Raw genomic sequence first — 230,686 nt, forward strand, 5'->3', positions numbered from 1 at the left:
CAACATTACCGCGTTCGCGTTCCAGCACGATAAAGCAGTTCGCCAGCGCGAATGAACTGAAGACATGTGAGCCCTGCGGTCCGGTGCTGTGCACTTCCAGCGTACCGTCTGCGCCACGGCTGAACACGCCACGCTGAAAATCGAGGCGGCCCGGTGATTTTTTCAGGCGCTGTGCGGCTCTGGCGCGCAGGCGCGGTGGCATCACCGCCGTTTTCTGCCCGGTGAGGGTCGCCAGCAGCGGCTGTACCAGTTGATAGAAGGTTACCGCCGCAGAGACCGGGTTACCCGGCAGGCCACAGAACCAGCTGTTTGCCAGGCGGCCAAAGGCAAAAGGTTTGCCCGGTTTGATGGCCAGCTTCCAGAAGGTGATGGCACCCAATTCTTCCAGCATCGCTTTGGTGAAATCAGCCTCACCCACTGAGACGCCACCGGTGCTGATCACCACATCGGCCTGGCGATCCGCTTCGCTAAATGCCTGGCGTAACTGCTCCGGGTCATCCGCAATCACGCCGAGATCGATGACTTCACAGCCGAGGCGTTTCAGCATCAGGGAAACGGTGAAGCGGTTGGTATCGTAAATCTGTCCTGCCGCCAGCGGCGTGCCCACGGCCTGTAACTCGTCGCCGGTGGAGAAGATCGCTACCCGCAGTTTGCGCAACACGCTGACCTCGGCGATACCGAGTGAGGCCAGCAACGGCAGCTCGGCCGCCCCGAGGCGCACGCCGACATCCAGTACCTGTTTGCCGGTCTGGATATCTTCACCGCTGCGACGGATATGTTGTCCGTCCTTCACCGGCGCGGTAATCACAATGCCACCATCACGTTGTTCGGTCTCTTCCTGCATCACCACCGCGTCGCAGCCAGCGGGAACCGGCGCGCCGGTCATAATGCGGATCACGCTGCCTGCGGGCCATTCATCGTTGAAAGGCACACCCGCAAAGGCTTTACCCGCCACCGGCAGCACGCGATCTGAGGCGAGATCCGCCAGCCGAACCGCGTAACCGTCCATCGCGGCGTTATCGAACGGCGGCACATCCAGCGGGGATAACACCGGCGCGGCGGTGATGCGTCCGGCGGCTTCAAATAAGGACACCTGCAAGGAGTCGGTAATCGGGGAGAGTTGTGCCAGCATTTTTTGCTGTGCGTCTTCGAGGGAGATTAAGCCTGCGGTAAAGGGTTCCATGTCCATATCAGCCTGGTTATGTCAGATGCTGCCTATTATGGTGGCAAATAGCTGTCGAGTCACATGCGGCTGGTCAGATTATTGTGGCAAATGTTTGATCAGTACATCAATGTTTAAGCGATTGATGTACTCCAGCGAACTGGAGGTGAGCACGCCCATAAAGCGGTTACGATGTCCGGCAATCAGTAAATCGATGTGCTGTTCAGCGATACATTTTTCAACATCTTCGAAGCGACGCACGGTGACCAGCTGATGGCATTTGACAGGCAGAGTAACGCTGGCTGACAGCTTACTCATCAGCGCTTTCACCCGGATAATATCTTCGGATACCACATCATTCATCAGGCTGTCAGAAACGTAGTTCATCTCCCTGAAGTCATCGCTGATGTGCGCCAGCGTGACTTTCATCGCCAGCGCCTCCGCCAGCACCACCGCCTGGTGGAGCAACAGGGAGCCATCTTCGTGACCCTGAACCAGCACCAGGGCGTGGGTATAGGTGTTCATGCTTGATTCCCGTAGCCTCGTTGCTGTGAGTATAGTGTTCCACCATCGGTTTACCGGGCGCGGCTCACGCTTTTGTCAAACTTAAAGGCATAAACCACAATAAAAGGTTATGACCCGGCAGCACAGTTTCTGCTTTACAAGGCTGGACGGCCTTTCTATAGTCGAAAGTTGCCAAAAAATAATGAAAACCATTCTAAATCAGTGTTTTTGGTTCTGATTCCTTGACAGGGTAACGGGTATGACTAAAGCAGTTATCGCCATTCACGGCGGAGCGGGCGCGATCACCCGCGCGGCGATGAGCGCCGAAAAAGAGCAATATTATCGTCAGCAGCTGACGGCGATTGTCGCAGCCGGTCAGCAAATTCTCGCCGACGGCGGCAGCGCGATGGATGCGGTTACCGAAGCGGTCCGTCTGCTGGAGGAGTGTCCGTTGTTTAATGCCGGTAAAGGGGCGGTGTTTACCCACCAGGGTACGCACGAACTGGACGCCAGCATTATGGACGGCAAAACGCTGGAAGTGGGGGCGGTGGCCGGAGTTAACCATATCCGCAATCCGATCCTTGCGGCGCGCGCAGTGCTCGAAGTCAGCCCTCATGTGTTGTTTATCGGCGCGGGTGCTGAGGCGTTTGCGACGCAGCAGGGGCTGGAAATGGTGGCAGCCGACTTTTTCTCGACGCCAGAACGCTGGGAACAGTTGCAGCGTGCGCTCGGTAGTGAGCAGGCGGTGCTGGATCATGACGGTGCGGCGCAGAGTCACAGCGATGATCCACTCGACCCCGATCGTAAATTCGGCACTGTAGGCGCAGTGGCTCTTGATCTGCATGGCAACCTCGCCGCCGCCACCTCGACCGGTGGCATGACCAACAAACAGGCCGGACGTGTCGGGGATTCACCGCTGGTGGGTGCGGGTTGCTACGCCAGCAACGACAGCGTGGCCGTTTCCTGTACCGGCACCGGCGAGGTGTTTATCCGCACGCTGGCGGCCTATGACGTGGCTGCCCAGATGCGTTACGCCGGACGTACGTTACAACAGGCCAGCGCCAACGTGATACACGATAAAGTGCAGGAGCTGGATGGCAGTGGCGGGCTGATTGCGGTGGACTGTGACGGCAACGTGGCCCTGCCGTTTAACAGCGAAGGGATGTACCGGGGATTCGCTTACGTTGGTGGTGAAGTTGAGGTAGCCATTTACCGCGACAGCTAAGGAGCAGGCATGACGGATCGGCAGCTGCAGTTAACGCCAGAGCAGGTTCTGGCGGTACGTGACCTGAGCGTGAGTTTTCAGCATGAAGGACGCATCACCGAAGCGGTGCGTCAGTTGTCGCTGGATCTGCATCGCGGTGAAACCCTGGCGCTGGTCGGGGAATCCGGTTCAGGTAAGTCGGTCACCTCGCTGGCGCTGATGCGGTTGATTCAGCAGGCGGGGGGAGACGTGAGTGGTGAGATCACCCTGCGGCGGCGTAACGGCGAATTACTGGATGTGATGCGCGCCTCCGCCAGCCAGATGCGGCGGGTACGCGGTGCCGATATGGCGATGATCTTCCAGGAGCCGATGACTTCGCTCAACCCGGTGTTCACGGTGGGGGAGCAAATCGCCGAATCGATCCGTCTGCATCAGGGAAAAAGCCATCAGCAGGCGCTGGCTGAAGCGCGGCACATGCTGGATCTGGTGCGCATACCGGAAGCGCAAAACGTGTTGGGACGCTATCCCCATCAGCTTTCTGGCGGGATGCGTCAGCGTGTGATGATTGCAATGGCGTTGTCCTGCAAACCGGCGCTGTTGATTGCCGATGAACCGACCACGGCGCTGGACGTCACCATCCAGGCGCAGATCCTGCAACTGATCCGTGTGCTGCAAAAAGAGATGCAGATGGGGGTGATTTTTATCACCCACGATATGGGGGTGGTGGCGGAAATGGCGGACCGGGTGCAGGTGATGTATCGCGGTGATGTGGTGGAGCGTGCACCGGTACAGCAGTTATTCGACCATCCCCAACAACCCTATACCCGCGCGTTGCTCTCCGCTGTACCCAAACTGGGGGCGATGCACGGTCAGCCGCTGCCTGCCAAATTTCCGTTAATTCACCGTGATGGCCGTGCCGAAGTGGAAACGCCGCAGGACACGGTACGGCTGGATGTGCCGCCAATTTTGCAGGTGCGTGACCTGGTGACTCGTTTCGATATTCGTGGCGGCTTGCTGAACCGGGTGAAACGACGCGTGCATGCGGTGGAGAAGGTGAGCTTCGATCTGTATGCCGGAGAAACCCTGGCGCTGGTGGGTGAGTCCGGCTGTGGTAAATCGACCACGGGCCGTTCCCTGCTGCGGCTGGTTGCCAGCCAGGGCGGTACCATCACCTTTGATGGTCAGCGCATCGATGCCCTCGAAGGGCGGGCGCTGGCTGCGTTGCGTCGCGATATTCAATTCATTTTTCAGGACCCGTATGCGTCGCTCGATCCCCGTCTGACGGTGGGTTTTTCCATCATGGAACCGCTGCTGGTGCATCAGACGATGAGCCGACGCCAGGCAGAGCAGCGCGTTGCCTGGTTGCTGGAGCGCGTCGGCCTGCTGCCGGAACATGCGCAGCGCTATCCGCACGAATTTTCCGGCGGCCAGCGTCAGCGCATTTGTATTGCGCGTGCGCTGGCGCTCAACCCCAAAGTGGTGATTGCTGATGAGTCGGTCTCAGCGCTGGATGTGTCGATTCAGGCCCAGATCATCAACCTGATGCTCGATTTACAACGCGAGTTTGGCATCGCGTTTCTGTTTATTTCACACGATATGGCGGTGGTGGAACGCATCAGCCATCGCGTGGCAGTGATGTATCTGGGACAGATCGTGGAAATGGGGCCGCGTCAGGCGGTGTTTGAGCAGCCACGTCATCCGTACACCAAAAAACTGATGGCCGCGGTGCCGGTTGCCGATCCGGCACACCGCCGCCGCGAGCGGGCGTTAATGGTGGATGAGATCCCCAGCCCGATTCGCCCGCTCGGCGCAGAGCCGGAAGTGGCACCCTTACAGGAAGTGGCTCCGGGACATTTTGTTGCCCGGCACGCCATCAGCGGCACCTGAACAGCAGCAACTCATCCGCGTCACCGGCCGGTGTCGCGTTAAGACAGGGACTACAGGAGAACGATAACGATGCACAATATTATGCGTAAAGGGGTTATCACTGCCGGGTTGTTAAGTTCGGCGCTGGCGTTACCGGCCTGGGCGGCTAAAGATGCAGTGATTGCCGTGGCCTCCACCTTCACCACCCTCGACCCCTACGATGCCAACGATACCTTGTCGCAGGCGGTAGCGAAATCCTTCTATCAGGGATTGTTCGGCTTCGATAAAGATATGAAGCTGACCAATGTACTGGCTGAAAGTTATCAAACCAGCAGTGATGGCCTGACGTACACCATCAAATTGCGTCCCAACGTGAAGTTCCAGGACGGCACCGATTTCAATGCCGCAGCGGTGAAGGTCAACCTCGATCGCGCCAGCAACCCGGATAATCACCTCAAGCGCTACAACCTGTTTAAATACGTGGCTTCAACCGAAGTGGTCGATCCGCTGACGGTGAAAATCACGCTGAAGCAGCCGTTCTCCGCCTTTATCAACAACCTTGCCCATCCGGCGGCGGTGATGATTTCTCCTGCTGCGTTGCAGAAATATGGCAAGGACATCGGTTTCCATCCGGTGGGCACCGGTCCGTTTGAATTTGTCACCTGGAATCAGACTGACTTCGTGAAAGTGAAGAAGTGGGATGGCTACTGGAAAAAAGGTTATCCGAAGCTCGACAGCATCACCTGGCGTCCGGTGGTGGATAACAACACCCGCGCGGCGATGCTGCAGACCGGCGAAGCCACCTTTGCGTTCCCGGTGCCGTTTGAGCAGGCCAAACTGCTGGAGAAAAACAGCAAGCTCGATGTGGTCACCACGCCTTCGATTATGCAGCGTTATATCAGCCTGAACGTGACACAAAAACCGTTCGACAACCCGAAGGTGCGTGAGGCGCTGGAATACGCCATCAACCGTCAGGCACTGGCAAAAGTGGCATTTGCCGGTTATGCCACCCCAGCGACCGGCATTGTGCCCCCGGCTATCGACTTCGCGCAGACCTATCCCGCGATCGCCTACAATCCGGCCAAAGCGCGTGAATTGCTGAAAGAGGCGGGCTATCCCAACGGTTTCGAGACCACGCTGTGGTCTTCACACAACCACAGCACTGCGCAGAAAGTGTTGCAGTTCACGCAGCAGCAGCTGGCACAGGTGGGTGTGAAGGTGAAACTGCTGGCGATGGATGCCGGTCAGCGTGCGGCGGAAGTGGAAAGCAAAGGACAGAAAGAGAGTGGGGTACGCATGTTCTACACCGGCTGGTCAGCCTCTACCGGTGAAGCGGACTGGGCGCTGACGCCGCTGTTTGCTACCAGCTCGTGGCCGCCAGCGATCTTCAACACTGCGTTTTACAGTAATCCGCAGGTGGATAAAGACCTGGCCGATGCGCTGAAAACCACCGATCGCTCCCAGAAAGCCAAACTGTATAAAGATGCCCAGGACCGCATCTGGAACGATCATCCGTGGATCCCGCTGGTGGTGGAACAGCTGCTTTCTGCCAATAACAAAAACCTGAGCGGTTTTTACGTCATGCCTGATACCTCATTTAATTTTGATGAGGCCGACCTGAAGTAACCCTTATGGCCAGCCTGCAACGGCTGGCCATACCGTGCAGGATTTCGCATGCTGAATTATTTTCTCAAACGATTACTGGGACTGATTCCCACGCTGCTGATTGTGGCGGTGCTGGTGTTCCTGTTTGTCCATCTGCTGCCGGGTGATCCGGCACGGCTGATTGCCGGACCGGAAGCAGATGCCTCGGTGGTGGCGCTGGTGCGCCAGGAACTGGGGCTGGATCAACCGCTGATCCAGCAATTCTGGCATTTTATCTGGAATGCGTTGCAGGGGGATTTTGGTCAGTCGATGGTGTCGAAACGCCCGGTTTCCGAGGAGATCGCCACGCGTTTTCTCCCTACGCTGTGGCTGACACTGAGCAGCATGGTATGGGCGGTGGTGTTTGGTATGGCGATTGGCATCGTCTCGGCCGTCTGGCGTAATCGCTGGCCGGACCGTCTGGGTATGACGCTGGCGGTATCTGGCATCTCCTTTCCGGCGTTTGCCCTCGGCATGCTGCTGATGCAAATCTTTTCCGTCGATCTCGGTTGGTTGCCCACGGTCGGTGCCGACAGCTGGCAGCATTATATTTTGCCTTCCATCACGCTCGGCGCGGCGGTGGCGGCGGTGATGGCACGCTTTACCCGCGCCTCTTTCGTCGAGGTGATGCAGGAAGATTATATGCGTACCGCGCGTGCCAAAGGAGTGCGCGAATCACTGGTGGTGGTCAAACATGGGCTGCGCAATGCCATGATTCCGGTGGTGACCATGATGGGCCTGCAATTTGGCTTTCTGCTCGGCGGCTCAATTGTGGTGGAAGTGGTGTTCAACTGGCCCGGTCTGGGCCGTCTGCTGGTGGATTCGGTGGAGATGCGTGATTATCCGGTGATTCAGGCCGAGGTATTGCTGTTTTCGCTGGAGTTCATTCTGATTAACCTGATTGTCGATATGCTGTACGCGGCGATCAACCCGGCTATTCGCTACAGGTAAGGAGTCGCAATGAAAAACTGGCGACGCGAAGCGGCATTGAAAATCATGCCGACGATGACGGAGAACCGGGTACGCACGCCGTGGCGCGAATTCTGGCGGCGTTTTCGTCGTCAGCACGTGGCGATGCTGGCCGGATTGTTTGTGCTGCTGCTGATCGTGGTGGCGTTTATCGCCCCGTGGATTGCTCCGTTCGATGCGGAAAACTATTTTGATTACGACCGGCTGAATGAAGGCCCGTCGCTGGTGCACTGGTTTGGCGTGGATTCGCTCGGGCGCGATATTTTTAGCCGGGTGCTGGTCGGGACGCGTATTTCGCTGATTGCCGGTTTCTTCTCGGTGGCGATCGGCACGGTGATCGGTACCGTGCTGGGCCTGCTGGCGGGTTACTACGAAGGCTGGTGGGATCGTATCACCATGCGCGTATGTGATGTGTTGTTTGCCTTTCCGGGCATACTGCTGGCGATTGCCGTGGTGGCGATTATGGGTAGCGGCATGAGTAACGTGATTGTCGCGGTAGCCATTTTCAGTATCCCGGCGTTTGCGCGGCTGGTGCGTGGCAACACCCTGGTCCTGAAGCATCAGACTTATATCGAATCGGCGCGCAGCATCGGCGCATCGGACTGGACCATCATCCTGCGCCATATCCTGCCGGGTACGGTTTCCTCGATTGTGGTCTATTTCACCATGCGTATTGGTACGTCAATTATCACCGCCGCCAGCCTGTCCTTTCTCGGCCTGGGGGCACAACCGCCGACGCCGGAATGGGGCGCGATGTTAAACGAAGCCCGTGCCGATATGGTGATTGCCCCGCATGTGGCGATTTTCCCCAGCCTGGCGATTTTCCTCACCGTGCTGGCGTTTAATCTGCTGGGTGACGGACTGCGCGATGCGCTGGATCCGAAGCTGAAAACGTAAGTCGGTGCGTATAAATGCGCACCGCATCACAACCGCGCGATAAATCGCGCCGCTACGGTCAGATGCGGTTTGTAGCGGCGCGATTTATCGCGCGTTTTTCAGCTTAAAAGGTTTCCCAGTTATCGTTGCTGGTGGTGGGTGCTTTCAACGCAGCGCGTGGGGCAATAACAGGCGCTGCCGGACGTACCAGCACCGCAGCAGCCACCTGGCGAGCGCCGGTATTGAAGCGTGCCACGGCGGCTGACAGACGGCTGGCCTGCTGCTCCAGCGACGCCGACGCATTGGCCGATTCCTGTACCAGCGTGGCATTCTGCTGCGTCACGCGATCCATCTCATTCACCGCCTGACCGATCTGATCAATACCACGGCTCTGCTCATCCGAGGCGGAGGCGATCTCGCCCATGATGTCGGTGACGCGGGTAACCGCGCTGACAATTTCCTGCATGGTGTCACCGGCGCTGCTGACCTGCTGCGAACCGAGATCGACGCGCTGCACGGAGTTCTCAATCAACAGCTTTATCTCCTTCGCCGCCTGCGCACTGCGCTGGGCAAGGTTGCGCACTTCACCGGCGACCACAGCAAAACCGCGACCCTGCTCTCCGGCACGCGCTGCCTCAACCGCCGCGTTCAGCGCCAGAATATTGGTCTGGAAAGCAATGCCATCGATCACGCTGGTGATATCGGCGATCTTTTTCGAGCTATCCGCGATATCACGCATGGTCTTCACCACACCCTCGACCACGTTACCGCCTTTATCAGCGGTGTCGGAGGCGGTTTTCGCCAGCTGTGAAGCCTGACGGGCATTATCGGCGTTCTGTTTCACCGTGGCAGTGAGCTGCTCCATACTGGCGGCGGTTTCCTCCAGTGAAGCGGCCTGCTGTTCGGTGCGCGCCGAGAGATCGTTATTACCGGTGGCGATTTCGGTCACACTGCTGAAAATCGCGTCGGCGCTGTCACGCACGTTGCTGACGGTACTTAGCAACGCCTGCTGCATATGGTTCAGGCTGGTGGCGAGTGCGGCCATTTCGCTGCGTCCCTCCACCTGCAAGGTGCCGGAAAGATCGCCGTCCGCGAAGCGTTCCATCTGCTGTTGCAGCAACTTCATCGGTGTCAGCAGGATGCGGCGTACCAGCACCCATACGGCCACCAGCATCAGCAGCACCACCAGCGTCATCACGCCGACCATGGTCATCATGCGGTGATAAGTGCTTTCATTCTGGGCATTGCCTTGCGCCAGCAGTTCGACATTCTGCGCCCGCCACTGTTTGTAGGCGTCTTCAAGATCGTCCTGCGCCTGCTGAGCATCCAGATTGCCGTAGGAAGGGTAATCGTTCGCCTTCAGGAATACCGCAGACTGCTGCAACAGATTGGCCATTGCGGTGAACCTGGCGTCAACCAGCGTCGCTGCAGCATCACTTTGTCCGGCGATGCGTGGCAGATTCTTGTATTGGGTGAAGTGCTGCTGCGCTTCATCCAGTGACGCCCCGGCGGCGGTTAACAGTTGGTTGATGGCGGCCAGTGAGGCGGCATCAGTTTGCTTCTTCAGAATACGAATGGCGACGCGGTTGATGGTGACACGGGTTTTGACCAGCGTTTGCCAGCCGTCGGCCAGTTCGCGTTGCTGGTGAGAGAGTTGATCGCTGGTAGTGAAGTTTCGTTGTCCTGAAATTAATGAGGTTAAAAACAGGGAGCCGGAAACGGCCTGCATGGCTGTGAACACCACCAGAATCATGATGATGGCGGTCACGACTTTCATTCTTTTAAGCATCCTGGTATCTCTGCGCAAAAAGGGGGGCGTGTACAGAGGTTATCGGTGTAAAAGAAAGGCGCTTTACTGTCGGCAGAAAATAATTCCCCTATGACGGGCATAGGGGAGGAGGGAGGGTTAGATGCGGCTACCCCACAGGTCGTACTCATCGGCGTGCTCGACTTTGACGCGTACCACATCACCGACTTTCACCTGACGCTCACCATTCAGGTACACCGCGCCGTCAATTTCCGGTGCATCGGCCATGCTGCGGCCCACGGCACCTTCTTCATCCACTTCATCGATGATCACCAGAATTTCGCGACCTATTTTCTCTTGCAGACGTTCCGCAGAAATCTTCTGCTGCAGCTGCATAAAGCGATCGAAACGTTCCTGTTTCACATCGTCCGGCACCGGGTCCGGCAACTGGTTGGCAGTGGCACCTTCAACCGGGCTGTACTGGAAGCATCCGACGCGGTCAAGGCGTGCTTCCTTCAGGAAGTCGAGCAGCATCTGGAAATCTTCTTCTGTTTCACCAGGGAAACCGACGATAAAGGTCGAGCGCAGCGTCAGTTCCGGGCAAATTTCACGCCAGCGCTTAATGCGTTCCAGCGTGCGCTCTACTGCTCCCGGACGCTTCATCAGCTTAAGAATGCGCGGGCTGGCGTGTTGCAGCGGAATATCCAGGTACGGCAGGAGTTTACCTTCCGCCATCAGTGGGATGACATCGTCTACGTGCGGGTAAGGATAGACATAATGCAGACGTACCCAGACGCCGAGTTTTGCCAGCTGCTCACACAGGCTAACCATGCTGGTTTTCACCGGTGAGCCATTCCAGAAACCGGTACGGTGCTTCACATCCACGCCGTAAGCGGAGGTATCCTGGGAGATGACCAGCAGCTCTTTCACACCCGCTTCCACCAGGCGTTTGGCTTCATCAAGAACCGAACCAATCGGGCGGCTATCAAGATCGCCACGCATGGATGGAATGATGCAGAAGGTGCAGCGATGGTTACAGCCTTCAGAAATTTTCAGGTAAGCGTAATGGCGCGGTGTCAGCTTCACACCCTGCTGCGGCACCAGGCTCAGGAACGGGTTGTGTTCTGGCTTTGGCACATAGTGATGCACATGCGACAGCACCTGCTCATAGCTGTGCGGTCCGGTGATCTCCAGCACTTTCGGGTGAACTTCGCGGATCTGATCCACTTTGGCACCCAGGCAGCCGGTCACGATCACTTTGCCGTTTTCGTTCAGCGCTTCACCAATCGCTTCCAGTGATTCCTGCACGGCGCTGTCGATAAATCCACAGGTGTTGACGATGACGATCTCCGCATCATCGTAGCGTGGGACCACGTCATAGCCTTCAGTACGCAGCTCCGTCAGGATGCGCTCTGAATCGACAAGGTTTTTTGGGCAGCCGAGTGAGACAAAGCCCACGCGTGGAGGATTGGTGACATGGCTCATAAGAATAAAAATTCATCATAATTAGTGTGGATAGGGGGGCGATTGTACAGGTGTCTGAGGGGAAATTGTATAGCCAGTTGTCAGGCTTTTTGCCAGGCTATGTAAGCGGCTTACCACGCGGGATGTGGGCAATGTCGCGGGCTGGGCGAGGGTAACCGCAGCGCTGGCGGGGTTGTCTTCCCCAGGCTATTTTGCTTAAATCCCCGGTTGGAATTTATAAGTGATTATCGATATTAGAAAAAAATGTGCGTCGCTGACGGTGAATCCCTCACTGCCAGGGCCGAAGTGGATAATGTGAGAGCAGAGAAATGAAAGAGATCATCAAAGGTTTTCTGAGTTTTCAACAGAATGTGTTCCCTGAAAGGAAGGATCTTTTCAAAAGTCTGGCGTCCAACCAAAATCCCAAAGCCCTGTTTATCTCCTGCTCAGACAGCCGTCTGGTGCCGGAACTGGTTACGCAGCAGGAGCCTGGCCAGCTGTTCGTTATCCGTAATGCCGGTAATATTGTGCCGTCGTTCGGACCGGAGCCGGGTGGTGTTTCTGCGACGATTGAATATGCGGTCGTGGCGCTGGGTGTCAGCGAAATCATCATTTGCGGCCACTCCAACTGTGGTGCGATGAAAGCGATCGCCGAATGTTCCTGCATGGATACCATGCCTGCGGTGGAGCACTGGCTGCGTTATGCCGATGCCGCACGTGCGGTAGTGGAAAACAAAAAGTACGATACGCCGGAAACCAAGCTGACCGAGATGGTAAAAGAGAACGTCATCGCGCAGCTGCACAATATCAAAACACATCCGTCTGTTGCCGTGGCGTTACGTAAGAAAACGCTGCGCCTGCATGGCTGGGTTTATGATATCGAGAGCGGCAAAATTATGGCGCTGACCAAAGGGGGTGATGAGTTCATTTCCCTGTCAGACAATCCTGAAACCTGCTTCGAATAATCCCCACACCGCCTGCGTTACGTCGGTAACCCAGGCGGTTGTCATTCACACTTCTTCAATTTTTCTTACTGCTCGTAATGGCTGAAACTATGCTTGAAAAGCTATTTTCATTCATAAGGGCTATCGTATGCGATCACATCTCTGTATTTCGTTATTGACGCTGGCTTTTTTGACAGCGGGCTGTACCTCTCATGTGACTGAGACCAAACAATATTCAGGATTTCTCGGCGATTACAGCCAGCTAGCCATGGCGGAATCTGCGAGCGGTAAACCCACGATGCGCTGGATATCGCCCGATTACCATGCTGCGAAATATCCCAACGTCCTGTATACCCCGATCGTTTATTACCCGGCTGCACATCCCACAACACGTATCAGCCAGCAGACGCTGGATCAGATACGACAATATGCCGACCAGAAACTCAAAGACGGGATTGCCGTGCATAAAAACCTCGTGACGCAGAAAGGCCCGAATACCATGGTGGTGAGAGCGGCCATCACCGCCGTTGCAGGTGAAAACGAGGGCGTCCAGTTCTATGAGGTTATCCCGGTTGGCGCAGTGATTGCCGGGACCATGGCGGCGACCGGCCATCGTACCCAGAACAGCGCGCTTTATCTGGAAGTTGAAGCCAGCGATGCGCAAACAGGGAAGCCGTTAATCAAAGTGGTACGTAAAGCCTTTGGCCGCACGTTGCCGAACAGTGAAACGCCGATCACCCTGAATGACATCCGCCCAGGTATTGATGAAATGGTGCGTGATGCGGTGTCCTTCTCTGCCCCATGAAACGCCGCCCGGTGCGCCGGGCTTAATGTTTTGTAAATCCTGCACATCCTTTTTTACTGACTGACTACCCTTAACGGCAGACGGTGAAAAAGGAGAAACCCATGCGATTGTTGCAAGCGGCGTTGCTGTTCGGCAGTGCGCTAAGTTGTTCCCTGCCGGCATTGGCGGCTGATGTGCAGGTGCAGGTTTTGCAGGAGAAACTGGATCATCCCTGGTCGATAGCCTTTCTGCCGGATAATCACACCCTGTTAATTACCGAACGGTCGGGCCAGTTACGCAGCTGGCAACCGGGCAAAGGTGTATCGGCACCCATCAGCGGCGTACCCAACGTCTGGGCGCATCGGCAGGGTGGTTTGCTTGATGTGGTGCTGGCACCGGACTTCGCACAAAGTCGCCGCGTGTGGCTCAGCTACACCACTGCCGACGCTGGCGGACGTGCCGGGAGCGTAGTGGGGTTTGGTCGCCTAAGCGACGATAACCGGCAGCTGAGCGATTTTAAGGTGGTGCTGGAGCAAACCCCGAAGCTCTCCAGTGGGGCCAACCTGGGCACGCGGCTGGCGTTCGACAGGCAGGGCTTTTTGTGGATTGCCTTCGGTGACAATTTCGCCAGCAGCAGTGCGCAGGATCTCGATAAACTCTCGGGCAAAATTGTGCGCCTGACTGCCGATGGCAACATTCCAGCGGATAATCCGTTTGTCGGACGCCAGGGGGCGCGTGGTGAAATCTGGGCCTATGGTGTACGTAATCCACAGGGGCTGGCGCTCAATCCCTGGACGCAGCAGATGTGGGAGAGTGAGCATGGCCCGCGCGGCGGCGATGAAGTCAATATCCCGGAAAAAGGCAAAAACTACGGCTGGCCGCTGGCGACCTGGGGCATAGATTACAGCGGGCAAAAAGTCCCGGAAGCCAAAGGTGGCGAGGTTCCGGGTACTGAACAACCGGTGTTTTACTGGAAAGTCTCACCGGCTATTAGCGGTATGGCGTTTTACAACAGCGCACGTTTTCCGCAGTGGAAGAATTCGTTATTTATTGGCGCATTGAAGGAAAAAAGCCTGATTCGCTTACAGGTGAATGGCGAGAAAGTGGTGGAAGAACAGCGTTTGCTGACCGATCGCGGTGAACGCATTCGCGATGTCCGCCAGGGACCAGATGGCTTTCTGTATGTGCTGACCGATGAGGCCAACGGCAAGCTGCTGAAAGTGGGGCTGGCGGAGAGCGCCAGCACACCACGCGGGTAATTAACGTACCCAGTTACACACTTCCCAGCCGCGCTGCTGTGCTTCCTGTTGCAACAGGGCGTCCGGGTTAATCACATAAGCATGATCGGCATGGGCCAGCAGCGGCAAATCATTCATTGAGTCGCTGTACGCCCAGGTACGATCGAAACGATGGTCCTGCTGTAGCGCTTTCCAGTCGCCCAGCCGCGCCACTTTACCTTCTTTGTAGGTCATGGTGCCGTAGGTCTGGCCGCTATAGCGGTCATCGACAATTTCGACACCAATCGCCAGCGCACCGTGGACGCCAAGGCGTTCAGCAATCGGAATGGCCAGATGTTCACCGCTGGCGGTAATGATCATCACCGTGTCGCCACGCTGCTGATGCCAGTTGATGCGTTCGCGCGCGGCGGGAAAGACCCGCGGCAGAATGTCGCGGTGGATAAAACGGCGCACCCAGCCGGATACCGTCATGGTGGCCATACCGGCTAACGGGGCGAGGGTGGTGTTCATATATTCTTCTATTGATAGCGTACCGGCGTGATACTGGGTCATTAACGATTGTTCTTCGTTAATCAGATCGGCGGGGGCAAAACCCTGTGAAACCAGCCAGCGTAGCCACAGGCTGGTGCTGTCTTCACAAATCAGGGTTTCGTCCAGATCGAACACGGCTAAGTCCATCATGATTCTCCTCAGGCTGACTGAAATCAGGTTAGCGGAAATTTGTGACTGGCTTAACTGATCTGCGAAAAATCGGAATTTCTCGCAATTTTTCACAGATGGCGACAGATCAATGCTGGCAGCGAGGCGGCGTTGGTGCCAGGGTTACTCTAATAAACTCTATAAAACTTTACGGTCAGACGGTTTTTTTCGCCGGCGCGAACCGTTAGCGTTCTGGTTTACGTGCGTCTTGCTGGCAAAGAACCACGATATTTAACAAGGACAAACATCTGGTCATGCTCATGAGAAAATTCGCTATCACCCCTGCCTGGCGGCCTTTGGCTGCATCCTCCTTATTATTATTGCTCGTTCCGGTTACCGTTCTGGCTGAAGACGCACCCGCCGCGCCGCAGCTGGATGCCAAAGCCTGGATTTTGATGGACTACAACAGTGGCAAGGTTCTGGCCGAATCGAATGCCGATCAACGCCTCGACCCCGCCAGTCTGACCAAAATGATGACCAGCTATGTGGTGGGCCAGGCGCTGAAAGCCGGAAAAATCACCAACAATGACATGGTGACCATTGGTCAGGATGCCTGGGCCACCGGTAACCCGAAATTACGTGGTTCATCGCTGATGTTCCTGAAACCTGGCGATCGCATTCCGGTATCTGAGCTAAATAAAGGCGTCGTAATTCAATCCGGTAACGATGCCTGTATCGCGCTGGCCGATTATGTGGCGGGCAGTCAGGATGCGTTTATCGGTTTGATGAATAACTACGCCAAAGCCTTTGGCCTGCAAAATACCCATTTTATGACGGTGCATGGGCTGGATGCCGACGGGCAGTACAGTACCGCGCGTGATATGGCGATTATTGGTCAGCGGCTGATCCGCGATGTGCCGGATGAATACGCGCTGAATAAAGAAAAAGAGTTCACCTTTAACCACATCAAGCAGATGAACCGCAACCGGCTGTTGTGGAGCACCAATCTCAACGTGGACGGTATCAAAACCGGTCACACCTCGGGAGCAGGCAATAACCTGGTGGCGTCCGCCACTGACGGCGATATGCGTCTGATTTCGGTGGTGCTCGGGGCGCAGACCGATGCCATCCGCTTCCGTGAGAGTGAAAAGCTTCTCACCTGGGGTTTTCGTTTTTATGAAACTGTCACGCCGATCAAAGCGGATAAACCTTTTGCGCAGCAACGCGTCTGGTTTGGCGATCGCAGCCAGGTCAATCTCGGTGTCGCCCAGGATGCCGCCATCACCCTTCCCAAAGGGCAGATGAAAAACCTGAAAGCCAGTTTCACGCTCACCTCGCCGCAGCTGGAAGCACCACTGAAGAAAAATCAGGTGGTGGGAACCATCGATTTTCAGTTGGATGGCAAAACGGTGGAACAACGTCCGCTGGTGGCGATGGAGGATGTTGCAGAAGGGGGCTTCATTGGCCGTATCTGGGATTTCATTATGATGAAATTCAACGGCTGGTTTGGAAAGTGGTTTAGCTAATTGTCACCTCTGCGGCGATAACGGCGCGATTTAACCTGCCGTTATCGCCTTGTCGCCGTTACTCGCGAATCCATCCTTTACGAATCGGCATCGCAAACAAGACGCGGTACATCTGATGCGTCAGTGCCAGCATGCGCTCGCCATACAACTGCCAGGCGAGATGCGACGCCAGACAGCCGAGCATGCCTACCAGGAAACCGCCGAGCATATCCAGCGGCCAGTGTACGCCGAGGTAGACGCGCGACCAGGCGATGGCGCTGCCGACCAGCAGTAAAATCACTCCCGACCACAGACGGTGCCAGCAAATAAACGCCAGGGCAAAGGTGAAAATCGTAGTGCCATGATCGCTGGGATAGGAATCGTCAGCGACATGCGCCAGAAACTGATGTCCCAGGCCGATGACAAACGGGCGTGGATGTGGCAGCAGCTGGCTGATGCACCAGGCAATGCTGAGTGCATAAATCAGTGCCATCCCGGTTTTCAATACCAGCGCGCGCTGCGAACTGACCTGCTCACGCGGTCCCCACAGCCACAGCGCAACGATCAGGAGCGGCACAATGGCGATCAGGTCCTGCGCGATGAAGGTCGCCAGTTTTATCAGCCACTGCGGAGAATCCGGTGTGGCGTTAATCCATAAAAAGAGGGTGCGGTTGAGTTCTTCCATTACGCTCTCTGGTTCCTCGTCTTGTTTACCCAAAAAGAAACGCCAGCAAAAATCAGCATCTGAGTCAGCCAGACCCACCAGCCCGCCCACAGGTTGTGGGAGAAAAAGTGCGCACCGCGCATCACCTGGCCATAACCCATTAGCAAGCCCAGCGCGATGCCAGCCAGCAGTGCCAGCAGGGCACGGCGTGGCTTCTCCGGCCACCACAGGAAGAACAGTCCCATTACCGCAAAACCGCTTGAAGCATGCCCGCCGGGGAAACACTGACCGGGACCGCTATCCGCCGGAACGGCATCCAGTAAGGGAAAGCTCACCGCTTTGCCACCAAACATCGCCAAATCCCATGGACAGGAGTGCGCGCTGTGCGCCTTCAGAATTCCGACCACCAGTGGCCCCAGACCAAACAGCAAGGCCACCAGCACCCGGCGTCCATCGCGGCGCTGAATCCCACGTAACAGCATCAGCACGGCACCGACGATGATCACATCTTTCAACAGGCGATGGTTGATCAGGTCCAGCCAGCGGTTGTGCTGCCACGGGAAGCGCTGTGTCAGCGGATCAAACCAAAACTGGCTGATGGCGATATCGAGACTTTCATGGCGCGACCACAGCAGGAACACAGACGCTAAAAATGCCAGCAAAATAAAGTTGATAGCGTAAAAGCGTCGTGACAGCGGGTAAATAGCAGGGTTCTTAATCATGAGGTGGGTTGTTGAATTGTTTAATTTGGATGACAGTTGCATGATTTTTTGCACAGAGCGAAACCAGGGTGGCAGGGTGTCAGTCTGCGCTTAAGAGAACCTTAAGCCACGATCGACAGGCATAAAAAAACCCGTCAGTCAGAGACTGGCGGGCTCCTCAATTTGGGGATTTCAAAGAAAAGCAGTGGCAATAATTCAGACTGCACCCCGCAAAAAAAGTTCTGGACTCCGCCAAAAAATTTTTATAAAGGCAAAATCGGCCAGATAATGACGATCAACGTACCCGCGAGGGTCAGTAAAACGTTGGCAATGGCGTAGGTTCCGGCATAGCCCAGCGCCGGAATATTGCTGCGCGCCGTGTCACTGATAATTTCCATCGCCGGTGCGCAGGTGCGAGCGCCCATAATCGCGCCGAACAATAATGCACGGTTCATACGCAGCACATAGGCACCAAACAAATAGCAAATCACCACCGGCACCAGGCTGACCAGCAAGCCGCTCAGCAACATCAGCGCGCCTTCGCTACCCAGTCCGTGTTGCAGGCCACTACCGGCACTCAGGCCGACACCCGCCATAAACACCATCAGGCCGAATTCTTTTACCATGGTCAGCGCACCCTGCGGAATATAACCAAAGGTCGGGTGGTTGGCGCGCAGGAAACCCAACATGATCCCGGCGAACAGCAGTCCGGCAGCGTTACCAATGCCAAAGCTAAAATTGCTGAACTGGAAAGTGATCATGCCGATCATCAAACCAATAATGAAGAAGGCACAGAAGGCCAGCAGGTCGGTCATCTGACTGTGGATGGCGATAAAGCCGATGCGGTCAGCCAGGCTTTTCACGCGACGCGCTTCGCCGCTCACCTGGAGTACATCACCTTTATTCAGCATGATGCTGTCATCAATCGGCATCTCAATCTGGCTGCGGATCACGCGGTTGAGGAAACAGCCGTGATCAGTCAGCTTCAGGTGGTTGAGACGTTTATTCACTGCGTTATGGTTCTTCACCACAATCTCTTCGGTAACGATGCGCATATCCAGCAGGTCGCGGTCGAATACTTCTTTACCGTTGCGGAAGCTGGGATCGAGGCGCGCATGGGCATCGGGATAGCCCACCAGCGAAATTTCATCTCCCAGTTGCAGCTGAGCATCACCATCCGGGCTGGCGAGAATGCCGTTACGGCGCAGACGTTCAATATAACAACCGGTCTGACGATGGATGCCCAGCTCGCGCAGATTTTTGCCGCCGCTCCATTCCACCAGTTCCGGTCCGACGCGATAGGCACGAATCACCGGCAGGAACACTTTGCGCTGGCTATCGGCATCCAGACCCCGTTCACGGGCGATTTGCTGTGCGCAGGTTGGCAGATCCTGATGTTGCAGGCGTGGCAGGTAGCGTGCGCCAAAAATCAGGCTGACCAGTCCCACCAGATAGGTAATGGCGTAACCCAGGCTGAGATGATCCTGCATCAGGGTGAGATGCTGGCTGTCCGCGATACTATGCCGGAGCGTGTCACCCGCGCCCACCAGCACTGGCGTGGAAGTCATAGCTCCCGCCAGCATGCCTGCGGTTAAGCCAATATCCCAGCCAAACACTTTGCCGAGCAGCAACGCCAGCAGCAGGGCGCTGCCGACCATGACGATGGCGAGGATAAAATAGTTTTTACCGTCGCGGAAAAAGATCGAAAAAAAGTTAGGACCGGCTTCGACGCCAACACAAAAAATAAACAGCATAAAACCCAGGCTCAGGGCTGCGGTATTAATGGCGAAATGTTGGTCACCTAAAATTAGCGATACGACTAATACACCAATAGAATTTCCCAGCTGGACAGAACCAAGGCGTAATTTACCCAGGCAGAGGCCGAGTGCTAAAACAACAAATAATAACAGGACGTCATTTCCGCTTAACAATTCTGCGACGTTAATATTCACGCTTTAACTTCTTATTTACCTGTAACATGTTGATGAAAAGGTCGTTTTTCGCTATCTTGTGCCGACCGCAGGTGCCCGTTTTGCCGGGATGGCAGGGACTGAATTTTGAAGCGGCGTCATTCTAATCATAATTAACACCCTCAGCTATCGGCAGTTTTCATTCCTTCCGCATTCAGCTGTTTCTTTTTATTTCCACTCAGGTGTACAGGGTCGGTAAAAGTTTCAATATTGTTAACGGTGAAGTTGAGGATGGTTATGTCGCAGCGTACTAATCGCTGGCCTGCATCGGTGCTGAGTGTGATGCTATATACGCTGATGTTTATTTTTGCTCATCACTTCTGGGCCTCATCAGGCGCTCAGGCCGTGGGCGGTCAACCTGAGTTGTTGCTGTTTTTACTGCCGGGAATCGTCGTGGCGTTGCTGCGCCCGGAGAGCCCGTTAAAAAGCACGCTGTGGGTCGCCGTGGCGGGCACTGTGCTGGGGACGTTGTGGGTAGTGCTGGCACTGAACCTGAGCCATAGCGGCTGGCTGATTATCTGGGGTTTGAGTGCGCTGTTCTGGGCGGGTTGTGGCGCGTTACTGGTGCGTCTGCTGCGCATCATGCTGGCGATGCGATCGTGAAATGAAAAATGGGCCAGAGCGGCCCATGTTTTATACGGCGAAATCCAGATTCTCTTTGGTCCAGGCGGCAAAATCGGTGTAACCGCCGATATGCTGCTGGTCGAGGAAAATCTGCGGTACGGTAGTAACCGGTTTACCCGCGCGGGCTTCCAGATCGGCTTTGGTAATGCCTTCCACCTGAATATCAACGTATTGATAATTAAAATCGTCACGCTCGGTGGTCAGTTTGGCGGCCAGTTCCTGGGCGCGCACGCAGTAAGGGCAGCCGGGACGACCAAAAATCACTGCAAACATTGCTTCTCTCCTTTCCGCTGCTGTTTTGTGATGAATGTCACATCACAGCGTGAATAATGCCACACATGATGCCCGTGCATGCCCGCTAAATAAAGAAGGAATTACCTGTTGCTTCGATGTGCGCAGGCTTAAAGCAGCGTTGCCGGTCCACGGAAGGTGCGACGCCATTCGCTGGGACTGACGTTAAAACGTGCCTTAAAACTCTGCCGGAATGAGATGGGGGATTGATAACCCGTCAATGTTGCCACTGCTTCGATACTGTGGTCGGTGGTTTCCAGCAGCTCCTGACTGCGTTGCAGTCGCTCAGCGCTCAGCCATTCCCCTGGCGTCATACCGGTGGCGCGGGAGAAATGACGGGTGAGGGTGCGCCGGCTCATGTTAACCATGCCAGCCAGCGAAGCCAGATCGTGGCGTTTATCCAGATTACGCCGCAGATAATCGATCAGGTCGTTAATCTGGCTGTCACGCGTGGTGTCTGGCACTGCGCGCTCAATAAACTGCGCCTGGCCGCCTTCGCGGTAGGGCGGCATCACCATCCTTCTGGCGACCCGGTTCGCCAGTGCGGAACCGTAATGCTCGCGAACGATGTTCAGGCAGCAATCAATACCGGCCGCGGTCCCCGCTGATGTAATCAAGCGTTCGTCACTGGTATACAGGGCGTTACTGTCGAGATGAATCTGCGGAAAACGTCCGGCAAAATCCTTTTCAAACTCCCAGTGCGTTGCGGCGCGGCGGCGATTCAGCAATCCGCTATACGCCAGCACATAGGCCCCGAGACATAATCCCACCACTTCCGCCCCGCGTTGCCAGGCCTGGGTCAACGCATCTGATAATGCGGCTGATGGCTGTTGTGAGGGATGTTGCCAGAACGGGACAATCACGATATCGGCTCCGGTCAGGCACTCCAGACCGTGCTCCACGCTGATGGAGAGTCCGCTGTCAGAGGTAATCATCCCCGGCTGCTCAGCGGCAATCGTCACCCGGAAAAATCCCTCCTGTGGCATCGCTTTGCCGAATACCATTAATGGCACCGAAAAGTGGAAGGGGCTGAAACCTTCGGTAGCAATTACCACAACCTGTAAAGCGGACATCGATTCTTACCCTGGTTAAAAGCGCAGCGTTTCACCATCTTCCGGCACCCACAGCTGTTGTTCAAGAGCGTTCTCAGCGGCGAAAGCACGAAGCTCCGCACGGCTCAGCAGACAGTGGTTAATGGCCTCCATATGTGAGGCGACGATGGCAGCCGAAGGGAGTCGCTGATGCGTCCGTAGCGCATCCTCTTTGCCCATAATAATGGCACCGAGTCCGTCAATATTGGCGTAACCCATATTCAGCACAATCACCTCGGGCGCATAGGTTTTCAGGCTATCTTCGTAAGGTTTAACCCAGATGGTATCGCCAGCAATATAGAGCGTTTTTTCCTTTGCGTGGCTGAACACCAGGCCACAGGCATCCCCCAGCCGCTCGGCCACTTGCGGAATAGCGTAAGCCTCATCACTGCCGTGCTGGCCCTCTGTTTTGCTGACGGTGATGCCCCCCATGCTATTTTTCTCTGCCAGTACGTGAACCTGGGTGAAGCCCTGTGAGCGCAGCAACGCGGCGTCCCGCTCATGCTGGGTATAGATCACCTGGTCTTTGCGGATCAGGCGCTGGGCTGCTTCATCCCAATGATCCTCATGAGTATGGGTAACGATGATGACATCCACATCCAGCAGGGTGTCGATGGCAACCGGCAGCGGCACCAGCGGATTACGCAGATGCGAGCGCGGCGTACCGGCAAAGCCTGGCCAGGCATGCTGCTCCGATAACATCGGGTCGATCAGAAAACGGGTGCCGGCAAAATCCAGCCTCAGGGTCGCGTTACGAATTTGCGTCAGATTCATTTTTTAACTCCTCCGGTAATATTGTTGAGCCAGTATAAGAAGCTGCCGCGATCGGGGGTGAGTGGCACCGGGGCCATCATTCGATGGAAAAAGGTCAGGAAATCGGATCACAGCTAGGCAAGCGCGCCAGGGTTCGCTATAACAGACGGCTTAACGGATTGAACAGGGGGGGAACGCCATCGCATGAATAACCTGGCCAGATTACCGAAACCGGTATTACTGCTGGAGGCCGTGGGCGTTATTGCCGTGATTGGCGCGTTGTTGCTGATTAATGGCTGGATCGACGCACCTGCGGCGATCAGCGCCAAACGGCTGGCGACGGTGCTGTTTTTTACCGGCATTGTGATGATGTTGCCTGCTGCCTGGCTGATGATGTGGCGAACGGCCAAAGCGATGGCCCCACAGTTGTTCAATCAACACGACAAAAAGAAGTAACCGGAGAGGATTATGACGCCGACCATCGATTTACTGTGCAGCCACCGTTCCATTCGCGCATTTACCGAACAGGGCATTGATGAGGCGCAGCGCAACGCCATTATTGCTGCGGCTCAGGCGGCATCCACCTCCAGCTTTTTGCAATGCTCCTCTATTATTCGTATCACCGACCGGGAAAAACGTGAGCAACTGGTTAAACTGACTGGCGGCCAACCGTGGGTCGGAGAGGCGGCTGAGTTCTGGGTGTTCTGCGCGGACTTTAATCGCCATCTGCAAATTTGTCCGGATGCGCAACTTGGGCGCGCGGAGCAACTGTTGCTGGGCTGCGTGGATACGGCGTTAATGGCGCAGAATGCCATGACCGCGGCGGAGTCACTCGGCCTCGGTGGGGTATTTATTGGCGGTATTCGTAACAATATCGCCGACGTTACCACGCTGCTTGACCTGCCGAAATTTGTGCTGCCGCTGTTTGGCTTCTGTATCGGGCATCCTGCGGCGCAGCCGGATATTAAACCGCGTATTCCACAGGCGATGCTGGTGCATGAGAACAGTTATCAGCCGGTCGATGCCGCGGTGCTGGCGGAATATGACAGCCGCACCAGCATCTATTATCAGCAACGTGATACCCATCAGCGCGCGGAAACCTGGAGCGAACTGATTCAACGCCTGATCATTAAAGAAACACGCCCGTTTATGCTGGACTACCTGCATCAGCAGGGCTGGGCAACCCGTTAAGCACAAGGAACTCTGCGATGAAAATGGCCATTCTCTCCCGTGATGGGCAGCTCTACTCGTGTAAACGCCTGCGTGAAGCAGCGGAAGCGCGTGGCCATCAGGTGCAGATTATTGATCCGCTCTCCTGTTATATGAACATCAACCCGGCATCTCCGGCGATACATTATCGTGGTGAACCGCTGGGGCACTTTGATGCGGTGATCCCGCGTATTGGATCCGCCATTACGTTTTACGGTACCGCAGTGCTGCGCCAGTTCGAACTGTGTGGCAGCTATCCGCTGAATGAATCGGTGGCGATCACCCGCGCGCGCGACAAACTGCGTTCCCTGCAACTGCTGGCGCGAGAAGGGATCGATATGCCGGTCACTGGCTTTGCTTCATCCCCGGATGACACCGATGACCTGATTGCCATGGTGGGCGGAGCGCCGCTGGTGGTGAAACTGGTGGAAGGCACGCAGGGCATTGGTGTGGTGCTGGCGGAAACGCGTCAGGCGGCGGAAAGTGTGATCGACGCGTTTCGCGGTCTCAATGCACATATTCTGGTGCAGGAGTTTATCAAAGAAGCGCAGGGACGTGATGTTCGCTGCCTGGTGATTGGCGGTGAGGTCGTGGCGGCGATTGAGCGCGAGGCGAAGGAGGGGGATTTTCGTTCCAACCTGCATCGCGGCGGCAAGGCGCACCCGGTCACCATCACCGGTCAGGAGCGCGAAATCGCGGTGAAAGCGGCCAGTACGCTCGGGCTGGAGGTGGCGGGGGTCGATATCCTGCGTGCCGGACGCGGACCACTGGTGATGGAGGTCAATGCTTCCCCTGGCCTTGAAGGCATCGAGTGCACCACCGGGTTGAATATCGCCTCCATGATGATTGACTGGATAGAACAGCACGCACTGCCTGGCTTTAAGCTTAAAACTGGCGGCTGAGGCGCGCTTTTCAGCGTTTTTCATGGCATCGCTTGCATTTTTTCCGTAAGCTAAGGCGCTTATTTCTTCACCCCACGGGACATGACGATGGATTCACTGGTCGTTCCTGACATCGACGTGCTGCGTCGCTGGCTGGATCAACAAAATATCACCTGGTTCGAATGCGATGCCTGCCAGGCTTTGCATCTGCCGCACATGCAGAATTTTGACGGGGTGTTTGATGCAAAAATCGACCTTGTGGATGGCGTGATCCTGTTTTCCGCGCTGGCTGAAGTCAAGCCGACGGCGTTGATTCCGCTGGTGGGTGACTTATCGCAAATCAACGCCAGCTCCCTGACGGTGAAAGCCTTTATCGACATTCAGGATGACAATCTGCCGAAGCTGATTGTCTGTCAGTCCCTCAGTACCAGCGCAGGGTTAACCTTTGGTCAGTTCTCGTATTTTATGAAGCAAAGCGAGGAACAGGTTTCCATGGTGATTATGGAAGCGTTCGCCAATAATTTGCTGATGATGGGCGAGGAAGAGGACAGGCAACCCAGCTCGGTTGGCCGCGCCATGCTGCACTGATTTTTCCGCTTTCTTAACTGCCGCTTTTTGCGGCAGTTTTCATTTTGTCCCCACCACTTTTTATTCTGCATTTTGCCCTTTATTGCCAGATATTTCTCGTGCTTTATGCCGTCTTTGCCGAACCCCATAGCAGAAACATGCAATACTTATCGCTAAAAGGCGTTTTTTACGCTGGGATCTGGTGCAGGTGAAGCGGGGCGGCTATTCTTGCGGGGCTGCTTGAGACGTGCAACCTCAGCGCAGGTATAGGTTTTTACTATTAAACTCCCGCTGAATATTGATTCATTGTGTGTCTGTGTATTAACAGAAAACACAACGACCGGATCGCGTGTATGCAGCGTTGTGATGACCCGCTCAGGAGGAAGGAAAACATGTTCAACCAACGTAAAAAATGGTTGTCAGGTGTGGTTGCTGGTGTGCTGATGACGGCTTCAGCTGGTACGCTGGCCGCAGATAAAACGCTGCACGTTTATAACTGGTCTGATTATATCTCGGCGGATACGGTCCCGAATTTCGAGAAAGAGACGGGTATTAAAGTCGTTTACGACGTGTTTGATTCCAACGAAGTGCTGGAAGGCAAACTGATGGCAGGCAGCACCGGTTATGACGTGGTGGTGCCATCTTCCAGCTTCCTCGCGCGTCAGCTGCAATCCGGCGTGTTCCAGGAACTGGATAAGAGCAAGCTGCCGAACTACAAAAACCTCGATCCGGCGCTGATGGCCAAAGTGGCACAGCACGATCCAGGCAACAAGTTCGCCATCCCTTATCTGTGGGGTACCACTGGCATCGGCTATAACGTCGATAAAGTGAAAGCGATCCTCGGCAAAGATGCGCCAGTGGATAGCTGGGATCTGGTGCTGAAACCAGAAAACCTGGAAAAACTGAAAAGCTGTGGTGTTTCCTTCCTCGATGCGCCGGAAGAGATTTTTGCCACTGTGCTGAACTATCTCGGCAAAGATCCGAACAGCTCTGATCCGAAAGATTATTCCGGTGCCGCCACCGATCTGCTGCTGAAATTGCGTCCGAGCATTCGCTATTTCCACTCTTCGCAGTACATCAATGACCTCGCTAACGGCAACATCTGTGTGGCGATCGGCTGGTCGGGTGACATCCTGCAAGCGAAAGATCGTGCGGCACAGGCGAAAAACGGTGTGAACCTGGCGTACAGCGTACCGAAGCAGGGCGCTCTGGCGTTCTTCGACATGATGGCAATTCCGAAAGATGCGAAAAATCTCGACGAAGCCTATCAGTGGCTGAACTACATCATGGATCCGAAAGTGATCGCCGACATCTCTAACAAGATGAACTATGCCAACGGCAACAAGGCGTCACTGCCGCTGATCAATGCGGATGTACGTAACAACCCGGGCATCTTCCCGCCTGCGGATATTATGTCCAAGCTGTTTGTACTGAAAGTCCAGGATCCGAAGCTGGATCGTGTACGCACCCGTGCGTGGACTAAAGTTAAAAGTGGTAAGTAATTCGTTCTGAACGGATTCACTTGTATTAGGACGACAACAGAGGCGCGGTGATGGCCTCTGTTGTGCCATTTTTAGCGGCTGAGGTTAAGGCCGTTAAGCGTTGGAGATATGTTAGTGAGCGACGCGATTCCCCGCCCCCAAAATAAAAATGCAAAGGCGTTAACGCCATTGCTGGAAATCCGCAATCTGACCAAGTCCTTTGACGGCCAGCACGCCGTGGATGATGTCAGTCTGACCATTTACAAAGGTGAGATTTTTGCTCTGCTGGGCCCTTCGGGCTGCGGCAAATCGACGCTGCTGCGTATGCTGGCGGGCTTCGAGGTGCCGAGTAGCGGTCAAATTGTGCTGGATGGGCAGGATCTCTCCCATGTGCCGCCGTATCAGCGGCCAATCAATATGATGTTCCAGTCTTATGCCCTGTTCCCGCATATGACGGTGGAGCAGAACATCGCGTTTGGCCTGAAACAGGACAAACTGCCAAAAGACGAAATCACCAGCCGCGTAGCGGAAATGCTGGCGCTGGTGCATATGCAGGAATTTGCCAAACGTAAGCCGCATCAGCTTTCTGGCGGCCAGCGCCAGCGTGTGGCGCTGGCACGTAGCCTGGCAAAACGTCCGAAGCTGCTGCTGCTGGATGAACCGATGGGTGCGCTGGATAAAAAGTTGCGCGACCGTATGCAACTGGAAGTGGTGGATATCCTCGAACGCGTCGGTGTGACCTGCGTGATGGTGACCCACGACCAGGAAGAAGCGATGACCATGGCGGGCCGTATCGCGATTATGAATCGCGGAAAATTCGCGCAGATTGGCGAGCCGGAGGAGATCTACGAGCATCCGACCAATCGCTTCAGCGCGGAGTTTATCGGTTCGGTGAATGTGTTTGAGGGGCTGCTGCGTGAGCGGCGTGAAGACGGTCTGGTGCTTGACTGCCCTGGCCTGGTCCATCCGCTGAAAGTGCAGACCGATGTCTCCATCGTCGATAACGTCCCGGTCCACGTTGCGCTGCGTCCGGAAAAAGTGATGCTGTGTGAAGACGTGCCCGCCGACGGCTGCAACTTTGCCGTGGGCGAAGTGGTGCATATCGCTTATCTCGGTGATTTGTCGATTTACCACGTGCGTTTGAAGAGTGGCCAGATGATCAGTGCGCAGTTGCAAAATGCCCATCGCTACCGCAAAGGCGCGCCAACCTGGGGCGACGAAGTGCGTTTGTGCTGGGATGCTGACAGCTGTGTGGTTCTGACGGTTTAAGGAGGCGGAATGAGCCAGATTTCTCAACCCGGCACCCCGGAAGCCGAACAGCCCGGCACACCGCTGCAACGCTGGGCCACGCGCATCAAGATGCAGCATGGTCGCAAGCTGGTGATCGCACTGCCTTATGTGTGGCTGGTGCTGTTCTTTTTGCTGCCGTTCCTGATTGTGCTGAAAATCAGTTTCGCCGATATTGCGCGTGCGATCCCGCCGTACACCGATTTGATCACCTGGGCTGACGATCAGCTCAATCTGGTGCTCAATCTGGGGAATTATCTGCAACTGACGGACGATCCGTTATATGCCGATGCGTATCTGCAATCGCTGAAAGTGGCGGCCATTTCCACCATCATCTGTCTGATGATTGGCTATCCGCTCGCCTGGGCGGTGGCACACAGCAAGCCGTCGATGCGTTCCATTTTGCTGCTGCTGGTGATCCTGCCGTCATGGACCTCGTTCCTGGTACGCGTCTATGCCTGGATGGGGCTGCTGAACAATAACGGCATCCTGAACCGTTTCCTGATGTGGCTGGGGGTCATCGATCATCCCCTGGTGATCCTCTACACCAACACTGCGGTGTATATCGGTATCGTTTACTGTTATCTGCCATTTATGGTACTGCCAATCTATACCGCGCTGACGCGTATCGATTACTCGCTGGTAGAAGCCTCGCTTGATCTCGGCGCGCGTCCGCTGAAGACCTTCTTCAGCGTCATTGTGCCGCTGACCAAAGGCGGGATTATTGCCGGTTCGATGCTGGTGTTTATCCCGGCAGTGGGGGAGTACGTGATCCCGGAACTGCTGGGTGGCCCGGATAGCATCATGATTGGTCGTATTCTGTGGCAGGAATTCTTTAACAACCGCGATTGGCCGGTGGCTTCAGCGCTGGCGGTGATCATTCTGTTGATCCTGATCCTGCCGATTGTCTGGTTCCACAAACATCAAAACCGTGAGCTGGGAGAGAAGGAATGAATCAGTTACCTGCAATCCGCTCTCCGTGGCGCACCGCAATCCTGGTGCTGGGTTTTATGTTCCTGTATGCGCCGATGCTGCTGCTGGTGGCCTACTCGTTTAACAGCTCACAGCTGGTAACGGTGTGGGAGGGCTTCTCGTTCCACTGGTATCACGTGTTGTTCCAGGATAGCGCGATGATTGATGCGGTGGTGCTCAGCCTGACCATCGCGGCGTTGTCTGCGACCATGGCGGTGGTGCTGGGTACCATTGCGGCGGTGATTATCGTGCGTTTTGGTCGCTTCCGGGGCCATAACGGTTTTGCGTTTATGCTCACCGCCCCGCTGGTCATGCCCGATGTGATCACCGGTTTGTCGCTGCTGCTGCTGTTTGTGGCGATGGGGAATACCCTCGGCTGGCCGAGCGATCGTGGCATGCTGACCATTTGGCTGGCGCACGTGACCTTCTGTACCGCTTATGTGGCGGTGGTGATCAACTCACGCCTGCGTGAACTGGATCGCTCCATCGAAGAAGCGGCGATGGACCTCGGGGCTACGCCACTCAAGGTGTTCTTTGTCATCACCGTGCCGATGATCGCACCCGCGATTATTACCGGCTGGCTGCTGGCGTTTACCCTGTCGCTGGATGACCTGGTGATTGCCAGCTTTGTCACCGGCCCAGGGGCAACGACGCTGCCGATGGCAATTTTTGCCACCGTGCGTCGTGGGGTGAACCCGGAGATCAACGCCCTGGCATCGCTGATTTTGTTTGTGGTCGGGCTGGTGGGCTTTATAGCCTGGCGCTTTATGGCACACGAAGAAAAACAACGTTTGCGTGATATTCAGAAAGCAAGACGTGGCTGAAATCCATAACATTTGCCAATATAAGAAAAGCTGGCGATGCCAGCTTTTCTTTTGGAGTCTGGTCGATGTCGGAAACCCTGAAGCATATCCCCGTTTTAACCCCAGCGCCGGTCACGGTGGCAGGGATCGCCATTATCGCCACCCGCTGCATCAGCGTGCTGATGCTCGCCAATGAGCTGGGTTATGACGAGCTGGTCAACTTTGTGCACCGCAGTGCCCAGGCCTGGGATTCCACCCTCATCTTCGTCGCCAGCCAACTGATTTTCTTATTTGAGCTGCGCTGCGCCTTTACCCTGATGCGTGGCAGTAACCGGGGCCGCTGGGGCTATGTCGCCAGCCAGGTTGTGGTGCTGGGCTATATGCTGCTGGCGTCGATGGGGTGGATATACCCGGAAATCTTCAGCATCCATGGTGAGAGCAATGTCCAGATCATCCACCATACGCTGCTTCAGAAGCTGCCGGATGCGATGGTGCTGCTGCTGTTGTTTGTCCCGGCCAGCAGCCGCGCTTTTTTCCGTCGCCGGTGATACAATCGGCCCCCGTTTTTTCTCCCGATTCTGAATACAGGCTCCACAATGCATTGCGCGCTTTATGATGCCGGTCGCTGCCGTTCCTGCCAGTGGCTGGAAAAACCCTACCCACAACAGCTGAACGAGAAACAATCGTTGCTGGAACAACTGCTGGCGCAACAGGCGGTGAGTGAGTGGTGTCCGCCGGTGACCTCGCCCGAGCAGGGGTTTCGTAATAAAGCCAAAATGGTCGTCAGTGGCAGCGTGGAGCGTCCGGTATTGGGCATGCTGTCGCGCGAGGGCGATGCTGTTGACCTCTGTGCCTGCCCGCTGTATCCCGCCAGCTTTGCCCCGGTGTTTGCGGTGCTGAAACCCTTTATCGCCCGTGCCGGTTTAACGCCGTACAACGTGGCGCGCAAGCGTGGTGAACTGAAGTTTCTGCTGCTTACCGAAAGCACCCAGGGCGGCATGATGCTGCGTTTTGTACTGCGTTCCAACGCGAAGCTGGAACAGTTGCGCGCGGCGCTGCCGTGGCTGCAACAGCAACTGCCGCAGCTGACGGTGATTTCTGCCAATATCCAGCCGGTGCATATGGCGATTCTGGAAGGTGATGAAGAAATTGCGCTGACGCCTGACCAGGCATTAGCGGAAAGCTTCAACGACGTGCCGTTGTATATCCGTCCGCAAAGTTTTTTCCAGACAAACCCCCAGGTGGCTGCCGCGCTGTACGCCACGGCGCGCGACTGGGTGGCGCAGCTGGATGTGCACAGCATGTGGGATCTGTTTTGTGGTGTCGGCGGGTTTGGCCTGCACTGCGCCACCCCGGAGATGCAGCTCACCGGTATTGAAATCAGCGCTGAAGCCATTGCCTGCGCACGTCAGTCGGCACAGCAGCTGGGGCTGGATAAGGTCCGTTTTGCCGCGCTGGATTCCACGCAGTTCGCCACTGCACGCGATCAGGTGCCGCAACTGGTACTGGTCAATCCGCCACGTCGCGGGATTGGTGCGGCGTTATGTGATTATCTGAGCCAGATGGCACCGGATTACATCCTTTACTCCAGCTGCAATCCGCAGAGTATGGCGCAGGATATTGCGCGTCTCAGCGACTACGATGTCAGCCGGGTGCAGCTGTTCGATATGTTCCCGCATACTGCCCATTTTGAAGTGCTGACGCTACTGACCAAACGCGGCCAGGGTGGGGCGACGCAGCGTTCATCCTGAACTGAGGACAGTGCAGAACCTGTCAGGCTTCGCACTGCGCCGACCCATTATTTTATTCCGGGAACCACTTCTGATTGATCTGCTGGTACGTGCCATTGGCTTTGATCGCCACCAGCGCGCTGTTCAGCTGATCGCGTAATACGGTGTTGCCTTTACGTACCGCAATCCCCAGCCCGGTGCCAAAATAGCGGGCGTCGGTGACATGTGCGCCGACCGGTGCCAGATCGGCATTGGTCTTCAGCCATTGGTTGACCACTGCGGTATCACCAAACACGCCATCCAGGCGACCGTTTTTCAGGTCGAGAATCGCGTTCTGGTAGCTGTCATAGGCCACAGCGACCACTTCCGGATGCTGTTCCAGCAGGTACTTCTGGTGCGTGGTGCCGTTTTCCATGCCAATGCGTTTGCCCTTCAGCTGGGCAAAATCACTGAACTGGCCTTTGCGGGCGATCACCACCGCCGAATTGGCGTAATAAGCCTGGGTGAAATCCACCTGCTTGCTGCGATCGTCGGTGATATCCATACCCGAGATGATGGCGTCATAGCGGCGGAATTTCAGCGATGGGATCAGGCTGTCAAAAGCGTTGTTGGTGAAGGTACATTCGGCTTTCAGCTGCTGGCATAACGCTTTCGCCAGGTCGATATCAAAACCGACGATTTGATTTTCACGATCCAGAGATTCAAACGGAGGGTAAGTTGCAGAGGAAGCGAAGCGGATTTTTTCCGCTGCCGAGGCATTCATTGCCAGAGTTGCCAGTGCCGCAGCAACGATCCATTTTTTCATTTTGAGACTCCTGTAAATCACTAACGCTCTGAGGGCGAACGCGTGACAAGATGCCATCTAATGAATCTTTATGCAACATTATTGGATAAATAATTAAAAAAGGCGGAATAACCCGCCTGGATATTAATTTCTGCGTTCAAATGCCAGCGCGCGACGTTCAATCAGACGCATCATCAGCGTCAGCAGGCCGTTGACGCACAGGTAAACCAGCCCGGCAGCGGCAAACACCGTGACATCATAAGTTCGGCCATACAGCAGCTGACCGTGGCCCATCACTTCCATCAGGGTGATGGTATAGGCCAGCGAGGTACTTTTGAACACCAGCACCACCTCATTGGAGTACGAGGACAGCGCGCGTTTAAATGCATAAGGCAGCAGAATGCGCAGCGTATCTTTGCGATTCATCCCCAGCGCTGCGCAGGACTGCCACTGGCCGGAGGGAATGGCTCGCACCGCGCCAAAGAACAGCTGGGTGGTATACGCCGCGCTGTTGAGCGACAGTGCCAGCATGGCGCACAGCCAGGGCTGAGACAGCAGATGCCATAACCACGGTATGTGCTGGATGCTGGGAAACTGCCCGGGTCCGTAGTAGATCAGAAAGATCTGCACCAGCAGCGGCGTACCGGTAAATATCGTGATGTACGCTTTCACGATGGTGTTCAGCACCGGGACTTTCAGCGCCAGCACCACGGTGAACAGCAGCGACAGCACCAGCGCGGCAATCAGCGAGGCGATGGTGAGCGTCAGGCTGGTGTGCAGCCCTTTCAGCAGCTCAGGTAAATATTGCAGCATATCAGGCCCCCCGCTCGAAACGCGTGGTGCGCAATTCAATACGGCGCAATACCGCCTGACTGAACAGCGTAATAATCAGATAGATAGCCGCCGCCGCCAGATACCAGGTAAAAGGTTCCTGGGTCCGGGTCGCGATACTTTTGGTTTGCAGCATCAGATCGTTAACGCTAATCAGCGAGACCAGCGCGGTATCTTTCAGCAGCACCAACCACTGGTTACCAAGACCTGGCAAGGCGTGACGCCACATCTGCGGCATGATCAGACGGAAGAAAATCGCCGACTTTTTCATTCCCAGCGCCTGGCCGGATTCCCACTGCCCAACGGGCACCGCTTTCAGCGCACCACGCAGAGTTTGTGATGCATAAGCGGAATAGAGCATCGCCAGCGCAATCACCCCACACAGGAATGGGCTGACATCGAAATTCTCAATCTGCACCTGCACCGGAATACTGAACAGGCCGAGGTTGATATGGAAGCCATCCGACAGCGTCAGCAACAGTTGCGATGCGCCAAAATAGATAAACAGCACCACGAGGATTTCCGGCAGCCCACGGATCAGCGTGACCAGCGCGGTGCCGACCCAGGCGAGCGGTTGCCAGCGCACCGATTCCCAGCCAGCAAAAATCATCGCCAGCGCAAGGCCGGCGATCAGGGCACAAACGGCAAGGCCGACGGTCATACCGGCGGCGCTTGCGAGTGGAATTATTTCATTCATCAGGAATTACTGCTGAAACCATTTGTTGTAGATGGTTTTGTAGGTGCCGTCGGCTTTCACTTTATCCAGTGCAGTGTTGAATTTTTCCTGCAGCTCGGTGTTGCCCATGCGCACCGCAATACCCAGACCGGTGCCGAAGTAGGCTTTGTCGGTCACTTTGTCACCCAGCGCGGCCAGGTTCGGGTTCTGCTTCAGCCATTCGTTCACCACAGCGGTATCACCAAACACCGCATCGATACGGCCATTTTTCAGGTCGAGGATGGCGTTTTGATAACTGTCGTACGGCACCACGGTGATGTCGTTGTGTTTGTCAGACAGGTATTTCTGGTGGGTCGTCCCGTTCTGCACGCCAACACGTTTGCCTTTCAGCGCTGCCACATCCGCCAGTTTGCCTTTCTGCGCGATGAAGATCGCGGAGTTGTCGTAGTAAGGCTTGGTGAACAGGACCTGCTTTTCACGCTCCGGCGTGATGTCCATACCGGCCATCACTGCGTCAAAACGACGGAATTTCAGGCTCGGGATCAGGCTGTCAAAGGCCTGATTGGTGAAGGTACAGGTTGCATCAATCTCTTTACACAGCGCATTCGCCAGATCGACATCGAAGCCCTGAATTTTGTTGTCCGAATCGACAAACTCAAACGGCGGGTAAGAGGCCTCAGTAGCAAAACGCAGGGTCTGCGCAGCGGTAGCGCTCAGGCTTAAACCGGCAAGCAGTGCAGCAAGTACGACTTTTTTCATTAGAGACATCCTGACTTAGTGCGAAAGATAGTTGGCAAACGCTTCGGTTTGCGGCTGTGTAAAGTGGCTGGCGTCGCCCTGTTCCACAATGTGGCCGTTTTCCATGTACACCACACGGCTGGCGGTTTTACGCGCGACTTCCACTTCATGGGTGACGATCACCTGGGTAATCTGCGTCTGCGCCAGCTCGCGAATAATGCTGACGATTTGCGCGGTAATTTCCGGGTCGAGCGCTGCGGTTGGTTCATCAAACAACAACACCTGCGGTTCCATCATCAGCGCGCGGGCAATCGCCACGCGTTGCTGCTGACCGCCGGAAAGGTGCAACGGAAAACGGTCGGCATAAGGGGTCAGACGCAGACGATCCAGCAATTTGTCTGCACGGGCGCGGGCCTGATCTTTGCTTAACCCCAGCACGCGGCAGGGCGCTTCCATCAGGTTCTGCAACACCGTCAGATGCGGCCACAGGTTGTATTGCTGGAACACCATGCCAACGTTCTGCCGCAATTCGCGGATCGCGCTGTCTGATGGGGTTTTGCTGAAGTCAAAATGATTACCGGCGATCTGCAAACTGCCGGAACGCGGTTGCTCCAGCAAATTGAGTACGCGCAGGAGTGAACTCTTACCCGCGCCGCTCGGACCGAGCAACACCAGCGTTTCACCCTGCGGGCAGGCCAGGTTGATATCGAACAGCGCCTGGTGGGCACCGTAAAAACAGTTAATGCCGGTTAGTTGAATACTCATGCGCAATAAATGAATAGCAATTGATGCCGCGAATCTTAACGTCACCAGAATAGTTATGCAATTGAGGTGGGTTAAAATTTATTAAAGAGCAGTTAAACCTCAAAAGCGTAGCACAATATCTCGACATCCGTAGCGGCGCGATTTATCGCGCGCCTTTAATTTTGACGCGGTGGCCAAAAAGCGCGATAAATCGCGCCGCTACGATATGTGCAGGCATTTATCGCTATTAACGATCTTCCAGCAGCTGGCTGAGCGAACCACCCCCCGCACGCGGCCAGTCACCGACGTAGCGCACATCATCCACTACCCAGCAGGTGCCTTCGCGGATCATCAACACTTCGTCCTGCCATTTGCGGTCACCACGGGTTAAATCGACGCGCAGCGGAATATTGCGTGCGTCGCGATTCGGGATAGTGGAGGCACTTGCCACCTCGGCAGCGGTCGGACCCTGGGCCAGGCTGGAGAACAGGTCGCCAGTGCGCCAGTCGGCGGGTTTATTGCTCAGCCCGTTAGCCTGCACCAGTTTCTGATACAGACGATCGCTGAGATAAGGGCGGTATTTTGCCAGTGTCGAATTATCCGGCAATCCCTGTGTTGGCTGGCTGACGCGTAAATCGTAGAACTGCTGAGCTACACTGTCCGGACCGCCATCGACGCAGGCCGCGGTACGCGGACCATTATCCTTAATCACCGGCTCAACGGTGGTGCAGGCGCTGAGCAGCAGAGCAGCGGGAACAAGCAGCGCAAAGGCTTTGTTTCTCATCTCTATTTCCTTGTTGTTCACTGGCAAAGGACCATTTTTAGCATAAAGTATAGCCTTGCATTTACGCCGTACGAGCTAAAGGAGAGAGCAATGGCGTTTCGTTTGCTGCGTGGTGGGCTGTTGCTGGGGTTGTTGTTGCTGAGCGGCTGTCAGTCAACCCTCGAAGCGCGCCACGGTTACTGGGTCGATACCGCGCATCCGGCGCAGGGCGCCAGGCCGCGTATCAAAGTTGTGGTGATCCATTACACTGCGGAAGATTTTCCTTCTTCGCTGGCGACGCTCACCGATCGTGAGGTCAGCGCCCATTATCTGATTCCGGCACAACCGCCGCAGCACCAGGGGCAGGGCGTCGTCTGGCAACTGGTGCCGGAAAGCCAGCTGGCGTGGCATGCCGGGCCGAGTTTCTGGCGCGGAGCCACACGGATCAATGACACCTCAATTGGTATTGAGCTGGTGAACAGTGGTTATCAGCGTACCCTGACGGGGCTGCGCTGGCAGCCGTTTACCCCGACACAAATCGCGGCGCTGGAGGCGTTAGTCAAAGACATCAGCGCGCGTTACGACATCCCAGCGGAAAATGTGGTGGGGCATAGCGATATCGCGCCGCAACGCAAACAGGATCCGGGGCCGTTGTTTCCCTGGCGGCAGCTGGCGCTGGCGGGGTTAGGTGCCTGGCCTGATGACGCAACGGTACAGCGTTATCTGGGTAACGAGGCGGCAAATGCACCGGTTGATCAGGATGAATTACTGGATGCTCTGCAACGCTATGGTTATGACGTTGCAGCGGCGAGTACCCCGGCGATGCAGCGTAAGGTTATTGCGGCGTTTCAGATGCATTTCAGGCCACGGGATTACCGTGGCCTGGCGGACGCGGAAACGCTGGCGATTGCCCGCGCCCTGCTGGCGAAATACGGCGCGGCGCAATAGCGCCGTTCCGTCATGCCTGTAGCAGGAATGCCTGCCAGTGTGCGACCAGTTGGGTGAGGTCCTCACGACTGACATCCAGATGGGTCACGATACGCGTCACCGGACCGACGCTAATCAACACATCACGTGCGCTCAGCCATGCTTTCAACCCGTCAACCTGCTGCGCGGGTACCTTCACAAACAACATGTTGGTTTGCTGGCTCACCACGTCCACGCCGAGGGTTTTCAGCTGTTCACCAAGCCAGGCAGCGTTGTCGTGATCCTGTTGCAAACGCGCCACGTTATGTTGCAGGGCATATAAGCCCGCCGCAGCCAGAATGCCTGCCTGACGCATTCCACCACCCACCATTTTACGCCAGCGGCGCGCCTGTTCGATGTAGGCTGCCGGGCCGCACAGCAGCGATCCCACTGGCGTACCCAGCCCTTTGGACAGACAGATGGTCAGGGTATCGCAGTAGCGGGCAATGCCTTCCAGCGTGGTATTTTGCGCCACCACGGCGTTAAAAATACGTGCGCCATCGATATGCAACGCCAGCTGGTGCTGACGCGTGAATTGATATGCCTGTTCCAGATAGCTTGTCGGCAACACTTTACCGTGATGGGTGTTTTCCAGGCTGAGCAGACGGGTGCGCGCAAAGTGGATGTCGTCCGGTTTAATCGCGGCAGCCACATCGGCCAGCGGCAGAGTGCCGTCTTCTGCGGCAAGGATCGGCTGCGGCTGAATGCTGCCCAGCACGGCGGCTCCACCGGCTTCATATTTGTAGTTATGCGCCTGCTGCCCAACGATATATTCATCGCCACGCTGACAATGGCTCAGCAGCGCCACCAGGTTGGCCTGGGTGCCGGTGGGGAAGAACAACGCCGCTTCTTTGCCGCTCATACAGGCGGCTTCGGCTTCCAGCGCATTGACGGTGGGATCGTCACGGTAGACATCATCACCAGTTTCGGCAGCCATCATGGCGTCGAGCATGGCGGAACTTGGGCGGGTTACGGTATCACTGCGTAAATCGATCACGTCGCTCTCCTGAAAGAAAAAGCGGGCTGAGCGCCCGCATCGCATTTTTTTGCCTGTCCCGTTTTACCTCAGCCAGTTGGTTTTCGCCAGCTCCACGATCTCATCGCCGCGGCCATTCAGAATCGCCCGCAGCATATACAGACTGAAGCCTTTGGCTTGTTCCAGTTTGATTTGTGGCGGGATGGCCAGTTCTTCTTTGGCGGTAATGACGTCCAGCAGCACCGGGCCGTCGTGGGCGAACGCCTGCTCCAGCGCGCTATCCAGCTCTGAAGCCTTTTCGACCCGAATGCCTTTGATGCCGCAGGCGGTGGCGATGGCGGCGAAATCCGGGTTCTCCAGTTCGGTGCCATCGGTCAGATACCCCCCGGCTTTCATCTCCATCGCCACAAAGCCCAGCACGCTGTTATTGAAAATCACCAGCTTCACTGGCAGCTTGAGTTGCGCCACCGAGATAAAATCGCCCATCAGCATACTGAAACCGCCATCGCCACACAGCGCCACCACCTGACGATTACGATCGATCGCCTGCGCCCCCAGCGCCTGCGGCATGGCATTGGCCATCGATCCGTGGTTGAACGAACCGAGCAGCCGCCGCTTACCATTCATCTTCAGATAACGCGCTGCCCATACGGTCGGGGTGCCGACATCGCAGGTAAAGATGGCATCGTCAGCAGCGAAATGGCTGATTTGCTGCGCCAGGTATTGCGGATGAATCGCCTGTTTATCATTGGCGCTGGCCAGCTCGTCCAGCCCTTTGCGCGCTTCTGCATAATGCTCCAGCGCACTATCAAGATGGTGGCGATCGCTCTTGCTGCTGAGCTGTGGCAGCAATGCCTGCAATGTCGCTTTGATATCGCCCACCAGCGCCATATCGACGTGGCTGTGCGCGCCGAGGCTGGCAGGATTGATATCAATCTGAATGATGTTGGCGGAAGCGGGATAGAACGGTCGATAAGGGAATTGTGTCCCGAGCAGCACCAGAGTGCTGGCATTCATCATGGCGTGAAAACCGGATGAAAAACCAATCAGGCCGGTCATGCCGACATCGTAGGGATTGTCATACTCAATATGTTCTTTGCCACGCATCGCATGCACCACCGGCGCTTTCAGCGTCTCAGCCAGCTTTACCACTTCAGCATGTGCGCCAGCACAACCGCTGCCGCACAGCAGGGTAATGTTTTTGGCCTCATTCAGTGTGGCGGCCAGACGGCTGATTTCACTGGCGGAGGGCAGCACCTGGGGCAGCTGCGGGGGATACCACTCGGCGCGCGCGCCTTCTGGTGCCGGTTTGAGTGCCACATCGCCCGGCAACACCACCACCGAAACGCCACGATTCAGAATCGCTTTGCGCATCGCGATGCCCAGTACCTGCGGTAACTGCTCCGGGTTCGACACCAGTTCGCAATAATGGCTGCATTCGCGGAACAACTCCTGCGGATGGGTTTCCTGGAAGTAGCCGCTGCCAATCTCGCTGGAAGGGATATGGGCGGCGATCGCCAGCACCGGTACATGGTTACGATGGCAATCAAACAGGCCGTTGATCAGGTGCAAGTTGCCCGGCCCACAGGACCCGGCACAAACGGCCAGCTCGCCGGTAATTTGCGCTTCGGCACCCGCGGCAAAGGCGGCGACCTCCTCGTGACGCGTGGGCATCCATTTAATGGTGCCCATACGATTGAGGCTATCGTTTAACCCATTCAGTGAATCACCGGTAACGCCCCAGATGCGCTTAACACCTGCGTTTTCCAGCGTTTTCGCCAGCAGCGCCGCAACAGTTTGCTTCATCGAACACTCCTTTCCGGGAATTTAACGTCAGTGAGAAAGGGTAGACGATGGAATCCGGGCGTAGCCGTGAAAAAATGCGCTACGCCGCGGGGGGAGGGATCAGGCTGAGAACAGGGCGATCAGAATCGGTGCCAGCAGGCTCATGATAAAGCCATGCACAATAGCGGCCGGGACAATTTCCATCCCGCCTGCGCGTTGCAGAATCGGCAGGGTAAAATCCATCGAGGTGGCGCCGCTCAGCCCTAATGCGGTACAGCGATGGCGGGTGACCAGCAGCGGGATCAGCATGATGGCAAATAATTCACGCAGCAGATCATTGAAGAAAGCAGCACTGCCCATCACCGGGCCGAAGGCTTCCGTCATCAGGATGCCGGAGAGCGAGTACCAGCCGAAACCGCTCGCCAGTGCCAGCCCGGTTTTCAGCGGCAGACCGAGCAGCGTGGCAGCTATTGCGCCGCCTGCCAACGCGCTCACCAGTGAGACCGCCGCCACCAGCATGCCCCGGCGATTCAGCATCACCTGGCGCAGTGTCATGCCGCTGCCACGTAACTGAATCCCCACCAGAAACAGCATCAGGATCAGCGCGTACTCGCTGGCAGTGGCGGCGTGGCGCAACGGCGAGGCATGGGTCAGGCCCAGCAGAAAACCGGCCGCTACGGTCGCGCACAGCTTCACCGATTCCAGCGCCATCTGCCAGCGGGAGGGCAGCGTTTGTGGACGATGGTTGTGCTGCCACGGCGAGCGTTTTTCCAGCAGCCACAGTGCGGCCAGCGAGCAGGCGAGAATACACAACATGCTGATCAACGCGGTGTGGAAGATGGTCAGCAGATTGCTGCCGAGGTTGTCGAGAAACGCCAGGCTGACTCCCATCAAAAACAGAATCAGGTAAACAATATTACCGAGCAGACGGTTGACCGACTTCAGCAAACGCGGGCTATGGAACGGCAGCAACCAGCCGATAATCAGTGGCAGCAGGATAATGATCAGTCCGGTATACATCATGAGGCAGTTCGTCCCTGAAAAAAGAGGCGTCACGCTAACCAAAAACATCTGAAGTGTAAACCTTTTCCCCGCCAGATAACTTGACCAACGTAACGCGGGCGACCATGCTCAGGCAAAGAAGAGGAAGAACGCTGCGATGATTCTGGAACATATCGATATTCATGGTTTTCGTGGGATTAATCAGCTCTCGCTGCCGCTGACCACCACCAATCTGCTGATCGGGGAAAATGCCTGGGGTAAATCGAGCCTGCTCGATGCGCTCACGTTACTGCTGGCACCCGCGACCGAATCCTATTTATTCACCGAACATGATTTCCATTTTCCCCCCGGCGACCTTGAAGCGCGTATGCATCAGCTTCAACTGGTGTTCCGCTTTCGTGCCGAAAATCATGAAGACGAACCCTTACTGGAGCCCTTCTGGCAGCATGATAACGCCGGGCGTTACATCAGCTTCAGCGCACGCGGTAAGCGCAGGGAGCAGGGGGTAAAAACCACCCACCGCTTTATCGATGCCCGGGGGGACGTGCTGCCGCTGGAAGGGACGGCACAGGCGCTGGCCCATTTGCGCACCTGGTATCCGGTGTTGCGCGTGCGCGATGCCCGTTTTAGCCGGCGGGCGCGTCAGACAGAAAACGATCCGGCGCGGCGCGCCAGCACCATGAGTGAACTGGCGTTGGAAGTGGATAAACTGACGCGCGATTTGGTCGCGCGGCCGCAGATGCTCAGCGACGACTTGCTACGCCAGGGATTGCACACCATGCAGCAATTGCTGGAACACTATTTTCTGGTGCAACAACCGGGGGGCAGTGTGGCGCGGGTGGCACCAGAGGTCCGGGACGGCGGCGAGGGCTGGCGTTCGCTGGATCAGCTCAATCATCTTATCGCCGGTACCGAATCACGTAGCCGTCAGGTGATTTTGTTGCGTATGTTCTCCCTGCTGATTCAGGCGCATGGTAGCGCTCCTTTGCCGCCGGGTGCGCGGCCGTTGTTGCTGGTGGAAGATCCGGAAACCCGTCTGCATCCCATCATGTTGGCGGTGGCGTGGAATTTGCTGGATCTGATGCCGGTACAAAAGATTGCCACCACCAACTCGGGTGAACTGCTGTCGCAGGTGCCGGTGGAGCATGTGTGTCGTCTGGTACGTGAGCCGAGCCGGGTTGCTGCCTGGCGCATTGGTCCGGAAGGATTAAGCGCCGAGGAGAGCCGTCGCATTGGATTCCACATTCGCGTCAATCGTCCGTCGGCCCTGTTTGCCCGCTGCTGGTTGCTGGTGGAAGGGGAGACCGAGGTGTGGATCATTAACGAACTGGCGCGTCAGCGCGGCCATCACTTTGCGGCGGAAGGGGTCAAAGTGATTGAGTTTGCCCAGTCGGGACTGAAACCTCTGCTGAAATTCGCCCGGCGTATGGGCATCGCCTGGCATGTGCTGACTGACGGCGACGATGCCGGTAAGAAGTATGCCGCCACCGCGCGTAGCCAGTTACAGCCGCACGAACATGAAAACGATCATCTGACACAATTACCCGCGCTGGATATTGAGAATTTCTTCTATAAGCAGGGATTTAGTGATGTCTATCATCAGGTGGCGCACCTGCCGTTAAACGTACCGATGAATGCCAGGCGTATTATAACCAAAGCCATTCATCACAGTTCGAAGCCGGAACTGGCGATTGCCATAGCCCTGGCCGCCGCTGAACGTGGGCCAGAGGCGGTTCCGCCACTGCTGGATACGTTGTTCTCGCGGGTGATGTGGCTGGCGCGTGGTAAGGCCGATTGATTTTATAGAAAAATCTTGCCGCCAAAGGACGTAAAATTCTCAAAAGAAAAATGCCAGCATCACTGGCTGGCATTTTTTTTCGGGAGTGGTCAGAATGGATGAAGAAGCGCAGGGTTATGCCTGGACCGATGTTTCCACCGGCACGATCAAACTGGCATGGTTGCCTTTCGGCCCTTCATGGACATCGAACTGAACCTGCTGGCCGGCTTTCAGCGTTCTGTATCCCTCCATCTGAATCGTGGAGTAGTGTGCGAAGATATCGTCGCCGCCGCCAATCGGACAGATAAAACCGAAGCCTTTGGCGTTGTTGAACCATTTAACAGTACCCGTCTCCATGCTTTTACTTCCCTCGCAAGACATTTTGATAAGTAGGTGAGGTCATTGAAGCTGTGAGTCGAGCTTGTTTAAAACTCAATCAGCTTGTGTAAGTAGAATGTAGAGAAACGGTCCTTATCGTCAAGCAAACGACCCGAGCGCGCAGGGGGAAATTCATCAAAATTTGAGGCAGTTAACGCTATTGCAAATTTTGTGATACAGGTCGCGCATGCGCTTTCAGGTCCAGTTTTTCATGAGGGAAAAGTGGCTTGACAGGCATGTTAAACTTTAGGTGTGGGCGCAGAATTGCGCGCAACCGTAACGCAGAATTTCGACGGAACATTATGGCAAACACAAACGACTGGCTTAACTTTGAGCATCTGGCCGAAGACAAAGTACGCGAAGGGTTAAAGCCGCCTTCGATGTATAAAGTCATTCTGAATAATGACGATTATACGCCTATGGAATTTGTTATTGACGTTCTGCAAAAGTTCTTTTCTTATGATGTTGAACGTGCAACGCAACTGATGTTGAAAGTTCACTACCAGGGAAAGGCAATCTGTGGTGTATTTACTGCAGAAGTGGCGGAAACCAAAGTTGCCCAGGTGAACAATTACGCACGAGATAATGAACATCCGTTGCTGTGTACGCTGGAAAAAGCCTGAAACCGTCTCCATATAGGGGAAAGGTCGTCAGAGCGATAATTGGGGGAGGTGCCTAATGCTCAATCAAGAACTGGAACTCAGTTTAAACATGGCTTTCGCCAGAGCGCGTGAGCACCGTCATGAGTTTATGACCGTCGAGCATCTGTTGCTGGCTCTGCTCAGCAACCCGTCGGCCAGAGAGGCACTGGAAGCCTGTACGGTGGATATAGTGGCTCTGCGGCAGGAACTCGAAGCCTTCATCGAACAAACCACACCGGTGTTGCCCACCAGTGAAGAGGAGCGTGATACCCAACCCACGCTCAGCTTCCAGCGTGTGCTGCAGCGTGCGGTTTTCCATGTCCAGTCATCCGGGCGCAGTGAAGTTTCTGGCGCGAACGTGCTGGTCGCCATCTTCAGCGAGCAGGAGTCGCAAGCGGCTTACCTGTTGCGCAAACATGAAGTGAGCCGCCTCGATGTGGTGAACTTTATCTCCCACGGTACGCGTAAAGACGAGCCTGGTCAGGCACAGAATACGGAAAATCCGGTTAACGAAGAGCAGGCAGGCGGGGAGGAACGTATGGAAAACTTCACCACCAATCTTAATCAGCTTGCTCGCGTCGGCGGGATCGACCCGTTGATCGGCCGCGAGAAAGAGCTGGAGCGTGCCATTCAGGTCTTGTGCCGTCGCCGTAAGAATAACCCGCTGCTGGTGGGTGAATCGGGCGTCGGTAAGACCGCCATCGCAGAAGGCCTCGCCTGGCGTATTGTGCAGGGCGATGTGCCGGAAGTGATGAAAGATTGCACCATCTACTCGCTGGATATCGGTTCACTGCTGGCAGGCACCAAGTATCGTGGTGACTTTGAAAAACGTTTCAAAGCGCTGCTGAAACAGCTGGAGCAGGATAACAGCAGCATTCTTTTCATCGACGAAATCCACACCATTATCGGTGCGGGTGCGGCGTCGGGTGGCCAGGTGGATGCGGCAAACCTGATTAAGCCATTGCTTTCCAGCGGTAAAATCCGCGTGATGGGTTCCACAACCTATCAGGAATTCAGCAATATCTTCGAGAAAGACCGGGCGTTGGCGCGTCGTTTCCAGAAAATCGACATCACTGAACCGTCGGTGGAAGAAACGGTGCAGATCCTCAATGGTCTGAAACCGAAATACGAAGCGCACCATGATGTCCGTTACACCGCCAAAGCGGTACGTGCGGCGGTGGAGCTGGCGGTGAAATACATCAACGATCGTCATCTGCCCGATAAGGCGATTGATGTGATTGATGAAGCCGGTGCGCGTGCGCGTCTGGTCCCAGCCAGCAAGCGTAAAAAAACCGTCAATGTGTCTGACATCGAAACGGTGGTAGCACGTATTGCTCGTATTCCGGAACAAAGCGTTTCGGCGACCGATCGCGATACGCTGAAAAACCTTGGCGATCGTCTGAAAATGCTGGTGTTTGGTCAGGACAATGCGATTGAAGCTCTGACTGAAGCCATCAAGATGAGCCGTGCAGGCCTCGGCCAGGATCGTAAACCGGTTGGTTCTTTCCTGTTTGCCGGTCCAACCGGTGTCGGTAAAACCGAGGTGACGGTGCAGCTGGCGAAAGCGCTGGGCATTGAGTTGCTGCGTTTTGATATGTCGGAATATATGGAACGTCATACGGTGAGCCGTCTGATCGGTGCGCCTCCGGGGTATGTGGGCTTTGACCAGGGTGGCTTGCTCACCGATGCGGTGATCAAACATCCGCACGCTGTGGTGCTGCTCGATGAAATCGAGAAAGCTCACCCGGATGTGTTCAATCTGCTGCTGCAGGTGATGGACAACGGCATGCTGACGGATAACAACGGCCGTAAAGCGGATTTCCGAAACGTGGTGCTGGTGATGACCACTAACGCTGGCGTGCGTGAGACTGAACGTAAGTCGATTGGCCTGATTCAGCAGGACAACAGCACCGACGCGATGGAAGAGATCAAAAAAATCTTCACGCCGGAGTTCCGTAACCGTCTCGACAACATTATCTGGTTCCGTCACCTGTCTGCTGAGGTGATTCATCAGGTGGTGGATAAATTTATTGTCGAGTTGCAGGCACAGCTGGATGCGAAAGGCGTGTCGCTGGAAGTTAGCGATGATGCGCGTGACTGGCTGGCTGAGAAAGGGTATGACAAAGCGATGGGCGCGCGTCCAATGGCGCGTACCGTGCAGGAGAACCTGAAAAAACCACTCGCCAACGAACTGCTGTTTGGTTCTCTGGTGGATGGCGGCTCAGTGTCCGTCGCGCTGGATAAAGAGAAAAACCAGCTGACTTATCATTTCCTCAGTGCGGAAAAACGTAAAACCGAAGGGACTGTGCATTAATCACAGTACAAAAAAACCCTGGTGCATTGCATCAGGGTTTTTTCATGAAAGCTGGAACGCAGATATTTTGATACTCAACCTACCTGAACAGGCTCAGTGAACAGGCATTAAGCTGTCTTCTGTTGCTGGCTTTTTGCTTTTCGTTCACCAGAAATTTCAGGTACCGCCGTTCTGAACTTGTCAGACATCAATGTGTTAGCGTTGGCAAGCAACAGCGCTCTGACTTCATCGCGCGACATTCGTTTTTCGTTACGCTCACTCATACAGCCTCCTCTAAACAAGGTCATATTATACTCAAATGTACGGGGGAAGTCATCTTCACCAGTCCACCCTGAGATTTGCACGTCGCAAAATGTTTCTCTGGACGCTGGTTAACGTGTTGAAATCTGCATGCATAACATTTTGATCCTGGCGATAAGAAAAGCCGAATTTATTGTAGTGTCCAATCAAATCAGGATCGGGTTGGATAATAAAAGCACCAACGCTGTCATCTATACTGGCAAGAAGATCGGTCATAGCGATAACAGCCAGGGCGGTTAGCCGACCTTTTAAAGGATGTGATGCGTCATCTTTCACTAATGATTCAATCATAAAAAGATGAAGATGCTTATCCGCTACAGAATAAATTGACAGGAAAGCGCCTTCCACATTCTGGCTGCCTGTCACTTTAAAGGCAGCACTGAAACTCTCTTCATGCAAATAATGCGGAAAATAATTCAGCCAATTTAGTTTCGACTCAGGATTTCTGCTCAGGGACTCAAACTCATCCTCATTAAGCCATGCAACCGAAAGGCCAAGACCCGCTTTATCAATGACTTGCTGAACAACCACGAGAGTTTCATTGCAGGATGCTTTAAATTCGACCGAAGTTGTCATATGCCTGTAAATCCAATCATTCCATTGACGTGTGCAGGTTATATGATTCTCAGCAAAATCATCGCTGTCAATGCCTGAGGTCAAAAATGGCGCATGAAAAAGGCCGGATGCGAATCCGGCCTTTTATCGCGTTCAGAAAACGCGTGAGATGAGTAGCGTCTTAGCGACTACGGAAGACAATGCGGCCTTTGCTCAGGTCGTACGGGGTCAACTCGACAGTCACTTTGTCGCCCGTCAGGATGCGGATGTAGTTTTTGCGCATTTTACCGGAGATATGAGCGGTAACCACGTGCCCGTTTTCAAGTTCTACGCGGAACATGGTGTTAGGTAACGTATCCAGTACGGTACCTTGCATTTCAATATTGTCTTCTTTGGCCATCGAATCCTCTGGGTGAACTACCAAACTGTTGAACCGGCAAGATAATGCCGAATTCCATGATTTATGTAAAGAAACGTTGGTGATTTTGCCAACACTTCGCCGTGCGTCGCGCCAATGCGCGTGCATTACGGATTAAATTCGGGTGTTTTTGACGTCTGCGGGGGATTAGCGGGCTAAGAATCTGTAGCAATCGGCATCGGGCGCACAACTGAAACAGCTTCGGGAAAACAGTCACTTTCCCAGCCTGGCAATTCCGGCTCGCCACAGCGAAGCGCGGACGACATACCAAACTCGCTTATTATATCACTTTTGCCGCGTATTGTGTGCAAAACATCTGCGCGGGCCGTCAAAAAAGGGTTTGTGTTTGCCAGCAACCGGGTAAAACCGGTTGCCACGCCAGTGTTTGTACATACTGCAAATAATCGACACGCGGAATTTCGACTGCACCTAAAGAGGCAGTGTGGGGATTGAGTACCTGGCAATCAATCAGCCGTCCGTTGTGGCCGAGAAAGTGCTGACTGAAGACCCACAGCGCGGTTTTAGAGGCATTTTCTTCACGGCTGAACATCGACTCGCCACAAAAAATCTGGCCCAGTGCCAGACCATATAATCCCCCGACCAGCCGTTGTTCATGCCATACCTCGACCGAATGGGCATGGCCCAGTTCATACAAGCGCAGCCAGGCACGCTTCACCTCGAAAGTGATCCAGGTACCTTCCTGACGATGACTGGCGCAACCTTCCAGGACCTGGGCGAACGCCTGATTCATGGTGACGCGATAGGGGGAGCTACGGTGAAAACGCGCCATGCTGCGACTGAGGTGGAAAGATTCCGGCAACATAACAGCGCGGGGATCGGGCGACCACCAGAGAATCGGATCGCCCGGTGAGAACCAGGGAAAAATGCCACGCTGGTACGCATTCATCAAACGGGCAGGGGAAAGATCTCCACCCATCGCCAGCAAGCCGTTCGGCTCACGTAGCGCCATTTCCGGAGGCGGAAAATGCAGCGAATCGCGTGACAGTTGTACCAGTCTCATTGCGTTAATTACCCTTACGGCAGTTCGCTAAGACTATAGCGCAAAGCGTTGGTGGAAACGCCAGTAACGTCCTTCTTTTGAGATTAATTCGTCATGAGAACCAGATTCAATAATCTGTCCCTGATCCATCACACAAATGCGGTCCATTTGCGCCAGCCCACTCAGGCGATGTGTCACCATTATCAGTGTTTTCCCCTGGGTGACTTGCTGCAACAGCATCAGAATTTGCTGTTCGGTGGTGGCATCCAGCCCTTCGGTTGGCTCATCAAGCAGCCAGAGGTCTCCACCGTGCAGCAAGGCCCGTGCAATCGCCAGACGGCGCATCTCGCCACCGGAAAGGGGACGACCACCTTCTCCCATCCAGGCATTCAGCCCCTCGCTGTGTTCAGCCAGATGGCTAAGCCCCACCTGATGCAGGGCGGCGGTAAGTTCTTGATCACTGGCAGCGGGGCAGGCCAGCAGCAGGTTATCCCGTAACGTCTGACTGAACAGATGAACCCGCTGCGTGACGACGCTGATGCGCTGGCGCAGCGAGGTTTCGTCCCAGTTCGCCAGCGGGATCCCGTTCAGCGCGATGCTACCCTGCTGCGCCTCCCAGCCGCGGGTGATCAATGCCAGCAGACTGGATTTGCCGCATCCGGTAGGCCCAAGCAACGCCAGGTGTTCACTCGTCTGCAGGCTCAGGGAAAAGTTATGCAACACGGCTTCCGGACGCTGCGGGTAGCTGAACTGAATATTTTCCAGCGTCAGGCTAATGCCCGCTGGCGTGTTGACCCTGGCTGCTGGAAAACGAATAGCCGGAGGTTGATCGATAATTTCCTGCACCCGTTGTGCCGCGCTGGTGACCTGCGTGAGCGGCAAAAATGCCCCGGCAACCGGAGCCAGCGCTTCAAACGCCGCCAGGCCACAAAAGACGAACAGGGCGAGAAATGCCCCTGGGGCGCTGTTTCCGCCGACACCGGCAGCCGCAATCCACAGCAGCAGCGTCACGGTGACACCGGTAATCAGTAACAACAGACTTTGCGCCACAGCCTGCAAACGATGTTGCTTGCGCTGGGCCTGTTGCCAGTCGATCTCCTCACTATCAAGCTGTGCCCGCCAGCGCGGGGCCGCGCCATAGATTTGCAGTTCAGCCAGTCCGGTGAGCCAGTTCGTGAGTTGTAAACGCCAGTTAGCCTGATGCTGCGCGATCTGCTGGCCCGCACTGGCGCCAAAACGCCAGAACAGCGGCGGCATCACTAACAGCGTTGCCAGCATGATGCCGCCAAGCAATAGCGCCAGCGGCACATCCAGCCACGCTAAGCCGAGGGTCACAGCAACGATCACCACAGCAGCCCCCACCAGCGGTGAGATCACGCGCAAATAAAGGTGATCGAGCGTATCGACATCGCCAACAAAACGGTTGAGCAGGTCCCCCTGGCGAAACTGCGCCAGCTGTTGTGGGGCCAGCGCGATTAATTTGCTGAAGGTGAAGACGCGTAAATGTTGCAGCACGCGGAAGGTGGCATCGTGGCTGACCAGACGTTCGAAATAACGCGCTGCGGTGCGAATGATCGCTGCACCTCGTACTCCGGCGGCGGGTAACATGTAGTTGAAGCTGTACAGACCGGCAACGCCCGCCACCGAAGAGGCAGCCAGGAACCAGCCGGACAAGGTCAGCAAACCAATGCTCGCCAGCAGGGTGGCAATCGCCAGCACCATTCCCAGGCCAAGACGCCACGGATGACGTCGCCACAAACGTAAAAAAGGCATCAGGCTATGCATCAGGCAATCTCCTTCTGACGATGCTGCACCATCTCGCGTAATGGCCCGTCCTGCTGATGCAGCTGTTGCCAGTGACCTTGCTGCACCAATTGACCGTTTTGCATCACCCAGATTTCATCCCAGCTGGCGAGGTCGCTGAGCTGATGGGTAATCATCAGGGTGGTTTGTCGTGTCGCGGCTTGTTTCAGGGCCGCCATCACCCGTTGTTCGCTCTGACTATCCAGTCCTGATCCCGGCTCATCCAGCAACAGCAGTTGCGCCGGTTTCAGCAGCGCACGGGCCACCGCCACACGCTGAGCCTGGCCGACGGATAAGCCTGTCGCGCTATCACCGAGAGGCGTATCCAGCCCCTGAGGCAGCCGTGGCAGAAATTCCGCGACGCCAGCATCATTCAGCGTGCGCTCCAGCTCTGCCTCAGTGACGCTGCGTCCCATCAACACGTTTTCACGCAGAGTGGCAGCAGGTAAGTGCGGGTTTTGCCCCACCCAGGCCAGCTGTTGCTGCCAGCTGGCGCGATCGATGTCACGCAACTCCGTACCGTTGATTTTCAGCGATCCCGCATAAGGCAGAAAGCCGAGCAACACATTCATCAGGGCAGTTTTGCCCGCGCCACTTTGCCCTACCAGCGCCACGCGTTTTCCTGCTGAGAGGCTGAAGGTTAGCGGCTGAGATAGCGCTTCGCCGCGGGCGGTCATTACCACCAGATCGCTGGCTTCCAGCTCAAGAGGCGCGGAAAACGTGACTGCTGCGCCTGCTGATGCGGGTGTATCGGGGCTGTCCTGCAGAAAACGATCCAGTGCATCTGCCCCGCCCACGGCCTGGGCTTTGGCATGGTAAAAGGTGCCTAAATCACGCAGCGGCTGGAAGAATTCCGGGGCGAGGATTAACGCAAGGAAACCGGCAAACAACGTGACGCCGCTGTGGTAATGACCAAAATTCAGCTCGCCAAGGTAGGAGAAGCCGAAATACACCGCCACTACGGCAATCGCCAGTGAAGCAAAAAACTCCAGCACCGCTGACGAGAGGAAGGCCAGACGTAACACTTCCATGGTGCGTTGACGAAAATCAGTGGTGGTACGGCTGATGGCCTGTTGTTCGGCACTGGCACGATCAAACAGGCGCAGCGTTTCGCGGCCACGCAGGCGATCGTAAAAATCCCCGCTGAGTCTGGCCAGCGCGAGGAAATTACGTCGGTTGGCATCGGCAGCGCCCATACCGACCATCGCCATAAACAGCGGAATGAGCGGGGCGGTGACCAGCAAAATCAATCCGGCTGCCCAGTTAATCGGGAAAATCGCCACCAGAATGGCGCAGGGAATAAAAACCGCCAGCGACATCTGCGGCAGATAGCGGGCGTAATATTCCTGCATCTCCTCAATCTGCTCCAGCAGTAGCGTCGCCCAGCTGCCGGCGGGTTTACCCTGAATCCAGGCCGGACCCAGCGCATTCAGTCGGTCCAGCACCTGCTGCCGCAGCGCCCGGCGGATCGCCATCCCCGCGCGCTGACCAGCCATCTCACGGCCATAGTTCAGTGCGGCGCGCAGTACAAAACACAGCAGCAGCAGGGCAAACTGGCTGATAAGTTCTGCGCGGGGTAGATGAGTGATGATCAGCGCCTGTAACTGCGTGGCGAGCAGCCATGCCTGGGCAATGATCACCAGGGCGCTGGCAAAGCCCAGCAGAGAAACCAGACGCAGGCTGCGTGCACCGTGATGACGTTGCTGGCGAAGCCAGCGGATAAGTTCCTGTTGCCGCGATTTGTTCATGCGAAGCCGTTCGATGATCCAGATAAGAAGCCGTGGAGAGGGGAAAACCTCTGCAAGGTCAGGCGCATGAACTGTAGCACGCAGGTAATAAAAAAGGCGACCAAAACAGGTCGCCTCCGGCAATTATGATCAAGTTATTAACAACTTACTTATCGTTTTTAACCAGACCATCAAGGTAACGTTCAGCATCCAGTGCTGCCATACAACCGGTACCGGCGGAGGTGATCGCCTGACGATAGATATGGTCCATGACGTCACCGGCGGCAAAGACGCCAGGGATGCTGGTCTGGGTGGCGTTGCCGTGCAGACCGGATTGAACTTTGATGTAACCATTTTCCAGCGCCAGCTGACCTTCGAAGATCGCCGTGTTAGGGCTATGGCCGATAGCGACGAACAGACCGGCAACGTCCAGCGATTCTGGCTCTTCACCTTTGGTTGACAGCAGTTTCAGACCGGTCACACCCATCTGATCACCCACCACTTCATCCAGGGTGCGATCGGTATGCAACACGATATTGCCGTTGCGCACTTTTTCCATCAGACGATCGATAAGGATCTTCTCGGCACGGAAGTTGTCACGGCGGTGAATCAGGTGCACTTCAGCAGCAATATTTGCCAGGTACAGCGCTTCTTCTACGGCGGTGTTACCCCCGCCAATTACCGCGACTTTCTGGTTGCGGTAGAAGAAACCGTCACAGGTGGCGCAGGCCGATACGCCTTTGCCTTTAAACGCTTCTTCAGAAGGCAGGCCAAGGTAACGGGCTGAAGCACCGGTGGCGATGATCAGTGCGTCCGCGGTGTATTCGCCGCTGTCACCCGTCAGGCGGAACGGGCGGTTCTGCAAATCAACAGTGTGGATATGATCGAAAATGATCTCGGTGTTGAACTTCTCCGCATGCTCATGCATACGTTCCATCAGCGATGGACCTGTCAGATCGTGCGGGTCGCCCGGCCAGTTTTCCACTTCAGTGGTGGTGGTGAGCTGACCACCTTTTTCCAGACCGGTAATCAAGACCGGATTCAGGTTGGCGCGTGCGGCATAGACTGCCGCAGTGTAACCGGCAGGGCCGGAGCCCAGAATGAGCAGCTTACTGTGTTTGGCCGTACTCATGTGTTCCTCAGTTTCTTGTCTGACAACATAGCGAATGATTGTAGGGAAATTACCGGCGCAAAAAAAGTCTTGAGCGATTTTGTTAACAATCGCTGCAAGCGGCGTAGACGATGAGTGGTGATTCTGCACGCCGATTGCGCCAAAAGGGGGCAATGCTCGGTAATTTGTGGTGCAGCTGTATAAAAAATCTCATTAGAAAACAGGAACCCAGCACTCTGTATGGCATCTTGTACTGAATTTGGATGTTTTACTTTGACAATCGCCTGCGCATTTGCGAAAACATTATCAGAAGCAGAGAAGATTTAGCGATTCGAAACAGAATTTCATGCCTGTTTTGGTTTGTTTCGCCAAATAAACTCAGCCTGACATTGGTAATGACGCATGATGTGGACAGACAACATGCGTCATACGGATGGTCGCATTACTGCACAGGCTTATGGTCTTCACTTCGAGTAAGGCCCTGAACAATGAACGTTTTCAGGGTGTGGCAGGTTAAGGGAAGGAATTAAGAGAGACAATAATAATGGTAGACAATAAGAAGCGCCCCGGAAAAGATCTGGACCGAATCGACCGCAACATCCTCAACGAATTGCAAAAGGATGGTCGAATTTCCAATGTTGAGCTTTCGAAACGTGTGGGCTTATCGCCGACACCGTGTCTTGAGCGTGTTCGCCGCCTGGAACGTCAGGGTTTCATTCTGGGTTACACTGCACAGCTCAACCCGCATTATCTCGATGCTTCATTGCTGGTGTTTGTTGAGATTACTCTGAATCGTGGCGCACCCGATGTGTTTGAGCAATTTAACGCCGCCGTGCAAAAACTTGAGGAAACTCAAGAATGTCACCTCGTTTCCGGTGACTTCGACTATCTGCTGAAAACCCGTGTGCCGGATATGTCAGCGTATCGTAAACTGTTGGGCGAAACCTTGCTGCGCCTGCCAGGCGTGAACGACACCCGCACCTATGTGGTAATGGAAGAGGTCAAACAGAGCAATCGTCTGGTGATCAAAACCCGTTAATGCAGGGCAGGTGCAAAACTTGCAGGATTTCGGTACACTCCTGTGAATTCATACAGGACCAGCGTCGGGCGTGCCCGGCGCTGTTGCCTTCTTAATTTACAGGCACCTGGAGAGTTCTCTTGAGCCAGGAATATACAGAAGACAAAGACGTTTCATTACAACCGCTGAGCAGCGGACGTCGGCTGCTTGAAGCGTTGCTCATCCTTGTGGCCTTGTTCGCCATCTATCTGATGGTTTCTTTGGTCAGTTTTAACCCTTCCGATCCCAGTTGGTCGCAGACGGCCTGGCACGAGCCTATCCATAATTTGGGTGGCAGCGTGGGGGCATGGCTGGCTGATACCTTGCTGTTTATCTTCGGCGTGATGGCCTATGCCATTCCTCCGGTGATCATCGGCTTATGCTGGATAACCTTCCGCCAGCGCGATCGCCACGACTACATCGACTACTTCGCCGTTGGGCTACGTCTGATTGGTGTGCTGGCGCTGGTGGTCACCACCTGTGGTCTGGCGGCACTGAATGCTGACGATATCTGGTATTTCGCCTCCGGTGGCGTGATCGGCAGTCTGATCAGCAACGCCATGGCACCCTGGTTCAGCTCGGCAGGCGGTACCTTAACGCTGCTGTGCGTGTGGGCTGCGGGTATTACGCTGTATACCGGATGGTCATGGCTGACGATTGCCGAAAGAATTGGTGGCGTGGTGATGGGGGTGCTGACGTTTGCCAGCAATCGCTCCCGTCATGATGAACCCTGGCAGGAAGAAGATGAGTATGAGGACGAAGATGAACATCAGCAGGCGGATGACGTTGTTCCGCCGCTGCGTGCCGCTGCGTCTGATGACGATGATGTGCTGCTGGCTAAACCCCGTAAGGTGAATGAAACGCCACTGGCCGATGTGCAGGATGATCCGTTGCTGGCGAAAGCCAGTGCCGCGACGGCTGCCGCCATTGCCGTGAGCAGTGAAGCCGCTTTGCAGGAGCCGCAGGTTGCGCCAGTGGCTCCGCTCCAGCCAGCAGAAACAGCTGCGCCGCAGCCTGTGACGCAACCCGTACAGCCGACGCAGCCTGCTCCGGTAGTCCCCGTCGCAGCACCTCAGCCGCCGTTGTATCGGTTTGAGGTTCCCGCTGAGACACCCGCATTCTCCCCGGTGGATGACGATGAGGGTCCACAGATGGGTAACTGGCAGGATGCTGCGCAGGCCCCGTCAGCGCTGAACACCACGGCCAGCGCCACCCTGGCTGCCGGAGCAGTCAAGGCCGCATCATCCAGCGCGTCTTACATGCCTGCGTTCGATGTGGTGCCAGAGCGTGATTACAATCCGCAGGTTAAACAGGGTATTGGCCCGGAACTGCCACGTCCGAATCCGGTGAAACTGCCGACACGACGTGAACTGGCATCCTATGGTATCAAACTGCCGTCGCAGCGGATGGCGGAAGAGAAAGCCAGAGAGACAGAGCAGCCGGTGTCGTCACCTGTGCTGGATCAGCTTGCGGCTGATGATGCAGAAGCTTTGCAGCAGGCGCAGTTGCGTGATGCTTTCCAGTCACAGCAACAGCAGCGTTATGGCGAAAGCTGGCACACGGAAGCCGCAGCGGAAGACGAAGAAGCGTTGCAACAGGCACAGCTGGCGCGCCAGTTTGCTGAGCAGCAACAACAGCGTTATGGGGAAGAAAAAGCGCCTGAGCCTGATGACGGACCGGTATTTAACCTCGATACCTCGTCAGCGTTTGATTTCTCACCGATGAAAGATCTGGTGGATGACAGCCCAACTGAGCCGTTGTTCACCATCGCGGCGACACCGGAACCTGAGGTTCCTGCGCCCGCACAGTGGCAACAACCGGTTGCGCCGCAGCCACAGGTGGAGACTTCCTTTGATGAGGAAAGCAGCCCGTGGTCCGCTGCTGAGCCTGAACCCACGGTGGAAGAGCAACCCGCGAAACCGGTGCAGGATAGCTTGTTCCATCCGTTCCTGGTTCGCCATGAACAGCCGCTGGAGCGTCCTTCTACGCCGCTGCCGACCCTCGATCTGCTGACGCAGCCGCCAGCGGAAGAGGAGCCGGTGGATATGTTTGCGCTGGAGCAGACGGCGCGCCTGGTGGAAGCCCGTCTGGCGGATTATCGCGTCAAAGCGGAAGTGGTGGGGATCTCTCCTGGCCCGGTTATCACCCGTTTTGAACTGGATCTGGCACCGGGCGTTAAAGCCGCGCGTATCTCCAACCTGTCGCGCGATCTGGCCCGTTCGCTTTCCGCTGTGGCAGTACGTGTGGTGGAAGTGATTCCTGGCAAGCCCTATGTGGGTCTGGAACTGCCGAACAAACATCGTCAGACGGTTTATCTGCGCGAAGTGCTGGATTGTGCCAAATTCCGTGACAATCCTTCGCCGCTGGCGGTGGTGCTGGGGAAAGACATTGCCGGCCAGCCGGTGGTGGCCGATCTGGCTAAAATGCCGCATTTGCTTGTAGCCGGTACTACCGGTTCGGGTAAATCCGTCGGCGTTAACGCCATGATTATCAGCATGCTGTATAAAGCCACGCCAGAAGAAGTGCGCTTTATCATGATCGACCCGAAAATGCTGGAGCTTTCCGTATACGAAGGCATCCCGCATCTGTTGACGGAAGTGGTCACCGACATGAAAGACGCCGCCAATGCGCTGCGCTGGAGTGTGGGTGAGATGGAACGGCGTTATAAGCTGATGTCGGCGCTTGGCGTGCGTAACCTTGCCGGTTACAACGAAAAAGTCGAGCAGGCTGAAGCGATGGGGCGTCCGATTCCCGATCCGTTCTGGAAACCGGGCGACAGCATGGATATCACGCCTCCGGTTCTGGAAAAACTGCCTTACATCGTGGTGATGGTCGATGAATTTGCTGACCTGATGATGGCGGTTGGCAAGAAAGTGGAAGAACTGATCGCCCGTCTGGCACAGAAAGCGCGTGCGGCAGGCATCCACTTAGTGCTGGCAACCCAGCGTCCGTCGGTGGATGTGATTACCGGGTTAATCAAAGCTAACATCCCGACACGTATCGCCTTTACCGTATCGAGTAAAATTGACTCGCGTACCATCCTCGATCAGGGCGGTGCGGAATCGCTGCTGGGGATGGGTGACATGCTGTATATGCCGCCTAACTCGTCGCTGCCGATGCGCGTCCACGGCGCGTTTGTGCGCGACCAGGAAGTGCATGCCGTCGTGCAGGACTGGAAAGCGCGTGGACGACCGCAGTACATCGATAGCATTACCGCGGGCGAAGAGAGTGAAGGTGGTGGGGCTGGTCTGGAAGGCGACGAAGAGCTGGATCCGCTGTTCGATCAGGCGGTGGCTTTTGTGGTGGAGAAACGCCGTGCTTCGATCTCAGGGGTACAGCGCCAGTTCCGTATCGGTTATAACCGTGCTGCGCGCATTATCGAACAGATGGAAGCGCAGGGTATTGTGTCCGAACCTGGACATAACGGTAACCGTGAGGTGCTGTCGCCACCACCGCATGAGATGTAACCCGATGTAGTACCGACGTTAATCCCGGGCCAGTATTTACTGGCCCATTGTTTATCTGGCAGTCGATCCCCATATCAACGGGAGTTTTCGGCTTTTTCTCCTGTCGAACAGACAGTGCGGCAACTACGTTTTATGCAGTAAGTGTCGGGAAACAATGAATAAGGAATCGAATCAGATGAAATTACGCGTTATTGCCTGTGGTCTGCTGGCCTCTTTTCTTTCTGCTTCCGTGCTGGCGGATGCGTCCAGTGATTTGCAGCAGCGTCTGAATAAAGTGAGCAGCTTCCATGCCAGTTTCAGCCAGAAAGTTACCGATGGTAGCGGTGCGAATGTGCAGGATGGAGAAGGCGAACTGTGGGTCAAACGTCCCAGCCTGTTTAACTGGCATATGACGGCTCCGGATGAGAGCGTGATCATTTCCGATGGTAAAACGCTGTGGTTCTACAATCCCTTTGTGGAGCAGGTCAGTGCCAGCTGGTTGAAGAATGCCACCAGCAACACGCCGTTTATGCTGATTGCCCGTAACCAGCCGAGTGACTGGAAGCAATACAACATTAAGCAGCAGGGCGATAATTTTGAGCTGACGCCAAAAAGCAGCGACGGTAATCTCAAGCAATTCACCATTACGGTAACGCCGTCAGGCACGATTAATCAGTTCAGCGCGATTGAGCAGGATGGCCAGCGCAGCAGCTATCAGCTGAAAAGCCAGACCAATGGTGCTATCAGCCCGGACAAATTCACCTTTACGCCGCCTAAAGGGGTAACGGTAGACGATCAACGTCAGTGAGGTCACGGTGAGTAACCTTTCCCTGGATTTCTCCTCCAGTAATGAATTTCAGCCACTGGCCGCGCGTATGCGGCCGGTGACGTTGCAGCAATACATCGGTCAGCAACATTTACTGGCACCCGGTAAACCGCTGCCGCGCGCGATTGAAGCGGGCCATCTGCATTCGATGATTCTGTGGGGGCCGCCAGGGACGGGGAAAACGACACTGGCAGAGATTATCGGACATTACGGCAAAGCCGATGTCGAGCGTATCTCTGCGGTGACCTCCGGGGTGAAAGAGATTCGCGAAGCGATTGAACGAGCCCGGCAGAATCGTCAGGTCGGTCGTCGTACTATCCTGTTCGTGGATGAGGTGCATCGCTTTAATAAAAGCCAGCAGGATGCGTTTTTACCGCATATCGAAGATGGCACCATCACCTTTATTGGTGCCACCACGGAAAACCCATCGTTTGAACTGAACTCGGCGCTGCTGTCACGGGCGCGTGTCTATCTGCTGAAATCGTTAACCACGGCGGATATTGAGCAGGTTCTGCAGCAGGCAATGCAGGACAAGGAACGAGGCTATGGCAACAGCGACATTTTGCTGCCGGACAATACCCGGCGCATGATTGCCGAGCTGGTGAATGGTGATGCACGTCGGGCGCTGAACACGCTGGAAATGATGTCCGATATGGCGGAGATCAATGCTCAGGGCCAACGCGAGCTGACGCCACAGTTACTTAATGAGGTCTCGGGTGAACGGGCTGCGCGCTTTGATAATAAAGGCGACCGTTTTTATGATCTGATTTCCGCCTTGCATAAGTCGGTACGGGGTTCCGCGCCGGATGCGGCATTGTATTGGTATGCGCGGATTATCACCGCCGGTGGCGATCCGCTGTATGTGGCGCGTCGCCTGCTGGCGATCGCCTCAGAGGATGTCGGTAATGCCGATCCTCGTGGGATGCAGGTGGCGATTGCTGCCTGGGATTGTTTTACTCGCGTAGGACCAGCCGAAGGCGAGCGGGCCATCGCCCAGGCCATTGTTTATCTGGCGAGTGCGCCCAAAAGTAATGCTGTCTATACCGCCTTCAAAGCGGCGATGCATGATGCGCGTGAGTTCCCTGATTACGATGTTCCTGAGCATCTGCGCAACGCACCCACCAGGCTGATGAAAGAGATGGGGCTGGGTAAAGAGTATCGCTACGCCCATGACGAACCGAATGCGTTCGCCGCAGGTGAAGTTTACTTCCCACCGGAAATGGCACAAACACGCTACTATCACCCCACCAACCGCGGGCTTGAAGGGAAAATTGGCGAAAAACTCGCCTGGCTGGCTGAACAGGATCAAAATAGCCCGATAAAACGCTACCGCTCCTAAAGACGTTACGGTAAGGTGAGCAAGGAATTCAATGCATTCCAGAGGGATGCATCCCTTCATTCGTTCAATCAACCTTAATTACACAGGATAAGCATGCTCGATCCCAATCTGCTGCGTAACGAGCCAGACGCAGTCGCAGAAAAACTGGCACGCCGGGGATTTAAACTGGATTTGGAAACGCTGCGCTCCCATGAAGAGCGTCGTAAAGTATTGCAGGTCGAAACTGAAAATCTGCAGGCTGAGCGTAACTCCCGATCCAAATCCATCGGTCAGGCCAAAGCCCGTGGGGAAGACATCGAGCCGCTGCGTCAGGAAGTGAACGCGCTGGGCGAACGCCTGGATGCTGCTAAAGCAGAACTGGATGCCCTGCAGAACGAAATCCGTGATTTTGCGCTGGCACTGCCAAACCTGCCGTCAGACGAAGTCCCGCTGGGTAAAGATGACACCGAAAACCTCGAAGTTGCACGCTGGGGTGAACCACGCAAGTTTGATTTCCAGGTCAAAGATCATGTGGAGCTGGGCGAGCAGGCGAAAGGATTAGATTTCGCGTCGGCGGTGAAACTGACCGGCTCACGTTTTGTGGTCATGCAGGGTCAGATTGCCCGTCTGCATCGCGCCCTGAGCCAGTTTATGCTTGATCTGCATACCCAGCAGCACGGTTATCTTGAGACCTATGTGCCTTATCTGGTTAACCAGGACACGCTGTATGGCACTGGTCAGCTGCCGAAGTTTGGTGGAGACCTGTTCCATACCAAACCGCTGGATGAAGAAGCGGGCAGCAGCAACTACGCGTTGATTCCGACGGCGGAAGTGCCGCTGACCAACCTGGTGCGCGATGAAATCGTTGAAGAAGAAAACCTGCCGCTTAAACTGACTGCACATACGCCATGCTTCCGTTCTGAAGCGGGTTCTTATGGCCGTGATACGCGTGGTTTGATCCGTATGCACCAGTTCGACAAAGTGGAGATGGTGCAGATTGTGGCACCGGAAACCTCCATGCAGGCGCTGGAAGAACTGGTCGGTCATGCCGAGAAAGTGCTGCAACTGCTGAATCTGCCATACCGTAAAGTGCTGCTGTGCACCGGTGATATGGGCTTTGGTTCCACCAAAACCTATGATCTCGAAGTGTGGTTACCGGCTCAGAATACCTACCGTGAGATCTCCTCCTGCTCCAATATGTGGGATTTCCAGGCGCGTCGTATGCAGGCACGTTGCCGCAGTAAAACAGAGAAGAAACCTCGTCTGGTCCATACCCTGAACGGTTCTGGCCTGGCGGTAGGTCGTACGCTGGTCGCGGTGCTGGAAAACTACCAGCAGGCGGATGGTCGTATTGAAGTGCCTGAAGTTCTGCGTCCTTATATGGGCGGCATTGAATTTATTGGTTAATCTTCCGCTGTTTTTAAAAACCCGGTTATGCCGGGTTTTTTTATTTCTGAAGTACAAAGCGGTTTAATCTTTGCCGCGGATTAATCAGAAATAAACGTTATCGATACTATCCCGCCTCTGTTGCCTAAAAATATGCAAATTCATAGAGATAGCCAAACGGTAGAGAATGTTCTTTCGTACTCTAACTCACTGAAGATAAAAAAATTAAATTGTTCAGCAGCAAAATGTGCGGCGGCTTTTTTTTGCACATTGACTTTAAAATAGCGAATGGCAAACTGCGCGCAATTCTCTCCAATTCTTTGGTTTTTATCCCTATGTCAACCTGGTCGCGCCCCGTCCTGCTGCTGCTTTGCGGTTTGCTGCTTCTGACGGTGTCTATTGCTGTGCTTAATACGCTGGTGCCGTTATGGCTGACGCATGATCAACTGCCGACCTGGCAGGTGGGGATGGTCAGTTCATCGTATTATACCGGTAACCTGGCAGGCACTCTGCTCGCTGGCTGGTTGATCACGCATTACGGTTTTAACCGTTGTTACTATCTGGCGACCGTGCTGTTTGCCGTTGCGACGGTGGGGATGGTACTGCTGGATGGTTTCTACAGCTGGACTCTGTTGCGTTTTGTCGCTGGTGTTGGCTGTGCGCTGATGTGGGTCGTGGTTGAAAGCGCCTTGCTGTGCAGCGGTACGGTGCGCAATCGCGGCCAGCTGCTGGCTGCGTATATGATCATTTATTATCTTGGCACCGTTGCCGGGCAATTGCTGGTCAGCCGGGTATCGACCGAACTGCTGCATGTCATTCCGTGGGTCACGGCGCTGGTGTTGTGTGCGGTGCTGCCGGTGGTGTTTGTGCGCGTCAATGCCGGTGCTGCCAGCGAAGACGCTTCACCGGGTCGCATCTGGCCAATGTTGCGTCGCCGCAGCTCCCGCCTCGGCATTAACGGCTGCATTATTTCCGGTATTGTGCTGGGTTCACTTTACGGCCTGATGCCGCTGTATCTTGCTCATCAGGGCATGAGCGATGCGACCGTCGGTTACTGGATGGCGTTGCTGGTGAGTTCAGGCATTGTGGGGCAGTGGCCGGTTGGCCGTCTGGCCGACCGCTTCGGTCGTCTGCTGGTGCTGCGTGTTCAGGTGTTTGTGGTGATTCTGGGCGCGATTGCCATGCTCAGCGATGCCGCCATGGCTCCGGCGTTGTTCGTGTTGGGTCTGGCTGGATTTACGCTGTATCCGGTGGCCATGTCCTGGGCGTGTGAAACGGTCCCGCATCATGAACTGGTGGCAATGAACCAGGCGCTGTTATTCAGCTACACCATTGGCAGCCTGGTGGGGCCGGGTATGACGGCGATGTTGATGCAAAGCTACTCTGACCGTCTGCTGTTTGTGATGATTGCAGTGGTCGCGTTGGTTTATCTGGTGATGTTGCTGCGTAAGGCGGATCATCACGCAACGCCAGTGGCCCATGCTTAAAAACACTTTGTCCAAACGGCGCAATACATCGCGCCGTTACGCGATCAATTAATACATTACCTGATGACCATAACCGGCCAGAATATTTTTCACCCGCTCCATGGTTTCTTTAGTCGGTGGTTTCACACCGTCCAGCTTGTACTCTTCCCCCATCGCAATCCATTTATGCTTACCTAATTCGTGGTAAGGCAACAATTCGATCTTCTCGATGTTGTCCATGTCTTGAGTAAATTCACCCAGTCGATGCACTGAATCATCATCATCGGAATAGCTCGGCACCACCACATAGCGGATCCAGGTACGAACGCCTTTCTTCTGCAAATAGCGGGCAAAATCCATGGTGCGATGGTTCGATACCCCCACCAGAATCTGGTGGATATCATCATTGATTTGTTTCAGGTCGAGCATCACCAGATCGGTCACTTCGAGTAACTCGTCGATAACCGGATCGTAGCGACGCACAAAACCATTGGTATCCAGACAGGTATTTATTCCCTCGGCCCGACAGGCGCGGAACCAGTCACGCACGAACTCTGCCTGCAGGATAGCCTCGCCGCCGGATGCCGTGACACCGCCGCCAGAGGCGTTCATAAAGTGGCGGTATGCCAGCACATCTTTCATCAGCTCCTCAACGGTCACCTCTTTACCACCGTGAGTATCCCAGGTATCACGATTGTGGCAGTAGAGACAGCGCATCAGGCAGCCCTGGAAGAAGGTAATAAAGCGGATGCCTGGGCCGTCAACGGTGCCGCAGGATTCAAAGGAGTGGATACGACCGATGGCTGACATTGCGATGAGTTCTCCGGTTAGCCTGAAATCAGGCGGCACAATCTTTGTTGTGCTCTGAGGTTTAAGTCGGTTTTGCCAGCGCGCCTGAGATAAGCCTTCTGGCAAAACGACCTGGAGAAAAGGCTCCCGCAGGAGCCTTTTATTACCGGGATGAATTACAGGGACTTGGTGAAAGTACGGGTAATCACATCCTGTTGCTGCTCTTTAGTCAGCGAGTTAAAACGTACTGCGTAACCTGAAACACGGATGGTCAGCTGCGGATATTTCTCCGGATGATCCATCGCATCCAGCAACATTTCGCGGTTCATCACGTTAACGTTCAGGTGCTGGCCGCCCTCAATGGTGTTGGCTTCATGGTGGAAGTAACCATCCATCAGGCCAGCAAGGTTAGCTTTACGTACGTTGTCGTCTTTGCCCAGCGCATTCGGCACGATGGAGAAGGTATAAGAGATACCATCTTTGGCGTAGGCGAACGGCAGTTTCGCGACGGAAGTCAGTGAAGCCACAGCACCTTTCTGGTCACGTCCGTGCATCGGGTTAGCACCCGGTCCGAACGGTGCACCGGCACGACGACCATCCGGGGTGTTACCGGTTTTCTTACCATAAACCACGTTAGAGGTAATGGTCAGCACAGACTGAGTCGGTACGGCGTTGCGATAGGTTGCCAGTTTCTGAATTTTTTTCATGAAACGTTCAACCAGGTCACAGGCCATGTCATCGACGCGGGCATCGTTGTTACCGAACTGCGGATACTCACCTTCGATTTCGAAATCAACAGCCAGGCCGTCAGCATCACGCACCGGTTTCACTTTAGCGTATTTGATGGCAGACAGGGAGTCAGCAGCCACAGACAGACCAGCGATACCACATGCCATAGTACGGTAAACATCGCGGTCATGCAGTGCCATCAGTGAGGCTTCGTAGCTGTATTTGTCGTGCATGAAATGGATGATGTTCAGGGCGGTGACATACTGTTTTGCCAGCCAGTCCATGAAGTGATCCATGCGCGCCATTACGGTATCGAATTCCAGCACGTCATCAGTGATTGGCGTTTCTTTCGGGCCAACCTGCATTTTCAGTTTTTCATCAACGCCGCCGTTGATTGCGTACAACAGGGTTTTTGCCAGGTTAGCACGGGCACCGAAGAACTGCATTTGTTTACCGATAACCATCGGGCTAACACAACAGGCGATGGCATAGTCATCGTTGTTGAAGTCAGGGCGCATCAGGTCATCATTTTCATATTGCAGTGATGAGGTATCGATGGAAACTTTGGCCGCGTATTTTTTAAAGTTAATCGGCAGTTTTTCTGACCACAGAATGGTCATGTTAGGTTCCGGTGATGGACCCATGGTGTACAGCGTGTTCAGGAAACGGAAGGTGCTTTTGGTCACCAGAGTACGACCATCAACGCCCATACCTGCCAGAGACTCCGTTGCCCAGATTGGGTCACCAGAGAACAGTTCATCGTATTCCGGAGTACGCAGGAAACGCACCATACGCAGTTTCATGACCAGATGGTCAATCAGCTCCTGAGCTTCGTCTTCGGTCAGTTTGCCAGCTTTGATGTCACGTTCAATGTACACATCGAGGAAGGTAGACACACGGCCAAACGACATGGCGGCACCGTTCTGTGATTTCACCGCAGCCAGGTAGCCAAAATAGGTCCACTGTACGGCTTCCTGGGCATTAGTGGCAGGCACAGAGATGTCGCAACCATATTTCGCTGCCATCTCTTTAATCTGACCCAGCGCACGATGCTGTTCAGAAATCTCTTCACGCAGACGGATAGTGGCTTCCAGATTGACGCCGTTTTCCATATCGCTTTGCAGAGAGTTGAACTGTGCAACTTTGTCTTTCATCAGATAGTCGATGCCGTAAAGTGCGACACGACGATAGTCACCAATGATACGACCACGACCATAGGCATCCGGCAGACCGGTCAGAACACCGGATTTACGGCAGCGCAGAATGTCCGGGGTATAGACATCAAACACACCCTGGTTATGGGTTTTACGGTAATCAGTGAAGATTTTTTTCAGTGATGGGTCCAGTTCGCGGCCATAAACCTTACAGGAGCCTTCCACCATTTTGATGCCACCAAACGGAATAATGGCACGTTTCAGCGGCGCTTCAGTTTGCAGACCAACGATTTTTTCCAGTGACTTGTTGATGTAACCGGCATCGTGCGCAGTGATGGTTGAAGCGAGGTCGGTATCAAAGTCGACAGGTGCGTGAGTGCGGTTTTCGATTTTGATGCCTTCCAGCACGTTATCCCACAGTTTAGTGGTTGCCGGAGTTGCACCTGCGAGGAATGACTCGTCACCTTCATAGGGGGTGTAGTTTTTCTGGATGAAGTCGCGTACGTTGACATTGTTCTGCCATTCGCCCGCGCTAAATCCTTCCCAGGCTGACGCCATTTTTTCATTCAGTTCGGTCATGATATACCTGCCTTATTTAGGGAGACTTTGACGTTCAGCGCGCGATCAATGCGCGCCCGTACTAATTTCTTGCTTAATGCACTGGGTCATCACCACGCAGATAGATAACCCAGTAGGTCAAACCGACTAACAACCCACCACCTATGATGTTGCCGATGGTTACAGGAATAAGGTTGTCGACAATAAAGTTACCGACACTGAGCGCCGGGAATTGTGATGCACTGGCGCCCGCCATCTGCCAGAACTCAGGGCTGGCGAAATCACGGATGACGATAGCCATCGGAATTAAAAACATGTTAGCGATGCTGTGCTCAAAGCCGCTGGCAACGAACATGGCTACCGGCAAAATCATCGCCACCATTTTGTCCAGCAGGCTGCGGCCGGAATAACTCATCCACACGGCCAGGCAGACCATCAGGTTGGCGAGGGTGCCAAGGCTGACTGCTTCAATAAAGGTATGGTGCATTTTATGGTCGGCAGTTTGCAGCACATTCAGACCCCAGGCACCGTTAGCAACCATGTGCTCACCCGAAAGCCAGATAAGAACCACAAAAAATATCGCACCGATCAGGTTGCCGACATACACATTCAGCCAGTTACGGGCCAGCTGGCCCCAGGTGATACGACCACTGGCTTTCGCCACCACAATCAGCACGGTTGAGGTGAAAAGGTCCGCACCACAAACGACCACCAGCATCAATCCCAGAGAGAAGCAGATACCACCAATCAGTTTTGCCATGCCATAAGGCATAGCACCACTGCCGGTGGTGGCGGTGATATAAAACACAAAAGCGATAGAAATGAATACACCAGCGGTAATGGCAAGAAAGAAGGTGGTTAGGGGGTGTTTTGTTGCTTTGTAGACCCCGGCATCTTCAGCAACCTTTGCCATTGCAGCCGGTAATAATGAATTAAACGGGTTGTCAGTTTTCACACTAACGCTCTCCAGGAATTATCTGGGATTAATACTACCAAAGCAGTATAGGTCAGGAATTGATGTGGATCATATTTGCCTGGAGACCAGGCAGCCTGAAGTGATTTTTAACGAAGAAAATTAAGATAACTTATTGAATTTATTTATTTAAATTTTTTTTAAAATATATAACTATTGTTGAATGTGACATCTGGAATGATACGAAATTGTTATCACTGAGCCTCTGCAGGGATACAAAGATGTGACTTAGTGATGGCGAAAAATTAACCGTTGCCGACGGTTATAAAAAAGGCACTGATTTCATTCAGTGCCTTTTTATTCGTTATCCGGTGTTTATTGCAAAATAATGATATTTATTTTGCCGACCAGTAACGACGCTTAGCAGCCTGCAATTTTTCATAGGCAGCTAGCAGGGATTGGTGCGCCGGGAAGGCTTTCAAATCCAGGTCTACTGCCTGCAAGCCATAGAAAGGTGCCTCACCGCTGATGGCAGCAGAAGCAGCATCGACGGCAGCTTCGCCATACATACGAATGAATGCACGATGATACTGCACAGGATCGCGTTCATCTTCCATCGCCAGCAGCAACAGCGTTTGCAGGCAGCGGTAGTAGTTAGCACGCTCTGCGCTGAAGATGGACTGGTTGAATTCCATCGTCCATTCCGTCCAGATCAGCGCCTGATCCAGGTCACCACCAGCCAGCGCTAGCATGGCTTTCAGTTCACCAATACGCAGCGTATACCAGCCGTTATCTTTGCCGGTCGCCAGACCCAGCAGTTCGCGCACACGGGTGAAGTCATCATGGCCTTCATCATCCAGCTGGGTGATTAGCTCCAGATAGGCTTCAGGTTCCCACTGGCTTTCCGGCAGTGCCAGCAGCGTTTCACGCAGCGGAGCGCCCATGCTGTTGTTGGCCAGCAGCAGGTCTTCAGCCGGATAGATATCCGACATGCCCGGTACGATGATGCGGCAGGCATAGACGCTCAGATGTTCGTAGTCCGCGATGTACACTTCTTTATCTTCAGCGCGGAAAATCGCCATCAGGGTGTCAAATTCTTCCTGCGTGGTACCGGCGAAGCTCCAGTCAACAAACGGATAATCCGCTTCGTCTTTGAACATATCCCAGGAGATCAGACCACTGGAATCGATAAAGTGGGTTTCCAGGTTGGCATGTTCCGCCACTTCTTCGTCATCAAAGGTCGGCGGAGTGAAGACGTCGAGATCCTTCAGGCTGCGGCCCTGCAACAGTTCGGTAACGGTACGCTCCAGCGCGACGCCAAAATCAGGATGTGCACCAAAAGAAGCGAAACAGGTGCCATTCTCCGGGTTGAACAACACGACACAAATAACCGGATAATTACCGCCGAGTGACGCATCATAGGCGAAGATCGGGAAGCCTTCTGCTTCCAGGCGCGCGATGGCCTCGATCACACCAGGATAACGCTGCATCACTGCGTCAGGAATTTCCGGCAGGCTGATGGACTCAGCAATGATGCGGTTTTTGATATGACGCTCAAAAACTTCTGACAAACCCTGTACGCGGGCTTCGTTTGCGGTATTACCCGCTGACATGCCGTTTGAAACATACAGGTTGCCGATAATATTCATCGGGATATAGACCGTTTGCTGATCCGACTGACGGGTAAAGGGCAGGCCACAAATACCCCGTTCCGCATTACCGGATTGCAGATCGATAAGTTCGCTGGCGCTCAGGCTATCGTCAGGATCATAGAATTTGCGCAGACGGGCGTCGAGAATACCTTCTGGCAGGCTATCGTCATCTGGCAGCGCGAACCACTTCTCGTTGGGGTAGTGAACAAATTCGCCATTGGCGATGGATTCACCCAGCCAGAAGTCAGCAAAAAAGTAGTTGGTTGAGAGGCGCTCGAAGTATTCGCCCAGCGCGGAAGCCAGCGCTGCCTTTTTACTGGCACCTTTACCGTTGGTAAAGCACAGCGGGCAGTCGCGATCGCGAATATGTACTGACCATACATGCGGAACCGGGTTCAGCCACGAAGCTTCTTCGATGTTGAATCCTAAATCCTGCAATTTGTGCTGGAAGCGTGAAATGGAGTCTTCCAGTGCGGCGTCTTTACCTGGAATAAAAGTTTGCGTCATGATGGCGCTCTCTAAGTCAATGAGGTGGGCGTAAAGCGCGCAATAGTACGGGTTTTGCGCGGCCAGCGCTATACCCGCATATTACAGGCTTCAGGTGTGCTGACTGTCATCCGATTTTACTTCGCCGATAAACCTCACAATATTCCATTGTGGATTGCATTTATGACATAAGCTGTCGCCGGGCTGGCTCTGGAAATGTGATCGCGGATGGATTAGTGATTGCAGCCACCCGGAGGCAATGATAAAACCGGTAGGGTATTCATAACCGTTCGATATGACAGTGGTGAGGGGAAATGACGCAGGTTTACAATTTTAGCTCCGGTCCAGCGATGCTGCCGGTTGAAGTGCTCCGTCGTGCAGAACAAGAACTGACAAACTGGCACGGGTTAGGCACCTCGGTGATGGAAATCAGTCACCGTAGTAAAGAGTTTATTCAGGTGGCGGAAGAGGCTGAGAAGGACTTTCGCGATCTGCTGAAAATCCCCGCCAACTACAAAGTTTTATTCTGTCATGGCGGCGCGCGTGCACAGTTTGCTGCCATCCCCGGCAACCTGCTTGGTGCAGCGAAAAGCGCAGATTACATCGATGGCGGTTACTGGGCGCACAGCGCCATCAAAGAGGCTGAGAAATTCTGCTCGCCGAATACCATCGATGTAAAAACCACCCGCGACGGCAAACGTGCCATTCTGCCAATGCGTGAATGGCAGTTGAGCGATGATGCGGCTTATGTCCACTTCTGCCCGAACGAAACCATTGACGGTATCGCGATTGATGAACAGCCGGACTTTGGTGACAAAGTTGTCGTGGCTGACTACTCGTCAACCATCCTGTCTCGTCCGATTGATGTCAGCCGTTATGGTGTGATTTATGCTGGCGCACAGAAAAATATCGGCCCGGCTGGCCTGACTCTGGTTATCGTTCGTGAAGATTTGCTGGGCAAAGCTCACAGCTATGTGCCTTCCATCCTTGATTACAAGGTGCTGGCAGAAAACGATTCCATGTTTAACACCCCACCGACCTTCGCGTGGTATCTCTCCGGCCTGGTGTTCAAATGGCTGAAAGAGAAGGGTGGCGTTGCGGAAATGGACAAGCTGAACCAGGCGAAAGCGGACCTGCTTTACGGCGTGATCGATAACAGCAACTTCTATCGTAACGACGTTGCCGCTGAAAACCGTTCACGTATGAACGTCCCTTTCCAGCTGGCGGATGCGGCGCTGGACAAAGTGTTTCTTGAAGAGTCACTGAAAGCGGGTCTGCATGCGCTGAAAGGCCACCGCGTGGTTGGCGGTATGCGTGCCTCCATCTACAATGCGATGCCGCTGGAAGGTGTTAAAGTTCTGACCGATTTTATGGTCGATTTTGAACGTCGCCACGGCTGATGATTTATTAGTACCAGTCTGACTGGTTTCAGGCCCCGTTTTCGGACGGGGTTTCGTCTTTTCTGGAGATTTGGTTTCACATGCAGGACTCCCTGACTTTACAACCGATTGCCCGCGTTGATGGCACGGTAAACTTACCGGGTTCAAAAAGCGTTTCTAACCGCGCGCTGCTGCTGGCTGCGCTGGCTAAAGGCACCACGCGCCTCACCAACCTGCTGGATAGTGATGATGTTAAGCATATGCTTAACGCGCTGAAAGCGCTGGGTGTGAGCTACACGCTGTCTGCGGATCGCACGGTCTGCATCGTGACCGGCAACGCAGGCCCTTTGCATTCAGACCAACCGCTGGAGCTGTTTCTCGGCAACGCAGGTACGGCTATGCGCCCGCTGGCGGCGGCATTGTGCCTGGGTCAGCAATCCATTGTGTTGACCGGTGAACCGCGCATGAAGGAACGTCCGATTGGACATCTGGTTGATGCACTGCGTCAGGGCGGAGCGAAAATTGATTATCTGGAGCAGACGGACTATCCACCTTTGCGCCTTAATGGTGGTTTCAATGGCGGTGAAGTCAGTGTCGATGGCAGCGTTTCAAGCCAGTTCCTGACGGCGTTATTGATGACGGCCCCGCTGGCCCAGCAGGACACCACGATCACCATTAAAGGTGAACTGGTATCGAAGCCGTATATCGACATTACCTTGCATCTGATGCGTTGCTTTGGTGTTGAAGTCGATAACCAGAATTACCAGCGCTTTGTCGTTAAAGGCCAGCAGCAGTATCAGTCACCGGGTGATTACCTGGTGGAAGGCGATGCATCCTCCGCATCTTATTTCCTCGCGGCAGCCGCGATTAAAGGCGGCACTGTGCGTGTGACCGGCATTGGTCGTAATAGCGTGCAGGGCGATATTCGCTTTGCGGATGTGCTGGAGAAAATGGGCGCGGTGGTTGAGTGGGGGGATGATTACATCGCCTGCACGCGTGGTGCATTAAATGCCATCGATATGGATATGAACCATATCCCCGATGCCGCCATGACTATCGCTACCACGGCGCTGTTTGCGCAGGGCACCACCCTGATGCGTAACATCTACAACTGGCGAGTGAAAGAGACGGATCGTCTGGCTGCGATGGCGACTGAATTGCGTAAAGTCGGTGCTGAAGTTGAAGAAGGCCACGATTTTATTCGTATCACGCCGCCGTCTCAGTTGCAGCACGCGGACATTGGGACTTACAACGACCACCGTATGGCGATGTGTTTCTCGCTGGTGGCGTTGTCGGACACGCCAGTGACCATCCTGGATCCGGGATGTACGGCGAAAACCTTCCCCGACTATTTTCAGCAACTGGCGAAAATCAGTCACAAGGCCTGATGCATAGCAGCCCGGTACATCATGTACCGGGTAACTCGGCTTTCTGCTGGCCCTGAGTTGCCACAAATTCCTCCGATTCTGTTCAAATTTATAACACTGTCTGCGCTAAGGGGTAACGAACCTCGCGCGGGCAGCGTATAATGCCGCGCAATCCAGACAGCCGTGCAGGCTGAAAATACGCATCCAGCAACAGGAGAAGACAATGACGGCAATCGCCCCGGTTATTACCATCGATGGGCCCAGTGGTGCAGGGAAGGGGACCTTGTGCAAAGCGATGGCGGAGTCGTTGCAGTGGCACTTGCTGGATTCTGGCGCTATTTACCGCGTACTGGCATTGGCTGCGCTTCACCACCAGGTGAATATTGAGTCTGAAGAAGCGCTGGTACCGATGGCTGCGCATCTTGATGTGCGCTTTCTCTCCGTTGAGGGTGAGATGCAGGTGATCCTTGAAGGGGAAGATGTCACCGGGGAAATCCGCACCCAGGAAGTCAGCAACACGGCATCACGTGTGGCGGCATTTCCGCGTGTGCGTGAGGCGCTGCTGCGTCGTCAACGGGCGTTCCGTGAGGAACCTGGATTAATTGCTGATGGTCGCGATATGGGAACCGTTGTCTTCCCGGATGCACCAGTAAAAATCTTTCTTGATGCCAGTTCGGAAGAGCGTGCTCATCGCCGTATGCTACAGTTGCAGGAGAAGGGCTTTAGTGTTAACTTTGATCGCCTTTTAGCCGAGATAAAGGAACGCGACGACCGCGATCGTAACCGCGCCATCGCCCCTTTAGTGCCTGCAAGTGATGCTCTGGTGCTGGATTCAACCAGTATGTCCATTGAGCAAGTGATTGAAAAAGCACTTGATTATGCCCGCCAGAAGCTGGGCATTTAATCTTTTCGGCAACCGAATTGTTATAACCCTGTACCACGGATCCGGTGCCGGGCATGTGAAACAACCCCATCCGACAATGACGTCAGGTGGACGTTAAATTGAAGAATCCTGAAGATTATCAATATGACTGAATCTTTTGCTCAACTCTTTGAAGAGTCCCTGAAAGAAATCGAAACCCGTCCGGGTTCCATCGTTCGTGGCGTCGTTGTTTCTATCGACAAAGACGTAGTCCTGGTTGATGCGGGTCTGAAATCTGAATCTGCAATCCCTGCAGAGCAGTTCAAGAACGCAGCTGGCGAACTGGAAATCCAGGTGGGCGACGAAGTTGACGTTGCTCTGGACGCAGTAGAAGACGGCTTCGGTGAAACCCTGCTGTCCCGTGAAAAAGCTAAACGTCACGAAGCTTGGATCACGCTGGAAAAAGCTTACGAAGACGCTGAAACTGTTACCGGTGTTATCAACGGCAAAGTTAAAGGTGGCTTCACTGTTGAGCTGAATGGTATTCGTGCGTTCCTGCCAGGTTCACTGGTAGACGTACGTCCGGTTCGCGACACTCTGCACCTGGAAGGCAAAGAGCTTGAATTCAAAGTAATCAAGCTTGATCAGAAACGTAACAACGTGGTGGTTTCTCGCCGCGCAGTTATCGAATCTGAAAACAGCGCTGAACGTGATCAGCTGCTGGAAAACCTGCAGGAAGGCATGGAAGTCAAAGGTATCGTTAAGAACCTCACTGACTACGGCGCATTCGTGGACCTGGGCGGCGTTGACGGCCTGCTGCACATCACTGACATGGCCTGGAAACGCGTTAAGCATCCGAGCGAAATCGTCAACGTGGGCGACGAAATCACTGTTAAAGTGCTGAAGTTCGACCGCGAACGTACCCGTGTATCTCTGGGCCTGAAACAGCTGGGCGAAGATCCGTGGGTAGCTATCGCTAAGCGTTATCCGGAAGGCACCAAGCTGACCGGTCGTGTTACCAACCTGACTGATTACGGCTGCTTCGTAGAAATCGAAGAAGGCGTTGAAGGTCTGGTACACGTTTCTGAAATGGACTGGACCAACAAAAACATCCACCCGTCTAAAGTTGTTAACGTGGGCGACGTGGTTGAAGTTATGGTTCTGGACATCGACGAAGAGCGTCGTCGTATCTCCCTGGGTCTGAAGCAGTGCAAATCTAACCCATGGCAGCAGTTCGCTGAGACCCACAACAAGGGTGACCGCGTTGAAGGTAAAATCAAGTCAATCACTGACTTCGGTATCTTCATCGGCCTGGACGGCGGCATCGACGGTCTGGTTCACCTGTCTGACATCTCCTGGAACGCGACTGGCGAAGAAGCCGTTCGTGAGTACAAAAAAGGCGACGAAATCGCTGCCGTTGTACTGCAGGTTGATGCAGAGCGTGAGCGCATCTCTCTGGGCGTGAAACAGTTGGCTGAAGATCCGTTCAACAACTACATCACCCTGAACAAGAAAGGCGCTATCGTGACTGGTAAAGTCACTGCAGTTGACGCGAAAGGTGCTACAGTAGAATTAGCTGATGGCGTAGAAGGTTACCTGCGCGCTTCTGAAGCTTCACTGGACCGTATCGAAGACGCAACTCTGGTTCTGAGTGTTGGTGACGACGTTGAAGCTAAATTCACCGGCGTTGACCGTAAGAACCGCGTTGTAAGTCTGTCTGTCCGTGCGAAAGACCAGGCTGATGAGAAAGAAGCTATCAACACTGTTAACACCAAACAGGAAGAAGGCAACTTCTCTAACGCTATGGCTGAAGCGTTCAAAGCGGCTAAAGGCGAGTAATCGACCCGAGGCACCGGGTGGCGTAAGCTACCCGGTTTCGGTAAAAGCTGTCATACCTTTCCAAACAGGGATTAACCGGAGGTTACATGACCAAGTCAGAACTGATTGAAAGACTTGCTGGCCAGCACACTCATATTCCGGCGAAAGTCGTTGAGGATGCGGTCAAAGAGATGCTCGAGCATATGGCCACAACGCTGGCACAAGGCGAGCGCATTGAAATCCGGGGATTCGGCAGCTTTTCTTTGCACTACCGCGCACCGCGCACCGGACGTAACCCGAAAACGGGTGACAAAGTGGATCTGGAAGGTAAATACGTTCCCCACTTCAAGCCGGGCAAAGAATTGCGTGACCGTGCGAACATTTACGGTTAAGCCGTTACCGAACATTGAAAACGACACCTTCTGGTGTCGTTTTTTTTTGCCTGAACGGTTCCGGCGAGCGAGCTTCAGAAAAGATGTAATACCGCTGCAAACACGACGATTTACCGGAATCTGACGCAGAAATCCCTCATTCATTTCAACAGAAAAACCGCCAATTCTGGCACTCTGTTTTCTCCTTTCATGGAGAAGAAAGATGCCGACCACATGGATTGTGCTGGCTGGATTAATGATCCCTGCTGCCTTGCCTTTAGGTTTTTTGCCACAACTGCCGGGTAATGGCATCCTGGCGGTGATAGCCGTAGCTGCTTTGTTGCTAAGGTTGCAACCGCTCCCTTCATTGCGCATTGCCGCACCCGCTTTGCTACTGATGCTGTGGGCGCTGGCCGAAGCCCGTCAGATGACTGACAGTATTGACCTTCTGACCAGGGCACCGGTGAATGCTATTGTGCGGGTCACCGATGTGCGTGAAGACAATAAACAGCTGAAGATCCAACTGCTGCAAATTGATGGGCGTTATCAGTTTCCCCCGTTATTCGCCACGCTTAGCGACAATGGCGAGGGAGAACCCTTCTGCGCAGGACAGCGCTGGCAGATGCAGCTTCGCTTACGCCCTGTGCATGCACGGCTCAATGAGGGGGAGTTTGATTTACAACGTTTTGCCGTAGCACAACATACGCCGTTGCAGGGAACCATCATCCGGCGTCAGGAAGTGAACAAGTCATGTAGCTGGCGATCACGCCTGATTCATTATCACTTACCTGCATTTGCGCAGATGGAGTCCCCAGCCATTGTTCAGGCTCTGGCATTTGGGATACGCGATGCGATGACCGAAGAACAGCGGCGGCTACTGCGCGAGACGGGAACCGCGCACCTGATGGCTATTTCGGGTATGCATATCGCGCTGGCAGCGAGTGTCGGCTGGATAATTGCACGCATGCTGCAGGTTTTTTCCCCCGCCAGGCGCATTAATTATTTATTTCCTCTGATAGCGAGTGGGTTAACGGCGGCAATTTACTGCTGGGTATCCGGCAGCCATCCCCCTGCACAACGAGCGATGCTGGCTCTCACACTTTGGATAGTATTACGTATTGCAGGCTGGCAGTTAAATGGCTGGCAGGTATGGACATTATGCGTTGGGCTGTTGCTCTTTGTTGATCCTCTCACCGTCTTATCAGAGAGTTTTTGGCTTTCAGCACTGGCGGTGGCGGTATTGCTTATCTGGTATCACTGGTTCGCATTACCGGTGGGTTTCCGCACCCGGCGTCGCTGGATAGTGTTGCAGCTGCTGCATTTGCAGTTGGGCATGATGTTGCTGATGGCACCACTGCAAATACTTCTGTTTCAGGGCATCAGTATCAGTGCATTGCTGGCAAATCTGCTGGCTGTGCCAGTCATCTCTTTTATCTCTGTGCCGCTGATATTGCTGGCGATGCTGGTACCAATAGTACCGTTATCCAGTAATTTGTGGTGGCTGGCTGACCAGTCGGTTCATAAGGTGATGCAGGGGCTGGCGTGGCTTCCTTCGGGCTGGCTGGCCTGGGGAGAGGCATTGCCAGCGATGGGTTTGCTATGGGGCGGGACATTAGCCTGGCGTAGCGGGATCTTTTATCGCGCACCTGTACAGTGTTGCAGCATCGCGGTTGCTCTATTGATCTGGCGTAGCAATACGCCGCGTGAAGAATGGCAAATTGACATGATCGACGTAGGGCATGGGCTGGCGGTGGTTATCACCCAGGGGGATGAAGCGGTGCTGTATGACACCGGACCACGCTGGAACCAGGGCGATGCCGGTAATCGTGTCATACTTCCCTGGCTGCAGCGTAAAAACAAAACGCTCCGTGCAGTGATGCTGAGTCATAAGCATCTGGACCATCGTGGTGGTCTGGACTCGATTGTTGCCGCTATGCCAGAGACACCGGTGCGCAGCGCTCTGCCCGAGACTCACCATCTCCCCTGTTTTCTGGGGGAGACTTGGCTTTGGGGTAAGTTACGTTTTAACGTGTTATGGCCACCCCGGGGGGCCACCCGGGGGGAAAATAATGATTCCTGTGTGGTACGCGTTGATGATGGCAAAGTCAGCCTGTTGTTAACCGGGGATATTGAGCTGGAAGCGGAAAGACAATTGGTGACGCAGCAAAAGCAGGCGCTGAACTCGACCATCCTGCAAGTGCCGCATCATGGCAGCCGCACATCCTCCAGTGCGTTGCTGTTACGCAATGTCGCAGGCAGGGTAGCGATTGCCTCGGTGGCGCGCTACAACGCCTGGCGAATGCCAGCCAAAACGGTAGTCGATGCTTACCGCCAGAATGGATATCTTTGGTATGACACGGCGCAATCAGGACAGATTCACATCGCGATTAATGCAGGTGATTGGCAGATTAAGGGTTTAAGAGAGCAAATAATGCCCCGCTGGTATCATCAGTGGTTTGGCGTCAAACGTGAATCCAGGTAGAATGAGCGGCTATTTCAAACAGCGTGAATAAATGATGCATCAAGACAAAGATCTCTCAACGTGGCAGACATTTCGCCGACTCTGGCCGATGATTGCGCCCCACAAAGCTGGCTTATTCGTGTCTGCTGTGGCGCTGATACTCAATGCGGCAGGCGATACTTTAATGCTCTCCCTGTTGAAACCTTTACTGGATGATGGCTTCGGTAAAGCTGACAAATCCGTACTGCTGTGGATGCCGCTGGCGGTAATTGGCTTAATGCTTATCCGCGGCGTGACCAGCTATATTTCAAGCTACTGTATTTCATGGGTTTCAGGCAATGTGGTGATGAATATGCGCCGTCGCCTGTTTAGCCATATGATGGGAATGCCGGTTGCCTTCTTCGACCAGCAATCTACCGGTACGCTGTTGTCCCGTATTACCTATGATTCTGAGCAGGTCGCTTCATCATCATCCAGTGCGCTGGTTACGGTGGTGCGTGAAGGGGCGTCAATCATTGGCCTGTTCATTATGATGTTCTACTACAGCTGGCAGCTGTCTTTGATCCTCATCCTGCTGGCGCCGATTGTGTCATTCGCGATTCGTAACGTCTCAAAACGCTTCCGTAATATCAGCAAAACCATGCAGAACACCATGGGGCAGGTGACGACCAGCGCAGAACAGATGCTCAAAGGGCACAAAGAAGTGCTGATTTTCGGTGGTCAGGAAGTGGAGTCAGAGCGTTTCAGCCGTGTCAGCAATAAGATGCGTCAGCAGGGCATGAAACTGGTATCTGCTTCATCTATTTCTGACCCGGTTATTCAGCTGATTGCTTCTCTGGCTCTGGCATTCGTGCTGTATGCCGCCAGCTTCCCAAGCGTCATGGCGACGTTAACCGCCGGTACCATCACCGTGGTGTTCTCCTCGATGATCGCGCTGATGCGTCCGCTGAAATCACTGACTAACGTCAATGCGCAGTTCCAGCGTGGTATGGCAGCCTGCCAGACCTTATTCAGCATTCTCGACAGCGAGCAGGAATGTGATAACGGCAAGCGTGAACTGGGTCGTGCTAAAGGTGATGTCGAATTCCGCAACGTGACCTTTACTTATCCTGGCCGTGATATTCCGGCGTTACGCGATATCAATCTGTCGCTGCCTGCGGGCAAAACGGTGGCGCTGGTTGGCCGCTCTGGGTCTGGTAAATCCACCATGGCAAGCCTGTTGACCCGTTTTTACGATATTCAGCAAGGTGAAATCCTGCTGGATGGTCACGATTTGCGGGAATACACCCTGAGTTCATTACGTAATCAGGTGGCGCTGGTGTCGCAAAATGTCCATTTGTTCAATGACACCATCGCCAACAACATTGCTTATGCGCGCAATGAACAATACAGCCGTGAAGAGATCGAGCGTGCGGCGACGATGGCCCATGCCATGGATTTCATTAAGAAAATGGATAACGGTCTCGATACGGTTATCGGCGAAAATGGGGTACTGCTTTCCGGTGGGCAGCGTCAGCGTATCGCCATTGCCCGTGCTTTGCTGCGTGATTGTCCGATCCTGATTCTCGATGAGGCCACCTCGGCACTGGATACCGAGTCCGAACGCGCGATTCAATCGGCACTGGACGAGTTGCAGAAAAACCGCACTTCGCTGGTGATTGCCCACCGCCTTTCTACCATCGAAAAAGCCGATGAAATTGTGGTGGTTGAAGATGGCCGTATCGTTGAGCGTGGTACGCACGAGGTGCTGCTGGCGCAGAAAGGTGCTTATGCCCAACTTCACAAGCTCCAGTTTGGCCAATGATTGAACGCATCTGGAGTGGGCGATCGCCATTATGGCTGCTGTTATGGCCGCTCAGTCTGTTGTATGGGGCCATCAGCTGGTTGATTCGCCTCAGTTTCCAGCGCGGCTGGCGTAAAAGCTGGCGCGCATCCTGTCCGGTGATTGTGGTTGGCAACCTGACGGCAGGGGGCAACGGCAAAACACCGGTGGTTATCTGGTTGGTGCAGGCATTGCAACAACGTGGCCTGCGTCCGGGTGTGGTCTCCCGTGGTTACGGTGGTAAAGCAGAAAGCTATCCATTGCTGGTCAGCGCAGAAACGCCCACCGGGCAGGCGGGTGATGAGCCGGTTTTGATTGCGCAACGCACCCAGGTACCGGTGGCGGTAGCCCCGCAGCGGCGTGCTGCCGTTGAAGCGTTACTGGCCCAACATTCGCTGGATGTGATCATCACCGATGATGGTTTGCAGCATTACGCCTTGCAGCGCGATCGTGAGGTGGTGGTGGTCGATGGCGTGCGCCGCTTTGGTAATGGCTGGTGGTTACCGGCCGGGCCGATGCGGGAGCGCGCTTCGCGTCTTGAGCAGGTTGATGCGGTTATCGTCAATGGTGGAGAAGCCACAGGGCGGGAAATTGCCATGACGCTGCAACCCGGCCTGGCCATTAATCTGGTCACGGGACAAAGCGCCACGCTGGACCAGTTACCTCCGGTGGTGGCGATGGCCGGTATCGGACATCCGCCGCGTTTCTTCACTACCCTGAAACAACAGGGGCTACAGCCGATTGCCGAAGTGGCCTTTGCCGATCATCATGCCTATAGTCAGGCGGAACTGAACAGTTTGATCCAGAAAGGGCAATGTCTGTTGATGACGGAGAAAGATGCCGTTAAGTGCCGGACTTTTGCCGGTGAAAATTGGTGGTATTTACCCGTTGATGCCCATCTGTCCGGCGCGGCGCTGCCCGCGCTGCTGGATGACATTACGCAACTTTGTCTCACAGCGCGCCATTCACAGCCGCGCTAGTTTCTGGAGGGAAACTGAGTTATGACCCACGCGGATTCCCTTTCTTTAGCCACTGCCCGTCACCTCCATCTTGCCGCCCAGGGACTGCTAAGGCCGCCGAAACGCCGGGCGCGTTTTGCCGATATTCACGCGACCATTCGGCAGATGTCGCTGCTGCAAATCGATACCATCAATGTCGTGGCGCGCAGCCCGTATCTGGTGTTGTTTAGTCGGCTGGGCGATTACCCGATTAACTGGCTGGAAGAGACGCTGGCTGCGGGGGCGCTATTTGAATACTGGGCACATGAAGCCTGTTTTATTCCCCGCGAAGATTATCCGTTATTGCGCCATCGCATGCTTGATCCTTCACGTCTGGGCTGGAAATACAATGCGCAGTGGGTAGCAGATCACCAGCAGGAAATTGCGGACTTGCTGGAACATATCAATGCCAACGGGCCCGTACGCGCCGCCGATTTTGTGGCGGATAAGCAGAGTAAACCGGGCTGGTGGGCGTGGAAACCGCATAAGCGCCATCTGGAAAATTTGTTCAGCGCCGGTGAGCTGATGGTGGTGGAACGGCGTAATTTTCATCGGGTGTACGATCTGCAACAGCGTGTGATGCCGAACTGGGATGACGACCAGCACGCGCTGAGTGAAGGCGATGCGATAGTGAGAATGCTCGACCACAGCGCGCGCAGCCTGGGGATTTTCCGTCCTTCCTGGCTGGCAGATTATTACCGTCTGAAGCGCGTAGCGCTACAACCCTGGCTGGCGGAGGCTCAGGATCAAGGCGATATCGTGCCAGTGCAGGTTGAGCAACTGGGTGACATGTGGTTGCATCGCGATCTCTTGCCACTACTGGAGAAACCGCAGCCTGCGACCCATACCGCGCTGCTGTCACCCTTTGATCCGGTGGTCTGGGATCGCCGCCGGGCGCTGGAACTGTTCAATTTTGACTACCGTATCGAATGCTATACCCCGGCAGAAAAGCGTAAATACGGTTATTTCGTGTTGCCTGTTTTGCATCGCGGCAGCCTGAAAGGGCGGCTGGATGCAAAAATGGACCGCCAGGCGCAGCAACTGGTGATCCGATCATTTTGGCTGGAAGAGGGTGTGCGTGTGACGGCTGGCTTTATCAGCGATGTACAGCGCGCCATCTCGCGGTTTGCGCACTGGCAGGGGGCCAGTGAAGTGGTGATCGAGCAGGCTCCGGCAGCGTTACGCGCCGCCTGGTCAGATCGCTGGATATTAACCGAGTAGTGGATTGCGGCACGTTGCCAGGCGCTGCGCTATGGTATGCTAACCGCCTGACGCATCGATCCGCTGGAGGATATTATGGATCACCGTTTACTTGAGATTGTGGCTTGCCCGGTTTGCAATGGAAAACTGTACTACAACAAAGAACAGCAGGAGTTGATCTGCAAACCTGATGGGCTGGCGTTCCCGGTGCGGGATGGCATTCCGGTATTACTGGAAACCGAAGCACGCACCTTGTCTGTTGAAGAGATTCATCCATGAGTTTCGTCGCCATTATTCCGGCGCGTTATGCTTCAACGCGTCTGCCGGGTAAACCGCTGGTGGATATTCTCGGTAAACCGATGGTGGTGCATGTGATGGAGCGTGCCCGCGAATCCGGTGCGGATCGTGTCATTGTTGCCACCGACCATCCGGACGTGGCAGCCGCTGTCGAAGCCGCTGGTGGTGAGGTCTGCATGACCAGCCCTGACCATCATTCCGGTACCGAGCGTCTGGCGGAAGTGATTGAAAAATATCAGTTTCCGGATGACACCATTATCGTCAATGTCCAGGGCGATGAGCCGATGATCCCGCCTGCCATTGTGCGTCAGGTTGCGGCAAATCTCGCTCAGGCCGAAGCGGGGATGGCGACCCTGGCAGTGCCGATTCACGATGCAGAAGAAGCCTTCAATCCCAACGCGGTAAAAGTGGTGACCGATGCGCGGGGTTATGCGCTTTATTTCTCACGCGCCACCATTCCCTGGGATCGTGAACGTTACGCGAAATCGCGTGAACAGGCTGGCGATACGCTGCTGCGTCATATTGGCATCTATGCTTATCGTGCAGGCTTTATACGTCGCTACATTGCCTGGGCACCTTGCCCGCTTGAGCAGATTGAGCTGCTCGAGCAGCTGCGTGTGTTGTGGTACGGCGAAAAAATCCACGTTGCGGTGGCGGAAACCGTGCCGAGCGTGGGTGTTGATACCCCGGAAGACCTGCAACGCGTTCGCGTAGCGATGCAGGGGTAATCCCGCAGAGGCCAGCTTGTTACGAGCTGGCTCTGCTGTTCTTTGATCTGGCGCATCACTCTGCGCTGCAGTGACCTCCAGGATAATCAAGTCACTTTGACTGGGGAGGATGACGCATGGAACAGCTCCGTTCAGAACTCGCGCTGGTGCTTGGAGAAAGCGTCGGCCGTCTCGAAACCATTAGTGAACAATCACAATCGCGGCTTTACGCCCTGTACGATGCCGCCGATAAACCGATGCCGGTGGTGGCGAAGTATTTCCGTCATCAGGGGCGCGCCGCGCTGGAAGCCAAAAAGCTGGCGATGCTGGGCCGTGATGGTTTGATTGCCGTTCCTGCGGTGTTTGGCCTGGTGCTGAGTCAGCAAAAGCCGGTGCATGAAATGTTACTGATGGCCCGCCTCAATGGTGTTTCTGCCGAAGCGCCATCGCGCACCGCCGCACGCTGGGAGCAGTTGTGTGAACAGGTGATTGAGGGCTTGCTGGCCTGGCATCGTATTGATAGCCACGGCCTGGTGGGTAATATCGACAGCATTCAGGAAAACAGCTGGCCCGCCTGGTATCAGCAGCGGGTTGAAGTGCTGTGGTCAACCCTGGGGTACCTGTCACCCCCGTCTTTTACTCTCGACGATCGGCAAATTCTGTTCCGCAGTCGTCAGCAGTTGCCCCGCCTGCTGGAAGGATTTGACGATCCCTGCGTGCTGATTCATGGCAACCTGCGCCTCGCGAGCATTATGAAGGATGTACATAGCGATCAACTGGTGGCGATGACCCAGCCCGGCAATGTGCTGTGGGCACCACGTGAGTTTGAGCTGATGCGGCTGGGGGATAACGGTGCTGAGGCGTCACTGCTGCAACACTATTTGCAGCGCGCGCCAGTGGCGGAAGGTTTCCTCTGGCGGCGCTGGCTGTATCAATTATGGGACTGCATCGAAACGCTGGTAAATACCGGGCAATTTGATCGCCCGCGTTTCGATCGTGCACGGGAACAGCTACTCCCCTGGCTGGGGTGAGGTCATATCATCTCCGCGGACTGCCTGCCACGCCTGTCCCAGCGTTTCATAAATCGCCCGTTCGCTATGGCTCAGCCATAAGGGAGAGGGGATGGCTCGCTCCCACCCATTGAGTGGTGAGGTGATAGCCAGCTGGTTAGCCGGTGCTGCCAGGGGGTTTAGCCCGGCGGCCTGGAAGAAATGCATGGCGCGCGGCAGATGATTCGCTGAGGTGACCAGCAGGAACGGATGCTGTCCCACGGCGATTTTTACCACCTGCGCTTCCTCTCGGGTGTCTTTGGGTTGATCCAGCACCATAATGGCATCAGCCGGAACGCCGAGACTCTCCGCCACCTGCGCCGCGACGCGGGCGTTACTCATCGGGTTATCTCCTGCCGCCGCGCCGGTAAAGATCATCTTCGCCTGCGGATAACGCCGCCACTGGCGTACTCCTTCGGCCACGCGAGGCAGACTATTCCCAATCAGGTTCGAACTGGGTGCCCATGCAGGATTAAAGGTGTATCCACCGCCCAACACCACGATATAATCGACGCGTTCATTGCGGTTCCAGGTCGGATACTGGTTTTCCAGCGGCAGCAACAGGCGATCGGCCACCGGTTGCAGGCTGAATAACAGCAGCAGAAGCCAGCTGATTGATATCAGTATTTTGCCGCTTTTCTGCCAGCGGCTGAACCAGAGCAATAAAAGTCCGGCTGCCATAAATGACAGCAGCAGCGGCAAGGGCAGTAACATCCCACCGATCACTTTTTTTAACGTGAAAAACATCGAAAATTGCTCCTTTTGGCCGAAAAAACAGCAGCCAGACACTAACCACGGGATGAAAGGTTCATTCTTGTTGAGCCTGTGACAAAATAGCACAAGTTGAATGCAGCAGAGCGGAGCGACCAGCATGCAGGATCGTAACTTTGACGATCTCGCGGAGAGATTTTCAAAGAACATTTATGGCACCAAAAAAGGCATGGTGCGCCAGGCGATCCTGTGGGATGAGCTGGATGCGCTACTGCCGACGCTGCCCGCCGGGCCGCTGTCGGTGCTGGATGCGGGTGGTGGTGTAGGGCAAATCTCCAGCGGCCTGGCCGCGCGCGGGCATCAGGTGGTCCTGTGCGACCTTTCTGCCGAGATGCTGAAGCTGGCTGAGGCGCACGCACTTGCCGAGGGTGTGAGCCACAACATGCAATTCAAACAAATTAGCGCACAACAGGTCGGCGAACATTTGGATAAGCCAGTTGATCTGGTATTGTTTCACGCTGTGCTGGAATGGGTCGCGCAGCCCGAGGAAGTATTACAGGCGTTATGGCGCACCCTGAAGCCGGGTGGGGTATTGTCGCTGATGTTTTTTAATCGCCATGCCTTAACTCTGCGCCTGCTCACCCTCGGCAATTTTGGCTATCTGCAGGCCAATATGTCCAAACGCAAAAAGCGCACGTTGTCGCCTGATTACCCCCGCGATCCCGAAGAAGTTTATCGCTGGCTGGCTGACTGTGGCTTTGAGATTGAACAGCGCGCTGGCATTCGCGTCTTTTGTGACTACATGAAAGAGCAGGCCGCCGCCCTGAAAGACGTTGAGTCCATTATTGAGATGGAACGGCGCTACTGTCGCCAGGAGCCCTTTTTGAGTTTAGGGCGCTATATCCACGTGACCGCGCGCAAACCCAGGTAGAAGGACCAACTATGAGCGAATTTTCCCAGACGGTGCCCGAACTGGTGGCATGGGCGCGCAAGAACGATTTTTCGCTTGCGCTGCCGGTAGAACGTCTGGCCTTTTTGCTGGCTATCGCCACCTTAAACGGTGAGCGGATGGATGGCGAAATGAGTGAAGGTGAGTTGATTGACGCATTTCGTCATGTCAGCAAAGCGTTCGAACAAACCCACGAAACCGTACAGGTGCGTGCCAACAACGCCATCAACGATATGGTGCGGCAGCGTCTGCTTAACCGTTTTACCAGCGAACTGACGGAAGGCAATGCTATTTACCGTCTGACGCCACTGGCCATCGGCATCACTGACTATTACATCCGCCAGCGCGAATTTTCGACTCTGCGTCTTTCGATGCAGCTGTCGATCGTGGCGCAGGAGCTGAAACGCGCTGCCGATGCTGCCGAAGAGGATGGTGATGAATTTCACTGGCACCGTAACGTATTTGCGCCACTGAAATATTCGGTGGCGGAAATTTTCGACAGCATCGATATGACGCAGCGCCTGATGGATGAACAGCAGCAGGCGGTGAAAACCGATATCGCCGATCTGCTGAACAAAGACTGGCGTGCGGCGATTTCCAGCTGTGAAATGCTGCTGTCAGAAACCTCCGGCACGCTGCGTGAATTGCAGGATACGCTGGAGGCAGCGGGCGATAAATTACAGGCCAATCTGCTGCGTATTCAGGACGCCACCCTGAGCAGCCCGGACCTGGGCTTTGTCGATAAGCTGGTATTTGATCTGCAAAGTAAGCTGGACCGCATTATCAGCTGGGGCCAGCAGGCTATTGACCTGTGGATTGGCTATGATCGCCACGTCCATAAATTTATTCGTACCGCCATCGACATGGACAAAAACCGCGTATTTGCGCAGCGTTTGCGTCTGTCGGTGCAAAACTATTTCGACCAGCCGTGGGCGCTGACCTACGCCAACGCCGACCGTCTGTTTGATATGCGTGATGAAGAGATGACGCTGCGCAACGACGAGGTGATGGGGGAACTGCCGCCCGAGCTGGAATACGAAGAGTTTAACGAAATTCGTGAGCAACTGGCCGCAATGATTGAAGAAGCCCTGCAGGTGTACCGGCAGGAGCAGCGACCACTCAACCTTGCCACGGTGATGCGCGATTATCTGTCGCAATATCCGCGTGCCCGCCACTTTGATCTGGCGCGCATCGTGATTGATCAGGCGGTTCGCCTCGGCGTGGCCGAAGCCGATTTAGCCGGTCTGCCTGCGGAATGGCAGACCATTAATGAATACGGAGCCAAGGTGCAGGCACATGTCATCGACAAATATTGAACAAGTGATGCCAGTCAAACTGGCTCAGGCACTGGCAAATCCCATTTTCCCCGCGCTCGATAGCCAGTTACGCGCGGGACGCCACATTGGCATCGAAGAGCTGGATAATCATGCATTCCTGATGGATTACCAGGAATATCTGGAAGAGTTTTACGCGCGTTATAACGTGGAACTGATTCGTGCGCCGGAAGGATTTTTCTACCTGCGCCCGCGTTCGACCACGCTGATCCCGCGTTCGGTGCTGTCCGAGCTGGATATGATGGTGGGGAAAATCCTCTGTTTCCTCTATCTCAGCCCGGAACGTCTGGCGAATGAAGGCATCTTCACCCAGCAGGAATTGTACGACGAACTACTGTCGCTGGCGGACGAGAGCAAATTGCTCAAGCTGGTTAACCAGCGCTCCACCGGCTCCGATCTTGACCGTGCCAAATTGCAGGAGAAGATGCGCGCATCGCTCAACCGCCTGCGCCGTCTCGGCATGGTGTGGTTTATGGGCAATGACAGCAGCAAATTTCGCATTACCGAATCGGTGTTTCGTTTCGGTGCCGATGTGCGCAGTGGTGATGATGCCCGCGAAGCGCAGCTGCGTCTGATTCGCGATGGCGAAGCCATGACGCTGGAAAACGCCAGCGTTGCCCCGGACAGCGATGAAAACGATAACGACGCCGAGAGCGAAGCGAGTGATAACGCGGAGGATGAGCAGGCATGATTGAACGCGGTAAATTTCGTTCGCTAACCCTGATTAACTGGAACGGCTTCTTTGCCCGTACCTTTGATCTTGATGAGCTGGTGACCACCCTGTCGGGCGGTAACGGTGCCGGTAAATCGACCACCATGGCGGCGTTTGTCACGGCGTTGATCCCGGATCTGACGCTGCTGCATTTCCGTAACACCACCGAGGCCGGTGCAACCTCCGGTTCGCGTGATAAAGGTCTGCACGGTAAGTTGCGGGCCGGTGTCTGCTATGCGGTGCTGGATGTGGTCAACTCACGCCATCAGCGCGTGGTGGTTGGGGTGCGTCTGCAACAGGTGGCCGGGCGTGACAAGAAGGTGGATATCAAGCCGTTCAGCATTCATGGCTTGCCCACCGATACTCAGCCGACCGATATGCTGACCGAGATCCTCGGCAGCCGTCAGGCGCGTGTCTTGCCGCTGGCGGAAGTGAAAGATCGGGTGGAAGCGCAGGAAGGTGTGCAGTTCCGCCAATACAGCTCGGTAACCGATTACCACGCCACGCTGTTTGAGCTTGGCGTGGTGCCGCGTCGCCTGCGTACTGCTGGCGATCGCAGCAAGTTCTATCGTCTGATTGAAGCCTCGCTGTACGGCGGTATCTCCAGCGCCATTACCCGATCGCTGCGTGATTACCTGCTGCCGGAAAACAGCGGGGTGCGTAAGGCCTTCCAGGATATGGAAGCCGCACTGCGTGAAAACCGTATGACGCTGGAAGCGATTCGCGTCACCCAATCTGACCGCGACCTGTTTAAGCATCTGATCTCGGAAGCCACCAGCTACGTTTCAGCGGACTACATGCGTCACGCCAACGAACGTCGCATCCATCTTGATGGTGCCTTGCAGCTGCGTAACGAGTTGTTTACCAGCCGTAACCAGCTGGCTTCGGAACAGTATCGCCACATTGAAATGGCGCGCGAGTTGTCGGAACACTCGGGTGCCGAAAGCGATCTGGAAACCGATTATCAGGCTGCCAGCGATCACCTGAATCTGGTACAGACGGCGATGCGTCAGCAGGAAAAGATCGAGCGCTATGATGCCGATCTGGAAGAGCTGACGTACCGCCTCGAAGAACAGAATGAGGTGGTAGCCGAAGCACGTGAAGTGCATGAAGAAAATGAAGCGCGTGCCGAAGCAGCGGAAGTGGAAGTCGATGAGCTGAAAAGCCAGCTGGCCGATTTTCAGCAGGCGCTTGATGTGCAGCAAACCCGTGCTATTCAGTATCAGCAGGCCTTGCAGGCGCTGGAAAAAGCGCGTGCGCAATGCCAGCTTGCCGATCTGACCATCGACAATGCCGCTGAATGGCAGGAAACCTTCCAGGCGCGTGAAGAAGAAGCGACGGAACAACTGCTGCGCCTGGAACAGAAGCTGAGCGTTGCCGAAGCGGCGCACAGCCAGTTTGAACAGGCGCTGACGCTGGTCACCAGCATTGCCGGTGAGGTAAATCGTCAGGATGCCTGGCAGGTTGGCCGTGAATTGCTGCGTGATGCCGCCAACCAGCGTCATCATGCGGAACAACTTTCCTCGCTGCGCTTGCGCCTCAATGAACTGGAGCAGCGCCTGCGTGAGCAGAATGAAGCGGAGCGTTTGCTGGCGGAATTCTGTAAGCGTCAGGGGCAGCAATATGATGCCGATGCCCTCGAAGGTTTGCAGCGTGAGCTGGAAGCGCAGATTGAACAGCTGAGTACCAGCGTCGCCGATGCCGGTGAGCGTCGCATGCTGATGCGTCAGGAGCTGGAGCAACTACGTGAACGCATCACCGCGCTGACCGCTCGTGCGCCGCACTGGCTGGCTGCGCAGGAGATCCTGACCCAGCTGAGCGAACAAACCGGCCAGCAGCTGACCAGCAGCCAGCAAATCACCGAATTTATGCAGCAGCTGCTGGAGCGCGAGCGTGAAACCACCGTCGAACGTGATGAAGTGGCGGCGCGTAAACGTGAAATCGAGAAACAAATCGAACGCTTAAGCCAACCTGGCGGTGCGGAAGATGCGCGTCTGACCCAGCTGGCCGAGCGTTTTGGCGGCGTGTTGCTGTCGGAAATTTATGATGATGTGACGCTGGATGATGCGCCTTACTTCTCGGCGCTGTATGGTCCGTCACGCCATGCCATCGTGGTACCGGATTTATCACTGGTACGCGAGTTGCTGAATGGTCTGGAAGATTGCCCGGAAGACCTCTATCTGATCGAAGGGGACCCGCAGTCATTTGATGACAGCGTATTCGGCGTTGATGAGCTGGAAAACGCGGTAGTGGTGAAGGTGGCGGAACGTCAGTGGCGTTACTCTCGCTTCCCGAAAGTGCCGTTATTTGGCCGCGCCGCGCGTGAAAACCAGCTGGAGTTGCTGAATAACGAACGCGATCAGCTGGCGGAACGCTATGCCACGCTGTCGTTTGATGTACAGAAAACCCAGCGTCTGCACCAATCCTTCAGCCGCTTTATCGGCAGCCATCTGGCGGTGGCGTTTGATGAAGATCCGGAAGCGCTGATTCGCCAGCTGAATAGCCGTCGTGGTGAACTGGAACGCGCGCTGAGTCAGCATGAAAACGACAACCAGCAGCAACGTATGCAGTACGAGCAGGCGCGCGAGGGCGTGGCCCAGCTGAATCGCCTGTTGCCACGCGTTACGCTGTTGCTGGACGATACGCTGGCTGACCGTTGTGAAGAGATCCGTGAGCGCGTTGATGAAGCCCAGGAAGCCGCACGTTTCCTGCATCAGCACGGTAATAAACTGGCGAAGCTGGAACCGCTGGTGGCGGTGTTGCAGAGCGATCCGCAGCAGCACGATCAGCTGGAGCGTGACTATCAGCAGGCGCAGCAGCTGCAGCGCGAAACGCGCCAGCAGGCATTTGCGCTGACCGAAGTGGTGCAGCGTCGTGCTCACTTCAGCTATGTCGATTCAGCGGGCATGCTGACCGGCAACAGCGACCTGAACGAGAAATTGCGTCAGCGTCTTGAGCAGGCGGAAGGCGAGCGCAGCCGCGCCCGTGAACGCCTGCGCGAGCATCAGGCGCAGCTGACGCAGTACTCGCAGGTGCTGGCATCACTGAAAAGCTCTTATGACGCCAAGCGCGACATGCTGAAAGAGTTGCAGCAGGAGATGCAGGACATCGGTGTTCATGCGGATGCCAGCGCGGAAGAACGCGCCCGCGCCCGTCGTGATGAACTGTATACCGCGCTGAGCCATAACCGTGCGCGTCGTAATCAGCTGGAAAAACAGCTGACGTTCTGCGAAGCCGAAATGGACGGACTGCAGAAGAAACTGCGTAAGCTGGAGCGCGATTATCATCAGATGCGCGAGCAGGTGGTGAGCGCCAAAGCAGGCTGGTGTACCGTATTGCGTCTGGTGAAAGAAAATGGCGTCGAGCGTCGTCTGCATCGTCGGGAACTGGCCTACCTGAGCGGTGATGAGCTGCGTTCCATGTCGGATAAAGCGTTGGGTGCACTGCGTCTGGCGGTGGCGGATAACGAACATCTGCGCGATGTGTTGCGCATGTCGGAAGACCCCAAACGCCCGGAACGTAAAATTCAGTTCTTTATTGCGGTGTATCAGCATCTGCGCGAGCGTATCCGCCAGGACATCATTCGTACGGATGATCCGGTGGAAGCCATCGAGCAGATGGAGATTGAGCTGAATCGTCTGACGGAAGAACTGATGGCGCGTGAGCAGACGCTGGCGATCAGTTCGCGCAGCGTCGCCAATATCATCCGTAAAACCATTCAGCGTGAACAGAACCGTATTCGTCAGCTTAACCAGGGTCTGCAGGCGGTCAGCTTCGGTCAGGTGCGCAGCGTGCGTCTTAACGTTAACGTGCGCGAAACCCATTCCATGCTGCTGGATACGCTGTCGGAAGAACACGAACAACACCAGGATCTGTTCAACAGCAATCGCCTGACCTTCTCAGAAGCGCTGGCGAAGCTGTACCAGCGTCTGAATCCGCAGATCGATATGGGCCAGCGTACGCCGCAAACCATCGGTGAAGAGCTGCTCGACTATCGCAACTATCTGGAGATGGAAGTCGAAGTTAACCGTGGCTCTGATGGCTGGTTACGTGCGGAAAGTGGCGCGCTTTCTACCGGTGAAGCCATCGGTACCGGGATGTCGATTCTGGTGATGGTGGTGCAGAGCTGGGAAGAGGAATCTCGCCGTCTGCGCGGTAAAGATATCTCGCCGTGTCGTCTGCTGTTCCTTGATGAAGCGGCACGTCTCGATGCACGATCCATCGCCACTCTGTTTGAGCTGTGTGAGCGTCTGGAGATGCAGCTGGTGATCGCTGCGCCGGAAAATATCAGCCCGGAAAAAGGGACTACCTATAAACTGGTGCGTAAGGTGTTCAACAACACCGAGCATGTCCATGTGGTGGGCCTGCGCGGCTTCTCGGCTGATCCGGCGCCGGTAAAACGCGAGAACAGTGATATCGACCTGGAAACAGAAAATTCCTAACGTTGAATCTGGTTAAAATTCATCGCTACGGTTAATGTGTAAACGGCATTTGCAGCCTGATGCAAATGCCGTTTTTATTTGTATACTCAAAAATATGTATAAGGTCGTACACAGCATAAGCGAGTCGGCTGTGACTTAGGCGAGAAGGGGGCAGGGATGTTGCTGAATAATAAAAGCAGATTCAATCGTGCTGCAATAGCACTCAGTTTGTCACTGGTATTGTCGCCACTGGCTACCAGCCACGCGGCGATTATCGCGGCGCTGCCCGGCACAACGCATCGCACCATGACCGTTGCGGCCAGTCAGCATCAGATTCAGCAGGCTTTCAGCCCCAGCGAACAACCGTTCTATCTGCCCGGTCTGGCAGGCATTTATGCGGCGCGTAATATGGCGCCGCTGTGGCAGGACCGGGCTGCCGTGCAGGCGTTCCAGCAGCAGCTGGCGGAAGTGGCGCTTTCCGGAGTGCAGCCGCAGTTTACCCGCTGGGTGGGACTGTTAACCAACCCGGAAATCAAAGGGATGGCGCGTGATATTGTGTTAAGCGATGCCATGCTGGGCTATCTGCAATTTGTCTCGAATGTCCCCACCCAGGGTGAGACCTGGTTATACAGCAACGTGCCTTACAAAATGGCCATGCCGACGGTGGCGGTCATTAATCAATGGCAGAACGCGGTGAACGGCGGTGGCAGCCGCAGCTTTGTGACGTCGCTGGAGCCACAGCATCCGCAATACCGGCCGATGCATGCTGCGCTGAAAACCCTGCTGACTGACAATCGCCCATGGCCGCAGTTGCGCGATAGCGGCACGCTGCGTCCCGGCCAGATCAGCAATGATATCCCCGCGCTGCGCGAGATTTTGCAACGCACCGGTATGCTGACCGGCCATAGCGCGACGCCAACGCCAGCAGACGATGCGGTGCCTACTGCACCAGTGCCGGTGAGCCAGAGCGAGCAGCCGGTCGCTGTCAGCCCTTCGGCTACCAGCGTCAATGATTTGCCCGCCCAGGCACCGCAGCCGTTGGGCAATGTAGCGGCAAATCCGGGGCAGTCCACCAATAATGTCTATGATACGGCGCTGGTAGATGGCGTAAAACGTTTCCAGCACTGGCAGGGACTGGCTGATGATGGGGCGATTGGTCCACGTACCCGTGAATGGCTCAATGTGTCGCCGCAAATGCGCGCTGCGCTGCTGGCACTGAATATCCAACGTTTACGCCTGCTGCCGGATGATATGCATAACGGCATCATGGTGAATATCCCCAACTATTCGCTGACCTACTACAACAACGGTGCCACCATCCTGTCGTCACGGGTGATTGTTGGCCGTCCCGATCGTAAAACCCCACTGATGCGCAGCGCGCTGAATAACGTGGTGCTGAATCCGCCGTGGAATGTGCCAACCTCACTGGTGCGTCAGGACATTGTGCCGAAGGTCAAACAGGATCCGAGCTATCTCTACAAGCACGGCTTTATCTTGCTGTCTGGCTGGAGTGAGGATGCTGAGGTGATCGATCCGTCGATGATCGACTGGAGAATGGTATCGGCTGCCAGCTTTCCGTATCGCATACGGCAGTCGCCCGGGGCAATGAATTCGCTGGGTCGCTACAAATTCAATATGCCCAGTTCGGATGCGATTTATCTGCACGATACACCAAACCATAACCTGTTCCAGCGTGATATCCGTGCCCTCAGTTCCGGCTGTGTTCGCGTGAATAAGGCGTCGGAGTTGGCTGATTTGTTGTTGCAGGACGCGGGCTGGAATGACAGTCGCATCTCCGACACCCTGAAGGAAGGCAACACGCGATATGTGCCGATTCGCCACCGGATCCCGGTTAATCTGTACTATCTGACAGCCTGGGTGGCGGATGATGGTCAACCGCAGTATCGTACAGATATTTACAATTATGATAATCCAGCGCGTTCTGGCAGCCAGGTATTGGTGAAAGCCGGACAGTTGCTGCTCTAGTGATTGATTTATCGATACTCCCCGCTATTTAAAAATTCCAAAACCAGTTCCGAATAAGTGATGTCGGGCTGGTTTTGGCCTTTCTGTTCCCGGCCACGGGTTGACTGCGTTTACTGCTGCGGTTAATGTTCCGCCTTGTGTGCTTTTTACACATTTTTTATCGCTTTAATCTCAGGTAAACCCGCTTAATGGCTAATTTTGATTCTCAGCGTCGTAAATTGCTCCTGATCGGAGGGGCCGCCGCAGGCCTGTCACTGCTGCCTGGCTCAGCACTGGCCTCGCTTTCCACCTCCCGTCCACGAATTTTGACGCTCAATAACCTTCACACCGGTGAAACCCTTAAAACGGAGTTTTTTAACGGCAAGAGTTATGACAAGGATGAGTTAGCTCGCTTAAATCACTTTTTCCGTGACTATCGTGCCAATCAGATGAGAAAGATTGACCCGCATCTGTTTGACCAGATTTATCGCCTGCAGGCGTTGCTGGGTACGCGTAAACCGATTCAGCTGGTGTCGGGTTACCGCACCATCGCCACCAATAATATGCTGCGCGAGTCCGGCCCGGGGGTGGCGAAACACAGTTATCACACCAAAGGCCAGGCGATGGATTTTCATATCGAAGGCATTGACCTGAACAATGTTCGCAAAGCGGCGTTATCTCTGCGTGCAGGTGGTGTAGGATATTACCCGCGCAGCAACTTTGTTCACATTGACACTGGTCCTGTAAGGCACTGGTCCTGATACCGGCAGCGCTGCGTGTGTCGGTCATGGAGCGCTATGAACTACCTCATTATTCCGGTCACGGCATTTTCCCAGAACTGTTCAGTTATCTGGGGAGATGATACCCAGCAGGCCGCGCTGGTGGACCCGGGTGGCGATGCCGCCACCATTATCGCGGTGCTGGCAGAGCGTGGCATTACCCCGCAACAGATACTGCTGACGCATGGACATCTCGATCATGTCGGCGCGGCGGCCGAGCTGGCGGCCCATTTTCAGGTGCCGATTATCGGACCACAGTTACGCGATAAATACTGGCTGGATGGATTGCCGGTACAGAGCCAGATGTTTGGTTTGCCGGAATGTGCGCCCCTGACGCCCGATCGCTGGCTGGAAGAGGGGGAAACGGTGCAGGTCGGTGAGGTGACGCTGGAAGTGTTGCATTGCCCTGGTCATACGCCGGGCCATATCGTATTTTTCGATCGTGCCGGTCGTCTGCTGATCTCCGGGGATGTGATCTTTAACGGTGGCGTTGGCCGGACCGATTTCCCCCAGGGAAGCCATAGCGATTTGATCGCGGCGATTAAAACCAAACTTCTGCCGCTGGGCGATGATGTGACCTTCGTTCCGGGGCATGGACCGATTTCCACGCTGGGCCGCGAACGTATCAGTAACCCGTTTCTGCAATAAAACTGCATGCATAACCGTAGCGGCGCGATTCATCGCGCGTCTTTTTCGTACAACGCGCACGGAATTGCGCGATAAATCGCGCCGCTACGGGTGAATCCTTACAGCACTGCCACAATCGCTTCGCACAACGCCGACATATTGTCTGGCGTCATCCCGGCGACGTTAACGCGACCGGAATTCACCGCATACACGCCGAACTCTTCACGCAGACGCACCACCTGATCTTTTGTCAGGCCGCTGAACGAGAACATGCCGTTCTGTTTGATGATAAAGCTGAAATCCTGCTGCGCGCCGCTCGCAGCCAATGTGTTAACGAACAGCTGACGCATGCGCTGAATGCGCTGGCGCATATCAGTCAACTCCTGCTGCCAGATGGTACGCAGGGCATCGTTACTGAGGATGGTTGCCACGATGGCTGCGCCGTGGGCTGGCGGGTTGGAGTAGTTGGCGCGAATGCTGTATTTCACCTGGCTGAACGCGGTTTTTGCCACATCGCTGTTCGCGGCCACCAGCGTCAGCGCACCAACGCGCTCGTTGTACAGACCAAAGTTTTTCGAGTAAGAGCTGGCAACAATCAGCTCCTGATGCGAAGCAGCAAAAATGCGTAAGCCTTCTGCATCTTCATCCAGACCACGGGCAAAGCCCTGGTAGGCGAAGTCAAACAACGGCAGCCAGCCGTTAGCCTGAGACAACGCAGCCAGTTGCTGCCATTGTTCTGCTGTCGGATCGATACCGGTAGGGTTGTGGCAGCAGCCGTGGAACAGCACCACATCACCCGCTTTGGCTTCACGCAGGGATGCGACCATGCCGTCGAAATCCAGCGTATGGTTGGCCGCATCGTAATACTGATAATCACAGACTTCGAGGCCCGCTGCGTTAAACACATTTTTGTGGTTCGGCCAGCTTGGATTGCTGACCCACACGCGCTTCACGCTGGTCTGATTCGCGAGGAAATCTGCCGCTACACGCAACGCACCCGTACCACCCGGTGTTTGAGCCGTACAGGCTCGTCCGGCGGTCACCAGCGTGCTCTCTTTGCCAAACAGCAGTTCCTGGGTACAACGCGCGAAATCAGCCAGGCCATCAATGCTGAGGTAATTTTTGGTGGTTTCGTTTTCCAGCAAATATTGCTCAGCTTTTTTTACACTGGTGAGTACCGGAGTTTTACCGGTTTCATCTTTATACACACCAATGCCAAGGTTGATTTTATTCGGGCGGTCGTCGGCGCGAAACAGGTCGGCCAGACCAAGGATAGGATCGGCGGGTGCGGCAGAGATCGATTCAAACATGAGTGAGGTCCAGTTGCGTGAACTTTAGCAAAATGAGCTATCAGGTTAGCGTCAGTCGGCACACTTGCCAACCGTTGAGACGAAAAAGAAATAATGGCGTGGCTGGGATTAATGCTGCTTATTGCGAGGCGGATCACTGAAAAGCAAAACGGAGCCATCAGGCTCCGTTTTAAGGTATTACGCGTTGCTAATCGGGTGATTAGAACTGGTAAACCAGACCAACTGCTACGATATCGTCGGTGTTCAGACCCAGCGGGTTGTCATCGTTGAGCAGGTTGATTTTGTAGTCTACGTAGGTAGACATGTTTTTGTTGAAGTAGTAGGTTGCGCCCACTTCAGCATATTTGTACAGGTCAGCATCGCCGATACCTTCGATGTCTTTGCCTTTAGACTGAACGTAGGCAACAGACGGACGCAGGCCGAAGTCGAACTGGTACTGAGCAACGAATTCGATAACCTGAGTTTTGTTAGCAAAACCGGTACCGAGGGTGTTACCTGCAGCATCGCTCTGGCTGATGTAGGTCGCGTTATGGGTTTCGCTGTACATTGCTGCCAGGTATACGTTGTTCGCGTCATATTTCAGCGCAGTTGCCCACTGCTGAGCTTTGTCACCGTTACCAAAGGTCATCTGGTTTTGTTCAGTGGTACGATCGCTTGATGCATAAGCACCTACGATGCCAACACCGATCGGAGAGGTATAGGAGATTGAAGTACCCCAGCCGTCACCGTTCGCACGACGCGGGTCAGTAGTACGGTCGTTTTTGCCCTGGTACTGCAGAGCAAAGTTCAGGCCGTCAACCAGACCGAAGAAGTTGGTGTTACGGTAAGTTGCCAGACCGGTAGAACGGCCAGCCATGAAGTTGTCAGAGTAACCAGAGTCACCGCCGTATTCCGGCAGCATGTCGGTCCAGCCGATTGCGTCGTAAACAACGCCGTAGTTACGACCGTAGTCGAAAGAACCCGCGTCAGCGAATTTCAGACCAGCAAAGCCCAGACGGGTTTTGTTGCCAGTTTGCGCGTCAGAACCGCCTTCAGAGTTGTTAGCCTGGATGTTGTATTCCCACTGGCCGTAACCGGTCAGCTGGTCGGTGATCTGAGTTTCACCTTTGAAACCGAAGCGCACGTAAGACTGGTCGCCGTCGTTGCTTGAGTCGTCAGAGAAGTAATGCAGACCATCAACTTTACCGTACAGGTCTAATTTGTTGCCATCTTTGTTGTAGATTTCTGCTGCGTTTGCTGCACCAGCAGCTAACAGAGCAGGGATAACCACTGCAAGAATGTTGCGCTTCATCATTTTTTATTACCCTCATTGGAGTTATTTGGACACCTGCCACTGCCGTCAAGAAACCTTTACGGGAACCTTGAAAGAAGTTTGGTGTCTCCTGTGTCTGCACGCATCTTTCCATCCCAGAGTTGGTAATTCTACCCCGAAAATGCTACTAATCTCGCAATTAGGTATCAAAAAGAAAATATGTATTACAAAATGTAAAAGATCGGGAACTTTGTGAGAGAACTCTAAATTTACAAAAATAAAAAAAGGCCGGCAAAGCCGACCTCGTTATATATATGAATTACTTATAATTAATCGCGGATTTTAGAAATTGGCGTTACGCGGTGTACGTGGGAAGGGGATAACATCCCTTACATTTTGTACGCCGGTGACATAGGCGATTAACCGTTCGAAACCTAAACCGAAACCGGAGTGCGGCACGGTGCCGTAACGACGTAAGTCACGGTACCACCAGTAATCTTCTTTGTTCAGACCCATCTCAGCGAGGCGGGCATCCAGCACATCCAAACGTTCTTCACGCTGTGAACCACCGATGATTTCACCAATGCCCGGCGCCAGCACATCCATCGCCGCAACGGTTTTGCCATCTTCGTTCATACGCATATAGAAGGCTTTGATATCTTTCGGATAGTTTTTCACCACCACCGGAGCCTTGAAGTGTTGCTCGGCAAGATAACGCTCGTGTTCTGACGACAAATCCACGCCCCAGGCGACCGGGTTTTCGAAGCTCTGGCCGCTTTTCAGCAGAATCTCGATGGCATCGGTGTAGTCCACCTGCGCGAAATCTGCATTAACAAAACGTTCCAGGCGCGAAATCGCATCTTTGTCTACGCGCTCGGCAAAGAACGCCAGATCGTCGGCACGTTCTTCCAGCACCGCTTTAAACACGTACTTCAGCATGGCTTCAGCCAGCGCTGCTGCATCATCCAGGGTGGCAAATGCCACTTCCGGCTCCAGCATCCAGAATTCGGCCAGATGGCGGCTGGTATTGGAGTTTTCGGCACGGAAGGTCGGGCCAAAGGTGTAGACCTTCGACAGCGCGCAGGCGTAGGTTTCACCGTTGAGCTGGCCGGATACGGTCAGGAAGGCTTCTTTACCGAAGAAGTCTTTATCGAAGTCAATTTTGCCCTGCGGGTCGCGTGGCAGGTTTTCCAGATCCAGCGTCGAAACGCGGAACATTTCGCCAGCACCTTCGGTATCGGACGCAGTGATCAGCGGCGTGGAAACCCAGAAGTAACCATTCTCATGGAAAAAGCGATGCAGTGCCTGGGCCAGGGTATGGCGGACACGCGCGACTGCGCCAATCAGGTTGGTGCGCGGACGCAGGTGCGCCACTTCACGCAGGTATTCGATGCTGTGGCGTTTCGCCGCCATCGGGTAGGTGTCCGGATCGTCAACCCAGCCAACCACTTCCACGTTGGTGGCCTGCAATTCAAACGCCTGGCCTTCGCCCGGTGATTCCACCACTTTGCCGGTAATGATGACCGAGCAACCGGTGGTCAGACGCAGCACTTCGTCCTGATAATTATTCAGAGAATTATTGACGACAGCCTGAACGGGATTAAAGCAGGAACCGTCATAAACGGCGATAAAGGAAAGACCGGCTTTGGAATCTCTTCGGGTACGCACCCAACCACGTACGGTGACTTCACTGTCAACCGCGACACGGCCGTGTAGTACATCCGCTACAGGCACTACGCTCATAAATTTCTCTCTTTATATAGATGAAGTAATGTAATCCCCCATTTGGGGTTTTGCTATGTTACTTGTGAGCCATCAGGAAACAAGCAAAATTGCCGGGTCAGGGGGAGATTTGTTGCAGAACAGCAGGGTGCGGGCACCCTGCTGTATAAAGGTCAGCTGGCTCTTTTCACCAGCGGCAGGTCAAAGGCTTTACGCAACGCCCGTACGAAGGCTTTATCCTGGCAGATGGTTTTACCTGGACTGTCGGAAAGTTTCGCCACCGGCTTGCCGTTGCAGCTCACCAGCTTGATCACGATATTCAGCGGCGTCACCCCTGGAATATCGCAGGTCAGACGCGTGCCGATACCAAACACCACATTGGCGCGCTGGCCAAAATGACGGTACAGCGCCAGCGCTTTATCCAGGTCGAGGTTGTCCGAGAACACCAGCGTTTTGCTGCGTGGGTCGATATCCAGCCGCTGATAATGTGCAATGGCTTTCTCACCCCATTCCACCGGATCGCCCGAATCATGGCGCAAGCCCTGATAGCGGTGAGCAAAGCCGGGGCCAAAATCACGCAGAAATGCATCCATGGTGATGCAATCGGTGAGGGCGATGCCGAGCTGGTCATCATATTCGTCCAGCCAGGATTGCAGCGCCGCGCGCTGGCTGTTGGCAAGCACCGGGCTAATCTGCTGATGCGCCTGGAACCATTCATGTGCCTGGGTGCCGACCGGGTTGAGCTGCAGACGGCGCGCCAGGTCATAGTTACTGGTGCCAACCAGCCACGGGAAATCCTGTTTCAATGTGCTGACAATCGCCTCCTGCACCGGTTGTGAAAAGCGGCGACGGGTGCCAAAGTCCATCAGATGGAATCGGGACATATCCAGATCGCCCACTTTCTGCCGAAAATCAGCCAGCTTATGCTGCAGATGCGTGACCGCCTGATCGACGCCAATGTCCGGCGTGCGATGATGGTGCACCACTTCGCTGATCAGCGCCAGCAGCGGCACTTCCCACAGAATCACTTCACGCCACGGACCACTAATCTGAATGGCGAGTTTGCCGTGGTCATTACGCACCACAACCTGGCCGGGATTAAAGCGGAAATCGCGCAGCCAGCTGAGGTAGTCGGCGTCAAAGAAGGGCAGGGCAGAAAGGTAACGATATTCCTCTTCGCTCAGGGCGAGGGATTGCATCGCATCGATATGGGTACGGAGTTCGTCCGCGTAGACGCCGAGCAACTCAGCGCCACGGCAGCGAAACTCCGCCGTGACCGGGACATCGTAATAACGATGATATACGGCCTGCTGCATATGAAGCTTGTAGGCATCGGTATCAAGCAGCGTGGTCAAAATCGGGGAAGCGTGTCCTGTCATGGTGCGTTTCAGCATCCTCTTCCGCGGAGCATAGCCCGGTGTTCAACAAAGTCATAAAGACGCAGGAGTATAAAACAGTAATAGACCGCGATCACACCATATTTGCGGGTAGCGGGTCGAGGGTCATTTGTGCCATTGTTAATAAATTGTAGCATTTTCTGCTAAGGCACGCATTGTGCGTGGCAACTGAGGCGCAACACGCTTAGACTTTGACGGGTAAACATTTTAACGATGCGAGAAGGATTTATGACGCAACAGCCGCAAATTAAATATCGTCACGACTACCGTGCGCCTGATTTCACCATCACCGATATCGATCTGACGTTTGAGCTTGATGCGGCCACCACGCGCGTCACTGCCGTAAGCCAGGTGAAGCGTTTAGGGAATAGCCAGGCCGAGCTGCGTCTGGACGGGGAAGACCTCACGCTGGTGTCACTGGCGGTAGATGACAATGCCTGGTCGCATTATCGTGAGGAAGAGGGCGCGCTGGTGCTGAGCCAGCTGCCAGACAACTTTACCCTGACCATCATCAATGACATCCATCCAGATAAAAATACCGCCCTGGAAGGGCTGTACCAGTCGGGTGAAGCGCTGTGTACCCAGTGCGAAGCGGAAGGTTTCCGTCACATTACCTGGTATCTGGATCGCCCGGACGTGCTGGCGCGCTTTACCACCACTATTATTGCGGATGCGGCACGCTATCCGTTCCTGCTGTCCAACGGTAATAAGATGGACAGCGGTCGCCATGAAGATGGCCGTCATTGGGTGAAATGGCAGGATCCGTTCCCGAAACCCTGTTATCTGTTTGCGCTGGTGGCCGGTGATTTTGACGTACTGCGCGACAGTTTTACCACCCGTTCAGGGCGTGATGTGGCGCTGGAGATTTTCGTCGATCGCGGCAACCTGGATCGTGCTGACTGGGCAATGACCTCGCTGAAAAACAGCATGGCGTGGGATGAAGAGCGTTTTGGCCTCGAATACGACCTCGATATCTTTATGATCGTCGCGGTGGATTTCTTCAATATGGGCGCCATGGAGAACAAAGGCCTCAACGTCTTTAACTCTAAATATGTGCTGGCGAAAGCAGAAACCGCCACCGACAAAGATTATCTCGGCATTGAAGCGGTGATCGGCCACGAATATTTCCATAACTGGACCGGCAACCGTGTCACCTGCCGCGACTGGTTCCAGCTCAGCCTGAAAGAAGGGCTGACGGTGTTCCGCGATCAGGAATTCAGCTCTGACCTTGGCTCGCGTGCGGTCAATCGCATTGATAACGTCCGCGTGATGCGTGGTGCGCAGTTTGCTGAAGATGCCAGCCCGATGGCACATCCCATCCGCCCGGATCAGGTGATTGAGATGAACAACTTCTACACCCTGACGGTGTATGAAAAAGGTTCTGAAGTGATCCGTATGATGCACACCCTGCTGGGCGAAGAGAATTTCCAGAAGGGGATGCAGCTGTATTTTGAGCGTCACGATGGCAGTGCCGCTACCTGCGACGATTTTGTTCAGGCGATGGAAGATGCTTCCAATGTCGATCTGTCGCAGTTCCGCCGCTGGTATAGCCAGGCGGGTACGCCGGTGCTGACGGTGCGTGATGATTACAACCCGGAGCTGGAGCAATATACGCTTCATGTGACCCAGCACACGCCGCCCACCGCCGAACAGAAAGAAAAGCTGCCGCTGCATATCCCGCTGGATATCGAACTTTACGATGGCGAAGGCAAGGTTATCCCGCTGCAACATAATGGTCATCCGGTGCACCATGTGCTGAACGTAACCGAAGAATTCCAGAGCTTCGTGTTTGATAACGTCTATTTCCAGCCGGTGCCATCGCTGCTGCGTGAATTCTCTGCGCCGGTGAAGCTCGACTATAAATGGAGTGATGCACAGCTGACGTTCCTGATGCGTCACGCGCGCAACGATTTCTCGCGCTGGGATGCGGCGCAAAGCCTGCTGGCGACTTACATCCGTCTGAATGTGGCGCGTCATCAGCAGGGGCAACCGCTGTCGCTGCCGCTGCATGTGGCCGATGCTTTCCGTGCGGTGCTGCTGGATGAGCAGGGTGACCCGGCGTTGATGGCGCTGATCCTGTCACTGCCGTCAGAAAATGAAATCGCTGAGTTGTTTGAGGTGATTGATCCACAGGCGATTGCCGAAGTCCGTGAAGCGCTGGTACGCACCCTGGCCAAAGAACTGAGTGATGAGTTGCTGGCGGTTTATCGTGCCAATCAGAGCAGCGCATACCACATCGAGCATGCGGAAATCGGTAAGCGCGCGTTGAAGAATGTGTGTCTGGGCTATCTGGCGTTTGCCGATGCGGAACAGGCTGACCAGCTGGTGCAGGCGCAATATCAGCAGGCCACCAATATGACCGATGCACTGGCTGCGTTGTCTGCGGCGGTTGCCGCTCAGTTACCGTGCCGCGATGCGTTACTGGCGGCGTATGACGAGCGCTGGCATCAGGATGGCCTGGTGATGGATAAATGGTTCGTGTTGCAGGCCACCAGCCCGGCGGCTGACGTCCTGAGCAAAGTGCGGGCGCTGTTGCATCATCGTTCCTTCACCATGGGCAACCCGAACCGTATCCGTTCACTGATTGGTGCGTTTGCTTCGGCGAATCCAGCGGCATTCCATGCCAAAGATGGCAGTGGTTATCAGTTCCTGGTGGAGATGCTGACCGACCTCAACACGCGTAACCCGCAGGTTGCTGCGCGCATGATCGAGCCGCTGATTCGTCTGAAACGTTACGATGCAGGCCGCCAGGCGCTGATGCGTCAGGCGCTGGAGACGTTGAAAGGGCTGGATAAACTGTCCGGGGATTTGTACGAGAAGATCACCAAAGCTCTGAATGCGTAATTAACCGTAGCGGCGCGATTTATCGCGCGCCTTTTAAAACAGCGCAATAAATTGCGCCGCTACAGGTTCCATTAACGTTGCTGCGCAAACCGCAACGGTTGCTCAGTGGCGCTGCGCTTCATTACCCGATCCAGCACTTCCGCTTCCAGCTCGGCCAGCCGGGCAGAGCCGCGACGGCGTGGACGCGGCAGATCAACCGTTAAATCCAGTCCGATCTGGCCTTCTTCAATCAGCAACACCCGATCCGCCATGGCGACTGCTTCGCTGACATCATGGGTGACTAAAAGCACCGTGAAGTTATGTTGCTGCCATAACGATTCAATCAATCCCTGCATCTCAATACGCGTCAGCGCATCCAGCGCCCCGAGAGGCTCATCCAGCAACAACAGGCCGGGACGATGAATCAACGCACGCGCCAGCGCCACCCGCTGTTTCTGGCCACCAGAGAGCGCCGCTGGCCATTCATTGGCGCGTTCCGCCAGGCCTACTGCCTCCAGCGCTTCCCGTGCACTTTCACGCCAGGCGCGGCCTTTCAGCCCAAGGCCGACGTTATCGATCACCTTTTTCCACGGCAGCAGTCGGGCGTCCTGGAACATCAGGCGGGTATCCTCCCGCGCGGCCGCCAGCGGGGCATTTCCCGCCAGCAATTCACCGCGGGTGGTGGATTCCAGCCCGGCCAGCAGGCGCAGCAGGGTACTTTTGCCACAGCCGCTGCGGCCCACTACCGCGACAAATTGTCCTGCCGGGATATGCAGGTCGATATTATTCAGGATGGTACGGTCGCCATATTGTTTGCTGACGCCGTTAACGCCCACCGGTGTGCCGCTGTTCAGGCGCGCCGGGGTGAGGGTTGCAGTGCTCATGCGTTAGCCTCCTTCAGTTGATAAGCCGGATGCCAGCGCAGCCATACGCGTTCCAGCAGTTGTGCCGCGACATCGGCCAGTTTGCCGAGCAGGGCATACAGAATGATGGCGACCACCACCACATCGGTTTGCAAAAATTCACGGGCATTCATCGCCAGATAGCCAATGCCAGAGTTGGCGGAAATCGTTTCGGCCACAATCAGCGTCAGCCACATCAGGCCGAGCGCAAAACGCACGCCTACCATGATGGAAGGTAGCGCGCCGGGCAGGATCACCTGAATAAACAGGCTCCAGCCGGAGAGGCCATAGCTGCGCGCCATTTCCACCAGACCACGATCGATATTACGGATACCGTGGTAGGTGTTGAGATAGATGGGGAACATGGTGCCGAGCGCGACGAGGAAAATTTTTGCCGCCTCATCAATGCCGAACCACAGGATCACCAGCGGGATCAACGCCAGGTGCGGCACGTTGCGCAGCATCTGCACCGAGGTATCGAGCAGGCGCTCCCCAAGGCGCGAAGTGCCAGTAATCAGACCCAGCACCAGGCCAATGGATCCGCCGATACCGAAACCAATCGCTGCGCGCCAGCTGCTGATGGCGAGGTTCTGCCACAGTTCACCGCTGGCGGTGAGACGCCAGAAAGTGATCAAAATATTCTCCGGCGATGGCAGGATACGCGTCGACAGTAGCCCGATTTGTGATGCCAGCTGCCAGACCACCACCAGCAGTACTGGCAGCAACCACGGCAGGAAGGCGTTACTGAGCTGTTTCCTGGACATTATTTGCTCCTCAACTCTGCGCGACTTTCTGCGGCATATAGTCATTCCCTACGGCTTCACCGTGCGGCTGAATGTTACGCGGCTGAGGAATCTGCGGCACTTCGAGGTCAAGATGCGGGAACAGCAACTCACCGACGCGATACGCTTCCTCCAGATGCGGATAGCCGGAGAGAATAAAGGTCTCGATGCCGAGATCTCTATATTCCTGCATGCGTGCGGCCACTGTCGGGCCATCACCGACTAACGCCGTACCGGCACCGGTCCGCGCCAGGCCAACCCCGGCCCACAGATTCGGGCTGACTTCCAGCTTGTCACGACGGCCACCGTGCAGCGCCGCCATCCGTTGCTGGCCGACAGAATCGTAACGCGCGAACCCTGCCTGTGCTTTGGCGATGGTGGCGTCATCCAGATGAGAAATCAGCTGATCGGCTGCCCGCCACGCTTCTTCGTTGGTTTCTCGCACGATAACGTGCAAACGAATGCCAAAACGTACTTTGCGGCCCTGCGCCTCGGCTTTGGCACGTACCTGGGCAATTTTCTCTTTCACCAGTGCCGGTGGTTCACCCCAGGTGAGATAGACATCAACCTGTTCTGCGGCCAAATCCTGCGCGGCATCGGAGGAGCCACCAAACCACAACGGTGGGCGCGGTTGTTGCACCGGTTTAAACAGCAGGCGAGCACCGCGGACTTTGACGTGCTTGCCGTCATAATCGACGGTTTCGCCTTCCAGTACCCGACGCCAGATACGGGTAAATTCGGCGGACTCAACGTAACGCTCGCGGTGATCAAGAAACACGCCGTCACCTTCCAGTTCTTCCGGGTCGCCACCGGTCACCAGGTTAAACAACACGCGACCATTGGAGAGGCGATCGAGGGTCGCTGCCTGACGCGCGGCCTGCGTGGGGGAAATCACCCCTGGGCGCAGCGCGACCAGAAAACGCAGACGTTGCGTGACCGGAATCAGTGACGCCGCGACCAGCCAGGCGTCTTCGCAGGAGCGCCCGGTCGGAATCAGGACGCCACCAAAACCAAGGCGGTCGGCAGCCTGCGCCACCTGTTGCAGATAAGCATGATCAACCGCACGTGCACCTTCGGCCGTGCCGAGATAGCGACCATCACCGTGAGTAGGAAGAAACCAGAATACGGATACGCTCATTGTTGACTCCTTAAGGCTGGGCGGACTGTGGCTGCCAGATGCGATCGGCGATGTTCACTTTTACCGGCATCAAATGATTGGCATAAAACAGGTCAGCGGTTTGTTGTTGGGCCTGCGCCGTATGGGCGCTGACCGGCGTAATGGTGGTGGGTGGACGATGATCGAGATAGCTGGCAATCACCGGTTTTGGCAGCCCCATCGCCTGTGCCAGCAGGTCAATACTTTGCTCGCGCTGGCTGCGGGTCAGGGCATCGGCGTCACTGAAGGTTTGCAGTACCTGCTGCACAAAATTGCCATTGGCTGCGGTAAATTTACGTGTGGCGAGATAGAATGAGCCGGTTTGATTCAGCTTGCTGCCATCCGCCAGCACGCGCACGCCGCCCTGCAACAGCGCGGCTGAGTAATAGGGGTCCCAGATCGCCCAGGCATCGACATCACCCTGCTGAAATGCGGCACGGGCATCGGCAGGTGTCAGATAAGTGGGCTGGATATCTTTGAAGCTCAGACCGGCCTGCGCCAGTGCGCGCAATAAAAGGTTGTGCGAGCTGGAGCCTTTCTGAAACGCCACCTTATGGCCCTTCAATTCGGCTACGCTGTGGATCGGGCTATCTTTCGGCACCAGAATCACCTCGGCTTTTGGCTTGGGCGGTTCTGCTCCGACATACAACAAATCGGCACCTGCCGCCTGCGCAAAAATCGGCGGGATATCGCCGGTACTGCCAAGATCGATACTGCCGACGTTCAACGCTTCCAGCATTTGCGGGCCAGCGGGAAACTCAATCCATTGAATCTGGGTATGCGGAAAACGTTGTTCCAGCATCTGGTGTGATTTTGCCAGCACCATGCTGACCGAACCTTTTTGATAACCAATACGAAACTGGGCGGGTGCCTCTGCGGCATGCACACTGACATTCAGCGTCAATACCATTGCAAGGCCAGCCAGCCAGCGCGATAGCGTCCTTTTCATATCTCTTCCTTTTATACGGCCTGAGCGTAAGGTTGATGGCGACGATGCAACGCATGCCAGAAGGTATCCAGCGCTTCATCAATGCGTGCGGCCAGCAATTGGTCCAGCTCGGGCTGGCGGTCATAATGGCTAATCTGGCTATCGTCGGCGAAGACGCCGTGCAGCACTTCCTGGGCTTTCAGGGCGTTCAGTACCGGTTTCAGGGCGTAATCCACCGCCAGCATATGGGCTACGCTTCCGCCGCTTGCCAGTGGCAGCACCACTTTGTGCTCCAGTGCTCGCTCTGGCAGCAGATCGAGCAGCGTTTTCAGCGCGCCTGAAAAGGAAGCTTTATAAATCGGGGTGGCGACGATCAGGCCCTCGGCACTTGCCAGGTCCTCTTTCAGTGCCTGCAGTGCCGGGGAATCGAAACGCGCATAGAGCAGATCTTCCGGTTGAAAGTTGTGAATATTCCAGGGAATCACTTCGACACCGCGCGCTTCCAGCGTGTGTTGGCACAGGCTCAGCAACGCCGTAGAACGGGAAGGGAATCGAGGGCTGCCTGCCAGCGTAATAACCCGCATAGTCACTCCTTATAACTAAAAGTTATTGATTATCTGATATTGAGAACTGATGGCTTAATCCTGACAGAGCGGGGGGCGGGGCTTAAATGATTTATCCGGTAATGGTAAGCCGGAATCTGCAAATGGGTGGGCTATCAATCATTGGATGGCAGAGGAGCGATACGACTATTCCGAAAACCCTGCGGTCACAAAATAGAAATGATTCATTCCGTTTAAGCAATAAAATGCGCTTTGGCGGTTTTATAAGTGTACAGAAGGATAAAAAGTGTATCGGCACCGCGCAGAAGGGATGTCTGCACCATACCAGATTGAAACGTGACAATATAAAGAATCTGGTGAGAATCTCCCATAAAAACAATCATCAAATTGATACCTTCTGTGTTGCACTTATGTCTTTTTGTTTCTTCTGGTATCAAATTTATCTATTTTTTCCTGGTCTGGGAAAAAAGTGTCTGGGATGAATATTCACGCATTTTTGTCTTAAATTACAAATGGCAAGATTTAATCCCGAAACGGGAAGTAAACCACAACTCAACAGGATAAAAATAAAAACAGCATACTTCACGGCTGATAATCATTTAATTGCCTGCTGTCAGGTACGGGTAAAAAACGGAACTGTCAAAACGCCAGCGCTCTGATTAAGCTAGCGCTAAATGATTCTTTTGATGATGCATTCCGTGCGTTCTGGCGCACATGGATGTGATTGCTGTTTTTCTTTTTACCAGGTTGTTAAAAAAGAGAGTGCTTATGTCAGAGAAACTACTTTCCGTTATCATCCCGACTTATAACGTAGAAAAATATATTGTTGAATGTGTGGATTCTCTGTTGCAGCAAATATCCGCGCCTAATGAAATCATTATCGTTAACGACAGTTCTACCGATGATACGCTGCATCTTCTTAACCAGCATTATGCCAACCTGCCACAGGTACAGATTATTACCGTGCCCAACGGCGGGGCGGGGTTAGCGCGTGATAAAGGTATTGAGCTGGCGCAGGGGGAGTTTCTGTTTTTCTGTGACCCGGATGATCGCGTGGCGCCGGGGTTGGTCAGCGAATTACAGCAGGTAGTGCAAACGCATCCGCAGGTAGAGTTGTTCTGTTTTAATTCAGTGGCGTTCGATCATGACCTGCCACACCGCGTCTCAGCAAAAGTGAAACATGAGCTGACGGGGCTGCAACCCGCATCCGAGGTGTTTTCCTCTTTATTACGCAATGGTACCTATACCTCAGCGGCGTGGAACTACCTGCTGAAACGTTCGGTTATCGATAAATATCAGCTGCGCTTCCAGCACCGGGTGCATGAAGATCACTGTTTCAGCCTTGGCGCTTTTCTGAAAAGTCGCCATGCCTGGGTCAGTGAGAAAAGTTATTATCAGCAACGCGTCCGTCAGGGGTCATTAACCCATGGACATAAAAATAGTGATTATTTTCTGCAGCGTTACCATGCTTTTATGCAGGCGTATCACGATTTAATGACGTCACTTGAAAAAAATAACCGGCGCAATCAGTTACAAAAAGAATATTTGTTACATTCTTTCCGCCTGATGATTTACCTTTCGCTTTATAACCGCACGCCAGTACCTTATTACGTGATTAATGCTATTCGTTTTCTTGGCCGTGAAATCAAACCAGCCGGTTTTAAAGAGTGGTTGCTGTTGAATCATCCGGAACTGTTTATCCGTCTGCAAAATTACAAAGTGATTAAAGAGCTGAAGAAAAACAGCCTTATTCCGAAAAGTGTTCCGGTGGTTTGATTGCACCAGGGATAAGTGCGAAAGTCATTACTTGTATGAGCATTAAGGTTGTTGCGTCATGGCAAAAACACTCGATAAGAGTTTAGTAATTAATATTTTATCTTTGCTGGCCTATCGGGGAGCGTCATTTCTCTTTCCTTTAGTTACCTTACCCTATCTGGCGCGAATACTCGGCGTCAATCAAATGGGGGTGCTGGCGCTGGCCATCGCCTGCGTGCTTTATTGCAGTACCATTTCAGACTGGGGTTTTAACGTTTATACCACCAAGGACATTGCTCACCATCGTGAGGATAAAGTCCGGGTGACGCAGATATTCTGGTCAACTTTCAATGCAAAATTGATGTTGATGCTTTCAACCAGCGGCGTGCTGTTACTCGCTACCTGGTTAAATCCGTCCTGGCATTTCCTGTTCTGGATAGTTCTGGCGAACTGCACCACGCTACTGGGGTCGTTGTTCTCCTTTGGCTGGCTGATGCAGGGCTTTGAGAAGCTCGGTAAAACGGCGGTGATTGCCACCTTTGGCAATTTCTGCGCCATCCCGCTGACGTTTCTGCTGGTGAAAACCCCGAACGATACCTGGCTGGCGGCGATGATTCCGGGTGTGGTGTCGATTATCAGCGCGCTGATTACCCTGCGGTTTGTACTGAAGATGAAGGTGATTGGTCGCTACCGCTTCGAACCCAGTGAAATCATGCAGCGCCTGAAAGACAGCGTGCACGTCTTTATCGCCATCGCCGGTGCGAATTTATTTAACAGCGTCAACGTGGTGATTCTGGCCGCCTTTACCTCGCATTATGCCATCGGGATCTATAACGGGGCCGATCGCCTGCGTAAGGCAGCCAACTCGGTGCCGGAACAGATTGGCAACGCGTTTTTTCCACGCGTCAGTTATTTGTTTGCGCGTGACAAGGCAGCAGCCATCGCGGCGACACGCAAAAGTTTGCTGATCTCGTTTCTGCTCAGCTTCGGTATTGTGATCTTCACGTATTTCTTCGCTGATGAAGTGGTCCGTATTCTGCTCGGCCCGGAATTTGTTGCCTCGGCTGACGTGCTGCGTGTGTTTGTGTTGTGTTTCCTGTTTGGCAACATTGCTTACCCGGCAGGATTACAGGTGTTGATCCCCCATGGCCTGGCGCGTCAGCGTATGCTGGTGATGCTCGGCCCGGGTGTCATCAATATTCCAGTCTGTGCCTTTCTGGCGTGGAAATACGGTGCCATCGGCGCGGCATGGTCGATGGTGATTGCCGAGTTCCTCGTCTGCGTCGGGATTTTCTGGGTGATGGCTCGCCACGGGATTCTGCGTGAGTATCTGCGTAATCCCTCTGCTACCACCACACCGATTAAAGACGCCGCAAGCTAATGATGATGCAGGTCAATTCGACCTGCGTTTCCTCGCGCTGCAATTTACTTTTGTGCCAGAGGCCATTACCATTCTGGCGCACAATTTCCCGTGCACCCCGACTTTCACGAAGCTTCCGCCATTCAGGAGAGTGCATGTTATATCCTATCGTCCGGCCGGCGCTGTTTAAGCTCGATCCAGAGCGTGCGCACGAACTCACCTTGCATCAACTGCGTTTTATCAGCGGCACCCCGCTGGAAGGGTTTATCCGCCAGTCTTTACCCGCGCGTCCGGTTAACTGCATGGGGCTGACGTTTCCCAATGCCCTTGGACTGGCAGCCGGCCTCGACAAAAATGCAGAATGCATTAATGCCTTTGGTGCGATGGGTTTTGGTTTTGTCGAAGTGGGTACCGTCACACCGCGCCCGCAACCCGGTAATGATAAGCCGCGTATGTTCCGCCTGGTGGAAGCGGAAGGGATTATCAACCGTATGGGATTTAATAATCAGGGTGTCGATTACCTGGTTGAGAACGTTAAAAAGGCGCGTTTTAAAGGAATTCTTGGTATCAATATTGGCAAAAATAAAGATACGCCGGTCGAGCAGGGGAAAGATGATTATCTGACCTGCATGGAAAAGGTGTATGCCCACGCGGGTTATATTGCCATCAATATTTCTTCACCTAACACCCCAGGATTACGCACGCTGCAATATGGTGAAGCGCTGGATGATCTACTGGCAGCCATCAAATTAAAACAAAAAGAGTTGCAGGAACGGCATCTTAAATATGTTCCCGTGGCGGTGAAGATCGCGCCGGATCTTTCTGAAGAAGAGTTGATCCAGATTGCTGACAGTTTAGTTCGCCACGAAATTGATGGTGTGATTGCGACCAACACCACCCTCGACCGTTCACTGGTCAGCGGCCTGAAATACGGTGAAGAAGCCGGTGGTTTAAGTGGTCGTCCGGTGCAGAATCGCAGCACCGAAATCATCCGCCGCCTGTCACAGGAGTTGCAGGGACGTCTGCCCATTATTGGTGTGGGTGGTATTGATTCGCTGGTGGCGGCAAGGGAAAAAATTGCCGCAGGTGCCACACTGGTCCAGATATACTCCGGATTTATATATAAAGGTCCTGGCTTAATTAAAGATATCGTGACCCATCTCTAAGACATTTCCCACATTCCCGCGCCAGGGGGTTTATTTATCCCTCTGGCTCGTTTATATTTTGTCCTGCTGGTGTGTTTTTCAGCTTTTTCCTTAGCGTTATTTTCCTTTAGCTGTGAAGCGTAATTTTGCGCAGCGATGAACCACAGGGCACATCATGAAAATCAAACCCGATGACAACTGGCGTTGGTATTTTGACGCGGAGCATGACCGGATGATGCTTGATCTGGCCGATGGCATGTTATTTCGCTCGCGCTTCTCACGCAAAATGCTGACCCCGGATGCCTTTAATGAAAGCGGTTTTTGCGTTGATGACGCCGCGCTTTATTTTACCTTTGAAGAACGTTGTCGTCAGAGTGGATTAAAAAGCGACCATCGCGCCGAGCTGGTATTAAATGCGCTGGTCGCCAGCCGTTTTCTGAAACCACTGATGCCGAAAAGCTGGCACTTCACCAGCCATGCCCACAGCTGGCAACCCGTCGCAGGCGATATGGTGGCAGTGACCCTGGCAGACAGCGGCGAACAGGCGCAATTGCTGGTGGTGGAAAGCGGAGAAAATGCCGCGCTTTGTTTGCTGGCACAACATGCGCTGACCGTAGCCGGTAAAGGCATGGTGCTGGGGGATGCGATCAAAGTGATGAATGATCGTCTGCAACCTTGTAAGCCCGAATCTTCCGCCCAGTTTGCCCGGGCGGTGTGACGCGTTACGCCAGCTCGATATCGCCAGCCGGAATACAACTACAGCTCAGGATGGTGCCATCCTGACGCACTGCGCTTTTCTTTAAGGCTTTCACTTCACCCGCTACCAGCGTCATTTTACAGCTGCCACAGATACCGGCGCGGCAGGAGTAGGGAATGCGAAAACCCTGCATTTCAAGCTGTTCCAGCAGTACCTGCTGATTATCTCCGGTAAATTCGGTGCCCTGATAGCCAATGGTGACGTTGCTCAGATCGCTGGTGACAGGGTCCAGGGTTTCCACTACCTGACCGGCACCGTAGCGGCGCGCGGGCTGTTTTTCAATGATGGTGACCTGATCGCCAACGCGGATCACGCCACTGTTCAGCGCGATCAAATTCAGACCAAAATCGATATCACCGCTGCCATCCTGGGCGCTACGGAAGCGTTGCAGCGTGGCCAGCGGTTCACCCTGGGGATGTTTCTGCCCGCTTTCGGTGCCGACGGTAGTAAACACGCAGCGGCTGCAGGGCTTCGGCATCTCAAAAGTGATATCGCCAATGGTTAACTTTTTCCAGCTGTCTTCTTCCCACGCCTGCGCGCCGCTGACCACCAGGTTAGGGCGGAACTGTTCGACACGAACGCTGGCCGGGCAACGTTGTTGCAGATCCTGCAATGAAGCCATATTGACCAGCAGATAAGGGAAACCATCCGCAAAACTGAGCGGCACCTGATCAAAGCGTTTTACCCGGCGGGTCGGCTGCGATCCGGTCCAGCGCAATTGGACCGGGCGAGGGAAAAAGCCACTCAGCCATTGGTTGATCTCTGCCGGAGCGATGCGTGAGGTGAAATGGTTACCCCAGACTTCAGTAGGGGCATCAACGGCAGCAAAATCAGCAAAGCGGATTAACGCCTGGCTACCGTCCGGTGCCTGCAAAAACAGGCCATCGGGCAGCAGCGCTGGGGTAAAACGCACCATTTCCGGATACTGCCGGGCAGTGATGAAGGTGCCATCGGTTTCGGTAACCATAAAGATGCGGTCAAATGCCAGGCCACTCTCCATTACCTGGGCATGCGACAGTTGCAAACCGCGCATTGATTTTACCGGATGGATAAACAGACGGGACAACGTAATCATCACCACTCCCTGAAAGCCGTCATGCTGGACAAAAAGAAGCTAACTTTATGACATAGGACGCTGATTCGCTATAATGCGCAACAATTTTATCAGGAGTAGAAGTGACGATATGAATTCTCTGTTTGCCAGTACGGCGCGCGGGCTTGAAGAACTGCTTAAAACTGAGCTGGACGCGCTGGGTGCGCAGGATTTGCAGGTGGTGCAGGGCGGTGTCCATTTTGAGGCCGACGACCGCGTGATGTACCAAAGCCTGCTGTGGAGCCGCCTGGCTTCACGTATTTTACTGCCGCTGGGAGAATTCGGCGTCTGGAGCGATCTCGATCTTTACGTCGGCGCCCAGAGCATTCCGTGGTGCGACATCTTTGACAGCGATACCAGCTTCGCCATTCATTTTAGCGGCACCAACGAGGTGATCCGTAATAGTCAGTTTGGCGCGTTGCGTATCAAAGATGCCATCGTGGACAGTTTTACCCGCCAGAATTTGCCGCGTCCGAATGTTGATCGTGAGCAGCCAGGGATTCGTATCAACGCCTGGCTGAACAAAGATCGCGTCAGCATCGCACTGGATCTGAGTGGCGATGCCCTGCACCAGCGTGGTTATCGCCAGCAAACCGGGCAGGCTCCGCTGAAAGAGAATCTGGCGGCGGCGATTGTGCTGCGTTCTGGCTGGCAAAACGGCACCCCGCTTATCGACCCGATGTGCGGTTCCGGTACGTTGCTGATTGAAGCGGCGTTGATCGCCTGCGATCGCGCGCCGGGCCTGCTGCGTTCACGCTGGGGTTTTAACCGCTGGAAAAAACACAATCAAACGCTGTGGCAGGAACTGCGTAGCGAAGCGATGCAACGTGCGCGTCTGGGAACGGAAGCGACCAGTGCCCGTTTCTTTGGCTACGATAACGACGGCCGCGTGCTGGAGTGGGCGCGAGCCAATGCGCGCCGCGCCGGTGTGGCCGATCTCTTTACCTTTGCCCAGCAGGACGTGCTGAAGCTGCATAATCCGCTGTCAGGCGAAGTGACCGGCACGGTGCTGAGCAACCCGCCCTATGGCGAGCGTCTGGAAAGCGAGCCTGCGCTGATTGCGCTGCACAGCCAGCTGGGCCGCATCATGAAGCAGCAATTTGGTGGCTGGAACCTGTCATTGTTCAGTGCCTCGCCAGAACTGCTGAGTTGCCTGTCATTGCGTGCCGATCGCCAGTTCAAAGCGAAAAACGGTCCGCTGGAATGCGTGCAGAAAAATTATCAGCTGGCGGCCAGCAGTGGTGAAAGTTCGGCACAGATTGCTGATGATTATGCCAACCGCCTGCGTAAGAATGTGAAAAAGCTGGAGAAGTGGGCGCGTCAGTCAAATATTGATTGCTATCGCCTGTACGATGCCGACCTGCCGGAATATAACGTTGCAGTGGATCGCTACGGTGATTGGGTGGTGATTCAGGAATATGCGCCGCCGAAAACCGTTGATGCGAGCAAAGCGCGTCAGCGTTTGTTTGATGTGATCAGCGCCACGCTCAGCGTGCTGGAGATCCCGGCGAATCGTCTGGTGCTGAAAACCCGCGAACGTCAGAAAGGCAAAAACCAGTATCAGAAACTGGGCGAGAAGGGTGATTTCTTTGAAGTTCAGGAATTTAACGCGCGCTTCCTGGTTAACCTGACGGATTATCTCGACACCGGCCTGTTCCTCGATCACCGCATCGCACGTCAGATGCTGGGTAAAATGAGCCAGGGTAAAGATTTCCTCAATCTGTTTTCTTACACCGGCAGCGCCAGTGTGCATGCCGGTCTGGGTGGCGCGAAATCCACCACCACGGTGGATATGTCCCGTACCTACCTGGAGTGGGCAGAGCGCAATTTGCGTCTCAACGGCCTGACGGGGCGTCAGCATCGCCTGATGCAGGCGGATTGCCTGAGCTGGCTGCGCGAAAGCGATGAACAGTTCGATCTGATCTTTATTGATCCGCCCACGTTCTCCAACTCGAAACGGATGGAAGACGATTTTGACGTGCAGCGCGATCATTTGATGCTGATGCAGAACCTGAAGCGTCTGCTGCGTCGCGGCGGTACCATTATGTTTTCTAACAACAAGCGCGGCTTCAAAATGGATCTCGACGGGTTGCAGCGCCTGGGCTTACAGGCGCAGGATATCACCCAGAAAACCCAGTCGCAGGATTTTGCCCGCAACCGTCACATTCACAACTGCTGGCTGGTTAGCCACGCCGGTAAGGAATAAGTTTTATGTCACTGATCAGTATCCATGGCGCTTATCTGTCGTTCAGCGATGCGCCGCTGTTGGATAATACCGAACTGCATATTGAAGAAGGCGAGCGCGTCTGTCTGGTGGGGCGCAACGGTGCCGGTAAATCCACGCTGATGAAAATCATTAACGGTGAACAACCGCTGGATGATGGCCGCATTATTTATGAAACCGACCTGGTCGTGGCGCGTCTGCAACAGGATCCGCCACGCAATATTACCGGCTCGGTGTATGACTTTGTTGCAGAAGGTGTGGAAGAACAGGCCGAGCATCTGAAGGCTTACCACGCCATTTCCCATGTGGTGATGGAAGATCCCAGCGAGAAAAATCTCAACGAAATGGCGCGCCTGCAGGCCATTCTTGATCACCAGAATCTGTGGCAGCTTGAAAGCCGCATCAATGATGTGCTGGAAAAAATTGGTTTGCAGGCCGATACCGAGTTGTCGTCGCTGTCGGGCGGCTGGCTGCGTAAAGCGGCGCTGGGTCGCGCGCTGGTCAGCAATCCGCGTGTGCTGATGCTGGATGAACCAACCAACCACCTCGATATTGAAACCATCGACTGGCTGGAAACTTTCCTCAAAACCTTTACCGGCAGCATCGTGTTTATTTCGCATGACCGCTCCTTTATTCGCAATATGGCGACGCGCATTGTCGATCTCGACCGTGGCAAGCTGGTCTCGTGGCCGGGGGATTACGATCAGTATCTGCTGGGCAAAGAAGAAGCGCTGCGTGTAGAAGAACTGCAAAATGCCGAGTTCGACCGCAAACTGGCGCAGGAAGAAGTGTGGATTCGCCAGGGTATCAAAGCGCGTCGTACCCGCAACGAAGGCCGTGTTCGCGCCCTGAAAGCGCTGCGTCGTGAGCGTTCTGAACGCCGTGAGGTGATGGGCAAAGCCAATATGCAGGTGGGTGAAGCTTCGCGCTCCGGCAAAATCGTTTTTGAGCTGGAAAATGTTGACTACGCCGTCGATGGCAAAGTGCTGGTGAAGGATTTTTCTTCGCAGGTGCAGCGTGGTGACAAGATTGCGCTGATTGGCACTAATGGCTGCGGGAAAACCACGCTGCTGCGCCTGATGCTGCAACAGCTGAAGGCAGACAGCGGCCGTGTGCATTCCGGTACCAAGCTGGAAGTGGCGTACTTCGACCAGCATCGCGCAGAACTCGATCCGGACCGTACCGTGATGGATAACCTGGCTGAAGGTAAGCAGGAAGTGCTGGTGAACGGTAAGCCGCGCCATGTGCTGGGCTATTTGCAGGACTTCCTGTTCCACCCGAAACGTGCGATGACGCCGGTGCGTGCGCTGTCGGGCGGTGAGCGTAACCGCCTGCTGCTGGCACGCCTGTTCCTCAAGCCCAGCAACCTGATGATTCTCGATGAACCGACCAACGACCTCGATGTGGAAACGCTGGAGTTGCTGGAAGAGTTGATTGACGGCTATCAGGGCACCGTGCTACTGGTCAGCCACGATCGTCAGTTCGTGGATAATACCGTCACCGAATGCTGGATCTTTGAAGGTAACGGTGAGATTGGTGCCTTTGTGGGCGGTTATCATGATGCCCAGCAACAGCGTGCGGCGTATAAGCAGCTCAAAACCACGTCGGCGGCGAAAACCAGCGCCAGCGCTGAAAAAACGGCTGAGAAAAATGATGCCAACAAACGGGGTTCAGGCAAGCTAAGCTATAACCTGACGCGTGAGCTGGAGCAGTTGCCGCAAAAACTGGAACAGCTGGAAACGCGTATTGGCGAGTTGCAGGCACAGATGAGTCATCCGGATTTCTTCAGCCAGCCACATGACAAAACGCAGCCGGTGCTGGATGCGCTGGCGCAGACCGAGCAGGAACTGGAAACGGCGTTTGAACGCTGGGAAGAACTGGAAGCGCTGAAAAACGGCGCTTAATGCAGAAGGAAACCGGCATGTGTGCAGCGGATGATGCGCAGTCGTGGATACTCTGTCCACAGTGCGATTTAACGGTAAAACTGCCAGTTGTGCCGGTCGGCAGCCGGGCGCGTTGCCCGCGCTGCCACACCACATTAACGGCGAACTGGCATGAGCCGCGTAAGCGGCCTACCGGTTATGCGATCGCAGCTTTGTTTATGCTGGTGCTGGCCAATCTGTTTCCTTTCGTCAATATGCACGTTGCAGGCCTGAGCAGTGAGATCTCACTGCCGGAAATTCCGAATGTCATGGTGCGCGAGGACTATAGCAGCCTCGCCACCCTGTTCCTGCTGTTTGTGCAGGGCATTCCGGCATTTTGCATGGTGATCATCATTCTGTTGGTGAATAAGGTCAGAATGCCACACCATCTGCGATTGGTGCTGGCGCGCATTTTGTTCCAGTTACGTAACTGGGGCATGGCGGAAATCTTCATGGCAGGCGTTCTGGTCAGTTTTGTCAAACTGATGGCCTATGGCGAGGTTGGTCTCGGCAGCAGCTTCTGGGCGTGGTGCCTGTTTTGTGTGCTGCAATTGCGTGCCTTCCAGTGTGTGGACCGCCGCTGGGTATGGCAGCGCATTGCGCCATTGCCTGCTTTACCACACGCGCCAAAGGCGGGTATCAGCGGTATACAGCAAGGGATGCGCCGCTGTCCATGTTGTACCGCCATCATGCCCATCGAGCGTAAGGCGTGCAGCCGTTGTGGTGTGGTGGCTCACGCCCGACGGCCTCACAGCCTGCAATGGACGCTGGCGTTGCTGGTGACCTCTCTGATGTTGTACCTCCCATCAAATATTATGCCGATCATGGTGACGGAGACGCTGGGCACGGCGTATCCCTCCAACATCATGGCAGGGGTGATTTTGCTGTGGAGTGACGGATCATGGCCGGTGGCATTGGTGATTTTTATCGCCAGTATCATGGTGCCCTCGCTCAAAATGCTGGCGATTGGCTGGCTGTGCTGGGATGCCAGTGGACGCGGGCAGCATGATAGCGAGAAGATGCACTTGGTTTATGAGGTGGTGGAGTTTGTTGGCCGCTGGTCAATGATTGATGTGTTTGTTATCGCTGTTCTCTCTGCACTGGTGCGGATGGGGCGGTTGATGAGTGTTTACCCGGCGCCAGGCGCGCTGTTATTTGCCATGGTGGTGATTCTCACCATGTTTGCAGCGCTGGCTTTTGATCCGCGTCTGACCTGGGATCGTGTACGGAAAACCGAACGTAAGGAGCCGCGTCTTGACGGACAATCATCAGGGAATTGCTAACGTCGATCAGATTAAACGCTGGTCGCCGGTCTGGATTGTACCCATTGTCACGCTGTTAATCGGCGGATGGATTCTTTTTTATCACTTCAGTCATCAGGGGCCGGAAGTCACACTGATTACCGAAAATGCCGAAGGTATCGAAGCGGGTAAAACCACCATTAAGAGCCGCAGCGTGGATGTTGGCGTGGTGGAAAGCGCGGTACTGACTGATGATCTGCATCATGTGGAGATCAAAGCGCGGCTGAATTCAGGCATGGACAAACTGTTGCACGGCGACAGTGTCTTCTGGGTGGTCAAACCCCAGATTGGACGGGAAGGGATTACCGGTCTCGGCACCCTGTTATCCGGTGCTTATATCGAGCTACAGCCGGGTACCAAGGGAGATAAGCCGGAAAATTATCAGCTGCTGGATGCACCGCCGCTGGCACCACCGGATGCCAAAGGCATTCGTGTCACGCTGGATAGCAAAAAAGCCGGGCAGCTTAACCCGGGCGACCCGGTGCTGTTCCGTGGTTATCGTGTTGGTACGGTTGAAACCAGCACTTTCGACACGGAAAAACGCATGATGACCTATCAGCTATTTATCTCCGCGCCTTATGACCGGCTGGTCACCACCAATGTCCGTTTCTGGAAGGACAGCGGGATTGCGGTGGATATGTCATCTTCGGGTATGCGTGTGGAAATGGGGTCACTCACGACGCTATTCAGCGGTGGTGTCAGCTTTGATGTACCGGATGGCTGGGAACTGGGGCAGGCGGCAGAGAATAAAGCGGAATATCATCTGTTTGACGATCAGCGCAGTATCCAGGATTCGCTGTATACCAACCATATGGACTTCCTGATGTTCTTTACCGATTCGATCCGTGGCCTGCAAGTCGGTGCACCGGTGGAGTTCCGGGGAATTCGTCTCGGTACGGTGGCGCAGGTGCCTTATACCATCCCAGGTGTTAACCAGGCACTGAACACGGATTATCGTGTACCGGTACTGATCCGCATCGAACCCGATCGCTTTATCAGTCGTCTTGGTGGTGATTTCAATATCGAACAGCATTTGCAGGATGGGAAAAAGCGCGGTCTGCGTGCCACCCTCAAAACCGGTAACCTGTTGTCGGGTGCGTTGTATGTCGATCTGGATTTTTACGACAACGTTGCGCCATACCAGGGACCGGACAAAGTTGCAGGGCTTGAGGTGATCCCGACGGTGAGTGGTGGTCTGAGCCAGATTCAGCAGAAACTGCTGGCAGCACTCGACAAGATCAACAACCTGCCGCTCAATCCGATGATCAATGAGGCAACCGGCACCCTGAAGGAGAGCCAGCGCACGCTGCAGCAGCTGCAGAAAACGCTCAACAACCTCAATCAGATCACCGGCAGTCCGGCGATGAAGACGCTGCCAGCAGATATGCAGCAAACGCTGCGTGAACTCAACCGCAGCATGAAAGGGCTGCAGCCGGGATCGCCAGCCTATGACAAGCTGGTGGGCGATATGCAGCGACTGGACCAGGTGCTGCGTGAATTGCAGCCGGTGCTGAAGACCTTGAATAGCAAGAGCAACGCGCTGGTGTTTGAAGCCAAACCGGGCCAGGATCCACAGCCGAAGAGGGCGAAACAGTGAAGAAAGGGCTGATGATTGGGGCGATGCTGCTGCTGGCAGGTTGCAGCAGCACTATTGAAACCACTTACTACCAACTGCCTGCGGGTGCCAGTATGGCACCTGTCAGCACCGATGCCAGCAGTGGGCAACCGATGCTTTGGGTGCAGCAGGTCAGTGTTCCGGATTATCTGGCGGGTAATGGTCTGGTGTACCAGACCAGCGACGTGAAATACGTTATTGCCGCTAATAATCTGTGGGCCAGTCCGCTCGACCAGCAATTGCAGCAAACGCTGATCAATAATCTGAGCCGCGCATTGCCAGGGCGGCTGGTATCCGGTACGCCATTGGGTGAAACGCACGACACCCTGACGGTGAACGTGACCGGTTTCCAGGGACGTTATGATGGCAAGGCGATTGTGAGCGGTGAATGGGTGCTGCAACATCAAGGACGGCTTATCAAACACGGCTTTAATCTGACGTTGCCGCAAACGGAAGACGGTTACGATGCGCTGGTGCGCACACTGGCGCTCGGCTGGCAGCAGGTTGCTCAGCAAATTGCGAATAGTGCGATCACGCCAAATTAAGATTTGTTCGAAGCTTATGCTAAGTCCCTGATTTGTCATCATCGTGTGGCAAAAACATCAGGGACTTTTTTATTGCCTAATCAGCCAGATAAGCGATTTTTCTGAAAATTTACCTCGTTTTGTGATGTCGGTTTCAGGTCAAATTTATGACATTGGCGTGAATTTTGCGCATTGATCTTTTACGCCGCTGGAGTTAGAACGTTAGAGTGGTTGAACATTAATTCGCCACTCTATCTTTCCACCAGATTCCACCAGACCTGAAATGAGGGAAACGAGGTATGAAGAGACAGAAAAGAGACCGCCTGGAACGAGCACATTCACGTGGCTATCAGGCCGGCATTACGGGACGCTCAAAAGAGATTTGCCCGTACCAAATGATCGACGCACGGTCTCACTGGTTGGGAGGTTGGCGACAGGCCATGGAGGACAGGTCGGCGGTGGCCTAGCACTGCCGGATGTTCATCGAGTAAGGAACAAACCTCCGCTTAGTGCGGAGGTTTTTGTTTTCCCCGTCATACTTCAGGTTGCATGGGCGTTGGCTTTACTCGCTTGCCGCCTTCCTGCAACGCAAAGTATTTAGGGGAAAGTCAGGAGGACTAAAAAGCGGTGGTGTCTTTGAAGAGGCCCACTTTCAGGTCTGTTGCAGCATAAATCAGGTTGCCGTCAACAAACACTTCGCCATCAGCCACGCCCATCACCAGTTTGCGGTTGATGACACGTTTGAAGTGAATTTTGTAAGTCACTTTTTTTGCTGTCGGCAGTACCTGCCCGGTGAATTTCACTTCACCCACGCCCAGTGCGCGGCCTTTACCTTCAGCACCCAGCCAGCCCAGATAGAAGCCAACCAGCTGCCACATAGCATCCAGACCCAGACAGCCCGGCATCACCGGATCACCGATGAAGTGGCAATCAAAGAACCACAGGTCGGGGCGGATATCCAGCTCGGCTTCGACAAAGCCTTTGTCGTATTTACCGCCGTCTTCGGTCATTTTGACCACGCGGTCCATCATCAACATATTGCCTGATGGAAGCGGCGGTCCGTTTTCGCCAAACAGTTCTCCGCGACCTGAGGCAACCAGGTCTTCTTTGCTATAGGATTCGCGTTTATCTACCATGTTCTCAATAAGCCTTATTTAGTGAAGCCCGAATATTAGCGAACAGTTGTACGCTGGGCAATGCTATCAGCTGTGGTTAAACCAGTTAAGCCAACGTAATGGCCATGGACGCTGACGTGTTTCATGCTGGTTAAGCAGAGCGATACGTTCCTGAATGGTGCTTAGCAGTGAATCACCGCTCTCACTTTGCCACTCCACGCCTGTCAGCAATGGCAGGGCTTCATCGACACGCTCAATTGCCCAGATGTGGAACTGGCCCTGTTCTACCGCTTCAACGACCGCGGTATTCAGGCTCAGGTGGCGCACGTTGCTGGCGGGCAAAATTACGCCCTGTTGGCCGGTGAGACCGCGTTCGTGACAAATGCTGAAGAAACCTTCAATTTTCTCATTAAGACCGCCGACCGGCTGAACATTGCCGAACTGATCCACAGAACCCGTAACGGCGATCTGCTGATTCAGCGGCTGATTAGCCAGTGCACTGATCAGGGCGCACAGTTCGGCGAGAGAGGCACTATCGCCATCAACCTCAGAATAGGATTGTTCAAACACCAGTGAAGCAGAGAAGGGGAGCTGTTGCTCCAGTTCCAGTTCTGCAATCAGATAGGCCTGCATGATCATCATGCCTTTCGCATGAATATTGCCACCCAATTCTGCTTTGCGTTCGACATCGGTGAATTCACCATCACCCGGATGCACCACACAGGTAATACGGGAAGGTTCGCCCCAGGGACGCGGATGACCCGGGAATTCAATGACCGAAAGGCCATTGATCTGACCTACCGCTTCACCTTCTGTCTCGATCATGATCTGATTGAGCAGAATTTCATCACGCATTCGGTCGGCGAGGAAACTTTCCCGCCACTGACGAGCTTCCAGTGCGTCTTTCAGCGCTTCGGCATTGAGTGCGTCACCGTGCAATGCCGCTTCCTGCATCTGGCGGCGCAGCCAGCGTGGACAAAGTGGCAGCGTATCCTGATCGCCAGTGTTGCGTACCGCCTCGTTGATCAGCAGCGGCCAGAAGTCCTCTTCCGGATCGGGCAGACCGGCCTGACGTGCCAGGTTTAGTGTCCACTGGCACCAGGAGGTCATGTCTTCTTCATCCAGCACCTGGAGGTTTTCTTCAAACTCACTGTAAAGCGCCATCTCATGCGCTTCTGTGTCCAGCGCCTGAAAATCAGCCAGTGCATCACGTTCGCCGCAAAGAATCAGGCGCAACCGGAGGGGCAGAGGAGGAATAGCGACTGGCAATGGCTGGCGCTCATCCTGCGAATACCAGTCAAAACGGCCTGATTCGACGCTTTTTTTCAGGCGTAACCACATCAATGGCTGTGCCAGCAGCGTGGTTACGCTCAGAATAAGTGTGCCACCGTTAGCACGATGCAATAACCCCGGCTCCAGCTGCACACGATCTTTATACTGACGCACGCAACCGAAAAGCTGTTCAAATTCAATCCAGTCGGCATAATGCACGCCGCCCTGGCTGGTAAAAGGTCGGCTGTTGTCAGTCGGCGGCAGCAGACTCACATTGTCGCCCATAACCAGATAATCGCCCCCCGCAAGGGTTGTCGTTTCTGGCTGGAAACGCTGCGCAGCACTGGCAATCCAGGCGAGATAATCGTTATTTTCCTGGCTGCGTAACAACAGCAGTGGTAATCCTTGTTGCTGATGATGCAAATGCGCCAGCGCATTCAGCAGACGCGGCTGGACCGCGGCCAGACTATCGCTATCTTCCAGTGAGACGTCAGAGAAAATGGATTGGTAGCGGGTGCTATCCGGCTGCAGGGCTTGCCACGTGAGTTGAGAGCTGGTCAAAATATTCCATTCGTCAGATTCGGGAAAAGCGCGATTATACAGGAATCAACCGGGTTAAGCACTGCGGAGTTCCGGCCCGAATTGTGACGGTTGCAACATGTTTTTCCTTGCTGCATCCGGGAAAAAAGCTGTTATTCTTAGTTTGTTACGTGATCACGATGAGATTCCGATGAAATACCAGCAACTCGAAAATCTTGAAAGTGGATGGAAGTGGAAATACCTGGTGAAAAAGCATCGGGAAGGTGAGCTGATCACCCGTCATCTGGAACTGAGTGCAGCCCAGGTCGCGGTCGATGCCTTGCTGTCGATGGAAAATAGCCCGGTAGAGGTCAACGAATGGATTGCCCAGCATATTCATCCCGATCTGGATAATCGTCTTAAGCAGACCATCCGGGCACGTCGGAAACGCCATTTTAATGCCGAACATCAGCATACCAGGAAGAAATCCATCGACCTGGAATATCTGGTGTGGCAGCGTCTGGCAGGGTTAGCACAACGTCGTAGCAGTACCCTTTCTGACACTATTGTGCAGCTGATTGAAGATGCAGAACGTAAAGAGAAGTATGCCAGCCAGATGTCTACACTGAAGCAGGATTTACAGGCAATTCTGGGAAAAGATGGCGCAGAGAACGAATAGCTTTCGTTCCTGATAAACAGCAATAAAAAACCCCGCCGAGGCGGGGTTTTTATCGCGTGTGAACTTAAGCCTGCGGCTGAGTTACCACGTCTTTGATACCTTTCACGTCGATTTCAACGCGACGGTCCGGCGCCAGGCAGTCGATCAGGGCATTGCGGCCTTTCACGCTGTCACAGGTGTTGCCAGTAACCGGGTTAGATTTGCCCATACCACGTGCAGAGATCTTGTTGGACGGGATACCTTTAGAAACCAGGTAATCGACAACAGACTGAGCGCGTTTCTCAGACAGTTTCTGGTTGTACTGCTCTGAACCGATACGGTCGGTGAAGCCCAGAACAACGACTGAACCGTCTTTCGGGTCCAGTGAGCTCAGCTGGCTGTACAGCTGATCCAGAGCCTGCTGACCTTCTGGTTTCAGGGTAGCTTTGTTGAAGTTGAACAGGACGTCAGACTTCAGGGTGAAACGCTTGGTTTCAACAACCGGAGCCGGGGCAGGAGCCGGAGCTACAACCGGGGCAGCAGCTTCATCCTGACCGAAACGGTAAGAAACACCGACGCTCAGCATGCTGTTGTCAGGGCGTGCGCCAACGGTGCCAGCATCGCCGATGTTGTTAACCCACTGGTAGTCCAGACGAGCAGCCCAGTTTTGGGTCAGTGCGTATTCAACACCAACAGCAGCCAGCGGAGAAACGCCGGTGTCGTGATCGCTGATGCGAACGCCGTTGTTGTTCTGAGTTGAATCAGCACGCCATACCATGCCGCCCAGACGGGTATAAACGTCCAGATCGTCAGTGATTGGGTAGCTCAGTTTAGCAGCCAGCTGAACGCCTTGTGCTTTGAATGCGCCATTGATGTTGTTGCCTTTATAAGGCATACGGCCCAGCCAGTCATAGCCCAGCTCGAAGCCCAGGTACGGGTTAGCCTGGTAGCCCAGGAATGCGCCTGCACCCAGCTGATCCTGATGAGTCGGACCGTCGTTGTTCACGTAACCGTTACCGTAGTAACCTTTGTCGTGGTACTGAGACCAGCCCAGTTTAGCACCGGTATACCAGGTGTTATCTTTAGGAGCGGCCTGCGCTACGGTAGCGAAGCCAGCCAGTGCCACTGCAATTGCGATAGCTGTCTTTTTCATTTTGCGCCTCGTTATCATCCAAATAGGCAATGAGCAAAAATGTTTGCTCTTGGTTGTAATCCAATCCTTCGCCGGGTCAACATGCTCGCTTATGACTCTACCGAAAAAAACGGAGGTTATTGAGCACCCTGGCGAGGTAAAGTCTACAACGAGATTGGAAACTTACAAGTATGATGTGACGCCAGGCGATAAAAAAACAGGGGTTTATACACACATTTTAACAATTGACATGGCATAATCTTCGTGATCAGAAATGAAAAAAACGGCTAAGCCATTGTCTAAGCTGGCTGGACAAGAATCAGTGGCTTAGCGTTAACTTCCGCAAAAAACGTTGTGAGAAAAATCTTAATTTTACTTAATGAAACAAATCTGAGGGAATTTTTGGCGCAGACGGTTGTCTCGACAAAACAGCTTCGTACCCTTGCGGACGCATAACCAGCCCCAAAGCTTCACCTTCTGCTGCTGCCTGTTTTAGTTCCCAGCGCTCTTCATCATTAAGCTCGTACGGAATCCATGCCAGAACCACGCTATAGTTTCCGGTACGCAGGGCTTTGACCATACTTTCTACCGTACTGTAACGTTCACTTTTGGTGATATGCATACTCTTTTCCAGCGGCAAACCTGACTGCTGCATCCACTGGCGATTCAGTTTGTGTGCTGGTGTTAACCACAGCTGCCAGCGTGATTGCAGGCTCAATTGTTGCAGAACTGGCAACAGCATAAGTTGCATCATGCCGGGTTGTTCACTGTAACGCAGCTCTGTAATGCCACCCAGAGTAGGTTGTGCTACACCTGAAGTTGCAAAACGGTGAGAACGATCAGCGGTGCCAGAGAATTGAGTACGCATAATTTAATCACTCAGTAATGAACTGTATGAATATACAGTAATGACTTCCTGGATAAAGATCAACCTCAATTTCTGAAAACGTCTCGCAAATTCTGCACATTTTTTGCTCTGGCTGCATTTATTCATTGAACAGCCAGATCGTTTTTCATATCTTCTAACCCGATGAATAAATGGATATTTATTAGGATTTTTCTGGTAAAAGGACTTCAGGAAGGTGTCAGCATGAAAAAAACTCATCCGGTTGTTGAGCAATCAAAAGTGCGGCTGGCGGCACTGGGAAAAGTTGAATCTCGCACGCAGTTTGGTGGCTATGCGCTTACCGTGGAAAAGGTGGTCTTTGCGTTTATCAGTGACGATTCACTCTACTTACGTGCCTGTGAAGCGGTGACGGATTATGCAGTTGAACGCCCTATGGAGCCGCTGGTTTATCGCAAACGTGGGATACCTGTGGTCCTGAACTATTTCAAAGTTGATAAGTGGCTTTGGCAGGAGCCAGAACGGTTGATGCGGTTGTCAGCCAGCGCTTTACGGGCGGCGCGCGATGAGCTTGAGACCAAATATGTCACGTTGCGGTTAAAGGATTTACCCAATCTCAGCATGCGTATGGAGATGCTGCTGCATAAGGTCGGTATTTGTTCGGTAAAACATTTGTATGAAATCGGCGCGAAGCAGAGTTGGCTAAAATTGCGGACGGTGAATAAGCATATTGGCCTGAAAACACTGCTGGCGTTACAGGGAGCGATTTCCGGACATCATGAGGCAGCGCTGCCGAGTGAGGTGCGAGCAGAGCTTTGCGCGTGGTATCAAAAAACGCTCCGCTAGTGACATAGCAGAGCGTTTCGTTTTTAAGCCGCTACGAGGATGCGACGCAGGCGCGCAATTTCCGGCAGCAGGGCGATGAGTAATCCCAGCTGTTGTAAAACTAACGGTGCCTGCGTTTCCGGACTGGCTTTCATTCCGGCCAGACGATGGAGCAGGTCTTGCTGCATCCGGGCGGCCTCAGCATCGCTGACCCGTTCAATTTGCAAAACATCTTCAACGAAGCATACCGCATCATCCAGCAAAGCCAGTAACGTCGGGTCGCTCAGCCCGACTCGATGCGCCCCGAGCGCCGAAATATAGCTGAGAAAGGAGTGATTCAGGCACAGCAGCCGAAAGGCATTTTCACGTAATGATTGCTGATAACGGGCTTCGCTGCTCATATTGGAAACCACCGAGGCCAGTTCTGCATCGGCGTTGTGTGCATCGCGGCGAGCCACGCGATAAGCCAGACGGTTATCTTTACCCTGATGATATTGCTCCATAATGGCATCAAGGTAGCGACAGTTGGCATTCAGGGTGCGCTCGGCTACGGCGGGTAACTGACGGAAGCGCCAGTCCGGCCAGACGAAGGCTACAGCCAGCCATGCCAGACCACAGCCCAGCAGTGTATCCATGACACGCGGCAGCGCGACTTCAAAACCTTCACCCAGCAGATTGAAGCACAGCAGCACCAGCAGCGTAATGAACAGAGTCGCCTGAGCATATTGTATTTGCCGAAAGGCAAAAAACAGCACACCACTGAGGACGATCAATATCAGCTGTCCTTCTATTGAAGGTACCAGCCACAATACCGGCAAACCGATGGCTATCCCCGCCAGTGTGCCACCAATGCGCAGTGCGAGGCGACGTCGTGTGGCATTGTAGTTCGGCTGGCAGACGAACAGGCTGGTGAGCAGAATCCAGTAGCCACGGTGTAAGCCCGTTAGTTGAATAAAGCCATAGCCCACGCATAACACCAGTGTCATTCTGACTGCGTGTCGGAATAGCGCTGAAGTCGGTGTGAGATGGCGGCTAATACGCAAGCGGATATCCGCCCAGCCGCTTAACTCATCGCTGGAAAGGTTGTCATCGCTTGATGCGGCGGGTTGTGCCAGCTTTTGTTCTGACTCAATCGACGCCAGTTGAGCGTCCATGGCGCGCAAATTGCGTAACAGCCAGAACAAGGCGCGGATATTGGCTTCATCAGGAGCGCTTTGCTGCAAGCGTGCCAGTGCGGTTTCCAGCCGCTCAAAAGCGCGTTCAAAGTGTGTATCGTGGTGCCATGGCTGGCGCAATAAAATGTTCTCAGCCAACTGACGACAGGCGTGTGCCTGCATATTCAGCAAACGCTGAAACCGAAACAGCACTTCGTTGTAGCGCCAGTCGTCACGTAGTTGATGATATTGCAGATGGGATGAGCTGGCGCGTTCATGAATATCCTGGGCGACAAAATAATAGTGCAGGCTGCGCCTGGTACTGCGGGAGCCTCGATCGCCACGCAATCGGCTTTGAATGGTACTTTTGGTGAGGTTTAGCTGGGCCACCAGTTGGCTGTTCACCATGGCAGTGGCGATCAGGGCGGCATCATCCAGCTCACCACCATCGGGATCAAAGAGGCTGGCTTTGGCATCCAGGTAGCGCGCCAGCTGGGAGAAACTGGCTGCCAGCTGTTCCTGAACCGGGCGTACCGGGAAGATCAGATGGCCGATTAAGGTCAGCAGGTTGTACCACAAGGCCCCCAGCAGCAGCAGGGAGGGCTGCATCCACCATTGGTGAAACAGACCCGTGCCGAGCATGGTATAGACGGCAATAAGCAGGGCACCGAAGGCGATGGTGGCGTAACGCTGTCCGAGCGCCCCCAGCAGAATAAATCCCCAGGTTGACAGTGCCAGACCGATGACAAAGGCCCAGGGATAGGGGAACAGCAATTCGACGGATACCGAAGCGACACAAAAACAGATAAGGGTAATCAGCAGATTACGCAGGCGTCCTGCCAGACGATCGTCGAGATCGGCCAGTGCTGCCGCCACGACACCCAGGGTGAGTGGGATCGTCCACTCAATCTGCTGTAGCCACCAGGGTACAGCGGCGCACCCCGCAAGGGCGAAAAAAATACGCAGTAAGTAACGCAGGCTGCTGTTAAACAGATAACGACGCCAGCCAGGTAAAGCATCATATATCATGGTGCAGCCTTAGTAACGACGGCGGGCATTGGCTTCCCGCGCTGCCTGAGCTTCTTCCACCGACACTACGCGACGTCCCACCGGCCACAAAGCGATGGCAGCAATCTTGAAATTGGCAATGCCAACAGGAATACCGATAATTGTCAGGCACTGTACGATACCGGCAGAAATATGCATCAGGCACAGCCACCAGCCAAAAAACACCAGCCAGAAGATGTTGAGAAAGGTACCACCCGCGTTCATCACCTGGTTTTTGCTGTCTGGACGCAGGACATCAATGTGCACCGCTTCATTACCAAATGGCAGCAGTGAGAGTTTGGTTATCTCCCAGCAGGAACGCGTTAATGGCAGCGTGAAGATAAGTATGATGCTGATCAGGGTCGCCAGCAGCCAGCTAAGGGTGGTAAAAACGCCACCCAGTACAAAGTTGAGAATATTGAGCACGGTGCGCATAACACGATTTTCCTTTTGCAATCCGCAATATGTGACGCCAAGTTTAGCCTGTTTTAAGGCTGGAGCGTCAAGGGTCTGGCAGGTAAACTGCGCGATAATCCTATTCCTGAAGACGGTGCAGACATGGAACTAAAAGCAACATCAATGGGTAAACGTCTGGCACAGCACCCTTATAATCGTGTACGTCTGCTGGCTGCAGGAGTTGAAGTCAGCGGCGATCGTCATGAATACCTCATTCCTTTCAATCAGTTATTAGATATTGTTTGTAAGCGTGGACTGGTATGGGGCGAGCTGGAATTTTTGCTACCTGAAGACAAAGTGGTGCGATTGCACGGCACTGAGTGGCAGGAAACACAGCGCTTTTTTCATTACCTGCAACAAGCCTGGCTAGGCTGGAGCCAGGAGATGAGTGAGGTTTGTGTTGAGGTGTTGACCCACTTACAACAGGAAATCTTTGCCTTTACCGGACAAGACCGCTGGTTGAAACGCAGCGAGCTTAATGCGGTGAAGGAAAATATCACCCGGCAATTCTCCGCGCTACCTTTGCCGACATCCCGTCTCGAAAAGTTCGAAAATTGCCGTGAATTGTGGCAATTCTGCCAGCAATGGCTGGAGCAGGGTGACGCTGCCATTCGTCAGCGTAATCGTGAATGGACCGCAAAAATTCTTCAGGAGTATCAGGAATTCTTTTCCACGGTTGAGACGACGCCACTGAATCCTTCGCAATGCGAAGCCGTGGTTAACGGTGAAGATGCGTTGCTGGTGCTGGCGGGTGCCGGCAGTGGCAAAACCTCGGTGCTGGTAGCGCGTGCTGGTTGGTTATTAAGACGCAAACTGGCACAGCCGGAACAAATTTTGCTGCTGGCCTTTGGTCGTCAGGCGGCAGATGAGATGAACGATCGCATTCAGGCGCGGCTCGGTGAAAGCGCGATTCAGGCGCGTACCTTCCATGCGCTGGCGTTGCATATTATTCGCGAGGGCAGCAATAAGCAGCCGGTTATCAGCAAACTGGAAAGTGACAGCAAAGCCCGCAGTCAATTGCTGATTGAGGCCTGGCGTGAACAATGCAGCAGTAAAAAAGCCCAGGCCAACGGCTGGCGTCAGTGGCTCCAGGACGAGCTGGAGTGGGACATTGCCGAAGGGGCGTTCTGGCAGGATGACAAACTGGCGCAACGTCTGGCTTCTCGTCTGGAACGCTGGCTGGGACTGATGCGGATGCACGGCGGTGCTCAGGCCGCGATGATTGCGGATGTGCCGGAAGAACAGCGCGAACAATTTAGCAAACGTATTAAGTTGATGGCTCCGATCCTGAAGGTGTGGAAAACGGCGCTGAAAGAGGAGGGGGCTGTCGATTTCTCCGGCTTGATCCATCAGGCGATTGCTATCCTGGATAAAGGGCGATTTATCAGCCCGTGGAAGCATATTCTGGTGGATGAATTTCAGGATATCTCTCCACAACGTGCCGCATTGCTGACCGCATTGCGTCAGCAAAACAAACGTACGGCGCTGTTTGCCGTGGGGGATGACTGGCAGGCCATTTATCGCTTTAGCGGTGCGGAGATGAGTCTCACGACGGCCTTCCATCATTATTTTGGCGAAGGTGATCGCTGCGTGCTGGATACCACATATCGTTTTAACGATCGTATTGGTGAAATTGCCAATCGTTTTGTGCAGCAAAACCCACATCAGCTGCGCAAACCACTGAATAGTCTTACCAAAGGGAATAAGAAGTCGGTTACGTTACTGGCACAGGAACAACTTGAACCATTACTCGATAAGTTAAGCGGTTACGTTAAACCGGAGGAGCGCGTCCTGCTGCTGGCACGTTACCATCATTTACGTCCGGCGCTGCTGGATAAAGCCAAAACCCGCTGGCCAAAACTGCAACTGGATTTTATGACTATTCACGCCAGCAAGGGGCAACAGGCAGACTATGTTATCGTGCTGGGATTGCATGAGGGGCGTGATGGATTTCCGGCTGCGGCGCGGGAATCCATCATGGAACAAGGGTTGTTACCGCAACCAGAGGCGTTCCCGGATGCGGAAGAACGTCGATTAGCCTACGTGGCGCTGACGCGTGCGCGTCAGCAGGTTTGGTTGCTGTTCGATAAGGACCGGCCTTCCGTATTTGTCGGGCATTTCCGCGATTTAGGGGTGCCGCAGAACCGGAAAGCCTGATGTATTACGCTTTCAGGCGTTCTGCCAGATATCGTGGGTAATCAGGGATCTGAATCTCCACTTCACGGGCAAACAACGGCGACTGGATTAGGAAATCCGCGGTGGAGCGGTTTGTCGCCACCGGGATATTCCAGACTGTCGCCAGGCGCAGCAACGCTTTAACGTCGGGATCGTGCGGTACGGCGTTAAGCGGGTCCCAGAAAAAGAACAACACATCAATTTTACCTTCCGAAATCAGCGCGCCAACCTGCTGATCGCCGCCCAGCGGTCCACTCAGCATGGCGTTAACGTCCAGACCAGTATGACGATTGATCAGATTGCCGGTGGTACCGGTGGCATACAACACATGTGACTGCAGCGCGCTTTGGTTTTTCTGCACCCAATCCAGCAATGAGGCTTTGCAGTGATCGTGAGCGACGAGGGCGATATGTTTCTGAATATTGAGGGTACGAACGGTTTGCTCCATGGGGCTTCCTGATTCTTAGCGGTCGATGTAAGTAATACATCGAGTTTACCCCTGGCGTTTCGTTCCTATCAACTTGCGCGTAAGGTTTTCATCCAGCTGAGAAAACGTAAACGGGTGGCGGCATCAAAACGCTCAAACCAACGTTGTAATAAAGGCAGATCACTGACGTCCTGCCAGGCGAAATCTGCGTTTATCTGAGTGTCAGACATGCTGCTGGTTTGCACCGCAAAACGCGGCACGGAAGCGGCCTGACCATTACGGTTATACTTCAGCATTGCCTGTTCAAGATCGCCACCAACCGGCTGCGGCAGACGGTCACGAATACTGGCGATTTCTTTACCCTGTTCATCGACCAGCTGGAAATTGAGAGTTCTGTCGAAGGTGGAACGCTCACGGCGGTTATCCAGCGCGGGCAGACGAATCGCGACGGTTTTGGCTGTGGCGGTAAAGGTCACAATCATCGGTACCGACTGATAATGCGGGTTGTTGTGAGGTGATGAATCAGGTGATTTTTCCACGCGAAACAGAAACTGGTGCTGTCCGCGTTCCAGCTCCAGGCTGTCAGCGCCTTTCAACAGTGAGCCGGAAATTTTGCGCCCATCCAGCACCAGAAGATCGATTTCCGGATCAAGTTTCAGGGTAATGGCATGGCAGGATGCCGATACGAGTAGCATTATCAAACCCGTAACAGCCAAAAACAGCTTCATTTCAACTCCGTGAGCTGGGCGCAAATCAGTGATGTGTAGCAAATTATTACATTATGGCAGTTAGTTTACATTTTAACATACTTATTCGTGCTGCCGCGCAAACTTTTCCGCCACGGAAAGGGGGCGAGGTCAGCTGATGCCATTTACACTCAGGCGAGTGAAAAAAGGAGAGATGCATGAACGATCAAACCATTCGTGATGTTTTGACCCACACCAAACGTATTGCGCTGGTGGGTGCCAGCGATCGTCCCGATCGCCCCAGCTACGGCGTGATGAAGTTTTTGCTCGACCAGGGCTATGACGTGGTGCCGGTCAGTCCGAAACTGGCCGGTCAGCAGCTGCTGGGACAAACAGCCTACGCCACCCTGGCCGATATTCCGGGCAACATTGATATGGTAGATGTGTTTCGCAATGCCGAAGCGGCGTGGGGAGTGGCACAGGAGGCCATTGCGATTGGTGCGAAGACACTCTGGTTGCAACTCGGTGTGATCAATGAACAAGCCGCCGTGCTGGCGCAGGATGCGGGATTGACGGTAATAATGGATCGTTGCCCGAAAATTGAGATACCGCGACTGGGCATTTCGCAACCGGTGCATTAAAACAAACGGCGACCTGAGGTCGCCGTTTTTGATCAATGACGCAGGCGTGGTGCCTGTAGCTGCTGCCGAATTGACGCGGCCAGTTCGTCCATGGAAGGTTGTTCCGGGTGTTCAAATGAGGTTTCACCAGCAAGCTGGATTTCAGCGACATAGGTATGAACCTGCTCGCCTTCTTCATCTTCCATCACCACATGATACCAGGGCGCTGCGCGCAGTTTCTCCGCGGCACCCACTTCTTCCAGCTTAGGTTCGTCCAGCGAATACTCCGCATCGACATCCACAATCACGCCGAGCACCCCGGAGAGACGGTGTCGGACCTGCTGTCCAATTCCAAATTTACTGGCAATCATAGTGACCTCCCAAAATACTGCCCTGCTCAAGATATGGAGGCAGAGGCAGCTTTTTCAAGTCACAGTACGCGGCAGGCGAAACCTTTCAGATAAAGTCCTTCAGGATAGCTGGCGATCACCGGGTGGTCGGCTGCCTGACGGAACTGCTCAATAAATTGTACATCACGACCGGCATCGACGGCGGCATCAGCAATGATTTTCTGGAACAAATCAGTCGCCATCAGTCCTGAGCAGGAGAAAGTCATCAGAATACCGCCGGGGTTCAGCAATTGCATCGCCAGCATGTTGATGTCTTTATAACCACGGCAGGCACCGGCCAGTTGATTTTTGTTCTCAACGAATTTCGGTGGGTCCATCACGATGAGGTCAAACTTTTCACCGCTGTCACGGTAACGACGCAGCAGTTTAAATACATCATCGCGCAGGAACTGGGCGCGGGAGACATCCAGGCCATTAAGTTCCACGTTCTGTTTTGCTACATCCAGTGCATCCTGCGAGGTATCAACGCTAATCACTTCGCGGCAACCGCCCATCAGTGCTGATACCGCAAAGCCACCGGTGTAAGAGAAGCAGTTCAGCACGCGCGCATTATCGGCATAACGGCGAGTGGCAAAGCGGCTATCACGTTGATCGAGGTAATAGCCGGTTTTATGGCCGCCCTGAATATTCACCAGCAATTTCATGCCATGTTCGGTAATCGGCAGCAGCGGTGGCGGAAGTTCACCACACACCGGACCTTGTGCCAGCTCCAGTCCCTCTTTTTTACGTACTGCCACGTCGGAACGATCGTAAATCGCGCATTCCGGGAAGCATTGCTGCAGGGCGGAAACAATGGTCGGGCGCTGATATTCAGCCCCGGCAGACAGTAGCTGCAGCACGAGGAAATCACCGAAACGGTCAATGGTCACGCCAGGCATGCCATCAGATTCACCGGCGATCAGACGATAGCTATCCAGACTATCGCGCTGAGCCAGCCAGTTACGCCACTGCTGTGCCTGGGTAAAGCGGCGGACAAAGAAGGCAATGTCGATTGACTCATCCTGTTGCCAGCTCCAGACGCGCGCCCGAATTTGCGATTGCGGTGAATAAGCGGCACGGGCCAGCCATTTGCCATTGCTGTCACAAATATCAATGGTTTCCCCGGACTGGGCTTTACCTTCCATGCGGGCAACGGCACCTGAAAACACCCAGGGATGGCGGCGGAGCAGGGATTTTTCACGTCCCTTAGCGAGAATCAATCGAACTGTCATAGTTTGCTATGCTTACCTGAAAAAATGAGGCGTCATTTTCCGGTGGATGGCGGCAAAATGCAATGAACAGTAACGGGAGAGCGCAATGGCCACAACCTGCTTCAAAATCTGGGTGTACGGTCTGGTGCAGGGCGTTGGATTTCGCTACAGCACTCAGGCGCAGGCCAGACAGCTGGATGTGAAAGGTTATGCCCGCAACCTGAGTGATGGCAGCGTGGAAGTGCTGGCCTGGGGTGAGGAAGCGCAGGTCATGGCATTAATTGATTGGTTAAAGGCGGGCGGTCCACGCAGTGCACGGGTGGAAAAAGTGCTGGTGGAACCCCATCAACCGGCAGAACCACCCAGCCATTTCACCACAGGCTGATTACAGACATTTCGCCGGTTTTGGTAATCCGGCAATTTTCGTCGCCTGTTTTGCTGGGCCTTCCGGGAACAAGCGGAACAGATAGCGGCTGTTGCCTTTCTCCTCGCCATATTTTTGCGCCATTGCCTTTACCAGCATACGAATCGCCGGTGAGGTATTAAATTCCAGATAGAAAGCCCGTACAAAGTGCACCACTTCCCAATGCGCTTCGCTCAGGGTGATGTTCTCGGTTGCTGCTATGGCTTGCGCCAGCGGCTCGCTCCAGTCGGTGCTGTTTTTCAGATAGCCTTCCGCATCGGTGGCGATCTCTTTACCGGCAAAAATCACGGTGACTCCTCAGGTTCAGTTTGCGCGTATTGTAGGGCGGGGCGGCCAGAAAAAGCAAAAACCCCGCCGGAGCGGGGTTTTATGACGTACTGACTGACGTTAATCGCGGCTGGCAAAGCCCAGCAGGCTAAGCAGGCTGACAAAGATGTTGTACAGCGATACATACAGGCTCACGGTGGCGCGAATATAGTTGGTTTCGCCGCCGTGAATGATGTTGCTGGTTTCCCACAGGATGGCACCCGCTGAGAACAGGATAAACAGCGCGCTGATTGCCAGGTGCAGGGCTGGCAGCTGCAGGAACAGGTTAGCGACAACCGCCACCAGCAGCACCACAAAGCCCGCCATCATCATGCCGCCGAGGAATGACATATCGCGACGGGTGGTCAGGACGTAGGCCGAGCAGCAGAAGAACACCAGCGCGGTTCCGCCCAACGCCATGCCAATCACATCACCCATACCCGCCGAGAGGAATGAGTTAAGAATTGGCCCCAGGCAGTAACCAAGGAATCCGGTGAAGGCAAAGGCCGCCAGAATACCCGTTGGGCTGTTCGCCAGGCGGTAAGTCAGAAACATCAGGCCATAAAAGCCGACCAGCATCAGAATCAGACCGGGCGCAGGCAGAGCGAAGACGGTACTGAGTGTGGCGGTAACGGCGGAGAACGCCAGGGTCAGGCCAAGTAAGAAATAAGTATTGCGCAGCACTTTATGGGTGCTGATTAGCGACTGTCGTTGCGACGACGTAATAATTCTATCCATCATGCGCTCCTTAAAGTGAAAGAACACCAAATCTGCGGAAAGAATACGCAGCGGTGCTGGGACAGAAAAGGCGTTTTACCCTTCTTTACGCGATAAATTGCTGTTTCCCTGAGCGGAATGGCGATTATGGCAGCGAATAAATAGTTTTTGGCTGTTTTTCAGGCGAATGAATCGCAGCAGGCTTTACATCTTCGGGGGGGATGTTTATAGTGCGCGTCATTGCGGAGGGGTGGCCGAGCGGCTTAAGGCAGCGGTCTTGAAAACCGCCGATGGGAAACCATCCGAGAGTTCGAATCTCTCCTCCTCCGCCACTTAACCTGTTCAGGGTTAAGTATTTGTTTTATCAGGAGGGATGGCCGAGCGGCTTAAGGCAGCGGTCTTGAAAACCGCCGATGGGAAACCATCCGAGAGTTCGAATCTCTCTTCCTCCGCCAAATTAAAGAAGCCCGCAGCGATGCGGGCTTTTTGCATTTCTACTTCAGAGATTCTGAAAAACATCCCGTTGCTTTTCAATCTGCTGCCTTAAGACTACGGCGAGGCTCTGGTCTGCTATAGTCCATTCACGGTTTTTGCAAACATCTGGCGATTTTCCCAGGCAAGCTGGGTTACACTGTGGGGCAATTCGCTCTGTGGCCGAGCTAATCGTTTGAATGCCAGAGTGTTTCACTGATGAATTATGGAATAGGCACAATGATCAAGAAACTGAGTCTTTGCGCGTTGTCAGTCATCGCTGCGTTACCGATGGGTATGGCAGCGCAGGCTGCGGAAGGGGACATGCAGCTGCAGCAGGTACTGATGCTGAGCCGTCACAATCTGCGCGCACCGCTCGCGAACAACGGCAGCGTGCTGGAGCAATCAACGAAAAAAAGCTGGCCGCAATGGGATGTGCCCGGTGGGCAGCTCACCACCAAAGGTGGAGTGCTGGAAGTCTACATGGGTAACTATACCCGTCAGTGGCTGGCTCAGCAGGGCCTGGTCGAAAACGGTGTCTGCCCGGATAGCAGCAACGTGTTTGTCTATGCCAACAGCCTGCAACGTACCGTGGCAACGGCTCAGTTCTTCGTGAATGGTGCTTTCCCTGGATGTGACATCGCCGTGACGCATCAGGATGCCATGGGGACCATGGATCCGGTGTTCAATCCGGTGGTGACCGATGGCAGCGACGATTTCAACAAAAAAGCCCTGACGGCAATGACCGCGGCCAACGAAAAGCTGGCGTTAAAACCCGCTTACCAGTACCTCGAAAAAATTGTTGATTACAAATCCTCGCCAGCCTGCAACGGCAAGAAGCAGTGCGATTTGAGCAGTGGCCAGAACACCTTTAGCGCCGACAATGGTAAAGAACCGAACGTCAATGGCCCGCTGAAGGTCGGAAATTCGCTGATCGATGCTTTCACCCTGCAATATTACGAAGGTTTCCCGCTGGATCAGGTGGCCTGGGGGCAGATCAAAACGCCTGAGCAGTGGAAAGAGCTGGCTGCGATTAAAAATGGTTATCAGGACGCGTTGTTTACTTCACCAGATGTGGCACGCGAAGTGGCGGCACCGCTGGTGGATTACATCCGCAGCCAGCTGATCGATCAGGACAAAGCCAACGCGCCGAAAGTGACGTTGATGGTGGGACATGATTCGAATATCGCTTCGCTGCTCAGCGCGTTGCAGGTGAAGCCGTATGAGCTGCCGGGTAACGATGAGAAGACGCCGATTGGTGGCCAGGTGGTGTTTGAACGCTGGCACGATGCGAAAAACAACAAAGATCTGCTGAAGGTGGAATATGTCTACCAGACCAGCGATCAGCTGCGTAACGCTGATGTGCTGAGCCTGAAAAATCCGCCGAAACGCGTCACGCTGCAGCTGGCGGGTTGTGATGCCGATGCCAATGGGTATTGCAGCTGGGATCAATTCGCCAGCGTGCTGAATGCCGCCTTGCAGGGCACACCGTTGCAGCCTGCTGCTCCGGCACCGGCTGCTGCGCAACCAGAACAAGCTGCTGCGCCAGCGACGACCAACGATGACGCGCAGGTACAGGCAGATCAGGCCGCTGCCGATAAAGCCACCGCAGATAAAGCGGCGGCAGATAAAGCTGCTGCGCAGAAAGCGGCAGATGCCAAAGCGGCAGAAGAGAAGGTAAAAGCCGACAAAGCGGCAGAAGCGAAAGCGAAAGCTGAGAAAGCAACAGCCCAGAAAGCGGCGGAAGAGAAAGCGAAAGCGGATGCGGCGGCGGCTGAAAAGGCCAAAGCGGATGCGCCAGCTAAATCAGACAAGAGCGAAGCACCTGCCCCGGCGGCCAGCAACTAAGCTGCCAGCAGTGAGAAACCCCGCCGAGGCGGGGTTTTTTATTTATCTGGCCACCACCACCAGTTTCTGGTTGGCGAATTCTTTCAGACCGAGATCAGACAGCTCCCGTCCATAGCCTGAGCGTTTCACGCCACCAAAAGGAAGTTCTGCGGCGGTATCGCTTTGTGAATTGATAAACACCATGCCGGTTTCGATTTGCGCCGCCATTTTTCGCCCGCGAGCAATATCCCGTGTCCATACCGAGCCACCGAGGCCATAATGTGAGTCATTCGCCAGTGCCACGGCAGCGCTGTCGCTAGCCACGACATAAACCTGAGCCACCGGGCCGAAGAATTCCTGATAATAGGCCGGATTATCCGGCGTCAGGCCGGTGAGAATCGTCGGCTGGAAATAATTGCCGACGCCGTCGATGGCACGCCCGCCTATTTCGACCTTAGCACCCTGTGCGATGGCCTCATCAACCTGTTTGATTAAACGCTCACGCGCATCCTGTGACGACAGCGGACCGAGGGTGGTTTTCTCATCCAGCGGATCGCCAGCGACAGCCGATTGCAGTGCGGCGCTGAATTTTGCCATAAAGGGCCCGGCAATCTTCTCATGTACGATAAAACGCTTCGCAGCGGTACAGACCTGGCCACAGTTACTGAGGCGCGCCTGTGCTCCCTGGCGCACCGCCTCATCGAGGTCGGCGTCGTCCAGCACCACGAACACATCGTTGCCACCCAGTTCCAGCGTCGATTTCTTCAGGTATTTGCCGGCCTGCTGTGCCACCGCGCTGCCCGCCCGTTCGGACCCGGTGAGCGCTACGCCCTGAACACGGTCATCGGCGATCAAGTCCGCTACCTGATCATTCGAAATATACAGGTTGGTCCAGGCTCCCGGTGGTGCGCCAGCTTCATGGACCAGTTTTTCGAAGGCATCGGCGCAGTGCGGGACGATATTAGCGTGTTTGGCCAGCACCGGGTTGCCGAGTGCCAGGTTCGGAGCCAGCACACGCATCAGCTGGTAATAGGGGAAGTTCCAGGGTTCCACCGCCACAATCACGCCAACCGGATGATATTCCAGCCAGGCATCCCCCACATCGCTGGGATAGGCTTGCGGTTGCAGCAGTGTTGCCGCGTGTTCGGCATAGTAGCGGGCGATTTGGGCACAAATTTTGACTTCACCACGGCTTTGACCTATCAGCTTGCCCATCTCCTGGCTGGCGATGGTCGCCAGTTGTTCAACGCGCGCATCAATCAGATCTGCCAGACGTTTCAGTACCTGCAGTCGCGGTTGGATATCTCCTTTGCACCAGTCGGAGTGGTAAAGACGATCGGCAGTCTCCAGCGCCTGCTGCACATAAGCATCATCATGTGATGGCCAGCTCTTTAGCAATTGGTTATTGGCGGGATTGATACTTTGGTAGGAAGACATACAACGCTCCTTGGTCAATTAAAGACGACAAAGGCGGGACTGGCCCGCCTGAGATTCAGATGTTTTTACGCTCAACCGTCTTATCATCCCACGTCAGGACGTCCTGATCGGTCTTATCAAAGGCGCGAAACAGCACTTCATCGCTACCCTGTTGACGCCAGATTTCTTCTGCCAGGCGTTCGTCATAGTTGGCGACCTCAAAAATCGCTTCTGCGATTTCGGTCGAGGTGTGGCGTAGTTTGGCCCATTCGCCCACGTGGTGAGCTTTAGACTGTTCTGTTGCCATAAAGGTCTCCTGTTGTGGATTTATCCTTTCAGTTTTACCGCCAGACCGGCGACATGTTCGCCCTGAAAACGGGCGATATCGAGTTCTTCTGCAGAAGGCTGGCGCGATCCATCGCCCCCTGCAATGGTGGTGGCCCCATAAGGGGTGCCGCCGCGCACATGAGAGATATCGAAAAGTTCTTTGGTGCCATAACCGATGGGGACAATCACCATGCCGTGATGGGCGAGGGTGGTCCAGACTGAGGTGATGGTTTGCTCCTGGCCGCCGCCGGTGCCGGTGGAGGCAAACACGCTGGCAATTTTGCCGTACAGCGCGCCTGAGGCCCACAGTCCGCCAGTGCGGTCGAGGAAGTTACGCATCTGCCCCGCCATATTACCGAAACGTGTGGGGGTGCCGAGGATGATGGCATCGTATTGCGGGAGATCTTCGGGGGTTGCCTCAGTGGCTGGCTGATTGACCTTGCCGCCAACCTGCGCGAAGCGTTCGGCGTCCATGGTTTCCGGCACGCGTAATATTGTCACTTCTGCACCGTTCACACGACGCGCGCCTTCAGCAATAGCCTGCGCCATGGTTTCAATATGTCCGTACATGGAATAATAAAGCACCAGAATTTTCGCCATCTTTTTTCTTCCTGCGGGGTTTGAACACGTAATCTGAAGTATAGAAGAGCCTGCGTGACCTGCCGCTGAACAGCACAGCCGCTTACCTGCGGCTTCGCTTAATACTCCGCTAAGCGCTTGTCATCTGGCGAAAAATTCCAGTTTAGTGGAAAAATAAAGAAGAATATGTGTTTCAAAGTATAAATATCAGCCATAAACGCAACGCTATTGGCTATTCTTTAATCGGGTGGCCCGAAAAACGTGTCACCTGAGCTTTTCACCCCTTGCATGTGAAAAGTCCTGACCACAGATGTGAAAATTCTCTCGGAGGAAATGATGGCCCAACATCGTGGAGGATCGGGTAATTTCGCGGAAGATCGCGAAAGAGCCGCGGAAGCAGGCCGTAAAGGCGGTAAGAATAGCGGCGGGAATTTCAGAAACGACCCGCAGCGCGCTTCCGAAGCAGGTGAAAAAGGGGGACGCAGTCGCGGTAAGAAATAATCCGGCTGTGCAGTAATTCCCTCCGCCGCCGGGAACGCCCGGCGGTGACAATGCCTTCTGACTCTGCGAAAATGACGCCCGAATTCACATCGTGGTGCTTTATGTCTTCAGCTTCTTCTCGTCTTTCCCTGCGCCTGACGCGTCAGGAACTTGTGTTGATCTTCATTACCATGGTCTGGGGCGGCACCTTTCTGGTGGTGCATCGGGCAATGGCTCACTCCGGCCCATTCTTCTTCGTCGGTCTGCGTTTTGCGACAGCGGCGTTACTGCTGGCTTTTTTCTTCCGCCGTTACCTGAAGCAAACTACCTGGCTGGAGTGTAAGGCGGGGGCGTTGATCGGTGTGGCTATCGCCGGAGGCTATGGCCTGCAAACCTGGGGTATGCAAACCATTTCCAGTAGCCAGTCAGCCTTTCTGACTGCGCTTTACGTGCCAGTGGTACCGTTGTTGCAATGGCTATTTTTACGTCGTCCACCCGGATTGATGGCGTGGCTGGGGATTCTGTTGGCGTTTATTGGCTTGTTGCTGGTGGCCGGTCCGCAGAATGGCCGTTTCGCCCTAAACGCCGGTGAAATTGCCACCCTGCTGAGCACTCTGGCGATTGCCGCTGAAATCATTCTGATCAGCCGGTTTGCTGGTCAGGTTGATGTGCGTCGTGTGACGCTGATCCAGCTGGCCGTGGCATCGGCCTGTGCTTTCGTGTTGATGATCCCCAATGGGGAAACGTTACCGACATTCAGCACGCCGCTGGTGCTGAGCGCGCTGGGCCTCGGTGCCGCCAGCGCGCTGATTCAGGTCACCATGAACTGGGCGCAGCGCAGTGTCTCACCGACGCGCGCGACGGTGATCTACGCTGGTGAACCGGTATGGGCAGGGGTCGTGGGACGGCTGGCAGGTGAGCGTTTACCGGCGGCGGCGCTGCTGGGCGGTGCGTTAATTGTCTGCGGGGTGATCGTCAGTGAATTACGTATCCGGCGCAAAAAAACGGTGCCAGAGCTGGCACCGCAGGAGATGCAGGAGCCTTAACTGTTTTGGCGTGCCGCCTGGTTTTCACCCAGACTGTCACCGCGACGGCGCAGAATAGCGTTAAGAATGATGGCGCCAAAAGTGGCAGTGCCGATGCCGCCCAGGGTGAAGTTACCTATTTTTAGCGCGAAATCCCCGGCACCCAGAACCAGCGTGGTAGCCACCATAATCAGATTGCTGTTCTGGCTAAAATCGACGTTATTTTGTACCCAGATACGCGCGCCTGCCACGGCAATCAGGCCAAACACCACGATCGATGCTCCACCAATCACCGGACCAGGAATGGTATGGATCAGCGCGCCAAATTTGGGTGAGAAGCCCAGCACCAAAGCAATCAACGCCGCTGCGACAAAGGCCAGCGTGGAATAGACTTTTGTTACCGCCATCACGCCAATGTTTTCCGCGTAGGTGGTCACACCGCTGCCGCCGATCGATCCCGATAGCATGGTCGCCAGGCCGTCACCAACAAAAGCTCGCCCCATCCAGGGATCAAGATTACGCCCGGTCATCCCCGCCACGGCTTTGATATGCCCAAGGTTCTCCGCCACCAGAATGATGGCCACCGGTGCGATCATCACGATCGCCTGCATATCAAACACTGGCGTGGTGGTATGCGGCAGGCCAAACCAGGCGGCGTTGGCAACGCCAGTGAAATCGACCGGCTTGCCAAACCCCAGGACATTGGTCAGCAGGGCGTAAATGGCCCAGGCGACAATCAGCCCGACCAGGATCAACAAACGCTGCACCATGCCTCGGGTAAACACCGCTACCAGACCAATACACAGCACTGTCATCACCGCCATCCAGCTGTCGAACATTGACGATGACACACTATGTACCGCAATCGGTGCGAGATTCAGCCCAATTGCCATGACAACCGCACCAGTGACGACCGGTGGCATCAGGCGTTCGATCCAGCCAGTACCCACTTTCATCACCACAAAACCAATCAGCGTGTACAGAGCACCACAGGCGATCACCCCACCCAGCGCCAGCGCCAGGTTGGGGTTGAGTCCCTGACCATTGAAGCCGGTGACGGCGATAATCACACCGACAAAGGCCGCACTGGAACCGAGATAACTGGGCACGCGCCCCCCGGTGACGACAAAGAACAGCAGGGTACCCATCCCGGAAACCAGAATGGCCAGATTTGGGTCCAGGCCCATCAGCAACGGCATCAGCACCGTTGCACCAAACATTGCCACAGCATGCTGCAGGCCCAGAATCACGGTCTGCCCGAGCGGCAGCGTTTCATCCGGTGCAATCAGTCCATTTTCAGTCAAGGCTGACTTTTTCTGCCAGCGGGGAAACCAGGAACTCGCCATCGTCTTCTCCAGAGTGTCTGTGGAACCGGACCGCACAAGGCGGCGTTAGCGGGCTTCCTGCCGTGAAAAGTGATGATATCCGCGGTCAAACCAGGCGAGGCCGTGCGGCTCTTCATTCCGCACCAGCGCCAGCACCTCGCAAAATAAAGTGTCGTGAGTCCCGACGCTGACTACCTGGGTGATTTTGCAATCAAACGACACCAGCGCACCGTCCAGCAGCGGTGAGCCACTGGTGAGCGTATGCCAGCGGGCGGCGAGAAAGCGCTCGGCCATGGGCGTTTTGCCACCAAACAACGTGGAGAGATCTTCATGCCCGGAGGCCAGAGTGTTCACGCATAAGTAACCGTTGTCGCGAAACACCGGCCATACCGAGGCTGAACGGTTCAGGCACACCAGCAGCGTCGGCGGTGAGTCGGTCACGCTGCATACCGCCGAGGCGGTAAAACCGGCACGGCCTGCCGGACCGTCGGTGGTGATGATGTTGACGGCAGCACCCAGACGCGACATCGCATCGCGAAACGTCTGGCGTTCAACGGGCGGGGAGATTTCATGCACACTCATCTTTGGCCTCCTGACAGCGGCTGTCCTCCAGCCATTGCAGCAACAGCGCGTTGAAGTTCTCCGCATCGGTCACGCTCATCGCATGCCCGCCCCAGGTCATTTCGATCAGGCTGGCGTTGGGTAGCGCGGCCGCCAGTTGCGGGGAGCAACTCCACGGCACCAGCAGATCATCCTGGCTGTAGATCGCCAGTACCGGCTGGGTGATACGTGCCGCATAGGGGCGGAAATCGGCACTTTTCAGCGCGTGTAAGCGGCGTAACAGGTTTTCCATACCCTGGAAATGCTTCACGTGATGGGCGTCTTCCGCTTCAATCCGCGACTGATGGCGTGCCAGCCATTCAGCCGGATAAAGAAACAGTGGCTGGGCGCGGACAAAAGCCTCAACACCCACATTGAGCAGCAGATCCTGGCGGACCTGGAAACAACGTCCTGTGTGGGCATCGAGTGACAGCCAGCCATTAATCACCACCACGCGTCCAACACGCTGCGGATAATCGAGCGCCAGTTGCAGGCCAATCAGCCCGCCAAGTGCATGGCCGATCAGGTCAAAGCGCTCGATTCCCTGCTGCTCCAGCGCATCCGCCAGCTCGGCGGCCATCATCGCCATGCTGTAACCTTCAGGCAGCGTATCCGGGCTGCGGCCGGTGCCACGCTGGTCGTAGGTCACCACGCGATAATGCTGCCCCAGCGCCGCCAGCTGGGGTTGCCAGAAACCGGCAACGCCCCCCAGGCCGGAGGAGAGCACCAGCGTCGGTGCATCCTTCGTCTGTAAACCCTGAATCTCAAGATGCATTACGCCTCCTGTTTGCCGATGTGTGCCACTGTGGCAATCTCGACCAGTGCATCCGGCTTCACCAGCCCGCATTGAATGCAGTAGCGAGCAGGTTTATCTCCAGGGAAGTATTCGGCATACACCTGATTAATGGCGGCGTAGTTACTCCAGTCAGTAAGGAAGATGGAGTTGAAGGTGACGTCATCCATGGTGCCGCCCGCCGTTTCAATCACTTTTTTAATGGTTTCCAGTACGTGGCGGGCTTGTGCTGCGGCATCGCCTACGTGCACCACATTATTTTGCGCATCGAATGGCAGGGTACCGGACACGTAGACCACGCCATCGGCGAGGGTTCCGGGCACAAAAGGGGCGATAGGTGTGGTGGTGCCGGGCGGAATAATGACACTTTTAGGCATGGCTTGAGCTTCCTTTTCGTTGTTTTTGCAGGTGATAACGGTCGTGATTTCAGTCTGTTAGCGTTTCACAGAAGGTGTCGGTGTCGCTGACCCAACCGAAAAACGTTTCGATATTGAAGATTGCTGCTTGTTGTGCAAATGACGGTCCGGCCTGGTAGGTCGCGTCTTCCAGCACCACGCCGAAATATTCCAGAAAGAATCCGTCGCGTAGCGTCGATTCCACGCAGACATTGGTGGCAATGCCGGTGAATATCAGGTGGCGAATACCACGGCTGCGCAACATGCTGTCGAGCGGCGTGTTGAAGAAGCCGCTGTAACGGGGTTTGGGCAGAACGATGTCACCCGGCTGAGGCACCAGTTCATCCACCAGCGCATAATCCCAGCCGCCTTTCGCCAGCAGCGTGCCCTGCAGTTCGGGGCGCTTACGCATGGTTTTCAGGGCATTGGATTTATGAAAATTGGGCGATCCGGCATCACCGGCTTCGATGTATTTATCGTCCCAGCCATTCTGGAACCAGATGATTTGGATACCGGCGGCGCGGGCGGCCGTCACGGCCTGGTGAATTTTGGCGATCACCGGTTTGGTGGCAGAGACGTCAAAACCGGCCAAATCGAGATAGCCGCCCTCGGTGGCATAGGCATTTTGCATATCCACCACAATCAGGGCGCTTTGCGCGGGCGGGAAGGCAATGGCTTCCGGGCGTGCGGGCAGGGTGACCTGCGCTAAAGTCGATGTATGGGCGCAAACAACGGCAGTCATCAGGCAACCTCCTTCTGCGATTCAATCAAAGCATGACGGCACTGCATCAGCGGCTGAATATGCTGACCAAAGTCCTCGATCCCCTGCAGGAAATCGTCAAAAGTCAGCAACACGCCCTGCGTACCCTCTACCCCTGCAACGTCATCCAACATTCGTGCCACGTTGGCCCAGGAACCCACCAGCGTACCCATATTGATGTTCACGGCGGAGGTGGGATCGGCCATCTGGCGTACGTTGGTGTCGCTACCGGATTTGGTGTCCTGCTGACTTTGGGTCGTCAGCCAGGCGAGCGCCTCTTCATCGGCACCCGCTTTGTAGTGCTCCCATTTGGCGCGTGCGGCTTCATCACTCTCGGCGGCGATGATCATAAACAGCACATAAGAACCGACATCCCGACCCACTTTGTCGGCGGCCTGTTTCATGCGCGCGGCAGTGGGGGCGAAGGCGGTTGGCGTGTTCACGCCTTTGCCAAAGCAGAAGTTGTAATCGGCGTGTTGTGCCGAAAACGCCATACCGGCATCACTTTGCCCGGCGCAGATCACCTTCATCGGCCTTTGTGGTTGTGGGCTGAGGCGGCAATCGTTCATGGTGAAAAATTCACCTTTGAAATCGCTCTGGCCGTTGCCCCACAAATCGCGCAGCACGGTGACGTATTCGGTCAGGTATTGATAGCGGCTGGCGAAGTAGTCATCGCCGGGCCACAGGCCCATCTGTTCATATTCCGGCTTCTGCCAGCCGGTCACCAGGTTGACGCCAAAGCGGCCGTTGGAGATAGAATCGATGGTAGAGGCCATGCGCGCGACAATCGCGGGTGGCAGCGTCAGAGTGGCGGCGGTCGCGTAAATTTCGATACGCGAGGTGACCGCTGCCAGCCCGGCCATCAGGGTGAATGATTCGAGGTTATGGTCCCAGAATTCGGTTTTCCCGCCGAAGCCACGCAGTTTGATCATCGAAAGTGCGAAGTCGAAGTGGTAATGCTCGGCTTTTTGCACAATCGCTTTGTTCAATTCAAACGTCGGCTTGTACTGTGGGGCATGGGTGGAAATTAACCAGCCATTGTTACCAATCGGGATAAAGACGCCAATTTTCATGTGAAACCTCTCAGCAAATAACGGGTTTGTTTCACGCGCTGCGCTGCGTCCTGCTCGCTCCCTGCCGGCGGCGCTCCGTCACAATTTTGCAAAGCCTGTGCCACATTTTTAAATGCCTTATACAACATGATGTTAAAAAATCGGGATAAGAAAAAGCGGAGTAAATGGTCCGTTTTGGACCATATGGTCAAAATAAGCTGCACATTTTTCATGCGTCAGTGGTCAAAAAAGGTGCAGGGGCGGTATTAGGCAGGAGCGGGGGGCTTTGTTATGATGCGCGTACGCACAATGGATGAGGTAACAGTGTGAAAAGTGATGAAAAAAAGCCAACGCGTCGCTCTCGTGCGGTAGCGGCAAAACGGGCAGCGATTCTGGAAGCGGCGCTGACCTTCTTTTCGCAATTTGGTATTCACGGCACCAGCCTCGATAAAGTGGCGGAGCGCGCCGATGTGTCAAAAACCAATCTGCTTTATTACTACCCCTCGAAAGAGGCACTGTACATTGCAGTGCTGAAAGAGATTCTGGATGTCTGGCTGGCACCGCTACGCGCACTGCGTCATGATCAGGAGCCGCTGACGGCCATCCGTCGCTATATCCGCCTGAAACTGGAAGTTTCACGTGACCATCCCCAGGCATCGCGTCTGTTCTGCCTTGAGATGCTGCAAGGAGCGCCTTTGCTGAAGGGAGAACTGGCGGGAGACCTTAAAACGCTGGTGGATGAAAAGGCGGCGATCATCGAACAGTGGATCGATGAAGGGCGGCTGGCGGGCGTACGGCCTCAGCATCTGTTTTTCCTGCTGTGGGCCACCACCCAGCATTACGCCGATTTCGCCTCGCAGGTTGAGGCTATTACCGGACAGACGCTGAGCGATCCCGCGTTCTTTGAACAGACGGTAGATAACGTGCAGCGCATGATTATTGAAGGGATTCGCGTACGCTAATCCCTCGCTGGCACAGGAGTTTGCATGGATTCGCTTTCACAACTGGCATTAGGTGCATCGGTAAGCGTGGCGGTGATGGGCCGGCGCGTGCCGGTGTGGCAGTCAGCGCTGGTTGGTGCGGTGATCGGTACCTTACCCGATCTGGATGTATTTATTGATCACGGCGACGCCATTCGCAATATGACGTTGCATCGCAGCGAAAGCCATGCGTTGCTGTGGCTTACCCTGGTCTCTCCGTTGCTGAGCTGGCTGGTGGTGGGTTTACTCCGTCAGCGTCAGCATTGGGTCGCCTGGTGGCTGGCTATCTGGCTGGCGCTGATCACCCATCCGTTACTCGATTTGATGACGGTCTATGGGACGCAGCTCGGTCTGCCGTTGACGGATTGCCCCTATGCTGTCGGAAGTATGTACATCATCGACCCGTTGTATACGTTGCCGTTGCTGGTTGCGCTGGGTGTGGCACTGGGGCGGCGCGACAGGATCGGCTTGCGCTGGAATCAGGTCGGGCTGGTGGTAAGCACCCTGTATCTTGGCTGGAGTATGGTGGCGCAAAGTATGGCAACCCAGCATATTGGCCAGCAGCTGGCTCAACAGCGGGTGCAACCTGAGCGACTGCTGGTGACGCCCACCGCGTTTAACACCCTGGTATGGCGTACGGTGATCATGACACCGGAACGTTATGGTGAAGCCTGGTGGTCGCTGCTGTCACCGAATCGTCCGCTGGAGATTCACTGGTATGATCGCCATCCTGCCTTGTTCACACCTTTCAAAGGTCAATGGCTGGCCGAACGCGTCGCCTGGTTCAGCCATGGTTTTTATGCCATGCGCCAGCAGGGGAGCGATACGCTGATCACCGACTTGCGTATGGGCGAGGAGCCGAATTACACCTTTACCTTTAATCTCGGCGCGCCAGATGCACCGGATGCCGCCCCCACACGGGAACCGTCGTTACGGCCTACGTTGGCAGAAGCGTGGAGAAAATTGCGCGAAAGGATATAAAAAATAAGGCCCGCTAGCGGGCCTTAGACTTTCAGAGCGATCAGGCTTTACGTCGACGCAGCAGCCAGCCCATGGTCAAAATCATAAACCACAGCGGTGTGACCATCAGAGCATGACGGGTGTCATCCTGCAGGGTCAACAGCACCAGGACAAAGGCGAAAAACGCCATACATACCCAGCACATAAATTTACCCAGCGGCATCTTAAACGTTGACTCCGCATGACGCTGAGGATGCTGTTTACGGTAGGCCAGATAGCTGCACAGGATGATGGTCCAGACGAACATAAACAGAATCGCTGAAACTGTGGTGACCAGCGTGAACACGGTCATCACATCCGGGATCAGATAAATCAACGCCACACCGCCAAGCAGGCACAGGCAGGAGAAAAACAGACCGGTGGTCGGTACGGCACGGGCCGACAGTCGGCCAAACGCCTTGTGTGCCACTCCTTGTTCTGCCAGACCAAACAGCATGCGGCTGGTGGAGAAAATGCCGCTGTTGGCAGAGGACGCTGCGGAGGTGAGCACCACAAAGTTGACGATACTGGCGGCAGCAGGCAGGCCGATCATCACAAACATCTCAACAAAGGGACTGCGGTCGGCCAGCACCTGGTTCCACGGGGTCACCGCCATAATCACCATCAGCGCCAGTACATAAAACATAATGACACGCAACGGGATGGCGTTGATGGCACGCGGCAGCACTTTGTGCGGGTCGTGAGTTTCTGCGGCGGCAGTTCCCACCAGTTCAATTCCCACAAAGGCAAACACTGCAATCTGGAAACCGGCAAAAAAGCCGCTCAATCCTTTCGGGAACATACCGCCATGGTCCCAGATATTGCTCAGCGAAGCTGTACCGCCGCCCGGTGAAGGGTAGTGCATCGTCACGAGTACGACGCCGGTGATAATCAGCGCGACGATAGCGACAATTTTGATAATCGCGAACCAGAACTCCATTTCGCCGAACATCTTCACGGTGGCGATATTCAGCGTCAGGAACACTACGACACACAGCAGGGCGCTCATCCAGATGGAGAAGTCCGGGAGCCAGAGTTGGAAGTAAGCACTTATCGCCACCACGTCGGCGATGCCCGTCACGACCCAGCAGAACCAATAGGTCCAGCCAGTGAAATAACCGGCCCAGGGGCCAAGAAGGTCAGCGGCGAAATCGCTGAAGGATTTATATTCCAGGTTGGAGAGCAGTAACTCCCCCATGGCACGCATCACGAAAAACAGCATAAAACCGATGATCATATAAACAAAGATGATCGACGGTCCGGCCAGACTGATGGTTTTGCCGGATCCCATAAACAGCCCGGTGCCGATAGCACCCCCAATGGCGATAAGCTGGATATGGCGGTTGTGGAGATTGCGCCGGAGTTTCTCCGGTTGCTCCGTTGTGAGGAGTGCCTCTTTGGATTGATCAACCATAACGATTTCTTTCCTGTTTCGATGTTGTGTCAGCTCTGCTGGCTGTTAATTAACCTGCTGTTGTACAGGGCAAGTGGCATAAGATAGTGGAATAGCGCTGGCTCTCGGTAATTGTTTTTTAACATCTGCGACCTTTTGCATGCTTTGCGCTGTCAGTAAATATTTACATGGCGCAATCTTTCACCATTGCGGGTGAAAACTAAGCAGTTTCAGCAGGAAGGGCGCTTAAGCGGTAATGGGGTAAAGGTAACCCAGGGGATGAAGATTGCGGTTAGCCGAGGTCCTGATGGCACCGCAGCACATGCCAGCCATTTTCATTTCGGCATGTGCGTTAGCGACCAGGGGCGCAGAGATTATACTGCCGGATTGAGTCCGCGTTTGATGAGGAAATGGTTAGCGGGCCAGGAGAAGAGAAAACCTATTATCATCGCGAGTTGAAGCATGAACCAGAATCCGACCAACAGTGGGTTGATTTGCTGATTTAACACGAATTTTAGGGCCAGCCCCATAAAGAGAAAGATTCCTGCCTGATAAATCAGCAGCGGAAAAATTTCAGTTTTGAGCGCTAATAATAACGCGCTGCCGAATGAACGTTTTTCACGTTGGCGAATTGCCAGAAACTGGAAAAATAACCCCATTAATAACGAAATAGAAACGCAAATAATTGCCTCGATCCATAATGCCGGATTAATCGCAAATTGGTTTAGTAGGGTGATTATCGGGAGTGTCATTATGTCGCCAAATATACAGGCAGCGGCAGATAATGAAGTGGAAATAAAAATGGTTTGCCAGCCAGCGTTACGATGTAATTTTTGCGGAACCAGCAGGGCAAGCTTTACCTGACGTGAGGGTTTTCTCCCCAGATACCACCAGGCCAGCCAGCCAATGAATGGCATATATAGCCCGGTTAATGGCCAGATTATATTCATCACCGCGACCGGATGAGGGTGACGGAAGAGGTCTTTTAAAATCATCAGGGCGGTACAGCCACCCAGGACAAGGAAGGGTAATGCCAACTGGTTCAACATAGTCAGTCCCGCTTAGCTTCTCGAATACGCGCGACAATGCGGTCAGCCCGGCTGCGGCATTGTCTTCCCCTGCAAATCACCGTTGCGTGTTACGCCGCTCACTGCTAAGAGTAGCTGGAAACCCGCCTGACGGGAATCACTGCGAGGGGTGAAAAAGTGAACGGATGGCAGAAATAAATGAGATAAAGAATAAGGTGAGGCGAAAATGTGGCATAAATTAACCTGGAAGGTGAGGTTAAAACACTGTAAAGAATAGATTTCATTTAATGATGATGCTGAATACTTATCAAACTGTTGAAAATTTTCAATGGTCAGAGAGATTGAAACGACATAAGAAAAATCCTATTCTAATCGTCAGCATCAGTGAAAATTGTGATGTTGTTAACAAAGACGATATGCCCAATCCATTCCATTACGGTAACGCATTGACAACCGGATGTTTATGATTGTGCTCTGACGGCTGGAACTCTTTTCCATCAATATTTTTTCTCTAACTAATTTAATTTTTGTGTTAATCAGTTCAAATAACAAGGTGCAAGAGCGTTAAACCGCGCTGAGGCAATAATGACGACCAATAATTATTTCGTCTGGCGAGGCGAGACCGAAATTCAATTTCAGGCTGTTACCGCAGTGATGCAATTGAAATCGCTCATACAAAAACACGTAGAAACACTAGGATTTGATTACTTTGCCTTTTTGATCCAGCATCCGGTGCCTTTTACCCGACCACGGATCTTTTTGTTTAGCACTTATCCTGAAAACTGGGTCAGCCGGTATGAAAGTGAGAACTATTATGCGGTCGATCCGGTGCTGTTACTTTGTCAACGACCGGGCCACGGGGTGGACTGGACGCATGACCTGTTTACCGGGGCAGGCAACTTATGGGCTGAAGCCAATGCTTATGGCCTGATGAGTGGTTTTTCCTGCTCCGCAATGGCATCAAATCGTGCCATTGGTATATTATCTATTGCGTCTAAGCAACAGAGTAAGACCCGACACTTACGCGTTGAGCTGGAGGTAAAACTTCACTTCCTGGCGGAACTGAGTCTGCGTGCGCTGGGGCGTCTTAATGATAGCTCGATGGCGGTTTTATCTAATGATTTTAGTCAGCGCGAGCTGGAAATTCTGAAATGGACGGCGGAAGGAAAAACCTCTGCGGAAATTTCACTTATTTTAGCGATTTCTGAACACACGGTGAATTTTCACCAAAAAAATATGCAAAAGCGCTTTAATGTTTCCAATAAAACGCAAATTGCCTGTTATGCCGCAGCAATTGGTCTGATTTAGCGAAAAGGCAACTACTAACTTTAGTAGTTCCCAGCCCGAAGCCAGTTGTCTACCCTGCGCCGGAACTTTGCCAGGCTGGCGCATAGAAATCATTGCAAACATGGGGATGTCAGGGGCGCATGATGAAAATAATTCAAACCCAGTTAAAGGATATGCCGTCCTCACTGCTGGCGGAATTGGGGACTTATCGCTACAGCGTGTTTGCGCGTGGTGAGGGATGGTCCATTCCACCTCGATTAAGCACCCCGGGTCAGGAGTATGACCGTTTCGATCGTTCGGATGTGGCCTGGATGATTGCCTGGGATCCTCGTCGCGGGATTTGTGGCTGTTCCCGTCTGATGCCATGGCAGGAACCTGAAGTCACCGAAGGTCTGGTGCTTCCTTTCAGCCATGAAAAGGTGTGGGAGATGTCACGCTTTTCTGCCCGACTGGAAGTAGATGCGGAGCTACCACTCAACATTCTGTGGCACTCGGTACAGCTGGCAGAATTAAGTAATATGGAGTTTTTGATCAGCTCCGCTACGCCAATGCTGGAAAAGATGTTTGAACAGCATCAGGTGATTTATGAACCGCTGTCGCCAGGATTGATTCAGTCTGAGGATAACCTGTTCGCCATTCGCATTCCGGTGCACCAACCGGCCCTGGCTGATAAATACCGCGGTACGCGGCGGTTCAGCCCGGAAGAAGTCTTGCCGACGTTGGGTGTTTCCGTTAACTGGCAATCACACAGCTGATGTCCCCGCGCGTGCGGCGCGGGGCTGACCGCTTACTGACGGTAGGCGGTTTTGATTTGGCGAATGGTGTTGCTGAATACTTCCGCCTGCGGTTTTTCCCCTAACGTTTGCACATAGCGTTCCATGTTGATGATCACTTTCCCGGCATCCGCCTGACCCATTCCTTTCAGAATCAGTGTGACCATCATTTTCAGGCAGGCAACTTCATCTGCCAGCTTCTGCGTTTCCTGCGAGGTTACAAAGTCTTCATCACTCATAATCGACTCCCTGGTTGTGTTACATGATCCAGGCACATTCTTCCTGTGCGCAAAAAACAGAGTATATCATATGGTTGTCAGAGCAATTTATTCGCGCTGAAATCAGAAATTCATGCTAAAAACGAAATGAGAAATTGCTGTATTTATCGTCAATAAAAAATGACGGGAAGCATTATTTATTTTGCGTGTTATGAGCATAAAGCGAAGCGTGTTATAAATTATAACTTAATGATATTGATAGCTATTTTACTTTTTTATTCTCGCGTGTTATTGCCGGATACTAAAAATGAGTGGTCCATAACCTCTATTTGATTTGTATCATTTGAAGCGGGATTTATCTGCGGCGGGCGATGTTCTTTCCCCGGAAAACCCGGTAAGATAAGCCTCCTGAAAATATATTCCCCATCACTAACCTGCGGAGTACGTCCCGTTGATCAGCTTGCTTCTTGTTGATGACCATGAACTGGTACGCGCCGGCATTCGTCGCATACTGGAAGATATGAAGGGACTGGTAATTGCCGGGGAAGTGGCCTGTGGTGAGGATGCGGTGAAATGGTGCCGTAACAACCCAGTAGACGTCGTGCTGATGGACATGAACATGCCCGGCATTGGCGGTCTTGAAGCAACGCGCAAAATCGTGCGTTACAACCCGGATATTCGCATCATCATGCTGACTATTCATACCGAAAACCCACTGCCAGCCAAAGTCATGCAGGCAGGCGCATCGGGTTATCTCAGCAAAGGTGCCGCGCCGCAGGAAGTGGTAAGCGCTATCCGTTCGGTACACGCCGGGCAACGCTATATTGCCTCTGATATTGCGCAACAGATGGCACTGAGCCAGATTGAGCCGCAGAAAGCCGAATCCCCCTTTAGCTGTTTGTCGGAAAGGGAATTGCAGATTATGCTGATGATCACCCGGGGGCAGAAGGTGACGGAAATTTCCGAGCAGCTTAGTCTTAGCCCGAAAACCGTTAACAGCTACCGCTATCGTATGTTCAGCAAGCTGAACATCAGTGGCGATGTGGAGTTAACGCATCTGGCCATTCGACATGGCCTGTATAATGCGGAGCCGTTAATCAGTAGTGAGTGACGTTTTCAATTCCAAAGCCTTTCTCAGCACCGTGACCAGTCAGCCCGGCGTCTACCGTATGTATGACGCGACAGGCACGGTGATCTATGTTGGCAAAGCCAAAGACCTCAAAAAACGCCTCAGCAGCTATTTCCGTTCCCAGGTGGGTAGCCGTAAGACCGAAGCGCTGGTCAGCAATATCCAGCAAATCGATGTCACGGTCACGCATACCGAAACCGAAGCGTTGCTGCTGGAGCATAACTACATCAAGCTGTATCAGCCGCGCTATAACGTGCTGCTGCGCGATGACAAATCTTATCCTTACATCTTTCTCAGCGCAGATACCCATCCGCGGCTGGCGATGCACCGTGGGGCCAAACATGCCAAAGGCGAATATTTTGGCCCGTTTCCGAACGGGTATGCAGTACGTGAAACGCTGGCGCTGCTGCAGAAAGTGTTCCCGATTCGTCAGTGCGAAAACAGCGTTTATCGCAATCGTTCACGGCCATGTCTGCAATATCAGATTGGTCGTTGCCTCGGCCCCTGTGTAGCGGGTCTGGTCACTGAAGAAGAGTATGCACAGCAAACCGACTATGTGCGGCTCTTTCTGGCGGGTAAGGATGACCAGGTGCTGAATCAACTGGTCAAAAGAATGGAAGCCGCCAGCCAGGATCTACGTTTTGAAGAAGCCGCTCGGTTGCGCGACCAAATTCTGGCGGTGCGTCGCATTACCGAGAAGCAGTTTGTCTCCAATCAGGGGGATGATCTGGATGTGATGGGCGTTGCCTACGATGCCGGCATGGCATGTCTGCATGTTTTGTTTATTCGTCAGGGGAAAGTGCTGGGTAGCCGCAGTTATTTCCCGAAGGTGCCGGCGGATACTGAACTGGCGGAGGTGGTACAAACCTTCCTCGGCCAATTTTATTTGCAGGGCAGTGAGGCGCGTACTTTACCGACCGAGATCCTGCTGGATTTCAGCCTGCCGGAACGCGAGTTGCTGGCTGAATCGCTCAGCGAGCTGGCCGGGCGGAAGGTGAATATTCAGAGCAAACCGCGAGGCGATCGAGCCCGATACCTCAAGCTGGCACGAACCAATGCCGCTACCGCGTTGGCCACGCGGCTGTCACAGCATTCCACGATACAGCAGCGATTAGCTGCACTGGCAGCGTTCCTCGAACTGGACCAGATCAATCGTATGGAGTGTTTTGATATCAGCCACACCATGGGTGAACAGACCATTGCTTCCTGCGTGGTATTTGATCGCAATGGCCCGCTGCGTAGCGATTACCGCCGCTACAATATTGAGGGCATTACCCCCGGTGATGATTATGCAGCGATGAATCAGGTATTACGGCGTCGTTACGGTAAAGCGCTGGAAGAAGATAAAATCCCTGACGTTATCCTGATTGATGGCGGTAAAGGTCAGCTGGCGCAGGCTAAACAGGTGTTTGCCGAACTGGATGTGCCATGGGACAAAGACCGTCCTGTTTTACTCGGGGTGGCGAAGGGGAGCGATCGTAAAGCGGGTCTTGAGACGCTGTTTTTCGAAGCGGAAGGTGAGGGCATCTCACTGCCGCCGGACTCGCCAGCACTGCATGTCATTCAGCATATTCGTGATGATTCTCACAATCATGCGATCTCAGGCCACCGGAAAAAAAGGGCCAAAGTTAAGAACACCAGTGCACTGGAAAGTATCGAAGGTGTCGGGCCGAAACGCCGTCAACAGCTGCTGAAGTACATGGGTGGCCTGCAACCGTTGATGAATGCCAGTGTGGAGGAGATAGCGAAGGTTCCGGGCATTTCCTTCGCGCTGGCAGAAAAAATCTTCTATTCACTGAAACACTAGCATTGAAACAGGGGGGGCAATGTAGGAACATACGTTAAATTCTACCCATACCAGACAGTTACTGGCATATGCAATTTAACATTCCTACATGTCTTACTTTGTTTCGGGTCGTGCTGATTCCTTTCTTTGTGCTGGCTTTCTACCTGCCATTTCACTGGGCACCTTTTGTTACGGCGTTCATTTTTGTGGTTGCAGCAGTAACTGACTGGTTCGATGGCTTTCTTGCGCGTCGCTGGAAACAAACCACGCGTTTTGGTGCGTTCCTTGATCCGGTAGCCGATAAGGTGATGGTGGCGATAGCGCTGGTGCTGGTGGCGGAATATTTCCACGCCTGGTGGATTACACTGCCCGCTGCCACGATGATCGCCCGTGAGATCATTATCTCTGCGCTGCGTGAATGGATGGCGGAAATAGGTAAGCGCAGCAGTGTGGCCGTCTCCTGGATTGGTAAAGTGAAAACCACAGCGCAAATGCTATCGCTGGTGGCGCTGTTATGGCGTCCTGATGCCACAGTGATTGGCGTGGGTGTGGTCGCTTTATATATCGCGGCAGTGCTGACGTTCTGGTCAATGTTCCAGTATTTGAACGCAGCGCGTGGTGATCTGTTCGAACGGTGATCGATGCGATTCAAAAAGCAGCAAACGGACGCACTGTGAGGATAATTTTATTGACTCATTGCGCCAGTTCAGTAGAATGCATCGCATCGAACGGCAGCGTGTCTGCCAAAAGATAAATAAAATCAGCAAGTTCGATGATAATGCGGGAATAGCTCAGTTGGTAGAGCACGACCTTGCCAAGGTCGGGGTCGCGAGTTCGAGTCTCGTTTCCCGCTCCAGATTTAGCACTCTGTTCGTAACGGAATGCACATCAGATTGAAAGGCGCGTTGGCAGAGTGGCCATGCAGCGGATTGCAAATCCGTCCACCTCGGTTCGACTCCGGGACGCGCCTCCACTTTACACCCTGCCCGGGTGGTGAAATCGGTAGACACAAGGGATTTAAAATCCCTCGATCGTAAGGTCGTGCGGGTTCAAGTCCCGCCCCGGGCACCATATTGAATACCGATTCAAACCGAATAAAATCAAAGCAATAAGCAGTGATGTCGTGACCGCCCAAGGGCGGTTTTTTTGTTTCGGATTTCCTGATATTCGCTGCTCTTTGTCTGACTACCCACCGCAGCGACTACTGCAATTTTGCAGATGATGAAAAAACCCACCTCGCGGGATCAGGATTTGGGGGAAAGCGCAGGAATGACATGCTGCGGATGACGTTCAATAGCGCGTAATTGCGCTTTCGCTGGGCCTGGCGGGGTCACTCCCTTCGACGATCACGTTTGTCTAATGACCTGACTTCGCAAAATAGCTCATCTATCAACCTCTCGTGTACTGACATCTACCAATAACCAGGAAAATGCCTAATGATTTATCAGCCAAATACGAGGGGGGGTACCCTGGCCTTTTTGCGGAATATGCGGCAACAATGTTGTTACACATCACGACAACACGATGACGTGTCACACATCGCACTGTTTTAAACCAGTGATATGAGTGCTGGTATTGCTGGGAAACATGATTGACCGCGATGTGCAACTTTTGCCGGGGGAACTCAATGATTATTTCTCAGGAGAAAATGATCGTCCTGCACCGCATGCAAAAGGGAACGAAGTTCCTGTTACGCGGTGATAAAGCAATGGGGTATGAAGTCAGGCACGATATCAGAAGCCATAAACACAGGGAGGTTAATTGTCGCAGTCTGGCTCCCCTGATACGGGATGGGCTGGTGGAATTTGTTTTTTATCCAACCGATATTACGCGTTATTACGAGGTAAGACTGACGGAAGAAGGCCTGAGGTTAGTCAGCGAAGAAATCAATTATCGTTGTAGCTAACGAGGCCGTGGGAAACGTCAGTATTGCCAGAAAGGCCGCACAATGGCGGCCTGTGGTTAGCTTTTTAGCGACTGATCGTAAATATCAATGGCTGCAGTAATAATTGCACCCTGAGAAATCCCTTTCAGATTCGCGAGCGATTCTATCCGCGCGATGGTACTCAAAGGGAGCTTATAGGTTTTAGGTTTAATACCGCGTTTTTCGTCGCTGCGTTTTTGAATGTCACTGGCTGATTGAATCATGGTTCAACCCTTTATCTTCGAGATAGAAATTGCTGAAACTGACCTTCTCGCCCTGAGCGCCCACTAAGGCCGGGCGGCATTGGCTCAAAGAGTAAACAGAATGATCAAACTAAGTTTAGTTCAATCCCCCTCATTAACTATTGTTTAGAAAAGCTTTTTCCATTCCTGAACCTCTGTATAACATTTTTGGATCCAATGGATGTCAGCCTGGTTCACTTTCGCTACCAGGAACGAAAAGCTGGCATTCCCCCTTTTACAATTCAGTTTCTTCCGCCCTTATTTGCGCGCAAGCCAAACCATTCAAAGGTCATACTGGCTGTAGTTACCAGCTTAACGTTAGCGCTGTAAGCATCATGCCGGGCATTTACCGCCGCGATATGGTTGTTGTAGCAATCATTTTCTGCTGTTAGCACATCAAGTAACGTGCGTTTTCCCAACCGTAACCATTGCTCGTAGTAAATTTTGCTGACCATATCGGTTTCCTGACTGAGCTTTTGGTATTCGCGACTTTGTATCGCCGCAGCATCCCGGCTTTGGCTGAGATTGTGGATTTGATACTCCATATCCATGCGCGTTTGGATGAACTGCGATTGTCTGGCCGACGCCCGCGCCGATGCTGCCTGGATAGCGGCTTTTTCCGTTCCTCCGGTGAAAGCATTCCATTGAATATTCAGCCCGGTATACCACTGGCCAGGGTTGCCATAACTGTCTTTGGCCGTGCTTTTAGCAATCACCCAATTAAGCTGTGGCAGCGTACTGGCCTCAGCAGCCGCCACATCATGCGCGGCGGATTCAGCTTCTGCCTGTGCTTTTAACCATGTTGGGTGCTTTTCCACCCGACTGATCACCAGTGAAGTGGGGATGGGTTGCATTGTCCAGTCGAAATTATCCGGTAGACTGACTTGTTCTCCTGTAAGACGGAACAGCGTGATTTCCACCTGCCTGCGCTGGTCAGTGACCCGCTGCAAGCTTGCTTCTGCCGCCAAAAGCTTTGCTCTTGCCTGTACTAACTCACTGTGCCTTCCTGCATCGGTTTGGGTAATGTCAACCAGCATATTGACCAGGGTGCGCATGCGTTTCACATAAGCTTGTGTAATCTTCTGATTTTGCTGGTAGCGGCTTAATTCGATAAGTTGACCCAGCGTGCTGTAGGCAATCTGTTGTTGCTGATAATCATATTGGTACGTTGCCGCATTTGCCTGCTGTGTGGCGCTGCCAATATTTTCGCGATTCTTCCCCCAGTCAAACAACGTGGTGGTGACATTCAGTGAGAGGCTGCTGTCATCCAGACGATTATTCCCTGTGTGGCTGCCACTGCCAAAAGAGGCCATCGGTGCCGTCGTGCCGAGCTGAATCTGGGGCCAGCGCGCACCTTTCACCCGGTCGATATCGAAATCGGCGGCTTGTTTGTCTGCGCCAGCAACCCGGATTTCAGGGCTGAAATCCATCGCCTGATTGACCGTCTTCGCCAGCCAGATGCGGGTGGCATTGCTCATCATCGTATCGTGCGTCACGGGAGAGGTAACGGGTGCGGTGATACCCGCACGGCTGAGGGTCAGCATCAATAGCGTAATCATTGCCTTGTGCATGTTTTTATCTCTCCCTGAACGCTTCGCGCGCTTTTAAAACCGGCTTAAGCAGATAAGACAGAATGGTTTTTTCACCGGTTTTTATCTCAACGCTGGCGGTCATCCCCGGAATAATGGGGAAACTTTTATCTTTGACGTGTAAATCTGTGCCTTGGGTGCGGATATAGACACGGTAATAGGTCGCATCCTCACGTCCGGAACGCGCTTTGGTTTCATCAATAATGGTATCGGGGCTGATGCTCTCGATGACGCCGTCAAGTCCGCCATAAATGGCGAAGTCATAGGCGGAGATTTTTACCGTCGCGGGCAGGTCAGGGCGCAAGAAGGCGACTTCGGTGGGTTTGATGCGGGTCTCCAGCAGCAAATTATCTTCTGACGGGATAAGAGACATAATCTGTTCGCCGCGCGAGATAACGCCATCAATGGTCGTGGCTTTGATACTGTTGATCGTCCCTCTGACCGGGGCAGTAATCAGAGCATGCTTAATCACATCCTTGCGTCCAATCAGCCGCGCCTCAACCTGGGCCAGATCGGACTCCAGCCGGGTCAACTCGCTGTTGGCGTCGGAATGGTACTTATTGGTGCGGTCAGCTATTTGTAGCCGGAGATCGTTTGCCTGTCGCCGCAGGCGGAGGATCTCCATATCTGATATCAATCCGCGTTTCGCCAGCGGTTCTGACAAATTTACCTCTTCTTCCGCCAGCTTCAGGTTGTGTGAAAGGGAGCTGATGCTCTCCTCCAGTAATTTGCGGCGGGTCTGATAAGCCTGAGTTTCATCCTGAATCAGAGTGTGAAATTCATTTATTCCCTCGGGAAAAGTTAACGTTAAATCATAGGCTTCCGCCCTGGCGCGGGCGATTGCCGCTTTCAGGCTGTGGGATTTGGACAACTCTTCCTGATAATTGGCCTCTGAGCGCGTCGAATCCAGCTTGAGCAGAGGCTGACCTTTTTCCACCAGGTCGCCTTCTTTCACAAACAGCGCTTCCAGCGTGCCATCCTCAAAACTTTCAATGATCTGTTCATGGCTGGCGGGGATCACTTTGGCCTCACCTTTGGTCACTTCTTCAACCACGGCGAAATGCGCCCAGACCAGCGCTGTGACGACCACGAATAACAGCAGCCATAAAACCAGCATGCTTTTGGGGGTTTTCTGCAGAATAATGGCGCTTTGCAAATCGTCCAGAAACGGCATATCAGCCGGTTGAAGAGGCGTTTTGTTACGCATGGGTCGCCTCCTTGCGTCCGGTTTTAGCCGGAAGTGACGATTGAGAAAGTCTGGCCAGAATGGGTGCCTTGGGGCCGTCAGCCAGAACTTTTCCATCTTCCAGCACAATGATGCGTTCAACCAGACTTAGCACCGCCGCGCGGTGGGTCACAATCACCAGGGTTTTCTGCTGGATTACCTGTTTCAATTTCGCAATAAACTGCGCTTCCGACGTGCTATCCATTGAACTGGTGGGTTCATCCATCAGTAAAATCGTGGGGTTAAGCAGTAAACAGCGGGCGAGAGAAACCAGCTGCTGTTGCCCGCCTGACAATCCTTGCCCCATTTCACCAACCGGCATGTCGTACCCGGAAGGGTGATGGCGGGCGATAGCATCAATGCCCGTTAATGTCGCCACCTGCAAAAAGTGTTCAGTGCTGACGGCTGGATTTCCCATAATGATGTTTTGCCGTAACGTTCCCTGAAACAGGCGATTGTCCTGGCAAACATAGCCACAGGCGGAACGCCAGTCGGCGGGATCGATTTGGTTGACGTCGAGCGCATCCATCGTCATTTGCCCCTGGGTGGGCAAATAGAGGCGGGCGAGAATTTTCAACAGCGTCGATTTGCCACTCCCGATACTGCCTAAAATGGCGACGCGTTCACCCGGTCGAATGTTGATATTTAACGGATGGAGAATGGGTTGAGGATCATGCAGACCGGTTTTGGGATAATGAAAACCGACGTGGCGTAGTGCTATTTCCCCTTTGAGCGGCGGTGACGGTAAAAAGTGCGCCTGTTTATCGCGCTCTGTCGGCATCGCCATCAGTCGATTCAGGGAATGTAAGGCTGTTTTTGCCTGCTGGAAGCGAATGGCCAGGCCAACCACGGCAGCCAACGGTGATAACGAACGCCCTGAGAGGATCACCATCCCGACCAGTGCACCCATGGTCATTTCCCCGGCATGAATCAGATACACACCCCACAGCACGATCAGAATGGTACAGACCTGCTGCACGTAGCTGACAAAATTACTGGTCAGATTCGACAGATAGCGGGTTTTCATGGACGATGCCGCCACCAGCGCGCTGAAATCATTCCAGCGTTTTTGCATCAGCCCTTCACCCTTCGCCGCTTTAAGGGTTTCCAGCCCGACGATGGTTTCGATGACCAATCCCTGTTTCTGCGAAATCTCACTGATGTTCTCTTGCATATACCGTGACAGTGGCCACTGGATCGCGACGCCGGCAATGATAATCACCGGTATTGCCAGCAACGGAATCATTGCCAGCGGTCCTCCGATGGCGAACATGATGCTGAGGAACAGCAGACAAAAGGGGAGATCGGAAAGTGTCGCCAGCGTGGCCGAAGAGAGAAAATCCCTGACTGATTCAAATTCCCGTAGCTGATTGGCAAATGAACCGGCTGAGCGCGGTTTGCACTCCATGCGTATCGCCAGCGTTTTGCGAAACAGCAGTGATCCCACCAGCAGGTCGGCTTTTTTTCCGGCGGAATCAACCAGCCAGGTTCTTATCTGTTTCGCAATAAATTCAAAGGTAATAGCAATCAGCACACCGATTGCCAGTGACCAGAGTGTGGCATAAGCCCCGGTTGGTACCACCCGGTCATAGACGTTCATGGTGAAAAATGTGGTCGATAACGTCAGCACATTGGCAAGTAGCGCAGCCAGTGCGGCACTGTAGAAATACTGGCGAAAGCGCCAGAGGTTGGAAAAGAGCCAATGTCCAGAACGATCGCTATCAGGCAACATATCCTGATCACCACGGGCGGCGGGCTGAATCTTTAATTTTGTCAGCAAAGCAAAATCTGCGGCTTCATTAGCCAATGTCTCTGGTGAAACATGGCGCAAGGTGCCATCGATGGGTGTCAGCAGACTGTATTGTCCCTGATGCTTTTCCAGCAGGACTACGTATTCACCGCTAGCCATGGCGAGGATCACCGGGTAAAGCGATTCAGATAGCGTCAGAATATCTCTCTCCACCCATCCCGCCTGAATCCCGGCCTGTTCCAGCATCAGCATCGCAATATCGGGAGCCAGGCGTTCACTCCGGGGAAGACCTGCATAGAGCACATCCTCGCTGGCGGTTTTTCCATGGTGTCTGACCAGCCAGCGGATGGCACAAAGTAAAGTATCTTGCGCCTGATGTGCAGAAGATGACGGGTTACTATTTTCTTTCATAATGACGTTTTCTATTCCTGGGTAATGGTAATGTCATCCGCCTTTATTTTTTCTTTTCTGTATTTTTTTATTTTTTAAGTTGTACTGGCATGGGATGAAAAGATTGGCGGGAGATAATAATAGGGAGTCTGTATTTCTTCCTATGATTAATTAGTGATATCTGGTTTCAAGTCTGACTTTCTGTGTAATATTGTTTTATTTCAATTGGTTAATTTGTTTTTTCTGTTTTACGTTAAGTTAAGTGACAGGGTTTTATCATGACTGTTTCATATATATAGCTGCCCCGGGATATATATTTGTGTTAATTCAACCTCTATCATCCCCCGAGTTGCCTGCCTTTAATAAAGCGACATTTCTGACAGAACTTAATCCTGTGCTTTAGCACAGCAATTATGCTGAAATACAACACCGGGAAATTAATATGACATATTCATCGTCAATGGACGTTTTACTGAATCGTGCAGAGAATATTAACGCCAGCGAAAATAACGTTATCATCAAGGTTGAGCCGTTAACACAATTAACTATCCAGTCGCCACCACATGGTCAGATTGGGATAAAAGCAGGCGCAGGCATCGCTTCTATCAAAAGCCTGAAGTTTATCCGTCAGGGTAATGATCTGGAAATTTTCACCGAACACGGTGAGCATCCTGTGGTGTTGATTGAAGGTTACTATGCGCAGGAGACGCCGCCGGAAATCTACGGTATTGACGATCAGGGGCATCGCTATAACTGGTTATCAAACGGTGATGCTTCGCTGGTCAGCGCGCTGACAGAGGGCGAAAGCAGTACCCGGCAAGCGATGCCAGCACAGGAAGGTGATAGCAGCCGTTCTGCCCAGACGGCAGAGGGTGAGGCAGCGGCTGATCAGCAGGATGATAAGGACGATAAAGGTGCTGCGGGTTTATTCGGCATGTCCGGCGGCTGGGCGGCAGCGGCGGCCGGTCTTGCCACCGCAGCGATTGCTGGCGGGGTAATGGCGGCTGCGCATCATGGTGGTGGATCGGGCAATCCTTCAGGCAACGACAGCAGCGCTCACCAGCCAAATCCTGCCTATGACATTGCAATCTGCGATAAAGACGGAAATCGCATTGCCGGAAATACCACTAACATCGTGACCCCGACCATTCAGGGTAAAGCGGAACCCGGCATGACCGTCACCATTAAAGACGGTGACAATGTTATTGGTTCTGCCGTAGTGGATGAGAATGGCGACTGGCAGATCACCCCGGATGCGCCGCTGGGCGAGGGCGGAAATGAGTTGGTGGTGGAGGTATCAGATCCTGCCGGTAACAGCACGGATTCCAGTCTGACCATCACTGTCGATACTACGCCCCCGGACAGCGTCAGCACCATCCACATCACCAATGATGCCAACGAGACGATTGATGGCTCAAGGCCGACTAACGACAGCACTCCGCATATCAGCGGTCACGTAGACGGTGCGCAGGCGGGGGATAAAGTGATCATCCGGGACGACGGTAAGATTCTGGGTGAAGTTGCAATAGACGAAAACGGCGACTGGCAGTTTACCCCGCAGCCTGCGTTGGGCGATGGTGGCCACAAAATCACCGCCACTGTCACCGATGCGGCAGGCAACCAGGGGACACCGTCCGCGAGTATCGATTATACCCAGGATACCCAGGCACCGACCTCCACCAGTACGCTCGAAATCACTAATGATGATGGCGGAGTGATTAACGACACCAATCCCACCAGTGACAGCACGCCGCACATTGGTGGCCATGTCGCTGGCGCTCAGGCGGGTGATAAGGTCATCATCAAAGATGACGGTAAGGTGTTGGGCGAAGCGACCATCAGCGAAAACGGTGACTGGACCTTTATCCCGGACCCGGAGTTGGGTGATGGCCCACACAAAATTACCGCAACGGTCGCCGATGAAGCGGGTAATGAAGGTAAGCCGTCCTACACGGTAGAGTATGACCAGAATACGCAACCGGAAGAGGGCATCAGCACCCTGAAGATTACCGACGATCATGAGAATCTCATTGATCGCAACCATCCCACCAACGACAGCACGCCAAATTTCAGTGGTCATGTAACCGGTGCGAAACAGGGCGATAAGGTCATCATTAAAGACGGTAAAGAACAATTGGCTGAAGTTACCGTTGATGCCGAAGGTAACTGGCAGTTTACCCCGGAGAACGGTCTGGGTGAGGGGGCGCACCATATCACCGTGACTGTCACCGATTCCGCGGGGAACTTAGGCTCAACTACCGGCCCGGTGGATTACACCCAGGACACCATTCCGCCAGCGCCAGCGACCGATATCGTGGTTACCAATGACCAGACTCACGAGGTCATTCTTGCCAATGGGGTGACCAACGATAAATCACCGACGCTCAGCGGCAATGCGGAAGCCGATTGCACGGTAAATATCCTCGATAAGGATGGCAAGGTGTTGATATCTGTGAAAGCAGATGATCAGGGGGCATGGCGTACCGAGGTGCCTGATCTGGCTGATGGCCGCTATGATCACATGCAGGTTCAGGTGGTGGATGCGGCAGGCAATCATAGCGAAACAGCTGTCCCGGTGTTCGTTGTGGACACCATCAACAACAGCAGCACCACCATTGTCACTGATTCAGAGAAAACCGATGCAACGCCAACGTTCAGCGGGCAGGTCACCCTCAGGGATGATGACACGTACGATACAGTGACGGTCACCATTAAGGATGATAAGGGCCAGATTATTGCCAGTGACGTTAAAGTGAATCCTGACGGGAGCTGGAGCTATACACCTGATAAGGATCATCCGCTCGATACTGGGCCGCATCATATCAGCGCGGTGGTGGTGGATCAGGCAACTAACGAATCGGAAGCGGGTTATCTCAATGGCAGCTCGGACGGCAGCTGGACGGTACTGCCATCGGAGCCTGTGGTTCTGTTTACTGAGGAGAGAGAGGGAAGCGGGGACAACTTTGGCTATGCGATTACCACCAGCGAAGATTTCCTTTATATCACTGCACCGAGAGGCGGGCTGACCTCAGCTAACGCCGCAAATAATCAAGGGATAATTTACGCCGTCGCAAAACAGTATGCCTGGATGATTACCGAAAGTACCAGCATGGAAGCGCTGTTTAAAGCCCATCCGGAAATTGGCACCATTATTACCAATAGCAGTGCGGTTCAAAATTCCAAAGGGGATGCTGATGACTTTATGGGTTATGGAATCAAGGCGCTGGATGGCGGCTGGGTGGCGATTTATTCACACTGGCATGACAAAGTATTCTTCGTTCATGAACCATTGCCGAATAATTTCGATCTTAACGAGATCTCAAATGCTGAAGGTGGTCACAGTCCTTATGGTTTTATGATGACTGATACGGATTGGGGGAAATATTTTGGCTTCAACGTGGGATCCGTCGCCAACACGAATGGTACGCTGACGTTCCTGATCAGTGACATTTCTGCTCCGCGTGGTGAGCAGGGGGTGATTACCACCGTCACCTTTGATCCTGAAACCGGAAAGTGGGGGAACATCAAGCTACAGCCCGACCCGACAAACGGTACTCCGCATGCTCCGTGGGTGCCGATTACCACACCGGATGGCATGGTGGTGGGTAATATCGATTATGAAGATTACACCAACGCAGCAGGTTCGACGCAGAATTATAACTTCGGCTCCGATATTCAGATGCTGGGGGATATTTTGGGTGATCATCATCAGTACCTTGCCATTCAGGATGCGGAGGCCATGGTGAAGGCTGGTACCGGGCAAGGCACCTGGTATCTGTATCAAATCCCAGAAGGAGGTTTACCTGCAAGCTTCAAAATCTCTGATGTGGATCCGAGTCAGTTGATCCGCATCCATAACATCGGTGCGGGTAAGTTAAATGAAATCAATGCACGCCCGATTGCCGATGGCGGTGGGGCTGAACAAATTCCGCACAACCATAATATTGCCAATCTTGGCAGCTTCAGCAATGGCACCGATACGGACATAGCGATTGGTTCCAGTACCGATAATTTTGGTCAAACCAATGGCAAGGTATGGGTATTGCACACCAACAAGATCCATGGCGACATCAATATTGGGGTCAACGGGACGGTCCAGGATTTCGATATCCAATATGGTTACGGCATCATCAGTACCAATCATCCTGGCAGCAATCAGGGTTTTGGTCTCAATGTGATTGGCGGCTATGACTTCAATGGTGACGGTGTCAACGATCTGGTGATCAGCGACCCGCTGGCCGTCAATGACAACAAAGTTGTCGGTGCGGTTTATATCGTCTACGGCGGCCATGAGGCGGACTATCAGGAGGCGCTGGAAGCCAACCATGGTCAGATCGATATTCAGACCATACTCGATAAAGGCTGGGGAGAAGTGCATTACGGCAGCGTTGAAAATCAGTACTTTGGCTGGTCGGTAGATGTTGTCGATATGAACAGGGATGGCCAGCCGGATTTGATTGTGGGAGCCCCCTCGCAGCTAGGCGTGGCGCTCACTAATAAAAATCCTGAAGTCCACAATGATCAATGGAATGGTCAGGTGTATGTGATTTATAACAGCCATGATGCACCGGTGGCGGACGATTCGACGCCAGCTGCCCGCACGTTCGGTGTTGACGATTCCTCTCATCACGATGGCAGCGATATTGCGTTGCTGCTGGATGGCGATCATCAGAACGTCGATCTGGCAAACCTGGTGGATGCGCTGAAGGATATGCATCACATTGATATGTCCAACGGCAATAACACGTTGCAAGTGGATAACCAGACACTGGATAAAGTGGAGGGCGAAAACCATGATGCCCTGTTCGTCACTGGCGAAAATGGCAACGTTGAGCTAAGCGGTGGGGCGGATCACTGGCAGGATAACGGCACCGTCACCATTGATGGCAAGGTTTATCATGATTACCACAGCAGCGGTCAATCTGAAGTGCTGATTGAAGACAGGATCCACGTCACCATCCTGTAATCACCGCCTGAAACGCCCGGGGCCAGCGTAGTAACACGTTTGGCCCTGGGTTATTTATGGGGCAGAAAATTTAGCCCAGCGTTCCCGTCAGGCGACGATGAAAATCACTGCTACGGTTATCCAGTCCGACAAAGGTCACGGTGGCACCATGACGCTGATAACGATATTCAATGGCGTCCAGTGCTGCGACGCTGGAAGCATCCCACACCTGCGCATGGGTCAAATCAATCGTCACTGATTTTGGATCGTGCGCGTAGTCAAAATGCTCGAACAGGTCGTTGCTGCTGGCAAAAAACAGCGGGCCACGCACGGTGTAATGTACCTGGTCACCTTCTTCATTCAGCTGACGTTCGGCGTGAATCACATGTGCAATGCGGCGTGCGAACAGCATCATGGCAAGGATCACCCCAACTAACACGCCCAGCGCCAGGTTACCGGTCGATACCGTCACGGCGACGGTCAGCAGCATGACCAGAGTTTCTGACCACGGCATGCGTTTGAGTGTCGCAGGTTGCAGGCTATGCCAGTTCACGGTTTTCACCGCCACCACCATCATAATCCCCGCCAGCACCACCATCGGGATTTGCGCCATGATACGACTCAGGCCGGTCACCAGCAGCAGCAGAACCAGACCGGCGGCCACGGTTGAGACGCGGGTACGGGCTTTACCCAGCTCCACGTTCACAATGGTCTGGCCGATCATGGCACAACCGGCAATCCCACCATAAAAACCGGCCAGGATATTGGCGATGCCCAGCCCCCAGGACTCGCGACGTTTGCTGGATGGGGTATCGGTAATATCATCCACCAGTTTCGCGGTCAGCAGTGATTCCATCAGGCCAACAAAGGCAATGCTGAGCGCCGTCGGCCAGATGATTTGCAACGTTTGCAGGTTAAGCGGCACCAGCAGCGTGGTGAACCCTGGTAATCCGGCCGTCATCGGGCCTTCATCACCCACATCAGGTACGCGATAACCCAGCAGCAGCGCAACAGCGGTCACTACCACAATCGCCACCAGCGGGGAGGGAATGCTTTTCAGCACTTTCGGCAGTAACAACACGATCGCCAGCGTAACGGCAAACAGCACCCATACCAGGCCGGACTGGCCCCAGACATGGGGGACCTGTGCAAAGAAAATCAGAATCCCGAGCGCGTTGACGAAGCCAATCATCACCGATCGTGGGATATAGCGCATCATGCGCGCCATGCCAGCGAGGCCAAACAGAATCTGAATCACGCCACCCATCACCACGGCTGGCAGGATATATTCCACGCCGTGCGCGTGGACCATTGGGCCTATCACCAGCGCTACCGATCCCGCGGCGGCGGTGACCATCGCCGGGCGGCCACCCAGCAGGGATAATGTCAGACACAGCACCACTGACGCCACGAGGCTGACTTTAGGATCGACACCCGCAATCACTGAAAAAGAGATGACTTCAGGAATCAGGGCCAGTGCCGTAATGATCCCGGCCAGGCATTCGCGAGTGAGAAGGGCAGGCGAGCGCAATACGCGGCTTACCGTGAGATCTTCGGTTAGATGGCTCATAAATTGTGCAGGCTCTTTTATTATGTTGCGCTTACCGAACGGTAAGGCAGTAACCAGATGAGAAACAGACAGGGAAAGGGATGTTACCGGTCAATGCAGTAGGATGCCAGACTAAATCTGTCGTCAGGCGGGGGGATTCCATCCATGGAATCGTAATTCAGACCGAGACATCATCCGGTGTTTTATGCACGACGATCTCCAGCAACTGGCGATAAATATCCAGTTGTGCCACATCATTTTCCTGCTCAAGCCGGGCAATCAGGGCATAAATGATCGCCTTATTGGTGACCGGCATTCCGGTTTGCAGGATTTCAGCAACGATTTGACCAAACACGACCATTTGCTTATCTGCACTTTCACTCGCCAGATTAAAATAGTGCGCGATGGCCTGATCGCGGCTTATTACGGCGTTTTGCATGTGTAAAGTCCTGAATTCAGTCTGAAAAGGGGTATCAGACCTGCGATGATAAAACTCTCACGCGGACAGGCGTGAAAGACCCAATGTCATCTCACTCACAAAAAGACACCTCTGGAGGTGGAAATCCACAACACCTTCAGAGGCGGCACAACGTGCATCATTCGTTACAGGACTGTTAACCAGTCCCTGGGGAATAAACTTATACAATGATTATCAATATGTACAAGTTGATCATGAACATTTTGTGCTATTCTCTGACTTGTTGCCAGATAAATAGCCAGTTACCTCGCAAAACCTATACAGCAAGTCTGTACAGCTTCACTGGATATGTCAGATTTCGCACTACAATGGCTGGCATGAATTGATGAGGGGTTCTGGCGTGTGAGTCGGTACTTTTCATTCGCAACCGGGTCTGCGTATAATAACGCTACTTTTTAGTTAGGCACCTAACCATTAGGTAACTACCTTTTGACTGACTATCCACAACCTTTCTCCCGTTTATTACATCTCACCGCGCATGCATGGCGGCTGGCGGTTGACCGTCGTCTGAAAGAAAGCGGGCTGAGTATGAGTAGCTGGATGGCCATCGCCACGGTGGCAACGGCCAATGAACCGCCGACGCAAAAAGCGCTGGCGCAGTTGCTCGGTCTGGAAGAAGCCAGTGTGGTGCCACTGGTGGATCGGCTGGTGAAACAGCAGCTACTGGCGCGTATCCAGCCTCAGGAAGATCGTCGCAAGCGCCTGCTGATGCTGACGGAACAGGGTAACGTTGCTTTTGCCGAAGTCAAAACTCAGGCCGATACGCTACGCGCCCAGTTGCTGGCGGATATCGACCCGCAGGCGCTGGCGGTCACCGAGCACGTGTTGCAGCAATTACTGACGCGGCTGGGGACGTTATAACCGTGGCAAAGCGCATCATCGATCTTTACCGCGCATTGCAGCACGCCTTCCCCTGGTATCCACCTCGCTGGCGGCGGGGATGGATAGCTTCCAGCAGGGGGGGCTGGAAGTGACGGCACTGCAGCAGGCTGGTTATCAGCAGGTGATGCTGGTGGATTTCGACGGTCTGCTACCGGAATATTATCGCCCCTGGCTGGCAGAGATGTCGTTCAATTCGCCCTATGCGGTGGCGCTGTTGTTGCTGATCGGGTTCAATCTGTTGCTGCTGGTACAGCGTGATGGCGTGCGTCGCCATCAGAGCGCCCGGCGCAGCATTGCCTGTAGTTTCCGTTGTTTTTTTGCGCTTTTGCCGCCGGGTGGGCGCCTAAATTTTGCCTTTGGCGGCATTAACACCTCTCTGGTGTTGCGCCGCTGGCAGGGCACATAACGGAAACCCCGCGCAATAAATTGCGCGGCTACAAATCGCACACCACCGTAGCGGCACGATTTATCGTGCAATGATGTGCGCCATGCTGAGAACCCCCACGGAAATCCTCCCTTACGTCTGGAAGTTGTAAAGAAATGCCAGGAATTTTCTTGCATTCAGCGCTGCTGTCCGCATAATCGCAAACCGCAATAATAATGATTATCAGTTGATTTTGCATTAGGGGATATCCATGCGCAGAACGCCTTTCAATCCCGGACTGAAACCGACGCTGCTGGCTGTAATGGTCAGTGCCGGTTGTTTGCCAGTGATGGCTGCTACCACCAACACCACCGCAGATGCGGCGAAAAAAGAACAGAAAACGCTGACTGTAGTGGCGACACCGCAGAATGACTTCAAACCTGGCGGGAACGATTTAGTCCCGGCTTATCTTGATGGGCAGATCGCGCACGGCGGCCGTCTTGGCATGCTGGGTGAGCAAAATGCGATGGATGTCCCGTTCAACGTGATTGGCTTCACCTCGAAAGCGATTCAGGATCAACAGGCAAAAACCATTGCCGACGTCATCCGTAATGATGCCACGGTGCAAAACGTCAAAGGCTACGGCAACTTCGCAGAAAGTTACCGTATTCGCGGCTTCCGCCTCGATGGCGATGACATGACGTTTAGCGGCTTGCCGGGCGTTGTACCGCGTCAGGTGATGGATGCTTCCCTGATTGATCGCGTGGAAATCTTCAAAGGGGCTAACGGCCTGCTGAATGGTGCCGCCAGCACCGGCGTCGGTGGTCTGATTAACCTTGAACCGAAACATGCGGATGATGCGCCGCTGACCCGTGTTGGTGTTGATTACACCTCTTCGTCGCAGGTAGGCGGGAGCCTCGATATTGGCCGCCGTTTCGGTGATAACAACCAGTTTGGCGTGCGCTTCAACGCGGTTAACCGCGAAGGTGAAACCGGGGTTGATGGTGAGAAAAAACGCACCACAGCGGCGTCCATCGGTCTCGATTATCGTGGCGAGCGTTTGCGTACCTCACTCGATGTCGGCTACCAGAAAAAGACCTTCCACGATGGTCGTATGGGCGTCAACATCAGCGGCGTTGACTCGCTGCCGGCGGTGCCTTCTAACTCCACTAACTACAGCCAGCCCTGGGTCTTTAGCAATATTGAAAACGAATGGGGCATGGCAAAAGCAGAGTATGACCTTACCGATAGCTGGACGGCGTATGCCGCGCTGGGGGCGCAGCATGCCCATGAAATCGGTAACTATGCCACGCCAAAACTGCTGAATACCGACGGTGATGTGTCCATCAACACTTTTGATACCAATCGTCGTCAGGACAATATGAGCGGCATGGTTGGGGTGCGTGGCAACTTCTACACCGGTCCGATTTCACACAAAGTGAACCTTGGCTATTCCGCGTTGACCACCAATGCGAAAAACGCCTATCGCATGTCGTTGTCAGGTTACAACTACAACATCTACGATCCGGTCGACGTGGCACGCCCGACTCCGACCTATTCCGGTGGCGAATTCTACGATCCGAAAACCACCGCGCGTACCCGTACTCAGGGCTATCTGCTGAGTGATACCCTCGGCGCGTTTAATGACACGTTGTTGTTCACCGTGGGCGCGCGCTATCAGAAAGTCTGGGTACGTAACTACGACTACAACACTCAGGAAGAAGACGTCAGCTCGCGTTATACCCAGAGCCGCTGGATGCCGACTTACGGCATCGTGTATAAGCCGTGGCAGACCGTTTCCCTCTACGCCAACCATACCGAGGCGTTGCAGCCGGGTTCAACCGCCCCTACCAGTGCCACCAACTATGGTGCTGTGACCGGGATTGCGCACTCGAAGCAGAATGAAATCGGTGTCAAAGGGGATTTCGGTCGTGTGGGTGGCACCCTGGCGCTGTTTGAAATCAAACAGCCATCGGGCATTCTCGACAGCAACAATGTCTATGCCATGAATGGCGAACAGCGCCACCGTGGCGCAGAGCTGAATGTGTTCGGTGAGCCGGTACTCGGTTTCCGCCTCAACGCCAGTGCCACCTGGATCAACCCGGAAATGGTGAAAACAGCAAAAGGCCAGTACGACGGTAAACAGGCGATTGGTGTACCGCGTTATAACTATGCGCTGGGTGCAGAGTACGATATCAAACCGGTTGAGGGGCTGACCGCCACCGCGTTGCTGAACCATACCGGTTCGCAATGGGCGGATTCCGCCAATACCAAACGTATCGATGCTTACACCACGCTGGATCTGGGGCTGCGTTATCGCACGAAGATCAACCAGAACGATGTTGTCTGGCGCGTGGCGGTGGAAAACGTCACCAACGAGAAGTATTGGGCGAATATCGACTACTCAGGGACCTACCTGACGCAGGGCGATCCGCGCACCTTAAAAGTCAGCATGAGCTACGACTTTTAATCCCTCAGCGGGGCGCGATTGCGCCCCGTTTTCATTTCGTGCTGAAATAATTCTTCATCTTTGGCCGCTTTCCATTACACTCGGAGCGGTAACGTTGCTGCTGGTTTCCCTTATTTTTATTGAGTTCACATGAGTTCACCCGCTCCACCCGACGATCACGACGAACCTTTGCGCCAGCCGCTGGACGATGCGCAGTTTGCCATTGTGGTACTTGCAGTGACCTCGGTTACCCTTATAATCTTTGTCCTGATGATGACGTTATGGATGAGCTAAGGCTTGTTGCAACGGGTATCGGAAGCCTGCAAGGAGATGTCGATGGAATCCAGAGATGACAAACTGATCGCCATAATTGGCCTGCTTTCGGCCTGTCTGATTGGCGTGGTATTCCTGTTTACCATGACCTGGCTCACCGATGTGCGCCATCCTGCTGACCGTTCTCTCGATGTGCAAACCTGCGGCCCGAAAAACGCCGAAACCCAGCAATCCTAATCCTGTCGCCGCTTTTGCCACTTAATCTGCTGACTGCGTAACTCCAGCGCCAACGCTTCATGTAGCGTACGATTGCCATTCGGATCCCCCAGGCCAAATAACGGCCCTGGCGATCGGCGATCGTCAGCCCATGCCGGATACTCCACCACCGGATAAAGTGAAATGCCTTCCAGCGCCACCCCCTGCTCCAGTGCCAGCATCGCTTCTGCAGAAACATGGTGCAGCCAGGGCGTACGCGCATCACCTTCCGCCCCGGTTTCTGCCAGCAGCAGCGGTCGCTGGTAGCGCTGCCAGCATTGCAACAGCAGCCGATGCAGCGGCAGGCGTGAGGGATGGTCATCCGGCAACGGGTCACCGGGGAAAAACCAGTGGTTATCCGGGTAATAATTCAGGCCAAGAATATCGAGAAAATCTTCGCTGCCACCCAGCTCCGGCGCATCACGCCCGGCCAGCCAGTCCCAGGCTTCGAACTGCGCCTGATGCTGCGCATCGGCATAGGGTTTGCTATCGGGGTTCGTAGGATTGGTTGCCACCTGCACCAGCGGATCGGTTAGCACAAAACGCGCCTGCGGATACACCTCGCGAATCGCGTGCATCGCCGCCAGTGACGCCCGCACCAGCTGGCGCTTCAGCTCTTTACCCCGATCGCTGGCGTAGGGATTGAGCCACGCCACATCCGCACCGGCCCATGACCAGAAAGAGATCTGATTTATGGGGGTAAAGAACGGCTGCTCCACGCCTTCATTATGCATCAGCTGCGCCATCGCACGCGCGAAGCGTTCAAAATGATCGACAAATGAGGCATGGAAGATATCGAGATGATCGGGATAACCAAAATGCATCAGTTCCCAGATGATTTGCAGATCATGACGCGCGGCAGCGTGCACCATCGGCAGAAAAGATCGCCAGTCATATTCGCCTGGGGTGGCTTCAATCAGATACCAGCGTGCGCCATCGCGTGCGGTCCGTAACCCCTCCTGCGCCAGAGCGGCATAATCTTTGTCCAGCAGCATGTCATGGCCGCTACTGATCACCATATCCAGGCGTCTTCCTCCGGCGCGACGGGCACTGGAGCAGGGAAAACTACCCTGAAAAAAACTGCGAAACAGCCGGGGCTGATAGCGCGGGGACGGGGGAACAAGGGGGTGCTGCGCCATTTTCCTCTCCTCACGGGGCACGCCGAATGCAGAACGTTTCGCTAAGTCTAGACTAAATTAACAGCGGGCCAGCAACTGTTACCGGACGCCTCTGATTGCGATGCGCGCTGCGGCCTCCAACAATAAGAATATGATGAGTTTCAGGGATCCTGTATGAGCGAAGCCGCACCACGTGATTCTGTGGAAAATGACCAAAACTGGCTCAATGACATCATTGATGCTCGCTGTGCGCCACATCCGGGCATGAGTGGTATTCATCCCCTCAACGATGGGCTGGACGCATTTGCCGCACGTTATTTATTGATGGGCATGGCCCGGCGTACGCTGGATGTGCAGTATTACATCTGGCATAACGATATGTCAGGTCGTCTGCTGTTTAGCGCACTGCTGGACGCGGCGGAGCGCGGCGTTAAAGTGCGCCTGCTGCTGGATGATAACAATACCCCAGGGCTGGATGAGACCCTTGCCGAGCTGGAGCGCCACCCCAACATTTCTGTCCGGCTGTTCAATCCCTTCTCGTTTCGCACGTTGCGTATGCTCGGCTATCTGACCGACTTCGCCCGGCTGAATCGCCGTATGCACAATAAAAGCCTGACGGTGGATGGTGCCGCGACCCTGGTCGGGGGGCGTAATATCGGCGACGAGTATTTTGGTACCGGCGATGAACCCTTGTTTACCGATTTGGATGTGCTGGCGATCGGCCCGGTGGTGGAGGAGGTGGGGCACGATTTCAACCGTTACTGGCACAGCAAAGCGGTGGCACCGTTGCACTGCGTGGTGGAGGTCGATCACGATGGACGTCAGGCGGTACGGTTGCCCACCGCCTGGCAGCACAGTGAAGCAGTGCTGCGTTATATGGCCCGGCTGGAACACTCTTCTTTTGTCAGCCAGATGGCGGAAGGGACGCTGAGTATGACCTGGGCAGCCACGCGTTTATTAAGCGATGACCCACGCAAAGGGCTGGGGAAAGCGAAGCGTTCTTCCCTGCTGCCACAGCGTATGCTGGAGGTGATTGGCACGCCGCAACAGCAATTCGACATCATCTCGGCTTATTTCGTGCCGACGCGCGCCGGGGTGGCGCAGTTGCTGGCATTGAAGCGGCGCGGGGTGAAAATCGCCGTGCTGACCAACTCGCTGGCTGCCAATGATGTCAGCGTGGTACATGCCGGATATGCGCGCTGGCGCAAGAAGCTACTGCGGCACGGCATTGCTTTGTATGAACTGAAGCCGCAGGCCAATGCCAGCGAGGCACCGCATGACCGTGGGTTGACCGGTAACTCTGGCTCCAGCCTGCACGCCAAAACCTTTACTGTGGATAATCGTAAAGTCTTTATCGGCTCGTTTAATTTCGACCCGCGCTCTGCGGTGCTGAATACCGAAATGGGGCTGGTGATTGAAAGTGATGAGCTGGCGCAACGCACCCATCAGCGCTTTATTCAGGGGATGCGCGATCGCGCCTGGACCTTACGGCTTGATGGCTGGGGCCGGGTGAACTGGGTGGAATATCCGCAAGAAGCGGGTGAGGTGGTGCATATCCATGAGCCGCAATCCACCTGGGTACAGCGCTTGCTGGTACGGCTGGTGTGGCGCTTGCCGATTGAGTGGTTGCTGTAAATAAAACGGGCCAGCTAAGCTGGCCCGGCGGTCATTTGCGTTGCGGTTTCCCGGAGAACAGGAAACGCAGCAACGGAATACGCAGATGGATTTCATACAGCGTAAATGCCACGCCAAACACCATCAACAAGCCGAGGAAAAAGCCCAGGGTGTCATTACTGATCAGCGGAGTGATAAAAATGCCGTACAGCAGGGTGAGTGGGTGATGCACCAGGTAAATAAACAGTGAAGCATTCACCAGATACATGATGCGTGGTGAGTGGCTGTTCAGCAGTTTATGCCCGAAGCAGAAGCAGACGTTCAGCATGCACAAGCCCATCAGGGTAGAAATCACGTCGTCGATTTCATACAGCCAGCCATCACCACTGCTAAAGCGTTGATTCAGGCTGTAGGCGACAAACACTGCGATTGCCCCAAAGCACATCACCGGATTAAAACGAACAAATAACGCCTTGAGTGGCGGATGTTTCCAGCTCAGCGCGCCCAGCATGAAAAACGGCAGGAAGAACAGGCTTTGCATCACGGCGGTGCTGAACAGACCGTCCATCAGCCAGTTGGGCTGGAAGGTAAAAATGAGACGACGGAAAATACACCACAACAGTGCCCACGCCAGCAGGGCCAGCGTCAGTTTGCCCCAGCCAACCCGGTGATAATCAATCTGACGATGCTGGCTACGCAGCCAGCGGAAGGTGATCATACCCATCGTGGTGAGGATCACCAACACCACCAGAAACCACAGATGGGAGATCAGGTCCCACACCAGCGCATTGTATTTCTGATACAGGGTGAAGCTGTCCCAATCTCCTACTTTGTCCGTGAGATTTTTTAGCATAAAAAACTGCGGCAAAGTGATGAGCGGCACGGCGGTCAGCAGCGGTATACCCACGCGCTCCAGGCGGACCTTCAGCCAGCGCTGTGGCTGATAGCGCAGATAAAGCATGTAGGAAAAATAGCCGGAGATGACGAAAAACACCTGCATGCGGAAGGCGTGAATAAAATCATTCAACACCGTCAGCCACATCGAGGCATCCTGGCTATTTACTGACCATCTTTGTGTGGAGTAAATCAGGGAAACGTGGAAAGGCACGCCCAATAACATTAAATAAGCTCGAATCGAATCGAGAAAATATTCGCGTTCGGATTTTGCTGCAGTCATAAGCATCCAATTGTCTGTGTCCTGGCCGGCTTCGCCCTGAAACCGGATTATGCCGGAGTAAAATTCTACCGGCTGTAAACAGGGTATACTATCAGTAGATTCTGTATCGTTTAATAATCCGAAAAGCGCATTTTCCACTTACAAATAGAGGGAACATTCGTTTACATACGCTGTCGGAAAAACGAATAATCCTTTAAGATATGCGGGTTTGATCTAAGCACACGAAAGGGGGGGATGTGCTGAATATAGTGAAAAATAAAGCCGGACTGATGAAGATGCGCTGGGTTGGTGCAGCAGTTCTGCTGGCGTTGTACGCAAATAATAGCTGGGCGTTCAACCTTGATGATGTAGCAAAACAGGCTCAGGCCCTGGCAGGGAAAAGCTTTGAAGCGCCTAAGAGCAACTTACCCTCTCAGTTTCGTGAAATGAAATATGCTGATTATCAGCAGATCCAGTTTAACCACGATAAAGCTTACTGGGGCAAATTGCGTACGCCGTTCAAACTGGAGTTCTATCACCAGGGTATGTATTTCGATACGCCGGTGAAAATCAACGAAGTGACCGCCAATACGGTACGTGAAATCAAGTACAACCCGGACTATTTCAACTTCGGCAACGTCAAGCACGACGCCGATGCGGTGAAAAACCTTGGTTTTGCCGGATTTAAAGTACTTTATCCGCTGAACGAAAAGGGTAAAAACGATGAGATTACCAGCTTCCTCGGTGCCAGCTACTTCCGCGTGATCGGAGCGGGTCAGGTGTATGGTCTGTCGGCGCGTGGCCTGGCAATCGATACTGCGCTGCCATCGGGTGAAGAGTTCCCGCGCTTTAAAGAGTTCTGGATCGAGCGACCGAAACCGCAGGACAAGCAACTGGTAATCTATGCCTTGCTGGATTCACCTCGCGCTTCTGGTGCGTACCGCTTTGTGGTGCGTCCGGGTAAAGAGTCGACCGTTGATGTGCAGTCAAAAATTTATCTGCGTGACAACGTCGGCAAACTGGGTATTGCGCCACTGACCAGTATGTTCCTGTTTGGCGCGAATCAGCCGTCACCGGTGAGCAATTTCCGTCAGGAATTGCATGATTCTAATGGGCTTTCCATCCATGCCGGTAACGGCGAGTGGATTTGGCGTCCGCTGAATAACCCGAAACATCTGGCGGTGAGTACTTTCACCATCGAAAACCCGAAAGGTTTTGGTTTGCTGCAGCGTGGCCGCGATTTCAGCCATTATCAGGATCTTGACGATCGCTATGACCTGCGCCCGAGCGGCTGGGTAGAGCCGTTAGGTGACTGGGGCAAAGGCCATGTCGAGCTGGTGGAGATCCCCACCGCCGATGAAACCAACGACAATATCGTGGCTTTCTGGACGCCAGAAAAACTGGCAGAACCGGGCAAAGAGATGAGTTTCCAGTATCGTCTGCACTTTACCCGTGACGAAAACCTGCTGCATTCCGACGATGTTGCCTGGGTGAAAGATACCCTGCGTTCTGCGGGTGATGTGAAACAGTCAAACCTTGTGCGTCAGCCGGATGGCAGCATCGCCTTTACCGTCGATTTTGTCGGCAGAGCGATGAGTAAACTGCCGGAAAATACGCAGGTTGCCCCGCAGGTCAGCGTTGGTAATAACGCCGAAGTGGTTGAGCAGAGTGTACGTTACAACCCGGTGACCAAAGGCTGGCGTCTGGTACTGCGCCTGCGTGTGAAAGATAACAAGCAGCCGACGGAAATGCGTGCGGCGCTGGTTAGCGGTGACAAGACATTGACGGAAACCTGGAGCTATCAGTTACCTGCCAATGAATAACTCGACTTTTACACCTCAATCTTACGTGGAAGCCCTGCCGCTCGATGCGGCAGGTCGTGCCCGCCTGAGTGCATCGTTACAAAACGCCCAGGCGTTCCACGCTATTCATACGTCACTGGGGCATGATATTGCCGCCAGTGAGCGCCCGGATGACGCACCGTTAAAATCGGTGTCGTCCCGTGTGCAGATGGCCTGGCCAGATTCACTGGCTGACGGGCAGCAACTGGGCAAGGATTATCTCGATCGCACCATACTGAAGGCGATGCCGAAGGTTAAGCGTTCGCTGATGTTCCCGGAAGCCTGGCGTACCAACCCGATAGCCCGTGCCTGGGATTCGATGCGCGGGCGTAAGCCTGCGGCACGCGCCAGCACGGACGAAGAACAGAAAGTGGAAGAGAAGTGGCGTCACGTGGGTTCGATGCGTCGTTACGTCCTGCTGATTTTGACGCTGCTGCAGACCGTGATCGCCACCTGGTACATGAAAACCATTTTGCCGTACCAGGGCTGGACACTGCTCGATCCCATGGAGCTGTTCAACCAGAACTGGCTGCAATCGGTAGAATTGATTCTGCCGTACATTTTGCAGACCGGCATTCTGTTCCTGTTCGCCATACTGTTCTGCTGGGTCTCCGCCGGTTTCTGGACCGCGTTGATGGGCTTTCTGCAGTTACTGATTGGTCGTGATAAGTACAGCATCTCTTACTCAACGTCAGGCGATGAACCGCTGAACCCGGAGCATCGCACGGCGCTGATCATGCCGATCTGTAATGAAGACGTGGAACGTGTCTTCGCAGGCCTGCGTGCGACCTGGGAATCGGTCAAGCGCACCGGCAATGCGGAACACTTTGACGTTTACATCCTCAGCGATAGCTACGATGCCGATATCGCCATTGCGGAACAGAAAGCCTGGATGGAGCTGGTACGTGATGTCGGGGGCGCGGGCAAGATTTTCTATCGCCGCCGTCGTCGTCGTGTGAAACGCAAGAGCGGCAACATTGATGACTTCTGCCGCCGCTGGGGAAGCAACTACAGCTATATGGTAGTGCTGGACGCTGACAGCGTGATGAGCGGGGAATGCCTCACCGGTCTGGTGCGCATGATGGAAGCGAATCCGAAGGCCGGTATTATCCAGTCATCACCGAAAGCGTCTGGTATGGACACGCTGTATGCGCGCTGTCAGCAGTTTGCTACCCGCGTCTACGGCCCGTTGTTTACTGCGGGTCTGCACTTCTGGCAATTGGGGGAATCGCACTACTGGGGCCATAACGCCATCATTCGTGTCAAACCCTTTATTGAGCACTGTGCGCTGGCACCGCTGCCGGGCGAGGGTTCCTTTGCCGGATCAATTCTGTCGCATGACTTCGTTGAAGCGGCGCTGATGCGTCGTGCCGGTTGGGGCGTATGGATTGCCTACGATCTGCCGGGGTCCTACGAGGAGTTGCCGCCGAACCTGCTGGATGAGCTGAAGCGTGACCGCCGCTGGTGTCACGGTAACCTGATGAACTTCCGCCTGTTCCTGGTGAAAGGGATGCACCCGGTGCATCGCGCGGTGTTCCTGACCGGTGTAATGTCATATCTGTCGGCTCCGTTGTGGTTTATGTTCCTGGCGCTCTCCACCGCTTTGCAGGTGGTGCATACGCTGATGGAACCGACCTACTTCCTGCAACCGCGGCAGTTGTTCCCGGTATGGCCGCAGTGGCGTCCGGACCTGGCGATTGCGCTGTTTTCCACCACCCTGGTTCTGCTGTTCCTGCCAAAACTGCTCAGCGTGGTGCTGATTTGGTTCAAAGGCGCAAAACCGTATGGCGGGGCAGTGCGGTTGTTTTTCTCGCTATTGCTGGAGATGCTGTTCTCGGTATTGCTGGCACCGGTCCGTATGCTGTTCCATACCGTGTTTGTGGTCAGTGCGTTCCTTGGCTGGGAAGTGGTGTGGAACTCTCCGCAGCGCGACGATGATGCTACGCCGTGGAGCGAAGCCTTCCGCCGTCACGGTTCGCAGATGCTGCTGGGTATTGTCTGGGCAGCGGGCATGGGCCTGCTGGATCTGAACTTCCTGTGGTGGCTGTCGCCGATTGTCTTCTCGCTGATTCTGTCGCCGTTCGTGTCTGTGATGTCGAGTCGCGCGACCATCGGTCTGAAGAGCAAACGTGCGAAGTTGTTCCTGATCCCGGAAGAGTATGATCCGCCAAAAGAGCTGGTGGACACCGATAACTATCTGCAACTGAATCGTGAACGTGCGCTGAAAAACGGCTTTATGCACGCGTTGTTTAACCCGGCATTTAACGCGCTGGCGACGGCTATGGCGACCTCACGCCATTTACACAGCACCTTGCTGGATCACGCACGCGATCGCCGTGTTGATCAGGCGTTAAGTGATACACCAGAAAAACTGAATCGCGAACAGCGCCTGCAGCTGATTAGCGATCCGGTGGTGCTGGCGCGTGTCCATACGCGCTTGTGGGAAAGTGCTGAGAAATATCATCAGTGGGTGGAAAGCTATCAGAAGCTGAAGTTAAACCCATTGGCACTACAACAGCATGGATGAAGCGTGATGCTGGCTGATTAAGTCCGCAAGATAAAAGCCGCTATCGTGTCGCGATAGCGGCTTTTTTTATCGTTGCAGTGCGATTAACAGGCAAGACTGTTCCGACTAACACAATCTTTACGCTGTCAGGTGTAGTTATTCACCTGCGCTGACGGTTAAAATAACGCCAGTCCATTGTGAGTAATTGTTGTGAATCGTTTCCTTAAATTAACTGTCGTCGGTGCCGCCATCATTTTGCTAAGTGGGTGTGGCAGCATCATCAGTCGTACTGTGCCCGGTCAGGGACACGGTAATCAATACTACCCGGGTGTGCAGTGGGATGTGCGTGATGGCGCATGGCGCATGCTGACCATCCTCGACTTGCCGCTGTCATTAGTGATGGACACGCTGCTCTTACCCGTGGATGCCCATCACGGTCCCTACGAGTAAGGTCTACGCCCAGCGATCAGAGTCACTGTTGTCGTCATCCCACTCAGCCGCTGCGGCTTCCCCTTCTTCGGTATCCTCCGGCGGCTCGAGCTGAAATTCTCCTTCATCCCATTCGTGCAGGGTATTTTCTGACTGCCACTCCTGGCGTAACTCGATTTCTTCGAAATCGCCGTCAAAAATCGCCTGAGCCGCTTCGCCACTGCGGATTGGCAGGCATTCACCTTGCTCATCTTCATCGGCAAAAAATTCGGCCTGCCACATGATGTCGCCATCCTGCATCACATATTTTTGCAGGGCAAACTGGCTGACGAGCGCATCTCCCGCATCCAGCCCCGGTTGGCTGGCGAGAAACTCCTCACGTGCTGCTTCGATGGCTTCTTCAAGCGTTGTATATAGTGACATACCTTTTCTCCTTCCTGATGGTAAGATTCTCTAGGAAGGATAGACCAAGAACGTTATCGGTAAAAAGATGACTACAAAAAAAGTAAAAGCATATTTGTATACACGTATCAGTAGCTTACAGCAACAACATGGTTATGGAATCCAAAGACAGATTAACAATGTTATGGATTTTCTGGCTGAAGCGACTTTACCACATGGGCTAGGCTATGAACTTGATCCCGAAAACTATGAACTTCTCGCCAGTGATCTCGGAAAGTCGGCTTACAAGGGACACAACTTTTCTAAAGGTGAGTTAGGGCGGTTCAAAGAAAGAGTTATCAATGGAGAGATTACCGAAGGCATATTACTAATCGAGAATGTTGATAGATTTTCGAGGTTGCCCGATTATGAAGCTATTGAACAATTCAATGCACTTATCAAAAGGGGTATTGACGTTCTTGAAGTTGAAAGTGGTCAGGTATTCAGTAGCAAGCTAGACGGTACGCTTTCTAAACTAGCCGTCTCAATTGAACGTTCTCACCAGGAGAGTAAACGTAAGGCAAGGCTAACGGCTAAAAATTGGGAGAAAATGAGAAAGACAGCTTTAGAAACTGGTAAGGCGTTGACCAATAATTGTCCAATGTGGCTGTCTGTTGTTGATGAACAGTATGTTGTAGACCAAGAAATGGTATCGGTTATCCGGCAGGCGTTTGAACGATTCGCAGAAGGGTATAATGGGGGTTTCGGTAGTACGGTATTTGAATGATTCTGATCTGAAAATAAATAACCGAAACTGGAGTACTATAAATCTATATCATGCATTCAGAAATAGACGTTTAATTGGTTATATAAAAGATATTAAGTACTATCCAGCCGTTATTAATGTTGAGTTATTTAATCGTGTTCAAATGCTTCTGGATAATAGTAGTAATAAAAAACAAAAAACAACCAGGCACCAGAGAAGTATTTTCAACGGGATTACCAAATGTCAATTGTGCGGTTCAAGGATGATCGTACATTCGACAACTCGTGGCTTATATTATCTTAGGTGCATTAATGAGAGAAGTCTTAAAGGTTGTACAGGCGGGTTATTTCGATATGTTGAATTTGAAAAAACAATGCTTCATTTTCTAAAAAATGTAGATTTTGGAAAGATCTATGGCAGTACTAAAAACACAGAAGAACTAAAGGAATTAGAGAATCAATTAACAACAGTTCAGCAAAAGAAATACTAACACAAGAATATGATATAAATGCCATTACAAATCAGGACAATATTGAACTAAGACAGAAAACTAACATCGAACTGAAGAAAGTAGTTAAAAATATTAAAATGAGAAGGAAAGATCTGTCAGATGATGATGTAGTCTATATAATTAATGTTGAGTACTATAATGACTACGCATATCATATGCTCATCTTGGAAAAGTATGGGCAGATATTATCATCTTGTTCTCTTACAGAAGGTTGGGTTTTTGAGAGTTCATTTATGACGTTAAATCTTAAAACTAAAGAAAAGACGCTTCATAGAGAACCTAATGTGTTCGATGAAATGATTATTGAAACATGGGAAGAAGCATTCAAAATTGCTGAGAATTCCTTTTTATAGTACTCGAAGAATTTATATGTAAACGCCTCAAGAGGCGTTTTTTTTGATTCATGTGAAACGCTCGGAAAATGTGGCCTATACTTGGGGTGTAGATAAATATAACTGTGTATTACAATCAGAGAGCACAGTTATGATCTTCATAATGTTAGTACTACTTCTTTGTGGTTTAGTCAAAACAGCGTTTTCATTATTTGTGATCTATTCGCTTATTTGGCTATTTGCACCACGAAAAGATAAATAAAGTAGTAAAAGAATAAAATCATCGCAACGATGGTGTAGATAATCATAATCTCCTCCAAAGATTTTACCCCGTATTCCTTACGGGGAACTTTTTTGCATGATTTCATAAAGGAAATAGTTACACAACAAGGAAATAAAAATGAAAGAAAATAAAAATAATGTATGTACCATCAGATTTACTGATTCACAAAAACAAGCACTGGAAAAGATAATCTCAGAAGGGAAGGCTAATACCATATCTGCGGCAATGGTGTACTTAATCAATAAGTATATGGTGTTGGGTGAGTAGAAGGTATAAAAAAGGCACTGAGGAAACAGTGCCATAACTACTAAAAGGATTTTATATGAGTATTCATTATATTTCTGCGGATTACGGAGCAGGCAAAACACACGCACTAATTGAACAAATCAAACGTACTGATGATCGTTATATTCTCGTTCAGGGAACATTACAGCTTGTTCAGCAAAGTACCGAACAGTTGGCACTATCGCTAAAGTTATCACGTCTACGAGCCATACAGAGAGCGTAGAGAAGGATTTACATGCATTTCTATTGAATCCAACACATAGAGTACTGGTTATTACAGATAAAGCATTTATGCGTATTTCTGACTTAACACTATTACGTCAATGGAAGATCTATCTTGATGATGTAGTCAATTTTCATACTTTTAACATAATCAATACGGATAAGAAGTATGAAGTTGAGAATCAACTATTCAAAGATTTTGCAAAATTATCTGAACAGTACTTCATGGCTAAGGCAGTAACTGAATTCGACGATGATCTAGTACGTGCAATGGCTACATGTTTCGGATTCGTACAGGACTATGACCACTTCGTTATGAACAGTAATTTCTTTGCGAAGATTGGGAAAGTGGGTAATCAGGACGTGTACAGTACCGAAAGCAAACAGCTTACGGTTCTTGCATGGGTAGACATTGCAAAGTACCAAAATCTCGATATCACCTTCATGGCAAACCGCTTTGAAGATACGCTAATTTATAAGGGTAATCCTGGGTTGTTCAAGCGTGTTGTACTACCGGGATTACGGCAACGTAAAGTACCAGTATCTGAACGCCTCAAGGTGTACTACTTCTCGGAGGAACGTTATAGCCGTTCATACCGGGAACAGAATCCTGATGCACTTCCAAAGGTGGCAGAGTGGATCAACTCAAACGTTACTGAGTACTTCTATACGGCAAATGAAGACAATCGCGGTATTCTTAATGGTCAGTACATCAAACCGATTAGCCGGGGTATGAACACATATCAGGACTATAAAAGGTGCGTATGGCTTGCCAGTATGAAACCAAGTCCCGTTGAATCTAAACAGTTAGAATTGATGTTTAAGATCACGAGGGAAGAGATAGTACAGGCTCGTGAAAAAGAGAACTTATACCAATTCGTGAATCGCAGTAACTTACGTGATTACTCAAGTACTTCAGTAGTAGAGGTATATGTATTCGACAGGGAGCAGGCTCTATCATTGACTGATAATGTTGAGTACATCGATGTTGGTATTGGTAGTACTGAAAAGTTTGAACCAGCGAAGTTGTCAGATGCTGACTACAAGCGTATGGGAAAAATCATCATGAAGCGTTTTCCCGATAGAAGTACTTTTGATACGTGGATGGACAGTGCAGTAAACGCACATCTCAACGGCTTACAGCGTGAGAAGTTCTATAAAAAATTTGATCGGCGTAAGTGAAAATCACCATCAGTACCCCAAATGATAGGGGGGGAATTACTAAAACATATATGGGTAAAATACCCCCTATTAAGTAAGAAAGACAAAAGTTGATGGAAGTAGAGCAAGTACAAAGGGCGGGCTATGCACGTCCGTGTACGAGGCGAATACGACATAAGGCGGTTCGTAGAACTGCCTTCATAGAAACTAATCACAATGAATAAGCACAATCGTTACGCGGTCGGCTTGAAAAGCAATTAGTTGTAATCGGCATGAGTATGTACCTGACTTGTTAAAAGTACTTCATACCGCCGATTACAATAATGTGCATTTCATTACTCGCTTTGCTTGAAAAGAACAACAGTACAATTCATGAAGTAAGTGTCGGCCTGCGGCCTAAAGTACTCGTTTGTACTACCGCCTGACGGCTCTCGCTCGCTTCGCTTGCTCACGGGATGCCGGGCTGTAGAAGCCCTTCAGTACATAACAAAAATCCCCGATCAATTAATTTACCGCCATGATGGTGAAATTATAAAAGTACTAACATATACCAGTATGTTTAAGTACTGGTACTTTCCCATATATTGATTTGAGGTATTAAGTACTTATTAAATTTAGTGAAAGTAATTACTTTTTATTTTCCTTTACAAAATTATTTTTTAAGTACTTGTTTATCTCCGCCTGTCTTTCCCTCGTTATAACAATGAGTTAAATGGAAAGATAACCATGAATTTGCTCTTTAAGAGGGGTTTCTTAATAAATCAGATGTTCAGTGCTAAAAATAATTTTGACAGATTGAATTCCGGGAAATAATATCCAAATCAACGAAACGAACTAATCAAACAGGAATGAAATTATGACTACCAACTTTTCAAAAATGACTCGTGACCAACTGGATGCACTTCAGATCCAACTGTTAGAAGCAAAGCAACAGCTTGATCAGATTGATGAGATGAAGAATGAAGTACTGGCAATTGCTGAAAAGTACGGAAAAACACTAAATGAGCTAATTGCTATTGTTGGCGGAAGTACTGGTACTTCATCAAACAAAGAAGATAAGAAGTATTCAGTACTACTTGATGGGAAAGAATACAAAACGAGTGGAAAGAAACTAACAAAGGCAATCACTGATACTCAGACGTACCAGAACTTACCGGAAGAACAGAAAGTACATGATACTTTTCTTCGTGCCTATAGTGCTGAGTACGCAACAGATTTCGCCTTCAATGCTTCGTATGATGGTAATCAATTCTACATGGGTAAGAAGGGCACTATGAATGCCATCACGAAGAAGTACTATTTTGAGTACCTGGAGGACCAAAACTTGCACGAAAGTGCTGAATCTAAGGCTTCCTTTAAAGCATATGTCAATGTTGCTTAATTCATTGATTTTAAATAATAATTTAAGGTTGAGAGAAGATTGATACTTGCAAAAAATATAAAGTGATAGCTCTTTATTACCTCAAATGCATGTCAAGTAGATAAGCACATCGTTACAATGAAGAGATCTCCTGGACATTATTAATCTCAAAAAATAATATTCTTACAACAAAGCAGTAAACACAGCAAACAATAAGGTAATTAAAAATGACACAAGCAATTAACGCTAAAGTGATGGCACCCGTTTGTCCAAAAGTAGAAGAGTACATTAAAACTAAAATGGTTGGTTATATGAGTACTTCTATAATGGTCAGTAATGTAGATGAAGAAAAGAAAACTAAGTTATTAGTACTCGATAAAGATGATGATGTAGGTACATACCAATTCTACTTCAACAAACAAGGTTCAGTAGTAGTTGCAAACTACTTTAATGAGAACAGAGTTTATGGTACATACGGTTTGTATGAAGGAACTAAGTTCGATGAAGAGTATGATTTGAACATTACCTTCAACAACATTGTGTACTTCCTTAGCCTCTTACAACAAGAAGATGCGTATATGTTTATTGGTATTGACGATGACATGATACAGCATGAAGATTTGATGATGCGTAAGGGATGGAATGATCGTCGTATCAAGCAAGTCTTTGGTAACAAACCCTATGAACACGGGGAACGTTGGTACTCGTTGCTCGAAGTAATCAAAAGTGAAAGTTCTAACTGAGGAAAATATTATGACTTTAGTAAAAATTGATAACGAAGTATTCGATGCACTTCATAAAAAATCTATCGCATCAAAAATGCCTATAAAGCATACGGATGAAGACGAGAAAGAATTTTGGGCTTCAGGTAAAAATATCGATGGGGATAAAACTCTAATATTTACTGAATCTACAACTGGTAATCAAGAGCATTATATAAGCCGTAATGGCGGAGGGTGGGAAGAATTTAAATAAAATAAAGCACAATATGAAGTACTGGATGATGTCGGAAAAGTTCAATACTTCATTGATGGGGTAGAAGTCGATATTGGTACTTTGAAGACTTATAGCACTGACTACCTACGTTTGATGATGCTTGAAGTACAGCTTGAAACCGTAGGATTGCCAGTGCCAGAGTTTAAGTAAAAGGTACTACGAGGACGCTTGTAGTACTCTACTTAACTTTCAAACTTTTTATATCAAAATAATCTGGTACTAAGTTAGCTGAATTATTAAAATCCTCATAAGCTGTAATAAATCTCGATGAAAACTTATGGTTATGTTCAGAAATTTGCACAAGTTTTGATTTTGAATAACTTAGCTCATCTGCATTAGTAATCTTATTCTTTAGTGTGCTCTTATCAGTAATATCATTTACTTGGTTATGGAATGCATTTAAATAAGAAACATAGTTAGACATGGCAGATTGAAAGTTTACCAATTTTTGAAGAGATGAGTTTTTAATATGCCAGCCGAGTTTTTCAAGAGAGTTAATTTTTATCTTTGCATTAAAATGAATATCATGAATTATAGACATGTTTTCGTGAAGTGAATTGAAATCTTCAATCATCTGATATGCAGAATTCAAATCTATGCTCTTTGATAAGTCATGAAATGCACCAATATAAGTGCTTAATTCCCTCATCTTGATAAAAACAGTTGGAAAATCATGGGTCAATAAATCTTTAGCAATATTCAATGCATGGTCATCAAGCTTTTGTCTCAACCATTCGGGAGGTTTCAAATATGCATAAATTGCTACTATGAGAGTACCAACCGTACCGGCAGTATTGAAAAAATCCATAAGGCTACCGAACTCAAAATGCCCTTTAGCCTGTTTAAGTGCACCGTTGACTACTAACCAAAGTGAAAGTACTAATAATACTCCAATAGCTACTTCTTTAAATATTTTCCACACCTTGCCAATCATGGTCATGTCCCTCATTAAGATATATTTTATTCAGATGTGTTAGTCGGTTTTGCAGCGAAGTTGGCTATATCAGTCTTATTGAAGCTATAGTTATTAATTTCTTTGCTTGTAATGAATTTTTTAAAGTCTAACGTTAGTTTAGTTTCGACTTCTTCCCAACCATCGACCGAATATACCTTAAATAAAATCGTATGATTAATAGAAGATAATTCCTCTAGAAATTTAAGTTGTTGTTGAAATGTGAGGTTGGATAAGCCATATTCACTATAGTATTCAATGCTTGTAGGGCTTTTGGCATTCACATCTACTGGAAGGATCTTTTGATATGAACAAAAAGGAACTTTAGATGTTTTAGCATCTAGAATATTACTTAATTGACTGCTATCAATCGAGTCGATTTTTACAGTATGATTTTTGTGATTCTGAATATTGAATTTAAAATATAATCTTAACATTGTTATCTTATTGAATTTCTCAGCGGAACCTATTTGTAACCGCGCAGGTTCACTTTCTATAAAGACTATATTGTTCTTTTTTTGTGTTAGGATTTCCTGTAACTTTTTATATTCTTTCTTCCATGCCATATAACCACCAATGAACAACAGTACTACAATAATAGATGAAGTGATTTCAACTTGGTATGGTTTGATAAGGTCAATCAGATTAAAGGCGAAGTAATAAGCAGTTAAAGAGGCTAAAGCAGTTGCTGCTGATTGAAATACACCAAATTTATCAATTACTTCTTTGGTTTCTTTATATAGACATTTGATATAGGTCATTAACATGTTAGGAATCTCGCTGAGCGATATAGTCAAGTATAATGGTTTTACCATTAAATTAGTTTAATAATATGTGGATTAATAACTTCAAAAGGTACTACATCACCAATAGCGAAAGTATTTTGAAAATAATTCCGAAGTTCAATTCCACCCATTATGCGAGGTGCGGATGTTCGGTTGGCTGTGCGGTTAATCATGCCCACTATAGCTAAATGACTATTTCGTAGAACGATCTTTATTTTTTCACCATCAACGCCAAATTCGGGCGAGCTTATTACCGGGACGTTAAAAAAACCTCTATTCCAGTAAGTATCAGCCATATTAAAAGTGAACTGCTTTGCAATAGGAGGTGATGGTATTTCAACTTCACCCAATGTTATGTTCGGTATGCTGACTTCAGTATTCTGTACTTTACGACCACCATTCCATTCTGGACTAATTACACCTATTATTGAGTCCTCTAACCCAGCGGCTAAATTGAGGTGAAATTGACCATGGTGCATCAATCCATTATCAGGAAGTACAAGAATATCTACGGCTATGTCACGCGATAACATTTCATAGATATTCGCATTATTCTTTATATTGGTAGATTGAGTAGGGCCGGGACGCGAGTAGTGATACATACGGTTTTTAAGTAGTCGTGTAGTTTTACCAACGTACTTAACTTCCCCATCACACACAAAAGCATAAAGATTGTTTTTAACATCTTTATATCCTTCATCCAGATAGTACTTCAACTTTCCTTCATGTATCTGCCAGTAACCGACTTTAATGAAACCAATAGCAGTTAAACGATTCATCTGAGGTGTTCAATCCATTATGTTATGTCAGTACTATACACCTTACAAAAGGATTGCGAATACATTACATAGGCAAACATATCAATTTTATGAACGTGATTTGTACCAATATACACACATCAGCTATGATTGGCCTCAAGACTTGCAACGAAGGATTGTAGCTATGGACACAACAGAAACGCTCAATGGGACTTATTTCTACGCTGGAAGACCAAATCTGACAGCAAGTGAACTCCTGTTTATGATTTTCTGTGAACAGATAGCAGATCAACTTGGTGTAGATGATTTCGGAGCCATAGTGGCGATTGTGGCGGGACTGAACATCGCACCTACAAGGGGGAAGTTTGCCGGGGCAACACCTGGAACCTCTTACGCATCCAAAGGTGCACGCAAGGTTTTTGGCAAAGCTAAGTTCCCTTGGGGAAAAGAATTACCCTCTATCGTGGGTGGGTATCCACCGTACAAGCTGAAGATCATTATGACGCATAAGGTAAGCACATTTGTAGGCCGTGCGATACCTGTAGTGGGTTGGGTGATCCTTTCATATGATTTATTTCAGATAACGTTTCATACCGTTGGAAAGTACAACTCCATTGCCAGAGGGAACGATAAAATATGGTAACGGACAATGAAGTTTTAGAGTTCTTCAGGGGAGAGTTATCAATCCCGGTATCCTGGAAAACAGGAAAGAAAGAATATCTAGAAATGGATACTATTCTACAGGATTACGCAGAGTGGGATGAATTTCCATACGCGATAGAAGAGTACGGTGAAAAGTTCGGCGTCGATATCTCAGTAATTGATATGAGCGTCTATTATCCGGCAGTTCAGGCATCACTTTTCACAAAAATGTTCAAAAGACAGCAGATAGAAGAAGAGACAAATAAAATTAGAAAACCTCTTACTGTCAGAATGTTTACCGAGAGTGCAAAAGCTGGTAAATGGCTGTATGATTAGCTTAATTCACACCTGCACCACTATCGGGAATGTTCTGCAAAACTTCTTGGTGCAGGTGTGAAATACCTCAGACTTCTAAATTATGATCCTTGCAATATTTTATATACTTAATGTTGAATATGAAATTTTGCACATCAGATACAGTTAGTGCTAATTTTATGTCAGGATATATAGTATAGTGCCTGACAATTAAAAACAGAGGTTCCTTAGTTTTAATATCATCTACTACACGTATATAAGTTGTATCATCAGAACTACCAGAAAAAATTGTATTTTTACTTTCTTCTCGTTGTAAATATGTCAGCTTAGACCAAGACAGAAACTTACTGTATAAAACAGTATCTTTCTGAATACTGTCTGTGTGAATCATTGCTGTACCTATAACATCATACCCCATATCAAGCCAGAGTTGGACATAACTTTTATCATCAGCGACTCGCAAAGAAAAATGACCTGGATAATCTTTAGGTATCTTCGAGCCATCAACAAAAGGGTAATAGCTCACGTCGCTTTTATATAGAGTCCAGTCCTCAAAGTTTACCTTTTTACCAATATAACGAAGTTCTTTAGCAGAACAACCCACTAATAAAAGAGCTGCTATAACTAAAAATGATGCCAGTACTTTTTTTATCATGATTTGATCTCTAAATCCAAATCATGGTTATCGGCAAAACTTGTTTATGCTTTAGAAATTCAGAACGGTAACTCTGTAAGCATCCCGGTAAACCGGACCATTCACATTTAGAGATCTTCCGGCATACTGATTATGTTCCTGGAGGAGATCGCCATGCGCAAAGCACGATTCACCGAATACCAGATCATTGCCGTTCTGAAGTCCGTCGAAGCCGGACGCACCGTTAAAGACGTCTGCCGCGAGACCGGGATCTCTGAGGCCTCGTACTACAACTGGAAAGCGAAGTTCGGCGGTATGGAAGCCTCTGATATCAAAAAGATGAAAGACCTTGAGGATGAAAACCGCCGGCTGAAACAGATGTTTGCGGACCTGAGTCTCGAGTGTCGCGCACTGAAAGACGTTATTGAAAAAAGCTTTAAAACCAGCGATTAAGCGTGAGCTGGTCAGCTATCTGACCGCGCAGTTTGCCATGAGCTTACGTCAGGCATGTAGGACATTGTCGCTGAGCAGGACGGTATTTCGTTACCAGCCGGATACGCAACGTGATGAACCAGTGATTATGGCGCTGACCGTGGCGGCTGAACGCTATCCGCGATACGGATTTAAAAAGCTTTTTCAGGTACTTCGCAGGCAGGGCAACGCCTGGAACCATAAAAGAGTTCACCGGATTTACTGCCTGCTGAAACTGAATTTTCGCCGTAAGGGAAAACAGCACCTGCCGGTGCGTAATCCGGCTCCGCTGGCGACGCCAGAGGCGATGAATCAGAGCTGGTCTATCGATTTTATGCACGATGCGCTGGTGTGCGGCAGACGCTTCCGGATCTTCAACGTGGTGGATGATTTTAACCGGGAAGTGCTGGCGATCGAAATTGACCTGAATATCCCGGCGCAGAGGGTTGTGAGAGTGTTGGACAGGATCGTGGCAAACCGTGGATATCCGCTGAAGATGCGGATGGATAACGGTCCTGAGCTGATCTCGCTGACGCTGGCACAGTGGGCAGAAGAGCATGGTGTGATGCTGGAATTTATCAGGCCCGGCAAGCCAACGCAGAATGCCTTTATCGAACGGTTCAACCGGACATACAGAACAGAAATACTGGATTTTTATCTGTTCAGAACACTGAATGAAGCACGGGAAATTACAGAGCGCTGGCTGGTTGAATATAACAGCGAGCGCCCCCACGAATCCCTAAATAACCTGACGCCGGAAGAGTACCGACTGATGGCTGAAAAGCCGGAAATCTCAAAAAATGCGTGGAACTAAAACGGGTGTGCTTACATCCCAGGCTGCTACAGGCTCTTATAAGGGTTCTGAATTCGAATATAAGGTAATCACGCATGGTGCATCGTTGGCACCCTATGGTGTCTGGATAGTACCACAGGGTTCAGCAGGATTCGTTTACAGCGGTGCAAGGTACTACGAGCGAAGAGATAGTACTAAGTACAAGAAGTTCACACAGCAAACGGGGTATACGTTAGAGGCAGGATGCGGTATCGATACCTCGATTTACCGTGATCAGTGGCATGGTACTAACGTGGTGTGTGAGGTTGTTACTGTTGAGTACTGAGTATGTCTAGTGCTATTGACTTTGTTCTAAGGTGGTAAACATGCTCATCGCGATTCTCCTTGCCTGTTGAATAGGGATTTCAGAGAAGGATAGACGAAAAACTGACGGAGAAGGGAGGAATAACGTCCGGGCGGATGAGGTGAAACATCCGCCCGGACGGGTCAGTGCATCTTCTGTGGAAAATGCAGCACAGGGCGCACAGATTCACGAATAACAGGAGCAGAGTAACGAATACAGCATTTAATACAAGGTTTCACCTTTTTAAAGTTAATACGCGCAATCGATAAAGCCTGATTTAAATTATAGAGTGTACCGATAAAAACCATATCCTCCTTTTCCGGCAGACGTTTACACTCTTTGCGGTGTAACAGGTGATAATTATCCTGATCGGTACTGACCGTCACATAATAGTAGATGCCTTTATTCATATTATGGGTTCCTGCAGTATATTTGCTGTGTGTAATCTTTTTATTTTTCTTGAGTAGTTAATGAACTAACTCTCATAAATGAAACTAACTGGAATCGATTTTGCGGACAAATTCCAGAAAGGTATAAGGATAGCGCGTCTTTTTTAGAAAGGTAATAAGTAAGGCAAGTGTTAAGATAATACCTTGTAAATTAAGTTAATTTTTCTGTATTGATTAGCGAACTCAAAGAATTCAACAATATTAAATAGGAATATGCCTGGAATCAGAAAAATTCAGATCCGTGGATCTATAATGTAATCGATAAGATTTTCTTTAGATGTTGGAGGCGAAATCAATAAGATGGAAGCAAGTGCGTTTATTAATAGCCTACAGGCTTCACCCAACATCATCATTTCCTTATTTTAGTCAGCGATGACTCCAGATTTAAATGGCCTAAGAATATGCGTGGGCTTTAATTAAGATTGGTACAGTTTTCGCCAGATATTGGCGGATAATGTCATGAATTAAGGCAAATTTGATTATAAGCGAGGCGGGACACGCAGTGTGTCCCGCTTCATATTAATAGCGTGAAGGTTCACCTTCCGGGCGCGTTTTGAAACGACGATGCAGCCACATGTATTGTTCCGGGGCCAGTAACACGCTCTCCTCAACCACCTTGTTCATACAAATTGCGGTATCGAGTTCGTTCTCCAGCGAGAATCTGTCGCGAATATCCGGCATGATCTTCATCTCGTACCCACGGCGGTTAGGCAGGCGCTGCACCAAAAATGGCACTACGCTGGGATTCCCGAGGCGGATCAACATATGCGTGCCCGTGGTAGTGGCCGCATCCTTAACGGCGAAAAAGGGGGCGAAAACACTACTGCGTGGGCCGTAATCGTGGTCCGGCGCATACCAGATGATGTCGTTATTTTTCATCGCACGGATCATGCCTTTCAGGTCTTTGCGGTCCAGCATGCTTTTATTGGAACGCATCCGACCCCAGGTTTGCAGCCAGTCGAGCAATTTGTTGTCATTCGGTCGGTACACGCCAATCCCTGGGTTGTGCATACCGAAGACGCGCGCACCAAGTTCCAGTGTCAGAAAATGCATACCGATCAAAAGAATGCCACGTCCGGCAGCCAGCGAGGAGTCAATATGCTCCAGCCCGCTGCTGCTCACCCATTTGCGAATGCGCCAGTCTGGCCAGAACCAGGCGATGCCGGTCTCAATCAGCCCCATGCCAACGGATTCGAAATTGTGTTTCACCATGGCATCACGTTCACTTACCGGCATATCGGGAAAGCAAAGCTCCAGATTACGCTGTGCAATTTTGACGCGACGTTTCAGAAAACGCATAGCAATACGACCTAAACCACAACCGATAACGTACAAAACCGGGTAGGGCAGCAGCACCAGTAAATAGAGAAGGCCGATGCCCAGCCAGGTGAGCCAGTAGCGCGGATGAAGGAGTTCACGGGAAAATTGGGGAAGTTGAGTCATTGAAATGTCAGTATCCTGCGTCTTGTACCAGAGGTACCGGTTCCTGTTATTTGCCGCTATTGTGCCATTTTTTCTCTCTGACTGAAATCAAGCATAGACCTCCAGGGGATAAGAGAAATCTGCCAGGCGCATTAAAATATAATTACTGCGCAGTTTTGCGCCTCTGGTCACTCTCAGTGGATATTCGCAGCAAAGGCTTTGCATTGTGATGAATTCAGGTATCATGTGCGCGCTCATTTTTCCCGATTGATAACAGGAACGAACACCATGCCAGTGTTACATAACCTTGTTTCCAATAAAGAGCTGAAGGCGCGCATGTTGGCTGAAACCGAGCCGCGCACTACGGTCTCTTTTTATAAATACTTCCAGATTGCCGATCCTAAAGCGTTCCGTGATGCTTTATATATTGGGTTAACCAAACTCAAGGTGTTTGGCCGCGTTTACGTCGCCCAGGAAGGCATTAACGCGCAAATCAGCGTACCCGCCAGCCAGTATGAAAGCATGAAAGCATTTCTGTATGGTTTCGATCCGGCGCTGAATAACCTGCGGATGAATATTGCGCTGGATGATGATGGTAAATCTTTCTGGGTATTGCGCCTGAAAGTGCGTGATCGCATTGTGGCGGATGGTATTGACGATACCAGCTTTGATGCCAGCGCGGTGGGTAACTATCTGAAAGCAGCCGATGTTAACGCCATGCTGGACGATCCGGACGCGGTATTTGTCGATATGCGTAACCACTATGAATTTGAAGTGGGGCATTTTGATAATGCGCTGGAAGTGCCTGCGGATACCTTCCGCGACCAGCTGCCGATGGCGGTTGATATGCTGCAAGATCAGAAAGACAAAAAGATCGTCATGTACTGCACCGGTGGTATTCGCTGTGAAAAAGCCAGTGCATGGATGAAGCACAACGGCTTCGATGATGTTTATCACATTGAAGGCGGCATCATTGAATACACCCGCCGTGCACGCGAGCAAGGCTTACCGGTGCGTTTCAAGGGCAAAAACTTTGTTTTTGATGAGCGTATGGGCGAGCGTATCTCTGATGATGTGTTATCTAACTGCCACCAGTGCGGTGTGCCTTGCGATACCCATACCAACTGCATCAATGACGGCTGCCATCTGCTGTTTATTCAGTGTCCGAGCTGTGCCGAAAAATTCCACAATTGCTGCAGCCCGGTCTGTATGGAAGAGTCTAAATTGTCGCCTGAGGAACAACGTGCTCGCCGCGCTGGTCGCGAAAATGGCAACAAGATCTTCAACAAATCGCGCGGTTTGCTAAATATGACCATGGCAATTCCGCAGCCAGAGAAGAAATAATCCAGTGGCAGCCTGCCCTGTGCGCAGGCTGCCCGTGTGCTACTGGCGTACACCCTCAACAGAAATAATCAATTCTGCCTTTTGCGAAGCGGGTCCTAAATCTTTATTAATATTGAATTCTTTCAACACAATCTCCCCGCTGGCTTCAAATCCGGCACGATAACCGCCCCAGGGATCTTTACCTTCACCGATTAAGCGGGCATCCAGGGTGATCGGTTTCGTCACCCCATTGAGTGTCAGATCGCCGGTAATTTTATACGCCTTGCCCTCTTTACTGACGGCAGTGGAAGCAAAGGTGGCCTGTGGAAACTTGCCAGTATTGAGAAAATCAGCGCTGCGCAGATGTTTATCTCGTTCGGCATGGTTGGTATCGAGGCTGTTGGTATTGATGGTGACATTGACCTTATCAGCCGCCGGATTAGCTTCATCAAAGGTAAAGCTGCCATCGAAATCTTTAAAACTGCCGTACAACCAGCTGTAGCCGAGATGCTGAATACGGAACTGCACAAACGCGTGCTGACCCTGCTTATCAAATTTGTACTCGGCGGCATTGGCCGACAGGCTGGCAGCCAATAAACCAGCACCCGTGAGCGCCAGCAGTGTTTTTTTAAGCATGTTACTTTTCCTTTTCAGAGGTTAACGGGATGCGGTAACCCAGCATCCGTTTCAGCGTGATATCACGATCGATAAAATGATGTTTGAGAGCCGCCAGTCCGTGTAGCACCGAGAGCGTCACCACCGCCCAGGCCAGCCAGAGGTGGACATCACCGGCGATGTCAGCCTGTTCAGCCGCCCCTGCCAGTAACGCGGGCACTTCAAACCAGCCAAATAAAGAAATCGGCTTGCCATCCGCAGTGGAAATCAGATAACCGCTGAGCAGAATGACCAGTAGCAGGGTATATAACAGCCAATGTGCAGCTATGGCTGAGAGACGCACCGGGATGGAGTAACTGTCCAGCGGAGCAGGAGGCGGTGACAGAAAGCGCCAGGCCAGACGGATCAACAACGCACTGAACAACAGGATGCCAATGCTTTTATGAATTTCGGGGGCGGTATGATACCAGCCGTCGTAGTAACCCAGCCCGACCATCCATAATCCGAGCGCGAACATGCCATAGATGGCCAGAGCCATTAGCCAGTGTAATAAGATGGAGACGGCACCAAACCGCTGTGGAGTATTACGCCACATCTTCTGAAATCCTGAATCAGAAATAAGTAGCAATGAGAATCCATATTTTGAAATAGAAGATCAATCAGACTTACTTTTCTATAAACAAAGAAATAACTGTTCGGGAATTATGGCGTTATTAATCTCTGCCACTCAGAAATATTGAATAACTTGATGGTGAAGCGGACAGGTGAAAGAGTCAGCTTGAATTACTACACCTTTTGCGCTTTTATTCGGTGCGAAGATTAAACTTTTGTCAGCTTATGTCTGCGGATGTCAGTCAGGCCGTCACTGTGGCTGTGGCGGCCTCGGTCAGTCAGGAAAAACGCGCCAGGGAGAAGGGAGTAATATCAAAGGAAAAGGGTTTGTCCTGGGCAAATTCACTGGCCAGTTCACCCAACACGCTGGCAAATTTAAAACCGTGTCCGCTTAAACCGGTAATGATTAAACGGTTGGGTTCATCAGGCAGGGTATCAATGATGAAGTCTTCGTCAGGTGTATTGTCGTAGCTACAGGCTTCGCCATGTAAACAGACGCCGATACCCGGCAGGAAATGACGTAAAAAGCTGAAAGCTTCACTGCCATCGGCGGCGACGCTACCAAAAGGTTTACGATCGGCAGGCGTCTGCATGATTTGACCACCATCATGACGTCCTACCTTGAGTGCGTTATTGTCTGCCGGGAAACCGTAGAAATGGCTGCCGTCATTCATCTCCACGGTAAAGCCAGGAAATTGGTTGTTCTCACTGTAACGACCGTCAGCCTGATACCAGGCAAACACTTTGCGCACGGGCGTAACGGGCAAATCCGCCACCAGATGGCTGACCCAGGTACCGGCGCTGATCAGCAGTTTGCGTGCCCGAAACTCTCCCTCGCTGGTGGTGACCTGTTGCAGGTCGCCATCCCGGCCGATTTGTGTCACCGCACAGTTAAACAGCTGGGCGCAACCTGCCTGTTCTGCCAGCTGTACCCAGCTACGTACCGCCTGTTCACATTTAAGAAAACCGGAATGGGGTTCAAATACGCCAATATAACCCTCTGGCACGGTGAACTGTGGCCAGCGTTTGCGCACCTCATCTGCCTGCAGGATTTGCACATCCAGCTTCCAGGCGCGGGCGCTGTCGATGACATTCTGAATAAAGGTGGATGAGATCGGAGCAAGATTGAGAATGCCACTGCGGTGCATGATGCGTTCACCACTCTGGCGTTCCAGTTCGTCCCATAATGCCTGGGCACGTAGCACCAGCGGGACATAGCGTTCACCTTCACCATAGGCGTGACGGATCAAACGTGTTTCACCGTGATGGGTGCCCTGAGTATGCGGTGGGTGAGCGCTATCAATCATTAATACCGATAAGCCCGCCTGGGTTGCATAGAACCCGGCAGCCGCGCCAACGGAACCACTGCCAACCACAATCAGATCATAAACCATACGACATCACTCCTGAAAACGGTGAATTTTTTCAGCAGCATAGCAAAAGATAGCGCCCATGAAAAAGGCACCCTTTGGGGTGCCCTTTCACGCGATTGAAGAAATTAATGCTTTTGGTTATCGCGTTGGTATTGCTCTGTGGACTCTATCTTTGCAATGCCAGCTTCGAGTATGGAGATAAACTGTCTCGCCACATCGGTGGTTAGCCAGTAGGTAGGACCAACATCTGCGTCTTCTTCTTTCTGATCCTGCGATGATAGCGAGTGCAGGCGGATCATCATGGCGTCATAACTGTCTACAGTGCTAATGTCCCATCCGACTAATGGATGAGTCTGGATGACGTCTTTATTTCTGTCCATTATAACCTCCTTTTTACTCGTTAAACGAAGTGCTTCTTGAGGTTCAATGCGGCTGTTCTTGCACTAGCGGGATAATTATAACATGAAACGAACGGTACAATAGTTAAAAAGTGTGGTGCTCAAAATCTGCGCAAAAATAAATGCTTTTAAAATACGCTTTTAAAAAATAATAAATCGCCCGCGTGCGTGGGCATTTGAAGCTGCGCATGTAAAATCGCACTAATCAGGTTATCGGCAGCAAAGTTACCTGACTTTAGGAGAACTCTGGAACCGATTAAGCGCTGATTTTAACCCTGTAAATCATCCGGTTTTGCACCGCTGCATTTCTTAATTTCTTCGGCCAGATGGGTAAATTGCTGCTGTAACTGCGTGTCGTGGTTCTGGTTTTGCGCTTCAAGTAAAAGATTGTGTACCAGTAACTGGCTGGCACGTTCATCAAGACAGAACGTCAGGTTAGCAAAGGCATTTTCCAGCACAGTTAAGCGGCGTTGCTGTTCAGCAATTAACGCCAGCAATTCGCCAAATGTCATTGCCTCTTCCGGTTTATCGTGAGTCATGGGTAAAACATCTCCTGTTAGCCTGGCGGGTGCAAGAATAGGGGGCGTTAATGATGATTTTAGATGCAGCGACTTTGTCTGGCGAGGGAGAAATAAAAACAAAAAAGCCGGGTGGCGAAACCCGGCAAAACTGCGCAGTGGCGGTTAATCGGTAATAAACCAGTCGTCAGCGCTTTCCCAGGTTTCCTGCAAAATATCACTGATACGTTCGCGATTTTCTTTGCAGCCGCCAAATACGCTGAGCTGATTGCCGCTGGCGTAACGGATTTTGACATGATGTTCGTCATCGGGAAAATCCCGGCTGATACGGCGGGTCAGTTCGGCGCTCAGCGCATCCAGGGCGCCAGCAGGAAGGGGTTGAGTTTTTGCTACGGTAATTTCAACACGCATAAACACCTCCGGAATAATATACTGGCTATTTGTACAGTATATTTATTCCGAAGGCAAGCATCATCACATCAGGCGGTTACGCGCCAGTTCAGCGTCTCTCCGGCCAGGAAAGGCACCAGAGTATCGTCAGCGACATTCACACTTTGTTCGACCGTCCAGGGTTCACGCACCAGCGTCAGTGTCCCTTCATTCAGCGGCAGGCCATAGAAGTTCGGGCCATTCTCGGAACAGAACGCTTCGAAATGTTGCAGCGCATCCAGTTCCTCAAACACGGTGGCGTAAGCGGGCAGAGAGGTCGGGGCATTAAACACTCCGGCACAACCACAGCTGGCCTCTTTCAGATGACGCAAGTGTGGGGCGGTATCGGTGCCGAGGAATACACGACGATTGCCGCTGGCGACCAGTTTACGTAACGCTTCCTGGTGGATATTACGTTTCAGGATTGGCAGGCAATACAGATGCGGACGTACGCCGCCGACCAGCATATGGTTGCGGTTAAACATCAGATGCTGTGGCGTAATGGTAGCGCCGAGCAGTTCATTGCCCGCCGCCAGATATTCCGCCGCTTCTTTGGTGGTGATGTGTTCCATCACTACTTTCAGGCCCGGGAACTGCTGGCGCAGCGGCTCCAGTACCGTTTCAATAAAACGCGCTTCACGGTCAAAAATATCGATGTGCGCATCCGTCACTTCACCGTGTACCAGCATCGGCATACCGATCTGCTGCATCCGCTCCAGCACGCGAGCGATAGAGGCAATATTGGTTACGCCATGGCTGGAGTTGGTGGTTGCGTGGGCGGGATAAAGTTTTGCGGCGGTGAAGACGCCAGCACGGAAGCCCTGTTCGATCGCATCCGGATCGAGAGAGTCGGTAAGATAGCAGGTCATCAGCGGTGTAAAGGTATGCCCGGCGGGTAAGGCCGCAAGGATACGATCGCGATAGGCCACGGCAGCATCGACGCTGGTCACCGGCGGAACCAGGTTTGGCATGACAATGGCACGACCGTTTACCGCACTGGTATAAGGCAACACGGCTTGTAGCATCGCGCCATCGCGCAGATGAATATGCCAGTCGTCAGGGCGGCGAATCGTGATTTGCTGGGGTTGGGCTGTCATTCAAAAGGCTCCGGCTGAGTAGAAAACGAAAGGCACGTTTAGGCCGGGGAGTAAGCATAAGGATTTGGGCAACCGTTTGCACGGGATTTTATGCACCAGAAGCAAAACCGCGCCCTGGCAGGCGCGGTGGTGGGGATTAGTCAGTAAAAGGGATCACCAACTGGCCGGGTTTAACTTCCAGACCTTTCGCGAATTTCTTCGCCAGCGCTTCGCCTTTGCTGCGATCTTCGCTCAGCACATAAGCGGGTTTTTCATTGAAGTAACGCTTCAGCGACTCATTCAGATAGGGCGTCAGCGTTTTCATGATCGACGCCATTTTTTCCGGCTGCACCTGGGCATCAACAATTTCCAGGTCATGCAGGTAAATCGCGCCCTGTTGTGGGTTGAACACCGGCTGCGCCTTCATTTTGAGCTGCATTTCGGCCTGCTGTGGGCCAAATAAAGAACTGACATTAATCGTGGCTTTGCCTGTCAGGGTGATTTTACCGGGTTCTTCACGGCCAATCTGGCTGCTTAAATCGCTCAGCACAATATGTGCATTCAGCAGACCGGATACACCCACATCTTTCTCGAAGTTATTGTGCTTTTGCAGCGCCTGATTCACTTCCTGCTCGCTGATGGTGTACTGCGTTAATTGATTACAGCCGGTCAGCAGCACGACAAACAGCAGGGCCAGTAGCCCGGAAAACGCCTTCTTCATACTTTCCTCATCCTGAACGATACGCCAAACGTGGCATAGCGTGCCTGAATCAGGGGCAGGTGTCACCAGGAGAGAGATGAGAAGCGCCTGCGCGCCTCTCATTGTCAGAAGTCAGGCGGCGATAGAAGAGAGCAGGTTAACCTGGGTTTGCTTCGCCATGTTGTCGCGATAATCGGCCACGCGGCTGGGCCATTCAATACCCGCAACCAGCGTTAAGGAACGTAACAGCGGAAACAGATGGATATCATCTTCCGAAAGTTCGCCGTTCACCGCATTCGGTTTAACGATTAACTTATCCAGCTGACGCAAATCGTCACTGATGTTTTTTATCAGCCCGGGGGCATGTTTACGCAGCTCGCTGAAGTCGCCAATGTTGGCTTGTTTTTTCTCGCGGAAATAGTGGCGTGCAGCCGGTGTCGCGAACTCAGCGAAAGCCGCGTCAGCGATACGGGGTAGCAGCAGCTTGTTGACGTAACCATTGACGCGACGCAACCATTCGCTGATGGCCGGATTGGCTTTGCCATTCAGCAAGGGTTCACCGTCCTGCTTATCCACCAGACGAACAATATCCAGGCTTTCCGGCATCGCACTGCCATCGGCTTTTTGCAGGATGGGGGCCATCTTCTGACCAATCAGTTTTTTCGGTGTGTTCTCGTCGTCATTGAGCATCACCACCAGTTCGACTGGCAGATTTTTCAGCCCAAAAATCATGCGTGCTTTGACGCAGAAGGGGCAGTGATCGTAGATGTAGAGTTTCATCCCGTTTCTCCTGTGATTATCAGGGTGACTGACGTCACCCTTTTTCTATCGGCGTGCGGGAAGTATGGGAGAGAAAGGCGGCAGGGGCAAATCAGCTGCTGTACAGCGCTGGAGCCACGGCGCGTGGCTGGAATTGCCACCACAGGGCCAGCAGCGTCACGCCACCCACGGTACTGAGCAGCATCCAGGGTAATTCCGGCAGCGACAGTTGCTGGCCTAAATCGAACATCCAGCCACCGCCGGAATAGCCAATCAGGCCGCCCAAAGCCAGCCCGAGGCGGCTGAAACCCATATAGCTGCCGCGGGCGCGGGCGCTGGCGAGCGAGGCGCTCAGGGTCTCACGCGCCGGTTCCGCGATGATTGAGCCGAGATAGAACACGGCGATCAGAAAGAACAGTGACGGTAAGGTGCTGGTCAGCCCAACCGGTAACAGGCTGATGGTCATCAGCAACAATCCGGCCATCAGGCGAGTTTCGAGACGGAAACGTTTTTCGCTCCAGCGCGCCAGCGGATAGAGCAGGCTGAGTGACAGCAACGCTTCGATGGCGTACATCCATTTCACTGCTGCCGGAGCGCCTGCGACCTGGTTGACCATTACCGGCAGCATCAGCATCACCTGCACCGCAAGAATGTAATAACCGGTCAGCGTCAGGACATACAGGCGAAAACGTTTGTCCTGCCAGACCCGCTGCATGCCTTCACGCATGGCAATGCGCTCGGTGGAGATACGCCAGGCCGGTAACCAGATGGCATTGAATAACGCCGCGCTGACGAACACCGCCGCGCCCACCCAGCACACCAGACGGAAGTCCCACGCCAGCAACCAGCTGCCAATCAGCGCGCCCAGCACCGCGCCCGCGCTGTCCTGCATCATCAGCAGTGAAAAGAAGCGGCCACGTTCACGCGCTCGCACCAGTTTCACTACCATAGCGCTGCGTGGCGGATCGAACAGCGTGCCACCGAGTCCGGACAACAAACAAGCCAGCCACAGTAGCCAGGGCTCGTGGGCGAGGGCCATACAGGCGAAGCCTGCCGCACGCATTAACATGCCGGTGACGATCAGGGGACGTGCGCCGAAACGGTCTGCAATGGCGCCACCAAAGATGCCAAAACCCTGCTGCACAAACTGGCGCAGACCGAGGGCAATGCCGACCATCAACGCAGCCCAGCCGAGCTGTTCGACGAAGTGAATGGAAATGAGGGGAAATACCACAAAAAATCCCAACACCACCAGCATGTTATCCACTAATAGAAATGTTTTACCGAGGCGTCGTGCCCGCGCAACCCGAGACATGCTAAATCCTGAGCAAGTAAGAAAGGAAAAAGGAGACCAGTTGGTCTATTTTCCGCCGCTGCACGGCAGAAAAACAGGATTATCAGGATGATATTTTTTCATCGAAGCCGTAAGAAAATTTATCCTGATTAAGGATGAATTCCCGGGAACAGGATGCGGGGTTTTACCGCAGGCGGGGTGGCGGTTATAGTGAGATATAACGCCGCTGGCGTACTTCCTTCTTAAGCCATGGATTTCAGGAGTCAAGATGTTTGGCTATCGTTCTGCTGGGCCGCGCGTGCGTCTCACTACCGATCGTTTGGTGGTCCGTTTAGTTCATGAGCGTGATGCCTGGCGGCTGGCTGATTACTACGCGGAAAACCGCGTGTTTCTTAAGCCCTGGGAACCGGTACGTGATGAAAGCCATTGCTATCCGTCTGGCTGGCAGGCACGTCTGGGACTGATTGCCGACATGCATAAGCAAGGTTCGGCATTCTATTTTGTGTTGATGGATCAGGAAGAACGCGAAGTGCGGGGTGTTGCCAACTTTAGCAACGTACTACGCGGTTCGTTTCATGCCTGTTATCTTGGCTATTCACTGGGTGAAAAGTGGCAGGGGCAGGGGCTGATGTTTGAAGCATTGCAGAGCGCGATTCGCTATATGCAACGTCAGCAGCATATGCACCGGATTATGGCTAACTATATGCCGCATAATCAGCGCAGCGGTGATCTGCTGGCGCGACTGGGTTTTGAAAAAGAGGGGTATGCCAAAGATTACCTGTTGATCGATGGCCGCTGGCAGGATCACGTTCTGACAGCGTTGACCTGGCGCGAGTGGACCCCGGATCGCCGCGGATAATAAAAGGGAACAATGCGATGAAAATGGCTTTATCAGCGCAGGCGCTGCGCGTGATCGGTTGTCTGCTGGAAAAGCAGGTGACCACCCCGGATCAATACCCACTGTCACTCAACGGTGTGGTGACTGCCTGCAATCAGAAATCCAACCGCGAACCGGTGATGAACCTGAGCGAAAGCGATGTTCAGTCACAGCTGGACGAGCTGGTGAAAAAACATCTGGTCACCTCGAACAACGGTTTCGGCCAGCGCGTCAGTAAATATGAACAACGATTCTGCAACTCAGCTTTTGGCAATCTGCAACTCAGCAGCGCCGAGGTGGCGGTGCTGACATTGTTGTTTTTACGCGGTGCGCAGACCCCAGGGGAGTTGCGCACCCGCAGTGGCCGTTTGCATGAATTCAGTGATATGAATGAAGTTGAACAGACCCTGAATAATTTGCTCAGCCGGGAAGATGGTCCGATGGTGGTGCGGCTGGCGCGTGAGCCGGGTAAGCGCGAAAGTCGGTATATGCATCTGTTTGGCGGGGACGTGGTGGACACAGCCGAACCGGCAGGCGAATCAGACCATCCGGGTCTTGAGGCCCGGGTTACGCAACTGGAAGAGACCGTGGCGCTATTGCAGGCGCAGCTCGAACAGCTGCTGCACAAGGAGCATTAACATGACGTTGCGTATCGGGATCGTGGGTTTGGGTGGCATTGCACAGAAAGCCTGGCTGCCCGTGTTATCTCAGGCAGAAAGCTGGCAGCTGGCCGGGGCCTTTTCCCCCAATCAGGCCAAAGCACAGCCCATCTGCGACAGCTACCGCCTACCTTATTTTGCCACGCTGGATGCGCTGGCCGCGGCCAGTGATGCGGTGTTCGTCCATAGCAGCACCGCTTCGCATTATGAGGTGGTGAAAGCATTGTTGCTGGCGGATAAAGATGTCTGTGTTGATAAGCCGCTGGCAGAAACCCTGCAACAGGCGGAAGCGCTGGTGGCGCTGGCAGAAAAACGCAAGCGTAAACTTATGGTGGCATTTAATCGTCGCTTTGCGCCACGTTATCAGCAGTTGCAGGCGCAGATGGCAGGTGCAGCGTCACTGCGTATTGAGAAACACCGCGCTGACAGCGTCGGGCCGCAGGATTTACGTTTTACCCTGCTGGATGATTATCTGCATGTGGTTGATACCGCGCTGTGGCTGGCGGGTGGCAAGCTGACACGTCAGCATGGTCATATTGAGACCAATGAGCAGGGCGTAATGTTGTATGCCGAACATCACTTCTCTGCCGGGAGCTTACAAATCACCACCAGCATGCATCGTCGAGCGGGCACCCAGCGTGAAGTGGTGACGGCTGTCTGCGACGGCGATTATATCCAGATCGCCGAAATGCGTGACTGGCAACAGGAGAACCGCACGGGCTTACGTCTGGAGGCACCTTCCGCGTGGCAAAGCCATCTTACCCAGCGTGGATTTAGCGGCGCTGCCCACCATTTTATTCAGTGCGTGCAAAATCAGACGATGCCTGAAACCAGCGGTGAACAGGCGCTGGTGGCGCAGCGGCTGGTGGAGAAATTGTGGCGCGATGCTGAGCGGGAATAATTCCTTGTAACACTCAATGCTGGTCATTTCCCGTCGTGGCAGTAGACTATCGCCGGGCATCTGAGGATGTCCGCGCTAAGTTGCTCATTTATCCGACACTTTTCAGGATGCGCCGCCAATTATGAATTTGTTGAAATCGCTGGCAGCGGTCAGTTCAATGACCCTGTTTTCCCGCGTGCTGGGCTTTGCCCGCGATGCCATTGTGGCGCGGGTGTTTGGCGCCGGGATGGCGACTGACGCCTTCTTTGTTGCCTTCAAACTGCCGAATCTGCTGCGACGTATTTTCGCCGAGGGGGCCTTTTCTCAGGCGTTCGTGCCTATTCTGGCTGAATACAAAAGCAAGCAGGGCGATGAAGCCACACGCGTGTTTGTGGCTTATGTTTCCGGGTTATTAACGCTGGTGCTGGCGCTGGTCACGGTGCTGGGGATGGTTGCCGCGCCCTGGGTGATTGTGATTACCGCGCCGGGCTTCGCCGATACCGCGGACAAATTTGCCTTAACCAGTTCGCTGCTGCGCGTCACCTTTCCTTATATCCTGCTGATTTCGCTGGCATCGCTGGCCGGGGCGATTCTCAATACCTGGAACCGTTTCTCCGTACCTGCCTTTGCGCCAACATTGCTGAACATCAGCATGATTGGTTTTGCGCTCTTTGCCGCGCCGCACTTCCATCCGCCGGTGATGGCGCTGGCGTGGGCCGTGGTGGTGGGAGGGGTGTTGCAGTTGTTCTATCAACTGCCGCACCTGAAGAAAATTGGTATGCTGGTGCTACCGCGCGTTAATCTGCGCGATGCGGGCGTCTGGCGTGTGATGCGCCAGATGGGACCGGCGATTCTGGGTGTCTCAGTCAGCCAGATTTCATTGATTATCAACACCATTTTCGCTTCATTTCTGGTTTCCGGTTCGGTTTCCTGGATGTACTACGCCGATCGCCTGATGGAGTTTCCTTCCGGTGTGTTAGGGGTGGCGTTGGGTACCATTCTGCTACCGTCACTGGCGAAAAGTTTTTCCAGTGGCAATCACGATGAATATTCCCGTCTGATGGATTGGGGCCTGCGTCTTTGTTGTCTGCTGGCGCTGCCCAGTGCCGTGGCGCTCGGTATCCTCTCGGGTCCGCTGACCATTGCGTTATTCCAGTACGGTAAATTCACTGCCTTTGACGCCGCCATGACGCAGCGCGCCCTGGTGGCCTATTCGGTCGGGCTGATGGGCCTGATTGTGGTCAAAGTACTGGCACCGGGTTTCTATTCCCGTCAGGACATTAAAACACCGGTGAAGATCGCCATTATCACGCTGATCATGACGCAGCTGATGAACCTCGCGTTTATTGGTCCACTGAAGCATGCGGGGCTGTCGCTGTCGATTGGCCTGGCAGCCTGTCTGAATGCGGCGCTGCTGTACTGGCAACTGCGTAAACAACAGATTTTCCACCCACAGCCGGGCTGGTTTAGCTTTTTACTGCGTCTGTTGATTGCCGTGCTGGCGATGGCAGCGGCACTGCTGGGCTTGCTGTATGTGATGCCAGCCTGGGAAGAAGGACATATGTGGTGGCGTTTGTTGCGTCTGGCGGCGGTATGTGCCGTCGGTGGTGGGGCATATTTTGTGATGCTGGGTGTACTGGGCTTCCGCCCGCGTGATTTTGCTCGTCGTACCCAAGCTTAAAGTATCAAACTGCGCGATAAATCGCGCCGCTAAAAATATTTCACGCAGTGTAGCGGCGCGATTTATCGCGCAGTATCAAACAATTACCCTTTGCGACTCAGCGTCGCCTGACCTTTGCCCAATCCGTCCGGACCGTAAAATGCCTGGGTCTGATGGGGTTTGAGTACTGTTAACGCCTCATCAGTAAAGCGAATTTGCTGCTGCAACAGCAAGCCATTGTGCGTATTGGCATCACGCAGGCGTTGCGTATGCTGCTGGATGCTGTTCCAGCGGCGAGACATATCATTATGACCACGATAAGGTGCCTGGATGCCGCTGTTCTGCTCGGTCGTCCGGCGCATTTCGTCCAGATAGTTCAGCGTCGAGAGCAGCGCACTCTTATCTTCGGTAATGCGCTGCAACAGGTTGCCGTTAATCAGACCGGCACCCAGCTGTTGCTGCTCCTCATTGATCACTTCGCTCAGTGAGGAGAGCACTTCCTGCATCTTATCTAAGGTGGTCAACAGATTGTTCATCGGGATTAATTACCCTCTAAATACGCCTTATTATCGGCGATCAGCGCGTCGGCGATCTTGCCGGTATCCATTTTCAGTTCGCCATTGCGAATGGCGGTTTTCAGCTGCTCAACGCGAGCGGTATTGATATCACTGCTGCCTGGCTGCATCAGTTGTGACTGGGCTGCGCTCAGTTTCACCTGAGAACCGCTCTCGCTGGTGCTGGCGGTGCTTGCCGTGCTGCTCTGACGCACTTTGCTGCTGTTGTCATTGCTGTCACGGGTCTGAACAGTGCTAACCGGTTGTAATGGCTGGGTTCTGTCGATGCTCATGGTCTTGCTCCTGTAAAGTCAGTTGGGGATGAGCCAACTGAGTCAGCATAGGGTAATTTCATTGTTGCTTTCACTATCGGCAGAAAAACAGGGTTCTTTAGCGCTTTATAGCGATATAAGAATATTCCCATCCTCGCCAACCCGCCCGCTGATGACCTGACCATTTCCCATGCGCACCCGCACCATCTGCGCGGTGGTGGCATTATTCAGTGCCTGACCTTCACTGCTGGCATCAAAGCCGTTACCACTGGCAACGACCAGCACATTTTGCCCGGCTTTCACCCGCCACGGCAGGCGCACCATGGTGGCGGTGACCGGCTGACCAGGCGTGATGTCACGCATCACAATAGCATCGGCCACGCTGGCTGCACTCAACAGAGTGCGTGCCGGCAGGGAATCGAGCCGTCCGGATTGCAGACGGAAATCACTGGCGCTGACGCTGGTACCCCGCACCAACTGATGATTTGCCACCAGATATTGTCCGGTCACCTGCACCTGAACCTGTAAATAACGCCGGTTCTGTCCGCAATTGGTGGCGATGCTCATATTACCCCACTGACGGCTATTGCCGGGCAACAGGAACTGCGGCGCATCGCAGACTGGCCACTGCTCTTTTGGCGTACGAATGACCACATTGATGCCTGCCGCGTGCTGCGGATCGCGTGCCTTGAAGAATTGCGTCAATTGCGCGTCAAGTTGCGCGGCATGACCGGGCAGCGCCAGCACCAGAAAAAGTGAGGACAGTAAGGTTGGAAATCTGCGCATCACACGCCTCCTGACTGAAGATGGCCCTGAGTCTACTCCTCGCGCGAAAAATTCAATGTCAAAAATAGCCAATGTTTTTGGCGCTATTCAGACGATAGCCCTTGCTTTTACCCAATTAAGCTGTCAGCTCGAAATTCTCATTCGCGGAGGAAGCATGCTCGACAAACTCGATGCCGCGCTGCGATTTGGTACAGAAGCCCTCAACCTGCGGGCGGAGCGTCAGGAAATCCTGGCATCCAACATTGCCAACGCCGATACCCCAGGCTACCAGGCCCGGGATATCGACTTTGCCAGCCAGCTCAGCAAGGTGATGGAAAATGGTCGCTCTGAGGGCAGCAGTCTGGCGCTGAATGTGACATCAGCACGTCACATTGAAGCCCAGAGTAACGCGCAGCCGTCGATGGACCTGCTGTACCGCATTCCCGACCAGCCTGCCGCGGATGGCAACACCGTGGACATGGACCGGGAACGTACGCAGTTCGCCGATAACAGCCTGAAATATCAAACCGATCTCACCCTCATCAGTAGCCAGATCAAAGGCATGATGAGCGTTCTGCAGGGGCAATAAACATGGCATTGCTAAATATCTTTGATATCGCCGGGTCGGCTATGACGGCGCAATCGCAGCGCCTGAACGTCAGCGCCAGTAACCTGGCCAACGCCGACAGCGTCACTGGGCCGGATGGTCAGCCTTACGTGGCGAAACAGGTGATATTCCAGACCGATGCTGCACAGGGTATGGCGACCGGTGGCGTGAAAGTGGCCGGCGTGGTGGACGATCCTTCCCCGGCGAAATTGGTGTACGACCCGGGCAATCCGATGGCCGATCAGAAAGGTTACGTCAAGATGCCCAATGTGGACGTGGTGGCCGAGACCGTGAACACCATGTCGGCTTCACGTAGCTATCAGGCCAACGTTGAGGTTCTGAACACCGTGAAATCAATGATGATGAAAACGCTGACTATGGGTCAGTAACGGAGAAACACAATGGGTATCGCGGTAGGCGTTAACGAAAATCTGGACCCCACAGTCCTCAGCTCCTCCAGTAGCAGCACCGGTAACAGTGCGCAGGATTTACAGAACCAGTTTCTGACCATGCTGGTGACGCAGTTACAGAACCAGGACCCGACCAACCCGATGGATAACAGCCAGCTCACCACTCAGCTGGCACAGATCAACACCCTGAGCGGCATTGAAAAACTCAATACCACGCTGGGTTCCATCTCCGGGCAGATCAGCACCAGTCAGAACCTGCAAAGCTCCACGCTGATTGGTCATGGTGTGATGGTGGATGGCAGCCAGATCCTGGTGGGCAGCGGGACAACCACGCCGTTTGGTGTGTCACTGACTACGGCTTCAACCGCCACCACTGCCACCATTAAAGATTCAAGTGGTGCCACGGTACGTACCATTGACCTGGGGGCGCTGTCATCCGGTGTTCACACCTTCTCATGGGATGGCACCTTGACCGATGGCTCTACGGCACCGGACGGCAAATATACCGTTTCCATTGCCGCCAGCAATGGTAGCACCCAACTGGTGGCTCAGCCGCTGAATTACGCCTACGTCAGTGGCGTCAGCACAACGGATGACACCGCAACACTGGACCTCGGCACCATGGGGACCGCGACCCTTGATGATGTTCGTCAGATCCTCTGATAAACCTGTAACCAGGAGCAATTAATATGTCTTTTTCCCAAGCGGTGAGCGGCCTGGGTGCTGCTTCCAGTAACCTTGACGTGATTGGTAACAACATCGCCAACTCCGCCACAGCGGGCTTTAAATCCAGCACCATCGCGTTTGCCGACATGTTTGCCGGTTCTAACGTGGGCCTGGGTACCAAGGTGGCGGCGGTGATCCAGAACTTCAACGACGGCACCACCACCACCACCAGCCGTGGTCTGGATGTGGCGCTGAGCGGCAACGGCTTCTTCCGTATGACCGACAGCAGTGGCGCGGTGTATTACTCACGTAACGGCCAGTTCACCCTGGACGAAAACCGTAACCTGGTGAATACCCAGGGTCTGTACGTTACCGGCTATCCGGCAAGCGGCTCACCGGCCACTATTCAGACCGGTGCTAACCCGGTAGCGCTGAGCATTCCGACCACGCAGATGTCAGCGCGGGCGACCACCACCGCAACGCAGGTGGCGAACCTTAACTCCACCAGCACCACGCCGACCGTCTCCACCTTTGATGCGTCTAATGTCGACAGCTACAACGCCAAAAGCACCATGACGGTATATGACTCGCAGGGTAACGATCACACCCTCGATATGTACTACGTCAAAACCGGTGATAACGCCTGGACCGTACACGCGATTGACTCGACCACCGGTACCTCAGCGGGTGATTTTGACCTGACCTTTGATACCAGCGGTAACCTCACCAGCATGGGCGGCGTAACCGGTGCGACCACGGTGGCACTGAGCATTAATGGTTCCAACGGTGCTGCGGCCGCTCAGAGCATCACCCTGAGCATGCAGGGCAGCCTGCAGCAGAACACCGGCACCACCACCTTCGGCAACCCGACTCAGGATGGTTATGCGCCGGGTGACCTGACCACCTACACCATTAACGACGACGGCACCATCACCGGTACTTACTCGAACCAGCAAACTCAGCTGCTGGGTCAGATCGTACTGGCGAGCTTCTCTAACCCGGAAGGTTTGCAGTCAGAAGGTGACAACGTCTGGAGCGCCACCAGTTCTTCGGGCCAGGCTGCCATCGGCACCGCAGGCACCGGTACCTTTGGTTCGCTGACCGCAGGCGCGCTGGAAGCCTCTAACGTGGATCTGAGTAATGAACTGGTCAATATGATCGTCGCGCAGCGTAACTATCAGGCGAACGCGCAGACCATCAAAACCCAGGACCAGATCCTCAACACCCTGGTCAACTTACGTTAATTCACTAACGGGATTGCATTATGGATCACGCGATATATACCGCGATGGGAGCCGCCAGCCAGACGCTGGAGCAGCAGTCCGTCACGGCCAGCAACCTCGCCAACGCCTCCACCCCGGGTTTTCGTGCCCAGCTGGAAGCCTACCGCGCGGTGCCGGTCAATGGCTGGTCGCTGCCGACGCGTACCCTGGTGACGGCCTCTACACCGGGTGCCGATATGACTGCAGGGGCGATGGACAATACCGGTCGCGCGCTCGACGTGGCGGTGCAGCAGGACGGCTGGCTGGCGGTACGCACCGCTGACGGCAGCGAAGCCTATACCCGCAACGGCAACATTCAAATCAGTTCCACTGGCATCCTGACAATCCAGGGCAATCCCGTGATGGGCGATGGCGGGCCGATTGCGGTCCCGCAGGGCGCAGAGCTGACTATCGCAACGGATGGCACCATCACCTCGCGTAACCCAGGTGATGCCCCCAATGCGACGGTGCAGATTGGTCGCCTGAAGCTGGTCACCGCCACCGGCCAGGAGCTGCAACGCAGTGACGACGGCATGTTCCGTCCCACGGCACAAACCCAGGCAACACGCGGGGCAGCACTGGCAGAAGACACCACGGTGCAGGTATCACCCGGGGTTCTTGAGGGCAGTAACGTCAAACCCGTGGAAACCATGGTCGATATGATCGCCAACGCCCGACGTTTTGAGATGCAAATGAAGGTCATCTCCAACGTCGATGAAAACGAACAAAAAGCCAACCAGCTGCTCAATATGAGCAGTTAAGGCCGAGGATAAAACAATGATTCGTTCTTTATGGATTGCGAAAACCGGCCTTGACGCCCAGCAAACCAACATGGACGTTATCGCCAACAACCTGGCGAACGTCAGCACCAACGGCTTTAAGCGTTCGCGTGCGGTATTTGAAGACCTGATGTATCAGACCGTACGTCAGCCTGGTACGCAGTCATCCGAACAAACCACTTTACCGTCAGGTATGCAGATCGGTACCGGTGTGCGTCCGGTGACCACTGAGCGTCTGCACACCCAGGGCAACCTGTCGCAGACCAGTAACTCAAAAGACCTGGCAATCAACGGTCAGGGCTATTTTGAAGTGCAGATGCCGGACGGCACCTCGGCTTACACCCGTGATGGTTCATTCCAGGTGGATCAGAATGGTCAGCTGGTGACCAACGCCGGTTATCCGGTGCAGCCGGGCATCACCATTCCGGCTAACGCCACCGCCATTACGGTTTCACGCGATGGCGTAGTGGATGTGACGGTGCAGGGGCAGACCAACCCGACACAAGTCGGCCAGCTGACGCTCAGCACCTTTATGAACGATGCCGGTCTCGACAGCCTGGGTGAAAACCTCTACCAGGAAACACAGGCGTCAGGCGCACCGACCCAAAGCACGCCGGGTCAGAACGGTGCCGGTCTGCTGTATCAGGGCTATGTGGAAACCTCAAACGTTAACGTGGCGGAAGAACTGGTGTCGATGATCCAGACGCAACGTGCTTATGAGATCAACAGTAAAGCGGTCAGCACCTCCGATCAGATGCTGCAGAAGTTAACCCAGTTATAAATCTGGTGTCTTTGGGCCAGCCTGGCTGGCCTGATTAAGAACATGAATAAGGTCAGAACCCCGTGGCGAAGCAAGTGATTCTCAAGCCTGGTCATTGGTTGGTAGCGTTATCGCTGCTGACATTAAACGGTTGTGCGCTGATCCCACGCACGCCACTGGTACAAGGCTCGACAACGGCAGAGCCAACGCCTTCTGCGCCGCCGGTGGTCAATGGTTCGATTTTTCAGGGTGTTGCGCCGCTTAACTACGGTTATCAGCCGCTGTTTGAAGATCGCCGCCCACGTAATATTGGTGACACTCTGACGATTACCCTGCAGGAAAACGTCAGCGCCAGCAAAAGCTCTTCGGCGAATGCCAGCCGTGATGGCAGTGGCAGCTTCGGCCTGACCACGGTACCAACCGGACTGAATGGTCTGGTCGGCGCGAGTGGCGAAAAAGTGGGTCTCGACGGCGAAGGCAAAAACGACTTCACCGGCAAAGGAGGCGCGACCGCCAACAACACCTTTACCGGCACCATCACCGTCACCGTGAATCAGGTGTTGTCTAACGGCAACCTGCGCGTGGTGGGTGAGAAGCAGATCGAAATTAATCAGGGAACCGAATTTATTCGTTTCTCCGGTGTGGTTAACCCCCGCACCATCAGCGCCAGCAATGCGGTGCTGTCAACCGCAGTGGCCGATGCACGTATTGAGTACGTCGGTAATGGTTATATCAATGAGGCGCAGACCATGGGTTGGTTCCAGCGCTTCTTCCTGAACATCTCGCCGATGTAAGAGGTTACGATGAAAATGAACACTCTGCTGCGTCTGGGCCTGAGCATGCTGCTCGGTTTCAGCCTTATTGCGCATGCTGACCGCATCCGCGATCTGACCACCGTGCAGGGCGTGCGCGACAACCAGCTGATTGGTTATGGCTTAGTGGTGGGACTGGACGGCACCGGTGACCAGACCACGCAAACGCCGTTTACCACGCAAACCGTCAGCAACATGTTGTCACAGCTGGGGATCACCGTACCGACCGGCACCAATATGCAGCTGAAAAACGTCGCGGCGGTGATGGTTACCGCCTCGCTGCCTGCCTTTGCACGTCAGGGACAAACCATTGATGTGGTGGTGTCGTCACTGGGTAACGCCAAAAGTCTGCGTGGCGGGACGCTGCTGATGACGCCGATGAAAGGGGTTGATAACCAGGTCTACGCGCTGGCGCAGGGTAACCTGCTGGTCGGCGGTGCCGGTGCGGCAGCGGGTGGCAGCAGCGTGCAGGTTAACCAGCTGAATGGCGGCCGGATTACCGGTGGAGCCACGGTAGAGCGTGAGTTGCAAAGCAACTTTGGCAGCCAGAACACCATCAACCTGCAACTGAATAACGAAGATTTCTCTATGGCGCAGCGTATCTCTGATGCCATCAACCGTGGCGGCTACGGCTACGCCCAGGCGCTGGATGCCCGTACCGTACAGATTCGCGTGTCACCGAACAACAGTTCTCAGGTGCGGCTGCTGGCCGACATCCAGAACCTTGACGTTTCAGTACCGCTGGAAGACGCCAAAGTGATCATCAACTCGCGTACCGGTTCGGTGGTGATGAACCGCGAAGTAACGCTGAGCACCTGCGCGGTGGCACAGGGCAATCTGTCAGTGACGGTGAATCAGCAGCAGAACGTCAGCCAACCGAATACACCGCTGGCCGGTGGGCAGACGGTAGCCACCACGCAGACGCAGATCGATATGCGGCAGAGTGGCGGGGCACTGCAACACGTCAACGCCAGCGCCAACCTCAACAGCGTGGTGCGTGCGCTTAACGCGCTGGGTGCGACACCGATTGATTTGATGTCGATTCTGCAATCAATGCAGAGTGCGGGCTGCCTGCGCGCCAAACTGGAAATTATCTGATGAGTGATACGCAATCGCTGATGAATGCGGCTTACGACAGCCGCTCGCTCAATGACCTGAAACGTGAGGCCAGCCTCGATCCGAAAGGTAAGGCCTTACAGGTTGCGAAACAGGTTGAGGGGATGTTCGTGCAAATGATGTTGAAGAGTATGCGTGAGGCGCTGCCGCAGGATGGTCTGCTGAGCAACGATCAAACGCGTCTCTATACCTCAATGTACGACCAGCAGATTGCGCAGGAAATGGGGAAACGCGGCCTCGGCCTGGCGGACACCATCGTTAAACAGATGCAACCCGCGCAGGAACCGGATGAAAGTGCGGGTACGGTGCCAATGAAGCTGGATAACAGCTTTATTGTCAGCGCCATGGCTCCGCTCCAGCTGGAGCAAATGGTACGCAAGGCGGTGCCACGTTTGCCGGTGTCGCCGGGCAATTTGTCTGGCGACAGCAGCGACTTCATCGCCCAGCTGGCGCAGCCCGCCAAAGTGGCGAGTGACGAAAGCGGCATCCCGCACCATCTGATTCTGGCGCAGGCTGCGCTCGAGTCCGGCTGGGGTCAGCGCCAGATCCTGACTCGTGATGGTAAGCCGAGTTACAACGTGTTCGGCATCAAGGCCAGCAGTGACTGGAAAGGTGAAACCACCGATATCATGACCACTGAATACGAGCATGGCGAAGCGAAAAAAGTACGCGCCAGCTTCCGCGTTTATGGCTCGTATCTGGAAGCATTGACTGACTACGTCAAACTGCTCTCCAGTAATCCACGCTATGCGGCGGTGGCAAATGCCCAGACCGCGGAGCAGGGTGCACAGGCTTTACAGGCTGCCGGTTACGCCACTGACCCGAAATATGCCCAGAAACTGGTAGGAATGATCCAGCAATTCAAAAACATGGGCGAAAAAGTGGTGAAGGCCTACAGCCAGGATTTAACCAATTTGTTCTGATTTTTTTGCCTCAAGTTTCACTTAAGCACGCCGATAACCTTCATAGACCCTGGGCGTCCTGACGCCCTGGTAACCGCACTGATGACAGCCAGCCCGGTGAACGGGAAATTAAGGAACCGAGATGTCCAGTATAATCAACTCAGCGATGAGCGGGCTGAGCGCCGCACAGGCCGCATTAAGTACCACCAGTAACAACATCAGTAACTACACCGTGGCAGGTTACACCCGTCAGACCACCATTCTGGCGCAGGCGAACAGCACCCTGAGCGGGAGCAGCTACTATGGCAACGGGGTCAATGTGACCGGTGTACAGCGTGAGTATGATCAATTCATCACCGCGCAGTTGCGTAGTGCCAGTGCCACCTATCAGGCGGCCAACACGCAATATTCTCAGGTTTCGAATATCGACGATTTGTTGTCAACCTCGACAACCAGCCTGTCCGATTCGCTGCAAAGTTTCTTTACTAACGTACAGAACGTGGTCAGCAATGCTAATGATCCTTCTGCACGTCAGTCGCTGCTGAGTTATGCAGATGGTCTGGTAGACCAGTTCCAGTCCACCTCGCAATACCTGACCAACATGCAGAGCAGCGTCAATACCGATATCACCTCCAGTGTTGACCAAATCAACACCTATACCAGCCAGATTGCCGATCTGAATACCCAGATTGCTAAACTGACCACCGGTGGTGGTTCGGCACCGAATGATCTTCTCGATCAGCGTGATCAGCTGGTGAATAGCCTGAACAATATCGTGGGCGTGAGCGTTTCCCAGCAAGATGGCAGCTATATCGTCTCCATGGGCAGCACTACGCTGGTGAATGGCAAAAACAGCACCACCCTGGTGGCGATGCCGTCAACCAGCGACCCGTCCCGTATCACCGTCGGTTATGTTGATAAGCTGGCGGGCAACGTAGAAATTCCTGAGAAAACCCTGACAACCGGTTCACTTGGTGGTCTGCTGGCATTCCGTTCTCAGGACCTGGACACCGCGCAGAACCAGCTCGGTCAGCTGGCGGCAGCGTTTACCACCAGTTTCAACGCCGTACAGACAGCCGGTTACGATAGCAATGGGGATCAGGGGACTGACTTTTTCACCATCGGCAGCCCCGAAGTGCTGAGCAACACCAAAAACACCTCCAGTACCACCGTGACAGCCGCCTGGACCGATACCAGCGCGGTGAAGGCCTCGAACTATACCGTAAGCTATGACGGCAGCAACTGGTCGGTAACGCGTAATTCGGACAACGTCAGCGTCACTCCGACTCAGGGAACTGATGCCGATGGCAACACCACGCTGAGTTTTGATGGTCTGCAATTGACGGTAAACGGTACGCCAGCCGCAAAAGACAGTTTCCTGGTCAAACCGGTGCAGAACGTGATTGGCGGCATGTCTGTGGCCATCACCGATGAATCACAGATTGCTGCCGCAGGTTCTGCCGACGGTGGCGAAAGTGATAATACCAACGCCCAGAAAATGATGGATTTGCAGGATGCCAATCTGGTGAATGGCAACGCCACCCTGACGCAGGCTTACGCCAGCCTGGTGAGTACCGTGGGCAACAAAACCAGCAACCTGGAAACCAAAAGCACCACCCAGGAAAACGTGGTGAACCAGTTGAGCGATCGTCAGCAGTCAATCTCAGGCGTCAACCTCGACGAGGAATACGCCAACCTGACCAAATATCAGCAATATTACACTGCCAACGCGCAGGTGCTGCAAACTGCCAGCACCATCTTTGATGCGCTGATCAGCAGTATCAGCTAAGCAGAAAAGAGGATAAATAATCATGCGTCTTAGCACGAATATGATTTTCAACCAGCAGGTGCGCGGCATTACAGATTCGCAATCCTCCTGGCTTAAAGTGGGTGAGCAGCTTTCCAGTGGCCGCCGCGTCAGCAATCCGTCTGATGATCCGATTGCCGCCTCACGTGCCGTGGTACTGTCGCAGTCACAGGCGAAAAGCACCCAATACGCCACTGCGCGCAACTTTGCCAATCAGAGCTTGTCTCTGGAGGCTAACACACTGCAAAGCATAACCAGCAGCATTCAGGATGCACAGACCCTGATTGTTCAGGGTTCAACCGGTACGCTGAGTGATGATGACCGAGCCTCGATAGCAACGTCTCTTGAAGGGATCCGTGCGCAGTTACTTGGGCAGGCTAATAGCAAGGATAGTAACGGCAACTACATTTTTGCTGGTTATAAAACTGATACTGCACCTTTTACTGATACCGGCTCAGGTGTTACCTATGTGGGCGGCACCACTGCGATTAGTCAGAAAGTGGACGACAGCCGGACGATGACAGTGGGCGATACCGGTACTTCAGTATTTATGTCAATTACCAGCAACGCGAAAGCGGAGCCAGACGGTAGTGCCAGCGAAACCAACCTGTTCAATATGCTCGACAGTGCCATCGCCGCGCTGAAAGTGCCGCAGGATAATGCGGACGATGCCACCAAACAAACCTTCCAGGATGCGATGGATAAGACCAACCGTGGTCTGAGCAACTCACTGAATAATGTGCTTGCCGTGACTTCTGCGGTAGGGATCAAAATGGATAACCTGGACACGCTGGATGCGCAGGGTGATACCCGCGATACCATTATGGCTTCGCAGATGAGCGACCTGGTGGATGTGGATTACACCTCAGCGATCTCCAGCTACACCATGCAACAAACAGCATTGCAGGCGTCCTACACCGTGTTTACCCAGATGTCGAAGATGTCACTGTTCCAGTTGAACGCGTAACTGACCTGAAAATTTGAGCGTACTTAAACCGGGTGCGCTTGCTTTTTCCCACTGCCCTCCGGGGCCGTGGGATTTTTTTTGCCGGTAATTCTTGCTGAATAAAAGGCAATAAAAAACCCCGGCTTGGCCGGGGTGGGTTTCAGAGCTGTTCGCTTAGACGCTTTCTGGCTTGGTTGCCGGAGCGGTAGACTGATGCGTGGCGCTATGCCCGCCAGCCGAGCCACGACCTGCAAACTCAAACGGCGGACGCACCCAGTCGCTGTGGCGAACCGGTTCAGGTTGCCATGCCGGTGCCGGTGCTTTGGTCATCGGCGCTGAAGCAAAGTGCTTCCAGCGGGTTTCAGCGTTATTCAGCGCGGCATCGCGAGCGGCAACCGGAGCCTGAGGTTCCGCAACAGGTTGCTGCGGCACTTCTGCAACGACCGGTGCAGCCAGCACTTCTTCCACCTGGGCGACAACGTCTGGCGTCACTTCAGCTGGGGCCACAGCTGCGCTGGTTACGGCTTCGTCAACTTCGGCGGCAACGTCAACCACAGGTTCAGCCTGCGCTGCTGTTTCTTGCGCAACCACTTCATCTGCCGCTGAAATTACCGCAGGCTCTTCATTAACCGGCGTGTCAATCGGGCTGGTGTCATCGGTATTCACCACCGGCACTTCAGTGTGCGCCTGCGGTTCAGCCTGATGGACGACAGCTTCAGCAACCGGCTCGGCAACCACTTCTGGTGCCACTTCAGCAGTGACTGGCAGAGCTACGACTGCGGCGGTTTCTTCACGGCTATAGTCTGGCGTCTCGCTCACAACATCCTGAGTGACTTGTTCTTCAATGGCCTGAGCCACCGGGTAACGTACCCAGACTTTACCAGAAGCCATTTCCGGCGATGCAGAGGCGCTAGCCAGTGGCATGGCGGATTGGGTCGGATAACGTTCATCACGATAACGACGACGGCGCTGACCACTGACGCGCAGGTGACGCGGCGAACGACGTGAACGGCGCGGCATATTGGCGTTATCACGGTTTTCGCTGTCATCCTGGTCATCATTAACCGCTTCAGGTTCTTCGTTGAGCGGTGCGCGCGGCGTGGTTTCAACCGGTGTTTCGCTAACCAGCGGCGCAACGGTTTCTGCTACGGCGTTCTCGTCACCAAAGCGCACTTTCTGCGTCAGCTGACGGGGTTTACGACGCGGCATCACCTGAACGCGTTCTTCTTCCTGGGCAACAGATTCATCAACGACATCAGCCTGAACGATCGGCTCAGCGGCTTTCTGCTCCTGCTGCTGGGCACGTTTCTCTTCCTGACGACGACGCTGGCGTTCTGCACGCTGTTCACGGCGCTGTTGCTGCTGTTCTTCACGCTGCTGACGAGCTTCTTCGCTTTGTACCGGGCTACGTTCTTCACGCGGCTCGTTCTGACGTTTGTTGCGACGATTTTCCGTGGTTTCACGCGCTTCGCGTGGCTCACGCTGTTCACGTGCTTCACGTACCGGTGCATTCTCACCGTTGCGCGGTGTGCGCTCACGGCGGTTATTACGACGGTTGTTGCGACGTTCGCCACGCGGCTGAGTGTTTTCACCTTCAGCGGCTTTACTTTCCGCTTGCTCGCTGGCCGCCGGCGCTGCAGCAGGTGCATCACCGACAAAGAGTTTCTTCAGGCCACCCAGCAGACGCGCCATAAAGCCGGTTGAGGCTGCCGGTGCGACGACGGAGGCTGTCGCTTTGGCTTTCGGTTCGGCTTTCACTACCGGCGTGATATCTTCATCCGCTTCAACCGGTGCAGGGGGTGCATCCGGCATCACAAAGGCAGCGAGAGCAGGTTGCTCAGGGCGACGACGCTCGGCCTGTTCTTCTTCTGAAGGCAGCGCCATTTCTGCTTCATGCAACTTCGGCAGGTGATAGCTCAGCGTCTGAGTTTCTTCGCCTTTACGTACACGCAGCACGGAGTAGTGCGGGGTTTCCATCTGATCGTTTGGCACGATGATGGCGCGAACACCACCCTGGCGCTTCTCAATCGCGCTTACCGCATCACGTTTCTCGTTCAGCAGGTAAGAGGCAACCGGCACCGGTACAATGGCATGAACTTCTTTGGTGTTGTCTTTCAGCGCTTCTTCTTCAATCAGGCGCAGAATCGACAGCGACAGCGATTCGTTATCACGGATAGTGCCAGTACCGCTACAACGCGGGCACACGTGATGGCTGGATTCACCCAGTGACGGGCTGAGGCGCTGACGTGACATCTCCAGCAGGCCAAAGCGAGAAATATGGCTGATCTGGATACGTGCGCGATCCTGGCGGACGGCTTCACGCAGACGGTTTTCTACCGCGCGCTGATGGCGTACTGGCGTCATATCGATAAAGTCGATCACGATCAGGCCACCAAGGTCACGCAGACGCAGCTGACGAGCGATTTCGTCGGCGGCTTCCAGGTTGGTATTGAAAGCCGTCTCTTCGATATCGCCGCCACGGGTGGCGCGTGCGGAGTTGATATCAATCGCAGTCAGTGCTTCGGTGCTGTCGATAACAATAGAACCGCCGGATGGCAGACGCACTTCACGCTGGAAGGCGGATTCAATTTGCGATTCGATTTGGTAGTGGCTGAACAGCGGAATTTCACCGGTGTACAGTTTGATTTTGCTACTGAAATCCGGGCGACCCAGGGCAGCGATATGCTGACGTGCCAGCTCCAGCACTTTCGGGTTATCGATAAGAATCTCACCGATATCCTGACGCAGATAATCGCGGAAGGCGCGAACGATCACGTTGCTTTCCTGATGGATCAGGAAGGGGGCCGGACGGTTTTCCGCTGCCTTTTTGATTGCTTCCCAGTGTTTCAGGCGGAAGCTTAAGTCCCACTGCAGCGATTCGGCAGATTTGCCCACGCCCGCAGTACGCACAATCAGACCCATGCCTTCCGGCAGTTCCAGGGCTGATAACGCTTCTTTCAGTTCAGTGCGATCATCACCTTCAATACGGCGTGAAATACCACCCGCACGCGGGTTATTCGGCATCAGCACCAGGTAGCTACCGGCCAGCGAAATAAAGGTTGTCAGTGCTGCCCCTTTATTACCGCGTTCCTCTTTATCAATCTGAACGATAACTTCCTGGCCTTCACGCAGCACATCTTTGATGTTGGGACGTCCGTGCGCATTGTAATTAGCGGGGAAGTATTCGCGGGAGATTTCTTTCAGAGGGAGAAAACCGTGACGCTCAGCACCGTAATCAACAAACGCAGCTTCCAGGCTGGGTTCAATACGGGTGATTTTACCTTTGTAGATGTTGGCTTTTTTCTGTTCGTGTCCGGGGCTTTCGATATCCAGATCGTACAGACGTTGACCGTCAACCAGGGCAACGCGCAACTCCTCCTGCTGAGTTGCGTTAATTAACATTCTTTTCATCTTGACTTACTCGTTATTCTCTCATGAGTGACAAAGCTGCGGGCATCGTTACCCTGGACGAGAATCAACCGATGGCCCCGTGTCATTAATGCACTGACGTCAACCTCACGGTTGTCGGCGGCTAAAGGGGCGCAAATCTTGTCGGTGGCCTGTTTTTCATAAGGAAATCCAGCGCCTGAAGGTGGAAGTGCTACTCGAGTATTCAAAAATCCACACATCCCAGTCTGTCGTCCTGGCTGCAACCCGCAGCCCGCTAAGTGCCTGATTTAACATTACGTCTTACGCCATTGCTGCGTGTCCGTTTAATCCGGCAAAATGACTTATTTCGCTCTTTTTCCAGCCTGAATCTTTCCAGGACAGAAACCCCTGCATTATTCCATTGCTAGCCTTCATATAGCAAGGCGACTTTTGCCGAGCTGTGAAGTTTATTCATCCTTAACCTGTTCATTTGCAGGGCTAATCATCGCAACGCTGAAAAAGACAGCATTTCGTCCGTTTCAGCAAGCGACCTGAGAGAGTTAAGCACAGAAAAAGGGGTGGCGCTATCCAGGGACACTATTTAGAATCGCGGCCATGAAAACTGAGAATCCAGGCGTACAATTTGTCGCCATTACGGCTGAAAATGCCGGACAACGCATTGATAACTTTTTGCGCACCCATTTGAAGGGGGTGCCGAAAAGTATGATTTATCGCATTCTGCGTAAAGGCGAAGTGCGGGTAAATAAAAAGCGCATCAAACCCGAATATAAGCTGGAAGAGGGTGATGAACTGCGTATCCCGCCAGTCCGCGTTGCGGAGCGGGAAGAACAGGCATTGTCGCCCAGGCTGGAAAAAGTGGCTTCGCTGGCGGATGCCATCCTCTATGAAGATGATTATTTACTGGTGCTGAATAAACCCTCCGGCACAGCGGTGCATGGTGGCAGCGGCCTGAGCTTTGGCGTGATTGAAGGGCTGCGTGCGCTGCGTCCGGAAGCTCGCTTCCTTGAGCTGGTGCATCGACTGGATCGTGACACCTCCGGTATTTTGCTGGTGGCGAAAAAACGTTCAGCACTCCGTTCCCTGCACGAACAACTGCGTGAAAAGGGAATGCAAAAAGATTACCTGGCACTGGTGCAGGGTGACTGGCCTTCACACCTGAAAGTGGTCCAGGCACCGCTACTGAAAAATATCCTGCAGAGCGGCGAGCGCGTGGTGCGCGTCAGTGCGGAAGGCAAACCCTCCGAGACGCGATTTAAAGTTGAGGAACGCTTTGGTTTTGCCACGCTGGTAAAAGCCAGCCCGGTAACCGGCCGCACCCACCAGATTCGCGTTCATACGCTGCATGCGGGCCATCCGATTGCCTTTGACGATCGCTACGGTGAACGTGAATTTGATCGTCAGCTGGCATCAACCGGTCTTTCCCGCTTATTCCTGCATGCCGCTGCGCTGACTTTTACTCATCCGAACACCGGTGAGACACTGCGCATGGAAGCGCCGCTTGACGGCGCTTTAAAGCATTGTCTGGCGCAGTTACGCCAGAAAAAAGCCTGACCACCGTGGCAGGTATCAACTCAATGGGTTGATACCTGCCTGGCGTAGCATCTCATTCAGCGCAATCAACGGTAAGCCAATCAACGCATTGGGGTCACGTCCTTCCAGCTTTTCAAACAAACAAATGCCAAGACCTTCGCTTTTGAAGCTTCCTGCACATTGCAAAGGTTGTTCTTTTGCGACGTAAGCGGAGATTTCTGCCTGACTCAGGGCACGAAAATGCACCGTAAAGGGTTCACAGCATAAAAATTGTTGTGCGCTCTGTGGCTGAATTAGCGCCAGACCAGTATAGAAGGTGATTGCCTTACCACTGGCAGCAGCCAACTGGCATCGTGCGTTCTCCTCCGTATGTGGCTTACCGGTGATGTTGCCATCCAGCACGCACACCTGATCGGAACCAATGATCCAGCGATCCGGGTATTGTTCAGCCAGCGCCCTGGCTTTTGCCAGTGCCAGCCGTTGCACCAACGCTTCCGCCGTCTCACCGGGGAGTGGTGTTTCATCGGTATGCGGTGCCGCGCAGATAAAAGGCAGGCCAAGCTTGCTCAATAAAGCCTGACGGAACGGAGAAGTTGAGGCTAAAACCAGCGGTGTCATCATTTTTTTTCAGAATAGATAGCGTAAAGGTGACAGTCATTTTAAACTGTGCGCCGCACTGGATGCGACTAACGGGTGAAAGATGCCGTGAAACGGCCTTTTTCTTTGACTCTATGACGTTACAAAGTTAATATTCGCGCCCTATGCAAAAGGTAAAATTACCCCTGACGCTCGATCCGGTACGCGCTGCGCAAAAACGCCTTGATTATCATGGCGTTTATTCACCTGAACTGGTGGCGCGCGTGGCCGACTCGGTCGTGAGTGTGGACAGTGATGTGGAATGTGCCATGTCGTTTGCGGTTGACAACCAGCGCCTCGCCGTTCTGCAAGGAACAGCGGATGTGCAGGTAACGTTGTTATGTCAGCGCTGCAACCAGCCGTTTCCGCATCAGGTTCACGTAAGCTATTGCTTCAGTCCTGTCTCTACTGAAGAGCAGGCCGAGGCACTGCCGGAAGCCTACGAACCGGTCGATGTCGATGATTTTGGCGAGATTGATCTGTTGGCGGTGATCGAAGATGAAATCATCCTCGCACTGCCGGTGGTTCCGGTGCATGATTCTGAACACTGTGAAGTGTCCGACGCGGACATGGTCTTTGGAAAGCTGCCTGAAGAGGCAGAAAAACCAAACCCATTTGCCGTATTAGCCAGTTTAAAGCGTAAGTAATAGGAGTAAGGTCCATGGCCGTACAACAGAATAAACCCACCCGTTCTAAGCGTGGTATGCGTCGTTCTCATGATGCTCTGACCACCACCACTCTGTCTGTAGATAAAGTTTCTGGTGAAACTCATCTGCGTCACCACATCACTGCGGATGGTTACTACCGCGGTCGCAAGGTAATCGCTAAGTAATTCTTGCGGTTACGCAAGGCGATACTTTGACACGTTTGACCCTGGCGATAGATGCCATGGGCGGGGACTTCGGTCCCTGCGTGACAGTGCCTGCAGTCTTGCAGGCACTGGCCTCTCATTCGCACCTGATTATCCTTCTGGTCGGCAATCCCGACATCATCACGCCATTACTTGCCAAAGCGGATTCCTCTGTACTGGAGCGTTTGCGGGTTATTCCTGCCGAATCGGTTATTGCAAGTGATGCCAGACCTTCTCAGGCGATTCGTAACAGTCGCGGCAGCTCAATGCGTATCGCGCTGGAGCTGGTGAAAGAGGGTCAGGCTCAAGCCTGTGTCAGTGCGGGAAATACCGGCGCACTGATGGGGTTAGCCAAGTTATTATTGAAGCCGCTGGAAGGTATTGAACGTCCGGCGTTGATGACCGTTCTGCCGCACCAGCAGCAGGGTAAAACGGTTGTACTGGATCTGGGCGCGAATGTTGAGTCCAACAGTGAAATGCTGGTGCAGTTTGCTGTGATGGGCGCAGTGGTGGCCGAAGAAGTGCTGGCCATTGCGCAACCGCGTGTGGCATTGCTTAATATCGGACAGGAAGAGACCAAAGGTCTGGAAACTATCCGTATGGCAGCCGCGGTGCTGCGGGAATCGCCGCAAATCAACTATATTGGTTATCTTGAGGGGAACGATCTCCTCACTGGCAAAACGGATGTGCTGGTTTGCGATGGCTTTGCTGGCAATGTCACGCTGAAAACCATGGAAGGCGTGGTAAGAATGTTTCTTTCTCTGCTCAAGTCGTCAGGTGAAGGAAAAAAACGGGCCTGGTGGCTGAAATGGCTGGGGCGCTGGATCCTAAAGCGTCTGACAAAGCGTTTCGGTCATCTCAACCCCGACCAGTACAATGGCGCTTGTCTGTTAGGATTGCGCGGGACGGTAATCAAAAGCCATGGTGCGGCGAATCAACGCGCCTTTACCGTGGCGATAGAACAGGCAGAGCAGGCGGTGCGGCGGCAAG

212 protein-coding genes, 5 tRNA genes and 2 pseudogenes (2 of these 219 running past the window's edge) are annotated in these 230,686 nt (G+C 53.4%); 122 read left to right on the plus strand and 97 right to left on the minus strand.

Going from position 1 to position 230,686, the window contains the following annotated elements:
- Together moeA and AC6I8X_RS06715 are read right to left on the minus strand one after the other, a co-directional pair.
- Positions 1-1,183: the 5' portion of a molybdopterin molybdotransferase MoeA gene (gene moeA, locus AC6I8X_RS06710; protein WP_313685401.1), read on the minus strand. The gene continues 53 nt to the left of window position 1, outside the view; the window shows 1,183 of its 1,236 coding nt (coding positions 1-1,183); the start codon lies at positions 1,181-1,183; its stop codon lies beyond the left edge, outside the window.
- A 78-nt stretch (positions 1,184-1,261) separates the two neighbouring features.
- The gene (locus AC6I8X_RS06715) at positions 1,262-1,687 is read right to left on the minus strand and encodes a universal stress protein (RefSeq protein WP_313685388.1); all 426 of its coding nucleotides are present in this window, start codon (positions 1,685-1,687) and stop codon (positions 1,262-1,264) included.
- A 238-nt stretch (positions 1,688-1,925) separates the two neighbouring features.
- Between AC6I8X_RS06715 and AC6I8X_RS06720 the strand changes: the two genes are divergently transcribed.
- The 5 genes from AC6I8X_RS06720 to gsiD all read left to right on the plus strand — a co-directional run bounded on the left by AC6I8X_RS06720 (position 1,926) and on the right by gsiD (position 8,246).
- Complete coding sequence (locus tag AC6I8X_RS06720) at positions 1,926-2,891, plus strand: isoaspartyl peptidase/L-asparaginase family protein (RefSeq protein WP_313685390.1); 966 nt, start codon at positions 1,926-1,928, stop codon at positions 2,889-2,891.
- 9 nt (positions 2,892-2,900) lie between these two features.
- Positions 2,901-4,757, plus strand: a complete 1,857-nt coding sequence (gene gsiA, locus AC6I8X_RS06725; protein WP_313685392.1) for a glutathione ABC transporter ATP-binding protein GsiA — start codon at positions 2,901-2,903, stop codon at positions 4,755-4,757.
- Between the two features lie 69 nt (positions 4,758-4,826).
- Positions 4,827-6,362, plus strand: coding sequence for a glutathione ABC transporter substrate-binding protein GsiB (gsiB, locus tag AC6I8X_RS06730; protein WP_299446494.1), 1,536 nt, complete (start codon positions 4,827-4,829; stop codon positions 6,360-6,362).
- Between the two features lie 48 nt (positions 6,363-6,410).
- A complete protein-coding gene (gene gsiC, locus AC6I8X_RS06735) occupies positions 6,411-7,331 on the plus strand; it encodes a glutathione ABC transporter permease GsiC (RefSeq protein WP_299446491.1) in 921 nt (306 codons plus the stop codon).
- A 9-nt stretch (positions 7,332-7,340) separates the two neighbouring features.
- The gene (gsiD, locus tag AC6I8X_RS06740) at positions 7,341-8,246 is read left to right on the plus strand and encodes a glutathione ABC transporter permease GsiD (RefSeq protein ID WP_313690409.1); all 906 of its coding nucleotides are present in this window, start codon (positions 7,341-7,343) and stop codon (positions 8,244-8,246) included.
- A gap of 103 nt (positions 8,247-8,349) precedes the next feature.
- Here gsiD and AC6I8X_RS06745 read toward each other — a convergent pair whose 3' ends face one another.
- Complete coding sequence (locus AC6I8X_RS06745; RefSeq protein WP_497840773.1) at positions 8,350-10,014, minus strand: methyl-accepting chemotaxis protein; 1,665 nt, start codon at positions 10,012-10,014, stop codon at positions 8,350-8,352.
- Between the two features lie 117 nt (positions 10,015-10,131).
- Positions 10,132-11,457, minus strand: coding sequence for a 30S ribosomal protein S12 methylthiotransferase RimO (gene rimO / locus AC6I8X_RS06750; RefSeq protein WP_416412867.1), 1,326 nt, complete (start codon positions 11,455-11,457; stop codon positions 10,132-10,134).
- Between the two features lie 308 nt (positions 11,458-11,765).
- On the opposite strand from rimO, the gene AC6I8X_RS06755 reads away from it, so the two are divergent.
- From AC6I8X_RS06755 to AC6I8X_RS06765, 3 genes are all read left to right on the plus strand, one after another.
- Positions 11,766-12,401 (plus strand): carbonic anhydrase, encoded by a 636-nt coding sequence (locus tag AC6I8X_RS06755; RefSeq protein WP_299446480.1) that lies wholly within the window; start codon positions 11,766-11,768, stop codon positions 12,399-12,401.
- Positions 12,402-12,528: 127 nt separating this feature from the next.
- Positions 12,529-13,185 (plus strand): DUF3313 domain-containing protein, encoded by a 657-nt coding sequence (locus tag AC6I8X_RS06760; protein ID WP_313686285.1) that lies wholly within the window; start codon positions 12,529-12,531, stop codon positions 13,183-13,185.
- A 101-nt stretch (positions 13,186-13,286) separates the two neighbouring features.
- Positions 13,287-14,423 carry a PQQ-dependent sugar dehydrogenase gene (locus AC6I8X_RS06765; RefSeq protein WP_497840774.1) on the plus strand — a complete coding sequence of 379 codons (1,137 nt, stop codon included), beginning with the start codon at positions 13,287-13,289 and terminating at the stop codon, positions 14,421-14,423.
- Here the strand turns inward: AC6I8X_RS06765 and AC6I8X_RS06770 are convergent, their stop codons facing one another.
- Complete coding sequence (locus tag AC6I8X_RS06770; protein ID WP_313686306.1) at positions 14,424-15,080, minus strand: HAD family hydrolase; 657 nt, start codon at positions 15,078-15,080, stop codon at positions 14,424-14,426.
- A gap of 281 nt (positions 15,081-15,361) precedes the next feature.
- Here AC6I8X_RS06770 and AC6I8X_RS06775 point away from each other — a divergent pair, with 281 nt between their 5' ends.
- Entirely contained in the window at positions 15,362-16,567 is a 1,206-nt protein-coding gene (locus tag AC6I8X_RS06775; protein ID WP_313686289.1) for a serine hydrolase, read from the plus strand.
- A 58-nt stretch (positions 16,568-16,625) separates the two neighbouring features.
- Here AC6I8X_RS06775 and ybjG read toward each other — a convergent pair whose 3' ends face one another.
- The 3 genes from ybjG to AC6I8X_RS06790 form a co-directional block, all read right to left on the minus strand.
- Positions 16,626-17,231 (minus strand): undecaprenyl-diphosphate phosphatase, encoded by a 606-nt coding sequence (ybjG, locus tag AC6I8X_RS06780; RefSeq protein WP_497840775.1) that lies wholly within the window; start codon positions 17,229-17,231, stop codon positions 16,626-16,628.
- Positions 17,231-17,974 carry a phosphatase PAP2 family protein gene (locus tag AC6I8X_RS06785; protein WP_299446465.1) on the minus strand — a complete coding sequence of 248 codons (744 nt, stop codon included), beginning with the start codon at positions 17,972-17,974 and terminating at the stop codon, positions 17,231-17,233. The genes ybjG and AC6I8X_RS06785 overlap by 1 nt, the downstream gene beginning before the upstream one ends.
- Before the next feature lie 200 nt (positions 17,975-18,174).
- Entirely contained in the window at positions 18,175-19,863 is a 1,689-nt protein-coding gene (locus tag AC6I8X_RS06790; protein ID WP_299446462.1) for an aspartate:alanine antiporter, read from the minus strand.
- Between the two features lie 255 nt (positions 19,864-20,118).
- Here AC6I8X_RS06790 and ybjM point away from each other — a divergent pair, with 255 nt between their 5' ends.
- Entirely contained in the window at positions 20,119-20,484 is a 366-nt protein-coding gene (gene ybjM / locus AC6I8X_RS06795) for an inner membrane protein YbjM (protein ID WP_299446460.1), read from the plus strand.
- 30 nt (positions 20,485-20,514) lie between these two features.
- Here the strand turns inward: ybjM and AC6I8X_RS06800 are convergent, their stop codons facing one another.
- From AC6I8X_RS06800 to AC6I8X_RS06810, 3 genes are all read right to left on the minus strand, one after another.
- Positions 20,515-20,778 (minus strand): GrxA family glutaredoxin, encoded by a 264-nt coding sequence (locus tag AC6I8X_RS06800; protein ID WP_013508468.1) that lies wholly within the window; start codon positions 20,776-20,778, stop codon positions 20,515-20,517.
- Between the two features lie 128 nt (positions 20,779-20,906).
- Positions 20,907-21,869, minus strand: coding sequence for a GlxA family transcriptional regulator (locus AC6I8X_RS06805; RefSeq protein ID WP_497840776.1), 963 nt, complete (start codon positions 21,867-21,869; stop codon positions 20,907-20,909).
- Between the two features lie 15 nt (positions 21,870-21,884).
- A complete protein-coding gene (locus AC6I8X_RS06810) occupies positions 21,885-22,661 on the minus strand; it encodes an MBL fold metallo-hydrolase (RefSeq protein WP_497840777.1) in 777 nt (258 codons plus the stop codon).
- Positions 22,662-22,844: 183 nt separating this feature from the next.
- Here AC6I8X_RS06810 and AC6I8X_RS06815 point away from each other — a divergent pair, with 183 nt between their 5' ends.
- From AC6I8X_RS06815 to rlmC, 10 genes are all read left to right on the plus strand, one after another.
- Positions 22,845-23,096: a DUF1418 family protein gene (locus tag AC6I8X_RS06815; RefSeq protein ID WP_299446449.1), complete on the plus strand. Its 252-nt coding sequence runs from the start codon at positions 22,845-22,847 to the stop codon at positions 23,094-23,096.
- A 12-nt stretch (positions 23,097-23,108) separates the two neighbouring features.
- Complete coding sequence (gene nfsA / locus AC6I8X_RS06820; RefSeq protein WP_497840778.1) at positions 23,109-23,831, plus strand: oxygen-insensitive NADPH nitroreductase; 723 nt, start codon at positions 23,109-23,111, stop codon at positions 23,829-23,831.
- A 17-nt stretch (positions 23,832-23,848) separates the two neighbouring features.
- On the plus strand, positions 23,849-24,751 hold the full coding sequence (gene rimK, locus AC6I8X_RS06825) for a 30S ribosomal protein S6--L-glutamate ligase (protein ID WP_497840779.1): 903 nt from the start codon (positions 23,849-23,851) through the stop codon (positions 24,749-24,751).
- Positions 24,752-24,838: 87 nt separating this feature from the next.
- Entirely contained in the window at positions 24,839-25,318 is a 480-nt protein-coding gene (locus AC6I8X_RS06830) for a YbjN domain-containing protein (RefSeq protein WP_084873670.1), read from the plus strand.
- A gap of 371 nt (positions 25,319-25,689) precedes the next feature.
- Positions 25,690-26,799: a spermidine/putrescine ABC transporter substrate-binding protein PotF gene (gene potF / locus AC6I8X_RS06835; protein WP_208714480.1), complete on the plus strand. Its 1,110-nt coding sequence runs from the start codon at positions 25,690-25,692 to the stop codon at positions 26,797-26,799.
- 114 nt (positions 26,800-26,913) lie between these two features.
- A complete protein-coding gene (potG, locus tag AC6I8X_RS06840; protein ID WP_299446438.1) occupies positions 26,914-28,047 on the plus strand; it encodes a putrescine ABC transporter ATP-binding subunit PotG in 1,134 nt (377 codons plus the stop codon).
- A 9-nt stretch (positions 28,048-28,056) separates the two neighbouring features.
- A complete protein-coding gene (potH, locus tag AC6I8X_RS06845; RefSeq protein ID WP_084873673.1) occupies positions 28,057-29,019 on the plus strand; it encodes a putrescine ABC transporter permease PotH in 963 nt (320 codons plus the stop codon).
- Positions 29,016-29,861: a putrescine ABC transporter permease PotI gene (potI, locus tag AC6I8X_RS06850; protein ID WP_313688385.1), complete on the plus strand. Its 846-nt coding sequence runs from the start codon at positions 29,016-29,018 to the stop codon at positions 29,859-29,861. The genes potH and potI overlap by 4 nt, the downstream gene beginning before the upstream one ends.
- 65 nt (positions 29,862-29,926) lie before the next feature.
- Positions 29,927-30,388 carry a YbjO family protein gene (locus AC6I8X_RS06855; RefSeq protein WP_313688387.1) on the plus strand — a complete coding sequence of 154 codons (462 nt, stop codon included), beginning with the start codon at positions 29,927-29,929 and terminating at the stop codon, positions 30,386-30,388.
- A gap of 48 nt (positions 30,389-30,436) precedes the next feature.
- Positions 30,437-31,591, plus strand: coding sequence for a 23S rRNA (uracil(747)-C(5))-methyltransferase RlmC (rlmC, locus tag AC6I8X_RS06860; protein WP_497840780.1), 1,155 nt, complete (start codon positions 30,437-30,439; stop codon positions 31,589-31,591).
- 52 nt (positions 31,592-31,643) lie between these two features.
- On the opposite strand, the gene artJ (AC6I8X_RS06865) is transcribed toward rlmC, so the two are convergent.
- The 6 genes from artJ (AC6I8X_RS06865) to AC6I8X_RS06890 all read right to left on the minus strand — a co-directional run bounded on the left by artJ (AC6I8X_RS06865) (position 31,644) and on the right by AC6I8X_RS06890 (position 36,127).
- Positions 31,644-32,375 (minus strand): arginine ABC transporter substrate-binding protein, encoded by a 732-nt coding sequence (artJ, locus tag AC6I8X_RS06865; protein WP_497840781.1) that lies wholly within the window; start codon positions 32,373-32,375, stop codon positions 31,644-31,646.
- A 123-nt stretch (positions 32,376-32,498) separates the two neighbouring features.
- Entirely contained in the window at positions 32,499-33,167 is a 669-nt protein-coding gene (artM, locus tag AC6I8X_RS06870) for an arginine ABC transporter permease ArtM (protein WP_313688393.1), read from the minus strand.
- 1 nt (position 33,168) lies between these two features.
- Positions 33,169-33,882: an arginine ABC transporter permease ArtQ gene (gene artQ / locus AC6I8X_RS06875; protein ID WP_084873679.1), complete on the minus strand. Its 714-nt coding sequence runs from the start codon at positions 33,880-33,882 to the stop codon at positions 33,169-33,171.
- Positions 33,883-33,888: 6 nt separating this feature from the next.
- Positions 33,889-34,620 carry an arginine ABC transporter substrate-binding protein gene (gene artJ / locus AC6I8X_RS06880; protein WP_313686902.1) on the minus strand — a complete coding sequence of 244 codons (732 nt, stop codon included), beginning with the start codon at positions 34,618-34,620 and terminating at the stop codon, positions 33,889-33,891.
- Positions 34,621-34,635: 15 nt separating this feature from the next.
- Positions 34,636-35,364, minus strand: coding sequence for an arginine ABC transporter ATP-binding protein ArtP (artP, locus tag AC6I8X_RS06885; RefSeq protein ID WP_084873681.1), 729 nt, complete (start codon positions 35,362-35,364; stop codon positions 34,636-34,638).
- Positions 35,365-35,590: 226 nt separating this feature from the next.
- A complete protein-coding gene (locus AC6I8X_RS06890) occupies positions 35,591-36,127 on the minus strand; it encodes a lipoprotein (protein ID WP_313686899.1) in 537 nt (178 codons plus the stop codon).
- 90 nt (positions 36,128-36,217) lie between these two features.
- Between AC6I8X_RS06890 and AC6I8X_RS06895 the strand changes: the two genes are divergently transcribed.
- A complete protein-coding gene (locus AC6I8X_RS06895; protein ID WP_497840782.1) occupies positions 36,218-37,054 on the plus strand; it encodes an N-acetylmuramoyl-L-alanine amidase in 837 nt (278 codons plus the stop codon).
- 10 nt (positions 37,055-37,064) lie between these two features.
- Here the strand turns inward: AC6I8X_RS06895 and ltaE are convergent, their stop codons facing one another.
- From ltaE to AC6I8X_RS06910, 3 genes are all read right to left on the minus strand, one after another.
- Complete coding sequence (ltaE, locus tag AC6I8X_RS06900; protein ID WP_497840783.1) at positions 37,065-38,069, minus strand: low-specificity L-threonine aldolase; 1,005 nt, start codon at positions 38,067-38,069, stop codon at positions 37,065-37,067.
- Between the two features lie 63 nt (positions 38,070-38,132).
- Positions 38,133-39,854, minus strand: a complete 1,722-nt coding sequence (gene poxB, locus AC6I8X_RS06905) for a ubiquinone-dependent pyruvate dehydrogenase (protein WP_497840784.1) — start codon at positions 39,852-39,854, stop codon at positions 38,133-38,135.
- A 99-nt stretch (positions 39,855-39,953) separates the two neighbouring features.
- Positions 39,954-40,853, minus strand: a complete 900-nt coding sequence (locus AC6I8X_RS06910; RefSeq protein ID WP_497841017.1) for a LysO family transporter — start codon at positions 40,851-40,853, stop codon at positions 39,954-39,956.
- 139 nt (positions 40,854-40,992) lie between these two features.
- Here AC6I8X_RS06910 and AC6I8X_RS06915 point away from each other — a divergent pair, with 139 nt between their 5' ends.
- Entirely contained in the window at positions 40,993-42,633 is a 1,641-nt protein-coding gene (locus tag AC6I8X_RS06915; protein ID WP_497840785.1) for a DUF2813 domain-containing protein, read from the plus strand.
- Positions 42,634-42,747: 114 nt separating this feature from the next.
- Here the strand turns inward: AC6I8X_RS06915 and cspD are convergent, their stop codons facing one another.
- A complete protein-coding gene (gene cspD, locus AC6I8X_RS06920) occupies positions 42,748-42,969 on the minus strand; it encodes a cold shock-like protein CspD (protein ID WP_084873687.1) in 222 nt (73 codons plus the stop codon).
- A 323-nt stretch (positions 42,970-43,292) separates the two neighbouring features.
- On the opposite strand from cspD, the gene clpS reads away from it, so the two are divergent.
- Together clpS and clpA are read left to right on the plus strand one after the other, a co-directional pair.
- The gene (clpS, locus tag AC6I8X_RS06925; protein ID WP_021182586.1) at positions 43,293-43,613 is read left to right on the plus strand and encodes an ATP-dependent Clp protease adapter ClpS; all 321 of its coding nucleotides are present in this window, start codon (positions 43,293-43,295) and stop codon (positions 43,611-43,613) included.
- Positions 43,614-43,668: 55 nt separating this feature from the next.
- Entirely contained in the window at positions 43,669-45,945 is a 2,277-nt protein-coding gene (clpA, locus tag AC6I8X_RS06930; protein WP_084873688.1) for an ATP-dependent Clp protease ATP-binding subunit ClpA, read from the plus strand.
- 107 nt (positions 45,946-46,052) lie between these two features.
- Here clpA and AC6I8X_RS06935 read toward each other — a convergent pair whose 3' ends face one another.
- The 7 genes from AC6I8X_RS06935 to trxB form a co-directional block, all read right to left on the minus strand.
- Positions 46,053-46,208 carry a hypothetical protein gene (locus tag AC6I8X_RS06935; protein WP_313686890.1) on the minus strand — a complete coding sequence of 52 codons (156 nt, stop codon included), beginning with the start codon at positions 46,206-46,208 and terminating at the stop codon, positions 46,053-46,055.
- A gap of 55 nt (positions 46,209-46,263) precedes the next feature.
- The gene (locus AC6I8X_RS06940) at positions 46,264-46,821 is read right to left on the minus strand and encodes a hypothetical protein (protein WP_497840786.1); all 558 of its coding nucleotides are present in this window, start codon (positions 46,819-46,821) and stop codon (positions 46,264-46,266) included.
- A 160-nt stretch (positions 46,822-46,981) separates the two neighbouring features.
- The gene (gene infA, locus AC6I8X_RS06945; RefSeq protein ID WP_002211347.1) at positions 46,982-47,200 is read right to left on the minus strand and encodes a translation initiation factor IF-1; all 219 of its coding nucleotides are present in this window, start codon (positions 47,198-47,200) and stop codon (positions 46,982-46,984) included.
- Positions 47,201-47,546: 346 nt separating this feature from the next.
- Positions 47,547-48,239, minus strand: coding sequence for a leucyl/phenylalanyl-tRNA--protein transferase (gene aat, locus AC6I8X_RS06950; RefSeq protein ID WP_313686886.1), 693 nt, complete (start codon positions 48,237-48,239; stop codon positions 47,547-47,549).
- A gap of 33 nt (positions 48,240-48,272) precedes the next feature.
- Positions 48,273-50,003, minus strand: a complete 1,731-nt coding sequence (gene cydC / locus AC6I8X_RS06955) for a heme ABC transporter ATP-binding protein/permease CydC (RefSeq protein WP_497840787.1) — start codon at positions 50,001-50,003, stop codon at positions 48,273-48,275.
- The gene (gene cydD, locus AC6I8X_RS06960; protein ID WP_497840788.1) at positions 50,003-51,769 is read right to left on the minus strand and encodes a heme ABC transporter permease/ATP-binding protein CydD; all 1,767 of its coding nucleotides are present in this window, start codon (positions 51,767-51,769) and stop codon (positions 50,003-50,005) included. Before cydD ends, cydC begins: the two co-directional genes overlap by 1 nt.
- Before the next feature lie 145 nt (positions 51,770-51,914).
- Positions 51,915-52,880 carry a thioredoxin-disulfide reductase gene (trxB, locus tag AC6I8X_RS06965; protein ID WP_313688047.1) on the minus strand — a complete coding sequence of 322 codons (966 nt, stop codon included), beginning with the start codon at positions 52,878-52,880 and terminating at the stop codon, positions 51,915-51,917.
- Between the two features lie 523 nt (positions 52,881-53,403).
- Here trxB and lrp point away from each other — a divergent pair.
- The 6 genes from lrp (at position 53,404) to AC6I8X_RS06995 (ending at position 62,379) form a co-directional block, all read left to right on the plus strand.
- A complete protein-coding gene (lrp, locus tag AC6I8X_RS06970; protein WP_006118610.1) occupies positions 53,404-53,898 on the plus strand; it encodes a leucine-responsive transcriptional regulator Lrp in 495 nt (164 codons plus the stop codon).
- A gap of 119 nt (positions 53,899-54,017) precedes the next feature.
- The gene (locus AC6I8X_RS06975) at positions 54,018-57,383 is read left to right on the plus strand and encodes a DNA translocase FtsK 4TM domain-containing protein (protein ID WP_313688046.1); all 3,366 of its coding nucleotides are present in this window, start codon (positions 54,018-54,020) and stop codon (positions 57,381-57,383) included.
- Positions 57,384-57,558: 175 nt separating this feature from the next.
- Entirely contained in the window at positions 57,559-58,170 is a 612-nt protein-coding gene (gene lolA / locus AC6I8X_RS06980) for an outer membrane lipoprotein periplasmic chaperone LolA (RefSeq protein ID WP_299446207.1), read from the plus strand.
- A 7-nt stretch (positions 58,171-58,177) separates the two neighbouring features.
- Entirely contained in the window at positions 58,178-59,527 is a 1,350-nt protein-coding gene (locus tag AC6I8X_RS06985; protein ID WP_299446204.1) for a replication-associated recombination protein A, read from the plus strand.
- Between the two features lie 93 nt (positions 59,528-59,620).
- Positions 59,621-60,913, plus strand: coding sequence for a serine--tRNA ligase (gene serS, locus AC6I8X_RS06990; RefSeq protein WP_497840789.1), 1,293 nt, complete (start codon positions 59,621-59,623; stop codon positions 60,911-60,913).
- Between the two features lie 314 nt (positions 60,914-61,227).
- Positions 61,228-62,379, plus strand: a complete 1,152-nt coding sequence (locus AC6I8X_RS06995; RefSeq protein ID WP_208714504.1) for an MFS transporter — start codon at positions 61,228-61,230, stop codon at positions 62,377-62,379.
- 48 nt (positions 62,380-62,427) lie between these two features.
- Here the strand turns inward: AC6I8X_RS06995 and pflA are convergent, their stop codons facing one another.
- The 4 genes from pflA to ycaO form a co-directional block, all read right to left on the minus strand.
- Entirely contained in the window at positions 62,428-63,168 is a 741-nt protein-coding gene (pflA, locus tag AC6I8X_RS07000; RefSeq protein WP_497840790.1) for a pyruvate formate lyase 1-activating protein, read from the minus strand.
- Positions 63,169-63,323: 155 nt separating this feature from the next.
- On the minus strand, positions 63,324-65,609 hold the full coding sequence (gene pflB / locus AC6I8X_RS07005) for a formate C-acetyltransferase (protein ID WP_299446193.1): 2,286 nt from the start codon (positions 65,607-65,609) through the stop codon (positions 63,324-63,326).
- Between the two features lie 73 nt (positions 65,610-65,682).
- A complete protein-coding gene (focA, locus tag AC6I8X_RS07010; RefSeq protein WP_299446190.1) occupies positions 65,683-66,543 on the minus strand; it encodes a formate transporter FocA in 861 nt (286 codons plus the stop codon).
- 353 nt (positions 66,544-66,896) lie between these two features.
- Entirely contained in the window at positions 66,897-68,660 is a 1,764-nt protein-coding gene (gene ycaO / locus AC6I8X_RS07015; RefSeq protein WP_299446187.1) for a 30S ribosomal protein S12 methylthiotransferase accessory factor YcaO, read from the minus strand.
- A 293-nt stretch (positions 68,661-68,953) separates the two neighbouring features.
- Here ycaO and serC point away from each other — a divergent pair, with 293 nt between their 5' ends.
- From serC to AC6I8X_RS07075, 12 genes are all read left to right on the plus strand, one after another.
- On the plus strand, positions 68,954-70,039 hold the full coding sequence (gene serC / locus AC6I8X_RS07020; RefSeq protein ID WP_084873701.1) for a 3-phosphoserine/phosphohydroxythreonine transaminase: 1,086 nt from the start codon (positions 68,954-68,956) through the stop codon (positions 70,037-70,039).
- Between the two features lie 80 nt (positions 70,040-70,119).
- Positions 70,120-71,406: a 3-phosphoshikimate 1-carboxyvinyltransferase gene (aroA, locus tag AC6I8X_RS07025; RefSeq protein ID WP_299446182.1), complete on the plus strand. Its 1,287-nt coding sequence runs from the start codon at positions 70,120-70,122 to the stop codon at positions 71,404-71,406.
- 202 nt (positions 71,407-71,608) lie between these two features.
- Positions 71,609-72,289 carry a (d)CMP kinase gene (cmk, locus tag AC6I8X_RS07030; RefSeq protein ID WP_313687404.1) on the plus strand — a complete coding sequence of 227 codons (681 nt, stop codon included), beginning with the start codon at positions 71,609-71,611 and terminating at the stop codon, positions 72,287-72,289.
- Positions 72,290-72,412: 123 nt separating this feature from the next.
- The gene (rpsA, locus tag AC6I8X_RS07035) at positions 72,413-74,086 is read left to right on the plus strand and encodes a 30S ribosomal protein S1 (protein WP_208714512.1); all 1,674 of its coding nucleotides are present in this window, start codon (positions 72,413-72,415) and stop codon (positions 74,084-74,086) included.
- A gap of 86 nt (positions 74,087-74,172) precedes the next feature.
- On the plus strand, positions 74,173-74,457 hold the full coding sequence (gene ihfB, locus AC6I8X_RS07040; RefSeq protein WP_003849360.1) for an integration host factor subunit beta: 285 nt from the start codon (positions 74,173-74,175) through the stop codon (positions 74,455-74,457).
- Between the two features lie 202 nt (positions 74,458-74,659).
- Positions 74,660-76,918 carry a DNA internalization-related competence protein ComEC/Rec2 gene (locus tag AC6I8X_RS07045; protein ID WP_313688672.1) on the plus strand — a complete coding sequence of 753 codons (2,259 nt, stop codon included), beginning with the start codon at positions 74,660-74,662 and terminating at the stop codon, positions 76,916-76,918.
- Positions 76,919-76,952: 34 nt separating this feature from the next.
- Positions 76,953-78,701 carry a lipid A ABC transporter ATP-binding protein/permease MsbA gene (gene msbA, locus AC6I8X_RS07050; RefSeq protein ID WP_497841018.1) on the plus strand — a complete coding sequence of 583 codons (1,749 nt, stop codon included), beginning with the start codon at positions 76,953-76,955 and terminating at the stop codon, positions 78,699-78,701.
- Positions 78,698-79,699: a tetraacyldisaccharide 4'-kinase gene (lpxK, locus tag AC6I8X_RS07055; protein ID WP_497840791.1), complete on the plus strand. Its 1,002-nt coding sequence runs from the start codon at positions 78,698-78,700 to the stop codon at positions 79,697-79,699. The genes msbA and lpxK overlap by 4 nt, the downstream gene beginning before the upstream one ends.
- A 21-nt stretch (positions 79,700-79,720) precedes the next feature.
- Entirely contained in the window at positions 79,721-80,938 is a 1,218-nt protein-coding gene (locus tag AC6I8X_RS07060; RefSeq protein WP_497840792.1) for a winged helix-turn-helix domain-containing protein, read from the plus strand.
- Between the two features lie 75 nt (positions 80,939-81,013).
- Complete coding sequence (locus AC6I8X_RS07065; RefSeq protein WP_084873707.1) at positions 81,014-81,196, plus strand: Trm112 family protein; 183 nt, start codon at positions 81,014-81,016, stop codon at positions 81,194-81,196.
- Positions 81,193-81,942: a 3-deoxy-manno-octulosonate cytidylyltransferase gene (kdsB, locus tag AC6I8X_RS07070; protein WP_084873708.1), complete on the plus strand. Its 750-nt coding sequence runs from the start codon at positions 81,193-81,195 to the stop codon at positions 81,940-81,942. The genes AC6I8X_RS07065 and kdsB overlap by 4 nt, the downstream gene beginning before the upstream one ends.
- 116 nt (positions 81,943-82,058) lie before the next feature.
- Positions 82,059-82,952, plus strand: a complete 894-nt coding sequence (locus tag AC6I8X_RS07075; RefSeq protein ID WP_299446129.1) for a YcbJ family phosphotransferase — start codon at positions 82,059-82,061, stop codon at positions 82,950-82,952.
- Here AC6I8X_RS07075 and elyC read toward each other — a convergent pair.
- Positions 82,932-83,717 (minus strand): envelope biogenesis factor ElyC, encoded by a 786-nt coding sequence (gene elyC, locus AC6I8X_RS07080; RefSeq protein WP_497840793.1) that lies wholly within the window; start codon positions 83,715-83,717, stop codon positions 82,932-82,934. The genes AC6I8X_RS07075 and elyC overlap by 21 nt on opposite strands.
- A gap of 124 nt (positions 83,718-83,841) precedes the next feature.
- On the opposite strand from elyC, the gene cmoM reads away from it, so the two are divergent.
- The 7 genes from cmoM to AC6I8X_RS07115 all read left to right on the plus strand — a co-directional run bounded on the left by cmoM (position 83,842) and on the right by AC6I8X_RS07115 (position 94,489).
- On the plus strand, positions 83,842-84,612 hold the full coding sequence (cmoM, locus tag AC6I8X_RS07085) for a tRNA uridine 5-oxyacetic acid(34) methyltransferase CmoM (RefSeq protein WP_208714519.1): 771 nt from the start codon (positions 83,842-83,844) through the stop codon (positions 84,610-84,612).
- An 11-nt stretch (positions 84,613-84,623) separates the two neighbouring features.
- Positions 84,624-85,946, plus strand: a complete 1,323-nt coding sequence (gene mukF / locus AC6I8X_RS07090; protein WP_084873712.1) for a chromosome partition protein MukF — start codon at positions 84,624-84,626, stop codon at positions 85,944-85,946.
- On the plus strand, positions 85,927-86,655 hold the full coding sequence (gene mukE, locus AC6I8X_RS07095) for a chromosome partition protein MukE (RefSeq protein ID WP_313685259.1): 729 nt from the start codon (positions 85,927-85,929) through the stop codon (positions 86,653-86,655). The genes mukF and mukE overlap by 20 nt, the downstream gene beginning before the upstream one ends.
- Entirely contained in the window at positions 86,652-91,118 is a 4,467-nt protein-coding gene (gene mukB, locus AC6I8X_RS07100) for a chromosome partition protein MukB (protein WP_313685261.1), read from the plus strand. The genes mukE and mukB overlap by 4 nt, the downstream gene beginning before the upstream one ends.
- Before the next feature lie 156 nt (positions 91,119-91,274).
- Positions 91,275-93,083, plus strand: a complete 1,809-nt coding sequence (gene ldtD, locus AC6I8X_RS07105; protein ID WP_299446111.1) for a L,D-transpeptidase — start codon at positions 91,275-91,277, stop codon at positions 93,081-93,083.
- A 188-nt stretch (positions 93,084-93,271) separates the two neighbouring features.
- Positions 93,272-93,823, plus strand: a complete 552-nt coding sequence (gene mepK, locus AC6I8X_RS07110; RefSeq protein WP_497840794.1) for a peptidoglycan L,D-endopeptidase MepK — start codon at positions 93,272-93,274, stop codon at positions 93,821-93,823.
- Positions 93,824-93,859: 36 nt separating this feature from the next.
- Positions 93,860-94,489, plus strand: coding sequence for an MBL fold metallo-hydrolase (locus AC6I8X_RS07115; protein WP_084873717.1), 630 nt, complete (start codon positions 93,860-93,862; stop codon positions 94,487-94,489).
- Between the two features lie 98 nt (positions 94,490-94,587).
- Here AC6I8X_RS07115 and AC6I8X_RS07120 read toward each other — a convergent pair whose 3' ends face one another.
- The 4 genes from AC6I8X_RS07120 to pncB form a co-directional block, all read right to left on the minus strand.
- A complete protein-coding gene (locus AC6I8X_RS07120; RefSeq protein ID WP_313685266.1) occupies positions 94,588-95,778 on the minus strand; it encodes an amino acid aminotransferase in 1,191 nt (396 codons plus the stop codon).
- A 199-nt stretch (positions 95,779-95,977) separates the two neighbouring features.
- Complete coding sequence (ompF, locus tag AC6I8X_RS07125) at positions 95,978-97,072, minus strand: porin OmpF (protein ID WP_497840795.1); 1,095 nt, start codon at positions 97,070-97,072, stop codon at positions 95,978-95,980.
- Between the two features lie 300 nt (positions 97,073-97,372).
- Positions 97,373-98,773 carry an asparagine--tRNA ligase gene (gene asnS / locus AC6I8X_RS07130; RefSeq protein ID WP_084873720.1) on the minus strand — a complete coding sequence of 467 codons (1,401 nt, stop codon included), beginning with the start codon at positions 98,771-98,773 and terminating at the stop codon, positions 97,373-97,375.
- Positions 98,774-98,925: 152 nt separating this feature from the next.
- On the minus strand, positions 98,926-100,146 hold the full coding sequence (gene pncB, locus AC6I8X_RS07135; protein WP_313685270.1) for a nicotinate phosphoribosyltransferase: 1,221 nt from the start codon (positions 100,144-100,146) through the stop codon (positions 98,926-98,928).
- A 231-nt stretch (positions 100,147-100,377) separates the two neighbouring features.
- Between pncB and pepN the strand changes: the two genes are divergently transcribed.
- A complete protein-coding gene (pepN, locus tag AC6I8X_RS07140) occupies positions 100,378-102,993 on the plus strand; it encodes an aminopeptidase N (RefSeq protein ID WP_313685272.1) in 2,616 nt (871 codons plus the stop codon).
- A gap of 71 nt (positions 102,994-103,064) precedes the next feature.
- On the opposite strand, the gene ssuB is transcribed toward pepN, so the two are convergent.
- Genes ssuB through ssuE form a run of 5 tightly spaced genes read right to left on the minus strand, consistent with a single transcriptional unit; the run spans position 103,065 to position 107,324 of the window.
- Complete coding sequence (gene ssuB, locus AC6I8X_RS07145) at positions 103,065-103,856, minus strand: aliphatic sulfonates ABC transporter ATP-binding protein (protein ID WP_299446087.1); 792 nt, start codon at positions 103,854-103,856, stop codon at positions 103,065-103,067.
- Positions 103,853-104,638 carry an aliphatic sulfonate ABC transporter permease SsuC gene (gene ssuC / locus AC6I8X_RS07150; RefSeq protein ID WP_299446084.1) on the minus strand — a complete coding sequence of 262 codons (786 nt, stop codon included), beginning with the start codon at positions 104,636-104,638 and terminating at the stop codon, positions 103,853-103,855. Before ssuC ends, ssuB begins: the two co-directional genes overlap by 4 nt.
- 10 nt (positions 104,639-104,648) lie before the next feature.
- On the minus strand, positions 104,649-105,794 hold the full coding sequence (gene ssuD, locus AC6I8X_RS07155) for an FMNH2-dependent alkanesulfonate monooxygenase (RefSeq protein ID WP_313690391.1): 1,146 nt from the start codon (positions 105,792-105,794) through the stop codon (positions 104,649-104,651).
- A 10-nt stretch (positions 105,795-105,804) separates the two neighbouring features.
- Positions 105,805-106,761 (minus strand): sulfonate ABC transporter substrate-binding protein, encoded by a 957-nt coding sequence (locus AC6I8X_RS07160; protein WP_299446078.1) that lies wholly within the window; start codon positions 106,759-106,761, stop codon positions 105,805-105,807.
- 11 nt (positions 106,762-106,772) lie between these two features.
- Positions 106,773-107,324, minus strand: a complete 552-nt coding sequence (gene ssuE / locus AC6I8X_RS07165) for an NADPH-dependent FMN reductase (RefSeq protein WP_313687098.1) — start codon at positions 107,322-107,324, stop codon at positions 106,773-106,775.
- Between the two features lie 86 nt (positions 107,325-107,410).
- Here ssuE and AC6I8X_RS07170 point away from each other — a divergent pair, with 86 nt between their 5' ends.
- From AC6I8X_RS07170 to AC6I8X_RS07190, 5 genes are all read left to right on the plus strand, one after another.
- Positions 107,411-107,785 carry a hypothetical protein gene (locus tag AC6I8X_RS07170; protein WP_497840796.1) on the plus strand — a complete coding sequence of 125 codons (375 nt, stop codon included), beginning with the start codon at positions 107,411-107,413 and terminating at the stop codon, positions 107,783-107,785.
- Positions 107,786-108,071: 286 nt separating this feature from the next.
- A complete protein-coding gene (locus tag AC6I8X_RS07175; protein ID WP_299446070.1) occupies positions 108,072-109,079 on the plus strand; it encodes a glycosyltransferase family 2 protein in 1,008 nt (335 codons plus the stop codon).
- A gap of 58 nt (positions 109,080-109,137) precedes the next feature.
- Positions 109,138-110,439 carry a flippase gene (locus tag AC6I8X_RS07180; RefSeq protein ID WP_299446067.1) on the plus strand — a complete coding sequence of 434 codons (1,302 nt, stop codon included), beginning with the start codon at positions 109,138-109,140 and terminating at the stop codon, positions 110,437-110,439.
- A gap of 134 nt (positions 110,440-110,573) precedes the next feature.
- The gene (gene pyrD, locus AC6I8X_RS07185; protein ID WP_084873730.1) at positions 110,574-111,584 is read left to right on the plus strand and encodes a quinone-dependent dihydroorotate dehydrogenase; all 1,011 of its coding nucleotides are present in this window, start codon (positions 110,574-110,576) and stop codon (positions 111,582-111,584) included.
- A 154-nt stretch (positions 111,585-111,738) separates the two neighbouring features.
- On the plus strand, positions 111,739-112,281 hold the full coding sequence (locus AC6I8X_RS07190; RefSeq protein WP_084873731.1) for a cell division protein ZapC: 543 nt from the start codon (positions 111,739-111,741) through the stop codon (positions 112,279-112,281).
- A gap of 4 nt (positions 112,282-112,285) precedes the next feature.
- Here the strand turns inward: AC6I8X_RS07190 and AC6I8X_RS07195 are convergent, their stop codons facing one another.
- A complete protein-coding gene (locus AC6I8X_RS07195; protein ID WP_497840797.1) occupies positions 112,286-113,395 on the minus strand; it encodes a YcbX family protein in 1,110 nt (369 codons plus the stop codon).
- Positions 113,396-113,504: 109 nt separating this feature from the next.
- Here AC6I8X_RS07195 and rlmKL point away from each other — a divergent pair, with 109 nt between their 5' ends.
- The 6 genes from rlmKL to rmf all read left to right on the plus strand — a co-directional run bounded on the left by rlmKL (position 113,505) and on the right by rmf (position 121,466).
- Positions 113,505-115,619, plus strand: a complete 2,115-nt coding sequence (gene rlmKL, locus AC6I8X_RS07200) for a bifunctional 23S rRNA (guanine(2069)-N(7))-methyltransferase RlmK/23S rRNA (guanine(2445)-N(2))-methyltransferase RlmL (RefSeq protein WP_497840798.1) — start codon at positions 113,505-113,507, stop codon at positions 115,617-115,619.
- Between the two features lie 5 nt (positions 115,620-115,624).
- Entirely contained in the window at positions 115,625-117,541 is a 1,917-nt protein-coding gene (locus AC6I8X_RS07205) for an ABC transporter ATP-binding protein (protein ID WP_497840799.1), read from the plus strand.
- A gap of 17 nt (positions 117,542-117,558) precedes the next feature.
- Positions 117,559-118,842, plus strand: coding sequence for a membrane integrity-associated transporter subunit PqiA (pqiA, locus tag AC6I8X_RS07210; RefSeq protein WP_313687117.1), 1,284 nt, complete (start codon positions 117,559-117,561; stop codon positions 118,840-118,842).
- Positions 118,814-120,457: an intermembrane transport protein PqiB gene (pqiB, locus tag AC6I8X_RS07215; protein ID WP_313687113.1), complete on the plus strand. Its 1,644-nt coding sequence runs from the start codon at positions 118,814-118,816 to the stop codon at positions 120,455-120,457. Before pqiA ends, pqiB begins: the two co-directional genes overlap by 29 nt.
- Complete coding sequence (gene pqiC, locus AC6I8X_RS07220) at positions 120,454-121,020, plus strand: membrane integrity-associated transporter subunit PqiC (protein ID WP_299446046.1); 567 nt, start codon at positions 120,454-120,456, stop codon at positions 121,018-121,020. Before pqiB ends, pqiC begins: the two co-directional genes overlap by 4 nt.
- 278 nt (positions 121,021-121,298) lie before the next feature.
- The gene (gene rmf / locus AC6I8X_RS07225) at positions 121,299-121,466 is read left to right on the plus strand and encodes a ribosome modulation factor (RefSeq protein ID WP_013508548.1); all 168 of its coding nucleotides are present in this window, start codon (positions 121,299-121,301) and stop codon (positions 121,464-121,466) included.
- Between the two features lie 150 nt (positions 121,467-121,616).
- Here the strand turns inward: rmf and fabA are convergent, their stop codons facing one another.
- Together fabA and AC6I8X_RS07235 are read right to left on the minus strand one after the other, a co-directional pair.
- On the minus strand, positions 121,617-122,135 hold the full coding sequence (fabA, locus tag AC6I8X_RS07230) for a bifunctional 3-hydroxydecanoyl-ACP dehydratase/trans-2-decenoyl-ACP isomerase (protein ID WP_084873737.1): 519 nt from the start codon (positions 122,133-122,135) through the stop codon (positions 121,617-121,619).
- 66 nt (positions 122,136-122,201) lie between these two features.
- A pseudogene (locus tag AC6I8X_RS07235) lies at positions 122,202-124,063 on the minus strand (AAA family ATPase).
- Positions 124,064-124,116: 53 nt separating this feature from the next.
- On the opposite strand from AC6I8X_RS07235, the gene matP reads away from it, so the two are divergent.
- Positions 124,117-124,584 (plus strand): macrodomain Ter protein MatP, encoded by a 468-nt coding sequence (gene matP, locus AC6I8X_RS07240; protein WP_139810901.1) that lies wholly within the window; start codon positions 124,117-124,119, stop codon positions 124,582-124,584.
- Between the two features lie 64 nt (positions 124,585-124,648).
- Here the strand turns inward: matP and ompA are convergent, their stop codons facing one another.
- Positions 124,649-125,716, minus strand: a complete 1,068-nt coding sequence (gene ompA, locus AC6I8X_RS07245) for a porin OmpA (protein ID WP_313686987.1) — start codon at positions 125,714-125,716, stop codon at positions 124,649-124,651.
- Positions 125,717-126,071: 355 nt separating this feature from the next.
- Positions 126,072-126,563 carry an SOS-induced cell division inhibitor SulA gene (gene sulA, locus AC6I8X_RS07250; RefSeq protein WP_497840800.1) on the minus strand — a complete coding sequence of 164 codons (492 nt, stop codon included), beginning with the start codon at positions 126,561-126,563 and terminating at the stop codon, positions 126,072-126,074.
- 222 nt (positions 126,564-126,785) lie between these two features.
- On the opposite strand from sulA, the gene AC6I8X_RS07255 reads away from it, so the two are divergent.
- Positions 126,786-127,385, plus strand: coding sequence for a TfoX/Sxy family DNA transformation protein (locus AC6I8X_RS07255; protein WP_313686990.1), 600 nt, complete (start codon positions 126,786-126,788; stop codon positions 127,383-127,385).
- Between the two features lie 23 nt (positions 127,386-127,408).
- On the opposite strand, the gene yccS is transcribed toward AC6I8X_RS07255, so the two are convergent.
- Positions 127,409-129,547: a YccS family putative transporter gene (gene yccS, locus AC6I8X_RS07260; RefSeq protein WP_313686992.1), complete on the minus strand. Its 2,139-nt coding sequence runs from the start codon at positions 129,545-129,547 to the stop codon at positions 127,409-127,411.
- A gap of 9 nt (positions 129,548-129,556) precedes the next feature.
- Positions 129,557-130,000, minus strand: a complete 444-nt coding sequence (locus AC6I8X_RS07265; protein WP_084873743.1) for a YccF domain-containing protein — start codon at positions 129,998-130,000, stop codon at positions 129,557-129,559.
- Positions 130,001-130,123: 123 nt separating this feature from the next.
- On the opposite strand from AC6I8X_RS07265, the gene helD reads away from it, so the two are divergent.
- Positions 130,124-132,178: a DNA helicase IV gene (gene helD, locus AC6I8X_RS07270; protein WP_497840801.1), complete on the plus strand. Its 2,055-nt coding sequence runs from the start codon at positions 130,124-130,126 to the stop codon at positions 132,176-132,178.
- Between the two features lie 4 nt (positions 132,179-132,182).
- On the opposite strand, the gene AC6I8X_RS07275 is transcribed toward helD, so the two are convergent.
- Entirely contained in the window at positions 132,183-132,644 is a 462-nt protein-coding gene (locus tag AC6I8X_RS07275; protein ID WP_313686996.1) for a methylglyoxal synthase, read from the minus strand.
- 68 nt (positions 132,645-132,712) lie between these two features.
- Positions 132,713-133,351: a YccT family protein gene (locus AC6I8X_RS07280; protein WP_313686998.1), complete on the minus strand. Its 639-nt coding sequence runs from the start codon at positions 133,349-133,351 to the stop codon at positions 132,713-132,715.
- Positions 133,352-133,527: 176 nt separating this feature from the next.
- On the opposite strand from AC6I8X_RS07280, the gene AC6I8X_RS07285 reads away from it, so the two are divergent.
- A complete protein-coding gene (locus AC6I8X_RS07285) occupies positions 133,528-133,950 on the plus strand; it encodes a CoA-binding protein (RefSeq protein ID WP_313687000.1) in 423 nt (140 codons plus the stop codon).
- 32 nt (positions 133,951-133,982) lie between these two features.
- Here AC6I8X_RS07285 and hspQ read toward each other — a convergent pair whose 3' ends face one another.
- Together hspQ and rlmI are read right to left on the minus strand one after the other, a co-directional pair.
- The gene (gene hspQ / locus AC6I8X_RS07290; protein ID WP_084873748.1) at positions 133,983-134,300 is read right to left on the minus strand and encodes a heat shock protein HspQ; all 318 of its coding nucleotides are present in this window, start codon (positions 134,298-134,300) and stop codon (positions 133,983-133,985) included.
- A gap of 59 nt (positions 134,301-134,359) precedes the next feature.
- On the minus strand, positions 134,360-135,550 hold the full coding sequence (gene rlmI / locus AC6I8X_RS07295) for a 23S rRNA (cytosine(1962)-C(5))-methyltransferase RlmI (protein ID WP_313687003.1): 1,191 nt from the start codon (positions 135,548-135,550) through the stop codon (positions 134,360-134,362).
- An 85-nt stretch (positions 135,551-135,635) separates the two neighbouring features.
- Here rlmI and yccX point away from each other — a divergent pair, with 85 nt between their 5' ends.
- The gene (yccX, locus tag AC6I8X_RS07300; RefSeq protein WP_313690413.1) at positions 135,636-135,914 is read left to right on the plus strand and encodes an acylphosphatase; all 279 of its coding nucleotides are present in this window, start codon (positions 135,636-135,638) and stop codon (positions 135,912-135,914) included.
- Here yccX and tusE read toward each other — a convergent pair whose 3' ends face one another.
- Both tusE and yccA read right to left on the minus strand, forming a co-directional pair.
- Positions 135,915-136,241: a sulfurtransferase TusE gene (gene tusE, locus AC6I8X_RS07305; RefSeq protein WP_497840802.1), complete on the minus strand. Its 327-nt coding sequence runs from the start codon at positions 136,239-136,241 to the stop codon at positions 135,915-135,917.
- A gap of 99 nt (positions 136,242-136,340) precedes the next feature.
- Positions 136,341-136,997 (minus strand): FtsH protease modulator YccA, encoded by a 657-nt coding sequence (gene yccA, locus AC6I8X_RS07310; protein WP_084873752.1) that lies wholly within the window; start codon positions 136,995-136,997, stop codon positions 136,341-136,343.
- Between the two features lie 223 nt (positions 136,998-137,220).
- Here yccA and AC6I8X_RS07315 point away from each other — a divergent pair.
- The 3 genes from AC6I8X_RS07315 (at position 137,221) to agp (ending at position 139,295) form a co-directional block, all read left to right on the plus strand.
- A tRNA-Ser gene (locus AC6I8X_RS07315) sits at positions 137,221-137,308 on the plus strand.
- 35 nt (positions 137,309-137,343) lie between these two features.
- Positions 137,344-137,431, plus strand: a tRNA-Ser gene (locus AC6I8X_RS07320).
- Between the two features lie 256 nt (positions 137,432-137,687).
- Positions 137,688-139,295, plus strand: a complete 1,608-nt coding sequence (agp, locus tag AC6I8X_RS07325; RefSeq protein ID WP_497840803.1) for a bifunctional glucose-1-phosphatase/inositol phosphatase — start codon at positions 137,688-137,690, stop codon at positions 139,293-139,295.
- A 42-nt stretch (positions 139,296-139,337) separates the two neighbouring features.
- Here agp and AC6I8X_RS07330 read toward each other — a convergent pair whose 3' ends face one another.
- From AC6I8X_RS07330 to wrbA, 3 genes are read right to left on the minus strand one after another with little or no spacing between them, the layout of a single operon-like run.
- On the minus strand, positions 139,338-140,711 hold the full coding sequence (locus AC6I8X_RS07330) for an NAD-dependent succinate-semialdehyde dehydrogenase (RefSeq protein WP_497840804.1): 1,374 nt from the start codon (positions 140,709-140,711) through the stop codon (positions 139,338-139,340).
- A gap of 55 nt (positions 140,712-140,766) precedes the next feature.
- Complete coding sequence (locus AC6I8X_RS07335; protein ID WP_208714562.1) at positions 140,767-140,997, minus strand: YccJ family protein; 231 nt, start codon at positions 140,995-140,997, stop codon at positions 140,767-140,769.
- A gap of 20 nt (positions 140,998-141,017) precedes the next feature.
- A complete protein-coding gene (gene wrbA, locus AC6I8X_RS07340) occupies positions 141,018-141,617 on the minus strand; it encodes an NAD(P)H:quinone oxidoreductase (RefSeq protein WP_084873756.1) in 600 nt (199 codons plus the stop codon).
- Positions 141,618-141,932: 315 nt separating this feature from the next.
- Here wrbA and AC6I8X_RS07345 point away from each other — a divergent pair, with 315 nt between their 5' ends.
- Positions 141,933-142,097, plus strand: a complete 165-nt coding sequence (locus AC6I8X_RS07345; protein WP_084873757.1) for a con-10 family general stress protein — start codon at positions 141,933-141,935, stop codon at positions 142,095-142,097.
- A 101-nt stretch (positions 142,098-142,198) separates the two neighbouring features.
- The gene (locus AC6I8X_RS07350; RefSeq protein ID WP_313685859.1) at positions 142,199-143,122 is read left to right on the plus strand and encodes a DMT family transporter; all 924 of its coding nucleotides are present in this window, start codon (positions 142,199-142,201) and stop codon (positions 143,120-143,122) included.
- Here AC6I8X_RS07350 and rutG read toward each other — a convergent pair.
- From rutG to rutA, 6 genes are read right to left on the minus strand one after another with little or no spacing between them, the layout of a single operon-like run.
- Positions 143,119-144,447, minus strand: coding sequence for a pyrimidine utilization transport protein G (gene rutG / locus AC6I8X_RS07355; protein WP_497840805.1), 1,329 nt, complete (start codon positions 144,445-144,447; stop codon positions 143,119-143,121). The two genes, AC6I8X_RS07350 and rutG, sit on opposite strands and share 4 nt — an antisense overlap.
- Positions 144,448-144,492: 45 nt before the next feature.
- Entirely contained in the window at positions 144,493-145,008 is a 516-nt protein-coding gene (rutF, locus tag AC6I8X_RS07360; protein WP_313685855.1) for an NADH-dependent FMN reductase RutF, read from the minus strand.
- Positions 144,995-145,801, minus strand: a complete 807-nt coding sequence (rutD, locus tag AC6I8X_RS07365; protein ID WP_313685853.1) for a pyrimidine utilization protein D — start codon at positions 145,799-145,801, stop codon at positions 144,995-144,997. Before rutD ends, rutF begins: the two co-directional genes overlap by 14 nt.
- A complete protein-coding gene (rutC, locus tag AC6I8X_RS07370; protein ID WP_013508575.1) occupies positions 145,801-146,196 on the minus strand; it encodes a pyrimidine utilization protein C in 396 nt (131 codons plus the stop codon). Before rutC ends, rutD begins: the two co-directional genes overlap by 1 nt.
- Positions 146,197-146,245: 49 nt before the next feature.
- Complete coding sequence (gene rutB, locus AC6I8X_RS07375) at positions 146,246-146,956, minus strand: pyrimidine utilization protein B (RefSeq protein ID WP_313685849.1); 711 nt, start codon at positions 146,954-146,956, stop codon at positions 146,246-146,248.
- A complete protein-coding gene (rutA, locus tag AC6I8X_RS07380) occupies positions 146,956-148,047 on the minus strand; it encodes a pyrimidine utilization protein A (protein WP_299445956.1) in 1,092 nt (363 codons plus the stop codon). Before rutA ends, rutB begins: the two co-directional genes overlap by 1 nt.
- Before the next feature lie 305 nt (positions 148,048-148,352).
- Between rutA and rutR the strand changes: the two genes are divergently transcribed.
- Complete coding sequence (rutR, locus tag AC6I8X_RS07385; RefSeq protein ID WP_299445954.1) at positions 148,353-148,988, plus strand: HTH-type transcriptional regulator RutR; 636 nt, start codon at positions 148,353-148,355, stop codon at positions 148,986-148,988.
- Positions 148,989-149,012: 24 nt separating this feature from the next.
- A complete protein-coding gene (locus AC6I8X_RS07390; protein ID WP_313685846.1) occupies positions 149,013-149,987 on the plus strand; it encodes a metal-dependent hydrolase in 975 nt (324 codons plus the stop codon).
- 40 nt (positions 149,988-150,027) lie between these two features.
- Here AC6I8X_RS07390 and cycA read toward each other — a convergent pair whose 3' ends face one another.
- On the minus strand, positions 150,028-151,419 hold the full coding sequence (gene cycA / locus AC6I8X_RS07395) for a D-serine/D-alanine/glycine transporter (RefSeq protein ID WP_299445949.1): 1,392 nt from the start codon (positions 151,417-151,419) through the stop codon (positions 150,028-150,030).
- A 353-nt stretch (positions 151,420-151,772) separates the two neighbouring features.
- Positions 151,773-152,447, minus strand: a complete 675-nt coding sequence (locus AC6I8X_RS07400; protein ID WP_313685844.1) for a DUF4396 domain-containing protein — start codon at positions 152,445-152,447, stop codon at positions 151,773-151,775.
- Between the two features lie 564 nt (positions 152,448-153,011).
- Here AC6I8X_RS07400 and AC6I8X_RS07405 point away from each other — a divergent pair.
- Together AC6I8X_RS07405 and AC6I8X_RS07410 are read left to right on the plus strand one after the other, a co-directional pair.
- Positions 153,012-153,734 (plus strand): autoinducer binding domain-containing protein, encoded by a 723-nt coding sequence (locus tag AC6I8X_RS07405; protein ID WP_313685842.1) that lies wholly within the window; start codon positions 153,012-153,014, stop codon positions 153,732-153,734.
- A 122-nt stretch (positions 153,735-153,856) separates the two neighbouring features.
- Positions 153,857-154,468 carry an acyl-homoserine-lactone synthase gene (locus AC6I8X_RS07410; RefSeq protein WP_313685870.1) on the plus strand — a complete coding sequence of 204 codons (612 nt, stop codon included), beginning with the start codon at positions 153,857-153,859 and terminating at the stop codon, positions 154,466-154,468.
- Positions 154,469-154,500: 32 nt separating this feature from the next.
- On the opposite strand, the gene AC6I8X_RS07415 is transcribed toward AC6I8X_RS07410, so the two are convergent.
- On the minus strand, positions 154,501-154,725 hold the full coding sequence (locus AC6I8X_RS07415; RefSeq protein ID WP_084873768.1) for a DUF2594 family protein: 225 nt from the start codon (positions 154,723-154,725) through the stop codon (positions 154,501-154,503).
- Positions 154,726-155,155: 430 nt separating this feature from the next.
- Between AC6I8X_RS07415 and uvrY the strand changes: the two genes are divergently transcribed.
- The 7 genes from uvrY to AC6I8X_RS07450 all read left to right on the plus strand — a co-directional run bounded on the left by uvrY (position 155,156) and on the right by AC6I8X_RS07450 (position 159,525).
- Positions 155,156-155,815: a UvrY/SirA/GacA family response regulator transcription factor gene (gene uvrY / locus AC6I8X_RS07420; protein ID WP_299445933.1), complete on the plus strand. Its 660-nt coding sequence runs from the start codon at positions 155,156-155,158 to the stop codon at positions 155,813-155,815.
- Positions 155,808-157,640: an excinuclease ABC subunit UvrC gene (gene uvrC / locus AC6I8X_RS07425; RefSeq protein ID WP_497840806.1), complete on the plus strand. Its 1,833-nt coding sequence runs from the start codon at positions 155,808-155,810 to the stop codon at positions 157,638-157,640. Before uvrY ends, uvrC begins: the two co-directional genes overlap by 8 nt.
- A gap of 68 nt (positions 157,641-157,708) precedes the next feature.
- Complete coding sequence (gene pgsA, locus AC6I8X_RS07430; protein WP_084873771.1) at positions 157,709-158,257, plus strand: CDP-diacylglycerol--glycerol-3-phosphate 3-phosphatidyltransferase; 549 nt, start codon at positions 157,709-157,711, stop codon at positions 158,255-158,257.
- A 142-nt stretch (positions 158,258-158,399) separates the two neighbouring features.
- Positions 158,400-158,475, plus strand: a tRNA-Gly gene (locus AC6I8X_RS07435).
- Positions 158,476-158,518: 43 nt separating this feature from the next.
- Positions 158,519-158,592: transfer RNA gene (locus tag AC6I8X_RS07440), tRNA-Cys, on the plus strand.
- Between the two features lie 11 nt (positions 158,593-158,603).
- A tRNA-Leu gene (locus AC6I8X_RS07445) sits at positions 158,604-158,690 on the plus strand.
- Positions 158,691-159,246: 556 nt separating this feature from the next.
- Complete coding sequence (locus AC6I8X_RS07450) at positions 159,247-159,525, plus strand: hypothetical protein (protein ID WP_497840807.1); 279 nt, start codon at positions 159,247-159,249, stop codon at positions 159,523-159,525.
- A gap of 56 nt (positions 159,526-159,581) precedes the next feature.
- Here the strand turns inward: AC6I8X_RS07450 and AC6I8X_RS07455 are convergent, their stop codons facing one another.
- From AC6I8X_RS07455 to AC6I8X_RS07470, 4 genes are all read right to left on the minus strand, one after another.
- Positions 159,582-159,767, minus strand: coding sequence for a ribbon-helix-helix protein, CopG family (locus AC6I8X_RS07455; protein WP_084873822.1), 186 nt, complete (start codon positions 159,765-159,767; stop codon positions 159,582-159,584).
- Positions 159,768-160,027: 260 nt separating this feature from the next.
- On the minus strand, positions 160,028-161,356 hold the full coding sequence (locus AC6I8X_RS07460; RefSeq protein WP_497840808.1) for a TolC family protein: 1,329 nt from the start codon (positions 161,354-161,356) through the stop codon (positions 160,028-160,030).
- Positions 161,357-161,360: 4 nt separating this feature from the next.
- Positions 161,361-162,581 carry a beta-barrel domain-containing protein gene (locus tag AC6I8X_RS07465; protein WP_313690158.1) on the minus strand — a complete coding sequence of 407 codons (1,221 nt, stop codon included), beginning with the start codon at positions 162,579-162,581 and terminating at the stop codon, positions 161,361-161,363.
- Positions 162,574-164,760, minus strand: coding sequence for a type I secretion system permease/ATPase (locus AC6I8X_RS07470; protein ID WP_497840809.1), 2,187 nt, complete (start codon positions 164,758-164,760; stop codon positions 162,574-162,576). The genes AC6I8X_RS07465 and AC6I8X_RS07470 overlap by 8 nt, the downstream gene beginning before the upstream one ends.
- Before the next feature lie 421 nt (positions 164,761-165,181).
- Here AC6I8X_RS07470 and AC6I8X_RS07475 point away from each other — a divergent pair, with 421 nt between their 5' ends.
- Entirely contained in the window at positions 165,182-169,705 is a 4,524-nt protein-coding gene (locus AC6I8X_RS07475) for an Ig-like domain-containing protein (protein WP_497840810.1), read from the plus strand.
- Positions 169,706-169,775: 70 nt separating this feature from the next.
- Here AC6I8X_RS07475 and AC6I8X_RS07480 read toward each other — a convergent pair whose 3' ends face one another.
- Together AC6I8X_RS07480 and AC6I8X_RS07485 are read right to left on the minus strand one after the other, a co-directional pair.
- Entirely contained in the window at positions 169,776-171,254 is a 1,479-nt protein-coding gene (locus AC6I8X_RS07480) for a SulP family inorganic anion transporter (RefSeq protein WP_497840811.1), read from the minus strand.
- A gap of 157 nt (positions 171,255-171,411) precedes the next feature.
- Positions 171,412-171,672 (minus strand): biofilm/acid-resistance regulator YmgB/AriR, encoded by a 261-nt coding sequence (locus AC6I8X_RS07485; protein ID WP_497840812.1) that lies wholly within the window; start codon positions 171,670-171,672, stop codon positions 171,412-171,414.
- A gap of 468 nt (positions 171,673-172,140) precedes the next feature.
- Here AC6I8X_RS07485 and AC6I8X_RS07490 point away from each other — a divergent pair, with 468 nt between their 5' ends.
- From AC6I8X_RS07490 to AC6I8X_RS07510, 5 genes and pseudogenes are all read left to right on the plus strand, one after another.
- Positions 172,141-172,572: a MarR family winged helix-turn-helix transcriptional regulator gene (locus AC6I8X_RS07490; protein ID WP_313683923.1), complete on the plus strand. Its 432-nt coding sequence runs from the start codon at positions 172,141-172,143 to the stop codon at positions 172,570-172,572.
- A gap of 34 nt (positions 172,573-172,606) precedes the next feature.
- Positions 172,607-172,831 (plus strand): annotated as a pseudogene (locus AC6I8X_RS07495) (beta-ketoacyl synthase chain length factor); the annotation flags it as partial.
- A 397-nt stretch (positions 172,832-173,228) separates the two neighbouring features.
- Complete coding sequence (locus tag AC6I8X_RS07500) at positions 173,229-175,427, plus strand: TonB-dependent receptor (RefSeq protein ID WP_497840813.1); 2,199 nt, start codon at positions 173,229-173,231, stop codon at positions 175,425-175,427.
- A 129-nt stretch (positions 175,428-175,556) separates the two neighbouring features.
- A complete protein-coding gene (locus AC6I8X_RS07505) occupies positions 175,557-175,700 on the plus strand; it encodes a hypothetical protein (protein ID WP_013508612.1) in 144 nt (47 codons plus the stop codon).
- Positions 175,701-175,742: 42 nt separating this feature from the next.
- Positions 175,743-175,916, plus strand: coding sequence for a hypothetical protein (locus tag AC6I8X_RS07510; protein ID WP_167379240.1), 174 nt, complete (start codon positions 175,743-175,745; stop codon positions 175,914-175,916).
- Here the strand turns inward: AC6I8X_RS07510 and AC6I8X_RS07515 are convergent.
- Positions 175,913-177,073 (minus strand): glycoside hydrolase family 1 protein, encoded by a 1,161-nt coding sequence (locus AC6I8X_RS07515; protein ID WP_313683917.1) that lies wholly within the window; start codon positions 177,071-177,073, stop codon positions 175,913-175,915. The two genes, AC6I8X_RS07510 and AC6I8X_RS07515, sit on opposite strands and share 4 nt — an antisense overlap.
- Before the next feature lie 153 nt (positions 177,074-177,226).
- On the opposite strand from AC6I8X_RS07515, the gene AC6I8X_RS07520 reads away from it, so the two are divergent.
- Positions 177,227-178,687, plus strand: a complete 1,461-nt coding sequence (locus AC6I8X_RS07520) for a phospholipase D family protein (protein WP_497840814.1) — start codon at positions 177,227-177,229, stop codon at positions 178,685-178,687.
- 31 nt (positions 178,688-178,718) lie between these two features.
- Here AC6I8X_RS07520 and mdoC read toward each other — a convergent pair whose 3' ends face one another.
- Positions 178,719-179,843 (minus strand): glucans biosynthesis protein MdoC, encoded by a 1,125-nt coding sequence (mdoC, locus tag AC6I8X_RS07525; protein WP_497840815.1) that lies wholly within the window; start codon positions 179,841-179,843, stop codon positions 178,719-178,721.
- A 266-nt stretch (positions 179,844-180,109) separates the two neighbouring features.
- Between mdoC and AC6I8X_RS07530 the strand changes: the two genes are divergently transcribed.
- The 3 genes from AC6I8X_RS07530 (at position 180,110) to AC6I8X_RS07540 (ending at position 184,619) form a co-directional block, all read left to right on the plus strand.
- Complete coding sequence (locus AC6I8X_RS07530; protein WP_208617309.1) at positions 180,110-181,645, plus strand: glucan biosynthesis protein G; 1,536 nt, start codon at positions 180,110-180,112, stop codon at positions 181,643-181,645.
- Positions 181,638-184,190, plus strand: a complete 2,553-nt coding sequence (gene mdoH, locus AC6I8X_RS07535; protein WP_313683911.1) for a glucans biosynthesis glucosyltransferase MdoH — start codon at positions 181,638-181,640, stop codon at positions 184,188-184,190. Before AC6I8X_RS07530 ends, mdoH begins: the two co-directional genes overlap by 8 nt.
- Positions 184,191-184,379: 189 nt before the next feature.
- On the plus strand, positions 184,380-184,619 hold the full coding sequence (locus tag AC6I8X_RS07540; RefSeq protein WP_013508619.1) for a YceK/YidQ family lipoprotein: 240 nt from the start codon (positions 184,380-184,382) through the stop codon (positions 184,617-184,619).
- A 3-nt stretch (positions 184,620-184,622) separates the two neighbouring features.
- Here the strand turns inward: AC6I8X_RS07540 and AC6I8X_RS07545 are convergent, their stop codons facing one another.
- On the minus strand, positions 184,623-185,021 hold the full coding sequence (locus AC6I8X_RS07545) for a MysB family protein (protein WP_313683908.1): 399 nt from the start codon (positions 185,019-185,021) through the stop codon (positions 184,623-184,625).
- Positions 185,022-185,088: 67 nt separating this feature from the next.
- On the opposite strand from AC6I8X_RS07545, the gene AC6I8X_RS07550 reads away from it, so the two are divergent.
- From AC6I8X_RS07550 to AC6I8X_RS07580, 7 genes are all read left to right on the plus strand, one after another.
- Positions 185,089-185,766, plus strand: coding sequence for a recombinase family protein (locus AC6I8X_RS07550; RefSeq protein WP_313683906.1), 678 nt, complete (start codon positions 185,089-185,091; stop codon positions 185,764-185,766).
- Positions 185,767-185,908: 142 nt separating this feature from the next.
- A complete protein-coding gene (locus AC6I8X_RS07555) occupies positions 185,909-186,235 on the plus strand; it encodes a recombinase zinc ribbon domain-containing protein (protein ID WP_497841019.1) in 327 nt (108 codons plus the stop codon).
- Between the two features lie 753 nt (positions 186,236-186,988).
- A complete protein-coding gene (locus tag AC6I8X_RS07560; RefSeq protein WP_497840816.1) occupies positions 186,989-187,138 on the plus strand; it encodes a hypothetical protein in 150 nt (49 codons plus the stop codon).
- A 309-nt stretch (positions 187,139-187,447) separates the two neighbouring features.
- Entirely contained in the window at positions 187,448-188,560 is a 1,113-nt protein-coding gene (locus AC6I8X_RS07565; RefSeq protein ID WP_497840817.1) for a hypothetical protein, read from the plus strand.
- Positions 188,561-189,395: 835 nt separating this feature from the next.
- Positions 189,396-189,920 (plus strand): hypothetical protein, encoded by a 525-nt coding sequence (locus AC6I8X_RS07570; RefSeq protein WP_497840818.1) that lies wholly within the window; start codon positions 189,396-189,398, stop codon positions 189,918-189,920.
- A gap of 206 nt (positions 189,921-190,126) precedes the next feature.
- Entirely contained in the window at positions 190,127-190,642 is a 516-nt protein-coding gene (locus AC6I8X_RS07575; RefSeq protein ID WP_497840819.1) for a hypothetical protein, read from the plus strand.
- Between the two features lie 10 nt (positions 190,643-190,652).
- Positions 190,653-190,874 carry a hypothetical protein gene (locus AC6I8X_RS07580; protein WP_497840820.1) on the plus strand — a complete coding sequence of 74 codons (222 nt, stop codon included), beginning with the start codon at positions 190,653-190,655 and terminating at the stop codon, positions 190,872-190,874.
- 199 nt (positions 190,875-191,073) lie between these two features.
- On the opposite strand, the gene AC6I8X_RS07585 is transcribed toward AC6I8X_RS07580, so the two are convergent.
- Genes AC6I8X_RS07585 through AC6I8X_RS07595 form a run of 3 tightly spaced genes read right to left on the minus strand, consistent with a single transcriptional unit; the run spans position 191,074 to position 193,411 of the window.
- Positions 191,074-191,835, minus strand: a complete 762-nt coding sequence (locus tag AC6I8X_RS07585; protein ID WP_497840821.1) for a hypothetical protein — start codon at positions 191,833-191,835, stop codon at positions 191,074-191,076.
- A 20-nt stretch (positions 191,836-191,855) separates the two neighbouring features.
- Positions 191,856-192,614, minus strand: coding sequence for a hypothetical protein (locus AC6I8X_RS07590; protein ID WP_497840822.1), 759 nt, complete (start codon positions 192,612-192,614; stop codon positions 191,856-191,858).
- A gap of 47 nt (positions 192,615-192,661) precedes the next feature.
- Positions 192,662-193,411 carry a GIY-YIG nuclease family protein gene (locus AC6I8X_RS07595; protein ID WP_497840823.1) on the minus strand — a complete coding sequence of 250 codons (750 nt, stop codon included), beginning with the start codon at positions 193,409-193,411 and terminating at the stop codon, positions 192,662-192,664.
- 163 nt (positions 193,412-193,574) lie between these two features.
- On the opposite strand from AC6I8X_RS07595, the gene AC6I8X_RS07600 reads away from it, so the two are divergent.
- Positions 193,575-194,033: an STM2901 family protein gene (locus AC6I8X_RS07600; protein ID WP_497840824.1), complete on the plus strand. Its 459-nt coding sequence runs from the start codon at positions 193,575-193,577 to the stop codon at positions 194,031-194,033.
- Positions 194,027-194,368, plus strand: a complete 342-nt coding sequence (locus AC6I8X_RS07605) for a DUF1493 family protein (RefSeq protein ID WP_497840825.1) — start codon at positions 194,027-194,029, stop codon at positions 194,366-194,368. The genes AC6I8X_RS07600 and AC6I8X_RS07605 overlap by 7 nt, the downstream gene beginning before the upstream one ends.
- Before the next feature lie 67 nt (positions 194,369-194,435).
- Here the strand turns inward: AC6I8X_RS07605 and AC6I8X_RS07610 are convergent, their stop codons facing one another.
- Positions 194,436-195,002 (minus strand): hypothetical protein, encoded by a 567-nt coding sequence (locus AC6I8X_RS07610; protein WP_497840826.1) that lies wholly within the window; start codon positions 195,000-195,002, stop codon positions 194,436-194,438.
- Between the two features lie 153 nt (positions 195,003-195,155).
- Here AC6I8X_RS07610 and AC6I8X_RS07615 point away from each other — a divergent pair.
- Positions 195,156-196,266 (plus strand): IS3 family transposase gene (locus AC6I8X_RS07615; RefSeq protein WP_497840827.1). Its coding sequence is split into 2 segments (ribosomal slippage): positions 195,156-195,409 and positions 195,408-196,266, totalling 1,113 coding nucleotides; the frame shifts between segments, so codons are not numbered across the junction.
- Positions 196,267-196,731: 465 nt separating this feature from the next.
- Here the strand turns inward: AC6I8X_RS07615 and AC6I8X_RS07620 are convergent.
- Together AC6I8X_RS07620 and AC6I8X_RS07625 are read right to left on the minus strand one after the other, a co-directional pair.
- Complete coding sequence (locus AC6I8X_RS07620; RefSeq protein WP_021186040.1) at positions 196,732-196,998, minus strand: hypothetical protein; 267 nt, start codon at positions 196,996-196,998, stop codon at positions 196,732-196,734.
- Positions 196,999-197,556: 558 nt separating this feature from the next.
- Positions 197,557-198,480, minus strand: a complete 924-nt coding sequence (locus tag AC6I8X_RS07625) for a Kdo(2)-lipid IV(A) acyltransferase (protein ID WP_497840828.1) — start codon at positions 198,478-198,480, stop codon at positions 197,557-197,559.
- 267 nt (positions 198,481-198,747) lie between these two features.
- Between AC6I8X_RS07625 and trhO the strand changes: the two genes are divergently transcribed.
- Positions 198,748-199,803, plus strand: coding sequence for an oxygen-dependent tRNA uridine(34) hydroxylase TrhO (gene trhO / locus AC6I8X_RS07630; RefSeq protein WP_497840829.1), 1,056 nt, complete (start codon positions 198,748-198,750; stop codon positions 199,801-199,803).
- 39 nt (positions 199,804-199,842) lie between these two features.
- Here the strand turns inward: trhO and AC6I8X_RS07635 are convergent, their stop codons facing one another.
- The 10 genes from AC6I8X_RS07635 to mdtH all read right to left on the minus strand — a co-directional run bounded on the left by AC6I8X_RS07635 (position 199,843) and on the right by mdtH (position 207,577).
- On the minus strand, positions 199,843-200,418 hold the full coding sequence (locus AC6I8X_RS07635) for a YceI family protein (RefSeq protein ID WP_497840830.1): 576 nt from the start codon (positions 200,416-200,418) through the stop codon (positions 199,843-199,845).
- Position 200,419: 1 nt separating this feature from the next.
- Entirely contained in the window at positions 200,420-200,992 is a 573-nt protein-coding gene (locus tag AC6I8X_RS07640) for a cytochrome b (protein ID WP_313686622.1), read from the minus strand.
- Positions 200,993-201,287: 295 nt separating this feature from the next.
- On the minus strand, positions 201,288-202,403 hold the full coding sequence (gene solA, locus AC6I8X_RS07645; protein WP_497840831.1) for an N-methyl-L-tryptophan oxidase: 1,116 nt from the start codon (positions 202,401-202,403) through the stop codon (positions 201,288-201,290).
- A 104-nt stretch (positions 202,404-202,507) separates the two neighbouring features.
- Positions 202,508-202,762, minus strand: a complete 255-nt coding sequence (gene bssS, locus AC6I8X_RS07650) for a biofilm formation regulator BssS (protein WP_084873855.1) — start codon at positions 202,760-202,762, stop codon at positions 202,508-202,510.
- A 287-nt stretch (positions 202,763-203,049) separates the two neighbouring features.
- A complete protein-coding gene (locus tag AC6I8X_RS07655; protein ID WP_313686626.1) occupies positions 203,050-203,319 on the minus strand; it encodes a hypothetical protein in 270 nt (89 codons plus the stop codon).
- Positions 203,320-203,463: 144 nt separating this feature from the next.
- Positions 203,464-203,709, minus strand: coding sequence for a DNA damage-inducible protein I (dinI, locus tag AC6I8X_RS07660; RefSeq protein ID WP_084873857.1), 246 nt, complete (start codon positions 203,707-203,709; stop codon positions 203,464-203,466).
- A gap of 68 nt (positions 203,710-203,777) precedes the next feature.
- On the minus strand, positions 203,778-204,824 hold the full coding sequence (gene pyrC, locus AC6I8X_RS07665) for a dihydroorotase (RefSeq protein ID WP_313686629.1): 1,047 nt from the start codon (positions 204,822-204,824) through the stop codon (positions 203,778-203,780).
- A gap of 136 nt (positions 204,825-204,960) precedes the next feature.
- Positions 204,961-205,524: a lipoprotein gene (locus AC6I8X_RS07670; RefSeq protein ID WP_497840832.1), complete on the minus strand. Its 564-nt coding sequence runs from the start codon at positions 205,522-205,524 to the stop codon at positions 204,961-204,963.
- Between the two features lie 111 nt (positions 205,525-205,635).
- Positions 205,636-206,283: a glutaredoxin 2 gene (gene grxB / locus AC6I8X_RS07675; RefSeq protein ID WP_299445790.1), complete on the minus strand. Its 648-nt coding sequence runs from the start codon at positions 206,281-206,283 to the stop codon at positions 205,636-205,638.
- 91 nt (positions 206,284-206,374) lie between these two features.
- Positions 206,375-207,577 carry a multidrug efflux MFS transporter MdtH gene (gene mdtH, locus AC6I8X_RS07680; RefSeq protein WP_299445787.1) on the minus strand — a complete coding sequence of 401 codons (1,203 nt, stop codon included), beginning with the start codon at positions 207,575-207,577 and terminating at the stop codon, positions 206,375-206,377.
- Positions 207,578-207,824: 247 nt separating this feature from the next.
- On the opposite strand from mdtH, the gene rimJ reads away from it, so the two are divergent.
- The 4 genes from rimJ to murJ all read left to right on the plus strand — a co-directional run bounded on the left by rimJ (position 207,825) and on the right by murJ (position 211,653).
- Positions 207,825-208,415 carry a ribosomal protein S5-alanine N-acetyltransferase gene (gene rimJ / locus AC6I8X_RS07685; RefSeq protein ID WP_013508634.1) on the plus strand — a complete coding sequence of 197 codons (591 nt, stop codon included), beginning with the start codon at positions 207,825-207,827 and terminating at the stop codon, positions 208,413-208,415.
- A 17-nt stretch (positions 208,416-208,432) separates the two neighbouring features.
- Entirely contained in the window at positions 208,433-209,071 is a 639-nt protein-coding gene (locus AC6I8X_RS07690) for a DUF480 domain-containing protein (protein WP_313686636.1), read from the plus strand.
- A gap of 1 nt (position 209,072) precedes the next feature.
- The gene (locus AC6I8X_RS07695; RefSeq protein ID WP_497840833.1) at positions 209,073-209,993 is read left to right on the plus strand and encodes a Gfo/Idh/MocA family protein; all 921 of its coding nucleotides are present in this window, start codon (positions 209,073-209,075) and stop codon (positions 209,991-209,993) included.
- A 121-nt stretch (positions 209,994-210,114) separates the two neighbouring features.
- A complete protein-coding gene (murJ, locus tag AC6I8X_RS07700) occupies positions 210,115-211,653 on the plus strand; it encodes a murein biosynthesis integral membrane protein MurJ (protein WP_313686640.1) in 1,539 nt (512 codons plus the stop codon).
- Positions 211,654-211,736: 83 nt separating this feature from the next.
- On the opposite strand, the gene flgN is transcribed toward murJ, so the two are convergent.
- The 3 genes from flgN to flgA form a co-directional block, all read right to left on the minus strand.
- Positions 211,737-212,168 carry a flagellar export chaperone FlgN gene (gene flgN / locus AC6I8X_RS07705; protein WP_497840834.1) on the minus strand — a complete coding sequence of 144 codons (432 nt, stop codon included), beginning with the start codon at positions 212,166-212,168 and terminating at the stop codon, positions 211,737-211,739.
- A gap of 5 nt (positions 212,169-212,173) precedes the next feature.
- Positions 212,174-212,479, minus strand: coding sequence for a flagellar biosynthesis anti-sigma factor FlgM (flgM, locus tag AC6I8X_RS07710; protein ID WP_299445768.1), 306 nt, complete (start codon positions 212,477-212,479; stop codon positions 212,174-212,176).
- A gap of 105 nt (positions 212,480-212,584) precedes the next feature.
- Positions 212,585-213,244: a flagellar basal body P-ring formation chaperone FlgA gene (gene flgA / locus AC6I8X_RS07715; RefSeq protein WP_497840835.1), complete on the minus strand. Its 660-nt coding sequence runs from the start codon at positions 213,242-213,244 to the stop codon at positions 212,585-212,587.
- A gap of 154 nt (positions 213,245-213,398) precedes the next feature.
- Here flgA and flgB point away from each other — a divergent pair, with 154 nt between their 5' ends.
- From flgB to flgL, 11 genes are all read left to right on the plus strand, one after another.
- Positions 213,399-213,812, plus strand: coding sequence for a flagellar basal body rod protein FlgB (flgB, locus tag AC6I8X_RS07720; RefSeq protein WP_299445762.1), 414 nt, complete (start codon positions 213,399-213,401; stop codon positions 213,810-213,812).
- A 2-nt stretch (positions 213,813-213,814) separates the two neighbouring features.
- A complete protein-coding gene (gene flgC, locus AC6I8X_RS07725) occupies positions 213,815-214,219 on the plus strand; it encodes a flagellar basal body rod protein FlgC (protein ID WP_208714629.1) in 405 nt (134 codons plus the stop codon).
- A 12-nt stretch (positions 214,220-214,231) separates the two neighbouring features.
- Complete coding sequence (gene flgD / locus AC6I8X_RS07730) at positions 214,232-214,903, plus strand: flagellar hook assembly protein FlgD (RefSeq protein ID WP_299445753.1); 672 nt, start codon at positions 214,232-214,234, stop codon at positions 214,901-214,903.
- A gap of 26 nt (positions 214,904-214,929) precedes the next feature.
- On the plus strand, positions 214,930-216,150 hold the full coding sequence (flgE, locus tag AC6I8X_RS07735) for a flagellar hook protein FlgE (RefSeq protein ID WP_497840836.1): 1,221 nt from the start codon (positions 214,930-214,932) through the stop codon (positions 216,148-216,150).
- Between the two features lie 20 nt (positions 216,151-216,170).
- Complete coding sequence (locus AC6I8X_RS07740) at positions 216,171-216,929, plus strand: flagellar basal body rod protein FlgF (RefSeq protein WP_084873873.1); 759 nt, start codon at positions 216,171-216,173, stop codon at positions 216,927-216,929.
- A gap of 16 nt (positions 216,930-216,945) precedes the next feature.
- Positions 216,946-217,728: a flagellar basal-body rod protein FlgG gene (gene flgG / locus AC6I8X_RS07745; protein WP_084873874.1), complete on the plus strand. Its 783-nt coding sequence runs from the start codon at positions 216,946-216,948 to the stop codon at positions 217,726-217,728.
- A gap of 62 nt (positions 217,729-217,790) precedes the next feature.
- Entirely contained in the window at positions 217,791-218,501 is a 711-nt protein-coding gene (locus AC6I8X_RS07750; protein ID WP_299445737.1) for a flagellar basal body L-ring protein FlgH, read from the plus strand.
- 9 nt (positions 218,502-218,510) lie between these two features.
- Positions 218,511-219,617 carry a flagellar basal body P-ring protein FlgI gene (locus AC6I8X_RS07755; protein WP_313688070.1) on the plus strand — a complete coding sequence of 369 codons (1,107 nt, stop codon included), beginning with the start codon at positions 218,511-218,513 and terminating at the stop codon, positions 219,615-219,617.
- Positions 219,617-220,558 carry a flagellar assembly peptidoglycan hydrolase FlgJ gene (gene flgJ / locus AC6I8X_RS07760; protein WP_497840837.1) on the plus strand — a complete coding sequence of 314 codons (942 nt, stop codon included), beginning with the start codon at positions 219,617-219,619 and terminating at the stop codon, positions 220,556-220,558. The genes AC6I8X_RS07755 and flgJ overlap by 1 nt, the downstream gene beginning before the upstream one ends.
- Before the next feature lie 121 nt (positions 220,559-220,679).
- Positions 220,680-222,326 carry a flagellar hook-associated protein FlgK gene (flgK, locus tag AC6I8X_RS07765; RefSeq protein ID WP_497840838.1) on the plus strand — a complete coding sequence of 549 codons (1,647 nt, stop codon included), beginning with the start codon at positions 220,680-220,682 and terminating at the stop codon, positions 222,324-222,326.
- Positions 222,327-222,348: 22 nt separating this feature from the next.
- On the plus strand, positions 222,349-223,311 hold the full coding sequence (flgL, locus tag AC6I8X_RS07770) for a flagellar hook-associated protein FlgL (RefSeq protein ID WP_313688076.1): 963 nt from the start codon (positions 222,349-222,351) through the stop codon (positions 223,309-223,311).
- A gap of 153 nt (positions 223,312-223,464) precedes the next feature.
- Here flgL and rne read toward each other — a convergent pair whose 3' ends face one another.
- On the minus strand, positions 223,465-226,701 hold the full coding sequence (gene rne / locus AC6I8X_RS07775; RefSeq protein ID WP_497840839.1) for a ribonuclease E: 3,237 nt from the start codon (positions 226,699-226,701) through the stop codon (positions 223,465-223,467).
- A gap of 573 nt (positions 226,702-227,274) precedes the next feature.
- On the opposite strand from rne, the gene rluC reads away from it, so the two are divergent.
- Positions 227,275-228,231 carry a 23S rRNA pseudouridine(955/2504/2580) synthase RluC gene (gene rluC / locus AC6I8X_RS07780; RefSeq protein ID WP_299445719.1) on the plus strand — a complete coding sequence of 319 codons (957 nt, stop codon included), beginning with the start codon at positions 227,275-227,277 and terminating at the stop codon, positions 228,229-228,231.
- 15 nt (positions 228,232-228,246) lie between these two features.
- Here the strand turns inward: rluC and AC6I8X_RS07785 are convergent, their stop codons facing one another.
- Positions 228,247-228,828: a Maf family protein gene (locus AC6I8X_RS07785; protein WP_497841020.1), complete on the minus strand. Its 582-nt coding sequence runs from the start codon at positions 228,826-228,828 to the stop codon at positions 228,247-228,249.
- 143 nt (positions 228,829-228,971) lie between these two features.
- On the opposite strand from AC6I8X_RS07785, the gene yceD reads away from it, so the two are divergent.
- The 3 genes in view from yceD to plsX are tightly spaced (at most 26 nt apart) and all read left to right on the plus strand, a layout consistent with a single transcriptional unit that may run on beyond the window.
- The gene (yceD, locus tag AC6I8X_RS07790; RefSeq protein WP_084873883.1) at positions 228,972-229,493 is read left to right on the plus strand and encodes a 23S rRNA accumulation protein YceD; all 522 of its coding nucleotides are present in this window, start codon (positions 228,972-228,974) and stop codon (positions 229,491-229,493) included.
- Positions 229,494-229,507: 14 nt separating this feature from the next.
- Positions 229,508-229,678 carry a 50S ribosomal protein L32 gene (gene rpmF, locus AC6I8X_RS07795; protein WP_013508656.1) on the plus strand — a complete coding sequence of 57 codons (171 nt, stop codon included), beginning with the start codon at positions 229,508-229,510 and terminating at the stop codon, positions 229,676-229,678.
- 26 nt (positions 229,679-229,704) lie between these two features.
- Positions 229,705-230,686, plus strand: partial view of a phosphate acyltransferase PlsX gene (gene plsX, locus AC6I8X_RS07800; protein ID WP_497840840.1) — the 5' portion only. Its footprint extends 59 nt past the window's final position; only the first 982 of its 1,041 coding nucleotides appear in the window; it begins with the start codon at positions 229,705-229,707; its stop codon lies off the right edge, out of view.

Source organism: Pantoea sp. X-Soil-TKNS-1280, assembly GCF_059730475.1.

Bases quoted from the DNA above. Each gene is read 5' to 3' on its own strand.
- cydD (WP_497840788.1), bottom strand. From the start codon at position 51,769: ATGAACAAATCGCGGCAACAGGAACTTATCCGCTGGCTTCGCCAGCAA.
- AC6I8X_RS07655 (WP_313686626.1), bottom strand. From the start codon at position 203,319: ATGACTCACGATAAACCGGAAGAGGCAATGACATTTGGCGAATTGCTG.
- artQ (WP_084873679.1), bottom strand. From the start codon at position 33,882: ATGAATGAAATAATTCCACTCGCAAGCGCCGCCGGTATGACCGTCGGC.
- flgE (WP_497840836.1), top strand. From the start codon at position 214,930: ATGTCTTTTTCCCAAGCGGTGAGCGGCCTGGGTGCTGCTTCCAGTAAC.
- flgC (WP_208714629.1), top strand. From the start codon at position 213,815: ATGGCATTGCTAAATATCTTTGATATCGCCGGGTCGGCTATGACGGCG.
- AC6I8X_RS07175 (WP_299446070.1), top strand. From the start codon at position 108,072: ATGTCAGAGAAACTACTTTCCGTTATCATCCCGACTTATAACGTAGAA.
- AC6I8X_RS07415 (WP_084873768.1), bottom strand. From the start codon at position 154,725: ATGAGTGATGAAGACTTTGTAACCTCGCAGGAAACGCAGAAGCTGGCA.
- AC6I8X_RS07470 (WP_497840809.1), bottom strand. From the start codon at position 164,760: ATGAAAGAAAATAGTAACCCGTCATCTTCTGCACATCAGGCGCAAGAT.
- AC6I8X_RS07195 (WP_497840797.1), bottom strand. From the start codon at position 113,395: ATGATTACGTTGTCCCGTCTGTTTATCCATCCGGTAAAATCAATGCGC.
- rlmKL (WP_497840798.1), top strand. From the start codon at position 113,505: ATGAATTCTCTGTTTGCCAGTACGGCGCGCGGGCTTGAAGAACTGCTT.
- AC6I8X_RS07610 (WP_497840826.1), bottom strand. From the start codon at position 195,002: ATGATAAAAAAAGTACTGGCATCATTTTTAGTTATAGCAGCTCTTTTA.
- AC6I8X_RS07170 (WP_497840796.1), top strand. From the start codon at position 107,411: ATGATTTATCCGGTAATGGTAAGCCGGAATCTGCAAATGGGTGGGCTA.
- artP (WP_084873681.1), bottom strand. From the start codon at position 35,364: ATGAGTATTCAACTAACCGGCATTAACTGTTTTTACGGTGCCCACCAG.
- mepK (WP_497840794.1), top strand. From the start codon at position 93,272: ATGGCTAATTTTGATTCTCAGCGTCGTAAATTGCTCCTGATCGGAGGG.
- mdoC (WP_497840815.1), bottom strand. From the start codon at position 179,843: ATGACTGCAGCAAAATCCGAACGCGAATATTTTCTCGATTCGATTCGA.
- AC6I8X_RS06775 (WP_313686289.1), top strand. From the start codon at position 15,362: ATGAGAAAATTCGCTATCACCCCTGCCTGGCGGCCTTTGGCTGCATCC.
- rutD (WP_313685853.1), bottom strand. From the start codon at position 145,801: ATGCATCTTGAGATTCAGGGTTTACAGACGAAGGATGCACCGACGCTG.
- flgA (WP_497840835.1), bottom strand. From the start codon at position 213,244: ATGCGCAGATTTCCAACCTTACTGTCCTCACTTTTTCTGGTGCTGGCG.
- lolA (WP_299446207.1), top strand. From the start codon at position 57,559: ATGAAATTACGCGTTATTGCCTGTGGTCTGCTGGCCTCTTTTCTTTCT.
- rutA (WP_299445956.1), bottom strand. From the start codon at position 148,047: ATGAAAATTGGCGTCTTTATCCCGATTGGTAACAATGGCTGGTTAATT.
- ybjM (WP_299446460.1), top strand. From the start codon at position 20,119: ATGTCGCAGCGTACTAATCGCTGGCCTGCATCGGTGCTGAGTGTGATG.
- grxB (WP_299445790.1), bottom strand. From the start codon at position 206,283: ATGAAACTCTACATCTACGATCACTGCCCCTTCTGCGTCAAAGCACGC.
- clpA (WP_084873688.1), top strand. From the start codon at position 43,669: ATGCTCAATCAAGAACTGGAACTCAGTTTAAACATGGCTTTCGCCAGA.
- ssuE (WP_313687098.1), bottom strand. From the start codon at position 107,324: ATGCGGGTTATTACGCTGGCAGGCAGCCCTCGATTCCCTTCCCGTTCT.
- AC6I8X_RS07275 (WP_313686996.1), bottom strand. From the start codon at position 132,644: ATGGAGCAAACCGTTCGTACCCTCAATATTCAGAAACATATCGCCCTC.
- serS (WP_497840789.1), top strand. From the start codon at position 59,621: ATGCTCGATCCCAATCTGCTGCGTAACGAGCCAGACGCAGTCGCAGAA.
- AC6I8X_RS07580 (WP_497840820.1), top strand. From the start codon at position 190,653: ATGACTTTAGTAAAAATTGATAACGAAGTATTCGATGCACTTCATAAA.
- cmk (WP_313687404.1), top strand. From the start codon at position 71,609: ATGACGGCAATCGCCCCGGTTATTACCATCGATGGGCCCAGTGGTGCA.
- AC6I8X_RS07505 (WP_013508612.1), top strand. From the start codon at position 175,557: ATGAGTTCACCCGCTCCACCCGACGATCACGACGAACCTTTGCGCCAG.
- rutC (WP_013508575.1), bottom strand. From the start codon at position 146,196: ATGCCTAAAAGTGTCATTATTCCGCCCGGCACCACCACACCTATCGCC.
- ihfB (WP_003849360.1), top strand. From the start codon at position 74,173: ATGACCAAGTCAGAACTGATTGAAAGACTTGCTGGCCAGCACACTCAT.
- ompA (WP_313686987.1), bottom strand. From the start codon at position 125,716: ATGAAAAAGACAGCTATCGCAATTGCAGTGGCACTGGCTGGCTTCGCT.
- lpxK (WP_497840791.1), top strand. From the start codon at position 78,698: ATGATTGAACGCATCTGGAGTGGGCGATCGCCATTATGGCTGCTGTTA.
- rne (WP_497840839.1), bottom strand. From the start codon at position 226,701: ATGAAAAGAATGTTAATTAACGCAACTCAGCAGGAGGAGTTGCGCGTT.
- kdsB (WP_084873708.1), top strand. From the start codon at position 81,193: ATGAGTTTCGTCGCCATTATTCCGGCGCGTTATGCTTCAACGCGTCTG.
- AC6I8X_RS07115 (WP_084873717.1), top strand. From the start codon at position 93,860: ATGAACTACCTCATTATTCCGGTCACGGCATTTTCCCAGAACTGTTCA.
- AC6I8X_RS07575 (WP_497840819.1), top strand. From the start codon at position 190,127: ATGACACAAGCAATTAACGCTAAAGTGATGGCACCCGTTTGTCCAAAA.
- rimO (WP_416412867.1), bottom strand. From the start codon at position 11,457: ATGAGCCATGTCACCAATCCTCCACGCGTGGGCTTTGTCTCACTCGGC.
- yccX (WP_313690413.1), top strand. From the start codon at position 135,636: ATGGCCACAACCTGCTTCAAAATCTGGGTGTACGGTCTGGTGCAGGGC.
- AC6I8X_RS07335 (WP_208714562.1), bottom strand. From the start codon at position 140,997: ATGGCAACAGAACAGTCTAAAGCTCACCACGTGGGCGAATGGGCCAAA.
- pgsA (WP_084873771.1), top strand. From the start codon at position 157,709: ATGCAATTTAACATTCCTACATGTCTTACTTTGTTTCGGGTCGTGCTG.
- AC6I8X_RS07450 (WP_497840807.1), top strand. From the start codon at position 159,247: ATGATTATTTCTCAGGAGAAAATGATCGTCCTGCACCGCATGCAAAAG.
- AC6I8X_RS07600 (WP_497840824.1), top strand. From the start codon at position 193,575: ATGGACACAACAGAAACGCTCAATGGGACTTATTTCTACGCTGGAAGA.
- flgM (WP_299445768.1), bottom strand. From the start codon at position 212,479: ATGAGCATCGACAGAACCCAGCCATTACAACCGGTTAGCACTGTTCAG.
- AC6I8X_RS07465 (WP_313690158.1), bottom strand. From the start codon at position 162,581: ATGCGTAACAAAACGCCTCTTCAACCGGCTGATATGCCGTTTCTGGAC.
- aat (WP_313686886.1), bottom strand. From the start codon at position 48,239: ATGAGACTGGTACAACTGTCACGCGATTCGCTGCATTTTCCGCCTCCG.
- rutG (WP_497840805.1), bottom strand. From the start codon at position 144,447: ATGGCGAGTTCCTGGTTTCCCCGCTGGCAGAAAAAGTCAGCCTTGACT.
- AC6I8X_RS06940 (WP_497840786.1), bottom strand. From the start codon at position 46,821: ATGACAACTTCGGTCGAATTTAAAGCATCCTGCAATGAAACTCTCGTG.
- AC6I8X_RS06800 (WP_013508468.1), bottom strand. From the start codon at position 20,778: ATGTTTGCAGTGATTTTTGGTCGTCCCGGCTGCCCTTACTGCGTGCGC.
- AC6I8X_RS07480 (WP_497840811.1), bottom strand. From the start codon at position 171,254: ATGAGCCATCTAACCGAAGATCTCACGGTAAGCCGCGTATTGCGCTCG.
- AC6I8X_RS06995 (WP_208714504.1), top strand. From the start codon at position 61,228: ATGTCAACCTGGTCGCGCCCCGTCCTGCTGCTGCTTTGCGGTTTGCTG.
- artM (WP_313688393.1), bottom strand. From the start codon at position 33,167: ATGCTGCAATATTTACCTGAGCTGCTGAAAGGGCTGCACACCAGCCTG.
- AC6I8X_RS07570 (WP_497840818.1), top strand. From the start codon at position 189,396: ATGACTACCAACTTTTCAAAAATGACTCGTGACCAACTGGATGCACTT.
- ldtD (WP_299446111.1), top strand. From the start codon at position 91,275: ATGTTGCTGAATAATAAAAGCAGATTCAATCGTGCTGCAATAGCACTC.
- AC6I8X_RS07740 (WP_084873873.1), top strand. From the start codon at position 216,171: ATGGATCACGCGATATATACCGCGATGGGAGCCGCCAGCCAGACGCTG.
- rimK (WP_497840779.1), top strand. From the start codon at position 23,849: ATGAAAATGGCCATTCTCTCCCGTGATGGGCAGCTCTACTCGTGTAAA.
- trxB (WP_313688047.1), bottom strand. From the start codon at position 52,880: ATGAGTACGGCCAAACACAGTAAGCTGCTCATTCTGGGCTCCGGCCCT.
- ssuD (WP_313690391.1), bottom strand. From the start codon at position 105,794: ATGAGCGTATCCGTATTCTGGTTTCTTCCTACTCACGGTGATGGTCGC.
- AC6I8X_RS07350 (WP_313685859.1), top strand. From the start codon at position 142,199: ATGTCTTCAGCTTCTTCTCGTCTTTCCCTGCGCCTGACGCGTCAGGAA.
- ompF (WP_497840795.1), bottom strand. From the start codon at position 97,072: ATGATGAAGCGCAACATTCTTGCAGTGGTTATCCCTGCTCTGTTAGCT.
- flgN (WP_497840834.1), bottom strand. From the start codon at position 212,168: ATGAACAATCTGTTGACCACCTTAGATAAGATGCAGGAAGTGCTCTCC.
- mdtH (WP_299445787.1), bottom strand. From the start codon at position 207,577: ATGTCTCGGGTTGCGCGGGCACGACGCCTCGGTAAAACATTTCTATTA.
- AC6I8X_RS07605 (WP_497840825.1), top strand. From the start codon at position 194,027: ATGGTAACGGACAATGAAGTTTTAGAGTTCTTCAGGGGAGAGTTATCA.
- AC6I8X_RS07180 (WP_299446067.1), top strand. From the start codon at position 109,138: ATGGCAAAAACACTCGATAAGAGTTTAGTAATTAATATTTTATCTTTG.
- hspQ (WP_084873748.1), bottom strand. From the start codon at position 134,300: ATGATTGCCAGTAAATTTGGAATTGGACAGCAGGTCCGACACCGTCTC.
- yccA (WP_084873752.1), bottom strand. From the start codon at position 136,997: ATGGATAGAATTATTACGTCGTCGCAACGACAGTCGCTAATCAGCACC.
- serC (WP_084873701.1), top strand. From the start codon at position 68,954: ATGACGCAGGTTTACAATTTTAGCTCCGGTCCAGCGATGCTGCCGGTT.
- pflA (WP_497840790.1), bottom strand. From the start codon at position 63,168: ATGTCAGCCATCGGTCGTATCCACTCCTTTGAATCCTGCGGCACCGTT.
- AC6I8X_RS06765 (WP_497840774.1), top strand. From the start codon at position 13,287: ATGCGATTGTTGCAAGCGGCGTTGCTGTTCGGCAGTGCGCTAAGTTGT.
- AC6I8X_RS07625 (WP_497840828.1), bottom strand. From the start codon at position 198,480: ATGACTCAACTTCCCCAATTTTCCCGTGAACTCCTTCATCCGCGCTAC.
- AC6I8X_RS06715 (WP_313685388.1), bottom strand. From the start codon at position 1,687: ATGAACACCTATACCCACGCCCTGGTGCTGGTTCAGGGTCACGAAGAT.
- ssuC (WP_299446084.1), bottom strand. From the start codon at position 104,638: ATGTCCAGGAAACAGCTCAGTAACGCCTTCCTGCCGTGGTTGCTGCCA.
- murJ (WP_313686640.1), top strand. From the start codon at position 210,115: ATGAATTTGTTGAAATCGCTGGCAGCGGTCAGTTCAATGACCCTGTTT.
- AC6I8X_RS06805 (WP_497840776.1), bottom strand. From the start codon at position 21,869: ATGTCCGCTTTACAGGTTGTGGTAATTGCTACCGAAGGTTTCAGCCCC.
- AC6I8X_RS07560 (WP_497840816.1), top strand. From the start codon at position 186,989: ATGAAAGAAAATAAAAATAATGTATGTACCATCAGATTTACTGATTCA.
- cycA (WP_299445949.1), bottom strand. From the start codon at position 151,419: ATGGTTGATCAATCCAAAGAGGCACTCCTCACAACGGAGCAACCGGAG.
- AC6I8X_RS06770 (WP_313686306.1), bottom strand. From the start codon at position 15,080: ATGGACTTAGCCGTGTTCGATCTGGACGAAACCCTGATTTGTGAAGAC.
- potH (WP_084873673.1), top strand. From the start codon at position 28,057: ATGAGCCAGATTTCTCAACCCGGCACCCCGGAAGCCGAACAGCCCGGC.
- flgJ (WP_497840837.1), top strand. From the start codon at position 219,617: ATGAGTGATACGCAATCGCTGATGAATGCGGCTTACGACAGCCGCTCG.
- AC6I8X_RS07635 (WP_497840830.1), bottom strand. From the start codon at position 200,418: ATGCTTAAAAAAACACTGCTGGCGCTCACGGGTGCTGGTTTATTGGCT.
- AC6I8X_RS07405 (WP_313685842.1), top strand. From the start codon at position 153,012: ATGACGACCAATAATTATTTCGTCTGGCGAGGCGAGACCGAAATTCAA.
- rmf (WP_013508548.1), top strand. From the start codon at position 121,299: ATGAAGAGACAGAAAAGAGACCGCCTGGAACGAGCACATTCACGTGGC.
- bssS (WP_084873855.1), bottom strand. From the start codon at position 202,762: ATGGACAGAAATAAAGACGTCATCCAGACTCATCCATTAGTCGGATGG.
- asnS (WP_084873720.1), bottom strand. From the start codon at position 98,773: ATGAGCGTAGTGCCTGTAGCGGATGTACTACACGGCCGTGTCGCGGTT.
- nfsA (WP_497840778.1), top strand. From the start codon at position 23,109: ATGACGCCGACCATCGATTTACTGTGCAGCCACCGTTCCATTCGCGCA.
- pepN (WP_313685272.1), top strand. From the start codon at position 100,378: ATGACGCAACAGCCGCAAATTAAATATCGTCACGACTACCGTGCGCCT.
- AC6I8X_RS06810 (WP_497840777.1), bottom strand. From the start codon at position 22,661: ATGAATCTGACGCAAATTCGTAACGCGACCCTGAGGCTGGATTTTGCC.
- AC6I8X_RS07515 (WP_313683917.1), bottom strand. From the start codon at position 177,073: ATGGCGCAGCACCCCCTTGTTCCCCCGTCCCCGCGCTATCAGCCCCGG.
- agp (WP_497840803.1), top strand. From the start codon at position 137,688: ATGATCAAGAAACTGAGTCTTTGCGCGTTGTCAGTCATCGCTGCGTTA.
- yccS (WP_313686992.1), bottom strand. From the start codon at position 129,547: ATGATATATGATGCTTTACCTGGCTGGCGTCGTTATCTGTTTAACAGC.
- rluC (WP_299445719.1), top strand. From the start codon at position 227,275: ATGAAAACTGAGAATCCAGGCGTACAATTTGTCGCCATTACGGCTGAA.
- AC6I8X_RS07120 (WP_313685266.1), bottom strand. From the start codon at position 95,778: ATGTTTGAATCGATCTCTGCCGCACCCGCCGATCCTATCCTTGGTCTG.
- flgB (WP_299445762.1), top strand. From the start codon at position 213,399: ATGCTCGACAAACTCGATGCCGCGCTGCGATTTGGTACAGAAGCCCTC.
- trhO (WP_497840829.1), top strand. From the start codon at position 198,748: ATGCCAGTGTTACATAACCTTGTTTCCAATAAAGAGCTGAAGGCGCGC.
- elyC (WP_497840793.1), bottom strand. From the start codon at position 83,717: ATGTTTTTCACGTTAAAAAAAGTGATCGGTGGGATGTTACTGCCCTTG.
- AC6I8X_RS07400 (WP_313685844.1), bottom strand. From the start codon at position 152,447: ATGTTGAACCAGTTGGCATTACCCTTCCTTGTCCTGGGTGGCTGTACC.
- rutB (WP_313685849.1), bottom strand. From the start codon at position 146,956: ATGACTGCCGTTGTTTGCGCCCATACATCGACTTTAGCGCAGGTCACC.
- pflB (WP_299446193.1), bottom strand. From the start codon at position 65,609: ATGACCGAACTGAATGAAAAAATGGCGTCAGCCTGGGAAGGATTTAGC.
- ybjG (WP_497840775.1), bottom strand. From the start codon at position 17,231: ATGGAAGAACTCAACCGCACCCTCTTTTTATGGATTAACGCCACACCG.
- AC6I8X_RS07585 (WP_497840821.1), bottom strand. From the start codon at position 191,835: ATGACCATGATTGGCAAGGTGTGGAAAATATTTAAAGAAGTAGCTATT.
- AC6I8X_RS06755 (WP_299446480.1), top strand. From the start codon at position 11,766: ATGAAAGAGATCATCAAAGGTTTTCTGAGTTTTCAACAGAATGTGTTC.
- AC6I8X_RS07565 (WP_497840817.1), top strand. From the start codon at position 187,448: ATGCGTATTTCTGACTTAACACTATTACGTCAATGGAAGATCTATCTT.
- cspD (WP_084873687.1), bottom strand. From the start codon at position 42,969: ATGGAGACGGGTACTGTTAAATGGTTCAACAACGCCAAAGGCTTCGGT.
- flgG (WP_084873874.1), top strand. From the start codon at position 216,946: ATGATTCGTTCTTTATGGATTGCGAAAACCGGCCTTGACGCCCAGCAA.
- potF (WP_208714480.1), top strand. From the start codon at position 25,690: ATGTTCAACCAACGTAAAAAATGGTTGTCAGGTGTGGTTGCTGGTGTG.
- AC6I8X_RS06830 (WP_084873670.1), top strand. From the start codon at position 24,839: ATGGATTCACTGGTCGTTCCTGACATCGACGTGCTGCGTCGCTGGCTG.
- flgK (WP_497840838.1), top strand. From the start codon at position 220,680: ATGTCCAGTATAATCAACTCAGCGATGAGCGGGCTGAGCGCCGCACAG.
- infA (WP_002211347.1), bottom strand. From the start codon at position 47,200: ATGGCCAAAGAAGACAATATTGAAATGCAAGGTACCGTACTGGATACG.
- artJ (WP_313686902.1), bottom strand. From the start codon at position 34,620: ATGAAAAAAGTCGTACTTGCTGCACTGCTTGCCGGTTTAAGCCTGAGC.
- AC6I8X_RS06910 (WP_497841017.1), bottom strand. From the start codon at position 40,853: ATGTATACCGGACTGATCATTATCCTGCTGCCACTGATTATCGGCTGG.
- AC6I8X_RS07520 (WP_497840814.1), top strand. From the start codon at position 177,227: ATGAGCGAAGCCGCACCACGTGATTCTGTGGAAAATGACCAAAACTGG.
- AC6I8X_RS07555 (WP_497841019.1), top strand. From the start codon at position 185,909: ATGCTTCTGGATAATAGTAGTAATAAAAAACAAAAAACAACCAGGCAC.
- AC6I8X_RS07550 (WP_313683906.1), top strand. From the start codon at position 185,089: ATGACTACAAAAAAAGTAAAAGCATATTTGTATACACGTATCAGTAGC.
- AC6I8X_RS07690 (WP_313686636.1), top strand. From the start codon at position 208,433: ATGAAAATGGCTTTATCAGCGCAGGCGCTGCGCGTGATCGGTTGTCTG.
- AC6I8X_RS07160 (WP_299446078.1), bottom strand. From the start codon at position 106,761: ATGAAAAGGACGCTATCGCGCTGGCTGGCTGGCCTTGCAATGGTATTG.
- solA (WP_497840831.1), bottom strand. From the start codon at position 202,403: ATGGTTTATGATCTGATTGTGGTTGGCAGTGGTTCCGTTGGCGCGGCT.
- AC6I8X_RS07205 (WP_497840799.1), top strand. From the start codon at position 115,625: ATGTCACTGATCAGTATCCATGGCGCTTATCTGTCGTTCAGCGATGCG.
- yceD (WP_084873883.1), top strand. From the start codon at position 228,972: ATGCAAAAGGTAAAATTACCCCTGACGCTCGATCCGGTACGCGCTGCG.
- rlmI (WP_313687003.1), bottom strand. From the start codon at position 135,550: ATGACAGTTCGATTGATTCTCGCTAAGGGACGTGAAAAATCCCTGCTC.
- AC6I8X_RS07670 (WP_497840832.1), bottom strand. From the start codon at position 205,524: ATGAAGAAGGCGTTTTCCGGGCTACTGGCCCTGCTGTTTGTCGTGCTG.
- rpsA (WP_208714512.1), top strand. From the start codon at position 72,413: ATGACTGAATCTTTTGCTCAACTCTTTGAAGAGTCCCTGAAAGAAATC.
- gsiA (WP_313685392.1), top strand. From the start codon at position 2,901: ATGACGGATCGGCAGCTGCAGTTAACGCCAGAGCAGGTTCTGGCGGTA.
- AC6I8X_RS06895 (WP_497840782.1), top strand. From the start codon at position 36,218: ATGGCGTTTCGTTTGCTGCGTGGTGGGCTGTTGCTGGGGTTGTTGTTG.
- AC6I8X_RS06760 (WP_313686285.1), top strand. From the start codon at position 12,529: ATGCGATCACATCTCTGTATTTCGTTATTGACGCTGGCTTTTTTGACA.
- AC6I8X_RS07280 (WP_313686998.1), bottom strand. From the start codon at position 133,351: ATGAAGCTGTTTTTGGCTGTTACGGGTTTGATAATGCTACTCGTATCG.
- fabA (WP_084873737.1), bottom strand. From the start codon at position 122,135: ATGGTAGATAAACGCGAATCCTATAGCAAAGAAGACCTGGTTGCCTCA.
- AC6I8X_RS06745 (WP_497840773.1), bottom strand. From the start codon at position 10,014: ATGCTTAAAAGAATGAAAGTCGTGACCGCCATCATCATGATTCTGGTG.
- wrbA (WP_084873756.1), bottom strand. From the start codon at position 141,617: ATGGCGAAAATTCTGGTGCTTTATTATTCCATGTACGGACATATTGAA.
- mukB (WP_313685261.1), top strand. From the start codon at position 86,652: ATGATTGAACGCGGTAAATTTCGTTCGCTAACCCTGATTAACTGGAAC.
- AC6I8X_RS07455 (WP_084873822.1), bottom strand. From the start codon at position 159,767: ATGATTCAATCAGCCAGTGACATTCAAAAACGCAGCGACGAAAAACGC.
- AC6I8X_RS07345 (WP_084873757.1), top strand. From the start codon at position 141,933: ATGGCCCAACATCGTGGAGGATCGGGTAATTTCGCGGAAGATCGCGAA.
- AC6I8X_RS06815 (WP_299446449.1), top strand. From the start codon at position 22,845: ATGAATAACCTGGCCAGATTACCGAAACCGGTATTACTGCTGGAGGCC.
- AC6I8X_RS07590 (WP_497840822.1), bottom strand. From the start codon at position 192,614: ATGTTAATGACCTATATCAAATGTCTATATAAAGAAACCAAAGAAGTA.
- pyrD (WP_084873730.1), top strand. From the start codon at position 110,574: ATGTTATATCCTATCGTCCGGCCGGCGCTGTTTAAGCTCGATCCAGAG.
- gsiB (WP_299446494.1), top strand. From the start codon at position 4,827: ATGCACAATATTATGCGTAAAGGGGTTATCACTGCCGGGTTGTTAAGT.
- AC6I8X_RS07475 (WP_497840810.1), top strand. From the start codon at position 165,182: ATGACATATTCATCGTCAATGGACGTTTTACTGAATCGTGCAGAGAAT.
- msbA (WP_497841018.1), top strand. From the start codon at position 76,953: ATGCATCAAGACAAAGATCTCTCAACGTGGCAGACATTTCGCCGACTC.
- AC6I8X_RS07595 (WP_497840823.1), bottom strand. From the start codon at position 193,411: ATGAATCGTTTAACTGCTATTGGTTTCATTAAAGTCGGTTACTGGCAG.
- rutF (WP_313685855.1), bottom strand. From the start codon at position 145,008: ATGAGTGTGCATGAAATCTCCCCGCCCGTTGAACGCCAGACGTTTCGC.
- poxB (WP_497840784.1), bottom strand. From the start codon at position 39,854: ATGAAGCAAACTGTTGCGGCGCTGCTGGCGAAAACGCTGGAAAACGCA.
- rlmC (WP_497840780.1), top strand. From the start codon at position 30,437: ATGCATTGCGCGCTTTATGATGCCGGTCGCTGCCGTTCCTGCCAGTGG.
- pncB (WP_313685270.1), bottom strand. From the start codon at position 100,146: ATGCTGAAACGCACCATGACAGGACACGCTTCCCCGATTTTGACCACG.
- cydC (WP_497840787.1), bottom strand. From the start codon at position 50,003: ATGCATAGCCTGATGCCTTTTTTACGTTTGTGGCGACGTCATCCGTGG.
- AC6I8X_RS06915 (WP_497840785.1), top strand. From the start codon at position 40,993: ATGATTCTGGAACATATCGATATTCATGGTTTTCGTGGGATTAATCAG.
- AC6I8X_RS07640 (WP_313686622.1), bottom strand. From the start codon at position 200,992: ATGTGGCGTAATACTCCACAGCGGTTTGGTGCCGTCTCCATCTTATTA.
- lrp (WP_006118610.1), top strand. From the start codon at position 53,404: ATGGTAGACAATAAGAAGCGCCCCGGAAAAGATCTGGACCGAATCGAC.
- AC6I8X_RS06935 (WP_313686890.1), bottom strand. From the start codon at position 46,208: ATGAGTGAGCGTAACGAAAAACGAATGTCGCGCGATGAAGTCAGAGCG.
- AC6I8X_RS07045 (WP_313688672.1), top strand. From the start codon at position 74,660: ATGCCGACCACATGGATTGTGCTGGCTGGATTAATGATCCCTGCTGCC.
- AC6I8X_RS07285 (WP_313687000.1), top strand. From the start codon at position 133,528: ATGAACGATCAAACCATTCGTGATGTTTTGACCCACACCAAACGTATT.
- AC6I8X_RS07510 (WP_167379240.1), top strand. From the start codon at position 175,743: ATGGAATCCAGAGATGACAAACTGATCGCCATAATTGGCCTGCTTTCG.
- rpmF (WP_013508656.1), top strand. From the start codon at position 229,508: ATGGCCGTACAACAGAATAAACCCACCCGTTCTAAGCGTGGTATGCGT.
- AC6I8X_RS07485 (WP_497840812.1), bottom strand. From the start codon at position 171,672: ATGCAAAACGCCGTAATAAGCCGCGATCAGGCCATCGCGCACTATTTT.
- flgL (WP_313688076.1), top strand. From the start codon at position 222,349: ATGCGTCTTAGCACGAATATGATTTTCAACCAGCAGGTGCGCGGCATT.
- clpS (WP_021182586.1), top strand. From the start codon at position 43,293: ATGGCAAACACAAACGACTGGCTTAACTTTGAGCATCTGGCCGAAGAC.
- sulA (WP_497840800.1), bottom strand. From the start codon at position 126,563: ATGCGTACTCAATTCTCTGGCACCGCTGATCGTTCTCACCGTTTTGCA.
- potI (WP_313688385.1), top strand. From the start codon at position 29,016: ATGAATCAGTTACCTGCAATCCGCTCTCCGTGGCGCACCGCAATCCTG.
- rimJ (WP_013508634.1), top strand. From the start codon at position 207,825: ATGTTTGGCTATCGTTCTGCTGGGCCGCGCGTGCGTCTCACTACCGAT.
- AC6I8X_RS06720 (WP_313685390.1), top strand. From the start codon at position 1,926: ATGACTAAAGCAGTTATCGCCATTCACGGCGGAGCGGGCGCGATCACC.
- AC6I8X_RS07500 (WP_497840813.1), top strand. From the start codon at position 173,229: ATGCGCAGAACGCCTTTCAATCCCGGACTGAAACCGACGCTGCTGGCT.
- cmoM (WP_208714519.1), top strand. From the start codon at position 83,842: ATGCAGGATCGTAACTTTGACGATCTCGCGGAGAGATTTTCAAAGAAC.
- AC6I8X_RS07265 (WP_084873743.1), bottom strand. From the start codon at position 130,000: ATGCGCACCGTGCTCAATATTCTCAACTTTGTACTGGGTGGCGTTTTT.
- pqiA (WP_313687117.1), top strand. From the start codon at position 117,559: ATGTGTGCAGCGGATGATGCGCAGTCGTGGATACTCTGTCCACAGTGC.
- AC6I8X_RS07065 (WP_084873707.1), top strand. From the start codon at position 81,014: ATGGATCACCGTTTACTTGAGATTGTGGCTTGCCCGGTTTGCAATGGA.
- matP (WP_139810901.1), top strand. From the start codon at position 124,117: ATGAAATACCAGCAACTCGAAAATCTTGAAAGTGGATGGAAGTGGAAA.
- AC6I8X_RS07620 (WP_021186040.1), bottom strand. From the start codon at position 196,998: ATGAATAAAGGCATCTACTATTATGTGACGGTCAGTACCGATCAGGAT.
- AC6I8X_RS06890 (WP_313686899.1), bottom strand. From the start codon at position 36,127: ATGAGAAACAAAGCCTTTGCGCTGCTTGTTCCCGCTGCTCTGCTGCTC.
- flgD (WP_299445753.1), top strand. From the start codon at position 214,232: ATGGGTATCGCGGTAGGCGTTAACGAAAATCTGGACCCCACAGTCCTC.
- AC6I8X_RS07075 (WP_299446129.1), top strand. From the start codon at position 82,059: ATGGAACAGCTCCGTTCAGAACTCGCGCTGGTGCTTGGAGAAAGCGTC.
- AC6I8X_RS07545 (WP_313683908.1), bottom strand. From the start codon at position 185,021: ATGTCACTATATACAACGCTTGAAGAAGCCATCGAAGCAGCACGTGAG.
- mukE (WP_313685259.1), top strand. From the start codon at position 85,927: ATGTCATCGACAAATATTGAACAAGTGATGCCAGTCAAACTGGCTCAG.
- AC6I8X_RS07190 (WP_084873731.1), top strand. From the start codon at position 111,739: ATGAAAATCAAACCCGATGACAACTGGCGTTGGTATTTTGACGCGGAG.
- AC6I8X_RS07390 (WP_313685846.1), top strand. From the start codon at position 149,013: ATGGATTCGCTTTCACAACTGGCATTAGGTGCATCGGTAAGCGTGGCG.
- mukF (WP_084873712.1), top strand. From the start codon at position 84,624: ATGAGCGAATTTTCCCAGACGGTGCCCGAACTGGTGGCATGGGCGCGC.
- dinI (WP_084873857.1), bottom strand. From the start codon at position 203,709: ATGCGTGTTGAAATTACCGTAGCAAAAACTCAACCCCTTCCTGCTGGC.
- ssuB (WP_299446087.1), bottom strand. From the start codon at position 103,856: ATGAGCACTGCAACCCTCACCCCGGCGCGCCTGAACAGCGGCACACCG.
- AC6I8X_RS07330 (WP_497840804.1), bottom strand. From the start codon at position 140,711: ATGTCTTCCTACCAAAGTATCAATCCCGCCAATAACCAATTGCTAAAG.
- aroA (WP_299446182.1), top strand. From the start codon at position 70,120: ATGCAGGACTCCCTGACTTTACAACCGATTGCCCGCGTTGATGGCACG.
- AC6I8X_RS06855 (WP_313688387.1), top strand. From the start codon at position 29,927: ATGTCGGAAACCCTGAAGCATATCCCCGTTTTAACCCCAGCGCCGGTC.
- AC6I8X_RS07410 (WP_313685870.1), top strand. From the start codon at position 153,857: ATGAAAATAATTCAAACCCAGTTAAAGGATATGCCGTCCTCACTGCTG.
- mdoH (WP_313683911.1), top strand. From the start codon at position 181,638: ATGAATAACTCGACTTTTACACCTCAATCTTACGTGGAAGCCCTGCCG.
- gsiD (WP_313690409.1), top strand. From the start codon at position 7,341: ATGAAAAACTGGCGACGCGAAGCGGCATTGAAAATCATGCCGACGATG.
- AC6I8X_RS06785 (WP_299446465.1), bottom strand. From the start codon at position 17,974: ATGCAACTGTCATCCAAATTAAACAATTCAACAACCCACCTCATGATT.
- AC6I8X_RS07255 (WP_313686990.1), top strand. From the start codon at position 126,786: ATGAAAAAAACTCATCCGGTTGTTGAGCAATCAAAAGTGCGGCTGGCG.
- AC6I8X_RS07785 (WP_497841020.1), bottom strand. From the start codon at position 228,828: ATGACACCGCTGGTTTTAGCCTCAACTTCTCCGTTCCGTCAGGCTTTA.
- AC6I8X_RS07060 (WP_497840792.1), top strand. From the start codon at position 79,721: ATGACCCACGCGGATTCCCTTTCTTTAGCCACTGCCCGTCACCTCCAT.
- AC6I8X_RS07460 (WP_497840808.1), bottom strand. From the start codon at position 161,356: ATGCACAAGGCAATGATTACGCTATTGATGCTGACCCTCAGCCGTGCG.
- ycaO (WP_299446187.1), bottom strand. From the start codon at position 68,660: ATGACGCAAACTTTTATTCCAGGTAAAGACGCCGCACTGGAAGACTCC.
- helD (WP_497840801.1), top strand. From the start codon at position 130,124: ATGGAACTAAAAGCAACATCAATGGGTAAACGTCTGGCACAGCACCCT.
- pyrC (WP_313686629.1), bottom strand. From the start codon at position 204,824: ATGACAGCCCAACCCCAGCAAATCACGATTCGCCGCCCTGACGACTGG.
- artJ (WP_497840781.1), bottom strand. From the start codon at position 32,375: ATGAAAAAATGGATCGTTGCTGCGGCACTGGCAACTCTGGCAATGAAT.
- AC6I8X_RS07755 (WP_313688070.1), top strand. From the start codon at position 218,511: ATGAAAATGAACACTCTGCTGCGTCTGGGCCTGAGCATGCTGCTCGGT.
- AC6I8X_RS07695 (WP_497840833.1), top strand. From the start codon at position 209,073: ATGACGTTGCGTATCGGGATCGTGGGTTTGGGTGGCATTGCACAGAAA.
- gsiC (WP_299446491.1), top strand. From the start codon at position 6,411: ATGCTGAATTATTTTCTCAAACGATTACTGGGACTGATTCCCACGCTG.